Source organism: Pedobacter sp. GR22-10 (assembly GCF_026239715.1).
Taxonomy (GTDB): Bacteria; Bacteroidota; Bacteroidia; order Sphingobacteriales; family Sphingobacteriaceae; genus Pedobacter.
The window spans coordinates 576,716-807,401 of the sequence record NZ_JAPIVR010000002.1; the positions used below are offsets into that span (position 1 = coordinate 576,716).

Annotated in this window: 210 protein-coding genes, 8 tRNA genes and 2 pseudogenes (2 of these 220 cut by a window edge); 102 read left to right on the forward strand and 118 right to left on the reverse strand. The window is 39.0% G+C overall.

What is annotated here, in order from left to right; genetic code table 11:
- The 19 genes from rseP to OQX64_RS09960 all read right to left on the reverse strand — a co-directional run.
- A protein-coding gene (rseP, locus tag OQX64_RS09870; RefSeq protein ID WP_088302081.1) for an RIP metalloprotease RseP crosses the window boundary here: on the reverse strand, window positions 1–1,240 show its 5' portion. It extends 149 nt beyond the left edge of the window; 1,240 of the gene's 1,389 nt are visible here — the first part of the coding sequence; its start codon is at window positions 1,238–1,240; its stop codon lies off the left edge, out of view.
- Between the two features lie 29 nt (window positions 1,241–1,269).
- Window positions 1,270–2,430: a 1-deoxy-D-xylulose-5-phosphate reductoisomerase gene (locus OQX64_RS09875; RefSeq protein WP_265819045.1), complete on the reverse strand. Its 1,161-nt coding sequence runs from the start codon at window positions 2,428–2,430 to the stop codon at window positions 1,270–1,272.
- 250 nt (window positions 2,431–2,680) lie between these two features.
- On the reverse strand, window positions 2,681–2,929 hold the full coding sequence (locus OQX64_RS09880; RefSeq protein WP_265818648.1) for a four helix bundle protein: 249 nt from the start codon (window positions 2,927–2,929) through the stop codon (window positions 2,681–2,683).
- 124 nt (window positions 2,930–3,053) lie between these two features.
- Entirely contained in the window at window positions 3,054–4,553 is a 1,500-nt protein-coding gene (locus OQX64_RS09885; protein ID WP_265818649.1) for a GH3 auxin-responsive promoter family protein, read from the reverse strand.
- Window positions 4,554–4,600: 47 nt separating this feature from the next.
- On the reverse strand, window positions 4,601–5,428 hold the full coding sequence (locus OQX64_RS09890) for a hypothetical protein (protein ID WP_088302078.1): 828 nt from the start codon (window positions 5,426–5,428) through the stop codon (window positions 4,601–4,603).
- 127 nt (window positions 5,429–5,555) lie between these two features.
- Entirely contained in the window at window positions 5,556–6,524 is a 969-nt protein-coding gene (locus OQX64_RS09895) for a glycosyltransferase (RefSeq protein ID WP_265818650.1), read from the reverse strand.
- Window positions 6,525–6,596: 72 nt separating this feature from the next.
- Window positions 6,597–7,547, reverse strand: a complete 951-nt coding sequence (locus OQX64_RS09900; RefSeq protein WP_088302076.1) for a glycosyltransferase family 2 protein — start codon at window positions 7,545–7,547, stop codon at window positions 6,597–6,599.
- A gap of 171 nt (window positions 7,548–7,718) precedes the next feature.
- On the reverse strand, window positions 7,719–8,288 hold the full coding sequence (locus OQX64_RS09905; RefSeq protein WP_265818651.1) for a DUF4199 domain-containing protein: 570 nt from the start codon (window positions 8,286–8,288) through the stop codon (window positions 7,719–7,721).
- A gap of 16 nt (window positions 8,289–8,304) precedes the next feature.
- Entirely contained in the window at window positions 8,305–8,973 is a 669-nt protein-coding gene (locus tag OQX64_RS09910; protein WP_265818652.1) for a hypothetical protein, read from the reverse strand.
- 162 nt (window positions 8,974–9,135) lie between these two features.
- Window positions 9,136–10,392, reverse strand: a complete 1,257-nt coding sequence (locus OQX64_RS09915; RefSeq protein WP_265818653.1) for a dihydroorotase — start codon at window positions 10,390–10,392, stop codon at window positions 9,136–9,138.
- Complete coding sequence (locus OQX64_RS09920) at window positions 10,389–12,428, reverse strand: vWA domain-containing protein (RefSeq protein ID WP_265818654.1); 2,040 nt, start codon at window positions 12,426–12,428, stop codon at window positions 10,389–10,391. The genes OQX64_RS09915 and OQX64_RS09920 overlap by 4 nt, the downstream gene beginning before the upstream one ends.
- Before the next feature lie 134 nt (window positions 12,429–12,562).
- Entirely contained in the window at window positions 12,563–13,321 is a 759-nt protein-coding gene (locus tag OQX64_RS09925; RefSeq protein WP_265818655.1) for a TlpA family protein disulfide reductase, read from the reverse strand.
- Window positions 13,322–13,384: 63 nt separating this feature from the next.
- Entirely contained in the window at window positions 13,385–13,789 is a 405-nt protein-coding gene (locus tag OQX64_RS09930) for a hypothetical protein (RefSeq protein WP_265818656.1), read from the reverse strand.
- Between the two features lie 67 nt (window positions 13,790–13,856).
- The gene (locus OQX64_RS09935; RefSeq protein ID WP_265818657.1) at window positions 13,857–15,314 is read right to left on the reverse strand and encodes a nicotinate phosphoribosyltransferase; all 1,458 of its coding nucleotides are present in this window, start codon (window positions 15,312–15,314) and stop codon (window positions 13,857–13,859) included.
- A 33-nt stretch (window positions 15,315–15,347) separates the two neighbouring features.
- Entirely contained in the window at window positions 15,348–16,100 is a 753-nt protein-coding gene (locus OQX64_RS09940) for a metallophosphoesterase family protein (RefSeq protein ID WP_265818658.1), read from the reverse strand.
- Between the two features lie 19 nt (window positions 16,101–16,119).
- Complete coding sequence (locus OQX64_RS09945) at window positions 16,120–17,634, reverse strand: ADP-ribosylglycohydrolase family protein (RefSeq protein ID WP_265818659.1); 1,515 nt, start codon at window positions 17,632–17,634, stop codon at window positions 16,120–16,122.
- Between the two features lie 17 nt (window positions 17,635–17,651).
- Window positions 17,652–18,494, reverse strand: coding sequence for a ribose-phosphate diphosphokinase (gene prs / locus OQX64_RS09950; protein WP_265818660.1), 843 nt, complete (start codon window positions 18,492–18,494; stop codon window positions 17,652–17,654).
- 67 nt (window positions 18,495–18,561) lie between these two features.
- Complete coding sequence (locus OQX64_RS09955; RefSeq protein WP_265818661.1) at window positions 18,562–19,254, reverse strand: NUDIX hydrolase; 693 nt, start codon at window positions 19,252–19,254, stop codon at window positions 18,562–18,564.
- A gap of 144 nt (window positions 19,255–19,398) precedes the next feature.
- Window positions 19,399–20,964, reverse strand: a complete 1,566-nt coding sequence (locus OQX64_RS09960; protein ID WP_265818662.1) for a L,D-transpeptidase family protein — start codon at window positions 20,962–20,964, stop codon at window positions 19,399–19,401.
- A gap of 269 nt (window positions 20,965–21,233) precedes the next feature.
- Here OQX64_RS09960 and hisG point away from each other — a divergent pair, with 269 nt between their 5' ends.
- The 10 genes and pseudogenes from hisG (at window position 21,234) to OQX64_RS10010 (ending at window position 30,259) form a co-directional block, all read left to right on the forward strand.
- On the forward strand, window positions 21,234–22,085 hold the full coding sequence (hisG, locus tag OQX64_RS09965; protein ID WP_265818663.1) for an ATP phosphoribosyltransferase: 852 nt from the start codon (window positions 21,234–21,236) through the stop codon (window positions 22,083–22,085).
- A gap of 59 nt (window positions 22,086–22,144) precedes the next feature.
- A complete protein-coding gene (gene hisD / locus OQX64_RS09970) occupies window positions 22,145–23,467 on the forward strand; it encodes a histidinol dehydrogenase (RefSeq protein ID WP_265818664.1) in 1,323 nt (440 codons plus the stop codon).
- A 56-nt stretch (window positions 23,468–23,523) separates the two neighbouring features.
- Window positions 23,524–24,564 carry a histidinol-phosphate transaminase gene (gene hisC, locus OQX64_RS09975; RefSeq protein ID WP_265818665.1) on the forward strand — a complete coding sequence of 347 codons (1,041 nt, stop codon included), beginning with the start codon at window positions 23,524–23,526 and terminating at the stop codon, window positions 24,562–24,564.
- The gene (gene hisB / locus OQX64_RS09980; protein WP_088302063.1) at window positions 24,564–25,697 is read left to right on the forward strand and encodes a bifunctional histidinol-phosphatase/imidazoleglycerol-phosphate dehydratase HisB; all 1,134 of its coding nucleotides are present in this window, start codon (window positions 24,564–24,566) and stop codon (window positions 25,695–25,697) included. The genes hisC and hisB overlap by 1 nt, the downstream gene beginning before the upstream one ends.
- 91 nt (window positions 25,698–25,788) lie before the next feature.
- Complete coding sequence (hisH, locus tag OQX64_RS09985) at window positions 25,789–26,397, forward strand: imidazole glycerol phosphate synthase subunit HisH (RefSeq protein WP_088302062.1); 609 nt, start codon at window positions 25,789–25,791, stop codon at window positions 26,395–26,397.
- A 65-nt stretch (window positions 26,398–26,462) separates the two neighbouring features.
- A complete protein-coding gene (gene hisA / locus OQX64_RS09990; protein ID WP_088302061.1) occupies window positions 26,463–27,212 on the forward strand; it encodes a 1-(5-phosphoribosyl)-5-[(5-phosphoribosylamino)methylideneamino]imidazole-4-carboxamide isomerase in 750 nt (249 codons plus the stop codon).
- A 247-nt stretch (window positions 27,213–27,459) separates the two neighbouring features.
- Window positions 27,460–27,744: pseudogene (locus tag OQX64_RS09995) on the forward strand (endonuclease domain-containing protein); the annotation flags it as partial.
- Between the two features lie 57 nt (window positions 27,745–27,801).
- A complete protein-coding gene (hisF, locus tag OQX64_RS10000; RefSeq protein WP_265819046.1) occupies window positions 27,802–28,602 on the forward strand; it encodes an imidazole glycerol phosphate synthase subunit HisF in 801 nt (266 codons plus the stop codon).
- 41 nt (window positions 28,603–28,643) lie between these two features.
- Window positions 28,644–29,246: a bifunctional phosphoribosyl-AMP cyclohydrolase/phosphoribosyl-ATP diphosphatase HisIE gene (gene hisIE / locus OQX64_RS10005; RefSeq protein ID WP_265818666.1), complete on the forward strand. Its 603-nt coding sequence runs from the start codon at window positions 28,644–28,646 to the stop codon at window positions 29,244–29,246.
- A 113-nt stretch (window positions 29,247–29,359) separates the two neighbouring features.
- Window positions 29,360–30,259, forward strand: coding sequence for a WD40 repeat domain-containing protein (locus tag OQX64_RS10010; RefSeq protein WP_265818667.1), 900 nt, complete (start codon window positions 29,360–29,362; stop codon window positions 30,257–30,259).
- Window positions 30,260–30,485: 226 nt separating this feature from the next.
- Here OQX64_RS10010 and OQX64_RS10015 read toward each other — a convergent pair whose 3' ends face one another.
- Entirely contained in the window at window positions 30,486–31,319 is an 834-nt protein-coding gene (locus tag OQX64_RS10015; protein ID WP_265818668.1) for a C40 family peptidase, read from the reverse strand.
- A gap of 60 nt (window positions 31,320–31,379) precedes the next feature.
- Here OQX64_RS10015 and OQX64_RS10020 point away from each other — a divergent pair, with 60 nt between their 5' ends.
- From OQX64_RS10020 to OQX64_RS10030, 3 genes are all read left to right on the forward strand, one after another.
- Complete coding sequence (locus tag OQX64_RS10020) at window positions 31,380–31,838, forward strand: universal stress protein (protein ID WP_088302055.1); 459 nt, start codon at window positions 31,380–31,382, stop codon at window positions 31,836–31,838.
- Between the two features lie 10 nt (window positions 31,839–31,848).
- Complete coding sequence (locus OQX64_RS10025) at window positions 31,849–33,102, forward strand: serine hydrolase domain-containing protein (protein WP_265818669.1); 1,254 nt, start codon at window positions 31,849–31,851, stop codon at window positions 33,100–33,102.
- A gap of 138 nt (window positions 33,103–33,240) precedes the next feature.
- Window positions 33,241–33,783: an adenylate kinase gene (locus OQX64_RS10030; RefSeq protein ID WP_265818670.1), complete on the forward strand. Its 543-nt coding sequence runs from the start codon at window positions 33,241–33,243 to the stop codon at window positions 33,781–33,783.
- Between the two features lie 51 nt (window positions 33,784–33,834).
- Here the strand turns inward: OQX64_RS10030 and OQX64_RS10035 are convergent, their stop codons facing one another.
- Window positions 33,835–34,185, reverse strand: coding sequence for a 4Fe-4S dicluster domain-containing protein (locus tag OQX64_RS10035; protein ID WP_088302052.1), 351 nt, complete (start codon window positions 34,183–34,185; stop codon window positions 33,835–33,837).
- 78 nt (window positions 34,186–34,263) lie between these two features.
- Between OQX64_RS10035 and OQX64_RS10040 the strand changes: the two genes are divergently transcribed.
- From OQX64_RS10040 to dnaJ, 5 genes are all read left to right on the forward strand, one after another.
- The gene (locus OQX64_RS10040; protein ID WP_265818671.1) at window positions 34,264–35,280 is read left to right on the forward strand and encodes an acyl-CoA reductase; all 1,017 of its coding nucleotides are present in this window, start codon (window positions 34,264–34,266) and stop codon (window positions 35,278–35,280) included.
- 84 nt (window positions 35,281–35,364) lie between these two features.
- Complete coding sequence (locus OQX64_RS10045) at window positions 35,365–35,568, forward strand: fructose-6-phosphate aldolase (RefSeq protein ID WP_088302050.1); 204 nt, start codon at window positions 35,365–35,367, stop codon at window positions 35,566–35,568.
- Between the two features lies 1 nt (window position 35,569).
- On the forward strand, window positions 35,570–36,262 hold the full coding sequence (locus OQX64_RS10050; protein WP_088302049.1) for a cell division ATP-binding protein FtsE: 693 nt from the start codon (window positions 35,570–35,572) through the stop codon (window positions 36,260–36,262).
- Window positions 36,263–36,463: 201 nt separating this feature from the next.
- Complete coding sequence (locus OQX64_RS10055; protein ID WP_265818672.1) at window positions 36,464–37,045, forward strand: nucleotide exchange factor GrpE; 582 nt, start codon at window positions 36,464–36,466, stop codon at window positions 37,043–37,045.
- 93 nt (window positions 37,046–37,138) lie between these two features.
- Window positions 37,139–38,305 (forward strand): molecular chaperone DnaJ, encoded by a 1,167-nt coding sequence (gene dnaJ / locus OQX64_RS10060; protein WP_265818673.1) that lies wholly within the window; start codon window positions 37,139–37,141, stop codon window positions 38,303–38,305.
- 143 nt (window positions 38,306–38,448) lie between these two features.
- On the opposite strand, the gene OQX64_RS10065 is transcribed toward dnaJ, so the two are convergent.
- A complete protein-coding gene (locus OQX64_RS10065; protein ID WP_265818674.1) occupies window positions 38,449–39,402 on the reverse strand; it encodes a DUF3829 domain-containing protein in 954 nt (317 codons plus the stop codon).
- Window positions 39,403–39,611: 209 nt separating this feature from the next.
- Here OQX64_RS10065 and OQX64_RS10070 point away from each other — a divergent pair, with 209 nt between their 5' ends.
- The gene (locus OQX64_RS10070) at window positions 39,612–40,187 is read left to right on the forward strand and encodes a 2'-5' RNA ligase family protein (RefSeq protein WP_265818675.1); all 576 of its coding nucleotides are present in this window, start codon (window positions 39,612–39,614) and stop codon (window positions 40,185–40,187) included.
- Here the strand turns inward: OQX64_RS10070 and OQX64_RS10075 are convergent, their stop codons facing one another.
- A complete protein-coding gene (locus tag OQX64_RS10075) occupies window positions 40,188–42,602 on the reverse strand; it encodes a BamA/TamA family outer membrane protein (protein ID WP_265818676.1) in 2,415 nt (804 codons plus the stop codon).
- On the opposite strand from OQX64_RS10075, the gene OQX64_RS10080 reads away from it, so the two are divergent.
- The 4 genes from OQX64_RS10080 (at window position 42,593) to OQX64_RS10095 (ending at window position 44,510) form a co-directional block, all read left to right on the forward strand.
- On the forward strand, window positions 42,593–43,339 hold the full coding sequence (locus OQX64_RS10080) for a TrmH family RNA methyltransferase (protein WP_265818677.1): 747 nt from the start codon (window positions 42,593–42,595) through the stop codon (window positions 43,337–43,339). The genes OQX64_RS10075 and OQX64_RS10080 overlap by 10 nt on opposite strands.
- Window positions 43,340–43,408: 69 nt before the next feature.
- Window positions 43,409–43,482: transfer RNA gene (locus tag OQX64_RS10085), tRNA-Cys, on the forward strand.
- A 34-nt stretch (window positions 43,483–43,516) separates the two neighbouring features.
- Window positions 43,517–43,687: a hypothetical protein gene (locus OQX64_RS10090; protein ID WP_010602219.1), complete on the forward strand. Its 171-nt coding sequence runs from the start codon at window positions 43,517–43,519 to the stop codon at window positions 43,685–43,687.
- Between the two features lie 106 nt (window positions 43,688–43,793).
- Complete coding sequence (locus OQX64_RS10095; RefSeq protein ID WP_265818678.1) at window positions 43,794–44,510, forward strand: YoaK family protein; 717 nt, start codon at window positions 43,794–43,796, stop codon at window positions 44,508–44,510.
- 132 nt (window positions 44,511–44,642) lie between these two features.
- Here OQX64_RS10095 and OQX64_RS10100 read toward each other — a convergent pair whose 3' ends face one another.
- The 4 genes from OQX64_RS10100 to nudK form a co-directional block, all read right to left on the reverse strand.
- The gene (locus tag OQX64_RS10100) at window positions 44,643–45,674 is read right to left on the reverse strand and encodes a quinone-dependent dihydroorotate dehydrogenase (RefSeq protein ID WP_088302041.1); all 1,032 of its coding nucleotides are present in this window, start codon (window positions 45,672–45,674) and stop codon (window positions 44,643–44,645) included.
- 112 nt (window positions 45,675–45,786) lie between these two features.
- Complete coding sequence (locus tag OQX64_RS10105) at window positions 45,787–46,464, reverse strand: NAD(P)-dependent oxidoreductase (protein ID WP_322974955.1); 678 nt, start codon at window positions 46,462–46,464, stop codon at window positions 45,787–45,789.
- 38 nt (window positions 46,465–46,502) lie between these two features.
- Window positions 46,503–46,910, reverse strand: a complete 408-nt coding sequence (locus OQX64_RS10110; protein ID WP_265818679.1) for an Rrf2 family transcriptional regulator — start codon at window positions 46,908–46,910, stop codon at window positions 46,503–46,505.
- A gap of 105 nt (window positions 46,911–47,015) precedes the next feature.
- Window positions 47,016–47,600, reverse strand: a complete 585-nt coding sequence (nudK, locus tag OQX64_RS10115) for a GDP-mannose pyrophosphatase NudK (RefSeq protein ID WP_265818680.1) — start codon at window positions 47,598–47,600, stop codon at window positions 47,016–47,018.
- 286 nt (window positions 47,601–47,886) lie between these two features.
- Here nudK and OQX64_RS10120 point away from each other — a divergent pair, with 286 nt between their 5' ends.
- The 6 genes from OQX64_RS10120 to OQX64_RS10145 all read left to right on the forward strand — a co-directional run bounded on the left by OQX64_RS10120 (window position 47,887) and on the right by OQX64_RS10145 (window position 55,705).
- Window positions 47,887–49,794: an ABC-F family ATP-binding cassette domain-containing protein gene (locus tag OQX64_RS10120; RefSeq protein ID WP_265819047.1), complete on the forward strand. Its 1,908-nt coding sequence runs from the start codon at window positions 47,887–47,889 to the stop codon at window positions 49,792–49,794.
- Between the two features lie 218 nt (window positions 49,795–50,012).
- The gene (locus tag OQX64_RS10125) at window positions 50,013–51,290 is read left to right on the forward strand and encodes a DUF5103 domain-containing protein (protein WP_265818681.1); all 1,278 of its coding nucleotides are present in this window, start codon (window positions 50,013–50,015) and stop codon (window positions 51,288–51,290) included.
- Window positions 51,291–51,435: 145 nt separating this feature from the next.
- Window positions 51,436–52,398 carry a formylglycine-generating enzyme family protein gene (locus OQX64_RS10130; protein WP_265818682.1) on the forward strand — a complete coding sequence of 321 codons (963 nt, stop codon included), beginning with the start codon at window positions 51,436–51,438 and terminating at the stop codon, window positions 52,396–52,398.
- A 31-nt stretch (window positions 52,399–52,429) separates the two neighbouring features.
- A complete protein-coding gene (locus OQX64_RS10135) occupies window positions 52,430–53,749 on the forward strand; it encodes a Gfo/Idh/MocA family oxidoreductase (protein ID WP_265818683.1) in 1,320 nt (439 codons plus the stop codon).
- A 66-nt stretch (window positions 53,750–53,815) separates the two neighbouring features.
- Window positions 53,816–54,748 carry an FAD:protein FMN transferase gene (locus OQX64_RS10140; protein ID WP_265818684.1) on the forward strand — a complete coding sequence of 311 codons (933 nt, stop codon included), beginning with the start codon at window positions 53,816–53,818 and terminating at the stop codon, window positions 54,746–54,748.
- A 30-nt stretch (window positions 54,749–54,778) separates the two neighbouring features.
- The gene (locus OQX64_RS10145) at window positions 54,779–55,705 is read left to right on the forward strand and encodes a hydroxypyruvate isomerase family protein (RefSeq protein WP_088302032.1); all 927 of its coding nucleotides are present in this window, start codon (window positions 54,779–54,781) and stop codon (window positions 55,703–55,705) included.
- Window positions 55,706–56,266: 561 nt separating this feature from the next.
- Here OQX64_RS10145 and amyA read toward each other — a convergent pair.
- Entirely contained in the window at window positions 56,267–57,757 is a 1,491-nt protein-coding gene (amyA, locus tag OQX64_RS10150; protein ID WP_265818685.1) for an alpha-amylase, read from the reverse strand.
- Between the two features lie 242 nt (window positions 57,758–57,999).
- Here amyA and OQX64_RS10155 point away from each other — a divergent pair, with 242 nt between their 5' ends.
- Entirely contained in the window at window positions 58,000–58,521 is a 522-nt protein-coding gene (locus OQX64_RS10155; RefSeq protein ID WP_029283387.1) for an acyl-CoA thioesterase, read from the forward strand.
- A 69-nt stretch (window positions 58,522–58,590) separates the two neighbouring features.
- Window positions 58,591–59,781 (forward strand): cation:proton antiporter, encoded by a 1,191-nt coding sequence (locus tag OQX64_RS10160; RefSeq protein WP_265818686.1) that lies wholly within the window; start codon window positions 58,591–58,593, stop codon window positions 59,779–59,781.
- Here the strand turns inward: OQX64_RS10160 and OQX64_RS10165 are convergent.
- Window positions 59,778–60,182, reverse strand: a complete 405-nt coding sequence (locus OQX64_RS10165) for an EVE domain-containing protein (RefSeq protein ID WP_265818687.1) — start codon at window positions 60,180–60,182, stop codon at window positions 59,778–59,780. The two genes, OQX64_RS10160 and OQX64_RS10165, sit on opposite strands and share 4 nt — an antisense overlap.
- A gap of 85 nt (window positions 60,183–60,267) precedes the next feature.
- Between OQX64_RS10165 and OQX64_RS10170 the strand changes: the two genes are divergently transcribed.
- From OQX64_RS10170 to OQX64_RS10215, 10 genes are all read left to right on the forward strand, one after another.
- On the forward strand, window positions 60,268–61,467 hold the full coding sequence (locus tag OQX64_RS10170; RefSeq protein ID WP_265818688.1) for a tyrosine-type recombinase/integrase: 1,200 nt from the start codon (window positions 60,268–60,270) through the stop codon (window positions 61,465–61,467).
- Window positions 61,468–61,516: 49 nt separating this feature from the next.
- Window positions 61,517–62,470, forward strand: coding sequence for a hypothetical protein (locus OQX64_RS10175; protein ID WP_265818689.1), 954 nt, complete (start codon window positions 61,517–61,519; stop codon window positions 62,468–62,470).
- Between the two features lie 141 nt (window positions 62,471–62,611).
- Complete coding sequence (locus OQX64_RS10180; protein WP_265818690.1) at window positions 62,612–63,010, forward strand: hypothetical protein; 399 nt, start codon at window positions 62,612–62,614, stop codon at window positions 63,008–63,010.
- A gap of 111 nt (window positions 63,011–63,121) precedes the next feature.
- A complete protein-coding gene (locus OQX64_RS10185; RefSeq protein ID WP_265818691.1) occupies window positions 63,122–63,286 on the forward strand; it encodes a hypothetical protein in 165 nt (54 codons plus the stop codon).
- The gene (locus OQX64_RS10190) at window positions 63,283–65,112 is read left to right on the forward strand and encodes a hypothetical protein (protein ID WP_265818692.1); all 1,830 of its coding nucleotides are present in this window, start codon (window positions 63,283–63,285) and stop codon (window positions 65,110–65,112) included. The genes OQX64_RS10185 and OQX64_RS10190 overlap by 4 nt, the downstream gene beginning before the upstream one ends.
- Window positions 65,113–66,073: 961 nt before the next feature.
- Window positions 66,074–66,577 (forward strand): hypothetical protein, encoded by a 504-nt coding sequence (locus OQX64_RS10195; RefSeq protein ID WP_265818693.1) that lies wholly within the window; start codon window positions 66,074–66,076, stop codon window positions 66,575–66,577.
- Between the two features lie 111 nt (window positions 66,578–66,688).
- Window positions 66,689–67,201, forward strand: a complete 513-nt coding sequence (locus OQX64_RS10200; RefSeq protein ID WP_265818694.1) for a hypothetical protein — start codon at window positions 66,689–66,691, stop codon at window positions 67,199–67,201.
- A gap of 433 nt (window positions 67,202–67,634) precedes the next feature.
- Window positions 67,635–68,237, forward strand: coding sequence for a hypothetical protein (locus tag OQX64_RS10205; RefSeq protein ID WP_265818695.1), 603 nt, complete (start codon window positions 67,635–67,637; stop codon window positions 68,235–68,237).
- A 3-nt stretch (window positions 68,238–68,240) separates the two neighbouring features.
- Window positions 68,241–68,825 carry a hypothetical protein gene (locus OQX64_RS10210; RefSeq protein ID WP_265818696.1) on the forward strand — a complete coding sequence of 195 codons (585 nt, stop codon included), beginning with the start codon at window positions 68,241–68,243 and terminating at the stop codon, window positions 68,823–68,825.
- A gap of 158 nt (window positions 68,826–68,983) precedes the next feature.
- Entirely contained in the window at window positions 68,984–69,493 is a 510-nt protein-coding gene (locus OQX64_RS10215; protein ID WP_265818697.1) for a hypothetical protein, read from the forward strand.
- A 119-nt stretch (window positions 69,494–69,612) separates the two neighbouring features.
- Here the strand turns inward: OQX64_RS10215 and OQX64_RS10220 are convergent, their stop codons facing one another.
- Window positions 69,613–69,741, reverse strand: coding sequence for a hypothetical protein (locus OQX64_RS10220; RefSeq protein WP_265818698.1), 129 nt, complete (start codon window positions 69,739–69,741; stop codon window positions 69,613–69,615).
- A gap of 481 nt (window positions 69,742–70,222) precedes the next feature.
- Here OQX64_RS10220 and OQX64_RS10225 point away from each other — a divergent pair, with 481 nt between their 5' ends.
- The 5 genes from OQX64_RS10225 (at window position 70,223) to OQX64_RS10245 (ending at window position 77,767) form a co-directional block, all read left to right on the forward strand.
- On the forward strand, window positions 70,223–71,461 hold the full coding sequence (locus OQX64_RS10225; protein ID WP_265818699.1) for an ATP-binding protein: 1,239 nt from the start codon (window positions 70,223–70,225) through the stop codon (window positions 71,459–71,461).
- Between the two features lie 122 nt (window positions 71,462–71,583).
- The gene (locus OQX64_RS10230) at window positions 71,584–74,214 is read left to right on the forward strand and encodes an AAA family ATPase (protein ID WP_265818700.1); all 2,631 of its coding nucleotides are present in this window, start codon (window positions 71,584–71,586) and stop codon (window positions 74,212–74,214) included.
- Between the two features lie 42 nt (window positions 74,215–74,256).
- Window positions 74,257–75,378 carry a DUF6236 family protein gene (locus OQX64_RS10235; protein WP_265818701.1) on the forward strand — a complete coding sequence of 374 codons (1,122 nt, stop codon included), beginning with the start codon at window positions 74,257–74,259 and terminating at the stop codon, window positions 75,376–75,378.
- 139 nt (window positions 75,379–75,517) lie between these two features.
- On the forward strand, window positions 75,518–76,648 hold the full coding sequence (locus OQX64_RS10240; protein ID WP_265818702.1) for a restriction endonuclease: 1,131 nt from the start codon (window positions 75,518–75,520) through the stop codon (window positions 76,646–76,648).
- Between the two features lie 657 nt (window positions 76,649–77,305).
- On the forward strand, window positions 77,306–77,767 hold the full coding sequence (locus OQX64_RS10245) for a JAB domain-containing protein (RefSeq protein WP_265818703.1): 462 nt from the start codon (window positions 77,306–77,308) through the stop codon (window positions 77,765–77,767).
- A gap of 216 nt (window positions 77,768–77,983) precedes the next feature.
- On the opposite strand, the pseudogene OQX64_RS22440 reads toward OQX64_RS10245, so the two are convergent.
- Window positions 77,984–78,073 (reverse strand): annotated as a pseudogene (locus OQX64_RS22440) (EVE domain-containing protein); the annotation flags it as partial.
- A gap of 752 nt (window positions 78,074–78,825) precedes the next feature.
- Here OQX64_RS22440 and OQX64_RS10255 point away from each other — a divergent pair.
- The 5 genes from OQX64_RS10255 to OQX64_RS10275 all read left to right on the forward strand — a co-directional run bounded on the left by OQX64_RS10255 (window position 78,826) and on the right by OQX64_RS10275 (window position 83,302).
- The gene (locus OQX64_RS10255) at window positions 78,826–80,118 is read left to right on the forward strand and encodes an AAA family ATPase (protein ID WP_265818704.1); all 1,293 of its coding nucleotides are present in this window, start codon (window positions 78,826–78,828) and stop codon (window positions 80,116–80,118) included.
- Complete coding sequence (locus OQX64_RS10260) at window positions 80,115–80,990, forward strand: DUF4435 domain-containing protein (protein ID WP_265818705.1); 876 nt, start codon at window positions 80,115–80,117, stop codon at window positions 80,988–80,990. Before OQX64_RS10255 ends, OQX64_RS10260 begins: the two co-directional genes overlap by 4 nt.
- A gap of 674 nt (window positions 80,991–81,664) precedes the next feature.
- Window positions 81,665–82,213, forward strand: coding sequence for a transposase (locus tag OQX64_RS10265; RefSeq protein WP_088302025.1), 549 nt, complete (start codon window positions 81,665–81,667; stop codon window positions 82,211–82,213).
- A 40-nt stretch (window positions 82,214–82,253) separates the two neighbouring features.
- A complete protein-coding gene (locus OQX64_RS10270; protein ID WP_265818706.1) occupies window positions 82,254–82,640 on the forward strand; it encodes a hypothetical protein in 387 nt (128 codons plus the stop codon).
- A 149-nt stretch (window positions 82,641–82,789) separates the two neighbouring features.
- The gene (locus OQX64_RS10275) at window positions 82,790–83,302 is read left to right on the forward strand and encodes a hypothetical protein (RefSeq protein WP_265818707.1); all 513 of its coding nucleotides are present in this window, start codon (window positions 82,790–82,792) and stop codon (window positions 83,300–83,302) included.
- Between the two features lie 321 nt (window positions 83,303–83,623).
- On the opposite strand, the gene OQX64_RS10280 is transcribed toward OQX64_RS10275, so the two are convergent.
- The 5 genes from OQX64_RS10280 to OQX64_RS10300 form a co-directional block, all read right to left on the reverse strand.
- Window positions 83,624–85,210: a hypothetical protein gene (locus OQX64_RS10280; RefSeq protein WP_265818708.1), complete on the reverse strand. Its 1,587-nt coding sequence runs from the start codon at window positions 85,208–85,210 to the stop codon at window positions 83,624–83,626.
- Between the two features lie 2 nt (window positions 85,211–85,212).
- Entirely contained in the window at window positions 85,213–85,869 is a 657-nt protein-coding gene (locus OQX64_RS10285; RefSeq protein ID WP_088302880.1) for a suppressor of fused domain protein, read from the reverse strand.
- A 124-nt stretch (window positions 85,870–85,993) separates the two neighbouring features.
- Entirely contained in the window at window positions 85,994–86,956 is a 963-nt protein-coding gene (locus OQX64_RS10290; protein WP_265818709.1) for a DUF6985 domain-containing protein, read from the reverse strand.
- A 45-nt stretch (window positions 86,957–87,001) separates the two neighbouring features.
- Window positions 87,002–87,547: a hypothetical protein gene (locus OQX64_RS10295; RefSeq protein WP_265818710.1), complete on the reverse strand. Its 546-nt coding sequence runs from the start codon at window positions 87,545–87,547 to the stop codon at window positions 87,002–87,004.
- A gap of 12 nt (window positions 87,548–87,559) precedes the next feature.
- Window positions 87,560–87,910 carry a DUF4870 domain-containing protein gene (locus tag OQX64_RS10300; protein WP_265818711.1) on the reverse strand — a complete coding sequence of 117 codons (351 nt, stop codon included), beginning with the start codon at window positions 87,908–87,910 and terminating at the stop codon, window positions 87,560–87,562.
- A 233-nt stretch (window positions 87,911–88,143) separates the two neighbouring features.
- Here OQX64_RS10300 and OQX64_RS10305 point away from each other — a divergent pair, with 233 nt between their 5' ends.
- Window positions 88,144–89,976: a LuxR C-terminal-related transcriptional regulator gene (locus OQX64_RS10305; protein WP_265818712.1), complete on the forward strand. Its 1,833-nt coding sequence runs from the start codon at window positions 88,144–88,146 to the stop codon at window positions 89,974–89,976.
- A gap of 232 nt (window positions 89,977–90,208) precedes the next feature.
- Here OQX64_RS10305 and OQX64_RS10310 read toward each other — a convergent pair whose 3' ends face one another.
- The 5 genes from OQX64_RS10310 to OQX64_RS10330 are packed head-to-tail and all read right to left on the reverse strand — an operon-like array spanning window position 90,209 to window position 97,313.
- Window positions 90,209–91,771 carry a malate:quinone oxidoreductase gene (locus tag OQX64_RS10310; RefSeq protein WP_088302953.1) on the reverse strand — a complete coding sequence of 521 codons (1,563 nt, stop codon included), beginning with the start codon at window positions 91,769–91,771 and terminating at the stop codon, window positions 90,209–90,211.
- A 33-nt stretch (window positions 91,772–91,804) separates the two neighbouring features.
- Entirely contained in the window at window positions 91,805–92,992 is a 1,188-nt protein-coding gene (locus tag OQX64_RS10315) for a cation:dicarboxylate symporter family transporter (protein ID WP_265818713.1), read from the reverse strand.
- A 34-nt stretch (window positions 92,993–93,026) separates the two neighbouring features.
- The gene (gene pckA, locus OQX64_RS10320) at window positions 93,027–94,619 is read right to left on the reverse strand and encodes a phosphoenolpyruvate carboxykinase (ATP) (RefSeq protein ID WP_265818714.1); all 1,593 of its coding nucleotides are present in this window, start codon (window positions 94,617–94,619) and stop codon (window positions 93,027–93,029) included.
- A gap of 10 nt (window positions 94,620–94,629) precedes the next feature.
- The gene (locus OQX64_RS10325; protein WP_322974866.1) at window positions 94,630–95,925 is read right to left on the reverse strand and encodes a cation:dicarboxylate symporter family transporter; all 1,296 of its coding nucleotides are present in this window, start codon (window positions 95,923–95,925) and stop codon (window positions 94,630–94,632) included.
- 14 nt (window positions 95,926–95,939) lie between these two features.
- Window positions 95,940–97,313 carry a hypothetical protein gene (locus OQX64_RS10330; RefSeq protein ID WP_265818715.1) on the reverse strand — a complete coding sequence of 458 codons (1,374 nt, stop codon included), beginning with the start codon at window positions 97,311–97,313 and terminating at the stop codon, window positions 95,940–95,942.
- A gap of 152 nt (window positions 97,314–97,465) precedes the next feature.
- Here OQX64_RS10330 and OQX64_RS10335 point away from each other — a divergent pair, with 152 nt between their 5' ends.
- The 3 genes from OQX64_RS10335 to OQX64_RS10345 all read left to right on the forward strand — a co-directional run bounded on the left by OQX64_RS10335 (window position 97,466) and on the right by OQX64_RS10345 (window position 100,634).
- Entirely contained in the window at window positions 97,466–98,560 is a 1,095-nt protein-coding gene (locus OQX64_RS10335; protein WP_265818716.1) for a sensor histidine kinase, read from the forward strand.
- Entirely contained in the window at window positions 98,557–99,234 is a 678-nt protein-coding gene (locus OQX64_RS10340) for a LytR/AlgR family response regulator transcription factor (protein WP_265818717.1), read from the forward strand. Before OQX64_RS10335 ends, OQX64_RS10340 begins: the two co-directional genes overlap by 4 nt.
- Window positions 99,235–99,521: 287 nt before the next feature.
- The gene (locus OQX64_RS10345; RefSeq protein WP_265818718.1) at window positions 99,522–100,634 is read left to right on the forward strand and encodes a pectate lyase family protein; all 1,113 of its coding nucleotides are present in this window, start codon (window positions 99,522–99,524) and stop codon (window positions 100,632–100,634) included.
- A 107-nt stretch (window positions 100,635–100,741) separates the two neighbouring features.
- On the opposite strand, the gene holA is transcribed toward OQX64_RS10345, so the two are convergent.
- Window positions 100,742–101,764: a DNA polymerase III subunit delta gene (holA, locus tag OQX64_RS10350; RefSeq protein ID WP_265818719.1), complete on the reverse strand. Its 1,023-nt coding sequence runs from the start codon at window positions 101,762–101,764 to the stop codon at window positions 100,742–100,744.
- Window positions 101,765–101,954: 190 nt separating this feature from the next.
- Between holA and OQX64_RS10355 the strand changes: the two genes are divergently transcribed.
- Window positions 101,955–102,413 (forward strand): type I restriction enzyme HsdR N-terminal domain-containing protein, encoded by a 459-nt coding sequence (locus OQX64_RS10355; protein ID WP_265818720.1) that lies wholly within the window; start codon window positions 101,955–101,957, stop codon window positions 102,411–102,413.
- A 202-nt stretch (window positions 102,414–102,615) separates the two neighbouring features.
- On the opposite strand, the gene OQX64_RS10360 is transcribed toward OQX64_RS10355, so the two are convergent.
- The 5 genes from OQX64_RS10360 to OQX64_RS10380 form a co-directional block, all read right to left on the reverse strand.
- A complete protein-coding gene (locus OQX64_RS10360; protein WP_265818721.1) occupies window positions 102,616–103,815 on the reverse strand; it encodes a Gfo/Idh/MocA family protein in 1,200 nt (399 codons plus the stop codon).
- Window positions 103,815–105,179, reverse strand: a complete 1,365-nt coding sequence (locus tag OQX64_RS10365) for a 3-keto-disaccharide hydrolase (protein ID WP_265818722.1) — start codon at window positions 105,177–105,179, stop codon at window positions 103,815–103,817. The genes OQX64_RS10360 and OQX64_RS10365 overlap by 1 nt, the downstream gene beginning before the upstream one ends.
- A 100-nt stretch (window positions 105,180–105,279) precedes the next feature.
- The gene (locus tag OQX64_RS10370; RefSeq protein ID WP_265818723.1) at window positions 105,280–106,635 is read right to left on the reverse strand and encodes a Gfo/Idh/MocA family protein; all 1,356 of its coding nucleotides are present in this window, start codon (window positions 106,633–106,635) and stop codon (window positions 105,280–105,282) included.
- Window positions 106,636–106,666: 31 nt separating this feature from the next.
- The gene (locus tag OQX64_RS10375; protein WP_265818724.1) at window positions 106,667–107,530 is read right to left on the reverse strand and encodes a sugar phosphate isomerase/epimerase family protein; all 864 of its coding nucleotides are present in this window, start codon (window positions 107,528–107,530) and stop codon (window positions 106,667–106,669) included.
- Between the two features lie 274 nt (window positions 107,531–107,804).
- On the reverse strand, window positions 107,805–110,495 hold the full coding sequence (locus tag OQX64_RS10380; RefSeq protein WP_265818725.1) for a valine--tRNA ligase: 2,691 nt from the start codon (window positions 110,493–110,495) through the stop codon (window positions 107,805–107,807).
- A gap of 234 nt (window positions 110,496–110,729) precedes the next feature.
- Between OQX64_RS10380 and OQX64_RS10385 the strand changes: the two genes are divergently transcribed.
- On the forward strand, window positions 110,730–110,939 hold the full coding sequence (locus OQX64_RS10385; protein ID WP_088302898.1) for a DUF6434 domain-containing protein: 210 nt from the start codon (window positions 110,730–110,732) through the stop codon (window positions 110,937–110,939).
- A 69-nt stretch (window positions 110,940–111,008) separates the two neighbouring features.
- On the opposite strand, the gene OQX64_RS10390 is transcribed toward OQX64_RS10385, so the two are convergent.
- The 3 genes from OQX64_RS10390 to OQX64_RS10400 all read right to left on the reverse strand — a co-directional run bounded on the left by OQX64_RS10390 (window position 111,009) and on the right by OQX64_RS10400 (window position 114,363).
- Window positions 111,009–111,641 carry a Uma2 family endonuclease gene (locus OQX64_RS10390; protein ID WP_265818726.1) on the reverse strand — a complete coding sequence of 211 codons (633 nt, stop codon included), beginning with the start codon at window positions 111,639–111,641 and terminating at the stop codon, window positions 111,009–111,011.
- A 78-nt stretch (window positions 111,642–111,719) separates the two neighbouring features.
- Complete coding sequence (locus OQX64_RS10395) at window positions 111,720–112,352, reverse strand: Uma2 family endonuclease (protein ID WP_265818727.1); 633 nt, start codon at window positions 112,350–112,352, stop codon at window positions 111,720–111,722.
- 28 nt (window positions 112,353–112,380) lie between these two features.
- A complete protein-coding gene (locus OQX64_RS10400; RefSeq protein WP_265818728.1) occupies window positions 112,381–114,363 on the reverse strand; it encodes a heavy metal translocating P-type ATPase in 1,983 nt (660 codons plus the stop codon).
- 379 nt (window positions 114,364–114,742) lie between these two features.
- On the opposite strand from OQX64_RS10400, the gene OQX64_RS10405 reads away from it, so the two are divergent.
- Together OQX64_RS10405 and OQX64_RS10410 are read left to right on the forward strand one after the other, a co-directional pair.
- Entirely contained in the window at window positions 114,743–116,779 is a 2,037-nt protein-coding gene (locus tag OQX64_RS10405; RefSeq protein WP_265818729.1) for a M13 family metallopeptidase, read from the forward strand.
- 210 nt (window positions 116,780–116,989) lie between these two features.
- Window positions 116,990–117,781: a DUF2625 family protein gene (locus OQX64_RS10410; protein ID WP_265818730.1), complete on the forward strand. Its 792-nt coding sequence runs from the start codon at window positions 116,990–116,992 to the stop codon at window positions 117,779–117,781.
- Window positions 117,782–117,899: 118 nt separating this feature from the next.
- Here OQX64_RS10410 and OQX64_RS10415 read toward each other — a convergent pair whose 3' ends face one another.
- A complete protein-coding gene (locus OQX64_RS10415) occupies window positions 117,900–118,238 on the reverse strand; it encodes an MmcQ/YjbR family DNA-binding protein (protein WP_265818731.1) in 339 nt (112 codons plus the stop codon).
- A 169-nt stretch (window positions 118,239–118,407) separates the two neighbouring features.
- On the opposite strand from OQX64_RS10415, the gene mnmD reads away from it, so the two are divergent.
- The 7 genes from mnmD (at window position 118,408) to OQX64_RS10450 (ending at window position 123,806) form a co-directional block, all read left to right on the forward strand.
- On the forward strand, window positions 118,408–119,070 hold the full coding sequence (gene mnmD, locus OQX64_RS10420; protein ID WP_265818732.1) for a tRNA (5-methylaminomethyl-2-thiouridine)(34)-methyltransferase MnmD: 663 nt from the start codon (window positions 118,408–118,410) through the stop codon (window positions 119,068–119,070).
- Between the two features lie 65 nt (window positions 119,071–119,135).
- The gene (locus tag OQX64_RS10425; protein ID WP_265818733.1) at window positions 119,136–120,083 is read left to right on the forward strand and encodes an aldo/keto reductase; all 948 of its coding nucleotides are present in this window, start codon (window positions 119,136–119,138) and stop codon (window positions 120,081–120,083) included.
- A gap of 81 nt (window positions 120,084–120,164) precedes the next feature.
- Window positions 120,165–121,274: an AI-2E family transporter gene (locus OQX64_RS10430; protein WP_265818734.1), complete on the forward strand. Its 1,110-nt coding sequence runs from the start codon at window positions 120,165–120,167 to the stop codon at window positions 121,272–121,274.
- A 16-nt stretch (window positions 121,275–121,290) separates the two neighbouring features.
- A complete protein-coding gene (locus tag OQX64_RS10435; RefSeq protein WP_265818735.1) occupies window positions 121,291–121,740 on the forward strand; it encodes a hypothetical protein in 450 nt (149 codons plus the stop codon).
- 8 nt (window positions 121,741–121,748) lie between these two features.
- Window positions 121,749–122,555, forward strand: a complete 807-nt coding sequence (mazG, locus tag OQX64_RS10440; RefSeq protein WP_265818736.1) for a nucleoside triphosphate pyrophosphohydrolase — start codon at window positions 121,749–121,751, stop codon at window positions 122,553–122,555.
- A gap of 2 nt (window positions 122,556–122,557) precedes the next feature.
- Window positions 122,558–122,965 carry a hypothetical protein gene (locus OQX64_RS10445; RefSeq protein ID WP_088302908.1) on the forward strand — a complete coding sequence of 136 codons (408 nt, stop codon included), beginning with the start codon at window positions 122,558–122,560 and terminating at the stop codon, window positions 122,963–122,965.
- Window positions 122,966–122,993: 28 nt separating this feature from the next.
- Window positions 122,994–123,806 (forward strand): alpha/beta hydrolase, encoded by an 813-nt coding sequence (locus OQX64_RS10450; RefSeq protein ID WP_265818737.1) that lies wholly within the window; start codon window positions 122,994–122,996, stop codon window positions 123,804–123,806.
- A 13-nt stretch (window positions 123,807–123,819) separates the two neighbouring features.
- Here OQX64_RS10450 and OQX64_RS10455 read toward each other — a convergent pair whose 3' ends face one another.
- A complete protein-coding gene (locus OQX64_RS10455) occupies window positions 123,820–124,200 on the reverse strand; it encodes a YchJ family protein (protein ID WP_265818738.1) in 381 nt (126 codons plus the stop codon).
- 74 nt (window positions 124,201–124,274) lie between these two features.
- Here OQX64_RS10455 and truA point away from each other — a divergent pair, with 74 nt between their 5' ends.
- The gene (gene truA, locus OQX64_RS10460; RefSeq protein ID WP_265818739.1) at window positions 124,275–125,075 is read left to right on the forward strand and encodes a tRNA pseudouridine(38-40) synthase TruA; all 801 of its coding nucleotides are present in this window, start codon (window positions 124,275–124,277) and stop codon (window positions 125,073–125,075) included.
- A 116-nt stretch (window positions 125,076–125,191) separates the two neighbouring features.
- On the opposite strand, the gene gyrB is transcribed toward truA, so the two are convergent.
- The 3 genes from gyrB to OQX64_RS10475 form a co-directional block, all read right to left on the reverse strand.
- Window positions 125,192–127,150, reverse strand: a complete 1,959-nt coding sequence (gyrB, locus tag OQX64_RS10465; RefSeq protein WP_088302911.1) for a DNA topoisomerase (ATP-hydrolyzing) subunit B — start codon at window positions 127,148–127,150, stop codon at window positions 125,192–125,194.
- A 142-nt stretch (window positions 127,151–127,292) separates the two neighbouring features.
- Window positions 127,293–127,676 carry a VOC family protein gene (locus tag OQX64_RS10470; RefSeq protein WP_265818740.1) on the reverse strand — a complete coding sequence of 128 codons (384 nt, stop codon included), beginning with the start codon at window positions 127,674–127,676 and terminating at the stop codon, window positions 127,293–127,295.
- A 56-nt stretch (window positions 127,677–127,732) separates the two neighbouring features.
- Window positions 127,733–128,119, reverse strand: a complete 387-nt coding sequence (locus tag OQX64_RS10475) for a hypothetical protein (protein WP_265818741.1) — start codon at window positions 128,117–128,119, stop codon at window positions 127,733–127,735.
- A 405-nt stretch (window positions 128,120–128,524) separates the two neighbouring features.
- On the opposite strand from OQX64_RS10475, the gene OQX64_RS10480 reads away from it, so the two are divergent.
- The 3 genes from OQX64_RS10480 (at window position 128,525) to OQX64_RS10490 (ending at window position 130,497) form a co-directional block, all read left to right on the forward strand.
- Window positions 128,525–129,124 (forward strand): OmpH family outer membrane protein, encoded by a 600-nt coding sequence (locus tag OQX64_RS10480; RefSeq protein WP_088302915.1) that lies wholly within the window; start codon window positions 128,525–128,527, stop codon window positions 129,122–129,124.
- A 66-nt stretch (window positions 129,125–129,190) separates the two neighbouring features.
- Window positions 129,191–129,670: a nucleoside deaminase gene (locus OQX64_RS10485; RefSeq protein ID WP_265818742.1), complete on the forward strand. Its 480-nt coding sequence runs from the start codon at window positions 129,191–129,193 to the stop codon at window positions 129,668–129,670.
- A 53-nt stretch (window positions 129,671–129,723) separates the two neighbouring features.
- Window positions 129,724–130,497 (forward strand): EcsC family protein, encoded by a 774-nt coding sequence (locus OQX64_RS10490; RefSeq protein ID WP_265818743.1) that lies wholly within the window; start codon window positions 129,724–129,726, stop codon window positions 130,495–130,497.
- 49 nt (window positions 130,498–130,546) lie between these two features.
- Here OQX64_RS10490 and OQX64_RS10495 read toward each other — a convergent pair whose 3' ends face one another.
- Window positions 130,547–130,948, reverse strand: a complete 402-nt coding sequence (locus OQX64_RS10495; protein WP_265818744.1) for an RNA-binding S4 domain-containing protein — start codon at window positions 130,946–130,948, stop codon at window positions 130,547–130,549.
- Between the two features lie 206 nt (window positions 130,949–131,154).
- On the opposite strand from OQX64_RS10495, the gene OQX64_RS10500 reads away from it, so the two are divergent.
- Together OQX64_RS10500 and OQX64_RS10505 are read left to right on the forward strand one after the other, a co-directional pair.
- On the forward strand, window positions 131,155–131,973 hold the full coding sequence (locus OQX64_RS10500; protein ID WP_029283273.1) for a 2,3,4,5-tetrahydropyridine-2,6-dicarboxylate N-succinyltransferase: 819 nt from the start codon (window positions 131,155–131,157) through the stop codon (window positions 131,971–131,973).
- Window positions 131,974–132,051: 78 nt separating this feature from the next.
- Window positions 132,052–133,179, forward strand: a complete 1,128-nt coding sequence (locus tag OQX64_RS10505; protein WP_265818745.1) for a glycosyltransferase family 4 protein — start codon at window positions 132,052–132,054, stop codon at window positions 133,177–133,179.
- Here OQX64_RS10505 and OQX64_RS10510 read toward each other — a convergent pair.
- Window positions 133,172–133,738, reverse strand: coding sequence for a DUF4136 domain-containing protein (locus OQX64_RS10510; RefSeq protein WP_088302920.1), 567 nt, complete (start codon window positions 133,736–133,738; stop codon window positions 133,172–133,174). The genes OQX64_RS10505 and OQX64_RS10510 overlap by 8 nt on opposite strands.
- A gap of 192 nt (window positions 133,739–133,930) precedes the next feature.
- On the opposite strand from OQX64_RS10510, the gene OQX64_RS10515 reads away from it, so the two are divergent.
- The 4 genes from OQX64_RS10515 (at window position 133,931) to miaA (ending at window position 137,718) form a co-directional block, all read left to right on the forward strand.
- A complete protein-coding gene (locus tag OQX64_RS10515; RefSeq protein ID WP_265818746.1) occupies window positions 133,931–134,497 on the forward strand; it encodes an L-threonylcarbamoyladenylate synthase in 567 nt (188 codons plus the stop codon).
- Between the two features lie 85 nt (window positions 134,498–134,582).
- Window positions 134,583–135,989, forward strand: a complete 1,407-nt coding sequence (locus OQX64_RS10520; protein WP_088302922.1) for a CCA tRNA nucleotidyltransferase — start codon at window positions 134,583–134,585, stop codon at window positions 135,987–135,989.
- Between the two features lie 99 nt (window positions 135,990–136,088).
- Complete coding sequence (locus OQX64_RS10525; RefSeq protein WP_088302923.1) at window positions 136,089–136,733, forward strand: IS1096 element passenger TnpR family protein; 645 nt, start codon at window positions 136,089–136,091, stop codon at window positions 136,731–136,733.
- 76 nt (window positions 136,734–136,809) lie between these two features.
- Window positions 136,810–137,718 carry a tRNA (adenosine(37)-N6)-dimethylallyltransferase MiaA gene (gene miaA / locus OQX64_RS10530; protein WP_265818747.1) on the forward strand — a complete coding sequence of 303 codons (909 nt, stop codon included), beginning with the start codon at window positions 136,810–136,812 and terminating at the stop codon, window positions 137,716–137,718.
- A 50-nt stretch (window positions 137,719–137,768) separates the two neighbouring features.
- Here the strand turns inward: miaA and OQX64_RS10535 are convergent, their stop codons facing one another.
- From OQX64_RS10535 to rpsU, 23 genes are all read right to left on the reverse strand, one after another.
- Window positions 137,769–139,055, reverse strand: coding sequence for an SGNH/GDSL hydrolase family protein (locus tag OQX64_RS10535; protein ID WP_265818748.1), 1,287 nt, complete (start codon window positions 139,053–139,055; stop codon window positions 137,769–137,771).
- A gap of 11 nt (window positions 139,056–139,066) precedes the next feature.
- Window positions 139,067–140,290, reverse strand: coding sequence for an OmpP1/FadL family transporter (locus OQX64_RS10540; protein WP_265818749.1), 1,224 nt, complete (start codon window positions 140,288–140,290; stop codon window positions 139,067–139,069).
- A 72-nt stretch (window positions 140,291–140,362) separates the two neighbouring features.
- Entirely contained in the window at window positions 140,363–140,674 is a 312-nt protein-coding gene (locus OQX64_RS10545) for a DUF3467 domain-containing protein (RefSeq protein ID WP_029283255.1), read from the reverse strand.
- Window positions 140,675–140,750: 76 nt separating this feature from the next.
- Entirely contained in the window at window positions 140,751–141,026 is a 276-nt protein-coding gene (locus tag OQX64_RS10550) for a hypothetical protein (RefSeq protein ID WP_265818750.1), read from the reverse strand.
- A 90-nt stretch (window positions 141,027–141,116) separates the two neighbouring features.
- Window positions 141,117–145,403 (reverse strand): DNA-directed RNA polymerase subunit beta', encoded by a 4,287-nt coding sequence (gene rpoC / locus OQX64_RS10555; RefSeq protein ID WP_088302958.1) that lies wholly within the window; start codon window positions 145,401–145,403, stop codon window positions 141,117–141,119.
- Between the two features lie 91 nt (window positions 145,404–145,494).
- On the reverse strand, window positions 145,495–149,298 hold the full coding sequence (rpoB, locus tag OQX64_RS10560) for a DNA-directed RNA polymerase subunit beta (RefSeq protein ID WP_088302928.1): 3,804 nt from the start codon (window positions 149,296–149,298) through the stop codon (window positions 145,495–145,497).
- A 157-nt stretch (window positions 149,299–149,455) separates the two neighbouring features.
- Window positions 149,456–149,833 carry a 50S ribosomal protein L7/L12 gene (rplL, locus tag OQX64_RS10565; RefSeq protein WP_029279312.1) on the reverse strand — a complete coding sequence of 126 codons (378 nt, stop codon included), beginning with the start codon at window positions 149,831–149,833 and terminating at the stop codon, window positions 149,456–149,458.
- Window positions 149,834–149,897: 64 nt separating this feature from the next.
- Window positions 149,898–150,419 (reverse strand): 50S ribosomal protein L10, encoded by a 522-nt coding sequence (gene rplJ / locus OQX64_RS10570; RefSeq protein ID WP_088302929.1) that lies wholly within the window; start codon window positions 150,417–150,419, stop codon window positions 149,898–149,900.
- 2 nt (window positions 150,420–150,421) lie between these two features.
- A complete protein-coding gene (rplA, locus tag OQX64_RS10575; RefSeq protein ID WP_029283242.1) occupies window positions 150,422–151,120 on the reverse strand; it encodes a 50S ribosomal protein L1 in 699 nt (232 codons plus the stop codon).
- Between the two features lie 20 nt (window positions 151,121–151,140).
- The gene (gene rplK, locus OQX64_RS10580) at window positions 151,141–151,584 is read right to left on the reverse strand and encodes a 50S ribosomal protein L11 (RefSeq protein WP_010601094.1); all 444 of its coding nucleotides are present in this window, start codon (window positions 151,582–151,584) and stop codon (window positions 151,141–151,143) included.
- A gap of 151 nt (window positions 151,585–151,735) precedes the next feature.
- Complete coding sequence (locus OQX64_RS10585; protein WP_088302930.1) at window positions 151,736–152,200, reverse strand: hypothetical protein; 465 nt, start codon at window positions 152,198–152,200, stop codon at window positions 151,736–151,738.
- Entirely contained in the window at window positions 152,197–153,327 is a 1,131-nt protein-coding gene (locus OQX64_RS10590) for a hypothetical protein (RefSeq protein WP_265818751.1), read from the reverse strand. The genes OQX64_RS10585 and OQX64_RS10590 overlap by 4 nt, the downstream gene beginning before the upstream one ends.
- Window positions 153,328–153,446: 119 nt before the next feature.
- On the reverse strand, window positions 153,447–153,986 hold the full coding sequence (nusG, locus tag OQX64_RS10595; protein ID WP_029283241.1) for a transcription termination/antitermination protein NusG: 540 nt from the start codon (window positions 153,984–153,986) through the stop codon (window positions 153,447–153,449).
- Between the two features lie 9 nt (window positions 153,987–153,995).
- Window positions 153,996–154,193 (reverse strand): preprotein translocase subunit SecE, encoded by a 198-nt coding sequence (gene secE / locus OQX64_RS10600; protein ID WP_010601092.1) that lies wholly within the window; start codon window positions 154,191–154,193, stop codon window positions 153,996–153,998.
- A 109-nt stretch (window positions 154,194–154,302) separates the two neighbouring features.
- Window positions 154,303–154,373: transfer RNA gene (locus OQX64_RS10605), tRNA-Trp, on the reverse strand.
- A gap of 56 nt (window positions 154,374–154,429) precedes the next feature.
- Window positions 154,430–155,617 (reverse strand): elongation factor Tu, encoded by a 1,188-nt coding sequence (tuf, locus tag OQX64_RS10610; RefSeq protein WP_029283239.1) that lies wholly within the window; start codon window positions 155,615–155,617, stop codon window positions 154,430–154,432.
- Between the two features lie 119 nt (window positions 155,618–155,736).
- A tRNA-Thr gene (locus OQX64_RS10615) sits at window positions 155,737–155,808 on the reverse strand.
- 77 nt (window positions 155,809–155,885) lie between these two features.
- Window positions 155,886–155,958 (reverse strand) — tRNA-Gly (locus OQX64_RS10620).
- Between the two features lie 89 nt (window positions 155,959–156,047).
- Window positions 156,048–156,130 (reverse strand) — tRNA-Tyr (locus OQX64_RS10625).
- Window positions 156,131–156,167: 37 nt separating this feature from the next.
- A tRNA-Thr gene (locus tag OQX64_RS10630) sits at window positions 156,168–156,240 on the reverse strand.
- 230 nt (window positions 156,241–156,470) lie between these two features.
- Window positions 156,471–156,818 (reverse strand): ribosome hibernation-promoting factor, HPF/YfiA family, encoded by a 348-nt coding sequence (gene hpf, locus OQX64_RS10635; protein ID WP_088302933.1) that lies wholly within the window; start codon window positions 156,816–156,818, stop codon window positions 156,471–156,473.
- A gap of 14 nt (window positions 156,819–156,832) precedes the next feature.
- The gene (locus tag OQX64_RS10640; protein WP_265818752.1) at window positions 156,833–157,717 is read right to left on the reverse strand and encodes a tyrosine-type recombinase/integrase; all 885 of its coding nucleotides are present in this window, start codon (window positions 157,715–157,717) and stop codon (window positions 156,833–156,835) included.
- 157 nt (window positions 157,718–157,874) lie between these two features.
- Entirely contained in the window at window positions 157,875–158,069 is a 195-nt protein-coding gene (gene rpsU, locus OQX64_RS10645; RefSeq protein WP_010601088.1) for a 30S ribosomal protein S21, read from the reverse strand.
- A 169-nt stretch (window positions 158,070–158,238) separates the two neighbouring features.
- On the opposite strand from rpsU, the gene OQX64_RS10650 reads away from it, so the two are divergent.
- Complete coding sequence (locus tag OQX64_RS10650) at window positions 158,239–158,625, forward strand: hypothetical protein (RefSeq protein WP_265818753.1); 387 nt, start codon at window positions 158,239–158,241, stop codon at window positions 158,623–158,625.
- Between the two features lie 187 nt (window positions 158,626–158,812).
- On the opposite strand, the gene OQX64_RS10655 is transcribed toward OQX64_RS10650, so the two are convergent.
- Together OQX64_RS10655 and OQX64_RS10660 are read right to left on the reverse strand one after the other, a co-directional pair.
- Window positions 158,813–159,967: an acyl-CoA dehydrogenase family protein gene (locus OQX64_RS10655; RefSeq protein ID WP_088302936.1), complete on the reverse strand. Its 1,155-nt coding sequence runs from the start codon at window positions 159,965–159,967 to the stop codon at window positions 158,813–158,815.
- 267 nt (window positions 159,968–160,234) lie between these two features.
- Window positions 160,235–161,134, reverse strand: coding sequence for a ComEA family DNA-binding protein (locus OQX64_RS10660; protein WP_265818754.1), 900 nt, complete (start codon window positions 161,132–161,134; stop codon window positions 160,235–160,237).
- Between the two features lie 96 nt (window positions 161,135–161,230).
- Here OQX64_RS10660 and OQX64_RS10665 point away from each other — a divergent pair, with 96 nt between their 5' ends.
- The 5 genes from OQX64_RS10665 (at window position 161,231) to OQX64_RS10685 (ending at window position 166,325) form a co-directional block, all read left to right on the forward strand.
- Window positions 161,231–162,982 carry a lysophospholipid acyltransferase family protein gene (locus tag OQX64_RS10665; RefSeq protein ID WP_088302938.1) on the forward strand — a complete coding sequence of 584 codons (1,752 nt, stop codon included), beginning with the start codon at window positions 161,231–161,233 and terminating at the stop codon, window positions 162,980–162,982.
- 330 nt (window positions 162,983–163,312) lie between these two features.
- The gene (locus OQX64_RS10670) at window positions 163,313–164,125 is read left to right on the forward strand and encodes a 1-acyl-sn-glycerol-3-phosphate acyltransferase (protein ID WP_265818755.1); all 813 of its coding nucleotides are present in this window, start codon (window positions 163,313–163,315) and stop codon (window positions 164,123–164,125) included.
- Window positions 164,126–164,300: 175 nt separating this feature from the next.
- Entirely contained in the window at window positions 164,301–165,458 is a 1,158-nt protein-coding gene (locus OQX64_RS10675; protein WP_265818756.1) for a hypothetical protein, read from the forward strand.
- Between the two features lie 115 nt (window positions 165,459–165,573).
- A complete protein-coding gene (locus tag OQX64_RS10680) occupies window positions 165,574–165,849 on the forward strand; it encodes a hypothetical protein (RefSeq protein WP_140418714.1) in 276 nt (91 codons plus the stop codon).
- 164 nt (window positions 165,850–166,013) lie between these two features.
- A complete protein-coding gene (locus tag OQX64_RS10685; protein WP_265818757.1) occupies window positions 166,014–166,325 on the forward strand; it encodes a hypothetical protein in 312 nt (103 codons plus the stop codon).
- Window positions 166,326–166,377: 52 nt separating this feature from the next.
- On the opposite strand, the gene OQX64_RS10690 is transcribed toward OQX64_RS10685, so the two are convergent.
- The 16 genes from OQX64_RS10690 to rpsT form a co-directional block, all read right to left on the reverse strand.
- Complete coding sequence (locus OQX64_RS10690) at window positions 166,378–169,635, reverse strand: TonB-dependent receptor (protein WP_265818758.1); 3,258 nt, start codon at window positions 169,633–169,635, stop codon at window positions 166,378–166,380.
- A gap of 302 nt (window positions 169,636–169,937) precedes the next feature.
- The gene (locus OQX64_RS10695; RefSeq protein WP_088302944.1) at window positions 169,938–171,467 is read right to left on the reverse strand and encodes a cell shape-determining protein MreB; all 1,530 of its coding nucleotides are present in this window, start codon (window positions 171,465–171,467) and stop codon (window positions 169,938–169,940) included.
- A gap of 30 nt (window positions 171,468–171,497) precedes the next feature.
- Entirely contained in the window at window positions 171,498–174,305 is a 2,808-nt protein-coding gene (locus OQX64_RS10700; protein WP_265818759.1) for a TonB-dependent receptor, read from the reverse strand.
- A 112-nt stretch (window positions 174,306–174,417) separates the two neighbouring features.
- Entirely contained in the window at window positions 174,418–174,933 is a 516-nt protein-coding gene (locus tag OQX64_RS10705) for a DUF962 domain-containing protein (RefSeq protein WP_265818760.1), read from the reverse strand.
- A gap of 150 nt (window positions 174,934–175,083) precedes the next feature.
- Window positions 175,084–176,655: a ribonuclease Y gene (gene rny, locus OQX64_RS10710; protein WP_088302947.1), complete on the reverse strand. Its 1,572-nt coding sequence runs from the start codon at window positions 176,653–176,655 to the stop codon at window positions 175,084–175,086.
- A gap of 296 nt (window positions 176,656–176,951) precedes the next feature.
- Window positions 176,952–177,242, reverse strand: coding sequence for a cell division protein ZapA (locus tag OQX64_RS10715; RefSeq protein ID WP_265818761.1), 291 nt, complete (start codon window positions 177,240–177,242; stop codon window positions 176,952–176,954).
- Window positions 177,243–177,275: 33 nt separating this feature from the next.
- The gene (locus OQX64_RS10720) at window positions 177,276–177,566 is read right to left on the reverse strand and encodes a hypothetical protein (protein ID WP_088302949.1); all 291 of its coding nucleotides are present in this window, start codon (window positions 177,564–177,566) and stop codon (window positions 177,276–177,278) included.
- 31 nt (window positions 177,567–177,597) lie between these two features.
- A complete protein-coding gene (pheT, locus tag OQX64_RS10725; protein ID WP_265818762.1) occupies window positions 177,598–179,997 on the reverse strand; it encodes a phenylalanine--tRNA ligase subunit beta in 2,400 nt (799 codons plus the stop codon).
- A 2,379-nt stretch (window positions 179,998–182,376) separates the two neighbouring features.
- On the reverse strand, window positions 182,377–182,676 hold the full coding sequence (locus OQX64_RS10730; RefSeq protein WP_265818763.1) for a GIY-YIG nuclease family protein: 300 nt from the start codon (window positions 182,674–182,676) through the stop codon (window positions 182,377–182,379).
- Window positions 182,677–182,973: 297 nt separating this feature from the next.
- Window positions 182,974–183,168, reverse strand: coding sequence for a hypothetical protein (locus OQX64_RS10735; protein WP_088299971.1), 195 nt, complete (start codon window positions 183,166–183,168; stop codon window positions 182,974–182,976).
- Window position 183,169: 1 nt separating this feature from the next.
- On the reverse strand, window positions 183,170–183,358 hold the full coding sequence (locus tag OQX64_RS10740; protein ID WP_265818764.1) for a hypothetical protein: 189 nt from the start codon (window positions 183,356–183,358) through the stop codon (window positions 183,170–183,172).
- A gap of 1 nt (window position 183,359) precedes the next feature.
- The gene (locus OQX64_RS10745) at window positions 183,360–184,754 is read right to left on the reverse strand and encodes a radical SAM protein (RefSeq protein WP_265818765.1); all 1,395 of its coding nucleotides are present in this window, start codon (window positions 184,752–184,754) and stop codon (window positions 183,360–183,362) included.
- A gap of 6 nt (window positions 184,755–184,760) precedes the next feature.
- Window positions 184,761–185,519, reverse strand: a complete 759-nt coding sequence (locus OQX64_RS10750) for a prolipoprotein diacylglyceryl transferase (RefSeq protein WP_265818766.1) — start codon at window positions 185,517–185,519, stop codon at window positions 184,761–184,763.
- 5 nt (window positions 185,520–185,524) lie between these two features.
- The gene (locus OQX64_RS10755; protein ID WP_265818767.1) at window positions 185,525–186,361 is read right to left on the reverse strand and encodes an endonuclease/exonuclease/phosphatase family protein; all 837 of its coding nucleotides are present in this window, start codon (window positions 186,359–186,361) and stop codon (window positions 185,525–185,527) included.
- 237 nt (window positions 186,362–186,598) lie between these two features.
- A complete protein-coding gene (gene radC / locus OQX64_RS10760; protein ID WP_088299976.1) occupies window positions 186,599–187,297 on the reverse strand; it encodes a RadC family protein in 699 nt (232 codons plus the stop codon).
- A gap of 71 nt (window positions 187,298–187,368) precedes the next feature.
- Window positions 187,369–187,623: a 30S ribosomal protein S20 gene (rpsT, locus tag OQX64_RS10765; protein WP_010603296.1), complete on the reverse strand. Its 255-nt coding sequence runs from the start codon at window positions 187,621–187,623 to the stop codon at window positions 187,369–187,371.
- 241 nt (window positions 187,624–187,864) lie between these two features.
- Between rpsT and purN the strand changes: the two genes are divergently transcribed.
- A complete protein-coding gene (purN, locus tag OQX64_RS10770) occupies window positions 187,865–188,443 on the forward strand; it encodes a phosphoribosylglycinamide formyltransferase (protein ID WP_088299977.1) in 579 nt (192 codons plus the stop codon).
- A 404-nt stretch (window positions 188,444–188,847) separates the two neighbouring features.
- Here the strand turns inward: purN and OQX64_RS10775 are convergent, their stop codons facing one another.
- Entirely contained in the window at window positions 188,848–189,675 is an 828-nt protein-coding gene (locus tag OQX64_RS10775) for a helix-turn-helix domain-containing protein (RefSeq protein ID WP_265818768.1), read from the reverse strand.
- Complete coding sequence (locus OQX64_RS10780; RefSeq protein ID WP_265818769.1) at window positions 189,676–190,647, reverse strand: aldo/keto reductase; 972 nt, start codon at window positions 190,645–190,647, stop codon at window positions 189,676–189,678.
- A gap of 546 nt (window positions 190,648–191,193) precedes the next feature.
- Between OQX64_RS10780 and OQX64_RS10785 the strand changes: the two genes are divergently transcribed.
- From OQX64_RS10785 to OQX64_RS10800, 4 genes are all read left to right on the forward strand, one after another.
- On the forward strand, window positions 191,194–191,361 hold the full coding sequence (locus tag OQX64_RS10785) for a hypothetical protein (RefSeq protein WP_265818770.1): 168 nt from the start codon (window positions 191,194–191,196) through the stop codon (window positions 191,359–191,361).
- A gap of 51 nt (window positions 191,362–191,412) precedes the next feature.
- Window positions 191,413–192,426 (forward strand): carboxypeptidase-like regulatory domain-containing protein, encoded by a 1,014-nt coding sequence (locus OQX64_RS10790; protein ID WP_265818771.1) that lies wholly within the window; start codon window positions 191,413–191,415, stop codon window positions 192,424–192,426.
- Between the two features lie 198 nt (window positions 192,427–192,624).
- The gene (locus tag OQX64_RS10795) at window positions 192,625–193,125 is read left to right on the forward strand and encodes a DoxX family protein (RefSeq protein ID WP_265818772.1); all 501 of its coding nucleotides are present in this window, start codon (window positions 192,625–192,627) and stop codon (window positions 193,123–193,125) included.
- A gap of 335 nt (window positions 193,126–193,460) precedes the next feature.
- Complete coding sequence (locus OQX64_RS10800; protein WP_265818773.1) at window positions 193,461–193,736, forward strand: hypothetical protein; 276 nt, start codon at window positions 193,461–193,463, stop codon at window positions 193,734–193,736.
- Window positions 193,737–194,181: 445 nt separating this feature from the next.
- On the opposite strand, the gene OQX64_RS10805 is transcribed toward OQX64_RS10800, so the two are convergent.
- The 3 genes from OQX64_RS10805 to OQX64_RS10815 form a co-directional block, all read right to left on the reverse strand.
- Window positions 194,182–195,141, reverse strand: coding sequence for an HNH endonuclease (locus OQX64_RS10805; RefSeq protein WP_265818774.1), 960 nt, complete (start codon window positions 195,139–195,141; stop codon window positions 194,182–194,184).
- Between the two features lie 164 nt (window positions 195,142–195,305).
- Window positions 195,306–195,773, reverse strand: a complete 468-nt coding sequence (locus tag OQX64_RS10810; RefSeq protein WP_265818775.1) for a hypothetical protein — start codon at window positions 195,771–195,773, stop codon at window positions 195,306–195,308.
- A gap of 61 nt (window positions 195,774–195,834) precedes the next feature.
- Window positions 195,835–196,671 (reverse strand): hypothetical protein, encoded by an 837-nt coding sequence (locus OQX64_RS10815; RefSeq protein WP_265818776.1) that lies wholly within the window; start codon window positions 196,669–196,671, stop codon window positions 195,835–195,837.
- A gap of 493 nt (window positions 196,672–197,164) precedes the next feature.
- On the opposite strand from OQX64_RS10815, the gene purH reads away from it, so the two are divergent.
- The 6 genes from purH to rodA all read left to right on the forward strand — a co-directional run bounded on the left by purH (window position 197,165) and on the right by rodA (window position 204,592).
- Window positions 197,165–198,691 (forward strand): bifunctional phosphoribosylaminoimidazolecarboxamide formyltransferase/IMP cyclohydrolase, encoded by a 1,527-nt coding sequence (gene purH, locus OQX64_RS10820; protein WP_265818777.1) that lies wholly within the window; start codon window positions 197,165–197,167, stop codon window positions 198,689–198,691.
- A gap of 186 nt (window positions 198,692–198,877) precedes the next feature.
- Window positions 198,878–199,900 carry a rod shape-determining protein gene (locus tag OQX64_RS10825; protein ID WP_010601761.1) on the forward strand — a complete coding sequence of 341 codons (1,023 nt, stop codon included), beginning with the start codon at window positions 198,878–198,880 and terminating at the stop codon, window positions 199,898–199,900.
- Window positions 199,901–199,973: 73 nt separating this feature from the next.
- Window positions 199,974–200,813: a rod shape-determining protein MreC gene (mreC, locus tag OQX64_RS10830; protein ID WP_088299984.1), complete on the forward strand. Its 840-nt coding sequence runs from the start codon at window positions 199,974–199,976 to the stop codon at window positions 200,811–200,813.
- A complete protein-coding gene (locus tag OQX64_RS10835; RefSeq protein WP_088299985.1) occupies window positions 200,806–201,321 on the forward strand; it encodes a rod shape-determining protein MreD in 516 nt (171 codons plus the stop codon). The genes mreC and OQX64_RS10835 overlap by 8 nt, the downstream gene beginning before the upstream one ends.
- On the forward strand, window positions 201,322–203,328 hold the full coding sequence (gene mrdA, locus OQX64_RS10840) for a penicillin-binding protein 2 (RefSeq protein WP_088299986.1): 2,007 nt from the start codon (window positions 201,322–201,324) through the stop codon (window positions 203,326–203,328).
- A 1-nt stretch (window position 203,329) separates the two neighbouring features.
- Window positions 203,330–204,592: a rod shape-determining protein RodA gene (gene rodA / locus OQX64_RS10845; protein WP_088299987.1), complete on the forward strand. Its 1,263-nt coding sequence runs from the start codon at window positions 203,330–203,332 to the stop codon at window positions 204,590–204,592.
- Between the two features lie 194 nt (window positions 204,593–204,786).
- On the opposite strand, the gene OQX64_RS10850 is transcribed toward rodA, so the two are convergent.
- Window positions 204,787–205,986: a hypothetical protein gene (locus OQX64_RS10850; RefSeq protein WP_088299988.1), complete on the reverse strand. Its 1,200-nt coding sequence runs from the start codon at window positions 205,984–205,986 to the stop codon at window positions 204,787–204,789.
- Window positions 205,987–206,109: 123 nt separating this feature from the next.
- Between OQX64_RS10850 and OQX64_RS10855 the strand changes: the two genes are divergently transcribed.
- The 4 genes from OQX64_RS10855 (at window position 206,110) to OQX64_RS10870 (ending at window position 209,228) form a co-directional block, all read left to right on the forward strand.
- Window positions 206,110–206,691, forward strand: coding sequence for a thymidine kinase (locus OQX64_RS10855; protein ID WP_088299989.1), 582 nt, complete (start codon window positions 206,110–206,112; stop codon window positions 206,689–206,691).
- A 46-nt stretch (window positions 206,692–206,737) separates the two neighbouring features.
- Window positions 206,738–207,343: a Crp/Fnr family transcriptional regulator gene (locus OQX64_RS10860; protein WP_265818778.1), complete on the forward strand. Its 606-nt coding sequence runs from the start codon at window positions 206,738–206,740 to the stop codon at window positions 207,341–207,343.
- Between the two features lie 88 nt (window positions 207,344–207,431).
- Window positions 207,432–208,367 carry an NAD-dependent epimerase/dehydratase family protein gene (locus tag OQX64_RS10865; protein WP_265818779.1) on the forward strand — a complete coding sequence of 312 codons (936 nt, stop codon included), beginning with the start codon at window positions 207,432–207,434 and terminating at the stop codon, window positions 208,365–208,367.
- A gap of 39 nt (window positions 208,368–208,406) precedes the next feature.
- On the forward strand, window positions 208,407–209,228 hold the full coding sequence (locus tag OQX64_RS10870) for an SDR family oxidoreductase (protein WP_265818780.1): 822 nt from the start codon (window positions 208,407–208,409) through the stop codon (window positions 209,226–209,228).
- Window positions 209,229–209,388: 160 nt separating this feature from the next.
- On the opposite strand, the gene OQX64_RS10875 is transcribed toward OQX64_RS10870, so the two are convergent.
- From OQX64_RS10875 to OQX64_RS10915, 9 genes are all read right to left on the reverse strand, one after another.
- Complete coding sequence (locus OQX64_RS10875; protein ID WP_265818781.1) at window positions 209,389–212,769, reverse strand: DEAD/DEAH box helicase; 3,381 nt, start codon at window positions 212,767–212,769, stop codon at window positions 209,389–209,391.
- A gap of 67 nt (window positions 212,770–212,836) precedes the next feature.
- A complete protein-coding gene (locus OQX64_RS10880; RefSeq protein WP_088300371.1) occupies window positions 212,837–213,868 on the reverse strand; it encodes a GntR family transcriptional regulator in 1,032 nt (343 codons plus the stop codon).
- Between the two features lie 60 nt (window positions 213,869–213,928).
- Entirely contained in the window at window positions 213,929–215,308 is a 1,380-nt protein-coding gene (locus OQX64_RS10885; protein WP_265818782.1) for an FGGY-family carbohydrate kinase, read from the reverse strand.
- Window positions 215,309–215,326: 18 nt separating this feature from the next.
- Window positions 215,327–216,607, reverse strand: coding sequence for a sugar isomerase (locus tag OQX64_RS10890; RefSeq protein WP_265818783.1), 1,281 nt, complete (start codon window positions 216,605–216,607; stop codon window positions 215,327–215,329).
- A gap of 227 nt (window positions 216,608–216,834) precedes the next feature.
- Window positions 216,835–218,955 carry a bifunctional aldolase/short-chain dehydrogenase gene (locus tag OQX64_RS10895; RefSeq protein WP_265818784.1) on the reverse strand — a complete coding sequence of 707 codons (2,121 nt, stop codon included), beginning with the start codon at window positions 218,953–218,955 and terminating at the stop codon, window positions 216,835–216,837.
- Between the two features lie 24 nt (window positions 218,956–218,979).
- Window positions 218,980–220,074, reverse strand: coding sequence for an L-rhamnose/proton symporter RhaT (gene rhaT, locus OQX64_RS10900; protein ID WP_265818785.1), 1,095 nt, complete (start codon window positions 220,072–220,074; stop codon window positions 218,980–218,982).
- Window positions 220,075–220,731: 657 nt separating this feature from the next.
- Complete coding sequence (locus OQX64_RS10905; RefSeq protein ID WP_088299998.1) at window positions 220,732–221,199, reverse strand: nucleoside triphosphate pyrophosphohydrolase family protein; 468 nt, start codon at window positions 221,197–221,199, stop codon at window positions 220,732–220,734.
- Between the two features lie 93 nt (window positions 221,200–221,292).
- Window positions 221,293–222,009: a LytR/AlgR family response regulator transcription factor gene (locus OQX64_RS10910; RefSeq protein WP_265818786.1), complete on the reverse strand. Its 717-nt coding sequence runs from the start codon at window positions 222,007–222,009 to the stop codon at window positions 221,293–221,295.
- A gap of 43 nt (window positions 222,010–222,052) precedes the next feature.
- A complete protein-coding gene (locus OQX64_RS10915) occupies window positions 222,053–223,060 on the reverse strand; it encodes a sensor histidine kinase (RefSeq protein ID WP_265818787.1) in 1,008 nt (335 codons plus the stop codon).
- Window positions 223,061–223,260: 200 nt separating this feature from the next.
- Here OQX64_RS10915 and OQX64_RS10920 point away from each other — a divergent pair, with 200 nt between their 5' ends.
- A complete protein-coding gene (locus OQX64_RS10920; protein ID WP_265818788.1) occupies window positions 223,261–224,115 on the forward strand; it encodes a DUF5694 domain-containing protein in 855 nt (284 codons plus the stop codon).
- A 44-nt stretch (window positions 224,116–224,159) separates the two neighbouring features.
- Here the strand turns inward: OQX64_RS10920 and OQX64_RS10925 are convergent, their stop codons facing one another.
- Window positions 224,160–224,642 carry a GNAT family N-acetyltransferase gene (locus tag OQX64_RS10925; protein WP_265818789.1) on the reverse strand — a complete coding sequence of 161 codons (483 nt, stop codon included), beginning with the start codon at window positions 224,640–224,642 and terminating at the stop codon, window positions 224,160–224,162.
- A 99-nt stretch (window positions 224,643–224,741) separates the two neighbouring features.
- Here OQX64_RS10925 and OQX64_RS10930 point away from each other — a divergent pair, with 99 nt between their 5' ends.
- Window positions 224,742–225,122 (forward strand): hypothetical protein, encoded by a 381-nt coding sequence (locus tag OQX64_RS10930; RefSeq protein ID WP_265818790.1) that lies wholly within the window; start codon window positions 224,742–224,744, stop codon window positions 225,120–225,122.
- 72 nt (window positions 225,123–225,194) lie between these two features.
- Complete coding sequence (locus OQX64_RS10935) at window positions 225,195–225,797, forward strand: hypothetical protein (RefSeq protein WP_265818791.1); 603 nt, start codon at window positions 225,195–225,197, stop codon at window positions 225,795–225,797.
- Between the two features lie 37 nt (window positions 225,798–225,834).
- Here OQX64_RS10935 and OQX64_RS10940 read toward each other — a convergent pair whose 3' ends face one another.
- The 4 genes from OQX64_RS10940 to OQX64_RS10955 form a co-directional block, all read right to left on the reverse strand.
- Window positions 225,835–227,418, reverse strand: coding sequence for a S41 family peptidase (locus OQX64_RS10940; protein WP_265818792.1), 1,584 nt, complete (start codon window positions 227,416–227,418; stop codon window positions 225,835–225,837).
- A 308-nt stretch (window positions 227,419–227,726) separates the two neighbouring features.
- Window positions 227,727–227,799, reverse strand: a tRNA-Phe gene (locus tag OQX64_RS10945).
- A 72-nt stretch (window positions 227,800–227,871) separates the two neighbouring features.
- Window positions 227,872–228,438: a GNAT family N-acetyltransferase gene (locus OQX64_RS10950; RefSeq protein WP_265818793.1), complete on the reverse strand. Its 567-nt coding sequence runs from the start codon at window positions 228,436–228,438 to the stop codon at window positions 227,872–227,874.
- A gap of 97 nt (window positions 228,439–228,535) precedes the next feature.
- Window positions 228,536–228,608: transfer RNA gene (locus tag OQX64_RS10955), tRNA-Phe, on the reverse strand.
- Between the two features lie 229 nt (window positions 228,609–228,837).
- Between OQX64_RS10955 and OQX64_RS10960 the strand changes: the two genes are divergently transcribed.
- On the forward strand, window positions 228,838–230,133 hold the full coding sequence (locus OQX64_RS10960) for a (Fe-S)-binding protein (RefSeq protein WP_265818794.1): 1,296 nt from the start codon (window positions 228,838–228,840) through the stop codon (window positions 230,131–230,133).
- A 118-nt stretch (window positions 230,134–230,251) separates the two neighbouring features.
- Window positions 230,252–230,686, forward strand: partial view of a (Fe-S)-binding protein gene (locus OQX64_RS10965; RefSeq protein ID WP_265818795.1) — the 5' portion only. 354 nt of this gene lie beyond the right edge of the window; the window shows 435 of its 789 coding nt (coding positions 1–435); it begins with the start codon at window positions 230,252–230,254; its stop codon lies off the right edge, out of view.

Below are 230,686 nucleotides of genomic sequence, written 5' to 3' on the forward strand. Positions count from 1 at the left end.
GGCCACCATCTAAACCGGGAATAGGCAATAAATTCATAAAGGCCAGTGCCATAGAAATCAGGCCTGTTAACGTCCAGAATTTTACCCAATCAAAAGTGCTGCCGTAAACCTTTGCAATCCCTATCGGACTGCTGATGTTCCTGGCACTGAGTTTACCGGTAATCATTTTACCAATACCTTTTGCATTATCAACAAAAGTGCTCCAGGCCATTCCTGCTCCAACCGGAAGGGATTCTGCAAAACCGAAATCAACGTGTGCTGTTTCAGGCATTTTGAAATTTGGTGCAATACCAATGGTTCCTTCCGCTCCAACTTTTAAATTGAAATCAATCGGTTTGCCATTACGCAAGGCCTGAATGGAAATATTCTTATTTTTATTGGATGATACCTCTTCCTTAAACTGATCAAAGAAAGTAATGGGCTTTCCGTTTACGGCCAGGATGCTGTCGCCGGGTTTAATACCTGCCGCATATGCCGGATAAACCGGCTTCACATATTTGCGACCAAAAATCCGGTCCAGAAAAGATTGCTGATCAGCTTTTTCGTCAGGCGCAAGTACAGTGGCTACACTTGCCATGCGGTACCGCGGACTAATAAAATTCTCCTTATCGTTTTTAGACAGCTTATTTAAAATCGTATCCGGAACCGAAACATATAAAGTTTGATTGCCTCTTAAAATGGTTAGTTGTGCGCCATCAAACAATACTTTACTTGAAATGGCATCTTCAAATTTGATCAGTTTATTGCCATTAATCGCTAAAATGCGGTCGCCGTTTTTTAAACCAATTTCTTTACCCAGCGTGCCAACCGAAATACCATCGTTTAATTTTCCATTTACGGTATAGTTTTGACCAACGTTAAAGGTGAGCATCCAGAAGATAAAAATTCCCACGATCACGTTCACGATAATCCCTCCCAGCATCACGATTAAACGTTGCCAGGCAGGCTTAGAACGAAATTCCCAGGGTTGAGCTGGCTGAGCCATTTGCTCGGTGTCCATACTTTCATCAATCATACCAGCGATTTTAACATAGCCACCCAGCGGTAACCACCCCACACCGTATTCTACATCTCCCTTTTTGAAACTGAAAAGTTTAAATCCCCAGGCATCAAAAAACAGATAAAACTTTTCTACCTTAATACCAAATGCCCTAGCTGCCAGAAAATGCCCTAATTCGTGTAATATTACCAATAGAGACAATCCGAGCAGCAGCTGCCCCGCCATAATCAATCCGTTCATATGCTATACTAATATTTTTATTTTAGATGTTAAATTTTAATTTTTGTTACTAATTCCCCGGCTAAGATACGGCTATGTTTGTCAGTTTCTAAATAATCGGTCAATTGTGGTTTTTCTATGAAGCGGATTTCTGCCATACACTGTTCAATTACTTCACTCATTTCAAGGAAACCAATTTTATCTTTTAAAAATGCCTCCACCACAATTTCATTGGCCCCATTTAAGATACAGGGCATGTTTCCACCTTTTCTTAAGGCTTTAAAAGCCAAATCCAGGTTTCTGAATGTTTCCCGGTCTGCCTGCTGAAAGCTAAAGTTTGGATAGTCCAGAAAATTAAAACGTTTAAAATTGTTTTTTAGCCTGTCGGGATAATTAATAGCATATTGTATAGGAAGTTTCATGTCTGGCACGCCCATTTGCGCCTTCATAGAACCATCTGTAAATTGGACAATAGAATGAATAACAGATTGCGGATGAACGATCACATCAATCTGGTCCACATCAAGATCAAACAGCCATTTTGCTTCGATCACTTCAAGGCCCTTATTCATTAACGTGGCAGAATCAATAGTGATTTTTGCACCCATTACCCAATTGGGATGTTTTAAGGCCTGCTCCTTTTTAATGGCAGATAAGAAATCTTTTCCCTTTCCCAGAAAAGGACCGCCGGATGCAGTTAGGTAAATCTTTTCGATTTCGTTTTGCTCCTCGCCTACCAGACACTGAAAAATGGCTGAATGCTCCGAATCGACCGGTAGAATTTTCACCTGATATTCAGTTGCTAATGCGGTGATGTATTCACCAGCAACCACTAAAGTTTCCTTATTCGCCAAAGCGATATTTTTACCAGCTTTAATGGCGGCTATGGTGGGTTTTAAACCTACTGACCCCATTAAAGCGGTAAGTACAATATCACTTTTCGGATAAGCCGCTACTTCTGAAAGTGCCGCTTCACCTGCCAGCACCTCAATGGGTAAAGCGGATAAAGCTTCTTTCACAGGTAAATACTGACTTTCATCGCAAATCACGACAAGTTCCGGCCTGAATTCCATGGCCTGCTGAATCAGCAATTCCGAGTTTTTTAGGGCAGATAATACAGCAACTTTAAAGATGCCGGGATTATCCCGGACAACCTCGAGGGCTTGCGTACCAATGCTTCCTGTAGAGCCTAATATGGTTATGTATTTTATAGATTGTTTTATGGTAATATTGTTCAATTGTTATTTTCCTCTCTTGTTAAAAGAATGCTTCTGTTGTTATATGAAACGAGTATTTAGCTTTCTTTTATATTAAAAACCTTACTACAACGGATTAAATTTTCAGCCTTTCGTTAGTAAATTTTATAAGTTGATGAATCTCTTTAGGCAAAGTTTCCAAAGTTGCAAAAATCTTTATGTATGTTTCCTCATTAATTAATTTTCTAACCTTTGCTTTTTCATTTCAGTCTAAACATTCTTTAACCGAACCAAAACTATAGTAATAAAATTTAATCTTATCTTTTTTATGATATCGACCAAAACCTTCCGCTAGATTTGCAGATATGGAATCAACGGCATCTACAAATTGTTGCCCAATAGTATATTTTGCAAAGCTATCCCAATTAGCAACTAAATTCCATACCAAATTGCTTAAATGAAAAGCTTTCGTATAGGCTGTTATTTGATTTAATTGTAAATAATTCTTTTCCATCGCTTAGCCATTATGTAAATAACAATTTAGCAATTATTCTCATTACCAGCCAAATCCAGCAACAATTCAGCAATTGGCAATTTTCATTAGCGCAATGCTATATGGCAACTTAGCCATTTAACAATTAAACAATATATTTCTCCAACCCATCCGCCAATTTCCGGTCATTACTTAATCTTGGCACTTTATTTTGTCCGCCGAGTTTGCCTTCACTTTTCATATAATTAACAAAGGCATCCTTTTGTAACGTACGTATAATTAGGGGCTGAAGGATGTTACCCTCAATTAAATCAAAATAGTAAATATTTTTCTTTTGCAAAGCCTGATCCACTTTTTTACTAAAAGCATGCATATTTTGTGGTGCAGTTGAAAACTCTACAAACCATTCATGATAAGGTAAGGCACCGCCTTCAGGGTTTACCTGTGGTGCTACTGTAAATTCTGTAATTTCTACTTTTTCGTCATTGGCCACACTTAATAAGGCCTGCTCCACTTCCTCGCCAATCACATGCTCACCAAATGCAGATATAAAATGCTTAATCCGCCCGGTGACCACTATTTTATAAGGATTTTTAGAAACAAATTTTACCGTATCGCCGATACTATAGCCCCATAAACCTGCATTAGTGTTCAAAACCAAAGCATAATTCACATCCAGTTCTATTTCTCCCAGCGATAGCCTGGTTGGGTGCTCATTATAATATTCATCTGCCGGAATAAATTCATAAAAAATTCCCGCATCAGCCAAAAGTAACAGGCCTTTGTCGTTTTGAGCATCCTGATAGGCAATAAAGCCTTCTGATGCCGGATAAGTTTCTATCGCATCTATTTTACGACCAATACTTTGCTCAATTTTTGCCCGATAAGGTTCAAAATTTACCCCTCCATAAATAAACAGACTAAAGTTTTTGAAAATCTCGCTTATCTTTTTCCCATTTGTTTTTTCGGTGAGCTTATCGAAATACATTTGCACCCAGGGTGGAATCCCGGAAATCAGTGTCATGTCTTCGTGAAGGGTTTCCTCTACAATTGCATCCACCTTCTCTTCCCAATCTTCAATAATATTAGTATCATACGAAGGCAATCGATTCTTTTGCAAATAGGCAGGAACATGATGGGCTACAATTCCGGATAAACGCCCTACATTAATTCCATTTTTTACATTCAATACAGGGCTTCCTTGCAAAAAAATCATTTTTCCGTTCACAAAATCGGTCTTTCCTGTTTCATGAATATAGGTAAGGATGGCATTCCGGGCAGCCTTAATGTGCTCTGGCATCGATTCTTTAGAAAGCGGAATGTATTTCACACCAGATGTGGTACCGGATGTTTTAGCGAAATAAAGTGGTTTGCCTTTCCAAAGCACATCTGCCTCACCGTTTACCACACGATCTACATAAGGTTTGAGCCCTTCATAATCCTGTACGGGTACACGTTGTTTAAAATCACTATAGTCTTTAATTTCAGCAAAATGATGGTCCTTGCCAAAAGCTGTTCCCCTGGCTTCAAAGACGAGCTCTTTAAGAATTTTATCCTGGGCAACAACGGCATTCTTCTTCCACTTGTTGATCTGCCATACTGCAAATGCCGCAAATGGTTTACTTAATGCTGCTTTTAATCCCATAATTAATGATTGATTTTTGGATGATTAAACAATTGAATGCTTTTCCGTTAAACGATGTTATGTAAGATATCAGGATGCTCATCTCCTTCATACTCTCCTGCAATTTTGCGATAGGCTACCGTTAAGGCAACACTGGATAAAGGAACAATAATAAATGAACTTAAAATATTAACGACAAAAGCAACGAATGGCCAGTGTAACAGATTAAATAATAAATAAATCAGGTAGCCCCCACCTAAAACCAACAGCAGTAATAAAATCTTTGTAAAATTACCTTTGGTAATGGCCAGACTAAGTTTGATGGACTCAAATGGCGGGGCATTTTTATCAATAATAAAAAAGGGGAAAAAGGAAATTCTCAGCCAGGTGATAAACAAAGCCAGGATGGCAATACCTACAGCAATTTGTGTGATGATAACACCGGTGGTTTGGAAGCTTTCTACCCAGCCAATCTTCACCAGATAACGTAATACCGGATCAAGCACATATAAAACCGGGAAAAGGATCAGTCCGATAAATAAAATACAGCCAATAAAATAAAGCGTAGCAATTAAAAACCTGATAATCTGTTGCCTGGTTGGGAGTGTACCAACAATCGTAACATCTTCATCTTCATTATCAATAAGGTGAAAAATATACTTAAAAAGCGAAAGATTGATGGTAAAGTATAACATGATGAAAATAACCACCATAAAAAAACTAAGCACCTTACTCACATCCTTAATAAAAAAAGCCATCAGGCTGGATGCGCTCGCCGTAATAAACATCAGAAAACATAGCGTGGCAATAGAAAAATAATGCTTTGTCATAATGCTCCAGGCCTTACGGATGACATCATTTACTGCAAATGTACTTTCTTTTAGATAGTTGATCATGTTAATTTCTGATTCTTATTTTTTGTTGCAAGGTGTTCGAATTCGGTATCATTCATTCATTTCCCACTAAACGTCTCCTTCCCTCTATTCCCTATTTCCTCTTCTCTACTTCCTATTCCTCTGACTTTTATTTCCCTGAAAAGATCACTCTTTTAAATAAATCCTGTATAAATCCTAAACCATAGGCCGTTAACTGGATGAATGAAGATATCATGCTCAAAAATGCAACTTTTATAGATTTATTTACAGACCAGGAGTGAAAAAATATCAACATAAAATACAATAACACCATGAAATCCAAAATATACGCTAAAGGCGAATAGATTACATTCATGAGCAATGTTATAATCATACCGATTGTAGCCACTGCCGGAAAAAAATGGATCAGCTTTAACTCCCTTGGAAAGTGTTTATAAATATTAATTCTTGCTCTGCCAAAAAAGTGCAATTGTTTATAAAACTGACTGAAGCTGGTCCGCCGCTTGTGGTATACTTTAGCCTCCGGAATTAAGCCAATTTTAAAACCATTTTCATGAATGCGGATACTGTATTCAATATCTTCGCCTAATCTGGTTAAAATAAATCCGCCAACCTTTTCCCATGCCTCACGGGAAACACCCATATTGAAACTCCTTGGATGAAACTGCCCTACATGCTTTTTATTTCCCCTGATTCCTCCTGTAGTAAATGGAGAAGTCATGGCGTAACTGATGGCCTTTTGTACCGGCGTAAAACTTTCATGTGCTGCATCCGGACCGCCGTAGGCATCCAGCTGGTGTTCGTAAAGATAATTTTTTACGATTTCCAGGTAATCCGGCGGAACCAGGATATCTGAATCAAAGATAATGAAATAATCTCCTTCAGCCCTTTCAAAAGCATAATTGCGGGCAAAACCTTGTCCACCGTTTTCTTTAAAATAATATTTAATATCAAGCTGGTGGGCATAACTGTTTACAATTGCTTTTGCATCGTGAACAGAACCATCTTCAATAACCAGTACCTCAAACTGTAAATACGTCTGTTTGGTTAAAGTATACAAAAGTTCATCAATTTCTTGCGGACGATTGTAGAGCGGAATAATGATAGAGAAAAACATTTTGCAGAGGTTGAAGGTTGAGGGTATAAAGGTTGAACGTGTAGGCGGATAAACCTTCCGCCTTCAATCCTTCTACCTTAATTCCTTTTCAATCAGGTACTGGTTTCTTTCTGGTGCGTTTCGTGATAAAAGTTCGGCGATAAAACCAGCCAGAAACATTTGAGAACCCACTACTATAGCCACTAACGACAAGTAAAATAGCGGTTGTTGGGTTACATCACGATAGGCCAAACCATTCCAGATGAGGTATTGTTTTTCGATTAAGGTGTAAAGTGACATTACTATCCCGACTAAGAAACTCAATACACCCAGAGAGCCAAAAAAGTGCATCGGCCGTTTGCCAAATTTGCCAACAAAGAAAATAGACAGCAAATCTAAAAAGCCGTTAATAAACCGGCTGAAACCAAATTTTGTCGTGCCATACTTACGGGCCCTGTGTTCTACCACTTGTTCAGCAATTTTGCTGAATCCTGCCCACTTAGCAATGACAGGAATATAACGGTGCATTTCACCATAAACCTCGATGGTTTTGATAACATCGCTGCGATAGGCTTTTAAACCGCAATTAAAGTCATTTAACTCAATGCCACTCATTTTCCGGGTGGCGGCATTAAATAATTTAGTAGGCACGGTTTTGGTAATGGGATCGTAACGTTTCTTTTTCCAACCGGAAATCAGATCTAACTTTTCTTCTTTTATGCGACGGTATAATTCGGGAATTTCATCCGGGCTGTCTTGTAAATCGGCGTCCATGGTAATCACCACATCACCTTGTGTAGCTTCAAAACCAACATTAAGTGCTGCTGATTTACCGTAATTCCGCCTGAACTTTATTCCTTTAATGGCTGGATTTTGTCCCCTTAATGTTTCAATAACTTCCCATGATTTATCGGTACTGCCATCATCAATTAAAACAATTTCATAACTGAAATTATTTTCCACCATCACTTTATCAATCCATGCCGTTAATTCTGGCAGGGACTCATCTTCATTGAATAAGGGTACTACAACTGATATATCCATTTATTGGGTCTTTTCGTCATTGCGAGGAGGTACAACGAAGCAATCTGCTAAAATAAGATTGCCACACGCGTTGCTCATCCCTACGCTTCGTTCGCAATGATGCATTATTGAAAAACGTGCAAATCTCATCAAATTAAATGATAAAACCTGCACGTTCAAAATTTTATAAAATTAACCTTCTGTTGGGAAGGTATTAAAAGTAACTGGTGGTTTTTTCTTCAAAATCGCAGCTAAAATTAATGAGATTACGCCATATGATGCGATTGAAACGCCGAAACTGGTAAAAGTATTTTTGAAACTAGGCTCTAGTTTTTCCTGCATGTTACCTGCTTTCGCCATTGCTTCATCAATTTCATCATTACCTAAACCAAATTTTTCCATCATTGCCCTTTGCGCATCTTCAATGGCAGCAGCAGCTTTCGCCGGAAGATCAGGATCGATAAGCTTCATTAATACAAAATTATATATGGTTGCGGTAATGGCTAATATTAAAGAAATGACTAAAAAGGCTTTAAATGCTTCTCCAAAAGTCCAGAAGCCACCAATTTCTTTACGGATATTAATTCCGGAAACAACCAATAAGGTAATAAATAAAATAAAAATACCAATTGATACCATGACATTGGTATATACCAAAACCGGGTTAATGAAATGCATGGTTAGTGATAATGCTATAGAAACAGCAGCCAGCATGAAACCATACTTAAGGGATAATTGGGAAATTTGAGCACTTTTGTCCATTGTAATGAAGTTTAATTTAGTTATTAATTGTTGTAATTAATATATAAGTAGCAGAATCGAACGATTTGTTACTGCTAAATTGAATTATTTCTTTAGTGGTGGTTGCGCTTCCTTCTACATCAAGGAAAAATACCATAAAGGGAACAAACAATTCCTGCATTTCTTCGCTGATACTTAAGGTTGGTGCTGTTTTGCAGATTTCCTCCACGCTCCCTTCAGCCAATTGCTGGTTACTGATCATTTCTTCGTAAATTTCAAATTCATCCTGAAACTCATCATCTTCCACTAATAAAAACTCTTTCAGGAAATCACCTAATTCAGGGTCAATATCTTCATCCTTACATTCTTTAATGTAAAGTAAAAGATTCAATAATTCTGTTCCCCTGTCAATGGTTTCTTCCTCAATTTTTGCCCATTCATCGCTTTCCAGATAATCATCTTCGAGTTTCTGTACATCACTGCTGAAGAAATTCACCATTAATAAATCGAAAAATACTTCCCTTAATTCTTCAAATTTTGGGTGAGTATCGAAAACGGCATCAAATGCAGTTACTTTATCCAAAAATTTAGCATCAAGTTCAAACGCAGCGAGTAACTCCGTTTCAAAACCTTCAACATTGATTGCTGCAACTTCAGCATATTTATTTAGTGAAGCGACCAGCGCTTTTTTTACCCTGTTATCCATCTTTTTTAAATTTAAAGGAGTAAAGATAAAAGAGCAAAGATGAAAGCCCATGAGCCTAAACAAATCTTATCCCTATCAACTTTAATCCCTAATTTTTTTATTAGTTTCTAATCCTTGTTATTGCTGCTTAATCTTTGTTCTTTGCTCCTTGTTCTGACCTCCTTAATACTTAAGGAACTGCTTATTATTATACACTAAAGTCACTTTTCCTCTAAGCTCGGTACCTAATAAAGGACTATTTGCCGATTTAGAAAAATTATTCGATGAATTGTACAACCATTTTTCATTCATGTTAAAAATCGTAAAGTTTGCCTTCTCTCCTTCTGCAATCACCGGAACGGCTAAATTTAATAATTTACGTGGATTAATAGCTAATTTCTCTGCAATTAGCCCTACGTCTAAACCAGCCTTTAATAATAAGGGAAGCACGGTTTGCAAAGCAATAATGCCATAATGAGCAATTTCGAATTCGACATTTTTAAACTCAATCTCTTCCGGACGGTGTTGTGAGGTAATGGCATCAATGGTTCCATCTTTCAAACCTGCAATAAGTGCTTTCACATCAGCTTTACCACGCAAAGGTGGCTTCACTTTGTAATTGCTGTCAAAGTCGGCTAAAAGTTCTTCGGTAAACACCAGATGGTGTGCCGTCACATCACAGGAAACCTGAACCCCCTCTTTTTTAGCTTTTCTAATCAAAGCTACGGCACCAGCGGTAGAAATATTACTCATGTGAATTTTCGTTTCATTATAGGTAGCGAGAAAAATATCGCGGGCAATGTGCATTTCTTCGGCTAATGCAGGTAACCCCTTCATGCCCAACAGCACTGAGTTCTTACTTTCGTTAATCTGTGATTTCCCGGCAATGGATTTGTTTTCCGGATAAACCATTAATAAGGCATCAAACCCTTTCGCATATTGAAGCGCACGACTCATAAAGCCATCATCCTGTAAGGCTTTATCGCCGTCGGAGAAAGCCACGGCTCCCGCCTGCTGCATATCAAACAGTTCAGCAAGTTCCTTTGCCTCCCTGTTCTGACTGATGGCCCCAACAGGTAACACATCAACCAGGTTGTTTTTGGCTTTATTAATAATATATTCTACCTGCGATTTAGATTGCACCACCGGGTTTGCCTGTGGCAATAAAGCAAGGCCAGTAAATCCACCTGCTGTAGCAGCGGCGGTAAGGGTTTGAATGTCTTCTTTAGTTTCGAAACCGGGATCTCCGGCTACACAATTCAGGTCAAAAAGACCTGGCGTGAGGAATGCACCCGACGCATCAAAAATAGTTTCGTCCGGATGGGCTGTTAATTTACCTATGTTTTTAATTTGACCATCAACTACCCTGACATCACATTCTTGTTTGTTGAATTGACTTTGCGGGTCGGCAATGATTACATTCTTAACCAGGAGATTCATATTGTTCTTTTTGTGTTGTTAAAAAATCGGATAAGGAGTATTTCTGCTGCAATAAAAATCAGTGACAAAATTAAACAAAGTTTCCATAAAGTTTGCCCGATTTTATTGGCTCCGGCAGTGAGCTTTATGGCATCCTGATCGGTATCAAATATTTTTAAACGACTATCTGCCGTCAGGTTCTTCAGTTCCGTTTTACTCAGGTAGTGCAGATCAGATTCTTTCCTATCGCTGTTGAAAGCATATACAGCAAGAATGGAATCGGCCAGGCTAAGGTTGTAAAAACCAGCATCCCGAACCTGATCAGCCGTATAAATTAATGTTTTACCATCTACCTGCCGGATTTCAGGAATGGTTTCAAAGTCATTTGCCTTTAGCTTGAGGGTTTGATTTTTCCCCATAACGATCTTCTTTCCTGACAGCACATGATCAATCCCAAGATAATGATAAAGCGCACCTTCTGCACCACCACTTAAGGCGACACGATACATTAATGGTACAAAAACCGGATGACGGGCTAAATTACCGTCTGCAACATTTAAACCTGCCGCCGAAAGGTATACAGATCCATTCCCCATCCCATATTTGGCAAAGAACAGCTTCTTGCCGGGTAAGGATAAAATATTTTCCTTATTGACGGCATTCCTTTCTGCAAAGGAAAAATATCGGTTTGACACTGGTAAATCAAGATTTTTTGGTATCTCTTCAAAAACAGTTTTGAAAATGGGATGCTGAAGATCAATCTGATCTACCCTGGTTTCAGTTTTCTCCAGTTTTTGAATGGCCGGTAAGGATAGGGCTGTTAGAAAAGTATTGTACGTTTGAATATCTGCATCAAGATCCGGAAAGATAACTACCAGACCTCCGGCATTTAAATAAGTTTTTAACTGCTGGGCTAAGCCTGTAGATGGATTTTGCAACCCATTCAGTACAATTAAGCTATAATTGGTAAAGCCATTATAATTGACGTTCCGCTCATCATTTTCTGTAAGCTTATAATAATCATCGGCACCAAAAAGTGCCTTAATATAGTTTCCGGCACGGGCACCGTTAATGCTTAACACCGGCAAGCTTTTATCCACTTTAAAACTAAAAGACAGTGCATCATCAAAAGTGACCGGGAAATCTTTAATACTTACTACCCCCTTTTGCCAGCCGGCACTTAACCCCGAAAAGTTCAGGGTATCTCGCATGGTTTGTTCTGCCGGAATAGTGACTGCGCCCAAACCTTTTTGCTGATTGTTAATGCTTAATTTGAGCGGGATATTTTTAGCTGTTTCCGGCGAATAGTTTTTTAATTGAACCACCAATCTTTCATTTGCACCAGGCTGATGATTGGGCGACAACATCCACACGCTATCCACAGCAACATTAGGCAATGTGCTGGCATTTAACTTAACAAATGCATATTGGATATCAGGATTTGTGTTGAGTCTTTTAGTTGCTGTAATGCTTTTCTGAAAATCGGATAGCACAAAAATATACGGATTGGCCGCACCGCTAAATACATTTTCCTGCCTGTTTAAAATTTGTTGAAGATTTCGGGTAGTGGCCGAAATTTTCACTTCATCAAGAGCCTTAAGAAATTCTTCCTGATTTAACAACCGCTGATGCTTACCCTCAAAATCATTGGTTAGTAACTGAAAACGATCATTTATACCAAAGCCTTTTACGATTTCTTTTGCCCTTCGCCTCGCTTCATCAAACAGGTTACCATCTTTATTAATGGCTTCCATGCTGTAAGAATTATCAATATAAATGCTGACAATATTATTGTGCATCCCCCCTTTTTGCTGATTTACCGGGATAAAAGGCTGTGCAAAGGCCAATACCAAAAAGATTATAGCTAAAATCCGGGATAAAAGGATTAATACATTTTTTAGCTTTTCTTTAGATGAACGTTGCTGCTCTACCGTTTTCAGGAATTGGACATTGGAGAAATAAACTTTTTTAAATTTCCTGAAATTGAATAAATGAATGATAACCGGAATGGCAACCGATAATAGTGCGAAAAGAAAGCCCGGATACAGGAAATTCATTAAAAACCAAAGATAGAAAAATTATGTTAAGTGGCGAATTTCAATTGTAATAAACTCATTGAACTGCCAGCTGTTCCAGTACTTCTGAAATTGCGGTTTCGGTGTTGACTGTCTTAACCAGAATGCCATTTTTATTAATCAAAAAAGTGAGTTGGATAAGCAGTAACCTTTAATTTCTCTGTCATGTATTTACCCTGGCCAGGAACAGTTGCATATTCGAACTTTGTTTTGGTTAAAAATTCATGAAGTGGCTTTTTATCATCAATTGCCAGACTCACAAATAATATATCTTTTCGATTGTTATATTTTTCGACCATCTTATTTAATTCTGGCATTTCTTTTACACAAGTGCTACAACCGATAAACCAGCACTTAAATAAGACAATCTTTCCTTTGGTATTTGCTGATGAGTATTCAACACCATTTATGTCCTTAAAATTAAATGCCGGAATGGGTTTTCCTTCCATTTTAAAATAACGAAGTTCAGTTTTAGCATTAGCAGCAATAACGGCGCAACCATCTTTTGCGATATGAGCAGGAATTTTAACCAGCTTATAACTGCCACCTGAATTTTCAGTATAGATCAGAAGTGGTAAGAACTTCCCTGAAGTAAGTTTTCTTAAAAACGCTTCCTTTTTTATGGTTTTACCATCTTCATCAATAGCCGAAAAATCCCGATATAGCTTGACATACCGGTCATGGTAGTTCCAATAATGTGCAAAGTCAGAAGTTATTGAAGCTAAAGGATATTCGGGCTCTCCGTCTTCAGGCGTATTTTGTTTTACAGATAAAACTTGAGCGGATTCAGTTTTAGGTTTGTCGGATTTTGAATTTTGCGAGTACGACGCAAGGAAAAATGCAAATGAAATAAAAATGGTGATTAGGTTTCTCATAATTATAGCTGGTTGATCAAGAACAAGCTACAAATAATATTATAAACGAAGAAACCAGTTAGCCTAATATGAAAACCCCGGAAATTCAATATTAACAATTTTCCATCGGCCGTTTTGCAATGCGAAATATAACTTAAACGGACCGCTGATAATTTTGGATTCTTTTTTCAGTACCGCCCTGAAGCCGGTAACCCCTTCTACAAAACCCATTCCTTTGCCACCATCAAGTAATTCGTAATGGGTATCAATGATGTCATATCTTCCGCCAACATATTCATCAGATTGACCAAAAATACCTTTAAGCCGGGCTATGATCACCTGTTTATCCATCACTTTATTACCCGGAAGAATAAAAAAATCACTCAGCTCTTCCGTAATCGTTTTGGATTGTTTAAACCATGCGTTCGTAAATCTGATCGCACTGTTTACGATATCGGCTCCATGATTGAAAGTTGATTTTTCTTGCATTTTTTAAGGTATCTTTCATATAATAACCGACCAACATTTTTGCCGGTCGGTTAAAAACTTGGCGAAGTTAACTATTCTTTAGCCTTTCTCTAATTTCAGCGAGAGAATAATCGATCAATAAATGACCATCTCTAAAAACTTCCTTTAATTCGCCCTGTGCTTCTTCTTCCCAGGTACATTGATCTTTTAACTCATATTCGCCTGTTGCATTTTTAAAAATCTGGAGTAAACCTTTTGCTGATTTTTTAGTACCATCATCGGTAATCGGATCTTTAAAAATTTCACGTCCAATGCCTGCTACTTCTCCATAGGTGGCTTTCATGGCAAAACCAAAAGTATCGCGGGTATTGTATTGGTAAGTGAACGAACCGATGCCGAAAACGACATTGGTAGAAGCAAAACCTTTTGCTTTTAACCGTTCACAAATTTGGGTGGCACGCTCGGTTGTAATGCTATCACCATAAATAGCACCAATTTGCGGAACCAATTCCTTGTAGCCTTTATCATTGGTTTTTCCACCGAAAACACCCCAAAGTAATTCAATTACGCCTTTTTTCTCATTTTCATCATTACCATTCGGATTCCCGCAGATGATATCTACCGGATCTCCAGAATCTGGCCGAATCACTACCTTACCTTCTCTTGCCACAATATCTTCTTTTAGGGCTGGTAAATAAACAGTGAGCACTTTCCATAAATCCCAGGTATCTGATACAATGGATACAATGCCCTTTGGATAAACTTCTAAAATCAACCTTTTAAAAGTCTCCAATTCGCCGGTATTGGTGCCCATACACATTACAGAGTGTTCGGTAGCTGCCACAGAACCGCCGATTAACTCCTCATCTGAATTTGCACGGTAATATTCTTCCAGAAAATCGATAGCCGGAATGGTATCCGTTCCGGTAAAACTTAGTAAGTGACCAGCGGCCGAGGTCACTGCTGCTTCAATTCCGCCCATTCCACGCATGGAGAAATCGTGTCCCTGCCAATCCACAAATTCTGGCACTGATGAAGTTTCAGCAGCATATTGATCCATAATTGCCCGGTATTGTTTGGCAATGGTAGCAGAATTACAAGGCAACCACACCACAGCCGATAGCAGTGTTTCAAAATAGTTGGTTAGCCAGAAGAACTCAGGCAAAGTGTTGTACATGGTAAACATGGGCACGCGAAGTGGCACTTCAGCACCTTCTGGTAGCGATTTAAAAACCATTGGAATATAACCCAGATCGTGCAAATCTGCAATATGCTGCGTACCTACTAAATTTTCGCCAAGATAATTATTGATCCTTCGGGCATACTTTTTCAAAATTTCTTCTTTAGGTTTTGCGAAGAAATTCTGATTAAAATCTTCGATAATATATTTTTTGATAAAATACTGTAAGCCAAAAAGAACAACGTGGCTTACCTGCTCCAGCCTGCTTTTTCTTGGTGTCCAGTTTGAATAAACCAGTGTAGTGTTATCAGGGTATTGCCTGCGGTGATCTACTTTGTATCCGTCTGTTAATAATAATGGGTTCATGATATTTGATATTTATGGTTTCTGTTAAATTGGTTAATTTTTATTTCGTCCTGTTTCATTCGGATAAAGACTTGGCAATACATCACTTTGCCAGACCTTTTTCGTTTGAAGATCGAGGCAGCTGAGTTTACCTGTAAAAGCGGCGCCGGTATCAATATTCCAGACATTGCAGCCTTGCATCGGTACATTTACTCCGTAGTATAGGGTTGGCGTATGGCCGATATAGATTTCATGATAAAGCAGTAATCTTTTCGGATAGCGTGGCGAGTCATGATCAATTTTGCTGTCTACCGTCAATGCCATTTCCCAAAGTGTTCTGTCCCAGGAATAATTGGAAGAATAACGTTCTTTTTCCGGACCATGCATGGAGGAAAATCCGGCATGAATGAAAAGATTATTTTGTTCATCAACATGGTAATCTTTCATTTTTCTCAAAAAAAACTTAAGATGCGCTTGCTTTACTGAATCTGGCAGCTGTTGATAGCTTTCCATGGTTGATTTTCCGCCATGTGCAAACCAAACTTCATCAATAATCCCCTCCGAAAGCCAATCGATACACCAGGCATCGTGATTGCCTTTGATAAAAATGCAGGAATGTGTTTGCGCTAACTGGATGAGATAGTCAATTACCTGAGCGGATTCACTCCATCCATCTACATAATCCCCTAAAAAAATTAACCGGTCATTTGTTGATACTTCAGCACGTTCAAATAACTGGGTTAGGGCTTTCAGGCCGCCATGAATATCTCCTATTACCAATGTTCTGTTCATATTTGCTTTTTCCATATCCTCAACACTTAGCTACTTAATCAAACTTTTTTATTTGTTTTGGAAGGATTGATGACTCGATATTTATTTGGTCTCGAACCTCCATCAATGCGAAACCCAGAAGGTTTAATCCCTTCCACTGCGCAACATGTTGCGCATCAGGATTTTCTTCCGCCAGGCCAATTCCCCAAATGAAATCCACCGGACTTGCTTCTGCCAAGATCTTCTTCCCCGTATTGATCAAATAATCACCTAACACTTTGTGCTGGCTAAATTTATGAAAATTGCCTTCTCTTACGATTTCATATCTGTTTTCAGACCAGATGGCATCGTCATAATTACTTACTTGCCTGCCCAGGTTTTTAACTTCTTCCGGCGAGTTCGCCGCTAAAATTTTGGTTAATGTAATTTGATCATTAAATAATTCTGCTTTCTTGCTCATCATCCAATGTTCAGCGGTTTTATATTCAACTTGATCCACTAGAAAAGGAGCATCCCACCATTGGGTTAAACAGGATTTGGTGAGCATTCCATCATTCGACACATGATGTTCCCAAAAGAAAAAGAATTCATCAGTCTCCTTAATGGCAGAAACGGTATACTTCTGACTTTTCATCAGCTTCATTTCCAGTTCCTTGCAAAGGTTCTGAATACCTGATCGCTTTACCAAAACATTTATCCACTCCTCCGGAATACCGTCAAAACCATAGATTAAACCTGCCAGTCCGCCGGCAATTGCAGCCGTGGTATCGCTATCTTCACCCAAGTTAACTGCTTTCAGAACTGCGTCTTCGTAAGATTGTGTGGTAAGAATACACCATAAACTGGCTTCCAAACTGTGCAAAACATAACCAGATGAAAAAATTTCAGCCATAGCAACTGTTGAAATATCACCATCTAAAACCCGTTTAAAAAGATCAATTTCTTTGGGTTCAAAAGCATTTTTTTCAACAAACCGCTTAACTGTCGCCTGCATATTCTGGTAAGCCACTTTTTTATCGCAGCCTTTTAATAATTCCAAACCATAAACCACATAAATTAAGCAGGCAAAAACAGAGCGGAAATGTGCATGAGTAATAGCAGACACTTCTTTAACCCGTTCATAGATCGTTTGAAGATCAGCTTCATGGCGGGAATAAAATACCATGGGTAAAATCCGCATTAAAGCACCATTTCCATTATCTGCTTCGCGATTACCGCCACACAAAACCGGATCGGTGCCTTTGGCAATTTCATTGATGGCCTTACTGGTTGCAATGCCAATATCAAATACTTCACCATGTGCTGTCCAGATCTCCGCACGATACCACTGAAGGAATTTCCGTGCCATATCCTGCAAGTTGTAACCAGAGCAAAGGCTCTCTGCCAGGCAAAAGGTTAGCGAACTGTCATCACTCCAGGTTCCAGCAGGTTGGTTATGGGTTCCAAAGCCTTCCATTCCGTTTACCGGATGTTCTGCTAAATAAGTTCTTGATTTAAACTCTGCGGGTACACCGAGTGCATCGCCAACCGCTAAACCAAATAGTGCGCCGTGAATAACCTTGCTTTTCATGTGATAGGATTTAATGTTTACTGATTTTGGCCAAGATCTTGCAACTTGATTTGTGTTACGCCAGCATGTTCCACGCTTTTGATTGAATCCGTTGTAAAAATTTGTTCAAAGTATTTGCTCAGGTCATCAAAGCCTTTGCTAAAAATACCATGACTTATGGCCAGGTAAAGCTTGCCTGCATTTTTTGCCTGAAGTGCTTCGGCTAAACCGTTAAATGTTCCACCACCATCGCAGATATCATCTACAATCAGACAATCGGCACCACTAAGATCTTCAGCATATACTTTAAAGCCGGAAAGTTTCCCTGTTTTCACATCCCTACTTTTAGAGCACTCTACTACCTCAGCACCACCTAAAAACTCAGAAACTTTATAAATTTTCTTCAGTGCGCCACCATCAGGTGAGATAAGTTTCACCTCTGATCCGATTTTAGCAATCACTTGCCTAATAAATTCATGATTGGAAATGGTGACACAATTATTAAGCAATGCTGGTGTAACTTCGCTATGCGGATCGAAGACGGTAACGCTGGCCAATGCCAATGCATTGATGATGTCTGCATATACTTTTACGGATAATGGCTCACCAGGAATCATCACCCGATCCTGTCTCGCTGCCGGGAAGTATGGAATATAAAGGTGAATTTCCTTCACGCCCATTCTCTTCAGGGCATCAACTGTAATACAGATCAGACCTAAATCATGGAAAGAATTAATTCTTTGCGTAATGGTTACCGGCGCATCTTTATCGAAATCGTCAGCAATTTTAATGTGTGGTTCGCCACCTGCAAACAGGAAAGATTTGTAGCTTATGGCGTTGTTTTCGCCTAGCGGAGTAAAATCCGGATCTAAATTTATCATATATTTGCGTATTATTTACACAAATATAGAAATGATTTTTAAATCCAAAAAATAATTTGTGTTTATTTTACGCAAACCTAATGTCAAACTGGAAATTATCCTTTGAAAGTTGATTATATTTTGGCTTATCAAATGTAAAAAGCTTGCCTGGACGGCCACTAGCTCCTATTTTCACTACCTTTCCTGTTTCTTTAACAATTTCAAAACTGAGAATTTTTTTTCTGAAATTTCTTCTGTCGATATCTCTTTCCAGGATGGAACAATATAAATTTTCAAGGTCTGAGAATAAAAATTCCTGATCCAGGAGGTCGAACCCGATAGGCTGATAAGTTAATTTACTTTTTAAGCGCTGATGCGCCAGCCTAACCATTTCATCATGGTCGTATCCCAATTGCGGTAGCTGGTTTAAGGGAAACCATTTCGCATCTTTTGCATCTGTATCTGCTTTTAAAACAAAGTTCTGAGGATTTACCAAAGCAAAATAAGCGACAGAAACCACCCTGAACCGATCATCGCGATTGATGTCATCTCCAAAGGTACCCAACTGTTCAAGGTAATTTACATTTATCCCTGCTTCTTCTTTAAGCTCTCGCTCCACAGCTGCCAGTAAAGGCTCCTCATCTTTAACAAAACCGCCGGGCAATACCCATTTATCTGCCAGTTCACCAAAACGCTGCTGCACCGTCAGGACATAAAGTGTCCCCTTCTCATAGCCAAAAACAATGGCATCAACAGCGATTTTAATATTTTGATCGATCATTCCTTATTTGTGTAAAAACAACACAAAGTTAAGAAATTTCATAATTCAGAGAACTGCCCTGGTCATTAATATAAATCAGCCAAACTAAGTATACTCATAAAACAGATTAATAAAATTAAAATAACTGCAAATACGTCGATTAGCTTATAACCTAAACTTTTTCATCGCTCTCCAAAGTTTCATATCCATCTGATAAACATCCGGACGATATTCAATTTTATTATTTTGCGGCCAGGCAGTGATATAAGTAATCAAAATTGGAACTTGTTTTTTTGGCCCGAACCATGCTGGTTTTAATTGAAATGCCTTTGAAGTATCAGCTTTTGCGGCCATCCTCTTTTTATACCATTTGATGTGACTACTGTCTACGGGCGGCAAATCTACTTCTGCCCTTAATTTATCATAAGTGTAAGTATCACCTACTAATTTTTCAGCAAATTCTAACGGTTTTTCTACCCGCACACAACCGTGGCTAATGGCCCGGTTACTAAGGTTAAAACCATTTTTATTATTCGTATCATGAAGGTAAATACTGGAACTATTATCAAAGATAAATTTAAACTTTCCCAGGGCATTTCCACCACCTGATCCCTGCTTAAATTTAAAGGGTAATTTATCCCTTGAATACCGGCTCCAGTTGATCGTATCAGGCTCACCAATCAGCTTATCTTTATAGTAAACTTTGATGTTACTATTCGACAAATAATAAGGGTCTTTTCTAGCCATCCAATAAATCTCGCTCTGCGCAATACTTACCGGAATATTCCATACCGGATTAGCTTGAATAGAGTTAATTTTACTGAACAATAATGGAGTCTCATGATTCTTCGGTTTATCATCTAAATTGCCCGATTTAGCGAAGGCTTTCTGCTTATCTTCATACCCATTTTCGCGCTTGCCGCCCACACAAACTTTCATACTAATAACTGTATCTGTTTTATCAAACCAGGTAAGCCTGAAATCAGGAATATTAACCTGTACATAGTTGGATCCGGTTTCAGGCATTTTCCAGCGAAAACGCTCCATATTCACCAGCAATATCCGCTTTTCAGCCTCATCACTTGTATTTAGATAAGCTTTTTGAAGCCCCTTATATTGTATAGATGAAGGTTGCACAGCCCTTAAGGTATCGAGCATGTTCTTAGAAGAAAGCAGCCTGATCATGCCTGCGCTATCTGGTCGTTTCACTTTAATATAATACCTGGAAAAGATACTCCTTGGATTCACTACACCATACTTCAGGAAATTGTTATAGTTTAAATATGCATTTGCAGAAAGTAACTCCAAACGGGCAATCACAGGGTAACTTTCGTCCACTTTCTTAAACTTGTTGTCAGAAAGCTGCTTCAGCAGCGCCTTAATCTGGCTAACTTTAAAAAGTTCAGGATTAAAACCATGTACTTTGCTGTTGTCTAAATAAGCGGTCAGCGAATCCAGTTCCCCGTTAGTGTAGAATTTTGTAACCAATTCCGGCGACCCATGGTTTTCCAGGTAAAAAGCTCTAACAGTCTTTGGATTGATGAAACCCTGATCAAGACTATCCATCGTTTTAACAAAAACGCTATCATATGCTATGGTATCAAAATCTTTGTAAATCTTGTTTTTAAAGTGTTCAGATAACACTTTTCCAATTTCAGGTGGCGATTTAAACCAGTTACAGGCCGAAACAGATATGATAAAGGGAATGATTAGAAAGCGAAAGTTTTTCAACACGTAATAAGTTAGTTCAACAGATTTAATTATCTAAAGGCTAAATGGCAAATTAAGTGCCATTATTTTTTGATTTACAGATGCAAACGTTATATTTGCCAGCGCTAGTCAGCTAAAGCATTGATATTGGCAGAAATATATTTATGAACTTAACTTTGAACCATCACTTACATTTGCACCATCGCCGTTAGGCGATATGATATGTTTGTTTTGTACTTCAAAACTTTTTTTCCGTAAAATTATTTCTTGTTCACTCTATATTCAATACTTTGAAAACACTTAAAATTGCTATCCAGAAATCGGGTAGACTAAACGAAAAATCCGTAGAAATATTAAAAAATTGTGGCCTTTCATTCGAAAACTACAAAAGCTCCCTGATATCTACTGTTACCAACTTCCCTTTAGAAATACTTTTTCTTCGTGATGATGATATTCCGGAATACGTACAGGATGGCATTGCCGATCTGGGCATTGTTGGGGAAAATGTTATCGTAGAAACCAAAGCTGAAGTAAGTTATTTACAAAAATTAGGCTTTGGAAAATGTACTTTAAAAATTGCAGTTCAAGCCACCAGTAACATTCAAAATCTGGAAGAATTAAATGACAAAGCAATCGCTACTTCTTACCCGGTGATTCTCGAAAAATTCTTACAGGAAAAAGGAATAAAATCTGATATAAGAACCATTTCCGGTTCGGTAGAAATTGGTCCGGGTTTAGGATTAAGCGATGCCATTTTTGATATCGTTTCTACAGGCGGAACATTGAAAAGCAACGGACTAAAACCCTTCGCCGATGTGATGCAATCGGAAGCCGTTTTAATCGGAAATAAATCAATTGCCGACAACCCTGAAGTAGCAGAATTGCTTCAGAGAATCCGCTCGGTATTAAGTGCAAAATCAAACAAATATGTTGTACTTAATGTATCAAAAGATAACCTTCAAAAAGTGGTCGATTTATTACCAGGTGTTAAAAGTCCAACGGTCGTTCCGCTCTTTGAACCGGATTGGGTTGCTGTTCATTCTGTAATTGCCGAAGAAGATTTCTGGGAGAAAATTAACAGTCTGAAAGCTGCAGGCGCAGAAGGAATTTTAGTGATGCCAATTGAGAAAATCATCACTTAAAACAGGTCAAAATTACACCAAAAAACATTAACTAATAGTTAATTTAAAAACATAATCAATTGAAAATCTATAATTATACAGATTTATCTAAATCAAAAATTGAGGAATTGTGTTCCAGACAAATTGAGGACGATAAATTGATTGAAGAGCGCGTTGCAAACATCATTGAAACGGTAAAAAAAGATGGTGATCAAGCACTGATTAATTTTGCAGAAACCTTTGACCGGGTTGTGCTTAAAAAACTTTTTTTAGGCGCTGAAGAATTGGAATTGATTGCTTCTACTATTCCGGATGAAGCTAAAAAAGCAATTAATATTGCCTATCAAAATATTAAGGTGTTTCATGAGTCACAATTGAAAACTGAAGATAAGGTAGCAACCATGCCTGGCGTGGTTTGCTGGCGTGAAGCCAGGGCCATTGAAAAGGTTGGCCTTTATATTCCAGGCGGAACTGCTGTTTTACCCAGTACTTTTTTAATGCTTGCCACACCAGCAATTATTGCGGGGTGTAAGGAGATTATTGTTTGCTCACCACCCCAAAGCGATGGCAAAACCAATTGCTATCTGGCCTACTGTGCGGTACTTTTGGGTATTGACAAAATATACCTTGTTGGAGGCGCTCAGGCAGTAGCTGCAATGGCATTTGGAACCGAAAGCATTCCACAGGTATATAAGATTTTTGGACCAGGTAACCGCTATGTAACTACTGCTAAAACCATGGTTCAAAATAGGGTAGCTATTGATATGCCAGCCGGCCCTTCTGAGGTTTTAGTACTTGCTGACGAGACTGCCAATCCGTCATTTGTTGCCGCAGACCTACTTGCACAAGCTGAACATGGTATTGATAGTCAGGCAATTTTAGTTTCTACCTCAAATGAAATCATAACTGATACATTACAAGAAATTGAAAATCAGCTAGCTGCATTACCTAGAAAAGCAATTGCAATGAAAGCAATAGCCAACTCTTATGCTATACTTACCGCTGATTTACAGACAGCTATGGATTTTTCCAATCAATATGCCCCGGAACATTTAATTCTGGCTACTGATCAATTCGAAAGCCTTATTCCATCTATTATCAATGCCGGATCAGTATTCTTAGGAAACCTTACACCAGAAAGCGCAGGTGATTATGCTTCCGGAACCAACCATACTCTACCTACCAGCGGCTTTGCAAAGGCTTATTCTGGTGTTTCACTGGATGCCTTCGTTAAAAAAATAACCTTTCAGCATTTATCAAACCAAGGCTTAAACAGCATTGGCACTACTGTTGAAACACTGGCAGCTGCAGAAGGCCTGGATGCGCATAAAAATGCCGTAAGTATTAGATTGAATTTTGAGTCCGGAGTCGGAAGTAAAAAGTCTGAAGCCAACAAAGCATAATAAAAAATCTGTGTAATCACATCATCAGTGTAATCAAACCGAAGTAAACCACTAACATGGACATTAACGAATTAGTAAGAGAAAATATAAAAAACCTTAAGCCATACGCTACAGCCAGAGATGAGTTTAAAGGACAGGCATCCGTATTTTTAGATGCCAACGAGAACAGTTACGGTTCTCCCCTACCCGCCAATTACAACCGCTACCCAGATCCTTTGCAGCTGGATCTAAAGGACGCCATCAGTAAAATTAAAGGTGTACCGATAGAAAACACCTTTTTAGGAAATGGTAGTGATGAGGCCATTGATTTATTGTTTCGTGCCTTTTGTAACCCGGGAAAAGACAATGTGATTATACTTCCACCAACCTATGGGATGTATGAAGTTTCTGCAAATATAAATGATGTGGAAATCCGTAAAGTAAGCCTGCTTCCGAACTTTCAGTTGGACATGGAAAAAATTGCAGAAACGATTGATCAAAACACAAAATTAATCTTCATTTGTTCGCCCAATAATCCAACAGGAAATTCAATCAATCGCGAAGATATTGAAACCATTTTAACCAACTTTAAGGGCTTGGTTGTAGTGGATGAAGCATACATTAATTACGCCCGTCAAAAGACCTTTATTCAGGAATTAACGGAGTACGCAAACCTGGTCATTTTACAAACTTTTTCAAAGGCATGGGGACTCGCAGCTTTGCGTTTGGGCATGGCATTTTCTTCCCGAAAAGTGATCGATGTTTTGAACAAAATCAAACCACCTTACAACATCAATCAGGCTACTCAAGATTTAGCTTTTGAAGCACTAAAAAACATCAGTCAGGTGAACGATTGGATCAAAATTTCTGTTGCCGAAAGAGAGCGACTTTCTGCTGATCTGAATGCACTAAAAATTGTCACAAAAGTTTACCCATCCGATGCTAATTTTATCTTGGCAGAAGTTACTGAAGCAAAGAAAATTTACGACACTTTAGTTGACCAGGGAATCATCGTTCGCGACCGATCAAAAGTAACCTTATGCGAAGGGTGTTTAAGGATTACGGTGGGCACAAAAGAGGAGAATGATAAATTGTTAAATGTGCTAAAAAATCTATAATGAAAAAGGTATTATTTATTGACCGGGATGGGACGTTAAACATTGAACCGGATGATGAGCAGGTAGATAGTTTTGCAAAGTTAAAATTTTATCCGCGCTCGCTTTATTACTTGTCGAAAATAGCCAGTGAAATGGATTATGAACTGGTGATGGTAACGAACCAGGATGGACTGGGAACACCATCAAATCCGGAAGAGAATTTCTGGCCGATCCATCATTTCATGTTGGACACTTTCGCCGGCGAAGGTGTAAACTTTAGTGAGATTGTGATCGACAGAACATTTGCCAAAGACAATGCACCTACCCGGAAGCCAGGTACCGCTTTGTTAACAAAATATTTTAGTGAAGATTACGACTTAAAAAATTCTTATGTTATCGGAGATCGTTTAAATGATGTGGTGCTGGCGAAGAATCTTGGCGCAAAAGCAATTTTTCTTCGTCAAAATGATGCGTTAGGATCTACCGAGGCCCTGGACAAACATGAAACTTTGCTTGATATTATCGTACTGGAAACCAAAAAATGGGAAGATATCTATAACCTGTTGAAGGCAGGAAGCAGAAAAATTAACCACATACGTAAAACAAATGAAACGGATATCGTAATTAATTTGGATTTAGATGGGACTGGAAAAGCCAAAATTGAAACTGGTCTGAACTTTTTCGACCACATGCTGGATCAGATTGCCAGACATGGAAGTGTGGATATGGAAGTGATTGCCAAAGGCGACCTGCACATTGACGAACATCATACCATTGAAGATACCGGAATAGCACTTGGTGAAGCTTTCGCCAAAGGTTTGGGCAATAAGCTTGGCATTGAACGCTACGGCTTCTGCCTGCCAATGGATGATTGCCTGGCGCAGGTAGCCATTGATTTTGGTGGCCGTAACTGGATTGTCTGGGATGCAGCGTTTAAAAGGGAAAAAGTGGGCGATATGCCTACAGAAATGTTTTATCACTTCTTTAAGTCGTTCAGCGATGCGGCAAAATGTAATTTAAATATTAAAGCTGAAGGAGATAACGAACATCATAAAATTGAAGCTATCTTTAAAGCCTTTGCTAAGGCGATTAAAATGGCCATTAAACGTGATGCCGAAAAAATGGTGTTACCAAGTACAAAGGGGCTTTTGTAAACGAACAAGGAGAAATGAACAAGGAGAAATGAACAAGGAGAAATGACTGATTGTCTTTATTCTTTGTTCTTTATTCTTTAATCCTAAGAATATGATTGGAATAGTAAACTACGGTGCCGGGAATATTTTCTCTCTTACTGCTGCATTAGACCGCTTAAATGTGAACTACGGCATGGTAAATACAGAAACCGACCTTGAAAAATATAGCCACATTATTATCCCTGGCGTTGGTCACGCTGGTGCGGCGATGGAAAAATTAAAGCATACCGGATTAATCAAAGCGATAAAAGCATTGGCTAAACCTGTTTTAGGGATTTGCGTAGGCATGCAGCTGATTACCGAACATTCTGAAGAAGGTGACGTTGCCTTGTTGGACATTGTCCCGGTAAAAACCAGAAAGTTTGATAAGTCGCTGAATATCAAAATTCCACATATGGGTTGGAATGCTGTGCAGCATAAAAACAATTCCCTGTTTGAGGGGATTGAAGATAATGCACAATTTTACTTCGTTCATTCGTACTTTATTGAATATAACCCTATTTTTGACATCGCCTCCGCAAATTATGGATTAAAATTTTCGGCAGCAGTACAAAAAAATAACTTTTATGGCGTTCAGTTTCATCCCGAAAAGTCGGGTAAAGCTGGCGAACAGATATTAAAAAATTTTTCAAACTTGAGTGGAGGAGACTTTTATATTTAGATTTGAGTTTGTAAAACCTGAATATTAGTTTTTTACTTTCAACCTTTAACTTTTAACTTAAGAAAATGTACATAATTCCTGCTATTGATATTCTGGATGGAAAAGTTGTTCGCCTTCGTGAAGGTGATTACAATCAGAAAACTGAGTATGATGTTTCTATTGCCGACATGATAGAAAAATACCGTTCAAACGGAACAGATTTCATTCATATTATTGATTTAAATGGTGCTAAGGGTGATTTTAGCAATCAGAAATCACTATTTGAAATCATTAAGAAAACCGAAATGAAGGTACAGTATGGTGGTGGTATCCGTACCATTGAGCAGGTTACCAATTTGCTCGACGCCGGAATTCACCGGGTAATTGTAGGTACACAGGCTATTACCAATCCCGATTTTTTACAGCAGTTAAGTGAAGCTTTCGCCAAGAAAGATGATTATGCCAACCGCATTGTAATCGCTATCGATGTGCTGGACGAAGTGATTAAGTATTCGGGCTGGATGGAAAGTTCGCCAATCAAGCTAATGGATTATGTAGATAAATGCCTGGCATTGGGTTTCTTCCGTTTTCTTTGTACGGATATCAGCAAAGACGGGAAATTAGGTGGTGCCGCTGTTGAATTGTATAAAAAACTGCTGGAACATTCTCCAATGATCAAATTAATTGCTTCAGGTGGTGTAAGTGCTATGGAAGATATTTATGAATTGGCTAAATATCCGATTAGAAGTGTGGTGGTTGGAAAAGCCATTTATGAGGATCGGATTACTATTGAAGAGATTAAAGAATGGAATTTGAAAGCATTGAGTAGTATATAACCCCCCAGCCCCCTAAAGGGGGAGCTAATAGCATGGTGGAAAGGCAAGTAGATAGTACTATAACATTTGGTGCGATAGAACTTAAGGAAATTAAGAGTTACAAACGAGTTGGAATGTAAGGTTAAAATGTCTGTTCGCATAATAGTTGTATTTAATAAAATATGATTAACGAAAAGACAAAGCCTAATGTAAAAAATTGGGGTTTAATTGATGATGATCTTGATTTTTGCAAGTCAATGAACCAAAAATGTTTTATGGTGCTTCGAGCATCATTTTTGAAAACGCCAAGAAGTTAAGAAATAAGGTTACAGATGCTGAAAAAATATTATGGGAACATCTCAAAGAAAAGAAACTAGGTGTAAAATTTAGACGTCAGCATCCAATTTCTTCCTTTATTGCTGATTTCTATTGTCATGAGTAAAAATTAATCATTGAATTAGATGGCAGCATCCACAATATAAAAGAAATTTTTGAGAATGATTTAGAAAGACAGGCAGCAATTGAAGCTTTTGGAATAAAGGTTATCAGATTTAAAAACCAAGAAATTTATAAAAACATAGACATTGTTTTGAGCAAAATAAATAAAGCCATGCAGGCTGAGCAATTTACAGTTCCCCCTTTAGGGGACGGAGGGGGGTTAAGTAAAAGAATAATTCCTTGTTTAGATGTTAAAGATGGCCGCACAGTAAAAGGTGTCAACTTTGTTGATTTGCGCGATGCAGGCGACCCTGTAGAATTAGCGGCTCAATATGCACAACAAGGTGCTGATGAGTTGGTTTTCTTAGACATTACCGCCACTCACGAACGTAGGAAAACGATGATTGAAATGGTAAAATCTGTTGCACGCCAGCTCAATATTCCTTTCACCATTGGCGGCGGTATTACTGAAATTGCAGATGCAGAGGCTTTACTAAATGCTGGTGCTGATAAGATCAGCATCAATTCTGCAGCAGTAAGAAATCCAAAACTTATTGAAGAGCTGGCGAAAGCTTTTGGCGTTCAGTTTGTGGTTTTGGCAGTAGACACCAAATACGTGGAGGGCAGAAATATGGTTCACCTCAATGGAGGAAGATTAATCACAGAACTGGAAACTGAAAACTGGATTAAGCAGGCGGAAGATTTGGGTGCAGGAGAAATTTTGCTTACATCCATGGATCATGATGGCACAAAAGCTGGATTTGATTGTGGATTACTTGGTAAAATTAACCAAATGATTAACATCCCGATCATTGCCTCAGGTGGCGCAGGCAGTATGGAACACTTTACAGAGGTTTTCCAAAAGGCCAACGTAGATGCAGCGTTAGCAGCATCCGTATTTCACTACGGCGAAATTTTAATACCTGATTTAAAGAAAGAGATGCGAGGACATGGAATCCCCGTAAGATTATAAATTATTAAATACACTCGTCATTGCGAGGCAACATCATAAAAATGAACATTGATATACAATCTCTTGATTGGGATAAAACAGCTGGCTTACTTCCTGTCATTATTCAGAATTATAAAACGCTTGAAGTTTTAATGCTAGGCTATATGAATGCTGAAGCTTTGGAAAAAACACAAACCGAAGGCAAAGTCACTTTCTTCTCGCGCGCTAAAAACCGCCTTTGGACTAAAGGTGAAACCAGTAATAATTTTCTTTATGTAAAGGAACTTTACGTTGATTGCGATAACGATACCATCCTTATTAAGGCCGATGCCGTTGGCCCCACTTGCCACACTGGCAGCCGCAGCTGTTTTAAAACAGATTTTAATCAGAATTTTATTTTTGAACTTGAAAACATCATAACTGACCGATACGAAAATCCTGTTGAGGGCTCTTACATTAATAAGATGCGCAGCAAAGGTTTAAACAAAATTGCACAGAAAGTTGGCGAAGAAGGGGTAGAAACCGTTATTGCCGCATTGGCAGAAAGCGAAGAAGAATTGATTGGCGAAGCATCTGATTTAGTTTTTCACCTGTTATTTTTATTGAAAGAAAAAGGTTTGTCTATTCAGGATATTGCAAAGAATTTAGAAAAGAGACATCAATAGTTACATGTTGCGGGTTATAAGGTAAAAGTAACTAGCTTAAGAAATAAGCATACTAAATTTAGTAACCTATCTACATTTTGACCTAAAACTTTTAACCTGTAACCTATAACATAGTGCTTAAACAAATAAAAAACCTTTCCGGCCATCAAAATCCTGTTTATGCGCTGGCAAATTCAGATCAGAATGAAACATTCTTTAGCGCAGGTAATGATAAAGGTGTTGTAGAATGGTCGTTATCGGAAATGGCGTTTGTAAAGGTGAAAATGCCTGTCCAAAGCTCTGTTTATTACCTCCATTATTACAACAACCAGCTTTTTGTTGGCGAACGAAGTGGCGCCTTCAGTGTTTACGATTTGAAAGAAGAAAAAGTGATCATCAGAATTAATGGCCACACCAAGCCCATCTTCAATATTCAAACGGTTAAAAGTAAAAACGAACTGCTCACTACAGGGGAAGATGGATCAGTAGCCGTTTGGTCGCTTAATGATTTTAAAGAAGTTTACCGTTTTCAGGCCGCATATGATACTGTCAGGGCAATTGCCATCTCGCCTGATGAAACTGAAATTGCTTTTGGTTGCAAAGACCATTTAATTAAAATCTACAATCTTGCTGATTATAGTTTAAAACAGAATCTGGAAGGTCATGCTTTACCTGTAACATCCTTGGCTTATCATCCAGACAAAAAATATTTAATTTCTGGCAGCAGAGATGCACAATTGAAAATTTGGACCTTACCTGGCTATGAATTGATTAACACCATTCCGGCGCATATGTTTACCGTATATGATATTGCTTTTCATCCTACCCTACCCTATTTCGCGACCAGTAGTCAGGATAAAAGCATTAAGCTTTGGGATGCTAAAAACTTTAAACTATACAAAATTTTAAGTCAAGAAAAAGCCGGGGTTGGTCATACGCATTCCATCAATAAAATCATCTGGAGCAATGATGGAAAGTTTTTGATTTCAACTGGTGATGACAGGCAGGTAATGGTTTGGGAGATGGAGGATTAAGATTATCCAATGTATCTTTCTGAATTTTGTTTTATCCATTTTTTTGCCCTGGGTTTAAAGTTTGATTAAAAATAAGTCATGGCCGAAATCCTTTCTAAAGGGGATTTAGAATGCCAATAATTAAATCATCAGCGGCCTGATCATGCTCATACATGTTAAATTTATGCATAACCATTGCCATTTTTCTAACCTTAGGCTCCATAATTTAAATTTCAGACGCAGAAAGCTATTCCACAAATCGTTTAATAATCCTTAATTTGTGGCTGTATATACCTAATTCCCGATTAAAAATTCCCTGGTCATCTATCGGATCAATTTTTACTTTGGCAGAGGAATGGATGATTTCATTCGGGCTCAACATAATCCCAACGTGTGTAATTTTTCCTTCTGCATTATCAAAAAAAGCCACATCGCCGGCCCTGCATTCTGCTAAAAAACCAACCAGTTCACCTTGCTCTGCCTGCTGGGCAGCATCTCTGTTTAATTTGATATTCAACATTTTAAAAACCGTTTGTACAAAGCCAGAGCAATCCATGCCAAATAAATGCCGCCCGCCCCATAAGTATGGAATGTTTTGGAAAAACTTCGCAGTTGATTCAACATCTTTCTTAAAATCTACATTGTGGGCATTATGTGCTTCAAATTTCAACTGGTATTTTTCCTTTCCGGCAAAGCAAAAGCCATCTTTCAGATAAGGCAGATTACTCGCAGGGCTTAGGTGATACAAACTTCCGTCCATGGCCGTTAATACATTATCAAAACTTAATGGAGCCAGCCATTGGCATTCGTTCATTTCGACAAACTGATTCTGAGTAATGGACGCTAACTGCCTGAAATCCAGCCAGCCCTGATAACCGTCATAACCATTTTGAATCAGCCACCAGCGCTCATCTTTTTGAAGAATTTCTACGTGATCACCAAACAAAAGCTGCGAAACAATTTCTGCTCGATCTGAAGGTTCAGCTCTTAAAGGTGCTACGGCAACCCTGCAAATTCCATATTGATTTTCCATCTGATTCTGATCGGTAAAAGATATCTGTAAAACTAATAAATTAATCAATTGTCTAACATTTCGCCTCTAAATTTGTTATTTTTATGATGATTATTTAATCTTTCCGATATGAATTTTAAAAAAATATTAATTGCTGTGGACAACAGCACCTGTTCAGAAAAAGCGGCTAAAACTGGTTATGATATGGCTGAAAAATTTCAGGCTGAAGTGGCGTTGGTTAATATTATAGAACCCGTTCCTGCAAATGTAAATCCCGACTTAACGCTGGCGCCGGTATTTTTGGAAACTTACGACAACAGTGAAGAGAATAGCCACATCCTACTTAAGGAGATTGAAAATAAATATGGCAATGGTATCCAAACAACCTATCTAAGTGTGATAGATACTGCTGCCCATGGCATTATTCAACAATCGGATGAATGGGGATCAGACCTGATTGTTATTGGAACTTATGGCAGAACAGGTTTATATCACTTTTTAATGGGAAGTGTGGCAGAGCATGTGGCTAGAAAATCTGCCTGTCCGGTGTTGATTATTCCGAATAAATGGGATTTAACTGCTGAATAATTTAGAATCAATGAAAAAGCTCCTTTATCTTCCGCTCCTTTTTGTATTATTCACCTGCCAGTTTACACAGGCACAAACCAATAACACATCCTTTTCCGTTTCTGAAAAAAAAATCCATCAGATCGACCAGCTCTTTAAACAATACCTGGATAGCGGCTGGATAAAAGGCATTACTGCGAACATCTCCGTGGATGGAAAAACAGTTTACAGCAAAGCTTTTGGCAATCAGATAGGCAGGCCATTTAAAACCGATGATATTTTAAGAATTGCTTCACAAACAAAAGCAATTACCAGCGTTGCGGTAATGATGCTGCTGGAAGAAGGCAAATTTTCACTGGATGATCCCATTTCCAAATATCTTCCAACTTTTAAAAATCCGCAGATTTTAGATAAATTCAATCCAAAGGATACCACTTACACCACCAAACCTGCAAAAGGAGAAATCACCATCCGCGAATTGCTTACCCACACCTCCGGACTTGGCTATGCACAAATCGGCTCACCAGAAATGCAGGCCATTTACGCTAAGGCAGATATATCAGCAGGATTTGTAAATCATAAAAAACTGTTGGAAACCGATATTGATAAATTAGGTAAACTTCCCCTTTCTTTTGAGCCAGGCCAAAAATGGCAATATAGTTTGGGCATGGATGTTTTGGGTAGGTTGGTTGAAGTAACGTCAGGATTAAACCTTGATCAATTTTTCAGAGAAAGAATTTTCATTCCGCTAGGCATGAACGACACCTATTTCGCTTTACCTAAAAATAAACAGCCAAGATTATCATCCGTTTATACCGAAGATCCAAAAACTAAAGCCGTTATACCCTGGAAGGATGGTGCGGTTAACGGATCAACGATCAATTACCCCATTAATGAAAATGGCTATTTTGCAGGTGGCGCGGGCTTAGTATCTACCGCTAAAGATTATGGAATCTTTTTACAAATGCTTTTAAATGGTGGTGAATACAAAGGCAAAAGAATGCTATCAAAAAACAGCGTAGCCTTAATGACCCAAAATCAAATGGGTAAGATTCCGTTTGGAGCCAATTATTTTGGCTTAGGTTTTGAAGTTGTCTCAGATAAAGGAAGTAAAAAATTAGGTCAAACAGCAGGTTCTTATGGCTGGGGAGGATTTTTTGGTTCAACCTACTGGGTAGATCCTCAAAAGAAAATGACGGCACAGATTTATGTTCAGCAATCACCATTATCTCACGGGCAACTGCCTAACCAATTTAAAGCAATAATTTATCAGGATGCTAAATAAATGGTATAATCCTTAAACCAAAAGTGATGGTATGGAATCTTTAGCAATGCCTTATTCCTTTGCGTGAAAATTAGTTTTACCAATTTGAAATGTCCCGAATAAATGCGATGTTTGAGATGATTTCTTCAATCAAACAAAATGAAAATTCATTTATTCGGGGCTTCTGCTTCGGGTGTTACCACGCTTGGCCATGCACTCGCAAAGAAATTACACATTCCCTACTTTGATAGTGACCAGTATTTCTGGCTTCCATCTGAAATACCATTCGCCTTAAAACGCAATCCTGAGGAAAGAAACCAATTGATCAGAACAGCTTTAACAACACATGAACACTGGATTTTTGGTGGATCAAGTGTAAGCTGGGGTGATGATGTATTTCCTGAATTTGATTTGATTGTATTCCTCTGGATTCCGCCTGAAATAAGATTAAAAAGACTCAAAGAAAGAGAGCTGGAGCGGTATGGAACGGCCATTTACGATGATCCAGATCGAAACATAAGATACCGGGAATTTATAGAATGGGCAACTCAATATGATATTGACCCGAATGAATCAGGCTTTACCGGCCGTTCTTTAAAGGTACACGAAGACTGGATAAAATCCTTAAACAGGGAAGTACTGGAAATCAGGGGTGATTTTAGTGTAGAAGAAAGATTGGAGCGAATTATGAAATATCTTTAAAATAAAAAGGCGCTAAAAATTAGCGCCTTCAATTGTGATATCTTTCAGAGCTTATCCTTCCTGATGTAACCAGGCTTTTTTCGCTAATAATTCATCTTCTGTTTCGCGGATATCTTCATCATCCACGCAACAATCTACCGGACAAACCGCTGCGCATTGAGGTTCATCATGAAATCCTTTACATTCTGTACATTTATCCGATACGATGTAATAAACTTCATCAGAAACTGCTTCCTGAGCAGAATCAGCCTCGATCTGCTGATTACCAAAATCAATGATTCCTTCCAAATTTGTACCGTCTGAAAATCGCCATGCAGTACCGGCATCGTAAATTGCGTTATTAGGGCATTCCGGTTCACAAGCCCCACAATTTATACACTCATCTGTTATTTTAATTGCCATGTCTTCGTCTAATTCTTTTGCTTAGGTTACCTTTGCGCTGCAAATATAAGATATAATCAATTAATAATAATTCTAAATATGTCAGCATTAACTCAGGAAAAAGCAATTATTGCATTCAAAACACTAGGCAAAAAACTTGCACATCCTACTGACTTTTTAGGAGATGCCATTTATCAGGTTAAAAACAGCAATGCCTGGTTTACTGGAGAGAATATAGAAAAAGCAATTCTATCATTTTCTGAAATGTTAAATGATGCGGATGTAAATCAATGGTTTAAAACTGTTCAGTTTACCTCATCATCAAAAAAAATAGGTTTAATCCTCGCCGGGAATATTCCTATGGTTGGTTTTCATGATGTGTTATGTGTACTGGCTACGGGAAATATAGCCTTAATCAAATTATCTTCATCAGATGACAAACTGATCAAAATGGTGATTACAGCGCTGATCAGGATTGAACCTGCATTTGATGACAAAATTGAGTATGTGGAAAGGCTGAAGGATTTTGATGCTGTAATTGCGACCGGTAGTAATAATTCATCCCGATACTTCGATTACTATTTCAGTAAAGTGCCCAACATCATCAGAAAAAACAGAAATAGTGTAGCTGTGCTTGATGGAACTGAAAGCCCTGAAGACATTGATAATCTGGGTGCCGATATTTTTGATTATTTTGGTTTGGGTTGCAGAAACGTTTCTAAACTTTACTATCCCAAAGGTTATGATATTGCGCGTTTTTATGAAGGCATTGAGCGTTATCAAAACATCATCAATCACTTCAAATATCAGAATAACTACGATTACAATAAGTCGATTTACCTGGTGAATATGGCCAAACATTTTGATAACGGCTTTTTATTACTAAAAGAAGATGAGCAGCTAACCTCTCCGCTGGCGGTTTTATTTTACCAGGAATATAAAAGTCTTACCGAGGTTGAAGCTGAATTGAGTGTGCAATCTGACAACATTCAATGCATCATTTCAAAGGCAGATTTAAAATGCCCTAAATTTAACTTCGGAGAAAGCCAGCACCCTAAGCTCTGGGATTATGCTGATAATGTTAACACGGTTGAATTTTTAAATCGCCTGGCTTAAATATTTTAAACAGGTTTGCTTTGAACCGGGCAGCTTCTTCTTTTGCCTTTCAGCTTTCAGCTTAATTAGCTATTTTTGGACACCATGTATATCGTTAAAGTAAAAGGCATCGCCAAAATCCCGGATTACGTACAGTTAAGGGATGATAAGTTTACACTTTTGGCTTATTTCAGGGTAGACCGGCCAGATAAATCGCTGGAAAAACTCGGTTTGGCTGAGAAACAAGATTACATTATGGAAATGATCAAAGATTTGCCTTTCGGGCAGATTGCTAAATTAGAAATATAAAATGGCAGGAAACGCAGTAATTCACTTGAGCAATGTTGATGTTTTTCAACAGAAACACTTAGTACTTTCTAACGTAAATTTACATATCGAAAAAGATGAATTCATTTTTTTAATCGGCCAGACCGGTTCAGGCAAAAGTAGCTTACTGAAAATATTATATGGCGATTTACACATTGGTAATGGCGAAGGAAATATTGCAGGTTTTGATCTGAAAAATTTAAAGGAAAGCCAGGTGCCGTTTTTACGCCGCAAACTGGGTGTAGTTTTTCAGGATTTTCAACTGCTTACAGATAGGACAATTGAAAAAAACCTCGAGTTTGTTCTAAAAGCCACCGGATGGAATGATGCTAAACTAATTAGTGAGCGGATTAAAGATGTGCTGGATAAAGTGGGCTTACGTTCAAAAATCAGGAAAATGCCACACGAAATTTCAGGTGGTGAGCAACAGCGGATTGTAATTGCCAGGGCGCTGTTAAATGATCCTGAAATTATCCTCGCTGATGAGCCAACAGGAAATCTAGATCCTGAAACATCAGCAGAAATTGTAACCCTTTTAAAACAAATCAGTCAGGCCGGAACAGCTGTTTTAATGGCAACACACGATTATCACATCATTCGTACCTTTCCTTCCCGCATTATTAAATGCGAAAATGGCGTAGTATTGGAAGGTGCGCAGGGGATTTTAGATTTGTAGAATTAGATTTTAGATAGGAATCTTGTCAAAATCGTAAATCAGTAACCCTAATTCATTCTGCCAAAATCGTAAATCAAAAGTCTGCAAACTTATGTCTGCTGTCAATCTGTTCAGATTATTCCAAATAAATCTGCCAGCTTGGCTGATTTACGTTAATGGCAAAATAGTTGACACTAACACAAAAAATTCAGCCTGTATATTATGTTTAATAAGAAGAAAAATAACGATAAAGACGAAAATATAGTAAATCCTGAAAATACATCAGAAAACCCTGTAGAAAATGCAGAACCAACTGATGCAACGGTAAATGATACCGAACAAGCTCCTGAATTATCGGCAGAAGAAAAATTACAAGCTGAAGTTCAACAGCTTAATGATAAATATTTAAGATTATATGCCGAATTTGATAACTATAAACGCCGTACCCAAAAAGAGCGTGTAGAGTTATTGCAAACGGCAGGAAAAGATGTAATCGTATCGCTATTACCCGTTCTGGATGATTTCGACCGCGCCTTAAAAGCGATGGAAACTGCAGCTGACGTAGCCCCCGTTAAAGAGGGTATCCTATTGGTTAGCACCAAATTAAAAAACACACTTGCACAAAAAGGCCTAAAAGATGTATCAAGCATCAATGAGCCTTTTAATACCGATTTCCATGAGGCCATTACAAATATTCCTGCTCCTAACGAGGATTTAAAAGGAAAAGTAATTGATGAAGTGGAAAAAGGCTATACCTTAAATGATAATGTGATCCGCTTTGCTAAAGTGGTGGTAGGAGCATAAATTAATTATTGAATACCAGAATGATCGAGTGATTGAATGGTTTATACATTCTCTAATTCAATCCTTCAATAATTCAATCATTTTAAAAAGAAGATGAGTAAAAGAGATTATTACGATGTATTAGGCGTTAGCAAAAGTGCCGCAGCTGATGAGATAAAGAAAGCCTATCGGAAAATGGCCATTAAATATCACCCGGATAAAAACCCTGGTGATAAAGCCGCAGAAGATAAATTTAAGGAGGCAGCAGAAGCTTACGAAGTTTTAAGCAGTCCTGAAAAAAAACAACGTTATGATCAGTTTGGTCATGCCGGAGTAGGCAGCAGTGCATCAGGCGGCTATGGCGGTGGTAATATGAACATGGATGATATCTTCAGTAATTTTGGAGATATTTTTGGCGGACATAATCCGTTTGAAAGCTTTTTTGGCGGTGGAGGAGGCGGTGGTCAGCAACGTGGTGGCCGCAGAGTAGCCAAAGGTTCTAATCTTCGCATTAAAGTTAAATTAACGCTGGAAGAAATTGCGCATGGCGCAGAAAAGAAGATAAAGGTAAACAAACTGGTTGTTTGTAAAACCTGCGATGGCACTGGTGCTAAAGACCAATCTTCTGTAAGTACTTGTGGTACCTGTGGTGGTAGCGGACAGGTGAGACGTGTAACAAATACCATTCTAGGTCAGATGCAAACAGCATCTACCTGCCCTACTTGTAATGGTAGCGGACAGCAGATAACCGCTAAATGTAATGTTTGCCACGGCGACGGTGTAGTGCGCGGAGAAGAAACCATTACCATAAACATTCCTGCCGGTGTAAGCGAAGGCATGCAGTTAAGCATGAGTGGAAAAGGAAATGCGGCTCCAAATGGTGGTATCCCTGGGGATTTAATTATTTTAATTGAAGAAACCCCACATGAAACCCTAAAGCGTGAGGGAAATAACATTGTTTATGACCTTCATTTAAGTTTTGTTGATGCGGCATTAGGTTTAAGCATAGAAGTGCCAACGATTGACGGAAAGGCTAAAATAAAAATCGAGCCGGGCACGCAAAGTGGCAAGTTATTGCGCCTTAAAGGTAAAGGCTTACCTGAAGTGAATTCATACCACAGAGGCGATGAAATCATTCACATTAATATCTGGACACCAAAAGCACTAAGCAGCGAAGAGCGCAATGTTTTAGAAAAACTACGTGAATCACCCAACTTTAAGCCTCAGCCAGGTAAAAATGATAAAAGCTTCTTCGAAAGAATGAAAGAATATTTTGAGTAATTCCTTTTCTAAAAGCATATAACAAAAACCCCGATGGCAAAGCTACCGGGTTTTTTGTTGTGTTAAAATTCTAGCACTGAAATTAAAAAAAATCTTCATTGCAACGCAGCTTTTCAGCTGGCAATACAATTTTATTCTACCAACTAACCTACAAAGTAGTTATAAGTAATACGCATATATTCATGCTTCCGCACTAAATCTTCCATATCGCTTTCAGTTAATTTTCCTGAAGCAGAAGCATCTCTGATTGTTTTTTTTGCCTCGATCAGGTAATCTTTGAAACTTTCATTAAAGCGCTTAAAAGATCCGTCTTTACTTGGGAATTTTGTAGCATCAGGGGCATCCATTTCGGTATGTTTTTTATTTTGTGCATCCAGCGCCTCATAAGCTGATTTTATTTTAGACTCATCCGCCTTAAAATTCTTAGAGCCAATTAGCAGCTTGTTAAACTCTCCTACAGCCTTTCTATCATCTTTCATCGCAAAAATATATTCTTTTAAAGGATGTGTTTTTAAAATAGTCCTTTCTGCATCATCTCCAATAGCTTCAAGTTTGGCCAAAACATTCTCGTCATATTGATAGTAAGCTTTACTCATCGAATAAATAGAATCAATCAGCTTTTTACCTTTAACACTTTTGTCGTCCTTCCAATCTTCAGCCTTTAGATAATCATCTAAAGATTTATAAGTATCCTTTATTTTTGTAAATGTTTCATTCAAACCAGCCACATTTTCTTTAAAGTATTTCTGGTCGTCACTGCTTAAAGCAGATGGTGGTGTTTCTGGTTTAAGTTTTGAATGGCTAAAAGCAGATGAAGAATAAGGTGAAACAATACCGATAAAGGCAAACCGATCATTGGGATTGTTTAGCCCTTTTGCTATCTTCTGCAAATTCTCATCAAGTCTTTTTAAGTATTCATTGTTTTTATCGGTCAAACCAACCAAAACATTATTATACTCTACAATCTGATTGGCATCATCATTGTCGGCATCCGCATATTCCGTTTTTGTTCCATCTTCCTTCTTTTTATCTCCACTTTTGCAGGCTGCAAATGAAATGGCAACTGCCACCACTAATAGTTTAATTGTTAATTTCATTTTTTTAGTTATTAATTTATCTGATATGAATTGAAAGCTTGCCCTCAGGCGAAAGCTTAAACAATTACAACCTTAAGTTGTTTGACCGGAAGATAGATGATTTCTGAATATGAAATTAAACTCCGGCAGGCATTAAAAACTTTAAACAATTAACCACTGTTCTATCAACAAAAAATGAATCGTTTGATTTAAATACTGATCCTTAATATATGGAAAATTTATACTTAGTTTGTCTGGTTCCGCCTCCTTCAATTGTGGAAGATATCGATGAAATCAGAACTTATATTTCTTCAGCATTTAAGGTTTATGAATCCCTAAAGCGCCCTGCACACATTACGCTTTATAACCCGGTAAAAATTACGTCTTCGCAGATGGAAGACCGTTTTTTCAATGCGCTGTCTTCTACGATCTTTCAGGATGCTTTTATTCAGGTGCTCTATAATTTCAGTTCATTTCCACCACACACCTTCTATCTGGATGTGGCACAAAATGAAGGCATTATGTTTCTTCAGGCGCAGATTAAAGCTGCTTTAAAACCTTTAAAGTTATTGATGGAAAAGGATAACTTTAAATTTACGCCACATTTAACATTGGCCTTCAAAGATGTAAAGCCTGCTGTTTTTGAAGAGATCGTTAAAACATTTAAAGACCGGAAGTTTAAAAGAGAATTTTTAGTAACCGGATTTTCCGTTTATAAGCATATAAATAAAAGATGGCAGCCATACAGAGAATTTCTGTTTAAAAACCCCAGAGATAATCCAAATAACTTTGATCTTTTCAGTTAATTAAAACGGCATTCCGATTCCAAAATTATATTGAACAAAACGATAAGTATCTGGCGAGTGGGTAGCATTATAACTATCCTTAAATTCTTTTGTTCCTGAAAATAACTTACCAATTACCCATTGATCGTTACCTGAAAACTGAGGATCTTTTAGCTTTATGCCAACATCAAAACGAAAAACAAAATACTGCACATCGTACCTGAAACCAATACCTGTTCCAATGGCTACCTGTTGAGCTAATTTGCTTAATTTAAACAAGGTCTTTTCCCTATCTGCCTCCTCTACATTAAATATAAAGCTTGAATTATTCAGGTTCCAAACGTTACCTGCATCAACAAAAGCGGCCCCTTTTAGTTTGGCTCCCAAAAAATTCCTCACCAGGGTACAGCGATACTCAAAATTGGTTTCAATTTTCATCTCTCCCAATTGATCCAGACCAAAGAAAGCTTTACGTGCTTCCGGAGTGGAAATGACTTCACGGTTGTAATTACCAGGCCCTAAAGTTCTGGCCTGCCATGCCCTGATCCCGCTTGATCCACCGGCAAAAAACAGCTTTTCAAACGGAATTCCATAGTTGATGGCATTGCCGTAAGCATACCCCACCCCTGCATTTAACCTAGCAATAAATTGTTTTTCTCCGCCCAGGTGCTTGTACCATCTCAAATCAACTTCAGGTCTTACATATTGATTAAAGGGTAAACCAAAAATTTTGGCTGTATTACTCCTGTTGGGGTCACGTTCTGCACCTGTAATACTAGTTATGGCCTGTAATAAATTACCTGCTATATCAACTCCACCTCTGAAATAAACAAACGTTCGGTACTGATTTAATTTATCATTATTTAAGGTATATACGTACTTCATGCCCAAAGTAAAATCTTTTCTGTTCAGCAATGCAGCATAATACTTATTATTATTAAGTGTTACAGAATCTACACCTGATTCAATATTTCCAAACCGGTATTCAAAATTCAATGGCGTAAAAGAGTGAAGCTTTGATTTGGTTTCGAACCAGTCATAAGTTACGGAATTAATAAATATATTTCTGACAGAAATGTCCTTTTGCAGGGCATAGATATAACTTGACGAAAAAGTCGTATGTGGCATTCCGTTCCCGCCCAGTTCAGGATTATAGAAAGGAATGATTAACCTGGGTACAGAAATACTAGCACTTACTGAAAAATCGCGCTGATAAATATCTTTAAAAGGCTTCGAACCATTTCCTATACGTGATTGCAAGCCACCTTTAACCTGTAGTTCGAAACGTTCAGCCCCCCTAAACAGGTTATTATTAGTGTAGGTATTACTGAGGTTAAAGCCCACTGTACCGCCATTAAAGGGCACCTCCCCTTCTACCCGATTACTCATTACCTTTTGTGGTGTGAGTAATATAATCGGAATAATTTTATTGGATGTGCTGTCGCGGTTATAATAATCGATTTTTACATTTTTAAAAATGTTCAATTCATAAAGACGATCATAAGTTAAGTTTTCATTCCGGATATCAAACATATCACCCTTTTTCAGAAAATCATATCTTACAATTGGATTTCTTCTGTATCTTTTAGAAAAATCAGTAAAAATAATACCCCCAACAGTATCTTTACTCAGTTTACTTCTTACGGAATCGGGAAAGCCATTCGGACTGGGTGCAATAATCATATGTGTATAATCGATGTTATACTGTTTATGAGGTCCTTTAGGCGGATCGGTAATGTTTAATCTTAAATCAACTTTTTCAGGTTTTTCTGTTTCGATCACATCAAAATTTACATATGGACGAAGGAAATAAAAATAGCCGTTTTCTTTCATTACCCGATAAATCTGCTCACGCTCATAGGTAAGTGAATCAACATCATATTGCATGCCTTCGTGCAAACGTGAAAAAGAAGGCTTGGTGCTATGGTAAACACTTTTTACACTCGGAGTAAATATCGAGTCTGATATTTTATCAATATAGGAGGGTTTCCCCTGGCTGGCCTTAAATCTGATTTCAGCCTTTTTATTTTTCACCGCTACATCTGCGGTAACCTTTGCTGAAAAATAACCTTTACCTGCTAAAAACTTTTCAATCTGATTTCTGGAAATTTCAACCAGCGTGCTATCTAAAATGGCTGGCGGTGTACCAAATGGTTTTATATTATTGGTTTTATAACGTCCGTCCTTCGTGTTAAAAAGATTATACAGCGGTACATTGATGCTAAAGGCAGAAAGCGGCCTGATATCCTTCTGTACATAATTGTATGCCTGCTCTTCAAATCTTTTATCTACACTATCAATGGTTACCTTTTTAACAATTGACTGATCATCGGCAATGTATTTTGTGGAGGAACAGGCCTGTATTAAGACAATAAATAATAGTAATATTGCAGGACTTTTCAGTTTAGAATATATAGAGGATTGATATGCTTTCAAAATCACAGATTAGTTTTATTAAATCATTACATCAAAAAAAGTATCGTAAAGAAAATGGGCTGTTCCTGGTTGAGGGCATAAAATCGATCAAAGAATTTATATCATCAGATTACCGGATTGACACCATTTACTACATTGGTGAGCAATATCAACATTTACCCAAATTACCTGCAAATATAAACTTATTTGAAGTAAACAACGCTGAATTAAGCAAGATTAGTACTTTACAAACCCCGCAAGGTTTTTTAGCGTTAGTTAAAATACCCGAAACTAAAACAGCCACTCAAAAAGACCTTAAAAATAAATTCACACTGATACTGGATGGCATTCAGGACCCTGGAAATATGGGCACCATTATCCGAACGGCAGATTGGTTTGGTTTTGAAAATATCATTTGCTCGATGGATACAGTTGAGGCTTATAATCCTAAAACGGTACAAGCCACCATGGGCTCCCTGGCTCGCGTTAACTTATTTTATGAAGACCTGCCCGTTTTACTGGCGAATAATGATATTCCGGTTTTTGGTGCCCTGCTGGAGGGAAATTCCATTTACAAAACGAATTGGGGCCAGGAAGGATTGGTGGTACTCGGCAACGAAGGGAAAGGAATTTCAGCTGATGTGATCAAAAAAATCAACTATCCTGTAACCATCCCCCGGATTGGGGCGGCAGAATCATTGAATGTTGCCGTAAGCGCGGCTATTTTTTGCACTGAAATCGTGAGGGTTAAAAATTAAATAGATATTTATTGCGATATTATTTGCGGACTTAGTAATAATTGCTATTTTTGCAACCTTGAATTTAAAGGTCGAGTGGCCGAGTGGCTAGGCAGAGGTCTGCAAAACCTTCTACAGCGGTTCGAATCCGCTCTCGACCTCCATTTGTACAAATAAAATAATTAAAAGGTTATTACCATGGCAGTTACCAGATTAAAAAGAAAAGACAGAAGAAATAAAAATACAGCTCACCAAGAGGTAGCATTTTTAAAAAGAGCAACTAACATCGAGTTAGGAAGCCGTTCTGCTCAACCTAAAAACGATCAATTGGCTAAAAACAATGCTGTTTTAGCTGGTTTAGCAAAATAGTTTTTAGAAAGAAATTCTTCTTAAAGATTTAAAGCATCCTTCTGATCAAAGGATGCTTTTTTATTGGTTAAAATTTGATGTAAATTTATAGCATCAATAAAATTAAATGTTTACGCATCACGGAAAATCAAGAACATTAAGTCATAACCTAAAAATTGCTTCTCTCTTGTCTTTCGTTGCCGGTGTGGTAAATGTTGCCGGTTTTTTAGCCGTCCAAAAATTAACTACAAATGTTACTGGTCATTTTGCATTTTTTGTAGATGAGGTTTTTAAACTTCATTTTGGCGCGAGCATGGCGTATTTTCTTTATATCTTCTTTTTCTTTTTAGGTTCATTTACATCCAGTTTTTTGATAGAAATCATATCCAGAAAGAACATGCGCTATGTTTTTGTCATACCTACCATCATAGAATGTATTATCTTATTTCTTGTTGCCTTATTCGGCAAAACGTTAATTACAGAAAACCCGAATTTAATCGCCTGCAGTTTATTGTTTGCCATGGGGTTACAAAATTCATTAGTCACAAGAATTTCTGGCGCACTTATTCGCACTACCCACTTAACTGGCTTATTTACAGATCTCGGCATTGAACTTTCACAATTATTTTTTCGCAAAACTGAAGAGCAAAGAAGAAAATTAATCACAAACACGCAATTACGATTAAGAATAATCTGCTTCTTTTTTATTGGTGGTGTTATTGGTGGCCTCACTTACCCTTCTCTTGGCCTGCACAATTTATTCATACCAACCATAATTTTAATATTAGGCTTATTTTACGATACGCTAAAGTTTAAAATCATTCATTGGAAAAGAAATCATTAACAGGAGAAACTGTTTTTAAGATGAACAAACAACCTTAGAGATTTTACATTTAAATTGATCTGCTGACTTAAAATTCTAGATGCGTCAGTAAACGATGTTTACTGAAGGCAACCTAAGGATAAACAGAAAACTTTATTTTATCAGCGACTTGCAGATGGATTTGATTAATCCCGGTCCTTCATAAATAAAGCCAGTATACAGTTGAATCAGACAAGCGCCAGCATCCAGTTTTTCTTTTGCATCTTCAGGAGAGTGAATGCCACCCACGCCAATAATCGGGAAAGCTTTATTTGATTTTTCGGAGAGGTATCTGATCACTTCTGTAGACCGCTCTTTTACCGGTTTACCACTTAAACCACCCGTTTCCCCTGCCAAAACTTTTTCTGTAGCTAAATTCGCTCTGCTGATGGTGGTGTTGGTGGCGATAATACCGGCAATATTGGTTTCTGCAACAATCTCAATAATATCATCCAATTGGGCGTCCGTCAAATCAGGTGCTATCTTTAATAAAATCGGACGTGAAATATCATTTTTGCGGTTACGTTGCTGGAGGGTATTCAGAATATTTTTTAGTGGCTCCTTTTCCTGCAATTCGCGAAGACCTGGTGTATTGGGAGAACTCACATTCACGACAAAATAGTCTACTACATCAAAAAGCCGATCAAAGCATTTAATATAGTCACTTACCGCATCTTCATTTGGTGTAGCCTTGTTTTTACCAATGTTTCCGCCAACCACAATGTCAGGATGCCTGTCTTTAAGCAAGCGCAAACGCTCAGCCATCACATCCACACCTTTATTGTTAAACCCCATACGGTTGATCAGTGCTTCATCATTGGGTAAGCGGAACATCCTGGGTTTATCATTGCCCGGCTGTGGCATTGGGGTAACGGTACCTACTTCCACGAAACCAAATCCAAGGTTACTCAATGCTTCTACATATTCACCATTCTTATCAAAACCAGCGGCCAATCCAACCGGATTTCTGAATTTAATGCCGAAAACCTCTTTTTCCAGACCTTTGATGTTAATATCAAAACTACTCCGGATGATGGTTTTGCCTAAGGGAAACTTATCATTAAACCATTTGAGCCGCTTAACCACAAAGTAATGCACATTCTCAGGGTCAAATTTGAAGAAGATTGGTTTAATCAGGCGATACATGCCACGAAGATAAATAAAATATGGAAAAAAGGGATGATGTAATACGGAAATCGGACAATCGCTTACCTTAATCCCGACACCACATCACCACTTTTCAGGCATCCTGTATTTTTTAGTATGCTGCTGTAAACTGTTCTTGATGATGTGCATTTTTTTCCAGCTCATCGGCAATTACAATGGATAAATCCTCAACAGATAATATCGAACGACCTTCTTCATTAAAAACCGGGGAAGTTTTGCCTAAACGGTACTTACCCGTGCGGCCAATGGTAATCCCAGGATGCATTTCAATGGCCGGACTAAAAAATACCCAGTCCAGATCTGTTTCTTTTTTTAATGTGTTAAAGTAATCCCTAACCGCAGTGGCACCAGGTTTAATATCTGCAGGAAAATCAGGTCCATCTACCAACTGGTGACCATCGATTTGTAAAGTACCGGCACCCCCAATAAAAATATAACGTTTAACACCTGAAGCTTTAACACCTGCCTGAATAGCCTCAGCTCCTGCAACCGTATCGTGATAAAGGTTTGGATTGGTCCAGCCCGGATTAAATGCACTTACCACTGCATCTGCACCCTTTAAAGCCGCAGCTAATGCATCAGTATTTAATACATCAGCGGCAACTTTTGTTACTTTTTCATCTGTACTTTCAATTTTATCGGTGTCACGGGCAATGGCGATTACCTCGTTTCCGCGACTTACCAGTTCATTCAAAAGGGCTTTACCTACAAAACCCGATGCGCCAATCAATGCTACTTTCATGTTTTTAAAATTTAATTGTGATTTAATATTGTAATAATTTTTATTACAGTTAAGGTTAAAAAATTTTAATTGAAATTCAAGGCAAAATCTGCCAGTGTTTGTTTAGACAGGTTTTCAATCAGAGCCTGTTCAGCCTGCGTATACAAATCTGTTAAATGCTGATTGATCTGTCTTCCAATCGGACATTTCGGATTAGGATCCTTTTTATGCTGCCCCAAAATGTGATCTGATTTTACAGCAGTATACACTTCCCCTAGATTAATATCTGTCGCATTCTTCGCTAAAAAAGAACCGCCGCCTTTCCCCTCTTTGCTATCGACAAAGCCATGCTTGCGCAGGTTCATAATTTCTTTGCGCACCAGCACCGGATTAATGTTAATGCTTCCGGCCAGGTATTCCGAACTCATCACCTGCCCTTTCGCATCATGGAGCAAAGTGAGGATATGCAGGGAAACTGGAAACCGGCTGTTCATCTGTAATATTTTTTGTTACAGTACAAAGATAAGCAGTTTCCCTGCTTTTCAAAATTTATTTATTCTTTTGCTAAAAAGAATCATAGCCTTTGTTATCTGGCATCCTTAATCCAATAAATGATGAAGCTGTGCATATTGTAAAAGCATTATGGTTTTTCCATCTTTAATTTCGCCTGTTGCAATCATGCTAACCGCATCATCAAAAGACATTTCCAACACCTCAATATTCTCCTGTTCTTCATGGTGTCCGCCGCCATCACCCACTTTCATTTCTTTTGAATATTCAGCCACAAAAAAATACAGGATTTCCGTCACAGAACCCGGCGACATGTAGGCTTCGAACACTTTTTTTACATCTGTAATTTTGTAACCTGTTTCTTCTTCTGTTTCGCGTTTAATGGCAGTTTCAGCATTGTCCTGGTCCAGCAAGCCGGCACAGGTTTCAATCAGCATGCCGTTTTCATTCCCGTTTACATAGGTGGGAAGGCGAAACTGACGGGTCAAAACAACGGTTTTTGCCTGTTTATTATAAAGTAAAATGGTTGCACCGTTGCCCCTGTCGTAGGTTTCGCGACTCTGGGTCTCCACTGATCCATCCTTTTTATGGTATTCGAAAGTAACTTTATTTAAGGTATACCAGTTATCTGACAACAGTTCAGTGTCAATGATCTTAATGTTTTCGTTGTTCATATCAATTGCTTTGCGCCCAAATATATTACTAATCTTGAGTTCACTTCACTCAAATGGTACATAATTTAACTGATCATTCATTTCCATCAGCGATCGCGTCACTATTTAAAAAGAAGGGCAATGACTACAAGTTAGGGTACAATCGTAAACCAGGTGCAGTTAATTGCAGGCAAGACACAGCCTGATCTTATTCCATTTACTTATAAAATGGACTGAAATTCTTTTCATTTCCAATTTCATTTTGAAACTAAAAAAAGCCTTTAAAATTCGTACTTTTGCAGCCGAAATGATTTCAATAAATAATTTAACATTCCTGATTGGCTCCAGAGCCTTGTATGATGAGGCCAACTGGCACATTAAACCAGGAGACAGGGCTGGCTTAATTGGTGCAAACGGAACGGGAAAATCCACACTTCTAAAAATAATTGTGGGCGAATACGCACCGAGTTCGGGTACAGTTTCCATGTCTAAAGACCTGAAAATCGGTTACCTCAACCAGGATTTACTCTCTTACGATTCACACCATAGCATTTTGCACGTAGCCATGGAAGCTTTTGAGCGCCAGAACAAGCTGCATGATGAAATTGAAGAGCTGCTTAAAAAAATAGAGACAGATTACAGTGAGGAAGTTTTATATAAGCTGAGTGATAAACAGCAGGAATTTGAGGCACTTGATGGTTACAACATCGAATACAGGGCCAATGAAATTCTGGCTGGTCTGGGTTTCAGTACAGCCGATCAGTTACGTCCGCTAAATACCTTTTCAGGAGGTTGGCGCATGCGGGTAATGCTGGCCAAAATTCTTTTGCAAAACCCTGATATCCTCCTGCTGGATGAGCCGACCAACCACATGGATTTACCATCCATTAAATGGCTGGAAAACTATTTAATGGGTTTTGAAGGTGCCATCGTCATTGTATCACACGATAGGTACTTCTTAGATAAAATCGTAAACCGCACCGTTGAATCACGCAAAGGAAAATTAACGGTTTATGCCGGTAATTACAGCTTTTATGTAGAAGAAAAAGCATTACGCGGAGAGATCCAGAAAGGCGAATTTAAAAACCAGCAGGCGAAGATTAAACAGGAAGAGCGTTTAATTGAGCGTTTTAAGGCCAAAGCCTCAAAGGCGAAAATGGCTCAATCACGCATGAAAGCCCTGGATAAAATGGAGCGTGTGGATGATGTAGATGATGATAACCCAACGGTAAATTTCAGCTTTAAATTTACCAAACCATCCGGCCGCCATGTGGTCCGCATTGAACATGCTACCAAACATTATCCAAATGTTCATATTTTGGAAGATGCAGAGGCTGTGATTGAAAAAGGCGATAAAATTGCCTTAATTGGTGCCAACGGAAAGGGTAAATCCACTTTACTGAGGATGATTGCCGGTACGGAGAAATTTGAAGGTTTTTGCGAAACCGGGCATAATGTAACTACCACTTTCTTTGCACAGCACCAGCTGGAATCCTTACACCTTGAAAATTCCATCCTGGAAGAATTACAGGCATTTGCGCCAAAACACAGTGATACCGAATTGCGCAGTATTTTAGGTTGTTTCCTGTTTACCGGTGATGATGTATTCAAAAAAATTAAAGTACTGTCCGGAGGAGAGAAATCACGTGTGGCCTTGGCGAAATCCCTAACCACAGATTCGAACTTCCTGATTCTGGATGAGCCGACCAACCACCTGGACATTCAGTCGGTGAACATCCTGATTCAGGCATTGGAACAGTTTGAAGGTACTTTCATTGCGGTATCTCACGACAGGTATTTCCTGGATAATGTGGCCAATAAAATCTGGTTTATTGAAGGCGAAAAAATTAAGCAATATCCGGGCACGTATGAGGAATATGAAGAATGGAACAGCAAACGTGAAATTCCGGTTTCAAAACCGATACCGGTAAAGATGCCTGAAAAGCAAAAGGAAGAACCTAAACCTGCTACACCAAATACCGCCAGTCAGTTAAAAAAACTGAATGACGAATTGAAGAAAACAGAAACTTCCATTGCTGAACTGGAAACATCCGTAAAAAATATTGAGGCAGAACTGGCTGATGAAAATGTTTATGGCAAATCGGATAAACTGGCGGAAGCAAATAAGCGTTATTTAGCTACCAAAAAAGATCTGGATCAGCATCAGGCTAAATGGGAAACCTTAGCTGCTGAAATTATGGAGCTGGAAGGTTAAATAATTTTTAATATTGATAAAAGCCACAGGACTATTTCTGTGGCTTTTTTTTATCAAGTTCAGTAAGTCAATTCTACCAGCCAAATCATCCTTGCGAAGAGGCTTCTTCAGCCGACGAAGCCATCTCTTTTGCAGGCCCATCAAAGGGAAATCGCTTCAGCGGATGAAAGATCTGCTTCTCAAAGACGACTTTACGATGAATCTCACTACATTTACTTATGCAAAAACTGATCGTCATCCTTTTATTTTTTATCTCTTCCCTGACCTTTGCGCAAAACAAGCAAACTTTCAGCAACGAGAACAAAATATACCTGCCCAATATCAAAACGGTAATTTGCTATAACCTTTTAAAAGAACAAAGCATCCCGGTAATTACGTTGAATTCGGCAGAAAAAATCATGCTGACTTTTGATGACCTGCTGGGTGGAACCAAAAATTATTGGTACACGATTGAGCATTGTACTTCCGACTGGCAATCTTCCAGAATCTCCACCACAGATTATCTGGATGGTTTCAATGATGACCGCGTCATTGATTACCGCTATTCCTCAAACACCGTCAGAAAATATACCCATTACGAAATCAGCCTGCCGAATACACAAATCCAACCGAAAATCAGCGGCAATTATATGCTTAAAGTTTACCTGGACAACGATAAAAGTAAGCCTGTTATTTCACAGCGTTTTTATATTCTGGATAGCCAGGTAGCCGTTGCGGGCGAGATCACCAATCCCGTGCAGGTGGCAGACCGGAACGCACGGCAGAAAATTAATTTCAGCATCAATTATACCATGCAGATTGCAAATCCTTACCAGGACATCAAAGCAGTGGTGATGCAAAATTTTGATCCGAATACGGCAGTGGTTAATACCCGTCCGGCTTTTATCCGTCCGAATCAGCTGGTTTACAACGATATCAACACCAATGATTTTCCGGGAAATAACGAATTCAGAAAATTTGATACCAGAAGCCTGCGGTACAAAGCAGAAAATGTAAAAGATATTTACCGCGACAACCAGACGGTGAATGTAATGCTTTTCAAAGATGCACCCCGAAACACTGGTGCTTTCGGCAATCAGTTTGATGAAAACGGCAACTTCTTTATCCGCAACACCGATGGCAGGGATGATAAAACAGAATCAGAATACATCGATGTACTTTTTACCCTGAATGCTGCCGCACCAGGTGCCAATGGCGAGGCTTACGTGATTGGCCGTTTTAACAATTATGCACTGAACAAAGAAAATCAGCTGATTTATGATGCTGAACGAAAGCAGTTTTATGCAACCATCTTAATGAAACAGGGCTTATATGATTATGAATACACCTGGCTGAATAAAGATACCAAAACAGTAGAAACCCAGCCATTTGAAGGATCATTCTTTCAAACAGAAAACAGTTACCAGATTTTTGTTTATTATCGCCGCCCGGGTGCACGCTGGGATACCCTGGTGGGCTACACCAGTTTAAGCAATAAGATTCCGGAAAGCAGATAAAACCTTTTAGCATAAATAATAATTGTCATTTACACCTTTATTGTTACATAAATTTTCTTCATTTTAAAATGGGATAATTACTTTAGTCATCAGATTATTAAGTAATTTAAAAACACCTGTTAAAAGGTGTGTCTAACCAATCTATATGTTGAAGAGAATTTTTGCACTGGCATTAATCATCACTGTACACGGGCAAAACTTTGCCCAGGATTCAAAGTCATACACCCAATCCATCAACGGAACCAAATTAAGCTTTGATATGCAGGCCATCCCGGCCGGCACTTTTAAAATGGGCAGTAAAAACGGCAAGCCAGATGAACAACCCCTTCATGAGGTTAAGCTGGATGCTTTCTGGATGGGTAAACATGAAGTAACCTGGGATATTTTTGAACCCTTCCTTTACCGGGATTACGAGAAACAAGCCAGTATCGGTGCCATTCCTGCAGAAGTAGACGCCGTTACCCGCCCTACTAAACCCTATTTAGACATGACTTTTGGCATGGGCAAGGAACATCAGCCTGCTGTAGCCATGACCCAGTACAACGCCATTCAATTCTGCAAATGGCTTTATGTACGTACCGGTGTGTTTTACCGCCTGCCCACCGAGGCAGAGTGGGAATATGCCTGCCGGGCCGGTACCACCACTGATTATTCTTTTGGTAACGACCAGGCCAACCTGAAAGATTATGCCTGGTATAAAGCCAACAGCGACAATAAAACGCATCCCGTGGGACAAAAAAAAGCCAATGCCTGGGGGCTGTTTGATATGCACGGCAACGTTAGCGAATGGACATACGACCAGTATATTGCTGATTTTTATGCCAGAGATCAAGCAAAAGTGGCGGTTAATCCCGTGGCCATCCCCAATCAGCTTTACCCGAATGCTGTTCGCGGTGGTTCGTATGATGAAACACCGGAAAACCTCACCTCTGCTGTACGGCTGGCTTCAGACCCCTCCTGGAAACAACTTGACCCACAAATCCCTAAAAGCAACTGGTGGTTTCCTGAAGCACCCTTTGTTGGCATCCGTTTAGTTCGCCCGGCCAAAACACCGTCAAAAGCTGAAATTGATGCCTATTACAATAAACAACCGATTAAAGATTTATAATACCAATTGACCAAACCAATATAAACCAAGCATGAAAAAAGAACCAAACGTACACGAAAGACGCGATTTTTTAAAAGCCTCTGCCCTGCTGGCCGGTGGCGCCATTTTAAGCAGCATCCCCCTTGCAGGTGCTTATGCAGCGGGTAGTGATACCATCAAAATTGCACTGATCGGTTGTGGCGACCGCGGAACAGGTGCCGCATTCCAGGCGTTAAGCACCAAATTCAATTTAAAATTAGTGGCCATGGCCGATGCTTTTCAGGATCGGCTGGATAGCAGTTACCAATCGTTAAGCAGCAAGTTTGCCGCCAAAATGGATGTCCCGAAAGAACGCCAGTTTGTGGGTTTTGATGCTTATCAGAAAGCCATTCCCCTGGCAGATGTCGTTTTGCTGGTCACGCCTCCGGGTTTCAGGCCCATTCACTTTGAAGAAGCGGTAAAACAAGGTAAACATGTATTCATGGAAAAACCGGTTGCCGTAGATGCACCAGGCATCAGAAAAGTATTGGCCGCAGCTGAAGAAGCCAAAAAGAAAAAGCTTAACGTGGTGGTGGGTTTACAGAGAAGATACCAGAGTAATTACCGTGAAGCCATGAAACGCATTCAGGATGGTGCCATCGGAGACATCGTTTCCGGCCAGGTATACTGGAACAGTGGCGGGGTTTGGGTTCGTCCGCGTACGGCGAACCAGACAGAGATGGAGTATCAGATGCGCAACTGGTATTATTTTAACTGGTTATGTGGCGATCACATTGTAGAACAACATGTACATAACATTGATATCGCCAACTGGATCACCGGGCAGCATCCCATTTCAGTAGAAGGTACAGGAAGCAGGGCCTGGCGCACCGGAAAAGACTATGGTGAAATTTATGATAACCATGCCAATGAATTTACCTATGCCAATGGCGCAAAGATTTACAGCCAGTGCAGGCATTTTGAAGGCACCCGAAACCGGGTTGATGAAAGCTTCCAGGGGACAAAAGGAAAAGTTTACCTATCGGCGGGTAACCAGGCCATTATCTGGGATGCCAGCGGAAAGGAAATTTATAACCACAATACCAAAGGGAACGCCAACCCCTATCAAACCGAACATGATGAACTTTTTGATGCCATATCAAAAGGAGAATATAAATTTACCAATGCCGACTATGGTGCCACAACCACCTTTTCAGGCATTATGGGGCGTTATGCTACCTATTCGGGCCAAACCATTAAATGGGATGAAGCCCTGGCGGCAAACAACAGCTTAATGCCCGAGCGTTTCGCCTGGGATGCCAACCCGAAATTAATGCCTGATGAGAATGGCCTCTATCCTATTCCTATGCCGGGTAAAACCAAAGTTTTGTAAGGTCCTATGTATAAAATCCTGTTCCTGTGTTTACCTATACTTTTTGCTTTATTTTCTGTAGATGAAATGAAAGCATACAAAATCAGCGGACTGGCACAGGGAACAGATTATACCATCTTATATTATGCAAAGGATAGTGTGGCAACCAAAAGTGGTATTGATAGTTTATTAAAAGTGATTGATCAGTCGATGTCTTTATACCAGAAAGGTTCGCTGATCAATCAGTTTAATGCTGCAGAGAAACAAATCCGAACAGATCGTTTTTTAAATGCGGTGTTGCAAAGAAGTTTTGAAATCAATGCCGATACGAAAGGGATATTTGACATTACTGTTGCGCCACTGGTGCAGGCCTGGGGTTTCGGACCCAAGCACGTCAGCACGGTTCCTGATGCCGCAGTGATCAAATCCATCCTCCAATGTGTGGGCATGCAAAATCTTAAACTGGAAAAGGGTATCCTCACAAAAACAAAGCCCTGCATCCAGATTGACTTAAACGGCATTGCCCAGGGTTACAGTGTTGATTTAATTGCCGCTTACCTGGATCAGAAAGGAATTAAAAGTTATGTCGCTGAACTGGGCGGAGAAATCAGGGTTGCAGGTCCGAAGCCTGACGGCTCACCTATGAGAATAGGGATTGAAGGTCCCGATCAGAACGATGCACCATCCATCAGGCATATTGCGGTTTTAAATCAGGGCGCCATTACCACTTCGGGCAACTATAGGAAATTTCACCAAAGCGGGAAGAAAAAGATTTCGCACCTGATCAATGCAAGAACCGGCTATCCTTTGGAAAATGAAATGATCAGTGTAACGGTTTATGCGGCAGATGCCATAACCGCTGATGGCTATGACAATGCCTTAATGGGCATGCACCTTCAGGACGCCCTGAAATTTGTGGAAGAACGCCCAAATCTGGAAGCTTACTTTGTGTACCACCAGCCAGATGGTGCGATTGCCGATACCTTAAGTACAGGATTTAAAAAAATATTAAAACATTAAAACCGGCTTTTACATTTTAACCACCCCTAAATGAAAAGAAGTGAATTTATAAAAAGCAGCCTGCTTACAGCGGGCGCCCTTACTGCCGGCGCAGGCATTACCAATACCTTTGCCGCCGGGAAATCCGATCCATCCGCAGCAGATAAAGTGTTCAATATGGATTATGCCCCGCACCAGGGCATGTTTGAAAACCATGCCGGCAAAAGTTTTCTGGATCAGATCCAGTTTATGTATGATAAAGGCTTCCGTTCCATTGAAGATAACGGTTACCTGAACCGACCGGTGGAAGAACAGGAAAAAATCGGAAAACTGCTGACTAAACTCGGTATGCGAATGGGAGTTTTTGTGGTAGATGGCGGCGACAACTGGAAAACATCGCTCACCACCGGGAAAAAAGAGTTTAAAGATAAATTTATCGCCACCTGCAAAAAATCGGTTGAAGCAGCCAAACGCTGCAATGCCAAATGGCTTACGGTGGTTCCGGGATTTTACGAGCGCAATTTACCCTACGGCAATCAGTTCGCCAATGTGATTGATGCCATGCGTGCCGGAGCAGAAATTTTTGAACCGCATGGCTTAGTCATGGTGCTTGAAACCTTAAGTGATACGCCTGAATTATTCCTGCAGAAAACCAATGAAACCTATGCCGTTTGCAAGGCCGTGCAAAGTCCGTCGTGTAAAATTCTGTACGACATTTACCATATGCAGCGCACCGAGGGCGATTTAATTAAAACCATCGATCGTTGCTGGGATGAGATTGCCTATATCCAGATTGGCGATAATCCGGGCAGGAAAGAACCAACCACCGGAGAGATTAATTATAAAAACCTGTTTAAGCACCTGCATGCCAAAGGCTATAAAGGGGTAATGGGCATGGAGCATGGCAATTCAAAAGGTGGGAAGGAAGGCGAATTAGCCGTTATAGCCGCATACCGGGCGGAAGATAATTTCCTGTAGGGTTCAGCATGGTCAACTCAAAGCGTCGTTGCCATGACGAATTTAACGTAAATTGTCATGGCGAACCGAAGTATGGGCTGAGTGATGGCGTGAAACCATCTTTATAGTGAGCCGCATCAAACAGATGGCTTTGCCCGCTGAAAAAGTCGTCTCGCCATGACGATTCTAACGTAGGTCGTCATGGCAAACCGAAGTATGGGCTGAGCGATGGTGTGAAGCAATCTTTATAGTGAGCCGTATCAAACAGATGGCTTCGCCCGCTGAAAAAGCCGCCTCGCCATGACGAATCCCCACAAAAAACCGTCATTGCGAACCGAAGTACGGGCTGAGCGATGGCGTGAAGCAATCATTATAGTGAGCCGTACCAGACAGATGGCTTTGCCCGCTGAAAAAGTCGTCTCTCCTGGCGATTATCCTAACGTAGGTCGTCATTGCGAACCGAAGTATGGGCTGAGCGATGGCGTGAAGCAATCTTTATAGTGAGCCGTACCAGACAGATGGCTTTGCCGATGGATCGGGGCAGGCTGTTTTACCTCCACACCACGACGAATCTGGAGCAACTTACCCCATTTTCAATACCCATACCGACACACTTCCGGCATTGCAATGAAATTCGGCACAGCCTTTTTCATCAATAACCACTTCCTGCGACCGGTGACCTAAGGCATCGACAAAGGTTTTACCAGCGAAACGCGTTCCTATCTCCATGGTTTTGTATCCTTCCTCACTGTTGCTCAACACCACTGCAAGGCCACTATTTTCGTGATCATCATCTCCACCCCGGGTCCAGCCCACACAGTTTCCATGGTCGAAATAATCATGTTGTTCACCATAGGCAAGCGCAGCCCTGATTTTACTCATCACCTCCACTTCAGGCAAAATGGCCAGTTCGATATGTACCTCATCCCCTTCCTTGTCCTCATCATCATAAATTCCGCCATATATATCCGGAAAGAATAAACATGGAATACCCTGTAAACGCAACAGGATAATGGCATAGGCCATAGGCCTGAACCAAAAATCAATATAACTTTCCAGGGCCTGCAGCGGTTGAGAATCGTGGTTATCCACAAAAGTAACTGCCGATTCAGGTGCCACCTGCACCAGGGTATTGTCAAAAATAGTCCGCATGTCAAAGGTATTCCCCTCTTTGCTCGCCATGAAAAAGTTATGGTGCAGTAAAGAATCAAAAATCTGCGTCCGTCCTTCCATCAGTTTGATATACTCCAGCTGCGATTCATAATTATCGACGTTCCAGTCTTCTGCCACAATAAAAAACTGCTTATTAAAGGTTGTATCCAGGTGTGCGATCCATTCTTTAATAAAATCAGGGTTGATGTGTTTCACGGCATCCAGTCTGAAACCATCAATGTTGGTGGTGTTAACCACCCATTCCCCCCAATATTTCAATTCTTCAACCACTGCCCGGTTACGGAAATCAATATCACTGAACATCAGGTAATCATAATTTCCAAGCTCTGTAGAAGGCACCTCTTCAAAGCCCTCACCCACAAAATTCTGGATGGAATAAATGGCGGTTTCTTTACGGTCTTCTGCCCAGTCTACCCCACTGAAACATTGATGATCCCAAATAAAAGCAGAATACCTGCCCTTCCTACTGGGAAAGGTAAACTTCGTCCAGGCTTCAATTTCAAAAACATCACTGGTAAATTCGTTCCGGTTTTCAGGGTTTACCGTTCTTACCTTTACTTTCTCCACCTCATCTGCCCCTGCCTTGTGGTTAAAAACAATGTCGGCAATGGCAGTGATGCCCTGCTGCTGCAAAGCCCGGATGGCCGCCAGGTATTCTTCCTTTGATCCGTATTTGGTATTGATGCTTCCCTTTTGATCAAACTCCCCTAAATCGAACAGGTCATAAATGTCATAACCAACAGAATAACCACCGGTACTGGCCTTATAGGCCGGAGGCAACCAAACACCCGTTACGCCGATTCCTTTCAGGTAAGCAGCTTCCTTCGCCACTTTGATCCATAAGTTTTCTGATTCATTGTAATACCAATGGAAATATTGAATGAGCGTTTGATTCTGCATGTGCGGCTGTTATTTTCAGGGTAAATATACGTTTGTTTGGCGATAGTCAGAGAGAGCGTGATGCTGGGTTAGTGCCGGGTATTTTGGGTTAGAAGTTTAGCAGTTAAGCGGGTGGCAAGCTGGTAGCTTAACAAAAAAAAACACACTCATCAGCAACATGTTCCCCTAGCCCATACTAAACCACTAACCAATGCTCGCCCAACCAAACAACTAACCGTCTTTTTGATTACTTTTGCTGGATTATGAGTCTGAAAAATAAATTTGCCAGAGAGAGTTTTACCATCATGAATGAACTGGTATTACCCAATGATACCAATACGCTCAATAACCTGATGGGCGGTCGGTTACTGCATTGGATGGATATTGCGGCAGCCATTTCTGCGCAGAAACACTGCAACCGGATTGTGGTAACCGCCTCTGTAGATAATGTATCTTTCAAACACCCAATTAAACTGGGTGATGTCATTACCATTGAGGCGAAAGTTACCCGGGCTTTTAATACTTCTGTAGAAGTGCGTTTAGATGTATGGGCAGAAAATATCCCAAGCGGTGCACGCCAGAAAAGCAATGAGGCTTATTATACTTTTGTAGCGCTTGATCAGAGTGCCCGGACCATTCCTGTACCCGAGCTGATTCCGGAAACGCCCGAAGAGCTGGAACTTTTTAACGGTGCCTTGCGCCGCAGGCAATTGCGACTGGTTTTGGGTGGGAAAATGAACCCTGATGATGCCAGCGAACTGAAAGCCCTCTTCTTTAAAGCCTAAAATTTACATCAAACTTCTTTCTGCTTCATCTGTTTGTCTTATTTTAGCAGCTTATCATTCGCAAAAAATATGACAACCTATACCATACTGATTATTTTAAGCGGATTGGTCATCTTCTCCTATCTGTTTGACTTAGTGGCCAGTAAAACCAAAGTACCGTCGGTTTTACTGTTGCTTTTACTGGGTATTGGCCTTCGCTTCCTGGTTGATTACCTGAACATCCATACCTTTAATTTCCTCTCCATTTTACCTACACTCGGCACCGTAGGCTTAATCCTCATTGTTTTTGAGGGTTCACTGGAGCTGAAATATGACCGCGAAAAAAATAAAATCATCAAAAGTGCTTTCTTCTCTGCCTTAACCATTTTGCTGGGCACCGTTACCATCATTACGCTGATTATTTACCAGATTACCCATAAAGATTTATATACCTGTATTGCCAATGCCATTCCGTTCAGCGTAATCAGTTCGGCCATTGCCATCCCCTCTGCGGCCGCCCTGGGGAAACAGGACCGGGAATTTGTAATTTATGAATCTTCCTTTTCTGATATTCTCGGCATTATCTTGTTTAATTTCGCCATCACCAACCATTCCATTACCACATCAGCCTTTATTGGCCTGGGCCTGAGCACCTTTTTAATTATTCTCTTATCGGCAATTGCCTGCGTGGTGCTGCTTTATATTATGGGCAAACTGATGCACCATATTAAATTTTTCCTGATCATTTCCATTCTGATCCTCGTTTACGCCATCGGGCAATCGTACCATTTATCGTCATTGGTGTTAATTCTGAGTACCGGATTGTTTCTGAACAATGCTGATACCATTCAGAATGCCTGGTTCAGGGGGGTGTTTTTGTATAAAAACCTTACAGCCGATTTATCCCAACTTTATCAGCTCTCAGCAGAAAGTGCCTTTATTTTACGCACGTTTTTCTTCGTGATTTTTGGCTTCACCATGAACATCAGTGAGCTGAATGATAAACCCGTACTGGCCAACGGACTTTTTATCCTGATCACCATTTATGCCGTCCGTTTTTTCTTCCTAAAGGTTTTCAAAAAGGGTGCACTAACCCCCATCGCCTATATTGCGCCCCGCGGACTGATCAGTATTTTGCTTTATTTTAACCTGCCCGCTTCGCTGAAGATTCCGGAGGTGGGTACGTCCTTTTTATTCCTGGTGGTTTTGGGTACCAGCATTGTCATGACGCTTGGCATTACCTTAAGTAAAACCAGAACGGAAGAGATCCCGGCAGCTTAACTGCCCATTTCTAAAATTTTATCAAATTCAGTAGCTTTTAACGGCATGACCGATAAACGCCCCTGGCGCACCAGTGAGATATCAGAAAGGCTGGGCTCTGCTTTAATCTGCTCCAGTGTTACCGGGTTTTTTAATGATTCTACGGGTACCAAATCGACCACCACCCAGTTTTTATCATCCGTGGTAGGATCCTGGTAAGATTCTTTCACCACCTTTGCTACGCCCACTACATTTTTGCCTTCATTGCTGTGGTAATACAGCACCAAATCGCCTTCTTTCATGTCCCTAAGATTGTTTCTGGCCTGGTAATTCCGAACGCCATCCCAAAAGGTACGGCCATCTTCATTAAATTTTTCCCAGCTGTATTTAAAAGGCTCTGATTTTACTAACCAATGGTTCATCTTATTCTTTATTTAAAGGGCTTTAAAGGCATATTATTGGTTCAATTTTCGAATTGGCGACAAAAGTGGCGACAAAAGCAACTTTATGAAACAGTCAAAGCAATCCCAACTTATCCACATTTGGGAAGATTATGAATTCTATTTAAGCATCCCGAAAACCTTTACAGGTTCTAATAAGCCCTATGTTTATTTCTACTATTTAGACCCCAAAACTAATAAATCTGCACGGATTAGGAAATACATTGGAAAGAATGACGGGAATATAAAATTGATTAGGGATGAAGCTAAGAAACTCATATTAGAATTGGTCACATTACTCAACGACAATTGGAACCCTTTGACCAATTTACAAAACGAAGAGGTTATAAACTCAACTTCATCGATTGAAGAATGCATTTCATATTGGATAAATAAACGTGAAGATGCCCTTAAAAATCAATCGATAGCTAAGAAAACGCTAAAGAATAACAAAATTTTGATGATGCATTTTAGGTCGTTTCTCGACAATAATAATCTTACCCACATTAAAGCAAAAAACATAACTAACGTACATGTAAAGGAATTTGTCGATACTAAAGCATTTGAAAGAAACTGGGGTAAAGTAAGCTACAATACTTACCTTATTGACCTTGGTACATTCTTCAATTATTTAAAAGACCTGAAGATCATCAAAGAAAACCCATGTGATAAGGTAAGTAAGAAAGTCACTCGTTATGATTCTACACGTTTTAAAGTTTTCGAGAAAGAAGAATTACTACTGGTTTCATCACTATTATCAAACGACAAGCGTCATTTCGGCTTATATGTAGCGACTAAGCTACTTTTCAAATATAACATCAGACCGTTGGAATTAACAAGGCTTCAAATTGCTGATTTAAACTTGAAAGACGAAGTACTAATAATACCGCCATCAAAAACAAAAAATGGTAATGAAGCCCGATTTAAACTGGATAGAGACACTTTAAACCTTTTAAATCAGTTAATAGGTGGTTTTCCAAAAGAATGGTTTGTTTTCGGTGGAAGAAATAAACCAGCATATTTACAGGTCTGTTCCGACTATTTTGGGCAAAACTGGAGGTTCTTTAAAAGCAAACACAATCTCCCGTGTCATTTAAAGCTTTACGCATTGAAACACACTTCAAACTATTATGACATAGAATCTGGCGCATCCTACGAAGAAATACGCCAACGAAACAGACACGCAAACTTACAGGTTACAACACTTTATATAAAAGAGCGCTTATTTAAGAATGAAATAAAGCCATCTAAAAGCGATCTATTTTAAGATTACATGAATAACTTTACAGCAGAGTAGAAAATGCTCTGCTGATAAGATGGATAATAGCTTTAAAACGAAAGAAAGGTTTTGGTCATACAGGGAGCAAGTCGATTTGAACAAATTATTCAATACTGGTCCAATAGTCAAAACATTGATGGCTAATTGTAGTATTGATCAAGAACAAATAAATCTAGCATGGGAACAACACCATAATGGGATTACTCTTAAAAAAACCTTAATTACATTGAATCCTCCTATAATAGGCAATAATAAACTTTATGAGTTACTTAGAAAGAATTATAATGTCCTTTTAAATAATCAAAAATATGCCAAGTTATGTGTTTTAGATATTGAGGAAGAGTTATTTGTCCTTATGATAATGGCTTATGAATATTACTGGATTCGAGACGGTCTGGTATTAAGATCTTATGTAGAGCGGGACTCACTTATAAGTGACTATTCCACATTTAATAGCCATATTAACGATACGCATGAAATAGCAGACGCAATTAGTATCATACTAGCAATTGATGAGGCATTATATTTAGATAGGCATATCAATATCAATGGCAAATTTAAAATCAATAACGAAGCTGTACTGATAGATTTAAAAACGAGTTTGGATAAATGGCTTTCGGAAATCGAACCTTTTAAACTACAATCAAGTATAAATTTAATACAACTTTACGAAGCCTATAAAATCTCTGACAATGGAGCTGATGTTTTGGAAGAAATAAAGTTTCTAAAAGGAATAGAAAATAAGGATCTCGAATATATGTTAAATGACTCGATTGCTAACATAAGTCTTATAGTTCGCGAGTTTCTTATCAACAATGGCATTCTTCCGAAAACTAAGCTTACCCCTAAAATTTTTCTGCAATTGATGACAGATTTGTTTGAGGTTTTCAATATCAAAACTATCCCAATGGAGAATAGCACCGACAAAACTGAAGTCATAAGGTTAGCAATTCGTTATTATCTAAAGAAATTGAACAAGTCCGGGAAATAATTGTATCCTCAAATATTTAACTTTTTTTGCTGAGATGTTAGTTCCTAATTTTGAATTAACAATTAGAAGCAAGTGCGCATAGCTTTTAGTTGGAATCAAGACTTTAAGTCTAAATTTTAACTTAAAAATAAAAATAAGCATATGAGCTTCAAAAACTTTGTTGAGAATGAATATGAACCGAAAAACGGTTCAGTTAGTCTTTTTGTAGAGGAAAATCCTCATGGGTATCTAAAAAAAATAGAAACTGTAAAAATTTTAGATGAGTTAGGTTCAGACCAGACAAATCGCTGGATTCTTATCCATCTGTCAAACTTTTTTAAATTTGCGAAGCTGAACGGTTCGTTTAACAGGTCTCCCCAACACACGATCGAAGATGGTAAAGGGTTTACTTGGTTAACATTGAAAATAGGCAGGGTGATAAAACCCTGTAAAGTTATTCATTTTGGCGAAATGAAACGCCTGATTGATGACTATGCCTCTGGTAAGTTGAAAATCAACCAAACTTTGGAAGAGTTGTACGAACAAGCAAGCAATTCTTAATAGAATTAAAGGGTAGATAAAACTGTCTACCCTTAATCAAAACGACATTTATTAACCATTAATGATGGCAGTTAAAACTTAGCCTTAGGCTATTATATTGTCCAAAATTTTATGAGCAAAAAATTAAAAAAAACAAGATTGAAGATTAACCTTTTAAGCCAGGTAAGTGAAAACAGGATCTTAGCCAAGCAAAAAGTAGGCGTTGGAAAAACGGCAATGCTTATTGACTCTGTTCGAATGAGTAAAATAATAGAACCTAAAAATTATAGGTTATGAGAAAACAACAGTTGAAAATTAAAAAAGATCATTATATAGATACTGTCCTCGCAAAAGTAGTCAGCAACAAAATCTATTCGAAGCCTACGGGATGTGGTTTTACTACACTTGAATTAAATTCTAAACGAAACAGTATCATTATAGAACCTAATAAGCCTGTGATACAGAACAAACGAGATAAAACAAACGGGAATGATAGACGAAACCTGAAAGTGAGGGCTGTTATAGAAGGGGTTTCTACAGACGATATAATGGAATACCTTAACTCTGACGTTAAATACAAAAAACTTATAACCACCCCCGAAAGCTTCTACAAGGTGATTTCTGCTTTTAGCGATTTAAAAAAATTGGATGAAATGTATCTTGACTATTTTATGCTGATCGACGAGTGCGAGCGAATAGTCCAAGATGTAGGTTATAGAACTGATATTATAATACCTATGGAGCATTTTTTTAAGTTCAAAGGGAAAGCTATGGTATCAGCGACACCAATAATACCTTCTGACCCTAGATTTATTAAACATAAATTTGATATGTTAGAAATCAAAGAAGTAGGTTTTAGAAAACAGGAAATCGATTTTATATCTACGAATAACACAATTCTTAGTTTTGCTGAATTGGTTAGAAAGAATCCTGATGAAAAGTTTTTTGTTTTCCTTAATTCTACGCATTCTATCTATACCATTATAGAATATATCAACATCCATAAAGAAAGCGAGGTATTCTGTTCTGAAGATAGCAAGGGTAAATTAGAAGAAAATGGTTTTATGCAGGTAAAATGTTTAATCGATGTTAAAGAGAAATTTAAAAAGAAGTTCAATTTCTTTACATCTAGGTTCAACTCTGCTGTTGATATTGAAGGGGTTGAAAATCCATTTATTGTGATATTAACAGATTGTTTTATGGCAGAGCATACAATGGTTGATCCTGCGAGTGAGGTTGAACAGATAATCGGGAGGTTTAGAAGACCTAAAAATGGAACGATAGAACGTAGAGTTACACATATAACCAATTTCAACCCTAAGCTTATAGCCTATTCAAGGGAGGAAGTAATAACTGATATCAAAAAATTTGAAGAGCTGTATAGCTATACAAAGTCGTTCATGAATAGCTTAACAACCTATAATGCCAGACAGGTAGTGCAAGAAATGTTGGACAAATCTGTATTTTCTAAATATCTGGCTAATGGAGAAGTTAACCATTACATGATAGATAATGAAGTATTTGAAAACAAAGTAAGAGGTCATTATAAATCTGATCTAGCCTTACTAGAAGCCTACAAGGCTACTAAAAGGTTTAAAGAAACATTAATAACAAAAAACTATCTGTTGAGCGATGAAACTGAATCTAACATAAGGGAAGCAAAGAAAAAACTAAGACCTGCAATGGAACTGATATTGCCAATCCTTAAAGAACTGTATAATAGGAATGAAAAGGGTTTTGAATATGAAATGGCAATTGGGCTCTTAAAATCAAAGCATCGCTTAGTATATAAAGAGTTTGAGGTAATTGGTTTTGAAGGAGCTAACGAACTGAATTTTAATTATAGTTTGGTACTTCAGCGAATAGCACAGCTAAAGAAGAAAGCAGAAAATTTTCCAATAATTACCGAACTTGATAAGTATTTTAAAGTAGGAGAATCTTATTCTTCAACATATATTAAGAATAAGTTAAGGGCTATCTTTAAAAAGATGGGCAGATCAGACCTAAGCGCAAGCATACAAACGTTTAGACTATACTTTAAACTAAAAGAAAATCGATTAAAAAATGAGCGTATTAAAATTACTACTTACTTAATTGAGCGGTCATACCACAAGGTTAGCTAGGACATGTTTTTTACTACTTTATACCCCCCTCTTAATATTCTTGGATTTATGTATTCAAAAGGTTTAGATATAACATCAAACCATTTAAGGCTGACGTAGCAATCTAAAAATAACGAAAATACTTATATGTTGGGTTATACTGAAGAAGAACAGATAAATAAATATTTTTATATAAGCACCATTTAACGATGGTGCTTTTTTATGCATTCACTTTGCACTCCTTACCTTATATAATGGCACACTTAGAATCAAGGGTATAGCATAACAAGCTATAAAAACTAAGCTAGTGGGATTGAGTAGTGATTCATGTTTGGTTAGGAATGGAATTGTTAACGCACAACCGAAAAGGCCAATAATAATAAGCAAGACATTTGTCATGATCTGCTTAAGATTGATGATGTTCAACCAATAGGCAATGATATAAAACACGACTAATGTTGGTAAAGAAAACAACACCGCCATGAGTATCGTTAACAAAAGAAATGCTGGCATCATACTCCAATCAACATTACTGATGGGCGAGTTCGCAATTACAAACAAGACAAAAATGACAGAGCCGCCAATGGCTGTGGTGAGCCATACTTTGAGAGCGAAAATTAGTGTACTACGCATTAGCTTAAAAGTAACGATCGAGCAGCTATTTTCAAAATGTAAAAATTAAACCCTACCCTATTAATGCCCCCTCACCAAAGGAAATGAAAGTGTATTGCTCTGTGGAGTAGCCGTAGATAGCCGTTTTTCCTTGTTGGTTTATAAGGTAAGGAGTTCGACTTATTACCTATAAGAACAGTGCCTCAAAATCATAAAATTCTGTAAGGTGCTCGCTGGCTACTGGTTCCGACTTTAACGCCCCTCTCGGCTTCGATGGGAAGTCAAAGAGATTTGAGCCGAGCTATATGGCAATAAAAACCTCGATTTCAAATACTGACGAACCACAATTTTAAACCTGACACACAAAAATATGAAGCTATTTGAAGCAGCCGATTCAAAAAACGAGCAGCAAAATGAACCACAACTGCCAGCATTAAAGAATCACAAACTGGCACGACGAGCATTCCCACGAGAGAAATCCATTAACGAGGGAGTAGAATATATGTACCATGATCTACTTAAACGCTTTAAACAGATGTACTCAACTTTACCAAATGCTAGTGATAGAACAGTAGTAGAAATCAATGGCAAGATTGATCCTTATGATCCAGAGGGCTTGTACACGTTTATTTGCAACAACTTTTACTACCACGTTCGATGTAGCTACCTCGAAAAATACGAGGTGTTTTACCAATTCCATAACTGCCCATTTGAGGGTGAGATACGTACATGGTTTAAAAGGGTACACAGCCCGAATCATGCATTTGAAGTGGAGAGACATAAAGATTTTCCAAAATTCTACCAAGGTGTACTTGCTTACCAACCAAAAGAAAGGATTCACATCCTTGAATACGTTTCTGATAAACTGCCTTAACAAGCGCAGTACCTTTTAAAACAGACACCTCAAACTAAGCCATTTTAACAATCTATAGGCACTCTATACAGGGTGCCTTTTCTTTTTACTTACTTTTTAATTCTTAAAACAATGAAAACACAAACCAAGGCGAAAGCACAATCAAAGACACAGTACGTTGCCATTACAACTGATGTGCAGCAAGTAAATCAACAGGTAGAAAAAGCCTACACCCTTATGGTTAATGCAGCTACAGAGCTTCTAAAGCGATTTGATGTTGCGAAATTTAGAACATTTGCCCTAATGGATCATTCCAAGAACGAACAAAACACTAACTTAGTTAAAGAATTTCTCTGTTACCACTGGAACATAACGTTGTCGATGTCGCCTAAAGATGGCAGATTTTACATCTTCATAGATTTAGGTGGCGAAGCTATCGAAAAGTTCGGCAGCATTCTTACCAATAACTTATTACGAGAGTGCTATCAATTAACACAGTCCACCGATAATACTGGTGGCATCGAATATGCGCTAAGGGTAAACTATTCACCATCTGATTCATTACACAACTTTTATTATCGCAGAATTGTTGAGGGTGAAACTGGTTACGTCAGCATTGGTTCGGTTAAAAAGGAAGTGGTGTAAAAATAAGTCAATGATATGTGCCTAATTTAAATCTCCTTGTTATCTTTACGCAATAATAGATACATACAACACAGAAAGACTTTACATAATATAAAGATTTAGCGTTAGCTATCCGTTCTTGCTTAAGGAACCTGAGAATTTTATAAGCACAAGAGCAGATCAGCCTAATGCCTACGCAATAGCGTGGGCTTAGCTTGTTTGTTGCTTGGGCTTCTCAGGGCCTCTTAAGGCAGACATAGTTAGGTTCCACGCTATTCTGTTTTTTAACAAGTCGAATTGGAACATCGACGTTAAATAAATCTAATGTTCACATTCTCTAATTATGCTCAACAGAGCAAGCAAGCTAGACGACCTAATTCATCAAAAATTGGCGTATCCAAACTAACTCTTACAGTTAAATTCTATCCTATTAATCAATTATAATCTCAAAGAAATGAAAAGAACAGTTTTATTCATTGTTGCATTAGTGCATTGTATAGTGCTATATGGTCAAGAGTCCAAACTAAGCAAATTAGATAGCAATAATGGTTTCAACAACCTAAAATTCAGAAGTTCGATTGGCGATATAAAAAAAATTGCCAACCTTAAAAAAATAAGCGAAGCAAAGGTTAAAGATGGAGTAATGGAATACTACAGTATCAAAAATGCAGATCGCAATTACACTTTTGGAAACTATAAACTGAAAAGTATATCACTTGGATTCGTTACAAATCATGTAAGAAAAACAGAACAATTGGCATATATTGAAGTTAATTTAGCAGATTCAAAGTATTTATCAGATTCTGGAAAACTTAATGAGATGCTTAACGCTGAGTATGGGTTTCCTACTAAGACCGAATCCGAAGAGAAAAACTTCGAATTAAGCCAGAACCACATTGCTTATGTTTTAGACTGGCAAGCTGATAAGGTATTGCTCAGGCTATTAAAATGGAATTTACCATTAACTGAAAAAGGTGAAATTGTTGGTAACACCTACAGATATTATGATCTGGAGATTTTTAACAACATCTCTAAAACAGGAAATAACGGATTCTAAATTATGGAGCAAATAATTTGGCTGATAATTGCATCAGCAGTACCAATTGACTATGAATCAGAAACGTTCTACTATGATTCTAAAGAAAAAGAGTTTTTCATCTTAGGGATGTTTGACTACTTACTTATTGGCGATCATGGTGGGTTCGAATTTCAATACAGCGAAGAAGAATGTATAAGGTTGGTAGAAAAGATACAAAGAATTGACAACCAAGATCCAACCCTGATTGAGATACCAGTATTAACAATTGCCGACAGGATTAGCTTTCAACAGCGTTTTGTAAATGAACATACAAGTGGTGAGGTGCAAAATCATTTACTTGAAATCGTAAGCAAACAAAGCTATGAACATCAATTGATCCTGGATTCAGCTATTCCGCCAGAATCATTTGACAATTTACTTGGTATGTGGGAAGAAGCCAAGTTTAGACTAGCGCAAACAAGAGCACTGCAATTTGAGCAAACATACGGAGTTGATCTAAAAGAGGTGTCGATTTGGAGGATTGATAAATCAAGAGGTGTAAAGAAAACAGCTCCTGTAAAAGTAAATACCATTTCTAAGGCTAAACCCTGGTGGAAGATGTGGTAATAACGTATTGTGATAAACAAATGGTGCCGACATAAGAATGGAAGCTCAATGAGTGCGCTGATAGAAGCAAGCGTAGTGGCTTGTAGAAATCACTCGCCATTTGCATTATCACAATTAAGAGCTACAGCAATGTGGCTCTTTTTTATTATACTTGGATTATGGGACAAGCAATTGCAACAATTGTTACGAAGGAACAAATTAACATTCCAGAATCGATTATTCATTTTAATGAGAAAGACCTGACTGTAATAATTTTAGATTTATACCCCAATGATGTCTCATGGTTTGTCAAGCTTGCTTCTACTTTTGTAACGTTTCCTGACTTTGTTAATGACCTTAAACAAAAGGATTTCATGTTTGATTTTGAAGACGAGCAATACAGAGATAATGAACTCGAGGCTTTAATAGATCTTATAGAAAGCCTTGAAATGAAGTCTTGGGCAATAGAGTGGTATAGTGAATGGGCTGATCTTATTGAGGAAAATCATTTTATGGCAGTAATTAATAACCTAATAATTCAAGAGTCATGCATTCATAGGGATAATGACGAAGACTACGTACCTATTAATAAATACAAGTGGAAAATGGCATTAAATACCAATTACCATACTAATAGATCGAGATATTTGTCTTATGATATAGCTAAGCAAGAGTATAATCAACGATAAGCTCATCTATTCGCCCGCATTCATTCCTAAACCCAGCCTTTCACTCCTTTGCTGCTTAACCGAGGAAAGGCTCGGTCTAGTCATTGATTCGGTGGAAGACTGCATTTGTGGTGCTTGCTTTATAAGGTACTGCGTTCACTTTTCAGCTTGTGGTTCGTAGCATGGGACAGTGCTAGTAGGTAGGTAGAAAGGTATTCCGCACTGTCTAAGCTCACGAAAAACAACACGCCATCTCTGCGCTTTGTCATGGTTTTTCTTTTGAGCAAGCGGAGTGCTTCATGAGCCTTCTCTCTATCTTTATCTAGGATTTTGCTTCGCTTTATCCTGGATAAATCTAGTCAGGCTCCACTTCTCAGCTCACCATGCGTAATCGAAAATGCTGCGCTAACGCTTGTGTTAAAACATAGATCGAACCTCGCTGCTTTGCAGCTACCAGTTCTCACACATTTTCTCAGTTCGCAGGTCGGTGAGCATACTTAAATTTGAGTATTTAAGGGCTCCGATATTGGCGATTAAGATTAAATTAATAATTTAGAAACAAATAAATATTAGGCTCTTCATCCGGTCTTCATTCCATAATAGATTGTTTGAGTTTAAGCTTTTTATAAACGTTCGATAAATACAAATTATATGCGTTTCAAACCTGCTATAAATGATTAATGCAGTTTTTTTATTTTTGAGTAGAATACAATTACGAGCTAAAAACCATTACACATACCGATTATTAACATGAAAGTAAATCCATTTAATCCAAACTCACCAACTGGACCAGGAATGTTTACCGGGCGGATAAGAGAAATTGAGACTATTGAACAAATTTTATTTCAAACAAAAGCAAACAAGGGACATGGTTTTTTATTAGTTGGTCAGCGTGGAATTGGGAAGACCTCTCTCCTTAATCTGGTAAAATATCAAGCAGAAGGTAGTATCGATGCTCAAGGACACAAATTAAACTTTCTCGTTATTGAGATAGATATAACTAAAGAAACAACTCTTTACACAATTATAAAAAAGATAGAACTATCGTTGAAGAGGAAACTTGCTAAATCAGAACCGACACGAAAACTCTTTTCTGATATTTGGAATTTTATTGGAAAAGTAGAAGTAGGAGGTGTGAAAGTCAATACCTCAAGGGAATTTGACAAAGAACTCTTTTTTGAAGAGTTCTCTTACTCATTAGCGGATACACTAAAAAGAATAACGGCAAAGACAGGAGATAAATTTGAAACCACCCATGACGGCATTCTACTAATTGTCGACGAAGCTGATAATGCAACAAAAGAACTAGATTTGGGAACATTTCTCAAATTATTAATGGAGAGACTGCAAAAAGAAGGTACTCAACAATTTATGGTTGGTATATCAGGATTACCTAAGACAAAAGATATATTAATTGAAAGCCATCCTTCATCAATTAGGATTTTCGAAGAGCTATATCTAGACAGATTGTCAGATGACGATATTAAGTATGTTATTAAAAGAGTTCTTGATCATTCATTAGCACTGAATGGTAAACGGACTGAAATTGAGAAAGAGGCAGAAAATAACCTAGTTAGATTGTCAGAGGGCTTTCCGCATTTTATACATCAGTATGGTTATTGCGCATTCGAATTGTCTGACGGAGATACAATTATAGAAAAAAATGTACAAGATGGTGCATTTGGAAATAATGGTGCAATTGAAAAAATTGGTGACAAATATTATCGAGATGATTTTTACAACAAAATCAAAGTGGATAGCTATAGACAAGTCCTAATTATTATGGCAGAAAAGCTTGATGATTGGGTTACTAAAAAACACATTAAGAGTAAATTCAAAGGACAAGCGGTAACTTTGGACAATGCAATAAATGCACTAAGGACGCGAGGAATAATTTTATCTAAAGAAGGTTCTCAAGGAACTTACAGATTACAAGACAAAGGATTTGCGTGGTGGATTGTTATGAATCAAAAGAAAGAAGAAAAATAAGATTGCCTAATCTTATATTACGTTATCGCAAATGTTAAGCTAATGTTTTTCAAAAATCCAGTAGCGCAAACCCCAGTATTCCTATAAGGCGATGGCAATATTTCAACGAACTAGATAAATATATGGAGGAAAATTCAATTTTAGAACAACAATGTGAAACGCTTGAAACAGAAGTAAAGAAATTCGCTGACGGACTTCCCTATTGGGCAAAATTCCTTGCAGAAAAAATTTTGTCAGGTAACGCCATTTCAGATAATGATATAGACACTTCGTATTCTCATTTGCTTGAACAGTTAAAACTAAAAGACGAGAGTGAACAACCCGAAATTTCAATTGACTACAATACCGAAAATTCGGGAAATTATAAAACAGATTTACTTCTTTCCAGACTTGAAAATGTCGAAGGCGTAAATGCCTTAACCGAAAACCAAACTATTGAATTTTGTCCAAATCTGACTATTATTTACGGAGCAAATGGTTCAGGAAAATCAGGTTATGTAAGACTTTTAAAAAAGGTATTTTACTCAAAAGCCCCAGAAGAAATCTTGCAAAATGTTCATATTGAAAATGGGAACAAACCTGTTAATGCAAAATTTACCTTTAAATCAAACAATGCTGAAAATTCGTTAGAATTTGCGGATAAAGACAATGCAGAGTTTGAACAATTCGCTGTATTTGATGGAAATAGTGTTTTAAAACACCTTGAAAACAAAAACGAATTTGAATTTAGACCAGCAGGTTTGAGTTTTTTTGCTGATTATACAAATGCTATTATTGGTGTAGAGCAAAAATTAAATGCTGAAATTCAAACGAAACAATTGGGAAATACGGCAAACGATTTATCCGCTTTGTTTGACGGCAATTCGGAAATTAAAACACTTGTTCAAAATCTGAATGCAGAAACAAAAATTGAAGACCTAAAAAAACATACTCCTTTTTCTGATGATGATAAAGGTCAAAAAGAGGCGATACAAAAACAATACGATGAACTTCTTTTAGCTTCAAAAGGAAAGGAAAAAGAAATAAAAAACCTTGAAAGTATTAAAAGTTTGTTGGCCCAAAATAAACAAGCAATTGAAAAACTTAATCAGTTTTTCACAGATGAAGTAATTGAAAAAGTAAAAACAGCTATTTCGGATTATGTTTCAAAAGAAGCGACAGCAAAAACTGAAGGAATTGAGAATTTTAAAACCCATAAAATTGAAAACGTTGGAACAGCGGAGTGGAAAAATTTTATTGTATCTGCCGAAACATTTGCTAAAACACAAAAAGCGGAAAATATATTTTATCCCGAAAATGGTGATAACTGTTTGTTATGCCAACAGCCACTTTCCGATGATGCACAAAAACTAATTTCAAATTATTGGGCTTTTATAAAAAGTATTGCCGAACAAAATGCAAAACAAGCAGAGGAAAAATTGGCTAAAGCAAAAGGAAATTACGAGAATTTAAACTTTGATTTGTTTCCACAAGACAACACGCTTACTGTTTGGCTAACTGAAAAATATCCAAATGAGTTAGAAGCATTAAAACTGAAACTTACGGAGCAAAAAACACTTGCTCAAAACATCATTTCTGATATTCAAAACAAAACAGCAACTGAAAGAACAGAATTACAAATTAGTGTTGGACAACACACAACAATAGAAACAGCTATTGATGCTTCTGTAAAACTGCTAAATGAAGATGAGCAAAGTAAGGAATTGGAAAAATTACTGAACTCAAAAACACTTTTAGAACACAAAGAAAAATTTAATATGCATTTTTCAAAGTTTGAAAATTTTGTCAATAATCAGGTTTGGATTAAAAAAGCCAACAAAGCCGATTATTCAAAACGCAAAGCCACTGATACGGAGAAAGCATTATCAAACAAGTATTTCAATCAAAAATACATTGATGCTTTTAACGAAGAATGTCAAAAACTGAACGGAAATTTTGGAATTGCTATCAATCACACAGGTTCGGCAGGAAAATCGTTCAGACAACTCAAACTAAAAGGAAAAAACCCAAATGCTGTTTTGAGTGAGGGCGAACAAAAAGTAATTGCCATTGCTGATTTTCTTGCAGAAATGCACTTATCGGAATTAAACAAAGGAATTATTTTTGACGACCCTGTTACTTCATTGGATGAAAAACGAAAAAGTGAAATTGCCGAACGACTTACAAGAGAAGCATTGAAAAAACAAGTAATCATTTTTACACACGATTTGGTTTTTGTTTCTTCTTTAATTGGACATTGCAAAGAGAGTAATACTGCAAATGATTGTCATTGGATTGAAAATGTTGGAGGAAATAAACCGGGGACGATATGGCTAAGAAATACACCATCATTTGAAAAAGATTACAAAACATCAGGTAAAGCACAAGGATATTACGATGATGCAAAAAAATCCGCACCTGAACAAAGGGAAGATAAAATCAAAAACGGTTTTGCTGCTTTAAGAACAAGCTATGAAACACAAGTAGTTTTTGGGCTTTTCAAAGGTGTTGTTCAACGCTTTGAGGAAAGAGTAAGTCTAGACAGTCTGAAAAGTGTATTTTTCACAACGGAAATAAGAGACGAGATATTAGATAGCTTTTATCAGTGTTGTCGCTATATGGAAGGACATTCTCATAGTGATAAATATGCTTACAAGAAACCTGAATTGGAAAATCTAAATGAGGAAATACAACGCTTTAACGCAATCAAAAAGAAAATAGCAGATTTAAAAGATAATAAGCCCAGCCCATCACAAGGTTTTGCCAAAACGTAAGCGGTAACCTTAATGACACCGACCCGACAATAAAATTAAACTATGAATAGAACAATACTTTACTACCCGACAATTGATATTCCAAGTAATAGTTGGCTGCGGCACGCCATACTTTATTGGGACGAAGTGAGTTCTATTGTTCCCAAAAGTTATGATAATAGAATGCTTAGTGAGTTATCACCCGATATCCATTATCTGATTGCAGAAGGACAGTTTCGTCCTATAAAGCCAGAAGATTTAATTTATAAGGATGACAATTGGGACGCCTTGCATCAATTTAGGAATGAGTTTACGGAGACTGTCGCATCACCAGCATTTCAACAATTTATTCAGCGACAACAAAAGTCACAATATAGAATTCATATCGACAAAATCGGACGAGATGATGTAGCAAGAATTCATAATAACAAAATAACAGACGGCATCTTTCATTTTTTGGAAGAACAAGGGTTGGCTAAGAGAGATAATAGACAATATGAATGGGTAACTTTTGAAAAACACACTGCATTACTTTATATGTCATTGCTTGCAAAATATCTTGCAGACGTTGATAGTGAACAGACAACCATTGGTACAGATTTATCAACCTATGAAAAATTTAATTTTAAGCGAGTAAAAGAAAAGGAGGGTTTCCCAGTTGTTTCTTTTAACTTAGATAATGTCTTACCATCCCCAAAAGCAAATGTTCCGCTTGAAAAGATTTTAGACTTTAAAAGAAAAAGAGAACAAAATCTGCTGCATTTCAAAAAATATTTATCAGACTTTCAAGTGAAGGTTTCCAAGACGAAATCTCAGGCTGAATTAAAAGAAGTAGCAATAACATTTCAGGAAGGACTGGTTACAGGCGTTGAGGACTTAAAAGCTGTGTTGAGCGACTCAAAAATTGAAAGCGGATTTAAATCATTCAAAGCACTGATAAATCTAAAATCGCCTACAATGTTCGCGACTGCGGGTGCTTTACTAAATGACAAGTTTGACTTAGTTAATTTGCCAGTAAGCCTTGCAAGTATTGGATTAGCGACAATAGGAGCAATTGAATTGACAGGTAACTATATTGAACTTAAAAATAAAGAAAGAGCAAAATTGAGAGAATCACCTTTTTCATACATTTATCAAGCGCAGCGTTATGGGCTTCTAAATAGGACACAACCATTAGGACAATAAAGGCCGCCGCTTACATGGGTTTTGTTTTATGGTGTGCTGTCCCGTACAAAGGCTCAAGTTCAGTTTTCCAATTTGGCTTTTGTAAGGGTTGGGCTGACATTCCCTAGTTTTTCCTTACAACACCAATACCCTAACAGTTATGGGCAAGCTTGAAATCGCCCAAGAAATTATGAATAACAAAATAATAAGTTCCTTTTTAGAAAAATTAATTGATTGGAAAGAATTCGAATTTTTTGTTGCCGATATATATTCTGAATCTAGTGAGGTGATTGTTCAACATGATATAACTTTGCTAGGAAAATCAAATGCCAAAAGACAAATTGATGTTTATATAACTCAAAAAACTAAATTACATACATATACAACAATTGTAGAATGTAAAAGATGGAAAAAACCAGTAACACGACAAGTCATTGATATTTTATTTGCTTCTTTGGAAGACTTAAATGCTAGTAAAGGTGTTATTTTTACTACACATGGTTACGAAGAGGGAGCTATTAAATATGCTAAAAATAAGAATATAGACATTTTTATTGTTAGAGATATTCGAGAGGATGAATATGGTAACCTTGGTAAAACATTTTCATTGTATTTACAGATGCTTCATGCTAGAATAGAAAATTTTGATTTACAAAATTTGAAGTGGTTTTCCCCATTAGGCTTGCCTTTAAGTAAACAACCTCCTAAATTTGATATTCACTTTGCGAAAGAACAAATTTATCCTGAACATCAACAATTAGTTGATTTGAAATTAAATAATGGGCCAAATCTCGTTAAACTTTTGATTGACATACGAGCAGATTTATTAAAAAGAAGATTAGATTCATTTCATTACCTATTACAACCAGAAAGTGACATATTAGAAATAGGATATAAAACACGAATTAAACTCGATTTCACAAATTATAAATATAAGTTTATTAGGCACGATAATGGCTTTATACAATTTGATTCTATCTATTTTGATTTTGTTAATTGCATAGATCAATCCAAAATGACTTTTGATAAAACAGAATCGTTAGATTTTGCATTAATAGTTGAAAATTATATTTCAAAACAGAGAAATTTTGTTTCCAAACCGAAAACTGAATCGAAAATAAAACTATCTGAACCAATTAAAATTGACAACACAGGAATAAATGAATCAGAATTTCTTCAACCAAATAGCATAATTAGGCTCACAACAGAGCACTATGTTAGTTTTGAGTTTAAGAAAGAAACAAAAATCACAGAAACAAAAGATATTGTTGTAAATCTTATTAATCAATAAAGCCTGCATATGTCAAGAAGTTTCGCAAAATTACAGGGTTAATAGATAATTGACTTTCTTCACATATATTTAAACCCATTTGTGAATAAATTGAGCAGGATCATTTCATTATTAAATATTGACGCTTTGTTGTTGATGTTTTAAAAGGTAAAAAGGCTATAAAAAACAACTGCTTGCCTTATAAAGAGACAGGGTTAAATTTGCCACTTCAACTCATTCAGGAAATCTTAACCCTTCAACTTTTGTGTGCATTTTTTTACTCTCTATAAACGCCCGTCTGATATCCTTGGATTTTAAACATCTGTAGGTTGTAAGTGCATTTTAAAATGGAAATTTCGATAATCTATTTAATGATTTAAAGAAAATGCATCAAATGTGAATTGTATCTATTTATTGTCTTGTGGTTTATGTGTTAATATCCAAAAAATAAGCCTCCCCCTTAAAAGAAAGAAATCGATTGAAAGTTGGATATCGTGTGGTGGTGATATAATATCTATCTAACTATAGCACCAATTTAAGCTTCTCCCCTCAACACATTCCAAGAAATTCCGGCATAAACGCTCACGTAGCCACCACACAGGCTATTTATATCCGTTGCTTCTTGATTTAGTTGAGTTGAAAGCTTGGTACATGTGCCATATTTAAATAGATACAACTATGGTACAAGAAACACAGAATTACAAAGTAGCTGAAGTACAGGTAAGCTACAAGCCAGATTACAACATTAGTGAACGTCCTAAGATAACCTCATCTCAACAAACATATTGCCTTTTAAAACAACAATGGGACATGGGTAAGATTGCGTTTCTAGAAGAATTTAAAGTTATACTCCTTAACCGAAGTAACCATGTGTTGGGGATTGTTGAAATATCAATGGGTGGTGTTAGTGGTACTTATGTTGATCCGAAGGTAGTGTTTGCTGTCGCTTTAAAAGGTAATGCATCTGGAATAATACTCACGCATAATCATCCTAGTGGATCAATCAGACCGAGTGAAGCAGATATTAAGTTAACGAAACGATTGGTAGAATGTGGTAAACTACTTGATATTAATGTTTGGGATCACATCGTTTTGAGTGAAAATAGCTACTACAGCTTTGCTGATGATGGGGTGATTTAATTAACTTAGCGACAAATAACATATTATTAACTCCGCTATACTTGTCAATAATATAACTTTAAGTTCTTTAACGAAGAAAATACTGAATTAAATTGGAGTTCAAATTGGCGACAAAACAGCCGACAAAATGAGTGAAAATTGGCGATTTTAGGACAAAATCAGGGGAATTACAGCAAGAAACTGGCTTGAACCAAATTCAAAAATGGTTCAAAAACAGCGAACGCCATCCCAAAAGGTACGGCCATCTTCATTAAATTTTTCCCAACTGTATTTAAAAGGCTCTGATTTTACTAACCAATGGTTCATGCTAATTTGTATTTATTTCGATTATTTCCCCTCAAAACTAAGAAAAGGGAATGGAATAGGTGGCAATTTGGAAAAATTACAGAGTGATTGGAATACTTTATTCTTCAATTTATTTATTATTTTTAGTAAACTCTAGGCTAGGCAGCGCATTAATTCATCAACTTTACAATTAAGTAAAGTTAAAATATAAATTTGTTATTGGAATAATTGTTCTCTAATAATAGTACAAACTCACGCAAAACAAAATACCTTAACTGCATTATATTTTTTCTTTTTTGCAACTTGTCGCCTTTTGAACACTTGTTCTATACTTATCTAAAATTTTTCTGCAATTTGTCTTAGATGATCTAATCATATACTACTTTTCACCTCATCTGCTCAATAAGCAAGATAGTTTCAACAAATATATCGTCTGTATTAGCATCCAAACATAGTAATTCTTGCTATATAATTTTCCTTTGAGATTTTAATTAATTTATAGCCAACATATATATAAAAAGCAACAAACTATTTTTTATAACTAAGATAGATTACTATATTTATACAATTAACAATCTCAACATGTCAATAATATCTTCGCATAAGCCATATTATTTAATAAATTGGCAAATACTAAATGTTGTATTTATTTTAGGAATTCCATTCAACCTATCTATTAAAATTCTTAAACTCTTTTCTAACAACTAATCTTAATTAAATCTATATCCAAAATAAATAAGTAGCCATACTTGGTTTGGAGTAAAATAATAAATATGCGTAAAATCAAAAAAGTCAAAATTGATGGGTTTTGGGAAAACCGATCTGTGGTACTGGACTTTGACAGTGAAATAAATTTTCTTATTGGAGTAAATGGGTCTGGAAAAACTACAATTATTAACTTAATAGCTGCTAGTTTAAAAGCTGATTTCTCAACACTTGATAAAGCTCAGTTTAGTAAAATTCGGGTTGATTTTTTTAGTTTCAACGATAAGCGAAGTTCTGAAGCTTATATTGAAGTGGAAAAGAAAGAAAGAAATGATTCAATGTATCCTAACATTAATTTCAAGATCAAATTGCCTGATCATGCGAAGGCAAAGATTTTTAATTTGAATGAATTAGAAGAAGAAGTGCTTTATCGTTATCCAACAGAATACTTACGACACAAGTTTTATAACATGCATAGTAATTCCGTTGGAAGAGATATTAATTTGGCTTTAGGCGAGCTTGTAAATGTGACTTGGCTATCTATTCATAGGGCAAACAAATTTAATAAAAATTCTGATGACTCTAGCTTTGAGTCTCTTATTGATCAAAAAATTAAGGAATTATCTACTGATTTGATAAAGTATTTTGGAGTACTTGATAAACAATATTCCGTTGAAACAGAAAAATTTCAAAAAAACATATTTTTATCTTTGATTGAAGATGAAAAGGAAGATAAGCTATTGAAGACAGATGACTTAGATCCTGAAAAAGAACAAGAATCTTTGAGGCAAATTTTCTTATTATTCAAGCTCCAAGAATCAGAATTTTCTGACAAACTTGAAAATCATTTTACAGGCTTTAATGATGCTAAAAATGAATTCAATCTAAAAAAGTCAATTTCTGTAAAAAAACTTGCCTATATTTTAGGAACAAGAAGAATTCATTCTATTGTACAGGAGTGGGGAAGTTTAAATGGTAAAAAGAATTTAATCAATAAGCCTAAGATTACGTTTTTAACAGAAGTAAATAGTCTTTTTCAAAATAAACAAGTTTTTATAAATGAAAAAAACGAATTATTGATAAAAACTAAGAGTGGAAAAATATTCTCTTTATTGCAGCTATCTTCGGGTGAAAAACAATTACTTATAATCTTGGGTGAAAGTCTTTTGCAAGAGAATCAAAATCACATATACATTGCAGATGAGCCAGAACTTTCACTGCATGTTGAGTGGCAAGAGAGATTAGTAAGTAGTCTAAAAAATATAAATCAAAATTCCCAAATAATTTTTGCAACTCATTCACCAGATATTGTTGGAAAATTTTATGACTACATATTAAATGTGGAGGAAGCAATTCGATGAGCTTTACTAGAACGATCAGTGGGTTGAACAATCAGCATAGGTTTTATAATGTCGATTTTATTGTCTTCTTAGAAGGCGGGAATGAGTCATATAATAAAGAACAAGTATATCAAGGCAGGTTTTCAACAGAAACGGAAGATATAATTTTCTGGCAACGAATTTTTGAAGTTTTTAGGCCCAATAGAAAATTGAAATTCAAATCAATTGGTTCAAAACAAACTTTAAAAGCTATATCGGAGGATATCCTACAAGGAAATCTGACAAAGATTATTTTAACAATGGATAATGAATTTGACGAAGTTTTAAACCAAAGGATTGATCATCCTCAAATCTATTATACATATGGGTATAGCTGGGAAAATGACATATGGAATAGTGAGATAATAGTTGAGGTTATAAGAGAAATTACAGCTATTAACATTACGTCCGATGAGATAGAATACAATTTTAGCCAATTTTTAAAAAATATCGATTTAGCAGTGAAAGCAGATGGCCATCTCTTTTCAATAAACTCATCTTTCTTCCCAAAAAAAGGTCATCTCTTTTGCGTTAACTGTATGCCAACTGATTTACCTACAATTTTAGAGGAATCAATTGAGAAGAGGTTTGTTGATTTGCAGCTAAATAAAATGGAAATAACAAATTTCGGAACAGCAAATTCTATAACACCGCTGAAATATTGTTATGGTCACTTACTCGCTGATTATTGCTGTCAAGTAGTGATTCATTATATAAAGAAAAGACACAAATTGACATCGATATCAAGAGATATAATTTACAGAATGGGAATAAATAAGTTTTTTATTAATCACTTTACTAATTCCATTTCATTTCAACATTATGAATATCAATTTAGTCAAAAAATTGCCTGATGAAAAATTCATCTTGAACAGTCAATTAAGCAATTAAATCTTCACACCCTCGCTAGCGCACGCGTGCCGCGTGTGAAATAAAATAAACAATTAAAAATGTACACGCGACACGCGTGCGCCAGCAAAGAAATAGGATGAGAAGATAAGAGATAACGTAAATTAGATAGATATACTTACTTATGTGTAATTATGGTTTCCCGTATTGTTAGAAGATTTTATTAAATACCCTCGCTGGCGCACGCGTGCTGCGTGTGAAAGCCCCTTGTTATGTTCTATTAAACTCTTGTGGGCAAATATTACTCTTTTGATGCTTAATATAACAAAGCACACGCGGCACGCGTGCGCCAGCACCAAGATACTACTCCATATTTTTAATCCAATCTAATTAAAATGCATTAATTTCTGGCGGTGAGACACCGCCCTATAGTATGAAAAACATAAATTACTTATTGATGGAATTATTTTATTGCCCCTCGCTGGCGCACGCATGCCGCGTGTAAAGATTTAATTGCTATATTTTTTTTCAACCATTTATATTATCTTTAACACACAATCAACTCTATAAATAGAACGATCATCTACTGTCATTCCCTTAGCTGATCAGTTTAACTCATCCTTTTTATAAAAAAGAAAATGCCTTTTTACCAGCACAGGTATGAACTAAACTTAATTGAATGAGCCGTAAATATAAATTCTATAATAAGGAGGGACTATATTTTGTAAGTTTTGCAACAGTTTATTGGATAGATGTATTTGTACGCCATATATATTGTGATATTTTTGTAGACAGTTTATCTTATTGCAGGAAAAACCTTGGTTTAGAACTCTATTGCTGGTGCATCATGCCCAGCCATGTACATTTGATATTTAGTGCAAAAAACAATAATCCAGCTATTTTATTGGGAAGAATAAAAGAGCATACTTCTAAGGAAATTGTTAGAACAATTATCGAAAACAGTCAGGAAAGCAGAAAAGATTGGCTACTGTGGATGTTTAAACGGGCTGCGTCAAAAAGCAGCAATGTGAAAGGCTATCAATTTTGGCAACACCATAATAAACCAATTGAATTATGGAGTACGCCCGTTATTGAGCAAAAGGCAGATTATTTACATGAAAATCCTGTTGTAGCTGGTTACGTTAACGAGGCATGGCATTGGAAATATAGTAGTGCAATCGATTATAGTGGAGGCAAAGGACTGATAGATTTGGAGGAATTGGGGTAGGCACACGCGGCACGCGTGCGCCAGCAATGAGCAGACTGCAATGCCTGAACTATCAACTGCAACGTCTGAACTATCAACCGCAACGGCTGAACTGTCGACTGCAACGTCTGAACTATCGACCGCAACGTCTGAACTATCGACCGCAACGTCTGAACTGTCGATTGCAACGTTTGAACTATCGACTGCAACGTCTGAACTACCGACTGCAACGTCTGAACTAGCGACTGCAACGTCTGAACTATCAACTGCAACGTCTGAACTATCGACCGCAACGGCTAAACTATCGACTGCAACGGCTAAACTATCGACTGCAACGGCTGAACTGTCGACTGCAAGTATAAAACCGCCTCCATTTATGCCTTTTGAGCAAAAAGATTTCGTGAATGATTTTATTGTATTTATCTTAGCGATGCAGAACAGTAATTAACAATATCTTTTAACTTAATTGGAGAAACATAAAATAAATTAAAAATTTCACAATATTCCTGAGTGAGCGGCTTAGACCCGCATCTTTCAATATCTCTGAAAAGAGTTAATTGTTGTTCTGCAGCACTCAGGAACTTTTTATCAAATGTTATGCAGAACAACAATTGTAAAAACCCAAACACACAGCTCCCAGATCAGGTAGCAGCTGTAAGCGAGTTCCGGAAACTGATTGGCACTTATTTCGAGATGAATAATTTATCAAATGTGAATCAGCTTCTTACCGAAATGCTTAGTTCGTCTATCGGACCCGATCCACGCTCTGGTAAACATACGCCCATCAGCATTGCCAACGCCCTTTATGAGGTAAACAATATCATCCATCTGATCACCAAAACAAAACCTTTGGCCAATGAAGAAGCTTTTCAGCATTACACCAAAAGCCTGGGTTATCACCTGCAGGCCGTTGGCCAATTTGAGGTGGAGCAACATATTGATCTCTTATATCATGGATTAAATGCTTACATCTTTCAGGAAGATGATTTTGAAGGCGCAACCCTAAACTTTTCTGCCGAAATTACCGCATCCTATAAAATGATTTATGATTGGCTGTCAGACTGTAATGACTGGTATACTGCTTTTAAACAAAGAATTCAAATCAATTAATTTGAGTAGCCTCGCTAGCCCTAGCTAGCGCACGCGTGCCGCGTGTGAAAATAAAATTGCTCAAAAAACATACGCGGCACCCTTACGTCAGAAAATAGCTATAAAGATTGCTTCACCTCGCTAGCGCACGCGTGTCGCGTGTGAAAATATAAATTGCTTAAAATGCACACGCGCCCCCCTTACGTCAGCAAATAGCTATAAAGATTGCTTCACGCCATCGCTCATCCCTCGCTAGCGCACGCGTGCCGCGTGTGAAAATATAAATTGCTCCAAATGCACACGCGACACGCATGCGCCAGCAAATGACGATACCGCCGGAGATTACCTTTTTTCTCTAAGTGATTTCACCAGGTAAAGCTGCCAGACGGGCGGAAATATAATCACTTTATTTTCCTGCCAAACGCGCACTAAAGGATCAATCACCACTTCTTGCTGAAGTGCCGACACCTCACTTGTTGTGGCCATCTCCATGATCTGATCCATTATTTTTGCGGCCTGTCGTTTATCTTTTTTTTCTGCAGCCCATTTGGCAAAAGCAATTAAAGACGTAATTTTGCTATCAAACAATACATATTTGGGAATAATGCCCGTGCCATCTTCCCCCTCATCAAACAGGTATAAAATTCTTTGCGGGTCCTGCGCTAAAAATTTTTCAGGAAACTCTGCCATTACGAAATCAAAATAGCTGTTCTGTTTTAGTCCTGCAATCAGGTTTTCCAGATGGCTTTTCAGTACTTTTTCCGATTGTTTCAGATCGAATTTCCAGCTTCCCCAGCTGCTTAAATGTCTGTTTTTTTCGGTAAAATCGTCGTTAAGCCAGCCAGACAACTCATGATAAAAATGCCAGTTCTCCGGCAAAAGTGAAGGTTGCTTTTCCTGCCATTTTAAAATCAGGCTGTGCTGCAGCGCAAGTTGGCAGAACAAGGTATTTTCTTCCCTGTCCAGCTGAAGCTGAATAAAGCAGCGGTGTCCCGGGCCACCAAACTGATCATCTTTCAGATCCTGGTACCAGCGCCAGGTTTTTTCAGGGGCGATCTCCACGTATGTCCAGTTCAAAGGAGCCAGATATCCATCAATGGTGGGTAGTATCATGGCTGTTTTCGCTGGTCCTGCTTCCATTGCACCCTGGTCTTTACGGTATGCAGCTTCTAGCTGAAGGGTATCTTTTGAAAAATCAAGCAGGTAACGGATCTTGTAGCTTTCCTCCAGGCTTTCAGTGCCCGTCAGATTAGTTTTCACCCCGGGGAACGATAAATAATCTCCACTGGCCGGGCTCACTTTCTGCCGGTCCAGCTGGTTGCGTACCGCGATAGCCCGAAGTTCGGATAAATGGGTATCGTTCAAGATACCTTCAAAAGAATCGGGGATGCCTTCGCTTGCGCCGAAATCGCCCGCTAAAACAGCATTGGCAAATAAATTATACCACTCCTTTAACACATCCGTTTGCTGTTGCTTTTCAGCTTCCAGCATAACGATTTTCACGAGTTGAGGAATCGAAAACTGTTGCGGAGGCTGTTGATCTGCTTTGGGCAGGATATCAAGTTCACATAAACGTTTCCAGAATATCTCGCCGGCATCAACATACAAGTACATGGCCCCATTTTCGCTTTGTGCATAGGCTAACGCATTTTGATCCTCATCACATACCCAATCGCCATCCTCATCCGCCGGCAGCTGTGCTTCGGTTATGCCCAGCTGGGGATATTCTGCCACCGGGATCCGATAAACGAACCGGTTTTTTAACAGGATATCCATTACCCTGAAGTGGGTATAGCTGGTATCGAAAAATGCTTCGAATTGGTACAGGTTAAATAAAATATCCCTTTTGGCCATTAAATCATGATCGGAAGACTGGTCTGCCAGATGAGTGGTTTCTTCCACCAGATCTTCAATTTCGTGCATGGACATGGCTACTTCCGGTTTAGGTCAGTAATCAATAATGGATTGTCCTTTTTTAAATGGTCAATCAGTTCTTTTACGGCATCTGTAGTTGGATTTTGTTTGAGTTTTTCTACTTCTGTATTGGTAATGCCCACCATTTGCAGAAAGCTCACTTCCCCATGTGGGGTCTGGATTTTGCCCAGTTCAGGATCAAGCGCAAAAACAAAGCCGGTGATTTCAGTTTCTGTATCCAGGCGGATGGGTCCGTTGGCCGGCACAAAATGGTTTTCTTCAAACCACTTCCCACTTGTAAATACGTAACGTGCCAGGTTATTCATCACCTGTATGGCCCAGATGGGATCATGCTGATCATCCTGAAAAGGCAGCAACCGGAAGGTCAACTCAAAACCCCATTTGCTAAATTCGCCACCGGCCTTTTCTTCATCGTAATACAGCTCACTCAGCCCATAACTTACAATATGGCGGTGAAACTCCTGGTGGTTGCTGTCGTAAATACTGGCACCATCTATCGGATCGCTGCCACCTGCCGCATAATGCAGCCCGCACAAAGGTGGATAATGGCGGGGTTCTGTATCGCCGTAAATCTGATCCAGTTGATCATCAATGGCCAGCCAGCCGGGGCTATCTTCTGTTGTAAATTGTTGTTGATATGTTGCTTTATCCATGGCATTTGCTTTTATCTTCCGCAAAAGGGAAGCATGTTTGAATGAATTGCTTATGAAACGGATCGGTAGCCACATGGGTACCCGTCCGCTCCTGTTGTTAGTCGGTAATCATGCCGTGGCCCTGCTAGCCTATGATATGTCCATCGTCGTCACTTACCCTTACCAGCTTACCTTTTTGATTAAATACCAGTTGCAGGCCATGTTCCTGTTCCCACTCACACCTGAAAATTAAACGGAGGTATACGCCCTGATCTTCATAAGGCTCACGGGTCACATAAATTTCCAATGGCGTTACATAATTCCATATGTCGCGGGGGTCTTTAATATCCCACAGCGCCTGGTCAGCTTCATCATAACCTACGGCATCTAAGAAATCCATACAGTTTTGATAAACATAGGTGCTCATGGCTTCCCGGTCCTGTGGTGTTTTGGCTAAAAAATTACGGATGGTTTCGTCGGCTGCTTCCATCAGCTTTTCATCTTCATTTGGATTGTAATCGGTAATGGTAAAGGTCATTTCCTCCTGATCCAGAAAGGCTATTTTCTGCGGCGCTGATACCCACCAGTCATCAAAGTCGGCATTTTTCAATACGCCAATCACGGTAGATTTCACTTCCGTCTGGGTAATGGGTACTTTTTTCTTTTGCAGTGGAATTTCATTGCTGAGGCCCGCAAAAGCGGCTTCTTTTTCTGCATCCGTTTTAGGGGCATAACTTTCCAGCCTGGCGAACAATTCCTTCACGTTGGTTACCCGGGTCATTTCCCTGCTGGAAATGGTAATGGCTATATCCTGGATATGCTGATCATACCTCACCGATAACATGTTATAGTGCAAATGGGTAGGCAGCTCAAAAAAGAAGTATGAGCTATAGGTATAGTAAGCCAGGCACATCCTGTAAGCTTCAGAAGGGTTTACAGGATCATCCGGCGAACAGTTTAATGTGGGGTGGTATTGGCGGATGATGAACAGCGTTTGCCCGTCAGGGCTGAGTGCCGATAAGGGATAGTTTTTCAAAAACGCCCTCAGATTTTTATCATTACCGTATAAAAGATATTCTCCTGGATTTTCTATTTCCCAACCTGTCATGTCCATGTGTTTTAAGTGAATAATTTATTAATCAGGTTTTAAAATTTACCTTTTAGCATTTGCTGCGCCAGGAAATACCGGAACGCCATCTACCGATAAGGTTTTGACATATACACTGAGGTGAGGCCACCAGATGGCTTCATTGGTGCTGTAAAAACTTTCAGATGCCGAGGCCACCTCCCAGTCGGTAAAGGTGATGATGCGCGGCTTATCTGAGGCTTTCGCGGCTACAATGCTGATTTCTCCCTTTACACCCTTTACGGTTCCGGCCACCCATTTCAGCAGAAATTCATCTGCATTTTGTGCCAGTTCCAAAATCAGGGTACAATTGCCATCGTTTGCAAACTTTCCTTCTTTTTGCAGGGCGAAGGGTTTGCTGACGGAATAGCTGCTTCCCAGAAGCTTGTAATGATGGGTGGTGTTGGAAGCCTGATCTGTAATTTTCAAATCTATTTTCACACCTGGTGTCTGGCCATCTTCAGGGCTTTGTGCCTGTGCGCCAGATCCCAGAAACAGCAATAAAAATACTATGGCCTGGCCATAGTATTTGAGCGCCGTACAAACATGTACTGTTCTGAATATCCGGTTCATCGCTGTTTTCTTTTAAATGTTTCCTGGTTTCTCTGAAGCAAAATTGAATCTTCCTTCAAATATTTTTCCAATAATCGGAACAGGTTTCTCCACCTCATTGTTTGCGGCAATAACGCCAAGTAATAACAACAGGAATGGAATCAATAAAACAATATAAAAGATAAAACCTAGTGAAGGAATAATCGCCAGAATGATGCTGCTGGCAATACTGAGCACAAAGGAAGTAATAATGATGCCCAGCGATTGGCCCAGATGATAATTCACCAGTCTGCTTTTTTCAGGAGATTTTTTAAACTCCAGATAAGAAATGATCCACCCGATGAGGGTAATGTAGGCTACTATGGCCATGGTCTTGTTTTTCATGATATGGTGTTTTTAAGTAAATGAATAGGACAAAATTAGGCAGGAGTGCTTCCTGTACCAAGAAAACAGTGTCTACTCCCCGACTACGGCCAAAAAAATTAGCGTCTACAATTCGTCTACAACTTTCTTTAAACCACTTGAGTTCAAGCGTTTGCCGGAATATGATTTTTTCCGGAATTATTTCTTTTTTCTATTTTTGAGGCATGCAGATTCCCGTAAAATCATTATGCTTAATGATATCCTTTTTCTTTATTGTCATTACCCATGCATCAGGACAGAAAATATATCTGGATTCGCTAAACCATTTACTGAACCAGGAAGATCTCGCCCCGGCCAGGCGTGTAAATATTTTATGTAAGCTGGCGAAAGCCAATTTTGAACAGCAGCTGCCCCTTTCTTTTAAGCAGGCCAATGAAGCCCTGAAGATTAGCCGGACTTTGCCTGACGGGCAAGGGAAAGCCATGGCCTTCGCTACACTGGTGCATTTATATGTGTGGAAAAAGGAGCTAAAAAATGCCTATGCCAGTCGTGATAGTGCCATGTATTATGCCCGCAAAACAAAAGATCGGGTAACACTGGGTTTTGTATGGTTCAGAAACGGCTGGTTAGACCTCGTTAATGATCAGAATGACCAGGCCGCCAGTAAACTACTGAAAGCCATTGATTATTTTAAAGGACAAGATGCTGCAGAATATGAAAGCACGGCTTACCACTACCTGGCCAGCATATATAGCTATGGTAACAACCCGGCCAGACAACAAAAATATGCCGGTTTATGCTACCAGGCCGCACTGGCGAGCCAACAGGTAGACCAATTGAACAGTGCTTATTTTACCATCGGACAGACTTATTTTGACCGGTTTAAACAGCAGCCTGCTCAACGCAACCTGCTCGATTCTGCCTTAACCATTTATAAAAAATCATTGCTGCTTGCCCAAAAGCAGGAAGGACGCCTGGTTTTAAGAAGCAACACAGCAGCCATTGCCCTGAATACGGCCAACATTTATTTTCAATATTTTCCAGACCGGTATCGCGACAGCGCAGAGCAATATGTGAACCTGGCCATTGAAATTGCCACCAAAACCAATTTGCAGGAGGTATTACTTAATTGCTATGGCTTAAAAAGCGAATATGCCATGCGCGACGGGCATTATGACGAGGCTGAAAAGATTTTATTGAGCGGACTAAATGCCACGGCAAATGAAGTAGTGAGCATGCCTCTAACTAAAGCCCGGATCTTCCAGGGCCTCTCAGGCATTGCCGAAAAAAAGGGAGATGCCAAACTTGCGCTAAATTACCTGAAACAGTATTTCGAGTTTTATAAAAAGGCCTTTAATGAAGAGAAGATCAACAGCATTACCCGGGTAGAGGCACAATATCAAACGGCAAAAAATGAACAGGAAATTGCTTATCTGCATCAGGAGGCCTTATTTGCTAAAAAACGGACCACCTTTTATGTGCTGCTGGGCATTATGGGGATAGCCGTTCTGCTGTTTCTGCTGCGCGCATACAATTTTAAGTTAAAGGCATCCATCAGAAAGCAGGAGTTGATAGATAAGGAGAAAACGGCTGCCGAATTAAGGGCACAGCTCAAAGAGGCAGAGGCCATGCAATTGCAAACCGAACAGGTTTTGCTTAAAGAGCGCCAGGATAGGTTACAAAAGGAAGTGCTGGCAGGAACCTTGCAGATTGAAGAGAAGAATGAATTGCTGGAACAGCTCTCCGGAAAGGTTGATGCAGCGAATCACCTTTCTTTTGATGCGCAAATGAAACGGATTCTGAACCAGCAAAAGAAAATGGATAAGGATTTCGAAGCCCAGAAAACAGATTTTTTTGAAACCAATCCTGCTTTTTTTGAACGCCTGCAACAACAGGCCAACCAAAGCCTCACCAGGCTTGATTTAAAATATTGCGCCTACATGCTGATGGGGTTATCAAATAAGGAGGTATCTGCACGTTTGGGCATTGAACCTAAAAGTGTACGCATGAGCCGCTACCGGATTAAACAAAAGCTCGGGCTTGGAAAAGATGATGACCTGAATGTATTTCTACAGAACCAAAGTTAAAAAGTACAGATACATGACGCAGATGTTACTGTCCCGCTTCTGCAGAAACTGCTGTCATCATCGGGAAAATGTAGCAATAAGCAACGCTCTTGTAAGCTGTTAAGCTTAAAGGTACTGAACCTAATTCAGCATGACAAATCAATTGGAGAATCTCCTCAAAAGTTACTAACGCTATTTAAAAATAAAATAATAAGAGTTAGCAACTTTAAAAATTTATCTGCAAAGAAAATCACTAATCTATCGTAAAATACCGCAGCCCAAGCGTAGTGCTGTTTGCCTTTCTCACTTTATTTGCCAGGTCTTTATCTTCTGAAAGTTTCTTTTCATAGGATGGAATCATCTCTTTCATTCTTGATTGCCACTCTGGCGTAGCCATTTGCTGGGGGAAGCATTTTTTCAACAGCGTAATCATGATGTCAACAGAGGTTGATGCACCTGGAGAAGCACCTAATAAGGCCGCCAAACTACCATCTTCTGCACTGACCACTTCTGTTCCAAATTGTAGTAAACCGCCTTTCTTTTCATCCTTTTTAATAATCTGAACCCGTTGTCCGGCAGTTTCAAGTTTCCAATCGGAAGCCTTTGCTGCTGGAAAATATTCCTTCAGGGCGTTTAAACGCTCCTCATCGGATTGTGTAACCTGACCAATTAAATATTTAGTCAGCGGGATGTTATCTGCTCCGGCCGACATCATTGGCCAGATGTTTTTTAAGGTAATGGAGCGGGTTAAATCTAAATAAGATCCTTGTTTTAAAAATTTGGAAGAAAAGCCTGCATAAGGGCCAAAAAGTAATGCTTTTTTACCATTAATAATTCGTGTATCCAGATGTGGCACCGACATAGGTGGTGCCCCTACTCCTGCTTTGCCATAAACCTTTGAAATGTGTTTCGCTATAACCTCCTGATTGTTGCAAACCATCCATTCACCACTTACCGGAAAGCCACCAAAGCCCTTCCCTTCCGGAATTTTAGATTTCTGCAGCAGCCTTAAAGCACCACCACCGGCACCGATAAATACAAATTTTGCCTTGATATTGCGCTCCTTCTCTGTTTTATTATCCAATACGGTAACCAGCCAGGTACCATCGTCCAGGCGTTTAAGATTTTTCACCTCATGATTCAGCGCTACCTTTACCCCGTTTTCCTTTTTCAATGAGGCCACCAGTCCCCTTGTTAAGCTTCCGAAATTAACATCGGTACCAATAGCCATATAGGTTGCAGCAACCTTTTGTTTTCTGTTTCTTCCCGTCATAACCAAGGGCATCCACTTGGCAAGGGTATCAAAATTTTCAGAATATTGCATGCCTTTAAACAGCAGTTGCCTGCTCAACACATCATATCTTTTCTTCAGGTATGCTACATTTTTATTTCCCCAGACAAAACTCATGTGCGGCACATTATTGATGAAAGATTTGGGTTCAGGGAGCTTACCCTTAGTGACCATATACGCCCAGAACTGTTTTGAAATTTCAAATTGTTCATTGATGGAAATAGCTTTGTTAAATTCTATGGTTCCATCCGGACGTTGTGGTGTATAGTTCAGTTCACAAAAGGCAGAATGGCCTGTTCCGGCATTATTCCAGGCATCTGAGCTTTCTGCAGCCACCAGGTCCAACCGCTCGTAAATATTGATTTTCAATTTAGGATTCAATGTTTTCATCATTGCGCCAAGTGTTGCACTCATTACACCGGCACCAACCAATACCACATCGGTTTCTTCATCAGCACTTTTATTTTTGCAGCCTACACTAAAACCTGTTAACAGGATCAGCAGGTATGTGATTAATTTTTTCATCTTTTTATTCATTTTTATTTTTAAACGCGTACGTTAAGATTCACTTTTTGAAATAATTAGCGCGGCAATGGCATGTCCAACTGTGTTGGTAATGGCCCTTGCTTCACTCATAAACCGATCAATGCTCAATAAAATAGCTAAACCTTCTACCGGAATTTGATGTATGCTGCCTACCGTAGTTACCAGGGCTAAAAATCCTGTTCCGGGAATACCCGATGCACCTTTGGAGGTGAGTAAAATAATGACCACAATACCCGCGAGCTCCGTTAAGGAAAAACTTACATTGTAAAGCTGTGCGAGAAAGATGACCGACATCCCCAGGTAAATACAGGTTCCATTCAGATTGAGCGAATTTCCGGTAACGGTAACCAACCTCACCACCGGCGTTTTCAAGCCTATTTTCTCCAGTTTTTCGAGAAGCAACGGAATAACGGAACTGGAAGATGATGTTCCCAGGGCATATAGCAATTCATTTTTGATCAACCCTAAAAAGGTATAAAGATTTACCTTCAAACCTGCCAGTAAAGATCCTAAAATCAGTGCGATGAACAAGAACATCGTAATGTAGGTTCCGGCCAGCAGCTTACCGATAGGCACCAGGGTATCCAGTCCAAAACGCCCTACGGTATAGGCAATACCACTAAAGGTAATGACAGGCGCCAATAGAAAAAGGTATCGTAATACCCGAAGTACCGTGGATTTGAGGTGTTCAAAAATGTTGACCACCGCGTCACGATTCGCTAAACGGTTGATTAGAATACCAATGGCAACGGCCAAAACAAATAACAGCAGCATACCATTTTGCATCACAAATTTAAGCCAGCCTTCATAATAAGTGGTCATTACCTTTGCAGGTTCAATAGATTCCACTAAACTACGGTCTATCTTTCCCGGGTGAATAATCAATGCACTGCACATTCCAAAAATAATGGCCAGTGTACTCACCACTGCAAAATAAAGAATCGCTTTTGCAGTAATCCTTCCGGCCAGCTTAAGGTTTTCCAAACTTCCGAACACGCTTACAATGCTTAGAAATATAACAGGCGGTACAAAAGGCTCAATCACCAGCACAAATAAACTTCCCACCCACTGCAACCTGACCGCAAAATGCGGAAAGCAGACACCAGCCAGGGCACCCAATATAATGGCTACAAATATTTGTAAGCTAAGGGTTTTGTTTAGCTTATCAATAACCAGGTCTGTTTTGTCTATTAGCCTCAAATGATTTCGATTGATCTTCAATATAGCAATATTTCTATACAAATGATGGGGCCGCATCTTTCATTACCTTACTGGCCAATTCGGCATAGCCAGAGAAATGATGTTCAAACAATAGCGCCAGATCCATTGCTTTCCGGTCATATTCATGCACATCTTCCCAAAGGTTTCTGGGGTTAAGGATATCTGCCGGAACTGCCGGACAATCCTGAGGTACAGCAAATTTGAAGACTGGATGATTTTCGTATGGAACATGTTGCAGATCTCCCTTCATGGCGGCGGTAATAAGTGCCCTGGTATATTTCAGACTGATTCTGTTTCCGGTTCCGTAAGCGCCTCCAATCCATCCGGTATTGACCAGCCACACCTTAATATCAGGATTAGCATCCAGTTTGCGACCTAACAATTCAGCATATTTAAGCGGATGAAGGGGAAGAAAAACTCTCCCAAAACAAGCTGAAAAAGTAGATTGCGGTGTGGAAACGCCCATTTCCGTACCGGCTACCTTTGAGGTGTATCCTGATATAAAATGATACATGGCCTGCCCCTTATCCAGCCGGCTGATGGGAGGTAAAATACCAAAGGCATCGCAGGTCAGGAAGAAAATGTTCCTGGGTGTTCCGCCTGACGATCCCTTTTTGGCATTGTGAATAAAATCAATGGGATAGGCCACTCTGGTATTTTCGGTTTTAGTGATATCAGAAAAATCAATCACCCCGTTGGATGGGTTTATCACCAGGTTTTCTAAAAGTGCGCCGGGTTTAATGGCTACAAAAATTTCAGGTTCTTTTTCGGGGTTAAGATCTATTGCCTTGGCATAACAGCCCCCTTCAAAATTAAAAATTCCTTCGTCAGACCAACCATGTTCATCATCGCCGATTAATGCACGACCGGCATCTGCACTTAATGTTGTTTTGCCTGTTCCTGATAAACCAAAAAACAATGATACATCGCCATCCATCCCTTCATTTGCAGAACAATGCATGCTGAGTACGCCTTTTTCTTCCGGCAAAATATAATTCAACACGCTGAAAATCCCTTTTTTCATCTCTCCCGTATAAGCCGTTCCACCAATCAGAATAATTTTACGGGTGAAGTTCACTACCGTAAAGTTTTTAGAACGTGTACCATCTTGTTCAGGATCGGCTTCAAAACCGGGGGCTTGTAAAATCAGCCAGTCCGTTTCACCAGCTGTCTTCTGCTGTATTTCTGGCCTTAAGAACAAGTTATGGCAAAACAGATTTGCCCAGGGCGTTTCATTCACCACCCTAATGCTTAGGGCATATCTCGGGTCGGCGCAGGCATAAGCATCTCTCACCCAAACTTCTCTTTCAGCCAGGTAGGCCCGCATTTTGCTATACAAGCCATAAAAGTGAGCCTGAGCAATAGGCCTGTTCACGTCGCCCCAATCGATGGTTTCTCTTGTCGTATCGTCAATTACCGTAAATTTATCCTTAGGAGAACGGCCTGTAAAAGTGCCTGTATCCACACAAAGTGCACCACGGTTACTCAAACAACCTTGCCCGCGTTCCAGCGTTTGGCTGATCAGTTCTTCTGCACTTAACTGGTAATGCACCTGCTTGCCATACATGCTGAACCTTAATTCATTGAATGTTTCTGAAGTATTCATTTGATTGGATTTAGTATACAAATTCTTGTTTTGCCAGTTTATCCTCCGGTTGAATCGCGGCTTCTGCTACAACAGGATGAAACTCATTTTCGCTCTTTGAAATCACGATCGTAGCTACACCGTTACCGATAATATTGGTTAAAGCACGTGCTTCACTCATAAACTTATCTACACCAAGCAAAAAGGCAAGCCCCTCAATCGGAATTTTATGAATAGCGGCCAGTGTAGAGGCCAGCACAATAAAGCCACTTCCTGTAACGCCCGCCGCGCCTTTGGAAGTCACCATTAAGATGCCGATGATGCTCAGCATTTCCCACACTGAAAGTTGAACGCCATATAACTGGGCCAGAAAGATAACGGACATAGAAAGATAGATGGACGTTCCGTCCAGGTTAAATGAATAACCGGTTGGAATAACCAAACCCACAACAGATTTACTACAGCCCATTTTTTCCAGCTTGAGCATGATGGATGGCAATGCAGATTCTGAAGATGAGGTTCCAAGCACCAGTAAAAGCTCTTCCTTAATGTATTTGATAAAATTCCAGATGCTCATCTTATAGTATTTCATAATACTGCCAAGAATCAGGAAAATAAAAAGGCCCATCGTCAGATATACCGTACCCATTAACTTAGCCAAAGGAACTAATGTATGCAAGCCAAATTTTCCGATGGTGTAAGCCATTCCGCCAAATGCGCCAAGTGGTGCCAGGTACATCACGTACTTCAAGCCTTTAAAAACAATTTTAGAAGCATAACTTAAACCCCTTACTGCTTTTTCACGGTATCTGGAATAGTTTAAAATGATGCCAGCTATAATGGCAACCACTAAAACCTGAATGGTAAGGTTACTCATGAAAAAATTGATCCAGTCAAAGCCCCCGGCCGGTGCTGAAGTATACCTGGAAGCATTCTGGATTTGCAGATGAGATTTATCAATATTTCCAGGCTTAATTAAGACGGCCATCAGGATACCGATCGCCAGGGAAATGGTTGATACCACTTCAAAATAAATCAGTGATTTAAGCCCGATCCTACCTACCTTTTTTAAATCGCCCATACCACTGATGCCCAGCACAATGGTTAAAAAGATAATGGGTGCAATAAAAAGCTTGATGATGTCGATAAAAGTTTTACCTATAATTTCCATCCTGACGGCTGTTGCGGGGGCATAACTACCCAGTATGGCACCGGCAATAATGGCGATGAGCACCCAAAAGGTAAGGTTGGAGAAAATTCGCATCCAAATGCTTCCGGCAAGTCTGGTTTGCTGAGCTGCGGGTTGAGGATTTTTGTTCACTAACATATTACGCTGTTTTATTAATCTATATTGATATGGTACATCAGAACGAACATCATTTTCCGCTCAGAAACCTTGAGTTCACTTCCCTGAAGGGTATAAATTGGCCGGCTTTGGGCATTGAATACAAATTTTGAGGCGTGATCCCGGAGTAAAAGATTCAAACCGAGGTCATAGGTAAACATGGGATCGGCTAACCGCTCAAACCGGGAATACTGAATACCGATAGCAGGCATTAACCTGGCTTTCTTTTTCTGCTGATTGAAATAAGGAAGGGAAAAACCAGTCTGAAAAATAAAACTGTTTCCCGTTCCTACTACCGGATAGGCGTTGCCGGCACCGTTAAAGGAAGCTGTACTGGCATCAAGCCCGTTGGCGATAGTATTGATCCCTAAATTACGAACGTAACCAGGACCATAATCATGGTGAAAAACGGCAGCATAAACATTGAACGAAGTACCTTTTTCTACGTTTACCGGCGTATCATAAAATACATCTGCACTATACAGCTTCATATCATTCAGTACCGTATTCGCTCCGGCCAGGTGCCACATTAAATCTTTTTGAACTTCTGCCCCGATTCCTACGGCAAGCACCTTTTTCTTCCCCAGATAACTCCCCACAGCAGTTGCACCTGCATTACTTTCCGACTCAAAAAATTGCCATTTCACATAAGCAGATAGATTGGGTTTAACGCTTAAATTATTAAAACCGGAAATATGCTGGATAGGTTTTGTCGGGGCTGATATATAAGGCTTTGCCAGAATGATGCGGTAATCCAGTTTACCTAACTGACCTTTTGCAAAAATATTCAGGTTTCGCAAGGTTAAATCCGTTCGGTTTACATTGCCCAAATCCAGAAACGGAACATCGTAAAGCAGGGTCGATGTAGGGCCTGAAGCAAAACGGGTAAGCCCTTTCCAATTGGAACGGCCGGCACCAATGCTCAGTTTATTGCTAAATTTATATTCCCCGAAAGCATCGAGCAGATCAAAAGCACTTTCGCTATCATCCAGATAAGTGAGGTTGGTGGTACCACCCTGAAAAATTAAAGTTAGATGATCAATCAGGTTAACCGTCATTTTCATCCTTAACCTTCTTAAAGACAAGTCTGCAGTACTTTTGCGGAGACTCTCATTTACTTTACTTCCCGGATTTAGCGCCGTGTACCTCGCCCATAATTGTGCATAGCCGGAAAATTTTACAAAATGGGTCTTATCATCATTCAAATAAGCCACAAGTGGTTTATTTGGCTTTTTTTCTTGAGCAGATGCAGGATGGAAAAAAGCATTGCATAGGCCAAGAATAACCATAAAGGGCAAAATATGGATTAGCACAATTTTTTTATTGAAGAAAATAGATTGATCAGCCATCATTGATTGTTGCCTATTCATTGAAATAGTAAATCCTATGTTTATATTTGGTTAATTCAGCCATGAAAAAGACATAACTGAAAATTAAAGATGGGTATAAGTAGTGCTGAAAAACATTTATATCAATAAACGACGTAAATTATAAACGAACTACAGAAACAAAACCAAATACCATGATCCTTTTGATCAATCTTGTTTTCCTGATGCTGATTCTTCGTCTTTCGTTTGATAAAAAAGTGATGGATTTCTTATTAAATGGCAAATGGCCCGGCGTCATTACCGTGCAGCATTTGCTCTTCTGGATGGCATTTATTGGGATCAGCAGTTACATTTACGTAAGTTTCTTTAATCTTGCCGAGGCGGCATTAGCCATGTTGTTCATGCTGTCCATTAACATTCCGGTATACCTCCTGTGCTTTAAAAAACTCGTTCCTGAATTTTATCAAAAGGCCAGATATGGTGAATATGTTCGTTATACTGCGGCATTATTTGTCATCTCCAGCCTGATGAGAATATTGGTTGAACCTGAGCTTTTCAGGGCATTTAAGTCTGCTGACAGTAAATACCTGTTTATGGTCTATCTCATGCAGGCCGTCATTATTCTGGTTCCATCTGTACAGGGTATTTCCAAATACAAACTCATTGCTGAGCGCGAATTATCGGCATTAAGCCTGCGAAAGAAAGAGGCCGATATGGAACTGGTGAAATCTAAAATCAACCCGCATTTCCTTTTCAATACCCTCAATAATATCTATTCTCATAGTTACGCTACAGATGGAAGTTCAGCCGATTTGATTAAACAACTTAGCCTTCTGATGCAGTATACTACCTACGAAATGGAAAAGAAAACCATTCCTATTGAACGCGAACTGCAAATGATTGCCGCCTTAAGTAAACTTTATCAACTGAAAAGTAACCGGAAATTAAATCTGGTCATGAATTTTGAATCCAGCGAACTCACTGCTATTGTTGAAATACCCCCTACCATTTACCTGACCCTTTTTGAAAATGCAGTTAAATATTCAGCTATGGGCAGAGATGAAAATGCACAGATTACGGCTTCATTATTGTTTAAAGAAGCTGAAGTTGAGTTTAATCTCTTCAACACCATATCCGAAAAGAAGATAACAGATAATGCCTCAAGCTATCGTGGCGCAGGACTTAAGGTATTGAAAATGATGTTAGACCGTGAGTATGGAGAAAAATATGAAATGAAGACAGACCAAAATGACACCTCTTATTCATCTAAACTGATCATACGCATATGAAACCAATAAAGGCAATTTATGTTGATGATGAGGCTCCGGCGCTGGATTTGATTCGCAAGTATTGTGAAACCATTGATGAAATTGATCTTTTAGCCTGTTTCCAGGATCCCGCGGAAGCGGTTATTTATGAGCAGATGGATGAAGTGGAATTGCTGATTCTGGATATTGAAATGCCCGGAATATCAGGTACGGAAATGGTAGAAATGGTGCCCAGTGGCAAACTGTGCATTTTTATTACTGCTGATCCCACCCATGCTGCTCAGGCTTACGAACTGGATGTAATTGATTATCTGGTAAAACCCGTATTTCCGGAACGTTTTGTAAAAGCTGTGCAAAAGGCTGCAGACTACCTGAAATTTACCGGAATAGAGCAGGAAAATGATTTCCTGGTGTTTAAATCTGATTATATGGTGAATAAATTGCCTTTAAAAGATATTTTATGGATTGAGGGATTTGGAGAATACCTGAAAATCATCACCAGATTTAAACAATACATGGTTTTACAGCGCCTGTCAGATTTTATCGATAAAAATGAAAAACTGGGATTCGTCAGAATTCATAAATCGTATATCGTACACGTTAAACAGGTGAAGTCGCATAATTCTCAATTTGTTTTTTTGGCAGATGACAAACAGTTGCCAATCGGGCGAAAATTTAAAGATTGCCTGAAATAAGCTATCATAAGGAAAACCTTCCGCCTAGGTTCACTTGAATCTTTAATAAATTTTCTATACTTCTTAAAAGATACCTCCGATAAGGAGGTTTAGAAATAGCTACCTGATTTTATCATGGTGTCCGCAATCGATCCCGTGAACGATTGCACAAATATACTCAACACAAAAAGACAATTATATACTCATTAGATGTAATTTAACAAATACATACCGATTGACATATTCCGATACACTGAGAAAGCACGCCTGATTTCAATACAATTTATCTAACCAAATTTAAATTCAACATGAGAAACAAGTATTTATTAACCTGCCTGATGGCTGTGGCCATGGCATTTTCTTTGCCCGCGTGCAAAAAAAGTAATCAATCTGAAAGCAGCGAGATCACGAACAAAAACGTTACTTCACCAATGGCTGTTACCGAAGCGGTTTGCCCATCAAAAGGCTGGGCGTCACAAAACGGTGGAACAACCGGTGGCGGCGAAGTAACGGCCACTGTAGTAACCACCTATGCGGCATTGAAGTCAGCCATTCAGAATACCAGCGTCAAGGTGATCCAGGTTAACGGAACCATCACCATTCCATCCGGCGGACGGATTTCCTTTCAGGACCAGAATGGAAAAACAATTTTCGGTTCATCGGGTGCTAAATTAGTTTCGGCTGACCAGACAAAGGATAATTCAGGGATTATGTATGTTAAAAGATGCAATAACATCATCATCAGAAATATCATTTTTGAGGGCCCTGGTGCTTATGATGTTGACGGACAAGACAATGTAACCGTTGATGCCTGCAATAACATCTGGGTTGATCACTGCGAGTTCAGGGATGGCGTGGATGGCAATTTTGACATCAAAAATATTTCAGATTATATCACGGTATCTTATTGCAAATTTTCTTATCTCAAACCACCAAAATCAGGCGGTTCGGGCGGATCAGATGATCACCGCTTCTCAAATCTGATCGGATCAAGTGATGGTGCCACTGCAGACAGAGGCCGCTTTCGGATCACATTTGTACGTTGCTGGTGGGCACAGGGCGCTGTAGCCAGGATGCCTCGTGTAAGATTTGGCAAAGTGCATATTGTAAATAATTTATTTAACAGTACGGTAAGTAAAAGCTGTATTCAGGCGGGATTTGAAGCCAATATTTTAGTGGAAGCAAACGCTTTTGAGAACGTGAAAAACCCAATTGATCTGATGGACAATGCCTCAACAGCGGTTCAGGCAAAAAACAACCTTTTTACAGCTGTCACCGGAAATACTTCAGGTAATGGTGTAAATGCATTTACGCCACCTTACAGCCTGACTATACTAAATGCCTCCAGCGTAAAATCTAACGTAACGGCATCAAACGGCGCAGGGGCAACACTTACAGGCAATGTGTGTTCATCGCTGTAAAAAAATAATTAGGGCGAGGCTGCTATTGGAAGCCATTCGGTGAATGTAAAGTCATCCGATGAATACCGGGTTTACCGCTATTTATTGGATGATTTTTTAGCTTCATGCTAATGAATAATCTTAAAAACCAGTTCTTTTAATAATTCTCCGTCACTTACGTTTCCCGAACTGTCTAAACCCTTACTTTTTAAATCGTAAGCCCGCAAAAGACCAATCACCTGAAAAACTTTTCCGGTATTATAATTTCTGGCAGCCACTTCATAATCCTTTACAAAAAATGGCGGAACTCCCAGTGCTGATGCAGCCTCAGCTTTATTGGGGATGTAATGGTACTTGAGCAGTTTCGTAAAATAACCACCCAGGTTGGCCAACACCATCACCGTTGGATTGGCTTTTGGATTACTGGCGAAATAGCTGATGATCTTATTGCATTTCAGCACATCACGTATGGCAAGTGCTTTTTGCAATTCGAAAACGTTGTATTCTTTGCTGATGCCTATATTTTTCTGAACCAGATCAGTATTGATGGTCACCTCTTTAGCAACATTCAGCATCAGCTTTTCAATCTCATTGGCAATCTTGGAGAGATCTGTACCCAAATATTCTGCCATTAAAACTGACGCCTGCTGGTCTATCTTGTAGCCTTTATCTTTAATAAATTCCTCAATCCAGGGTACCAGTTTATAGTCACGAACAAGATCTGACTGAAAAATTAAACCCGATTTATGTATAGCCTTGTAAATCTTTTTCCGCTTATCAAAATTAGCATATTTAAATGCCAGTACGAGGATAGTACTGGGCAGTGGTTTTTCAAAATAGTTGAGTACAAATTCTGCCTCCTTGCTGTTTGCATCTTCTTTACCCCATTTTAAGTCCTGTGCTTCCTTTACAATCACCACCTGAAAGTCTGACATCATCGGGTAACGCTTTGCCGCACCTAAAACAGTAGCCATATCGGTATCTTTCCCATACAAAACCGTCTGGTTAAATCCTTTTTCAGCATCATTTAAAAGCTTGTCTTCAATATAATCCGTAATCTGATCAATATAATAGGATTCCTCACCATGCAATAAATACACAGGTTTAAATTTTCGGGCTTTTAAATCCTTGATAATTTCGGCAGCAGTCATGAGCCGTAAAATTACAACTTAGGATTTAGGAAACAGATAAATGTTTATAAATTAAAGATATGAGATTTGAGACATTATACCATAGCCCAAAATTAACTAACTTTGAAGCTGCAATAATTGAATTGTTTTATTGTTGCATTGTTAAGAAACATACAACTGTTAACTGCAGACCAAAAATTGCCAACCGAAAATGTTCACGCCTACCCCGCTTAACCTCCCGTCTTATCCTTTTAAAATCACCAGGAAAGATGATGTGGTGTATATTTTTGATGAGCTGAGAAAGAAACACCTGGTATTAACCCCGGAAGAATGGGTTCGCCAGCATTTTATACAACAGCTGATCGCGGAGAAAAAATTTCCGAAGACACTAATCCAGATTGAAGGTGGTTTGGTGTTAAATCAATTGCAAAAACGGAGTGATATTTTAGTGTATAACACGGCCGGTGAAAAACTGATGCTGATTGAATGCAAAGCCCCGAAAGTAAAAATTACGCAAGCAGTTTTTGAACAAGCATCGCGTTATAATTCTATTCATCAGGCAAAATGGATAGTTCTGACAAATGGTTTACAGCATGTTCATGCTAAAATGGATCTGAAGAAGGGCAGCTTTGCCTTCACGCCAGAGATGCCGGATTACCAGGATTTGTAAGATAATTTAAAGCTTTCCTTTAGCATGATTGTCATGGCGGGGCGGAATGACAGCCTGCCCCGACTATTAGGGAAGCAACCTCCTTTTTGTAGATGCTTCGAAGGAGATTGCTTCAGCAGATGAAGAATCAGCTTCTCCATGACGGATTTTTTATTGAGATTACGCTAATCAAATTCAGGAAGACGATTTAACAAAAAAAACATTAAACAGCATATTCCTTTTTCCAAATTTGTTTGTTTCCGGAATAAATAGCCTCATTACACATGGCAACACAAATAGATGCCTGCGTACCAGTTTTTACATTAGATGCCGGCAGTTTACCGGTAATAACCGACTCATAAAATTCTTCCAAAGCATAATTGGTACCATCTATCGTTGGCTGATCTAAAATCGGGATTCCGCCATCAGTATTCACCACAATTTTTGATGCGCCGGTAACCCCGTCTACAATGCCCAATTCTTTTTTTGTTTCCGGTTCCGGATAAAAAATACCCGTATTGGTGAGTAAAGAAACCGAACCCTTGGTACCTTTGATTTTAAAAAGATAACCATCATGTGCATTCCCGCAGGTTGCCCCGAAATTTCCGATCATGCCGGCTTGCTGATAACGAAGCGTTGCCTGGATATTATCATAAGTTTCCCGCCCGTCTTTAAAAACATCAATTCCACCGGTTCCGGTAATTTCATCAGGCTGGGTTTCGAAAGCCCAGTTGATAAAATCAATCTGGTGTGAAAGCAGTTCAGCCGCCAGCCCGCCTGAGTATTCCTTATACATACGCCAGTTAATCTGTCTCTCCAGTTTAGGATCATTTACTTTTCTCCGCCAGTTCCCGTTTCTGTCCCAACGGCAATCGACCTGTGATACCTTACCCAGATAACCGCTCCGGATCATATCCTTTACCCTGAAATACAAGGGCGAATACCGGTATTGATAACCTACCTGATAAACCTGTTTAGGATATTTTAACACCAGGTTCCGCAATTCCAATGCCTGGGCAATGTTGTAGGTCATGGTTTTTTCAACATATACATGCTTTCCGGCCAGTACCGCATCTTTGGCAATTTTGAAATGCTCACTCAATGGCGTGGCAATAAAAACGGCTTCAATCTTTTGATTATCCAGAATCTGTCTGTAATCCTTAACAGCCTTTGCAGAGGAAGGCACATATTTTTTTGTTTCTTCCAAACGAAAATCAAGTACATCACAATAAGCTGCAATGTTAAATTTTAAAGGCATCGATTTAATAACAGACAGTACACCTTTGCCCCGGTCGCCACAACCAATCATGGCCACATTAATAATTTTATCGCGGTTCAGTGTCAGGCCGGCCAATACTTTTTCCGATCCCAGCACACCTGATCCCAGCAATACCGACTTTTTTAAGAATGACCTGCGATGCATTACAACGTTTTGATTTTAATGGTCCTGAAATCCACTTTATTTCCATGATCCTGAAGCAGGATATGCCCTTTAGGTGCCTCCCCGAAATTTTCCCAGTCCTTATATTTACTGATGGCAACCAATTTCCTAAATTCTTCCGAGCCACGCACATATTCTAAAACCTTTACGCCATTTAAATAATGTTCTACCTTTTTATCCGGATAAACCACTAACCTGGCATTGTTCCAGCTGCCAATCGGACGTAAATACCGGGCTTCTTTTTTAGCAGTAATCAAATCATATAAAGATGCTAAAGTTCTGTTTCCATCTCTTCCTAATTTTGCGTCAGGATGGAGTTCATCATCCAAAACCTGATATTCCAGACCAATAGCAGAGCCTTTACTTTTTTCATTTAAAGTCACAAAATACTTCAGGCCACTATTTGCACCAGGTGTAAGCCTGAATTCAAAAGACAGATCAAATGCCGCATATTCTGCTTTGGTGACGATATCACCACCATTGGTAGACTCTGCCCCACCTGATGGCTCCACACTGATAATGCCGTTTTCGATTTTCCATCCCTTTTCAGGAAAAGTAGTTTGATGTGCACCCACCCAGCCATTACTGCTTTTTCCGTCAAAAAGTAACTGATACCCTTCTGATCTTTCATAGGCCGATAAACTGTTGGGATTTAAATTAACGGTATAAATTCCTTTTGGAAAAGCTTTCGGTTTTAAGTTCTCCGTTTGAATGTTAATATTTTTGAAATAAACCTTTTTTCCATCATTTTCCAGGTTATTGCCAATACTGTGCACCTGGAGACCAATAAAACCCGACTGATCCAATGTATCAATTACATAAGCAACCGGTTTGCCGTTAACCCAGGTTTTCGTTTCATTACCCATGCATTCGATCCGGTAATGGTTAAATTCATTCTTTTTATACAGCGATCTGGCTGCCGGGTTCAGCTCCAGTGGATAAAGCCAGAGTCTTCTGGCCTCATCATAAATACCGCCGGTCCATGCACGTGCTGTAGGGTCTATTTCCACCTGCCTGCCATAAACCAATCCTTTGCCCCTGTTTCCTTCTGGTTTGATGTGGCTTCTGGTCTGGATGCCCGAATTGGTATTATCGCCTTCCAGCTTGACATCAAGTTCCAGAATAAAGTCACCAAATTCCTTTTCGGTGATCAGGAAAGAATTGGGGGTATCTTTGGTCATGGTGCCTACAATCATCCCGTTCTCTGCCTTATAAGGCGCTGCACCGGCAACGGCCTTCCAGCCGGTTAAAGTTTTTCCATCAAACAAGGGTTTCGTTTTTTGCGCAGCGGCTGATAGACTGATAAAGGAAAGGGCTAAAATGCTGTATTTTTTAAGTGTTAACATGGTTGATTCAGGGGTTTTATCTTAGTGTCATTGCGAAGAATAATAATGAAGTGATCTTTCTTGCTGAAGAGATGACTTTGTTATTCGCCACGATTATATTTTAATATTTAAATACTTTTCCGTTTGCCATTACCTCTTGTCTGCCTTCATCAAAAACTGATTTTGCCCCGGTTCTAACCGCCGCGTTGGTCATGATGTTGGCAATGGAGTGTGAATAACCGGCTTCTACAGGCGCATTTGGTGTTTTACGGCTTCGTACGCACTCCATCCAATTCCGCATATGTCCTGATGTTAAGCTATCGCCACCCATATTGGCACCGGTTGCGGCTTTAATTTCAGTTTTAGACAAGTCGAATTCAGGTAAAAGATTGGCTTTCATTCCCATTGCTGCGGCTTCCTGTTTCCTTAGCCCACCCTTTGGTGATACTTTATTGGTCATGAGGTTTAACTCGCCTCCATTTGAATAGTAGACTTCACCCACATCGCCCACGCTATTTTGCATTCGTGAAGTAAACGTAACCTGAAAACCATCCTCTGAATCGGGTTGGCCATAATCAAACACCGCCACCATTGAATCCCAGTTTCTGCGGCCGTCTTTCCAGGTGTAAATGCCACCATTTGCCACTACGCTGCGTGGATGTTTTAAATTGGTAAACCAGTGCACGGTATCAATCTGGTGCGACATCCATTGCCCCGGCATTCCGGATGAATAAGGCCAGAATAACCGATACTCCAGGTATTTTCTTGGGTCAAAAGCTTCAGTAGGACGATTCAATAAAAAGCGTTTCCAGTCGGTATCTTCCTGTTTAAGCCTCGATACCAGATCAGGCCTTCTCCACCTACCGGGCTGATTCACATTCCACACCAAATCCACCGCAGTGATAGGCCCGAATTTTCCATCCTGGATATACTTGGCTGCATTGGCATAATTTTCTCCGCTCCTGCGCTGAGAGCCCATCTGAACGATCCTGTCTGTTGCCTTTACCGCTTTAAGTGCAGCTTTCGCGTCATCCATGGTTTCAGCAAAGGGCTTTTCAACATAGGCATCGCAATTGGCTTTCACTGCCTCTATGGTATGCAAGGCATGTTGAAAATCGGCTGTACTGATGATCACCGCATCCAAATCCTTCATCGCATAAAGCTCATCATTATTGCGGCAAGCCTTAATATCATGCCCGAATTTTTCTTTTAAATGCGCAATTCCTAAATCCCTGCGGTAATTCCAGAGATCGGAAAGCCCGACCATATCGAAGTTTAATTCTTGGTGATGATTTAGGAAACAAGGCAGTAAAGTATCTTTAAAACGGTCAGAGAAACCAACCACCCCCACACGAACACGGTCATTGGAACCAATAATTCGTCCGTAACTTTTAGCGCTCATCCCCATCGTGCCGGCATAGGTAGCCGCAGCAAAAATGGCCGATTGCCTGATAAATTTTCTTCTGGAGTTTTCCATACAATGTTAAATATTTAGCAAGTGTGTGTGATTAATGGGTATAAACGTCTTCAATTTGTTTGGTTAAATACTGAAAGCAAAATGCCATTTGCGCTGCAGAATAATTACTCCCTGCTTCAACGAATATGGGGCCTTTGTAATTTGCGGTTTTTAAGGCCCGCAAATAAGGCCTGAAATCATCGCCCTTGATGCCGGGTAAGGTACGCTCGGCCACTTCTGCTATTTCACAATGAACCAGTAAGTCTTTGGCGTCAACAATGCTTTGCGGTGATTCACCTTCCCGCTTCATATGGAAAATATCTGCATTGAGTCTAAAATTTGGATGATTAACCCGTCTGACTACTTCCGCAGCAGATTTTACGCTGGTCAGAAAATTTGTTTCTTTGCTTTGCAAGTTTTCAAGCGCGATTTTAATGTTATATTTTTTAGCGGTTGCTGCAATTTTTTTTCCTAATAAAACAAATTCTTTCTTTGCTTTATCAATATCATAATCATCGGGCAGCCTGCGTGCGGCACCACTCCCTAAAACAATTACGCTCACTTTTGCCTGCTGTGCCCTGAAAAATAAACTATCTACATAGCCCAATACCGCCTGCTCCTGAACATCCGGACCAGCTATTTTCATTTTTCCTGGAAACATGACATTACACATATAGAGCTTACATTTGGCTTTTTTGATGAGTTCGAGATTTTGCTTAAATTTTTCTTCTGATAAGGACGGAGAGATCATTCTGCCCACCGATTCACCAAACAATTTAAATCCGGAGGCCGATGTTACACTATCCTTTTCTATGGGGGCCACAAGACCTAGTGGAAGGAATGTTTGGTTAGCCGATTGAAAACTGAATATAACAGGCGCAAGAAAAAACAACAGGATTAAGTTTTTCAATCTCATTTTTGTTAAATTGATCATTCTGCTAACAAAATAATATAAAATTGCAGGTACTGATTTAAATTTGGTTAGAAAGCTAAAGCCTTTTAATGACCCCAATTTAAGACTTTTATAGCAGAGATTGGGAAAGCTTTTGGTAACATTTTAGAAACGGGCATTAAAGTAAGCATCTGCTCTGCTCAAGCTGCTGATTTTACTTGGGCATTTTAGTAAAACAAAAAGCCCTTCAGAAAATCATTTCTAAAGGGCATATCTAAACCTGAGCGGTTTATTTTATCTATCCCAGCATGGCCAGGCTTTCTTCAATGATTTTAATTTTTGCTTCCGCATCAGCTTTTTTATTACGTTCATTCGCAATAATTTCTGGTTTTGCATTTTGTACGAAGCGTTCGTTGCTTAACTTCGCATCAACTGATTTTAGGAAACCCTGCAGATAAATCAAATCAGCATTTAGCCGGATGCGTTCTGCCGCTACATCAATATTTTCCGAAAGCGGAATAAAAAACTCATCCTTCCCCGCCATAAATGCTGTCGCGCCGGCAATTTTATCATTTACAATTTCAGCTTCAGCAACATTGGCAAGTTTGAAAACAATATTTAGCCATTTCTCATAGTCGATATCCGAATTCACTTTTAAACACAATGGCAATGCTTCTTTCGGAGAGATTTGTTTCTGGTTGCGTACATTTCTGATTTCGGCAACCACCGTTTTAATCACTTCCGCATCTTTCAGCAATTTCTCATCAATATGGCCACCTTTTGGATATTCAGCCACGATGCAGCAATCCAGTTCACCGCGTTTAGCAAATAAATCATCATGCCACAGTTCTTCGGTAATGAAAGGCATATTTGGGTGCAGTAATTTGATAATCTGTTCAAAGAAGGCAACAGTAGCCTGATAACTCTCCGCGTCTATGGGTTGCTGATAAGCCGGCTTAACCATTTCTAAATACCAGGCACAGAAATCATCCCAAACCAGTTTATAGGTGATCATTAAAGCTTCCGATAAACGGTATTGCTTAAAGTTGGCTTCTATCTCTACCAAAGCTTCGTTGAAACGATTTTCGAACCAGGAAATCGCCTGTGTATTGGGATTTTCTAAATTTTCATCCACTTCCCAGCCCTTTACCAGGCGGAAGGCATTCCATATTTTAGAGGCAAAATTGCGCCCCTGTTCGCAGTAGCTTTCATCAAACATTAAATCGTTACCTGCCGGTGATGACATTAACATCCCTACACGAACGGCATCGGCACCATACTTTTCAATCAGCCCAATCGGATCAGGAGAGTTACCTAATGATTTAGACATTTTACGACCTAACTTATCGCGAACGATCCCCGTTAAGTATACATTGGTAAAGGGTTTTTTACCCATAAACTCATGTCCGGCCATGATCATCCGGGCCACCCAAAAGAACAAAATTTCCGGGGCGGTAACCAGGTCATTGGTAGGATAATAGTAATTGATATCTTTATTTTCAGGATTTTTAAACCCGTCAAATACAGAAATCGGCCATAACCAGGAGGAAAACCAGGTATCCATGACATCTTCATCCTGTTTAATAAACGGCTCCAGCTGATGTTTAAAACCAGCCTTATCTGCTTCCACACCCCCATCATCTAAATGCTTTTTCTTCCAGAACTCTTCTAAAGCTTCGTCTTTGGTTTTGGCAACCACCCAGTTTCCTTTGTCATCATACCAGGCCGGAATTTGTTGTCCCCACCAAAGCTGACGGGAAATATTCCAGTCGCGAACATTTTCCATCCAGTGGCGGTACGTGTTTTCAAATTTATTCGGAATCAGGTTAACTTCGCCATTTAAAACATCATCCAATGCCGGCTGCGCCATTTCTTTCATCTTTACAAACCACTGCATGGAAAGTTTAGGCTCAATGGCGGCATCAGTACGCTCAGAAAAGCCTACCTGCGATTTATAATCTTCAACCTTATCCAGATGCCCCGCCTCTTCCAGCATTTTGGCAATCTTTTTACGGGCTACAAACCGGTCTTCACCTACCAGGATCACGGCCAGTTCATTTAAGGTACCATCATCATTTAAAATATCGGTAACCGGCAAATGGTGTTTTACACCCAGTTCGTAATCGTTTAAATCATGTGCCGGAGTAACTTTTAAGCAACCGGTACCAAATTCAATATCTACATAATCATCTTCAATTACTGGAATTTCATGATTAACCAGTGGAACAAAAACTTTTTTCCCTTTTAAATGTGTAAAACGCTCATCGTTAGGATTAATACAAATGGCCGCATCAGCCATAATCGTCTCCGGACGCGTAGTGGCAACAACCAGATAGTCGGGAGTCGACAGTCCTGAGTCTGAAGTCTTGTCATCAACAATGGTATAGCGAATGTAATACAGCTTTTGATTAACCTCCTTACGGATCACTTCCTCATCAGATACGGCAGTTTTACCAGCAGGATCCCAGTTAACCATACGGATGCCACGATAAATCCAGCCTTTTTTGTACAGATGGATAAACGAATCAATTACAGCCTCAGAAAGATCTTCTTCCATGGTAAAGCGTGTACGGTCCCAGTCGCAGCTTGCACCAAGTTTTTTCAGTTGCTCCAGGATAATGCCTCCGTATTTTTCTTTCCATTCCCAGGCATATTTTAAAAATTCCTCGCGTGAAAGGTCTTTTTTATCAATACCCTGTTCCCTTAACATGGCTACAACTTTCGCCTCGGTAGCAATAGATGCATGATCTGTTCCAGGAACCCAGCAGGCATTTTTGCCCTGCATACGTGCTTTACGAATCAGCACATCCTGAATCGTATTGTTCAGCATATGCCCCATGTGCAATACTCCAGTCACATTTGGTGGCGGAATGACAATGGTATAAGGCTCGCGTTCATCAGGCTCTGAATGAAAAAATTTTTTCGATAACCAGTAGCTATACCATTTATCTTCTGTTTCTGCAGGATTATACTTAGTGGAAATGCTCATGAAAAATTAATATAAAAGCCCAAAAATAGCTAATTAAGCGCAAAGCTAAAAGATTAAAGCGGAAAGATAAATGCAGAAACTGAGTTACAGCGCATGATCTTCATTAAAAAATATTTCTTTATAAGTGAAATCGTGTAAAACAAGAACTGAAAACTTCATATTTAAATTCATTTTCCACTTGTTCGAATCATTATAACCTGCTTAAAATCTCAATAAAAATTAGAAATTTTGTAAATGAGTAAATTCAACTGGCATTCCGAAACCTTAACTGATCAAACGATAATTACGAAAGATTTTAAAAATACACAAAACGTAAGGCGTTATTTCCAGTCACATTTTGGAGAAAACTGGAAAAACAATCGAATCTTTATGAATTGGTTCAAAGAGAACGAAGGAAAGACATTAAAAGAAGCAGTTGATGAGTTTAGAAAACGAAATAATTAATTCTTATCAGAGAAAAGGAAAATTAAGTGATTGCAATACAACATTACGATTAAATCTTTAGACTTCGGATTAATCCAAATCACTAAAAACATCATCCAATTCCAGTTCAAAGCCTGGCAAAACCGATGAAGATACTTTTTCGCTCAGAGAATATATTTTTGAGGGTTGAAATTTGCCAAACTCATTTAAAGTATAGATCAAAATACTTTGATCACTTTGACTCACCACCCAGTATTCTTTTACACCAAACTCCTGGTAAACCTGATATTTGTGTAATAACTCTACCTTGGTATTTCCGGGCGAAAGGATTTCTACAATTAAATCAGGTGCACCGATACAACCTCGGTCATCCAGTTTACTTTTATCGCAGACCACACAAATATCTGGCTGCAATACGGTAAGCACATCTTTATCTTCTTTACTTTCCTTTGGAAATCGGACGTCGAAAGGTGCAGCATAAACTTTACACGATTTACTTTTTAAAAAATTAGCAATCGGATTGAAAATATTTCCGGAAATTTCCTGATGAACCCTTGAAGGCGCAGGACTCATCTTAAAGATCTTACCTCTAATGAGCTCTACCCGATCATGAAAAAGCCAGTTTAAATAATTCGCGTAGCTGTATGTTAATGATGCATCAATATCATTGAGTTCATGAACAGGCTCTTCATGTAAATCTGGATATGGAACTGGCTTATTCATAACCAAATATATTAAAATTTGTAGTATACAAGAAATAATGAAAGTGCATTTCAGTTTTCTCCTGCTGTTTTTAAAGTTTTAATCCAGGTCTTGGAACACATCATCCAATTCGAGTTCAAAGCCTGGTAAAACTGTTGAAGTGACTCTTTCGCTTAAAGTAAATAGCTTAGAAGGTTGAAATTTACCTAAATCATTTAGGGTATAGATCAAAATACTTTGATCGCTTTGGCTCACCACCCAATATTCTTTTACACCAAACTCCTGGTAAACCTGATATTTATGCAATAACTCTACCTTGGTATTTCCGGGAGAAAGGATTTCTACAACCAAATCAGGTGCACCGATACAACCCCGATCATCTAATTTACTTCTATCACAAACCACACAAATATCAGGCTGCAATACAGTGTATACATCTTGATCTGCTTTACTTTTCTTTGGAAATCGGACGTCGAAAGGTGCAGCATAAACTTTGCATGATTGGCCATCCAAAAAATTTATGAAGGATTTTAACAAATTGATCGAAATTTCCTGATGCAATCTGGACGGTGCAGGGCTCATCTTAAAGATTTTACCTTTAATGAGCTCTACCCGATCATGAAAAAGCCAGTTTAAATAATTCGCGTAGCTGTACGTTAATGATGCATCAATATCATTGAGTTCATGGACAGGCTCATCACGTAAATCCGGATATGGAACTGGCTTATTCATAACCAAATATACTAATTTTTATAGTAAATTAAAACTTCATTTTCTGAATCCTGACGGCATTTAAAATGGCCAGCAAAGCTACTCCAACATCCGCAAAAACAGCTTCCCACATGGTTGCAATACCGCCTGCACCTAAAATTAACACCAATGCCTTAACTGCAAATGCCAATATAATATTCTGAACAACTACATTTTTGGTTGCCTTACCAATTTTTATAGCAGTTACAATTTTTGAAGGCTGATCAGTCTGAATCACTACATCAGCCGTTTCAATAGCCGCATCACTACCCATTGCCCCCATAGCAATACCAATATCACTAATGGCCAAAACAGGTGTATCATTGATTCCATCGCCTACAAACGCCACTGTTCTGGTTTTATCTTTTTTAATTTCTTCCAGTCTGGCTACCTTATCTTCAGGAAGCAGATCACCATAAAAAGATTTTATACCTAAAAGGCCTGCTACATTTTTTACAATTGAAATTTTATCACCACTCAGCATCACCACCTGGTTTACGCCATTGGCGTAAAGTTGTTTGATCGCTTCGGCGGCATCTTCCTTAATTTCATCTGCAATCACAACATAGCCGGCATATTTTCCATCTATGGCCATCAGTACAATACTTTCTTCAATGGCTTTTATTTCCAAATCAAAAGCGATGTGATACTTCTCTAACAACCTAACATTCCCGGCCAAAACTTCACTTCCGTTTACCCGTCCTTTTAATCCCATTCCGGCAATTTCCTCAATGCTTTCTGCAGGGCGAATTTCTTTTGCACCGGCATAAGCTACTATTGCTTTAGCAATGGGATGCGTAGATTTTGCTTCCAGCGCCACTAAATAACTCAAAAAGTCTTCCTCAGCAAGGCTTGATTTTATTTTCTGAACCTGAAAAATCCCCTTAGTGAGGGTTCCGGTTTTATCCATCACCACCGTGTTTAATTTTGTAATCAGGTCCAGAAAATTAGAGCCTTTAAACAAAATCCCATGAGATGAGGCGGCACCAATACCACCGAAATAACCAAGCGGAATAGAAATAACCAATGCACAGGGACAGGAAATAACCAGAAAAACCAATGCACGATATAGCCAGGTCTGAAAATGATATTCGTTCCCTAAAATTAAAATAGGAATAAGCACCAAAGCAAGGGCTAAAAAGAAAACAATTGGGGTATAAACTTTCGCAAATTTTCTGATGAATAATTCGGTTTTTGCTTTGCGGGCGGTGGCATTCTGCACCATCTCTAAAATCCGTGAAAGTGCACTGTCAGCAAAAATTTTGGTAACGGTGATCTCAATTACCATGTCCAGATTCAGCATGCCGGCCAAAACGCTTTCCCCTTTATAAATGGTTTTTGGTTTGCTCTCCCCGGTTAATGCCGCCGTATTAAAGCTGCTTTTTTCGGTCAGCATTTTTCCATCCAAAGGAATCTTCTCCCCTGCTTTAATCTGAATGGTTTCGCCAACCAATACCTTCTCAGGATCAATGCTTTCATATTTTCCATTCCGAAACACATGTGCAATATCGGCACGAACATCCAGCAGGGCAGAAATATTTCTTTTTGCACGATTTACCGCAGCCATTTGAAACAACTCACCTATGGTGTAGAAAAGCATAACGGTAACACCCTCGGGATATTCACCAATGGCAAAGGCACCGATGGTGGCGATAGACATGAGTGAAAACTCTGTAAAAAAATCCCCGGCTTTAAATGTTTCCCAAACCTCCCGTAAAACAGGAATACCTACGGGCAAATAAGCCACGATGTACCAGTAAGGACGAATGATCTGAAAAGCCTCTACTTTAAAAAGATTATCGAAAGCAATGCCGCTAAGCAACATCACCAGCGTAACAATAGCTGGCAGATAAGTCTTAAATGCAGAGGCATCGCCACCATGGTTATGGTCATGATCATCACCATCTTCAGGCAAGTGATCATGATCGTGGCGGGGTTTAGACTTGGCTTTACTACTACAGCAACTATCTTCATGATCGTGGATATGACTCATTATTATTTTATCTTGATGTTAATGCCTGCAACAAAGATATAGGTAACGACAAACGATAATGTCTCGTAAACCTCCATTTCATATCTTTCAACAACCGGCAACCAAATTTAGAGAAAATTAAATGCTTTATGCTGAATCATTCTAGATAGTGTTTTTTTTGACAAGCACACAATAAATAATGTTAAAAAATGTTAATACTGTATTAAAGATTGAAAATCATGAAATCTATTAAAATCACATTTTCAGCATCCGAAATTATCCGACGTCTGGGTCTGGCAAAAATTTATTATTGGTTCAACAAGTAATATTCTTGGTATATTGTTTCAGGATTAATTAGTATTTCATAAATTTCGCAGTAATAACTAACTGATTAAAGCGAATGAAATACCAAAATCTGAAAACATATTTTGCCGCCCTGGGTATAGTTGCTGCCGGCCTTTCTGCCAATGCACAAACCACCAGAAAATTTATTGATCCGGCAAATATGGATTTATCTGTAAAACCAGGCGATGATTTTTATACCTATGCGAGTGGCAACTGGATTAAAAACAACCCTGTTCCGGCCAAAGAAACGAGATGGGGTTCTTTTAATGAACTTCGCGATTTCAATATCAATGCCGTAAAAACTTTAGTAGAAGATGCAGCCGCTGATAAATCTGCACCTGCGGGTTCAGTTAAACGCCGCGTGGGCGATTTTTTTGCCGCTGCTATGGATACTGTAGCCATTGAAAAGCTGGGCTATACGCCTATCAAGGCAGATCTGGAGAAAATCAACCAGATCAAAGATATTCAGGGCGTTCTTGACCAAGTGGCTTACATGCGGGTAAGTGGCATTGCTAGTCCGATGTTTGGTGTAGGCGTAGGCCAGGATCGCAAAAACGTGAGCAAATATATGGTAAACATCGGTCAGGGAGGTACCACTTTGCCAGATCGTGATTATTATCTGAAAGATGACACCAGAAGTGTTAAAATCCGTGAGGCTTACAACACTTATATGACTACCCTGTTTAGCTTAACCGGAAGTGATGCAGAAGCGGCAAAACAAAAGGCTGCTACCGTTTTCAAAATTGAAAAACAACTGGCAGAAGCACAAATGAGCCGGATGGAAATGCGTGATCCATATGCTACTTATAATAAACTTACCGTAAGCGACCTTAATAAAAAAACACCTGATATTAACTGGGCTGCCTTTTTACCAAAATTTCAAATTAAAGCACAGGATACCGTTTTAGTCTCGTCACCTAAATTTTTAACCAGTTTAGATGGAATGCTTAAGTCAGTTCCATTGGCAGACTGGAAAACTTATTTACAGTGGAATGTATTGAAAAATTCTGCAGGCAGCTTAAGTTCTCCATTTGTAAAAGCCAGTTTCGCATTTACACAGGCACAAACTGGCCAGAAAGTACAGACCCCACGCTGGCAGCGCATGTCATCTCTAACAGATGGCACCATTGGTGAGCTTTTAGGTCAGCTTTATGTAGCGAAATATTTTAAACCGGAGGCAAAAGCCCGCATGGATGCCATGATTGTGAACCTGCGCAAGGCCTTCGAAATCAGAATTAACGGACTGGAATGGATGAGCGTAGAAACCAAGCAAAAAGCTTTGGAAAAACTTGCGGCATTTAAACCAAAAGTAGGTTATACCACCAAGTGGGAAACTTATACCGGCTTAGATATTAAAAGAGATACTTATTTCCAGAATTTACGCAATGCAAGCATCTGGAGTTATAATGAAAATATCAACAGATTAGGGAAGCCAGTTGACCGTAACCGTTTCGGGATGACACCTCCTACAGTTAATGCTTCCTATAGCCCTACCATGAATGATATTACTTTCCCGGCAGGAATTTTACAGTTTCCATTTTTCGATCCTAATGCTGACGATGCTGTAAATTATGGTGGAATTGGTGCCGTAATCGGACACGAGATGAGCCACGGTTTTGATGATAGCGGAAGCCAGTATGATGCTCAGGGTAACCTGAAAAACTGGTGGACTGCTGAAGACAAGGCTAAATTTGATGCAAAAACCAAAGCATTGGGCGAGCAGTTTGATGCTTATACGGTTTTAGACACTGTTCATGTAATCGGTAAATTAACCATGGGTGAAAACATTGGCGATTTAGGCGGCTTAAACGCTGCTTATACAGCCTTCAAAATGACAAAACAAGGTCAGGGCAATGAGAAAATTGATGGGTTTACGCCAGATCAGCGTTTCTTCCTTTCATGGGCACAGGTTTGGAGAGGTAACATCTTACCTGAAACTGCAGCACAGCTGATCAAAACAGATCCGCATTCACCTGGTCCTTACCGTACCATTGGTGCACCAGTTAACATGGATGCCTGGTACACGGCGTTTGATGTTAAACCTGGTGATAAATTATATAAAAAACCAGAAGACAGAATCAGAATGTGGTAAATTCAGGTGAAGAGCTGAAAGGTAAAAAACCTAAGGCTATCCCTCATTTGAACTAAAACTATCCACACTATTCATTCAATATATTATTGCGAACGCTCCTACAATCATGGGAGCGTTTCGCTTTATTATTCATGGAGATTTAATTTAGGTAAAACTAAAATCCATGAGAATCATTATATCTTTGATAAATAAATGCATCCATCTTCAACCATGAAAGGTAAAATCAAATTAGTTTCATTAATCGCTTTAAGCCTGTTCTCATTTAATCTTTCCGCGCAGAATAAATTGATCGGTTTAGACAAACTCATTAATAAAACTGATCCTGCCTGGCCATTGGTTCAAAAGTGGATTGATTCTGCTAAAAATAAAGTGGAAGTTTTGCCTGTTGATTCATCCAAAGCGAAAGAAGTATTGTATAATGCACAGATGACGACATATGCTACGCTCGGATCAGTCATTTACAACACTGGCGGTATTATGGTAGATAATGGCTGGATCAGAATCCTGGGTTCAGGCAGCGAAAGGTTAACACGCAACATTGCCGAATGGAATAAAGGGAAAACCATTAAAGAATACGGAGACAACGTTCCCTATCTGTTAATTGCAGATGATGCCGTAGGTGGTTTCTTCGCTATTAATTATGGTGGCTTAGGCCCTGATGTTAAAAACGTATATTACCTGGAACCCAATACGCTAACCTGGCAGCCACTTGGTGCCGGCTACGGTGAATTTCTGATTTTTTGCTTCGATAGTGACCTTTCTAAATTTTATAAAGGTTTACGCTGGAGCTCCTGGGATCAGTTTATTGGCAACTTAGCCGATACCAAAACTTACAGTTTCAGGCCTTATCTGTGGGAGCAAGGCACAGATATTGAAAAGTGCACCAGAAAACTCGTAGGAATTGAAGAAATGTACAATTTCAATATTATGAAATCTAAAGAGTTGAATGCAGATAAAGGAATAAAGAAAGACGAAACGAAGAAAGACGCAGCGAAGCAATAAACTTGATCCCTATTGCGATGAAATAAAATTAAAAACCATTGAACATGCCATCAACTTTATCCTTTTCAAGAAGGCATGCACACTGGTTACATCAGGGCACTTAAAAAGCGGGTTTAAGTTAACTATATTTTGCCTGCGTTTTCTTGGGCAGCTTAGCCAAAACCATCGCACGTGAATCGGCAACCCTCGCTTTTAGTTCCTGATCATTAAGAACCTCCAGATTTTCAACCATAATCCACTGTCTTTTTGCCAGATGATAAGCTTGAGCAATTCCATCTCTTGCCGTTAATTCATCGAAATGTTCAGGGTTGCATTTAATCGAAAACCGGCCTCCCTCGTCAATGGCAATGATGATGTAGATTTTCTCTTCGATCATAAAACACAAATGATCCCATTTCATTCCCTCAGTTGTACCAGGCAAACTTAAGCAGTATTCTCTAAAAGATTCAATGTTCATGGGGTGGTTAGGTGGTTAGGTGGTTAGGTGGTTAGGTGGTTAGGTGGTTAGGTGGTTAGGTGAAACTAGAATAGAAGTACTATGTTTGCATGATCATAAATTTTTGATTTACGAAAATAATAAATTTTGAACTATTATCTTAAACTCGTTAATTCACATCATCCAAACCATGAATATTATCACCCCAACTGCCGACGGTTCAAACACCCTCTACAATGAAACCATCGGCGAACATTACCATAGCAAACATGGCGCTTTGCAAGAAAGTAAACATGTTTTTATTGATGCCGGATTAAAATTTGCTTCAGCAGGAAAATCAGCTATTTCCATTCTGGAAGTTGGTTTTGGAACAGGTTTAAACTTTATCCTGAGTTATGATTATTGCACGCAGCATAATATTGATTTAGGTTACACGAGTATTGAAGCTTTTCCACTTACCAGTGACGTCATTAATCAGACGGGTTATTCGGCATTTGTTCCATCAGAAATCTGGGATAGCTTTATTAAAAATTATGATGAGGCATTAGAAACACCAAAAATTCTATCTGAATACTGTATGCTTGAAATTCCACATACAACACTGGATAACTTTACCACAGAAAAAAGATTTGACCTGATTTATTATGATGCCTTCTCCGTACAGCACCAGCCTGAAATGTGGACAAATGAAATCATTGCCCATGCCTGTAATTTCTTAAAGCCTGGCGGTGTTTTCGTTACCTATGCCATCACAGGAAACCTGAAACGTGCGGTTAAAGCAGCTGGTTTCAATATCGAAAAACTTCCTGGTGCACCCGGTAAACGTGAAATGCTTCGGGCAATAAAAATCTGACAAAAAGGAGACGGCATGCCAAAACCACCTTTCTATTCGTTTGTTAATTTATAAAAACAAATATCATGGAAAAAAGAATATTAGGTAAAACAGATTTAAATATTGCGCCCATTGTATTTGGAGGAAACGTTTTTGGCTGGACCATCAACGAACAGCAATCATTTGAGATACTGGATCATTTTGTAGATAACGGCTTCAACTTTATAGACACGGCTGATGTATATTCACGCTGGGTACCTGAAAATAAAGGAGGAGAATCAGAGACAATTATAGGCAACTGGCTGAAAAAACGCAATCAACGCCATGATGTAGTTATTGCCACAAAAGTAGGTTCAGACATGGGGCAAGGCAAGTCTTTAAAAAAAGATTATATTATCAATGAAGTTGAACATTCGCTTTCCCGACTGCAAACGGATTATATTGATTTATACTTTTCACATTTTGATGATGAAAGCACACCTGTTGAAGAAACGCTGAGTGCTTACGAAACCTTAATCAGGGATGGAAAAGTACGTTGGATTGGCGCATCTAACTTTTCTGCAGAAAGGTTGAAAGAATCCCTGCTTTTCTCTGCGCAACATCATCTTCCACGTTACGAAGTTTACCAGCCCGGATATAATTTATTTGACCGGGCAGAATTTGAACGCGATCATGAAAAGATCTGCCTGGAAAACGACTTAGGTGTTATCACTTACTATTCTTTGGCTAGTGGTTTCCTCACCGGAAAGTACCGCAATGAAGAAGACTTAAAGAAAAGCCAGCGTGGTGGCGGCGTCAGGAAATTCTTAAATGAAAGAGGCTTTAAAATTCTGGATGCATTGGATCAGGTAGCAGATAAATACCACACAGAGCAGGCATCCGTGGCTTTGGCCTGGCTTATCCATCATCCTTCCATCACTGCACCTATTGCCAGTGTAACGGATCTGAATCAGTTAAAATCTTTTACCTCAGCAGCCAATCTGAAGTTGATGCCTGAGGATATTTCCCTGCTGAACAAGGCAAGTGTTTATTAATAAATAATCCTTTATATTTAAATGCCCGATTAATCAAAACAATTAATCGGGCATTTTGTATTAAACTGAATTTAAAACACGATGAAAGAAAAACTTACCTTTCTGCCTAAGCTGGCCCTGGTACTCTTTTGCCTGATCAGCCTAACTTATATTGCGATTTTGGGACAATCGCTTCTCGCACCTCTACTTTTTTCTTTCCTGATGGCTATCCTCCTGCTTCCGGTTGGTCATTTTTTAGAACATAAGTTCAGGCTTAAAAGAGGTTTGGCTACTGTATTGGCCGTAATTCTGATGATTGCCGTTATTAGCGGGATTATTTATTTCTTTGGAAATCAATTAAGTGATTTGTGGGCAGACTGGCCTTTACTTAAACAAAAGGCTAATGTTTCTTTTCATGAATTGCAGCATTGGATTTCCACCACTTTTCACGTGAATACAGAAAAGCAACTGGCTTATCTGAATGACAGTACAGAAAAAGCACTGGCCACCAGCGCAACGATTGTAGCCACTACACTGGCTACTTTATCTTCTACCCTGCTCTTTTTAGGCTTTACCTTATTATTTACCTTTTTCATTTTAAATTACCGCAGGGTATTGTTTACTTTTTTGACCTCGGTTTTTAAAGAAGAACACAAGGAAAAAGTAACTGAAATTGTAAGTCAGATTCAATACATCATCAAAAAATACATCATTGGTTTGTTTTTGCAAATGCTTATTGTAACCGTTTTGATGATTGCCATTTTAAGTTTATTGGGCGTTAAATATGCAGTTCTATTGGGCTTAGTGGCAGGCATATTCAATGTTGTTCCCTATTTGGGCATCTTTTTTGCCTTGCTGGTCAGCTGTTTAATCACCTTCGCCACGGCAGGTGCAGGTAAAGTTTTACTGGTTTTAATTGCATTTATCGGCGTCCATGCCATCGATGGTAACATCCTGATGCCATTGGTTGTAGGCTCCAAAGTAAAAATCAATGCCCTTTTTGCTTTTCTTGGTATTATTGTGGGTGAGATGATCTGGGGTATCTCCGGCATGTTTTTATGTATTCCATACCTGGCCATGTTAAAGATTATATTTGACCGCGTAGACAACCTGAAACCATGGGGCATTTTAATGGGCGAAGAACATAAACCTCAAAAGAAAAAGCGTGTTTACCAAATCACTAAAAAGATCAAGCTAGAGGAAAAAGATTAATTGTAAAACTTACTGAATGAAACCCTTATTTGTTTTAATAGTGGTATACGTGGCCATATTAGCATTTAATGGCCATGCCACCTTCGATAAAGGAAATATTTTTGCAGGAAATATCGCTATGTCGGTCATGCTGCTCTTTACGGCTATCGGGCATTTTAAATTTAAAACGGCTATGGCCGCCATGATTCCGCTATTTATCCCGAAAAAAGTAGAAATCGTGATATTTACAGGCGTGCTGGAAATTTTATTTGCCATTGGTTTAAGTGTAGAAAGTACCCGCTATTACACAGGCATCGTACTAGTTATATTTTTGTTCACCATTCTGCCAGCCAATATTTATGCAGCTAAAAACCGGATTAATTATGAAAATTTATTTAAGCCTGGCCCAGGGATTAAATATTTATGGTTTAGAATTCCATTTCAATTTTTCTTAATCGCCTGGGTTTGGTACTTTAGCATCAGATAAAAACCAATATGCCAAATCATCCCATTCCTGCAGCGGCTAATACACCGGCCGATGCCTTCGACAGATTACTTACCGTACTGGATACACTGCGTACACAATGCCCCTGGGATAAGAAACAGACCATGGAAACCTTACGTCATTTAACAATAGAAGAAACCTATGAATTAAGTGATGCCATTTTAGAAGGTGACCTGGATGAAATTAAAAAAGAGCTGGGTGATGTGATGATGCACCTGGTTTTTTATTCACGTATTGCATCAGAAACCGGTGCCTTTAACATTACTGACGTTTTAAATGGGGTTTGTGATAAATTGGTGAATCGCCATCCACATATTTATGGTGATGTTGAGGTACAGAATGAAGAAGATGTAAAACGCAATTGGGAACAAATTAAGCTGAAAGAGGGAAATAAATCTGTCCTCGCTGGGGTTCCGGCTTCACTCCCTGCTTTGGTAAAAGCTTCACGTATTCAGGAAAAAGCACGCGGAGTAGGTTTTGACTGGGAAGATAAAAACCAGGTATGGGAAAAAGTTGAAGAAGAACTTCAGGAATTTAAGGCAGAATTTAATGTAACCGATCACACGGCAATAGATATTGAAAAAGCTGAATCAGAATTTGGTGATGTACTTTTTTCCCTCATTAATTATGCCCGGTTTATAAACATCAATCCGGAAAATGCCCTGGAGAAAACCAATAAAAAATTCATTAAACGCTTTCAGTATCTGGAAAATAAAGCCAAAGAAAATGGTAAAGCTTTGGCCGAAATGACACTTGCTGAGATGGACATTTATTGGAATGAAGCAAAGAAATTATAGATATGAATCCTGAATTTAATGATCATCCAACACCTGGAAACCTGGTGAATATTATCACTTTCAATGTTACAGATACGAAAAGCCTAGATGGTGGCATTGTTCCATGGGTGAATATATTGCGTGCAAATGAGGAGATTCTGAACCTGGCAGATGCGGATGAAATTGTAATTCCTGAACATGATATTGCAATTTCTATAGATTATCCGCTTCAACATCCTGAGACTTTTCATTTATACTCATCCATCGGTTTTTCCAGAAAATTATTGTTAATCGAAATCCGAGAGAAGTTTCTGGAACTTTCAGATCAGGAAAATGAATCTTTCAAGGGCCATAATGTAGATCTGGTGGCTTTAGACGTTTACAAAACAGCTACCGGAAAAATTGAAATTACTTTAGATATAGACGCTTAAATATTCAGCATTACGCTTATCAATAAAGATGAAATTTTTCTACTACACCTTTCTGATCATCATTTTACCGATCAGCCATGTAAAAGCTTCGTTGCTCCGAGACTCCGTTCCCATCCATGATACTTTCACCATAACAACAGAGAAGATGGGAGAAACCAGAACCATTAATGTTTGGGTTCCTGAAAGCTATACTAAAAAAAAGGATTCCCTCCCGGTAATGTACATGGCAGACGGTGGTATAAAGGAAGATTTTCTGCATATAGCGGAAACATTTGCCAAACTGATCAAAGCCAAAAGTATACCCCCAACTATTCTTGTTGGGATTGAAAACACACAGAGAAGAAGAGACCTGACCGGTTTTACAGAGGTTGCAGAAGATAAAACGATTGCACCTGTCGTAGGTGGTGCTGAAAAATTCAGGGCCTTTATTCAGGATGAGCTTTTTCCTGAAATCGCTAAACGATATCGCATATCCCGCAAAAGAGGAATAATGGGCGAATCGCTTGCCGGCTTATTTGTGATGGAAACATTAATGCTTAAACCTGAAATGTTTGATAACTATATTGCCTTTGATCCTTCATTCTGGTGGAATAACCAATACCTGATCAGGATGGCAGACAGTCGTTTAAGCAAATTAACACGGCCTGAAAAAAGGTTATGGTTTGCAGGCTCAGGCACGAAAGGCATTGCTGAAAATACGCGAAAGTTGGCGGCTTTGTTAAAGGCTAAAAATTACAGGCACCTGAAATGGCATTATGCTGATGAACCCGATGAACAGCATGATAGCATTTTTAAAGCAACCAAATCGCAGGCTATTCAATGGACATTAGGAGAAAAATAACTGAAAGATCTATTTAATAGAAAATTCCATCAACATAATACCATTTCCCATCTTCTAATTTGAAGCTTGATTTTTCATGAAGCACGGCTGTTTGAAACCTTTTATTGAGATAGAAAGCTTTAAATTCTACAGTAGTAGAATCAGCTGCAATAATTTCCAGTTTCACCCATTTGGTATTTTTTGCACTTTTCAGATAGGAATCTCTTGAATTCCCTTTACGTTTACTGAAGTGTGTCGTTTCAAAAAGATAATCTGCATCAGCCAATACAAAAGCAGCATATCTCGAACGCATTAAAGCCGCTACGGTGGGTACCGTAGCAGCCCTGAGATGATAAGGCTGACAACAGTTTTTGTAATCCAGGCCACTACTGCAAGGGCATTTTATAACATTCATAACTTAATGTGAATTGCAAAATTAGGATTTTAATATCTGCTCTGATAAAATTTGATTAAAATTGCAATGTAAAAATGAGATATTTCTTCCATATTGCCTACCAGGGACAACACTATAATGGATGGCAAAAACAGCCGGGTGCCATTAGTGTACAAGAGGTAATTGAAAAGGCACTGCTGAAAATTTTCAAAACCCCTATCGCCATAATTGGTTGTGGAAGAACGGATGCCCATGTACATGCCAGTCAGTTTTTCTTTCATGCAGATATTCAACAGGAATTTGAATTTGATCTGGCCTATCGGCTGAACAAAGCCTTACCACAAAACATTGCCATTTTTGATATTTTTAAAATGGAAGGTTTGCCGCATGCCCGTTTTGATGCCGTTCAGCGTAGATATGATTATTTTATCCACACGTACAAAGATCCTTTCCTGGCTAATCAGAGTTCTCTCTATTTAGAATCAAACCTAGACGTGCTCAGCATGAAAAAGGCGGTTAGTTTATTACCAATTTATAAGGATTACCGGGCTTTTTGTACCCAGCCGAATAAATACGAACATACCATTTGCAACGTGATGGAGGCAGATTTATTCATGAACGCAAAGGGCGATCGTATTCGGTTTCATATTGCAAGCAACCGTTTCCTGAGCAAAATGATTAGAATCTTGATGGGTAAATTACTCCGAATTGGCAAAGGTGAATTGAGTCTGGATGAATTCGAAAGTCTTTTAATCAACCTGGAAACACCTAAAACATTAAATCCGGCACATCCCACCGGCTTATACCTCTCGAAGGTTACTTATCCCTATTTAAATTTAGAGCCGAGAACAACGTTTCTTACCGCTATGCAGGGAACAGATTGGAAATCAATTTAGTTCTTGCATTTATCGTTGCCAATTTATTTTAATAGCGCCTGATAAATAAAAAACCCTCTCCAAGTTTTAACTTGAAGAGGGTTTTATCAGTTTTATGTCTAAGCTTTCAGCTCTTGTTAAGCGTCAATCTTTGCATATTTTGCATTGCGCTCAATAAATTCTCTGCGTGGGGCCACTTCATCGCCCATCAACATAGAGAAAGTATGATCACACTCTGCAGCACTTTCAATGGTGGCCTGCAACAAAGTACGCGTAGCCGGATTCAAAGTGGTATCCCAAAGTTGTTCGGCATTCATTTCACCCAAACCTTTATAGCGTTGAATGTGCACACTATCTTCTTTACCTGCACCTTTTAAACGCTGTACAGCCGCATCACGTTGTATGTCATTCCAGCAATATTCAAATTCTTTACCTTTTTTAACCTGATAAAGCGGTGGTGATGCAATATAAACATAACCGGCTTCAATTAAGGCCCTCATATAACGGTAGAAGAATGTTAAAATCAGGGTGGTGATGTGTGATCCGTCGATATCCGCATCCGTCATGATCACGATTTTATGGTAACGCAGTTTCGTTAAGTTCAAAGCCTTATCATCTTCTGGCGTACCAATGCTCACACCAATGGCCGTGAACATATTCTTAATCTCATCGTTTTCGTAGATTTTGTGCTCCATAGCCTTCTCTACGTTCAAAATTTTACCCTTTAGCGGTAAAATGGCCTGAATGTTTCTATCTCTGCCTTGTTTAGCGGTACCACCCGCAGAGTCACCCTCTACCAGGTAAATTTCACATTTTACAGGATCACTGTCAGAGCAATCGGCAAGTTTACCTGGCAAGCCAGAACCACCCATTACGCTCTTACGCTGAACCATCTCGCGGGCTTTACGTGCCGCAGCACGAGCCGTTGCCGCTAAAATCACCTTGTTAACAATCATTTTAGCTTCCTTCGGATTTTCTTCCAGATAAGCACCCAATGCCTCACCAACAGCAATATCTACAGCACCCATCACCTCACTGTTACCCAGTTTGGTTTTAGTTTGCCCTTCAAACTGCGGCTCCTGCACTTTTACAGAAACGACAGCTGTTAACCCTTCTCTAAAGTCATCGCCGGTAATTTCCATTTTCAGGTTCTTTAACAAACCTGATTTATCTGCATAACTTTTTAAAGTACGGGTTAAACCCCTCCGGAAACCAGCAATATGTGTTCCACCCTCATGTGTATTAATGTTGTTTACATAAGAGTGCACATTTTCTGAATAACTGTCGTTGTACTGGAAAGCCAGTTCAACCGGAACCCCGTTTTTAATGCCATCGATATAAATCGGTTCCGGTAAGAATGAAGCTCTTGTTCCATCTAAAAAGGAAACAAATTCTTTTAAACCTCCTTCAGATTGAAAAACTTCTGATAAGAATGTGCCGTCTTCCAAAGCTTCACGCTCATCCGTTAAGGTTAATTTTATTCCTTTATTTAAAAATGCCAGCTCGCGTAAACGACTGGCTAAAGTATCGTATTTGTATTCAGTTGTCTGGGTAAAAATAGTTGGATCCGGACTAAAAGTTACAATCGTACCCCGTTTATCAGTTGTTCCAACTTCTTTAACGTCATACTGCGGAACACCAATTTTATATTCCTGCATCCAGATTTTACCTTCACGGTGTACTTCGGCTTTTAAGTCGGTAGATAATGCATTCACACAACTTACCCCCACACCGTGTAAACCACCGGAAACTTTGTAGGTATCTTTATCAAATTTACCACCCGCATGCAAAACCGTCATTACGATTTCCAACGCCGATTTATTTTCTTTTGTATTAATTCCTGTAGGAATACCACGACCGTTATCTTCAACCCGGATGGCATTTCCTTCTAAAATTCTAACGTCGATTGTATCTGCATGACCGGCTAAAGCCTCATCAATAGAGTTATCCACAACCTCGTAAACCAAGTGGTGTAAACCCTTCACACCCGTATCACCTATATACATCGAAGGGCGCTTCCGCACCGCTTCCAAACCTTCTAAAACCTGTATATTATCTGCCGAATAATTTGACTTTAAATCCTGTTCTTCGCTCATATTTTATTTAAAAACTATAAGTATCAAAAATACGGAATATTTGGCATTTAAACTAATATGTGGATAAATGTACCCACAGTTAAAAAAGGTTATATGAACCCATATATCCCCTACAGATGATGAAGATGAGCATCGTGGCAGATTATTTCTGCTGTTTCAACTGGAAAACATTTCCTTCCGGATCTACCCCGTCACATAACCAATAATCATAAGCATCAAAAGTTTTAACCTCCCTCATCTCCACACCCTGATCCATCAAATGAGTTCGGAGTGCATGAATATCCTGATCAATGTTAAAAACAATTTTTGTATTGCTGTCAAACTTAAATGCGCCTTTACTTTTATCCAGGTAATCTGCTCCGATTTGATGAAGACCTATTTTACCATCTCCAGCAGAAAGCAGTGCCCAGGTAGATTCGAATGCTTCTACCACTTCAAAACCAAAAATAGCAGAATAAAAGGTCTTTAAATTTTCTACATCCTGTACATAGAATATGATGGTATCCAGGTTAAATGTTGTTTTCATACGGTATACTCAGCTTTGTAATATGGAAAGATTTATAAAATTGCGTGTTAACCAAATTAGCGTTGCGCCCTTGTTGCTTTGTCAAAGGTGAAAACCAAATTTTTCTGATCAATTTTATTTAACGGAATTTCGATGGTTTTGACGCCTTTAACTGTGGTGAAATAAACTTCTGACTTTACTTCCGACCCCTTATCAAGTCCATCTTCAAATAGGGCAATTCCAAACAGGTTTGGATCTGTCTTGGATGTAGCAGTAATACTAACCGTACCTAAATCATACTGACCGTTATTTTTTAAAGTGACTACCCCATTCTTATAAGTATAAGTTAATCCTTTTACGGTAGCCAAATAGGTTTTGTTTTTACTGGTTACAGCCTTATAGGTTTGTGCCTGCACAGAGATGCCCATTCCCAGGGCAATCAAAAAGGTGAAGAATGTTTTCATTGTTTTTTATTTAAAGTAAAGCTAAGAATATATCCATAAATCCAAATGTGCAACATCATAAATATTTTCTTTAACCTACTTATCACTAGCCGTTAACAGATTTTTAAGCACTAACCTATGCTTTAATTCCGCCTCAAATTTCAGCTCTCATTAAAAAATAATTTTAGCCGCCATACGCCCGGTAATTTTAGCTTCAACCAAGCACCTAAATGCGGTAAAAGCGAACTCGCACTCCTGCCTTTTAAAGTTGATAAGCAACATAAAGCAATTAGCGGAAACAGGAAAAACATACCTGCTTTCCAAATCATCTTTAGCCATTAATTTAATTCGGCTGGTCCTATACATAACTCTTAATTGCATTTAAAAACTAATTTCTATAAGTTTGTTAAAATTTATTAAACAATAATGGAAAGAAAAACCTTTAAAACCTTTGGTTTATTTGCTACAGCTGCTTTAATCACAGCATTTTCTGCATGCCAAAACAAAGACACTAAAACCACTGAAACTAAAAAGACAGATAGCACTACTGCAGCAGTTTCTGTTAACGAAAAAATAGTATTTGTTAACCAGGATTCTTTATTAACCAAGTACGAATATTATAAAGACCTTAAAAATAAATTTGAGAAAAAAACCAAAGATGCGCAGTCAGACCTGCAATCAAAACAACAAGCATACCAACGTGAAGTAACGCAATACCAACAGTCTGCAGGTACACTTTCAGCTGATCAGCGCAAAACTACTGAGGAGCGTTTAGGCAGAAAAGGTCAGGAGTTACAGGCTTATCAGCAAAATGCTGGCGGTGCTTTACAAAATGAGCAGGCTGTAGAAACTGAAAAACTTTATGATAAAGTAGCAGGTTACTTAAAAACCTACTCGAAAGAAAAAGGTTATAAAATGGTGTTAACTTACTCCAAAGGTAACAGTGCAATTCTTTTTGCAGATGAATCTCTTGATATTACTTCTGATGTAATTAAAGGATTGAATGCCGAATACACTAAAAAATAATTACTAATATATCTAATAAAAAATGCTCCGGGTAATCGGGGCATTTTTTTTGTGTCATCATTTAATATGGAGAATCAAAAACACGAAGAATTTATGAAGATGGCCATTGCGTTATCTGTTCAAAATGTAACAGAAAATATTGGCGGACCGTTTGGTGCAGTTATTGTAAAAGACGGAAAATTTATTGCAGGCTCAGCCAATAAAGTGACGTCAACCAATGATCCGACTGCACATGCCGAGGTTTCTGCCATTCGTTTGGCTTGCGCTCAACTCAATACTTTTGATTTGGATGGCTGTGTCATTTATACCAGTTGCGAACCTTGCCCCATGTGTCTAGGTGCCATTTACTGGGCAAAAATTGACACTATTTATTATGCCAATACCAAAACTGACGCAGAAAATATCGGTTTTAGCGACAAATTTATCTACGAAGAACTGGATAAGCCAATGAAAAAAAGATCATTACCATTGGTTCAAATGATGCGCAACGAAGCTTTACAGGCATTTAAACTTTGGGAAACTTCCCCTTTGAGCATCAAATATTAACCTGATACAGAAACAATTCGCGCCAGTTAATGTCTGAATATTAAATATAGCCCATGACTTACGAACAAAAGATAACCAGTGAACTGGATTTTTGGAAATTTAAAACTTTACAGAAATCTTCATTTTTGAATAAAGTTACGGATACCGTTCAGAAGAGGATCAACAGTTATATTCCGGATAAAATTCATAATGCCATTACCACGGCTATAAAACAGATGGTGAAGGCGGTGCTTTTTGGATCAACTTTTACGACCGCAAAGCCTGTTACCGATTTAACACTGATGCACCGTGAGGCCTTAATTAATCAGAAAATAGACACCTACAAAAAAACCGGTGCTGCCGAAGGTGGCATTACCGGTGCAGGTGGCTTTTTAATGAGTCTGGCTGATTTCCCTTTGCTATTGGGCATTAAAATGAAAATGCTTTTTGATATTGCTGCCTTGTATGGCTACGATGTGAAAGATTACCGTGAACGACTGTACATTCTGCACGTCTTTCAACTGGCTTTTTCCAGTAAGGAAGAAAGTAAGAACATATTTTTGAAAATGCAGGACTGGGACGATAAAGCGCATCAATTACCCGCAAATATCGATGAATTTGACTGGCTTACCTTCCAACAGCAATATCGTGACTATATTGATCTGGCGAAACTGGCGCAGATGTTACCCTTTATTGGTGCCGCAGTTGGAGCAGTTGCAAATTATAAACTGATCGAGAAACTGGGCAAAACTGCCATGATGAGTTATCGCATGCGTTATTTTAATCTTCAGTCTATAACTTTAAGTCATGAGCCAACCAGCAATTTCAAAATCACAAAAGGGAATTGATTTTCCTAGTCTCATGCCTATGAACTTCGGACTCCAGACTGATGGCTAACTAATCTTCTTCTTCAAACATTCCGCTGATCAGACCATCGGTCTCACGCCTATCCTTTTTTGTCGGACGGCCCGCACCACGATCACGCTTTAAGCTAGGCGCATGAAAAGCAGATTTAAAAGCATGGGTTTCTTCAACCGGAGTTAAATCTTTGTACTTGGTTAAAGCTGTCGGAGAATCTGTTCTGTTATAAGAAAAGTCTACCACCTCAATTACTTTTTTTTCTATTCCTTTTGATACCTGATAAACATCGCCGATTTTAACAATCGCTGATGGCTTGATATTTTGCCCTTTCAGTTTTACGCGCCCCGCCTTACAGGCATCTGTAGCCAGACTTCGGGTTTTGAACAACCTGATCGCCCATAAATATTTATCAATTCTAAGTTTCTCTGTCTCTCCCATAAAATTCAAAAATACGGTAAAATTGTTAAATTGCTTTATTGTTAAATCCTTAACGCTAACAACCTCTAAAATCTTTTTCCCTGGGCAGCAATTCCAACAATCTGACAATTTAACAATATTTCACCTTAACAAGGAACAAACAATTTAAACAATTAGCCCTTTAATAAGCAAAAATTGATTTATTTTGCGTAAAATTTAAAAACATCATGTATTCAGATTTAAAGAAATTAATTGAAGCCGCCTGGGAAGATAGAACCCTTTTAAAATATAGCAATTATTGCGAAGCGATCGAAACCATTATTCAGGGTTTGGATAAAGGTGAAATTCGTGTCGCTGAACCAGTTCTAAATTCATGGGGCATTAATGAGTGGGTAAAGAAAGCTGTAATTCTATACTTCCCGATTCGTGAGATGAAGGAAATTAAGAGCGGTCCTTTTGTATACCACGATAAAATGGATTTAAAAACCGATTATAAAGCAACCGGTGTACGTGTGGTGCCAATGGCCAGTGCCCGTTACGGTTCGTATTTAGCAAAAGGTGTGATTATGATGCCATCTTACATTAATATTGGCGCTTATGTAGACGAGGGTACAATGGTTGATACCTGGGCTACGGTAGGCTCATGTGCACAAATTGGCAAACGTGTTCACTTAAGTGGTGGTGTAGGTATTGGCGGTGTTTTAGAACCTGTTCAGGCTGCGCCAGTGATTATCGAAGATGATGCATTTTTAGGTTCAAGAGCTATTGTTGTTGAAGGTGTTAAGGTAGAGCGCGAGGCAGTATTGGGTGCTAACGTAGTATTAACCGCATCTACTAAAATTATAGATGTAACTGGTCCAACGCCGGTTGAATATAAAGGTGTGGTACCAGCACGTTCTGTCGTGATTCCAGGTAGTTATACGAAGAAATTCCCTTCAGGCGAATACCAGGTTCCTTGTGCTTTAATCATTGGTAAACGTAAAGAAAGTACAGATAAGAAAACCTCACTTAACGATGCGTTGAGAGAAAATAATGTAGCAGTATAAAATGGTTTAAGGTATGGGGTTTAGGGTGTAAGGCAACACCCAAAGCCTTAAGCCTTCTACCTTAAACCTTTCACCCTTATGAAAATCGGTTTCGATGGTAAACGTGCCGCAACTAATTTAACCGGACTGGGTAATTACAGCCGTTCTTTAATTGAATCTCTTGCCCGCCAGTATCCTGAGCATCAATATTTGGTTTATTCCCCTAAAGTAAAAAGTGCCGGTCAAATTGATACCTTCTTCGAAAAAGAAAACATTAGTCTAAAACTACCTCAAGATGGTGGTTTTCTGTGGAGAAGTCTGAATATTGTTAAAGACCTTGCCCGCGATCAGGTACAATTGTTTCATGGTTTAAGTCACGAAATACCTTTCGCCATTCAGCATACCCGGATTAAATCCGTTGTTACCATTCATGATTTAATTTTCCTCCGTTTCCCGCAATACTATCAGTTTATCGACCGTAAACTCTACAAATGGAAAAGTAAATCTGCTTGCAAAAGGGCAGATCAGATCATCGCCATCAGTGAGAAAACAAAGGCCGACATCATTGAATTTTACAGCATCAACCCAGATAAAATTGAGGTAATTTATCAGAGCTGCGATGATATATTCAAATACCCATTTGATGATTCAACACTGAAAAGAATTAGTTTAAAGTATAAACTTCCTGAAAAATTCGTTTTAAATGTAGGAACAATTGAGGAACGTAAAAACCTTAACCTAATCGTTCAGGCATTAAAAAATGTGGATGAAGATTATAAGCTGGTTGTAATTGGAAAAAAGACAGGCTATTTCAAAACCGTTAAAAAGGAAATTGAAAAACTCGGCCTGAACAAAAGAGTCATTTTTCTCCAGAACATTCCTTTTGCAGATTTACCGGGTATTTACCAACTGGCAGATTTATTTGTTTATCCGTCCTTTTATGAAGGTTTCGGCATTCCGATTATCGAAGCCTTATATTCAGGTGTGCCGGTTATTGCCGCTACAGGTTCCTGTTTGGAAGAAGCCGGTGGCCCTGACAGCATTTACGTCGATCCAACAAATGTGAATGACTTAAGCACTGCAATTAACCATGTATTGGGTAATCCTGCACTACAAAAAGAGATGAAAGAAAAAGGGCTGGAATTTGTTCAAAAATTCAACAGCCCTAATGTTACGCAGCAATTAATGGATTGCTATATCAATTTGTTAAGCCCTTCCACTACTTAGCCGCCAATGCATTTGGTGGATATTGCGCTAAAATTTCTTTAACCCCTGTATACAGGCGTTCTTCTCTTTTCTTTAAGTTATCTAAATTAAACCCGCTTCCTCTTCCATGCCAGAATAACTCTTTTTTAGCCGGATCTAAGAAATCGATGATAATGGTACCTTCAATGTATTGGTTAACATAGTTGCCACCACCCCAGAAAGGAGAACCCCAACCACCACGCCAGCCCCAGCCGCCGCCCCAACCCCAGCCACCGTAATAGGCAGGACCATAAACGTCGGTTTTTTCTCTGGCAACAACCACTAAATTCACCAGCATATCAGGGCGGTCAGATTTTGTAAACCCTTTGGCATTCATCTCGGTTTCTACAGCAGCCATCAGGCGCCTTTTATCCAGATTATTTAATTTCACTCTTGCGATTCCCTTATCATAAAAGTTATACGTTTTATAACGATTGAAGTCAGCATTCTTATCATAATCAGATGCAGTACGGAGACTCGAGCATCCGGCTAATGCGATTACGACAGTAAACAGCATTAATACATTTTTAATTGTTTTCATTTGTGTTGTTTCATTTAAATAACCGATATTAAAAATAATAAAATTTAATGTTAATTTCTTTAAAACAGGTATAATTTTACAATTAGATTGTTTGGATAGAACGTGTGATAAAACAGAAAGTTTTAAGGCAAATGTTAAATAATTAACGATTGATCAATATTTAACATTTCAACTAAAAAATTACCTTTGTATATGCTAAGAGAGGAAATTAATAAAGCGTTGGAAGTGCTGAAAAATGGTGGGGTAATCCTTTATCCTACAGATACCATCTGGGGTTTAGGCTGCGATGCAACTAATCAGGAAGCTGTAGATAAATTACTTAAAATTAAAAACCGCCCGGCAGAAAAAAGCCTGATTGTATTGCTCGATGTGGACAGTAAAATTCAAAGTTATGTGAAGGAAATTCCGGATGTGGCGTATGATTTGATGGAATACGCTGAAAATCCGCTTACCATTATTTTCTCTGACGCAAAGAATTTAGCTGCCAATGTCATCAATGACGATGGCAGTGTGGGTATCCGTATAGTGAAACACGATTTCTGTACACCATTGCTCCAGCGTTTCCGTAAGCCCATTGTTTCCACCTCTGCCAATTTAAGCGGAAAACCCTCACCAAAATATTTCGACGACATTGATCCTGAAATTTTAGCAGCAGTAGATTACGTCGTCGATTTCGAACAGGAAAACAGAAGTCACAAGAAGCCATCTACCATCATGAAACTTTCAGCTGGCGGGCAATTTGAATTTATTCGTAAGTAATTTTATTACTTTTGTTTTTTTTATCCTGGTTTTAAAGATTTGTTTCATAACAAACAAATGCTTTTAACAGCTACTATAAATATCCATGCAACAACACTTACAAAATCCAATATTTAAAACCCTTTCAGCTATAGCCGATCAATACCATATTGAAGCTTATGTCATTGGAGGTTTTGTTCGTGATCTTTTTCTGAACCGCCCATCCAAAGATATTGATGTTGTAGTGGTAGGCAGCGGAATAACCTATGCAGAGGCAGTAGCTAAAAAATTGAACACCAAAGTAGCTGTTTTTAAAAATTTCGGTACAGCCAATATTAAGTTCCAGGATTTAGAAGTTGAATTTGTGGGTGCGCGGAAAGAATCTTACAGGTCAGAATCACGGAAACCAATAGTGGAAGATGGAACGCTGGAAGATGACCAGCTGCGTCGTGACTTCACCATTAACGCATTGGCCATTAACCTCAATGCTGCTCATTTTGGCCAATTACTGGATCCCTTTGACGGCTTAACAGATTTAAGAAGTAAATTCATCCGCACACCGCTTGATCCTGAAATTACTTTTTCTGATGATCCCTTGAGGATGATGAGGGCAATTCGTTTCGCTTCACAGCTTGATTTCAAAATAGATCCGGCGGCATTAAATGCCATCAAAACACAAAAAGAACGGATTGCCATCGTATCCAAAGAACGGATCACCGATGAGCTGAATAAAATTATTTTATCCGCCAAACCATCCATCGGGTTTAAACATCTTTTTGATACCGGCCTGCTACAAATCATTTTTCCGCAGATGGCACAGCTGTACGGCGTCGAAATCATCAAAGGCAAAGGTCATAAGGATAATTTTTACCATACCTTAGAAGTATTGGATAATATCTGTATGTATACCGATGATTTATGGTTACGCTGGGCCGCTATTCTTCACGACATTGCCAAACCGGCAACCAAACGTTTTGAGGAAGGCCATGGCTGGACCTTTCACGGGCACGAAGATAAAGGTGCCAGAATGGTTCCGAAAATCTTTGCGCAACTAAAACTTCCGCTGAATGAAAAAATGAAATTCGTTCAGAAACTCGTTCAGTTACACCTAAGGCCAATTGTGCTGGCACAGGAAACGGTTACAGATTCTGCGGTAAGAAGACTCTTGTTTGATGCCGGCGAAGAAATAGAAAGCTTAATGCTGCTCTGTAATGCCGATGTTACAACCAAAAATGAATACAAAAAAACCAAATACAGGAACAACTTTGAGTTAGTTAAACAAAAGCTTAAAGATGTAGAAGAGCGCGATAAAATCCGGAATTGGCAGCCTCCTATCACCGGAAACGATATTATGGTTACTTTTGGACTTGATGCCGGCAAAGAAGTGGGCTTGATTAAAAATGCCATTCGCGAAGCTATTCTGGAAGGAGAGATTAAAAATGACTACCAGGAAGCATTTGATTTTATGCTGAATCAGGCAAAACAAATGGGATTAAATCCTGTTCTTAAATAATTTAATTGACCAAATACCATCTTTGAGGTGCTGCTGAGAAGAGATGATATTTGTCGTTAATATAATTAATTTTATTTTTACGGTTTCCAAAATACAATAATGGCTATTTATAAGTTTAGAATTACTTTCGAAGATTTTGATGATGTGGTGAGAGAGATCGACATTAAATCAAACCAAACATTTGAAGACCTGCACAAGGCTATCCATAAATCTACAGGATACAATGCTGAAAAACCTTCTTCATTTTATGTCAGTACAGATAACTGGTTAAAAGGTGACGAAATTGCCTACTTACCCAATGAGAGAAAAAAGGATCGTGTGGTGTTGATGGAAAACTCTAAACTAAGTGGCTTTATAGAAGATCCGCATCAGAAATTCTATTACATTTATAATTTTGAACGCCCCTTTGATTTTCATGTGGAACTGGTTAAAATCGTTCTGGATGCTGATCCAAATATAGAATATCCATTTTTAGCCAAGAGTTCAGGCGAGGCACCGAAAATATTTGAAAAAAATGCAGTGAGTGTTGATGATGCCGAAAATTCGGCTACAGCTGTAGGTGAGTTCGATTTTTTAAATGAATTAAACTTTGTTCCTGAAGATACAGATGAACTCGAAGCGATGGGTGAAATGGGTATCAATGAGAAAGAACGAGACGATGATGAAGAATCTGAAGATGATGAATTTGGAGATGAATTTTCAGATAATGATCATTTTGAAGACGATACCAAAGATGATTATTAATTAATACCAACTTATATGCAATTATAAAAGCTGTCAAACATTAAAATTGGCAGCTTTTATTTTATACAAGCTCCTCATGTCTAATTTAAAAACATTAATTTCCATTGTAGGGCCAACTGCTATTGGCAAAACTGCACTGGCTATTGAACTGGCTAATCATTTTCAAACAGAAATTATTTCTGCAGATTCGCGACAGTTTTATAAAGAAATGGAAATAGGTACCGCTAAGCCTACTCAAACTGAACTGGCAGCTGCAAAACATCACTTCATAAATTCCCATTCTGTTAATCAATTATTTAGTACAGGAGATTTTGAAATCGAGGGTTTAAAAGTGCTGGATGAAATTTTTAAAACGCATGATTTAGCCATTATGGTGGGTGGATCGGGATTATATGTAAATGCGTTAATTAATGGTCTGGATGAAATGCCGGAAATAGATCTGGCTGTCAGAGATCAACTTAACAATCTTTTCAAAACAGAGGGGATTTCCCCTATCCGGGAGCAACTCGCAAAACATGATCCTGAATATTACGCCAAAGTAGATCAGCAAAACCCCCAAAGAATGATCCGCGGACTGGAAGTCTTTTTATCAACAGGACAAAAACTTTCATCCATGTTATCTGCCACAAAGAAAGAACGGCCTTTTAACATCATCAAAATAGGTTTAAATATAGAGCGGGCAACCTTATACAATCGAATTAATAGCAGAGTGGATAAGATGATGCATGATGGACTGGTAGAAGAAGTGAAATCATTAACTGAATTTAGATCTTATAATGCACTAAACACAGTGGGTTATAGTGAAATATTTGATTATTTAGATCAAAAGCTGTCAATTGAAGAAGCGGTTTCAAATATTAAACAAAATACACGCAGGTTTGCCAAACGACAGCTTACCTGGTTCAGGCGGGATGAGGAAATCAGGTGGTTTGAGCCAAACCAACAGCAAGTGGTCATTAAATATATTGAAAGTGTGATGAAATAAAAAAGGGATTTGCTAAATGGCAAACCCCTTTAAAATATATGGATGTAACCTTATTTTGAATCAGGAAATTTCACACCTCTGTATTTAGTAATATCAATGTTTGGAATGGTTGAACCATATTTTGCATTAATGGCATCAACAAATACATTGGCAATGACAGCATTTCCACGTGGTGTTAAATGGATACCGTCTAAAGAAAAAGCACCTCCGGTAATAAATGCAGCATTGATATTAATCCCTTGAACATTAATCCCTGCTTTCACCGTATTGAAATAAGTATAGGTATCGGCAATGGCTAAGCCTTTGTTATTGGCCAGTGATTTAATAGTACTGTTATAGCTATTGACATAATCTTTAACCTTTGCCACTTCATCTTTGTCTAACACCCAATTATTAGCTATAGGATTTAATGGATGTAAGCCATAGGGTATACTTCCGGTACCTAACAATCCGGCAGTTTGAAAAGGCAATCTGATTAAATCTTCACTGCTTGCAACCCTCACCGCACCAGTACCTGTTCGAATATATATTGCTGTAGCGGCAGGATTAATGGCTTTGGCAGCAGCTAATAAAGCCGCAGGCGTTACCGTATTAAAATAAGGTACAGCCGTAACATCCGGAATGGTTGCCACTACACCTTTTTGTCCGCCAGCAGTTAAAATATTAAGCATATTGGTATACAAGAAAGAGAAAGTTGCTTTTTCAGTAAGCACAGTTGTCGCGTCTGTAGTAACACCACCATTCAGCGCATAACCCAACACATCATTATTACCCAACCATAAAGAGAAAAAAGTATGATTTCTGCCCTGAATATAAGCTGCATAATTTACTTTACCCACCTGGGCATCCGTAAGCAAACGCTCAAAAAACATATTTGCCGCACTAAAGGTAAATGTCGGATCAAAAGCTAAATCCAAACGCATTCCTGGAATACCTAAATTTTGAATTTCTCCTGAGTATTTAGCCAGTTTGCCAGCCCCTACATAAGCTGTACCAGTAGTAACCTGGCTAATGGTCGGACTACCATTGGTTAGTGCCGTTAAACTTGCATAACCAGAGCCATTAGGTTGACTATCACTAAAAAATGGAGAAGTAAAGCTTCCACCCCCAACGGTAGCCATTTGGGCTGCCAATAAATTTGGGTAAGCTACTTTCTGGCCTTCTAAATACAAACCACCATCAGCATAGCCAGAGGTTAAAGAATTACCTATGGCAATATACTTGCTAAAATTAGCTGTACCTGCTGTTGTTGCAGCTGGTGTTTCAATTTCAGGCTTACAAGATGCTGCGAACAATATGGTAGCAGCAACAAGACTATTGAATATAATTTTTTTCATGTTGATATCTCCTACCATTTATAAGTTAATGAAAGACCTGGTGCATAAACCAATGTTTTGAACGTACCATCTAATCCGGTTTCTTTATTCTTTTGCTGACGTGATTTAACGTCTTCAAAAAAGAATGATGCATTCAGTTCAAAATGTCTTGTTGGTGCATAACCCAAACCCGCACTTAAGATATAACGGTCAGCATCCGGTGCTTCCGGTGTAACATAACCATCCTGAACGGGAGAAAATGCATATCCCACTCCTGCACGTAATGCCAGTTTTTCTGAAGCCTGGTGATTAATACCCAATTTAAATGATGATCCGTCACGGTAATTTCTTTCTGAAGGTCTATCTGTTAACTGAGGTGTATTGATTGCATAATCAAACGTTAAATCCTGATAAATATGCCATTGTACCCAACTAGCATCGAAGGCCAGAACAGTATTTTTTGATAAAGGCACACCTATACCTAAAGACGTAGTAGAAGGTAATGGCAATTCAGCATTAAAAGTATTCCCTGCGGGAAATGCGCCCCTTAATGATTCAGGCACATCAAATGTTGCAGATCCTCCTTCTAACTTTGTAATTACCTTTGATTTATGAACGACAGCGAAGGTAATGTTACTTTGCGTTTTAATATATAAACCTGCATTCCATCCATAACCACTACCCGTGCCTTCTAATGTTGCATGACCAGATCTTCCGTCAGGATAATTTACGGGTAATGCCCTTTGCAGATTTACCTCTCCATGGTTATAAACAAACCCTGCTCCAATACCAATATTTTCTGTAATTTTTACACTTAATGTCGGCTGGAAATATATGGCCTTTAAATTCAAAGAGGTTAATGCATATCTTCCGGACCAATCGTTACCCCAATCGACCAAACCACCAAAAGGTGTATAAACGCCCAATCCTAATTTCCATTTATTGGACTTGGGACCCCATACAGCGTAAGCTTCGAAGGGAGGGGCAATTTTATTTTTAACGTTTTCCGTGATATTTGATCCTGTTTGTTTAAATGCCGATTTAAATAACAAAGGATTTACGCCGGCAGAAATAGAGTTCTTTTCCAGAAAAGAAACAGCCCCGGGATTATAAAAGACTGAAGCTTCATCTAAAGCCAATGCAGATCCTGCACCAGCCATACCAATCTGCTTTTGCCCTTGTAAGTTAACCTGGAAACCCTGTCCAAACACCCACAGCGGGACAGAAAGTACTACGCTCAATAAAATTTTTTTCATTTTTATATATGGTTATACACAAATATATATTATGCTGGCATAGCAAGCAAATATTTAGAATAAGAAATTATATTAAGCCTGCGCAGTTGGTCCGCCAAAGCCCATTGGAAATGGCGGCTCTTCCTGTGTTTTAATCCGGCCATTTATGGCTTCAAATTTTTGAATGTTATCATCAAGTGCACTTAATAATCTTTTAGCATGTTCAGGTGTTAAAATAATACGTGATTTCACCTTCGCTTTGGGAATACCCGGCATTACCCGGATAAAATCCAGTACAAATTCGGTATTAGAATGTGTGATGATAGCCAGATTAGAGAAAATACCTTCTGCAATTTCTTCTGATAGCTCTATATTTAGTTGGTTTTCGTTTTGTTGTTCTTCCATAATAGATCAAAAATAAAAAATTCCGCTACTTGATAGCGGAATTAAATGTAATATTAAAAATAAGTTCTTTTATAATTTATTTCATCATAAAATTAATGAAACCTATTACAGCACCAACAATAGCTAAAAATTGAATAAGTCCAACCAAGTAAATAAATTTTGAAAGCTCAGATTTTACCTGTAAAATATATTCTTTTGTATTTGCGATATCTTCCTTAGTAGCTAAGGTTTCTCTCTTATTATCAAATTCAGATCTAACTTCTTCCTTCACAAAAGAAACCAACTGTTCAGCTTCCTGTTCTCCAAGCTTAGCTTTTAAAAGCTGAAAGAGTTGAATTTCTGTTACGCTCATTATTTTATTTTGATATAAAAACAAAAAATCTATTCCAAACAAAAAAGTCCCCCACTTTTGGTGGAGGACTTGATTTAAAGTATTTAAATTTTAAGCTTCTACTTCTTCTTGTTTCGAAGCCAATAATTTATCGTATTCTTCCTGAGAACCCACGATGATTCTTTCGTAACCACGTACACCAGTACCTGAAGGGATTAAGTGACCAACGATCACATTTTCTTTCAAGCCTAACATATTATCGCGTTTACCTGCAATCGCCGCCTCATTTAGTACTTTCGTAGTTTCCTGGAACGAAGCCGCAGAAATGAACGATTTAGTACCCAATGAAGCTCTTGTAATACCCTGTAAGATAGAACTTGCTGTCGCTGGTCTTGCATCTCTAACCGTGATTTGTTTTAAATCCTTACGTTTCAATTGAGAATTTTCATCTCTTAATCTACGTAATGAAACAATCTGACCTGGTTTGAAATCGTTAGAATCACCTGCATCTTCCACAACTTTCTTGTCATACATCGCATCGTTTTCGTCAGCAAAATCCCAACGGTCAACGGCATTGTTTTCTAAGAAAATCGTATCACCCGGATCTTCAATGTGAACTTTTTGCATCATCTGGTGAACAATTACCTCGAAGTGCTTATCATTAATTTTTACCCCTTGTAAACGGTAAACCTCTTGAATACCATTTACTAAGTATTCCTGAACCGCTGCCGGACCTTTAATAGATAAGATATCCGCTGGAGAAATTGAACCATCAGATAAAGGCATACCCGCTTTCACAAAGTCATTATCCTGTACAAGGATGTGTTTAGACAATGGAACCAGGTATTTTTTAACTTCACCATCTTTAGATTCGATGGTAATCTCACGGTTACCACGTTTCACGCCACCTAAAGTTACCACACCATCAATCTCAGTTACTACAGCTGGGTTTGAAGGATTACGTGCTTCAAATAACTCTGTTACACGAGGCAAACCACCCGTAATATCCCTGGTTTTACCAGTAGCACGAGGAATCTTCGCGATAATCTGACCAGTTTGGATGCTTTCACCTTCATCAACTGAAACGTGAGCACCTACCGGAATGTTATAACCTTTAATAAATTCACCTTTCTTATCCACAATCTGAACAGAAGGGTTTTTAGTTTTATCACGGGTATCAATAATCACTTTTTCACGGTGACCAGTTTGCTCATCTGATTCTTCACGGAAGGTAACACCTTCAATAATGGCATCAAATTGTGCTTTACCGGCAAATTCTGAAAGAATAACCGCGTTGTACGGATCCCAAGAACAGATTTTGTCGCCTTTTGATAACTTATCTCCTTCTTTAACGAATAAGAATGCACCATAAGGAATGTTATTGGTTACAATGATACGTCCGGTTCCTGGTTCAACAATTTTGAACTCACCTGAACGACCCAATACCACCTGAACTGTACCATCTTCTGTTTGTGTATCAACAGTACGGATATTTTCGAATTCGATCACACCATCAAACTTAGCTACGATGTTTGATTCTGCCGCAATGTTAGATGCAGTACCACCCACGTGGAAAGTACGAAGTGTTAACTGTGTACCCGGCTCACCGATTGATTGTGCTGCAATTACACCAACTGCCTCACCTCTTTGAACGCGTTTACCAGATGCCAGGTTACGACCATAACATAATGCACAAACACCACGTTTTGCCTCGCAAGTTAATACTGAACGAATCTCAATACCTTCTAAAGGCGATTCTTCGATCAATTTAGCAACTTCCTCGTTTATATCTTCGCCCGCACCTACCAATAATGTATTATCCAGAGGATTATACACATCATGTAATGAAGTACGGCCTAAAATCCTGTCGTATAATGGCTCAACGATATCTTCCTGATCTTTTAAAGCAGTAGTATACATACCCCTTAAAGTACCACAATCGTTATCATTCACAATCATATCCTGTGCAACGTCATGTAAACGACGGGTTAAGTAACCCGCATCTGCCGTTTTTAATGCCGTATCTGCCAAACCTTTACGTGCACCGTGAGTAGAGATAAAATACTCTAATACCGATAAGCCTTCTTTAAAGTTTGATAAGATAGGGTTTTCAATGATATCACCACCTGATCCTGATTTCTGAGGCTTCGCCATCAAACCACGCATGCCGCAAAGCTGACGAATCTGCTCTTTCGAACCACGTGCACCTGAATCAAGCATCATGTAAACTGAGTTAAAACCTTGGTTATCGGATGATAACTGCGTCATAACAAAAGTAGTTAACCTGTTGTTGATACGGGTCCAGATATCGATAATCTGGTTGTAACGTTCGTTATTGGTAATGAAACCCATATTATAGTTGTTTCTTACCTCTTCAACTTCAGCAGCTGCCTGTTCTAACAAAGTATGTTTCTCAACCGGAATGTTTACGTCTTGTAAGTTGAACGATAAACCTCCCTGGAAAGCCATTTTGAAACCTAATTCTTTGATGTCATCAAGGAATTGAGAAGCACGGGCCATACCAGTCATTTTAACTACTTCACCGATAATATCTCTTAACGATTTTTTAGTTAATAACTCATTGATATAACCTACTTCTTCAGGAACCAATTGGTTAAATAATACCCTACCAACAGTAGTTTCAGTTAATTTATTAACGATGGAACCATCGTTTTGCTTCACATTTACTCTTACTTTAATGAAAGCATGCAGATCCAATTCTTTCTCATTATAAGCGATAATCACTTCTTCCGGAGAATAGAAATTTGAATCCTGACCTTTTACAACCCTGGTTTCATCTGTTCTGCGGCCTTTAGTAATATAATAAAGACCCAAAACCATATCCTGAGATGGTACTGTAATTGGCGTACCGTTTGCAGGATTCAAGATGTTATGTGCGGCCAACATTAATACCTGGGCTTCCAAAATTGCTGCATTACCTAACGGTAAGTGGACAGCCATCTGGTCACCATCAAAATCGGCGTTGAATGCGGTACACACTAACGGGTGTAACTGGATGGCTTTTCCTTCAATTAATTTTGGCTGGAAAGCCTGGATACCTAGCCTGTGTAGTGTAGGTGCACGGTTTAATAATACCGGGTGACCTTTTAATACATTTTCTAAAATATCCCAAACCAACGGATCTTTTCGATCAACGATTTTCTTGGCAGATTTAACTGTTTTTACCACACCACGCTCAATCATCTTGCGAATAATGAACGGTTTGTAAAGCTCGGCAGCCATATCTTTAGGGATACCGCACTCATGTAATTTTAGGCTAGGCCCTACAACAATTACAGAACGGGCTGAATAATCCACACGCTTACCTAATAAGTTCTGACGGAAACGACCTTGTTTACCTTTCAGGATATCTGAAAGTGATTTCAAAGCACGGTTACCTTCAGTTTTAACCGCATTAACTTTACGTGAGTTATCAAATAACGAATCTACAGCTTCCTGCAACATCCGTTTTTCGTTACGTAAAATTACCTCTGGTGCTTTAATCTCGATCAAACGTTTTAAACGGTTGTTACGGATAATTACACGACGGTATAAATCATTTAAATCTGAAGTAGCGAAACGACCACCTTCTAATGGAACTAATGGACGCAATTCTGGTGGAATAACCGGAACGATTTTAACAATCATCCACTCAGGGCGATTTTCGATACGGGTATTGGCACCACGGAAAGCTTCAACAACCTGCAGACGTTTTAAAGCCTCATTTTTACGTTGTTGAGAAGTTTCATTAGCAGCCTGGTGACGTAAATCGTAAGATAAGGTATCTAAGTTAATACGCTTCAATAAGTCTTCTAATGCTTCAGCACCCATTTTGGCGATGAATTTATTAGGATCTTTATCGTCTAAGTATTGGTTTTCTTTAGGTAATTTATCTAAGATATCTAAATATTCTTCCTCTGTTAAGAAGTCCATATAGTTGATCCCTTCTTCAGCCATTAAGCCTGACTGGATCACTACGTAACGCTCGTAATAGATAATTAAATCTAATTTTTTAGTAGGTAAACCTAATAAATAACCGATTTTGTTTGGTAACGAACGGAAATACCAGATGTGCGCAACAGGCACCACCAATGCGATGTGTCCCATACGCTCACGACGTACTTTCTTCTCTGTTACTTCAACACCACAACGATCACAAACAATACCTTTATAACGGATACGTTTGTATTTACCGCAATGACATTCGTAATCTTTTACCGGACCAAAAATACGCTCACAAAACAAACCATCACGTTCAGGTTTGTAAGTACGGTAGTTAATGGTTTCCGGTTTCAACACCTCACCGCTCGAGCGTTCCAGAATAATTTCCGGAGACGATAAGCTAATCGTGATTGATGTGAAATTGCTTTTTAATTTATTATCCTTTTTGTAAGACATATCTCTTTCTTTAATGATCGAAGGATTGAGTGATTGAATGATTGAATAACAGTTGCCCATCATTCAATCATTCACTCATTCTTTCATTCAATTAGTCTAACGTAATATCTAAACCTAAACCGCGTAACTCATGTACCAATACGTTAAACGATTCCGGTACACCTGGAGTTGGCAGGTTTTCACCTTTAACAATGGCTTCGTAAGTTTTGGCCCTTCCGATCACATCATCCGATTTAACGGTTAAGATCTCCTGAAGAATATTAGCAGCACCGAATGCCTCTAATGCCCAAACCTCCATCTCACCAAAACGCTGACCACCAAACTGAGCTTTACCACCCAATGGCTGTTGTGTAATTAATGAATATGGTCCGATTGAACGGGCGTGCATCTTATCATCAACCATGTGACCAAGTTTCAGCATATAAATAATACCTACTGTGGTCGTCTGATCGAAGCGCTCACCTGTTAAACCATTGTATAAGTAGGTTTTTCCGGAAGCCGGAACACCTGCTTTAGCGATCCACTCTTCTACTTCATCATGGGTTGCACCATCAAAAATCGGCGTAGCAAATTTCACACCCAATTCCTGACCAGCCCATGCCAGAATAGTTTCATAAATCTGACCCAAGTTCATACGTGAAGGTACACCCAGTGGGTTCAACACAATATCAACCGGTGTACCATCGGCCAAGAAAGGCATATCCTCATCACGTACAATACGTGCAACAATACCTTTGTTACCGTGGCGACCTGCCATCTTATCACCTACTTTTAATTTACGTTTCTTAGCCACATAAACTTTTGCCATCTGTACGATTCCTGAAGGAAGCTCATCACCTACACTGATCGCAAATTTATCGCGTTTGTAAGCGCCAAGTTCTTCATTCACACGGATACCGTAGTTGTGAAGCAACATTTTAATCATCTCGTTTTTGTCATCATCAGTAGTCCATTTGTTAGGGCTAATGTGTGCAAATTCAAGATCAGCTAAAATTTTCTGTGTAAATTTCGCGCCTTTAGCCACCAATAATTCTTTGTAAATGTTGAATACACCCTGTGAGGTTTTTCCATTTACAATGGTGAATAACTTGTCAACTAATTCTGCTTTTAACTTCTCAGTGATCTGATTATAATCTTTGTCTAATTTTTCAATCGCTGATTTCTCTTCCGCTTTTGTTGTTTTCTTAGCACGGCTGAATAATTTGGTATCAATTACTACACCCTGGATGGAAGGAGGCGTTTTTAAAGATGCATCTTTCACATCACCTGCTTTATCACCAAAGATTGCACGTAGTAATTTCTCTTCCGGTGAAGGATCAGATTCACCTTTCGGCGTAATCTTACCAATTAAAATGTCACCTTCTTTTACATCAGCACCAACACGGATGATACCATTTTCATCAAGGTCTTTTGTAGCCTCTTCAGAAACGTTCGGGATATCTGGTGTTAATTCCTCTTCTCCACGTTTAGTATCACGTACTTCTAATTCAAATTCTTCAATATGCAATGAAGTGAAAACGTCATCACGAACAATACGCTCATTGATTACAATCGCATCCTCAAAGTTGAAACCTTGCCAAGGCATGAAAGCCACTTTCAGGTTTCTACCTAATGCCAATTCACCATTTTCAGTGGCATATCCTTCGCAAAGCACTTGACCTTTAGTTACTTTCTGACCTTTCTTAACGATTGGTTTTAAGTTGATACAAGTATTCTGATTGGTTTTTTTGAACTTAATTAAACGGTAAGTTTTGCTATCACCTTCAAATGAAACCAAACGGTCATCTTCGTTACGCTCATATTTAATGGTGATTTCGTTAGCATCTACATATTCTACCACACCGTCGCCTTCTGCATTGATCAGCGTTCTAGAGTCACGGGCAACGCGACCTTCCAAACCTGTACCAACAATCGGTGCTTCAGGACGTAACAATGGTACGGCCTGACGTTGCATGTTCGATCCCATCAAAGCCCTGTTCGCATCATCATGTTCTAAGAACGGAATCAACGATGCAGCAATTGAAGTAATCTGGTTAGGCGCAACATCCATCAAGTCTAATTTCTCAGGCTCAATAATCGGGAAGTCACCCTCATAACGTGCTTTAACGCGTGGTGTAATGAAGTTACCTTTATCATCATATTCTGCATTCGCCTGAGCAATGGTTTTACCATCTTCATCTTCTGCAGATAAATAAATCACGTCTGAATCTACAACTACTTTACCATCTTCAACACGTTTGTATGGTGTTTCAATGAAACCTAGGTTATTGATTTTTGCATGCACACAAAGTGATGAAATCAAACCAATGTTTGGTCCCTCCGGTGTTTCAATTGTACATAAACGACCGTAGTGCGTGTAGTGAACGTCACGTACCTCGAAACCAGCTCTTTCACGTGATAAACCACCTGGGCCTAAAGCTGATAAACGACGTTTGTGTGTAATCTCTGCCAATGGATTCGTTTGATCCATGAACTGAGATAACTGATTGGTACCAAAGAAAGAGTTGATTACTGATGATAACGTACGGGCGTTAATCAAATCAGTTGGTGTAAACACCTCGTTATCGCGAATGTTCATCCGCTCACGGATGGTTCTGGCCATACGGGCTAAACCAACACCGAACTGTGCGTACAACTGCTCACCTACCGTACGTACACGACGGTTAGATAAGTGGTCAATATCATCCACTTCTTCTTTAGAGTTGATCAGTTTGATCAGGTATTTAACAATTGCGATAATATCCGCTTTTGTTAATACTTTTACATCATCAGGAGTATTCATTTTCAATTTACGGTTGATGCGGTAACGACCCACATCTCCTAAATCGTAACGTTTATCCGAGAAGAATAAACGGTCAATGATACCACGTGCAGTTTCCTCATCAGGTGGTTCTGCGTTACGCAAAGCACGATAGATGTTTTCTACAGCCTCTTTTTCTGAGTTTGATGTATCCTTTTGTAATGTATTATAAATAATGGTATAATCGGCCTGGCTGGCACCATCTTCCTTAGAAAGGATAATGGTTTTTACACCCGCTTCAATTACCATATCAATGTGTTCGTCTTCAAGAACGGTTTCTCTTTCGAGAATCACTTCATTACGGTCGATAGAAACTACCTCACCTGTATCTTCATCTACAAAATCTTCGACCCATTTCTTTAAAACTCTAGCAGCCAGTTTACGACCAATATATTTCTTTAAACCTGATTTACTAACTTTTACTTCGTCAGCAAGATCAAAAAGTTCTAAGATGTCTTTATCAGAATCGTAACCGATGGCACGTAATAAAGTGGTAACCGGGAATTTTTTCTTACGATCGATATAAGCATACATCACGTTATTTACGTCTGTAGCAAACTCGATCCATGAACCTTTAAAAGGAATTACACGCGCAGAATACAATTTGGTTCCGTTAGTGTGACGGCTTTGGCCGAAAAACACACCAGGAGAACGGTGTAATTGCGAAACGATTACACGTTCAGCACCGTTAATCACAAATGTACCTTTTGGTGTCATATACGGGATGGTACCTAAATATACATCCTGGATAATGGTTTCAAAGTCTTCATGTTCAACATCGTTACAAGAAAGCTTTAGCTTTGCTTTTAATGGAACATTGTAGGTTAATCCACGCTCAATACACTCGTGTATATCGTAACGTGGCGGATCAACAAAATAATCAAGAAATTCTAATACGAAGATATTTCTTGAATCTGTTATTGGAAAGTTCTCAGCAAACACTTTAAACAAACCTTCGCTAGAGCGATCGTCTGATGTGGTATCTATCTGGAAAAATTCTCTGAATGATTGCAATTGCACATCCAGAAAATCCGGATAGTCTATAATGTGCTTACTAGTTGCAAAATTTACTCTTTGTTCGACTGTCTTTGCCAATGGACTAAAAGATTTTAGTTTAAGAATAAACTATTTGCTTGGTTCGGGTTTGAAACATTCTCATTAACCAAACAAAATGAGGTGTTTATAAACAGGTAAAGACACCGACATTTTCAGTCGGTGTCTAATACATTTTTAGCTAAGCTAAATTAAGTGATTACTTAATTTCAACTACTGCTCCAGCTTCTTCTAATTGTTTTTTAAGCGCTTCTGCTTCGTCTTTAGTAACACCAGCTTTTAATTCTTTTGGTGCGCCATCAACTAAGTCTTTTGCTTCTTTCAAACCAAGGCCAGTTAAGTCTTTTACAAGTTTAACAACTGCTAATTTAGCGCCACCAGCTTCTTTTAAGATAACATCAAAAGATGTTTTTTCTGCAGCAGCAGCAGGTGCATCACCACCAGCAGCAGGACCAGCAACTACAGCAGCAGCTGCAGGCTCGATACCATACTCGTCTTTTAAGATTTGAGCTAATTCGTTAACTTCTTTAACGGTTAAGTTTACTAATTGCTCAGCAAACGATTTTAAATCTGCCATTTTATTAAGATTTTAAATTTTTACGTAAAATAATTTTGTTTTATTTGCGAACTTAAGGTGTTCGTTAACCTTCTCTTTCCTGAAGAGTTTTAACAATTCCTGCAATTTTGCCTCCACTTGATTTAAGCGCAGATACAACATTTTTCGCTGGTGATTGCAATAATCCAATGATATCGCCAATAAGCTCTTCTCTCGATTTTAAGCTTACTAAGTTATTCAACTGGTCATCGCCAACGTATACTGATGAATCTATAAATGCTGCTTTAAGCAATGGTTTATCAGATGTTCTCCTCAAAGCTTTAATCAACTTAGCCGGAGCGTTTGCTGTTTTTGAGAATAATAATGATGATGAACCTTTAAGGGCTTCGTATATCTCAGAAGCATCGCCATCTAAACCTTCAATCGCTTTGCGGATTAAAGAGTTCTTGGCAACTTTCATGATGATATCATCTTCAAAACATTTGCGGCGGATGTTATTAATCTGCTCAACAGAAAGGCTAGAGGTATCAGCAATATAGAAATTGCCATACTCTTGCATTTGTCCTTGTAGTTCTAAAACTACTTCGTTTTTTTCTTCTCTGTTCATGATTAAATCCCCGCTACTGATTTAGTTTCAATTGCAATTCCAGGACTCATTGTAGAAGACACGTGAATGCTTTTAAAATAAGTTCCTTTTGCAGCAGATGGTTTTAATTTAGAGATCACCTGAATAATTTCAAGCGCATTCTCATAAATTTTGTCTGCTGGGAATGATACTTTTCCTATCGAGGCGTGTATGATACCCGTTTTGTCTACTTTAAAATCAATCTTACCTGCTTTAACTTCAGTTACAGCTTTACCAACATCGTTAGTTACTGTACCTGATTTTGGATTAGGCATTAAGTTCCTTGGACCTAAAACACGGCCCAATTTACCTACCTTAGCCATACAAGCTGGTGTCGTGATAATAATGTCTACATCGGTCCAACCACCTTCAATTTTAGCTACATACTCGTCTAAACCTACGAAGTCTGCGCCAGCTGCTTTTGCTTCTTCTTCCTTATCAGGAGTTACCAAAGCTAAAACACGTACAGTTTTACCTGTTCCGTGTGGTAAAGTAGCAATCCCACGTACCATTTGATTGGCTTTACGCGGATCTACACCTAAAGATACATCAATATCTACTGATGCATCGAACTTAGTGGTAGTGATTTCTTTTACCAAAGCAGCAGCAGCCTGTAAAGTATAAGCTTTACCAGCTTCTATCTTAGCATGTGCCTTTTTTTGATTTTTAGTTAATTTCGCCACTGTTGTAAACTGTTTTTTAATTAATTGTTCCAGGGTGCGTCACCAGAAACGGTGATTCCCATACTGCGTGCTGTTCCAGCAACCATACTCATTGCAGATTCGATTGTAAATGCATTTAAATCAGGCATTTTATCTTCAGCAATAACTTTAATCTGGTCCCAGGTCACCGACCCAACTTTCTTACGGTTAGGCTCAGCAGAACCACTCTGTAATTTAGTAGCATCTTTTAACTGGATAGCTACCGGAGGGGTTTTGATGATGAAATCGAATGACTTATCAGCATAAACAGTAATTACAACTGGCAATACTTTACCTGCTTTATCTTGGGTACGAGCGTTGTACTGTTTGCAAAACTCCATAATGTTCACCCCTTTAGCACCTAATGCAGGCCCTACTGGTGGCGATGGATTTGCCGCTCCGCCTTTGATCTGTAATTTGATCATTGCACTGACTTCTTTTGCCATTTTGTGTTTTTTGTTTATTTAAAACTCAATGTTAAATATTGGAAGCATGTAACATTTAATTCCTTCGAGCTCCTATAAAGCTTAAAGGACTGCAAAGATATGGATAATCTTGCAGTCCTACAATAGATTAAGTAAAATAATATTTTAATTCTTAGATAGTTCTTTCATTTATTCCAATAACCTCAAAACCACTGTCTTCCTTCTTTTTTATTCTCAATTGAAAATCGTGTCCTGTTGATCTGAAAATAATCTCCATGTATATTAACCCATTCTTAAGTTCTAATTGTATCACCTCTGTAAATGGAATAGGGTTATAAATACTTTTTCTACTTAAAATATCCATGATTTTAGTACCCTCAGGCAGCATGACACACTCTTTTCCATTGACTACTATTTTAACATCTTTATTAAATCCTTTAGGTTGAATAAGTTGTAAAGGCTGACTATAATATTCTTTTGGTAAGACATTCTGTTTTAAAATGTGATTTAGTGCTACATTTAGTATTAAAACTGAATCTCTATTATTTATGCTTTTCGTTTCATACCTCTTACATGAACAGTAAAGAATTATGGTTATTAGACAAAAACAAATATCTAATATGATTATTTTTCTCATTTTTTATAAAGTCTAAATCTATAATTATAAGGAGCCGCTCCATCGTTTTCAATTATTAAACCAAAAGCAGACTGTTCAAAGCCATAACCATATTCATAATTGCGATCTAATCCATTCGCAGCACGCGACTGATGCACAAATTCATGCAAAGCAGTAACTGCAAGTAAAAAACCTGTCGCTTCCTGTGTTTCAAGTAAATTAGCAGTTTCTAAACCTCTTACCCAACTTGCATCAATATTTATCACATCAGGATTTTCTGCTCTATCAAAATAACCATATTTCCCTGTCAATTCTTTAACAGTAATTGTTGGGCCTTGACCAAATTTTACTTTTTCTAATATTTGTTCCCGATTATAGCCTGACCACTTTATTAAAGCATCCATAACTTTTTTATCATTAGCTACAAAACTTTCTAGTCTCTTTATTAAATCAGTAAATTTAGGATATTTATCCTGTGTTGATTTATCTATAATAAAATTACCTACACTACTTGTATTACCTGTACCTCCTCCTGGCCCAGGAGGTACTACGGGAAATGGATTCCAAGTGGGATCAGGATTTCCAGGGGCAGTTATAATTACATCATTTAAAGGAATTCCATTATGACAGTTATTACAGTAAGAAATTCCTTCCCAACCGCCTAAACTAATCTTATTATCACGAATACCTCCGTTCAATGACATTAGTCTACCATTTTTACCCGAAACATTAAATGTAGAGATTCCAAACTTGCCTGTCGAGTAAATCTGGACTAAACTATCTGGCCTAGTTTTTATTATTCCAACAATATTATCATAATTGAGTATAGCCGTAGCAATACGAACAAAAGCACTTATATTATTATCTGAATCAACACTGTAATAATAATATGAATTTACTCCAATACTTTCATTATTAAATGAAAATATATAAATTTTGCTGTAAGCATTTTCTACTAACCGGTAATTGTTCCAGTCTACAATTGCTAAATAATCTTTTCTGTGATGCAAATTTTTAAATTCCTTTAAAAATTTTGCTTTTGAATTTCTGATAATTTCTTGTTTATAATTTTCATCTTTTTTACATCCATAAAAAGCAAAACAAATTATAATTAAAACTATTCTAAAGCTTAAATAATGTCTATGCATATTTTTCTTTTAAAATTATCATTTTTATTTAATCTAAATAAAAATAAATAACTCTAATTACATAAAAAAACCTCCGAAAATAAATCCGGAGGTTTAATTTTTTTATATCGTAAATCTTATTATTCTTTTTCTACCTGCATATAGTTAAGTTCCAGTGGCGTTTTACGACCAAAAATCTTAACCATCACTTTTAATTTTTTCTTCTCTTCGTTCACTTCTTCAATCACACCAGAGAAACCGTTAAATGGTCCATCCATAACTTTAATACCTTCACCAACATAATAAGGAACATTCATGGTTTCACCCTGTTCGCTCATTTCATCAACCACCCCTAAAATACGGTTTACTTCTGCCTGGCGCATTGGGATTGGGTTACCAGCTTTATCACCTAAGAAACCAATCACACTATTAATCCCTTTAATGATGTGCTCTAACTCCCCATCTAATGTTGCTTCGATTAAAACATAACCAGGATAAAAGTTACGTTCTTTAGCAATCTTTTTACCATCCTTCATCTGGTAATATTTCTCCATAGGGATTAACACCTGTGGAACCAAATGAGAGAAACCTAAACGGCTGATCTCAGCATCAATGTATTGTTTTACCTTCTTTTCTTTACCGCTAACCGCCCTTACAACGTACCACTTTAGATCGCTCATTAGTAAATATTAATTAGAAAGTGATTTATAAAAAGTATCTAACACAAAGGTAGATCCCTTATCCATTGCAAAAATAACCAATGCAATGATTAGAGAAGCTACTAAAACAAGAATCGCAGAGCTTTGCAACTCGCCCCAGGTAGGCCATGTAACCTTACTGGTCATTTCATCGTATGATTCTTTTATAAACTCAACTACTTTAGCCATATCAAATTATTGAATGAGAGAATGAGTAAATGAGTGAATGATATTGTCTTGAAAGCTGTCCTTCAAATTCAATCATTCACTCATTCTAGAACTCAATCATTATGTTAAGCACGGGAACAAGGATTCGAACCCTGATCAAAGGTTTTGGAGACCTCTATTCTACCGTTGAACTATTCCCGTGTGTATAAAAAAGAGCTAGCCTTAACTAGCTCTTTTTATATTATTGTTAGCTTAAATTAAGCTAAGATTTCAGTTACCTGACCAGCACCTACTGTTCTACCACCTTCACGGATAGCGAAACGTAGACCTTTTTCCATTGCAATCGCGTTAATTAATTTAACTGTGATTGTAACGTTATCACCTGGCATTACCATTTCAGTTCCTTCAGCTAGTGAAATCTCACCAGTTACGTCTGTGGTACGGAAATAGAATTGAGGACGATATTTGTTGAAGAATGGCGTGTGACGACCACCTTCTGCTTTTGATAATACATAGATCTCAGCTTTGAAATCAGTGTGAGGAGTTACTGAACCTGGTTTACAGATTACCATACCACGACGGATATCAGTTTTCTCAATACCACGTAATAATAAACCTACGTTATCACCAGCTTCACCGTAATCTAAAATTTTACGGAACATCTCTACACCAGTTACGGTAGATTTTAAGTTCTCAGCACCCATACCTAAGATCTCAACCGGATCTCCGGAGTTGATTACACCACGCTCAATACGACCAGTAGCAACAGTACCACGACCAGTAATTGAGAATACATCTTCAACAGGCATTAAGAAAGGAAGATCAGTTAAACGTGGAGGAATTGGAATGTAGCTATCAACTGCAGCCATTAATTCCATAATTTTTTCCACCCATTTAGCATCACCGTTTAATCCACCTAATGCAGAACCTTGGATTACAGGAATATCATCTCCAGGGAAATCGTAGAATGATAATAATTCACGAACTTCCATTTCAACTAATTCTAATAATTCAGGATCATCAACCATATCCACTTTATTCATGAATACAACTAATGAAGGAACACCTACCTGACGAGCCAATAAGATGTGCTCGCGGGTTTGTGGCATTGGACCATCAGTAGCAGCAACAACGATAATTGCACCGTCCATTTGAGCAGCACCTGTAACCATGTTTTTCACGTAATCCGCGTGACCTGGACAGTCAACGTGTGCATAGTGACGGTTAGCTGTTGAATACTCAACGTGAGCTGTATTGATTGTAATACCTCTTTCTTTTTCCTCTGGAGCAGAGTCAATTGAATCGAATGAACGTGCCTCAGATAAACCTGCATCAGCCAAAACTTTTGTAATAGCTGCTGTTAAAGTTGTTTTACCGTGATCGACGTGACCGATTGTACCGATGTTTAAGTGCGGTTTACTGCGGTCAAATTTTTCTTTTGCCATTTTATTTATAACTAATTAGTAGGTTAACTTTTTATTATTTTTATTTATTGTTTTTCCAACACAAAAAACCTTGCCTCTTCTGTATCTTTAACAGATTTAACAAAGCTTTATTATACCTGAGCCAACTATGGGAATTGAACCCATGACCTCTTCCTTACCAAGGAAGTGCTCTACCGCTGAGCTAAGTCGGCTAATTTAGTTCCCAGTTTTCAGCCGTCAGTTACAGTAACTGCAAACCGCCAATTGCCAACTACTCAACTTATTTAAGAGCGGAAGACGAGGTTCGAACTCGCGACCTATAGCTTGGAAGGCTATCGCTCTACCAACTGAGCTACTTCCGCTTTTTCCAAATGCTTGTATGAGTGAATGTCTCCATGAAGAACGGCAAGCATTCTATCAATCTTTCAGTCAAAATTCAAACCTTTCGGTGTGGGGAGAGAAGGATTCGAACCTTCGAAATCTTGCGATAACAGAGTTACAGTCTGTCCCATTTGGCCGCTCTGGAATCTCCCCAACTTTATCTTAAAATGTAACACTTTAAAATAAAAAGAGCCTCCTATCGGAATCGAACCAATGACCTACTGATTACAAGTCAGTTGCTCTACCAGCTGAGCTAAGGAGGCTTTTAAATTTGTGCAATGATACGAAAAATCTTCATTTTTCATACTATTAACGTGTTTTTTTAAAAGTTTATCTTTTTAAAGAACTAACCCTTTTGTGATTGGCTTAACACCGTTTCCGAAAGGGAATGCAAATATACACACTTATATTTCAGTTCAAAATAAATTTGAAAAAAAATAGCGAACTTTTTAGTCCGCTATTTCTGTATTTTATGTTTTAAAGCAATACTTACTTAGTAATCAGATGCTTCGCTTTCACTTAAAATTGCTTTATGCTCACTTAATTTTGCTCGCGTTTTATCTTTGTGTTTCGTAATCTGCTTCCTCAACGACTCAATTGCCAAATCGGTAGCCTCTTCAAATGATTTACATTGTTCCTTAGCAAAGAGGGTCCCCCCCGGCACAATCAATTTAATCTCACTGATTTTATTGGCCTCGTCCTCTACATTCTCTAGCTTTAAATACACTTCTCCGCTAATAATCTGGTCAAAAAACTGATCCAGCTTGTTTGCTTTCTTCTGAATAAACGCTAACAACTTACTATCTGCACTGAAGTGGATTGATTGAACTCCGATTTTCATTTTTCCTCCTTTTTTTATGCCTTTGGATGGGCTTGTTTATAAATTGTTTTTAATCTTTCGATTGAATTGTGTGTGTAAACCTGGGTTGCAGCTAAACTGGCATGCCCCAAAAGTTCTTTAATGGCATTTAAATCTGCTCCTGCATTTAACAGAGAAGTGGCGTAACTGTGCCGCAGAACGTGTGGACTTCTTTTCTCATGGGTGGATATGTAGTTTAGGTATGAGGTTACAATGCGGTATATTAATTTTGAATAAGCCGCAGCTCCTGTATTGGTAACGATTAAGTTTGACAAATTGTTATCAAAATCCTGTAACTTTTTTTGTGCTATATAGGTATTTAACTGATTAATAAGCGGTTTATTTACAGGGATAATTCTTTCTTTATTCCGTTTACCCAACACTTTAATTGTACCTGTATAAACATCCACATCTGTTTCTTTCAGTGATAGGAGTTCAGACAAACGAATTCCCGTGCCAAAAAGTAGCTCTATCACAAGGTGATCCCTTAAAGAAGGAAAGCTTTCATCAAAATAATGTTCAGAGTCCAGCAGCTGATCCATTTTCTGCGCATCAACAAAAACAGGAAGCCGCTTTGGGATTTTCGGCGCTTTTAGCAGCAGCGTGGGATTTTGCTCCAGCTTCCCCTCCCTTACCAGAAACTTATAAAAACTTTTCAGGGCCGATATTTTTCTGTTAATGGTGGTTTCTGATCTCTTCTCTTCCATTAACTCCACCATGAAACTCCGGAGATGACTATATTTTATTTCAGGAACCGTTAACTGGTATGTGATGCTGACATAAGATTCAAACTGTTTGAGATCAGCCAGGTAGGAAGAAACGGTATGCTTGGAATAACGTTTCTCGTGGGTTAAATATGTAATAAAACTATCTATAAACATTCCACATCATTTAGGCCTATAAATATGAAGTTACAAATTGTTTTGATATAAAGAAATGATTAATGAATTGTTTAGATAAGATGATGAATAAGGACATAAAACAAAAAAAGCCTTTTGATGCAACATCAAAAGGCTCTTACAAAAATATCTTGAACAACTATGAAGTTGTGTCTTGATTCATATTCTGAATGTAAACAGCATGTTTAATTTCAGTACGACGAGCTACAGATTTCTTCTCGTATGCCTGACGGCTACGTAGTTCTCTTAACACACCAGTTTTTTCAAACTTTTTCTTGAAACGTTTAAGGGCTTTATCTAATGATTCGCCGTCTTTAATGTTGATAATGATCATAACGCTGAAATACCTCCTCTCGTGGTCTTTTAATTTCCCCTACCTATCGGGGTTGCAAATGTAAGTAATTATTTGATAATGAGGAAAATTTTTAATCACATTTTATTTCTTTTTAGCCAGTGATTTATTCCCTTGTTTCACTACATTTATTTATACATACATGATATATATGACAACAGGTAAAAAAGTGATCGTTATTGTTGGAGTTCTGCTGGTAATTGTAATTGCAGCCATTTGCTACTATCGCTATTTTTTCGTTTTTGGAGAAGGCGTGAAGGCAGGTGAGCTAAACTATGTAGTTAAAAAAGGTTACCTCTTTAAAACGTATGAAGGAAAACTCATCCAGAGCGGCATCCGGTCCAAACAGATGGGCACCCTTCAAAACAATGAATTTGAGTTCTCCATATCAAACGATGAAATCGCGAACCAGATGATGGCCAATAGCGGCAAGTTTTATGAACTGCACTATAAAGAATATAAAAACACATTGCCTTGGCGAGGTTTCAGTGTATATGTCGTTGATCGAATCATCTCATCCAAAGAGATGCCGCAATAGTCTTTAGTCTTTAGTCTTTAGTTCAAAACATGATGAAGGCAACCTGGTTTTAGAAAAACAAAAAATCCGGAGGTAATTAAACCGTCCGGATTAGGTATTATATATTTGGTCTTTTTAATAAGGTTAAGGCGCAAGGCTTAGGGATAAGGTTCACTATATGGCCCTAAACCTTCTACCTTCAAACCCTCTACCTCGATAATATCTCCCTGGCGATTACAATCTTCTGAATTTCTGACGTGCCCTCGCCTATCGTACATAATTTACTGTCGCGATAAAATTTCTCTACCGGAAAATCTTTTGTATAGCCGTAACCACCAAAAATCTGTACCGCCTCTGTTGCCACTCTTACCGAAACTTCTGAGGCAAAATATTTCGCCATCGCCGATTCCTTTGTCATGGGTAAATGCCTGTTCTTTAAATCTGCTGCCTGCCGGATCAATAACTCGGCTGCTTCAATCTCTGTAGCCATATCAGCAAGTTTAAAACTAATCGCCTGAAAGCTGGAGATCGGCTGACCAAATTGTTGACGTTGCTTGGAGTAATCTACGGCCGCATCAAAAGCACCTTTTGCAATTCCTAAAGCCAAGGCGGCAATCGAAATTCTTCCGCCATCTAAAACTTTCATGGCTTGTTTAAAACCTTCTCCCACATGACCTAAAAGATTGGCTTTAGGCACCCTGCAGTTATCGAAAATCATTTCTGTGGTTTCTGATGCCCGCATGCCCAGTTTATTTTCTTTTTTCCCGGCAGAAAAACCCGGTGTACCACGCTCCACTACAATGGCGGAAATTCCTTTTGAACTTCCCTGCTCACCCGTTCTCACCATCACCACCGCAATATCTCCGCTTTTTCCATGGGTAATCCAGTTTTTCGCACCATTTATAATGTAATCGTCACCATCTTCTACGGCAGTAGTCATCATTCGTAAGGCATCAGAACCCGTGTTGGCCTCGGTTAGCCCCCAGGCACCAATCCATTCAGCGGTAGCCAATTTTGGCAGCCACTTTTGTTTCTGTTCTTCATTTGCAAAAGCCATAATATGACCGGTACAAAGTGAATTATGTGCCGCCAATGATAAACCGATAGAACCACAAACCCTGGCCACCTCTACAATCACATCTACATATTCCTGGTAGCCCAAACCTGAACCACCGTATTCTTCCGGAACCAAAACGCCCATTAACCCTAAATCGCCAAGCTGTTTAAAAAGCGCTACGGGAAAGTGTTGCGCTTCATCCCATTCCATAATATTTGGGCGAATATTCTTCTCTGCAAAATCGCGAACCATCGCCTTCACACTTTGCTGCGTTTCTGTCTCTGAAAAATTAAAGCTTACACTCATTGAGTTTATATTTAAGTTAGTTTACAGCAATGATAAACAAATATCTGATGGTTAAATACCATTAAATATTTGTGCTGTTACATAATGAAATGGTATTTAGTACAATTTGTTTATTGATGAATTTTAAAGCTTGAAATTAAGCGGAAAAGTTTTTTTAATTATTTTACAACCCGGGCTAAATAAGCTGATAAATCCAGGGTTCAGGTAAATAAAATCTGAAACCTGCTTTTTGGTTTTACAGGATTTTAATCCCCAAAATTCAAAAAATTAAAAGGATAGATAAGGTGTGATCTGATCAATTACCTTTTGATTCAGAATCGCAATCTTTTTTAAATCGGAGATATCAGTATAGTCGCCATGTTGCTTTCGGTATTGAATGATGGCATTAATCTGCCTATAGGAAAGGTATGGATTTGTTTTTAAGTCATTAAATTGTGCTGTATTGATATTGACCACTTTTAAAGCAATACGGCTTAATGAAACCTGATCTTTAATTTCATTGTATTTAATAGAATCCAGGCCGTATATTTCCAGAAGCTGTTCCTTTTTATGGAAACCGCCCAATCGTTCCCGATACTTTAAAATCCGCGTGGCAAATACGCCACCGATACCTTTAATCTCATCCAGTTGGGCCGAATCAGCCGTATTGATATCAATAGTTTGTAATGGCTTTTTCACGTATGCCTTTCTTTCGTCAACCATATTCTTTTGCAAATCAGCGACAGCATTTTTTTTTATCTGAACGAAGGGAAGGAGTTTGGCATATCGCTCCGGCGAAATGACATACATTTTCTGTAAATCTTCCGGTTTGTAAAACTTCCCGCCCTTTTGGGTATAATTAACAATAGATTTCGCCTGTTTCAGCGACAAACCTAAGCTTTGCCAACCATCCGTACTTAGTGTATTCGGATCAAAATTAAAGAGGTTTTCCTTTCGTTTTTTCCATTCAACGCCATTCGCATATTTACCGGCATCAATTTTTTTGTCTTCGGTTAGTTTAATTTTCTGAAGCTGTGCAAGCAGGCCGGGATGATCTTTTTCAACCGGTTTAAAATAATCATATATATAAGGTATGCTTTTAATAAGGCATAAAATTAACAGCAAAAAAAGCAATCCGTTAAATTCGCTTTTACTAAAACCGAAATACTTATTCAGCCAAATTCTCATGATGATTGATGTTATGACATTTTTATTTGAATATAAATCTTATTTTTGGGATCGCAAAACAATTTGGATTTTGCCTGTCAACTACCTATATTTTATATGAAGATCATAACTACATCTGAGTTTGCCAAAGCAACTAAGATCGATAAGCTCGGTGTGCCGGGTTTAGCAGGCTTAATGATGGAACTCATGAAACTGAATGACATTAACGATGTTTTTGCTCAAAATCAACATTTTAAAGGACTAGAATTTGTAGATAAAATATTGGAAACTATTGGTGTGGCCATTGAGTTTGATGAAGATGACTTAAACTGCATTCCAAAAACAGGACCATTTATTGCCATTGCCAATCACCCTTATGGCGGTGTGGAAGGGCTTGCACTCGTTAAATTGTTATGTACCGTTCGGCCTGATGCAAAGGTTATGGTTAATTTTATTTTAAAAAAGATCCCTAATCTCGATGAATTTTTCGTTGCAGTTAATCCTTTCGAAAATGTACAGCATTCATCAAGTATCAGCGGACTAAAAACCACTTTTGATTTACTGAGAAGCGGCACACCAATCGGCATTTTTCCTGCCGGCGAAGTATCAACTTTTAAACTGGATGCCCAGCAGGTTACCGATAGAATGTGGCATCCTGTGGTTGGAAAACTGATTGCGAAAGCAAAGGTTCCGGTTGTTCCCATCTATTTTCATGGCAATAACGGTGTCCTATTTAATATCCTGAGTTTCATTCATCCTACTTTAAGAACAGCGAAGCTCCCATCAGAATTTTTAAATAAACAAGGTTTAACCATTAAGGTAAGAATCGGAAAACCAATTGCGCCGGCTGAAGTATCACATATGAACAGCAGCAATAAGTTGATGGATTTTTTAAGGGCCCGTACTTATGCACTGGGCATCGGGTTAGATACAGAAAAGAAACTTTTTAATCCGCTCAACCTTTTTAAAATTAGAAAGAAACCTGCTGAAGTGATCGAAGAAACTTCCAGGGTTTTAATTAAAGCCGAAGTGGAAACACTTGAGGATTTTAAAGTATGGACTGAAAAAAATTATGAAGTTTATATTGTGCCTACACTTAAAATCCCCAATATTTTAAGGGAAATCGGGCGTTTAAGGGAAATTACTTTCCGCGAAGTTGGAGAAGGGACAAACAAAAAAATAGATCTCGATAACTATGATATCTATTACAATCACTTATTTATCTGGGACCGCGATTTAGAAAATATTGTTGGTGCCTATCGTATTGGCAAAGGCGATGAGATTTTAGAAAGCATGGGTCGCCGGGGTTTTTACCTTTCTGAGCTTTTTAAAATAAAAGATCAGTTTTATCCCATGCTGAAACAGGGTATTGAACTGGGCAGATCCTGGATCAGAAAAGAATACCAGGGCAAACCCCTGCCCCTCTTTTTGTTATGGAAGGGGATTTTAAAATACCTGCTGGATAATCCGCAATACCGTTATATGTTTGGTCCGGTAAGTATCAGCAACAACTTTTCTAAATTTAGTAAAGCTTTGATTGTGGATTACATTACTAAAAATCATTTCGATTATGAAATGGCCAAATATGTAAAACCCAGGAATAAATTTAAAGCAGATCTTTTACCTATTTCTACAGACACTTTGGTGGATAGCAGCGAATCTTTTAAAGACCTGGATAGTATAATTGGCGACATTGAAAATTCACACATTAAAATTCCGGTTTTGTTAAGGCAATACATGAATTTAAATGCAAAAATTATCTCCTTTAATATTGATCCTAAATTTTCAGATTGTTTAGATGGCTTCCTGGTGGTTGATACACATAACATCCCACCCGAGATGATTGAAAAGCTTGGAAAGAATTTATAAAATAAAAAACCCAGACATCCATCTGGGTTTTTTATTATCAACTAACCTAAACTTTATAAATACTAACCAAATATTTATATCACAAAAGTATAGCTGGCTTGTTAAATTGGTATTAATGAAATGTTATTTATTAAATATGCTGTATTAATTTCTTATCAAAGAATTAACCTGATCACCCCACTTATTCTCCTATCTTTAATCACGCTACATGAGCTAGATTAAACCAGTTATTAATCAGTATAACGGGTTTCTTTTCCTCTATATGGCTCAAATTAAAAATCATTTTTATAGATCTGGTTTTCAAATTGAATAAACTTTGTACTGTAATTCATGAACGTAATTTCAAAAGAAAATTTCGCTAAGGCAACTGGCATTTGCAATGTTCCTATTCCGGGTCTTGCTTCCTTTTTAATGTGGTTCTTGAAAATTAATAATTTCAATGGAATGATCAGGGATGCAAATTCTTTAGAAGGAGAAAAATTTGCTAAACATGTGCTAAATGTTTTAGGGGTAAGCATTCAAATGAGTGACGAAGATTTAGCGCATATCCCAAAGGATGGTGCTTTTATTGCTATTGCAAACCATCCATATGGTGCGATAGAATCTTTAGCCTTATTAAGTACCCTTGCCAATCATCGCCCTGACACCATGTTTATGGGTAATTTTTTGCTAAAGAAAATTCCTAATCTGGAAAAATGTATCATCGCTGTTAATCCATTTGAAAAAGTGCAGGATTCATCAAGTATCAGCGGATTAAAAATAACGTTGAAAGTGCTGAAAGATGGAAGTCCGGTGGCTATTTTTCCAGCAGGTGAAGTTTCTTCGTATAAATTCAGAAAAAATCAAATTACAGACAAGGAATGGCATCCGGTAGTAGGCAAAATTATTTCGAAGGCAAATGTTCCTGTTTTACCGATCTATTTTCATGGTAATAATGGAATTTTCTTTAGCTTGTTGAAATTAATCCATCCATCATTACAAACGGCTAAACTCATCTCTGAATTATTTAATAAAAACGGGCATCAATTAAAAATCAGCATCGGTAAACCAATTAAACTCATTGATATTGATTATAAAAATTGCAATCATTCATTATTAAATTACCTTAGAAACAGCCTTTATTCCTTAAAAGGGAATAAATAAATGCTTGAACTATTCCTATATTAATTTCTTATTAAGTTCGCCTAACAGTTTAACATAAAGAAATTATTGCTTTTAGGTTAATTATGTGTAAATTCAATATAACCAAATATGGAGCGGTTTGAAAAGCGGGATATCAACATATTTTATAAGGACCTTTTTGTTCATTTGCCTTGCGATGAATCTCGTTACGGTAAAGGGACAAAACTATTCTTTCGATTTTTATGAGGGCACCTTTAATTTCAATGCCGATTCTTCTTTATCTATACCTGTTTCTGAAATGGCTTCAGCAGGCGAAGTAAAGCAGTTTTACGCCAGGATAGCCACAGCCCATTATGATGATTTAATTTCTAATCTTAAATCTTACCAGGAGAAACATCACCTGAATGACTGGATTTATTACCAGCTCATCCGTAAAGTGGCTGAGCAAATCAGTCCTAAATCAGAGAACTATTTTCGTTATACATTATATAAATGGTTTATTTTAAATAAATGTGGTTATGACGCCCGGTTGGCTACAGGAAATAATCAGGTAATATTTTATATCAGGAATGAGGAAGACATCAGTGACATTCCTTTTTTTATGATCGACCGTAAAAAATATATGTGTTTAAACTATCATGATTATGGGAAATTATTTAAACAGGCTGATGCCTATAAACCAATAGATATTGCAATCCCTGAAGCAAAAAATCAGTTTTCATATAAAGTAACCCGGATGCCTGATTTCAAGCCGGAAGGTTATGAGGATAAGAACATCGAATTTAATTACAGGCAAAAAAATTATCACTTTAAATTAAAAGTAAACAAAGAAGTACAAAACATTTTCAAGAATTACCCCGTCGTAGATTTTGAAAGTTACTTTAACATCCCGTTAAGCAGAGAAACCTATAGCTCTTTAATTCCTACTTTAAAGGAAAACCTAAAGAAAATGGATCAAAAAAACGGCATCGATTACCTGATGCGTTTTACCCGTTATGCATTTTTATATGAAGATGACGGAGAAAATTTAGGCAAGGAGAAACGCAATGCCCCCGAACAAACCCTGCTAAGTCAATACAGTGATTGTGATGACCGGGCTGCCCTTTTCTTTTACCTGGTTAAAGAGATCTATAACTTACCCATGGTGGCCGTACTTTATCCTGAACATTTAACCATTGCTGTAAACCTGGATAAGCCTGTGGGCAATACCCTTACCTATAATGGCCGGCAGTATTCATTTTGTGAACCTACACCACAAATTCGGGATTTAAAAATCGGACAGATTTCCTCCAGTCTGAAGCATAGCAAATATGAAATTGTATATGCTTATGAACCAAAAAGAACTGCTAATTAAGCAGACCAACATAAAATTAACTTTAATTTTATGTTAACTCAAAGTTATCTTATTGCTAAGAAGACTGAACTGTTCGCCTTTTAATCTACTTTAGCCCTTACTTAAATTAATTGCAATGTCGGCTATTATATATAACATACTAAAAGAGTTTTTTGTCCTCATCCATGAACATCCGGTTAAGGCAAGAATTATGTCACCAGTGAATGATGAAAATAGCTTTACTTTTCAGATCAGTTTGCATTTTAAAAACAATAGTAGTGCAGATGCAAATATTCCAAATTCTACATTTACCTCGTATGCCACTGCCGAAAGGCATTTATTAGGATATTTAGACGCCTTTCAAAATACGATGGATTTAGGTGGCAGTATAGCTGAAGGGACCAGGTTTTAATTATTTTTTCGCATTTTCTTGTATTAATGCTGAGCCGATAAATGGTTTTCAGTAATCTTTAGTAAATATTTTACATGTTAACTTCAGTTAGTTTTGTTAACATAATCATAATGTTAATTTAACTTAGCGATATTTTATCTTTGCATAAATCCTAATTAAGTTAAATGAAAAAGCACAAATCTAAGTCGAAGAATATTTCGGCAAACAAGAAAGTACGTAAAGAAATAGAAAATAAACTAACAACAGCATTTAACGAGGTTCTGGCGCAGTTTGGAAAGGCAAAGAAAACGGAGCAGGTAATAGAGAAATTCGCCAAACGTCTTTCAAAAAAAATCAACCTGAAACCTGCAGATGATTCGATCGAACCATTTATAAAAGAAGAAGTAGCTGTTGTAGTGAAAGAAAAAGCGGTTAAGCCCGCCATAGCAAAAAAAATAAAAACGCCGGTAGTGGAAGCGCCGGAATTAAAAGCATAAAAAATGCCCTGCTGGTTTTAATCAGCAGGGCATTTTTGTTTATAATCAGCTATTAGAAGCTATATCTCAATCCCAGTTGCATCTGATAACGTGATGCAAAAAAGTCTCTCGAATAAGAAGTAACGTTCCCCTTATTAAATGTGTAACTAGGATAAGTAGTTGCATTACCTGCAGAAATTACTTTTCCAGCAGCATCTTTCTCAAGAGATAATCCAACATTCGCCATTGAATTGAATGTATTCGGAGAGAAATACTGGATACCCCAATTCTTATTTACCAGATTGGTTAAGTTCACAATATCATAAGTTAAGGTTAAAACATGAGGATGTTTTCCTTGTGCGACCTGAATATCCTGAGAGAATCTGAAATCAGCCTGAACGTTCCATGGTGTACGTGCACCGTTACGCTCTGTGAACTGGCCCCTGCGGGTACTCAGATATTTATCTCCGTCTATGTATGCATCAAATGCTGCAGCCTGTGCCTGATTGGCTGAAGAAAAGAATTTCGAAGTTTCACCAACAGCCGGGATATAAACTAAACCAACTGTTTGTCCAGTATTATTTACCGTAGCATTTACAAATCCTAAAGAGTAAGGAGCACCGGACTGTGCACTAAAGAAAATGGAGAAGTTACTTACATACTTATTGTTTTTAGCCCAGTCTAACCTGTAATTTAAGGTTGAAATAATCCGGTTACGCACATCAAAGTTAGAATAAGCCAAACCTGGGTTATTCGGACTTAAGGCCTGATTTAACTGCCAGTTAGATTCCATGGAGTTACGGATACCGTTGGCAATATCTTTAGACTGACCATAAGTGTAGGCAACCATTACATCTAAACCAAAAGGTAAAGATTTACTTACCTGACCAGTTAAGGAATATTTATATCCTTTATCGGTATTTGACAATAGATAAGCGTTTGTATATTTTGAATTAATTTTTGCTCCGGAATAAATGGGCTGCTGGTGCTGTGTATCATAAGCCATATAAGTTGGATTATCTACATAGTTAATTTGCTGGAAAGCAACATCCTGAATAACCTTGCTGTAAATACCCTCTACAGTAAACTTCCAGTTATCCTGGGTTTTGAAATCAAAGGCTAAGTTAGTTCTCCAGGCCTTAGGCATTTTGAAATTATTATCCACTAAATCAACCTGAGTTGCACCATTGGCATCATTGATATTTACACCTTGCTTGGCTGCATATCCGGCTTCGCCGTTTCCGTTTAAAGCATCTTTAATCGGATCACTACCTGCAACCTGGGTTACAGATTTATTTCCGCTTGCAGGTTTAAGATCATAAGCACCATAATTTACACCATTATTATAATAAGCGTAACCTAACCAGGCAAAAGGTACACGACTGGTAAATAAACCACTACCACCGCGTACAATCAAGCTTTGATCACCAAATGCATCGAAATTAAAACCTAATCTTGGTGAAATCTGAATTTTGTTTAGAAACTTGTTATTAATGGCTGAGGGTTGCGTATAAGTATAGGTTGTACCATAATTTGGATCAACTGGTGAGTTGGTCGTTTTATTACTCAAAGTTGGCATGGTTGGTAAATCAGCCATATCGAAACGCAAACCTAAGGTAAGTTTAAATTTATCACTTAAACGCATTTCATCCTGTCCGTAAGCGCTATAAAGATTAACATTGAATTTAGCAGTCGGATTGGCAATAATATTATCGCGTGAGTTATCAGCATAATCAAAGCTGGTACGAACCCTTTTCGGTCTGTTATTCAGAAAGTCGTCAACCGTATCATAAGCTACCCTACCATTCCATGCATTCACAAAACCGTAGTTTATTTTGTAAAATTCATTGTGGGTACCTACCGTAAAATTATGGATGCCTTTACTGAATGAATAGTTATCCGTTAACTCAAAAGTATTTTGTTTCATATTAAAAATACTTGCTTCTCTATCTGTACCCAGGAAAATAGTACCACCACTAGAGCCAATCTCAATTTGTGGAATAGCAGGATCAGAAAGAGGTGTACGGAAATCGTGTACAGTTGAATAACCTAAAATCAGGTTATTGGTAGCAGAATTGTTAAACCTTGTTTTTAAATCAGCAACGGTTGAACTCTGATTATTGTTCTGTTTAAAATCAATTCCTCCAAACCTGAAGTTAGACTGATCTCTTTCTAAATTGGTTGCCTTTGAAACGATGGTATTGTTTCTGATGGTCAACTGTGTACTCTCACTGATATTCCAATCTAAACGGTTAAAGAATTTGTTAGACTGCGAATAGATGTTATAATCGCCAAACGAACCAGCATCTATGCCATAAGCATTTTTCATGCGATCTGAGATTTGCTGCGCCTCAGTCAAGGTAAGCAATTTCATATCCGATGATCCTGCACCTAAAATTACCGGATCCTGACGGCGGGTAATTTCCTCATTGGTGAAGAAGAACAACTTATCTTTTATAATCGGAAAACCAACACGGAAGCCGGTTTGATAATCGTGAAAAGCAGAAGGCTCTTTGCTGTTATCCCCTATTTTATTTCTGCCGATTAATGAAGCATTACGGCCATAACCATAAACAGATCCGGTGACATCATTTGTACCACCACGGGTTACGGCATTGATACTTCCCCCTAAAAAGTTACCTACTTTCACATCATAAGGAGATAAAAGTACAGTTACATCCTGAATCGCATCTAACGATACCGGATTGGTACGGGTACTGCTTCCCGGCATGCCCGAACTACCACTTTGTCCGCCCAGAGATGGGCTAAAACCAATGGCATCATTGTTAATCGCACCATCAATAGTGACGTTATTGTACCTGAAATTGGTTCCGCCAAAGGTATTGTCTTTACTGCCTTGTGGGGTTACCCGGGTAACATCCTGTAAACTCCGGTTCATGGTTGGCATTGTTTTAATCTGACCTTCACCAATGCTGGTACCGGCACCGGATTTTGTCGGGCCTTTTTGTCCTTTTACACTCACATCAGCCAGCTGACTGCCCTGTTCCTGAATATCAATATCCAGTTTCTGATCAGCACCCAGCGCTAAATAGATATTGTCTTTCACTACCGGACTGTAACCTACATAAGTTACGGTGATTTTATAGGGACCACCGGGATTTAAGTTTCCGATGCGGTATAGCCCTGTTTCATTTGATGAAGCTTTAGAGACTGTTCCGGTAGGGACATGAACAACCACAATGGTAGCCCCCGGAATAATCCCTTTCTCATCTTTAATTTTTCCATTTAAACTGGCTGTTGTGACCTGTGCATGAGCAGCGGTAACAAACAACACTAAAATACTAAATAAAAATAGTAAACGCGATTTCATTTTCTGTTGTTTTTGTTTGGTACAAAGCAACAACAGTGATGTTAACCTAATGTTAATTAAAAATTAATTATTGCGTCTTATTTAACATTAAATAAATAATTCAGAAATATATGAGACACAGTTTCTTAACACCCGATTGGGCGACCTGAAAGCGGGTTATATGAAGGGCTAAAGCTACTTTTGAAAGATGAAGATTTCATGAAGATTGAATACTATCCATCACACAAGCATGAAACATAAAAGAATAGTAAACAAAAAAAGCCAGATATCGCTATCTGGCTTTTTAATGAAAATATTAAATTTTAATATACATTAGTTTGTGGTGTGAAATTGGCCCAGCCTGCCGTCCAATCTGAAGTGCCAAATGCACCACGGTGACTCACCACATCGAAACCAGTTAAACCTGTAAAACTCGCACCAGCTAAAAGTATCGATCCAGTATTCAATGTGAATTTTGGCGTAGCACCTAAATCAAAAATACTTCCGTCAATACCTAGATCTTCCCATTTGGCATAAGTCTCGTTTCCAAATGAAGCCGTTTTGAACCAGGCATCAATGGTTTGAGTACCAACATTAGCAGTTGATTTTGTTTCCACTCCGATTGGATTTGGGAATGTTGTCGTACCACCAGTACCGTAACCATTAGCTCCCCAACCATCTACACCCGCAAGAACATTATTTTTGAGCACCAATTCACCATTAGCTGCATTCGCAAGAGTGGTAGATCCATCTATGAACAATCCATTTGGATAGGCTGTAAATACAGAATTATAGATCTTAATTTTATTGTTTCTTCTCAAATGCATTGCATTTTGAAATTGTGTTGAAATGGTTTTAGTTCTATCTTTCTTTGGACCGATAATCGTCACGTTAGAAAACTGAGCCGACGTGAAAGGAGCAACACTTGATCCGGTACCGTCATTATCAACCTCAAAACCATTGGATCCAGACTGGTCAGCAGAGTTGGCATCGCGAATACCAACCGCGAACTGTACCGTACCGCGGAAACCAAAATCAACATCGAAATCATCATCAAGACCACGATAGGCGATTAAGTGTTTTGCATTTACCGTTCCGCCAAACCATTCAAAAGCGTCATCTAAACCATATGAGCATTGTACATAATCAATCACGGTTCCGGAACCAACAGAACCCATTGTTAAAGAGTTCACCTCCTGGTTTGGATTAATTGGTGTGCCGGCATAATCAATTCTAACATATTTTAGAATTCCGGAATTATCAGTATCAACTGTTCCACCATGCCATCCTTCATAAGCACCTTCCAATTCTGCTTCGCCTCCAGATTGATTGTTGGTTGCCTTTCCACACAATACAACACCACCCCAGTCTCCCGGCTCACGCAAACCAGCAGCTCGTTCCGATGTAAAAATAATCGGTTGAGATGCTGTTCCTTCTGCAATTAGTTTATTGCCTCTTTGTACCACCAAAGTACCTTTCGTTTCCCGATCACCGATGATTGTTGTACCAGCTTCAATTGTTAAGGTAATGCCCTCAACCGCTGCTAAACCAGCTTTATTTTTAGGATCTCTTCCAACTCTCACAAAGCCATTAAGCCTGTAAATGTTATCTTTGGTCCATTTTGTGTTCGTTGTAATACTGCCGGCTGCTACTTCCACAACCGGCTTGGTAAACCCGGTAGCTGGATTAGGAGTGGTTCCACCTCCATTACCTGAGTTGTATCCAGCTTCATTATATTCTATCACAGTTGTTTTTTTGCATGAACTAAAAATTAATGTTCCTGCCAAAACAAATGCCATTGCTTTAAGTCCGTTAGTACCAAATTTTGGTTTGTAGCGCTTTTTCATATTCATTTCTTGTTTTTTATGTCTTTTTATTATTGATTAAAATAATTTGTATGAAAGTGTTAATCCGAACTGACGGCCACTTTTAAATTGCGCCGTAACCTGGTCAACTGACTGATCAAAATTTCCATCTTGATTTCCGTCCTGCATCAGGGTAAAATTCTGATTCAGCAAATCATTGAAGTTTGCTTTTAAGGAGAGCTTGTTGGTAAAATTTTTAGTAACGACCAAATCCACAACATTTCTAGGCATCTCATAAATATCCCTGATCAGATCAGTACCTACAAAAGCGATGCGCTTGCCTGCCACATTGTAAAGGAGGTTAACCTGGAACTTAGATTTGATATTATTATAGAATATAGCCGCATTAAGGATATATGGCGACTGGCCCTGCATTGGACGATTATTGGATTGCCCTATTGCACTTGCACCATCAAACATTACTTTACTATTGATGTAAGATGCATTTAATAAGACGGTCAAATCATTCAAGAACTGGCTTTCACTTAAACCTGCCAATGATTTACGCATTTCCAATTCTACGCCAACGTTTCTGACCTTTTGGGCGTTATTAAAATTGAAAGACTGCGCATTAGACCCTGGTATCGCCGTCATCTCAATCGCATCTTTAAACTTTTTATAAAAACCTGAAATACTAATCAATTCGCCTGACGATGGGTAGAATTCATATTTTAAATCAAAATTATCAATCTTTGCTGTTTTTAAATTAGGGTTACCAGCCACATTGAAATTCTGATCAAAATCATAAAATGAGAAAGGTGCAATCTCTCTGAATTCAGGTCTGTTCAGGGTTTTACCATAAGCCAATCTGAATAAAGATTTTTCATTCACATTGAACTGTACGTTAGCAGAAGGGAGTATTCTCGTGATATCGTTGTTTACATTAACAGGTCCATCAGTATCAAAACTATTTAATTTTTGAACGTTATTTTCAACTCTCGCACCTGCAACTATGGTTAGCTTATCTTTATAAGGTAGCACAAAATTTGCAAACCCTGCGAGTAATTTATTTGAAGCATCATAGTTATCATATGGATTTGATTTTTCATCCAATCTAATTCCTGTGGTTGTATTGATATTTTTCCAATCGAAAAGTTCTTCTATAGTACCTTTCAGCAAGGATTGATCAAAATTTAGTGAGTTTGCCCGTACGTAACCAATGTTTCTCGAAGTAAAGGTTCTTTGTTTATCCTCATAATAACCACCAACTTTTAATGAAGGTTTAAACCCTTCTGATTTTGGGGCAAGTGCTTGTTCAATATTAAATGCACCTGTTTTAATGTCTTCATTCATTTTAGAAAAGAATCTTCCCAAAAATTCTGGCTGAGCACCACCTGTTGGCACGAAAATGTTAAAAGTACCATCCCCATTAGCCAATGTTCTGTAACGTGAATAATCGGGCTGATCTCTGAAAGATTTACTATAACCAAAAACCCAATCAAACTTAGTATGCTCGTTATTGAATTTATGCACGCCGGATAACTGACCAGAATAAATCCCCCGGTATAGCACATTAGAAGCGAAATTGGCATAATCCTGTTGCTTTTCAGAACCAAAGCGGCTTACATACTGAGAAGTACTTAACTGGTTATAAAGATTTTTAAATTCAAATGTATTGTTATTATCTAACTTGAAAGCCCAATTGTGTACAATGCCTAAACGTACATTATAGGTATACTGATCATCATTATATCTGTAATTTTCCTCAGCAATTTGCGAAACAGGATCATAAACTTCATAATTCCCTCTAAAAACCGCGTTATTTGTCTTGCTGTTACTGTAAGTGATTGCTGTAATATTTCCTAATAATTTATTGTTGATGTTAAAGCGTTTACTACCATAAATATTTAACTTCTGATCCAGATTTGCCGTATTTACATCTGGTAACCAGTTATTTCTAAGTGCATGACCTGCTGCGTTTAACTTGCTCGCACTGACACTATTCAAATTGGAAGGGAAATTTACAGGCAGATCATTATCACCTGTATTAAAACCAGTAAAGTATAAACTTCCGGTATTGGTTCTTTTGAAATCTTTAAATGTTGCATTCTGGCGATAACTCGTTCCATAATCAATAGTTAACCGGTCGTCATCGGGAATACTCTTGAGAAAAACCTTTACCACACCTCCTGCGAAATCCGCAGGAATATCTGCAGAAGGACTTTTATAAACCAATACCCGATCAATTTGATTGCTTGGAATTAAATCAAAAGAGAAAGATCTGACATCAGTTTCCAAACTTGGAGCAGTGACATTATTGAGTTGAACATTATTGTATCGCTCAGCTAGCCCCCTGATATTAATAAAACGATTGTCAACAATGGTAATGCCCGGAACACGTTTCACTACTTGTGCGGCATCCGTATCACCAGATCTTTGAATGGTTTGAGACGAAACGCCATTTGCTATTGACTGAGATTTTTTTAATTCTGCGAGCAATGAAACCTCAGTACCAGTTTTTCTGGAGCCGGTTACTACAACATCGTTAAGTGTGGATTGATCATCCTCCATGACAACATCTACAACTGTTGTTTTTCCTGGAGTAACCTTTACATTTGGAATAATTTGTTTCTTAAAAGAAATAAACGAAAAGCTTATCCTGTAAGTACCAGGCTTTACGGTATTGAGAATATAATTCCCGTCTGCATCACTCGTTGTACCGATCGATGTGCCTTCTATTAATACTGATAACCCAACTAAGGTTTGCCCCGTAGTTTTATCCGTTATTTTACCAGAAATTTTTCCTGTCTGCGCATACGAGAGCATGCTGATCGTCAAAGCGAACACAGTAAGTGCCGCTCTTTTAAAAGAGTTTAGTAAGTCCAATTTGCCTTTATTTGATAAGGGCAAAGCTATTACCACAGTGTTAACCGCAAGTTAGGTGTTAATTAACATTCCTTTACTTTAAGGTTAACTAAAAGTTAACTGATTTTTTATGTCAGTAACGGATACCAGTTTTCTTGCAGATGAAGTGCAATAACCAGATCGGACCTATTAACAAAAACTTAACATCATCTAAAAAAGAAGGCTTCTTGCCTTCAATTTTATGCCCGATAAATTGCCCGATCCAGGCTGCAATAAAAATAATGGCATAAATGGCATATGCCGTTCCACTGCCTAAACCCACGGCCTGTTCAATCTTAACAATGACATAACTCATTAAACCCACCACCCAGATCATCATAAAAAATAATACGGGTGAAAGTGTAAAGTAATAATATAAACTAAAAGCCAGCAGAAATGAAGCCCAATTGAAAAATCCATTATAACTCCCCAGAAAACCAATATGCGGAAAAGGAATCTGCCATACCAGACCAAGCAAACTAAACACAATTAAAGGAACACAAATCCAGTGCACCATCTTATTGGTATGGTTTTGATGACTTTCTGCATATTGATCAAAAAGGACATCAACAGGGCGCTTGGGCTCTACAGGTATGGTTGGCTTGCTCATGATGTAAAAATAAAAAAAGCGATGGATATTCCATCGCTTAATATAATCTGTATCATCCTTAATCTATGTAATCAACCACTTTAGTGTAAATTACCTTAGTTTAATCTATTTAATCAAACACTTTAGTGTAAATCTGCACAATCATTGTAGTTATTTTGCAAAGGCAACAGAACGGGTTTCACGAATTACGGTAACCTTAATCTGACCCGGATAAGTCATCTCCGTTTGGATACGGGTAGAGATATCAGCAGCCAGTAATTCAGCCTGAGCATCTGTAATTCTTTCACTTTCTACAATTACCCGCAGCTCTCTACCAGCCTGGATTGCAAATGTTTTTTCTACTCCCGGATAAGATAAAGCCAGTTCTTCCAAATCCTTTAAACGTTTAATATAGCTTTCCACCACTTCCCTACGGGCACCCGGACGGGCACCAGAAATGGCATCACAAGCCTGAATAATCGGCGAAATCATTGAAGTCATTTCGATTTCATCGTGGTGGGCACCAATGGCATTGCAAATTTCAGGATGTTCCTTATATTTTTCTGCCAGTTGCATCCCTAAAATGGCGTGAGGCAATTCCGGATTGTCATCAGGCACCTTACCAATATCATGTAACAGTCCGGCACGTTTAGCCATCTTTGCATTTAAGCCTAATTCTGCTGCCATGGTCGCACAGAAATTAGCCACCTCGCGCGAGTGATGTAACAAGTTCTGTCCATAAGAAGAGCGGTAACGCATCCGTCCAACCATACGAATCAGTTCAGGATGTAAACCATGAATGCCTAAATCAATGACGGTACGCTCACCAATTTCTACAATTTCATCTTCAATTTGCTTTTTGGTCTTCGCCACAATTTCTTCAATACGGGCCGGGTGAATCCGTCCATCTGTCACCAGACGGTGTAAAGCCAAACGGGCAATTTCCCTTCTTACCGGATCAAAACCAGATAAAATAATCGCTTCCGGTGTATCATCCACAATAATTTCGATACCGGTAGCGGCCTCTAAAGCACGGATATTTCTACCCTCTCTACCAATTACACGGCCTTTAATCTCATCACTTTCGATATGGAAAATCGAAACTGAATTTTCAATTGCTGCTTCAGTTGCCGTACGTTGAATGGTTTGAATAACCACCTTTTTAGCTTCTTTACTCGCCGTCAATTTTGCTTCATCCACAATATCTTTAACCTGCATCATGGCCTGCGTGCGGGCCTCTTGTTTCAGATTTTCTACCAATTGTTCTTTCGCTTCTTCAGCAGAAAGTCCGGCAATGGTTTCCAGTTGTTTCAGGTGCTGATTTTTTAATACTTCAACTTCTTCCTGCTTTTTAACAGCTAAATCGGTTTGCTTTTCAAGATTTGCCTTTTGCTTATCCAGCTCCTGCTCTTTTTTGTTGAAGTTTTCCATGCGCTGATTAACAGATTGTTCTTTCTGTTTCATCGTGTTTTCGCGTTGGTTAATGGTATTGTTTTTAGCATTTACTTCCTGCTCATGCTCTGCTTTTAATTGCAAAAATTTCTCTTTTGCTTCCAAAAGTTTATTCTTCTTTAAGATTTCCGCATTATTCTCTGCGTCTTTCAAAATCTTTTTAACCTTGTTTTGAGCGGCAACTTCCTGCCCTTTAAGCAAGTTGCGTAGTAGGAACCTCCCTACCGCTATACCGATACCTAAGCCTGCTATTAAGGCAAATATGTATCCTAGAATTTCCGTTATCTCCATTTTGTTTTTTAAGTAAAAAAAAACCGCAACTAATTTTTAAAGCCTCATTATTTTAAACCTCAACTAAGCATAATTGGGATTTAAGCCATTTTCAGGTGCTTAAAGCAGATGAAATACGCCCTCTTAACCCCATAGATATTGAAGTGTTAAGTTTTATAAATTTTGAAACTCAAAAACTAGCCGCGGCTATGTCTTTATGCTAATGATAGAGACTCGTCATCCTGAATCTATTTCAGAATCTTGTTAAAAAGGCACTGAAACAAGTTCAGTGCGACGAATCGCCAAAGAACGATCCTTTATTTTTTGAAAAAACCATTAAGTAAAACATCCAACTCTTCAACTTTATCGGCAACTGCAGTATCCTGGTTTTGCACCTGGTTTTCCGTTCTTAATACAGCCGTTGCATAATGCAATACAGCCATAGAAAGAAGATCCTGCTTATCCCTAACCGCATAATTATCCTGATAATCTTTTATGCGCTCATTGATCATTTTAGCTGCCCGTCTCACAATTTCTTCCTCTTCTGTATTCACCTTTAAAGGGTAAATACGGTCGGAAATGGTTATTTTAATCGAGATTTCTCCCATTTGTTAGCTTAGTTTCTGATTTCTCCGCATCATTTATTTTTTTAACAATGCGATACTTTTATCAATCTCCCGCACAAAATCGTTAATTTTCTGTTTAATATCAAGTGATTTCTCACTCGCCCCTTCTATACTTTTAGCCAGTTTCGTAACTCTTAATTTTTCTTCAAGATCTACGGTCTTTGCTTTCGAAGTATCAACGGCTACTTTTAACGATTGATTTTCAAGCTTTAATAAATCATTTTCTTCCTGTAAGGCATCACATAACTCGATTAAACGAGCCGTTTTTTGTAATACCTTATCTAATTGATCAGCAACAGAAGTCATGAATTTATTTCTAAAAATACGAATTTATATTTTATTTCCTAATTTCTGCCCCTGCTTGCTGCGTTAAATTTGCAATGAGCTTCTGCATCGTACTTTCTATTTGCTTATCAGTTAAAGTTTGCTCCTCATCCTGCAAAATGAAATTCAAGGCATAAGATTTTTTACCTTCAGGCAATTTGTCTCCCACATACACATCAAAAACCCCTACTTCTTTAATCAGCTTTTTATCGGTTTTAAAGGCAATTCCTTTTAAAGTATCAAAGGTTACTGCCTGATCAATCAATAAAGACAAATCGCGGCGCACCTGCGGGTATTTTGACAGCTCCTTATTCACTATTTTATTTTTCTTGACGATATCTAAAATAGCAGCCCAGTCAAAATCGGCATAAAAAACTTCTGCATGAACATCGGCCAGCTTACGGTCGGCTTTTGTGGCAGCACCAAAACTTACAATGGCTTTATCTCCACGGAAATATTTAATACCATAGGCAAAGTGCACATCATTTAAAGTATCTGTCTGATAACCCGAGATGCCTAAACGGGATATGATGCCATCAACCGCTGCCTTCAGGTTGTAAAAGGTAGCCGGTTTGGCATGATGATTCCACTGCTCACTTTGTTTTGCACCAGAAATCAGCAACAATAACCGTTGCCGCTCTACATAGCGTTCATTGATCAAATGATAGGTTTTACCAAATTCGTAAAACTTCACATCAGCATTTTTACGGTTCTGGTTATACGCAACGCTTTCGAGGGCTGGCATTAATAACTCCTGGCGCATCACATTCAAATCACTGCTTAAAGGATTTAAAATAAATACGGCCTCATCTGGTTGTTTTGAATAGGCTGATTTAGTTAACGAGTTACACATGATTTCCGCATATCCGTTAGCCGTTAATACATCTGCAATTACATTTTGCGTATTTTCTTTCTCCGGCTTCACACTATATGACAATGATGCATTTACCTTCGATGGAATTTCGATATTGTTATAGCCGTAAATGCGCAATACTTCTTCGGTAATATCACACTCCCGGGTTACATCCACCTTAAACGACGGAACCCTTAAAGCCAGTGTATCATCAGAAGTGCTGGTGGCCGTAATACCCAAAGCGGTAATAATATGTTTAATCTCCGCAGCAGGAATCTGTGCACCAATTAATTGATTGATATTGGTGTAGCTTACTTCAAATTCAAACGGACGAATGAGTTCAGGATAAATATCAGAAACTAATGAAGAAATTTCTCCCCCGGCCAGTTCTTTAATTAAAATAGCGGCATATTTCAAGGCCGTAACCGTAATTTCCGGATCGGTTCCACGCTCAAAACGGAAAGAGGCATCAGTTTTTAAACCATGACGTTTTGCTGTTTTACGGACTGAAACCGAATTGAAATAGGCACTCTCGAGGAATATGTTCTTCGTATCGGCATCAACGCCCGAAGTTTTTCCGCCAAATACACCGGCAATACACATCGGTGCTTCAGTGTTGCAAATCATTAAATCGTCTGCATTCAATTTACGCTCTGCATCATCAAGGGTTACAAAAGGTGTTCCTTCGGCAACTTTCTTTACGATCACCCTGCCGCCAGCAATTTTATCTGCATCAAAAGCATGTAAAGGCTGACCTAATCCGTGTAAAACGTAATTGGTAATATCCACTACATTATTAACCGGGCGGAGGCCAATTACTTTTAATTTATCTTTTAGCCAATCCGGAGACGCTGCAACGGTAACACCAGAGATGGTTACACTGCTGTAGCGCGGACAGACGTCCATATCTTCCACTTCAACCGGAATCACTAAATTTTCGTTATCGGTTTTAAAGGCAGAAAGGTCGGGCATTTCATAGTCGCTTCTGAAATAAGCAGCCAAATCTCTGGCTACACCTAGATGAGAAGCCGCATCGGCACGGTTTGGTGTTAAACCAATTTCGAAAACAAAATCATCGTCCATTTTGAAATGGTCTTTGGCGCGGATTCCGATTTCAGTATCTTCAGCCAGAACCATAATTCCATCATGAGACTTTCCTAAACCAATTTCATCCTCAGCACAGATCATGCCCTGCGAAACTTCTCCCCTGATTTTAGATTCTTTAATTTTAAAAGGCTCACCTTCCAGTGGATAAACAGTAGTGCCAACCGGGGCAACCACTACTTTCTGACCGGCACCTACATTTGGCGCGCCGCAAACAATCTGAAGACTTTCTTTTCCGCCAATATTTACGGTAGTGATGCGCAAGCGATCGGCATTAGGATGGGGCATGCAGGTTAAAACTTCGCCAATCACCAGGCCCTCTAATCCACCCACTACAGGCTGCACTTTATCTACACTTTCCACTTCCAGGCCAATATCGGTTAAGATCAGGGAAAGCTCCTGAGGCGTTTTGTTTAGCTGAACGAATTGTTTTAACCAGTTATAGGATATTTTCATTTGTAAGTATCAAGTAGTGAGTATCATGTATCGAGATAATTGTCGATACTTCGATTTCATAAAACGCAAAGATATTATTAAAAGCTTAAAGCAGAAAACTAAACCGGAAATCTTCGGGCAATAATGCTAAGCTGGTCAGCTATGTCTTTGAACCATGCAAACTGCAACTTTAAAAGATTCCTCCACTGCGGTCGGAATGACGACGATGCTGATGACGAAGTGAACACCATTGTGCCACCGTCCTCCCGACTGGAGTGTAACGGAATGGAGAGATCTTTGAACCATACCATTCTTCAACCTGAAAAGATTCCTCCACTGCGGTCGGAATGACGACGATGCTGATGACGAAGTGAACACCATTGTGCCAGCGTCCTCCCGACTGGAGCGTAGCGAAATGGAGAGATCTTTGAATCATACCATTCTTCAACCTGAAAAGATTCCCCCACTGCGGTCGGAATGACGACGATGCTGATAGCGGAACTACAATCATTGCGCCACCGTCTTCCCAACTGGAGTGCAACGAAATGGAGAGATCTTTGAACCATACCATTCTTCAAGCTGAAAAGATTCCTCCACCGCGGTCGGAATGACGACGATGCTGATGATGGAGCTACAACCATCGCGCCACCGTCCTCCCGACTGGAGCTTAGCGAAATGGAGAGATCTTTGAACCATACCATTCTTCAACCTGAAAAGATTCCTCCACTGCGGTCGGAATGACGACGATGCTGATAGCGGAACTACAACCATCGCGCCACCGTCCTCCCGACTGGAGTGTAACGGAATGGAGAGATCTTTGAACCATACCATTCTTCAACCTGAAAAGATTTCTCCACTGTGGTTGGAATGACGACGATGCTGATGACGAAGTGAACACCATTGTGCCTGCGTCCTCTCGACTGGAGCGTAGCGAAATGGAGAAATCTTTGAACCATACCATTCTTCAACCTGAAAAGATTCCTCCACTGCGGTTGGAATGACGACGATGCTGATGACGAAGTGAACACCATTGTGCCATCGTCCTCCCGACTGGAGTGCAACGGAATGGAGAGATCTTTGAACCATACCATTCTTCAACCTGAAAAGATTTCTCCACTGCGGTCGGAATGACGACTAGGCTGATAGCGGAACTACAACTATCGCAACACCGTCCTCTCGACTGGAGCGTAGCGAAATGGAGAGATCTTTGAATCATACCATTCTTCAACCTGAAAAGATTCTTCTACTGCGGTCGGAATGACGACTAGGCTGATAGCGGAACTACAACTATCGCAACACCGTCCTCTCGACTGGAGTGCAACGGAATGGAGAGATCTTTGAATCATACCATTCTTCAACCTGAAAAGATTCTTCTACTGCGGTCGGAATGACGAATATGCTGATTACGAAGTGAACACCATTGTGCCACCGTCCTCTCGACTGGAGTGCAACGGAATGGAGAGATCTTTGAACCATACCATTCTTCAACCTGAAAAGATTCCTCCACTGCGGTCGGAATGACGACGATGCTGATAGCGGAACTACAATCATCGCCCCAACGTCCTCTCAACTGGAGTGCAACGAAATGGAGAGATCTTTGAACCATACCATTCTTCAACCTGAAAAGATTCCTCCACTGCGGTCGGAATGACGACGATGCTGATGATGGAATAATAACCATCGCGCCAGCGTCCTCTCGACTGGAGCGTAGCGAAATGGAGAGATCTTTGAACCGTACAATTCTTCAACCTGAAAAGTTTCTCCACTGTGGTCGGAATGACGACGATGCTGATGACGAAGTGAACACCATTGTGCCACCGTCCTCCCGACTGGAGTGCAACGGAATGGAGAGATCTTTGAATCATACCATTCTTCAACCTGAAAAGATTCCTCCACTGCGGTCGGAATGACGACGATGCTAATAGCGAAGTAAACACCATTGTGCCAGCGTCTTCTCGACTGGAGCGTAGCGAAATGGAGAGATCTTTGAATCATACCATTCTTCAACCTGAAAAGATTCCTCCACTGCGGTCGGAATGACGACGATGCTGATGACGAAGTGAACACCATTGTGCCTGCGTCCTCTCGACTGGAGCGTAGCGAAATGGAGAAATCTTTGAACCATACCATTCTTCAACCTGAAAAGATTCCTCCACTGCGGTCGGAATGACGACGATGCTGATGACGAAGTGAACACCATTGTGCCACCGTCCTCCCGACTGGAGTGCAGCGGAATGGAGAGATCTTTGAACCATACCATTCTTCAACCTGAAAAGATTCCTCCATTGCCGTTGGAATGACGACGATGCTGATGACGAAGTGAGCACCATTGTGCCACCGTCCTCCCGACTGGAGTGCAACGGAATGGAGAGATCTTTGAACCGTATTATTAATTGATCATTACCAGCAAAGTATCTCTGGAGATAAATCTTTCCATTCAGCATTTTTAGCATGAATTAATGTTTCTTTTTTCGATCGGTTCCCCTTTTTTAACTGCTTTTCTCTGGAAATAGCCTCTTCTATTGAAGGGTAAATCTCATAATAAATACAAACTGAAAGATGGTATTTAGCAGTAAACGAATTTGGATTAAATTTATCGCGATGCTGAACAATTCTAACAGCTAAATCAGATGTGACACCGATGTATAATGTTGTTCTTTGATAATTGGTCATAATATAAATACAACCTCCTCTTTCCATTAGCTTTTTATTTCAAGATACGAAAAACTATAATTAAGGCCACAGTGAAACGGAAGTGATATTTAAGATTAGGTTTAATGTTCAAAGATTCCGCTACGATGGTCGGACTGACAACTATGCCGATAAAGGAATGACAACCATCGTGTCAGCGTCTTCTCGACTGGTGCGTAGCAAAGTGGAGATATCTTTGAATCATGCAAATCGGAACTTTAAAAGATTCCTCCACTATGGTCGAATGACGAATAAAGTTAATGTTGGCATAATGATAACAGTATAACTTTATGTACAAATACCCCCCTAATTCCTGATATTCAAATTCGATAAAATTACCGCGCAGGCACCCGCGCCGATTACCAGCATAATCACCGAAACCAAAATCAACATTAAACCAGGTTTTAGCGGTTCATTCTTGACCGACTTAACGATCACCAGAATAACACCAACAACAAACAGCACGGCAACAGCAAACCAATAGATTAGAATAAGTCCCATTTTAAGAATTTGCTAACATAACCGCACAGGCACCTCCGCCAATCACCACCAAGATAACTGAAGCAATCAGCATTTGAACACCAAGTTTCACAGGCTGACTATTTGATGATTTTACGATTATGGTGATGATCCCTGCAATGAATAAACCTACAATGGCCAGCCCGTAAAGAAAAAATAAGATGACAATCATACTAATTCATATTTAATTTTTCCCTGATGGCATCAATTTTATGGTCACGATAAAAAATATTCATCGTCTCAAAAGGCACCATCTTATATTGATCACTCACAATATGAACACAGGACTTCTTCACCGCCCGAACATCAAAATCAAGGGGATCCATAAAGTTCATAATAATAATGCGAAACAGGTTATCATAGCTCAGATTATCCGATTTCACCCTCGGCAAACAGCACATCAGTTCACCAAAAGTATCTTCAGCACAATCAACAGAAACGCCGGTGCTAAATAAATTAAGCATATGTTCTTTCAATTTCTCGTCATGCTCAAAAACAATGGTATTTTTAGAATTATTCAGCAAATCTTCCGGATTGATCAAATGTGTCATCGGAATAACCTCATCCCCGATCTTTAAGGCGTAAGCCATGCAAAGTGCATCGGGATTACAGGGTACCGGGATTAAGTCCTGCGGTGTAAAGGTTGGGTATTGTTCGTAAATTTTGCGTCTCACCTCAGTTAAGGTAATCCGCCCCTGCTGGTCATTGTAATCATCATTTCTGCCGGCTACCTGTGTAGGCTGAAAGGTTACCCCGCGAACACAACGTTGCTTCAAGGCATAATCGAGGATATCACCAATTTCATGATCATTTAAACCGTTTTGCAGCGTCACTACCAATGTAGTTGATACATTAAACTGATTTAAATGGTCAATGGCTTTCTTTCTCACTTCAGTCAAATCCTCACCCCTCATTTTGGTTAATACCTCCGGACTAAAACTATCGAACTGCAGATAAATCTCAAAATCAGGCATGTACGAAGCCAGTTTCTCTACAAAGTTGATGTCTTTGGCCATCCTGATGCCATTCGTATTTACCATCAAATGCTTAATGGGCTTGGTTTTAGCCAGATCAAGTATTTTGAAAAATTCAGGATGAACGGTAGGCTCACCACCAGACAGCTGAACCACATCAGGTTCTCCTTCATTGGCAACCACCACATCCATCATACGCTCAATTTCAGTTAAGGTCCGGTGTCTACCATAATGAGGTGATGACATGGCATAACAGGTGGGGCAGGCCAGATTACAGCGATCAGTCACTTCAATCACGGTCAGACAAGAATGCTGTTCATGATCGGTACAAAGCCCGCAATCATACGGGCAACCGTAATGCACTTTGGTATTAAACTTCAGTGGCATTTCTGATTGCTTATTGTAATTGCGGATTTGTTTATAATACTCCACATCATCAGCAATCATTACTTTGCTATCGCCATGCGTTCTGCAGTTTTTTAACATAAACACTTTTGCAGCCTGAAAAACAATTTTTGCATCGCAAAGCAGGAGGCATTCCGGACAAAGGCTTTTTGTATAATCGTAGTATATGTAATCTCTTGTGTTGGCCATATCCTTTTAAATGAAAATAGTTCTTGTTAACCTGATCATGAAGGTATAATAATACGCAAAAATTAGCATTGCCGACCAATGAATGCTGCTTAAATTTAAAAATAAGGATTGATATGGTTTAATAAATTCGATCAGAAAACGGAACAAAAAGTACAGTACCATAAATAACTTGAAGCGGTCACCATTGATCAGTGTTTTGTTTTTAATCGCCATAAAAAAGCAAAACAGCAACACCAGATAAACCATTTCATATAACATAATCGGATGTCTCAAGATACCATCGCCCAAATCCATTCCAGAAAACAAAGTAGTTGGGATCCCATAGGTGGGCTCATCAATTCCCATTGAAAAACAACCGATGCGTCCGATAAACAAAGCTATGATGATGGGAATCACATAAATATCGCCCGACGCAATGTTAACACCGATGATCTTTTTAATGATTTCTACGCCGAACAAGCCTCCCAACAAGCCACCTACAATGGTTTTACTTTGATAAAGCACAGCAAAACTCAAATGATGCAATACCTCAGGTGTTTCCAGTACGGCAACCACACGCGAGCCAATGAGTGCACCAAGCATGGCCCCCAGCATAATCCACAAACGGTGTTCATCAGAAATGGGATCGGGAATGCCTTTCTTCAAGTAATAATAAACCCGCACACCCATAATAAAAGCAAGCGTTTCAAAAATATAATGGTAATGATATAAGTTACCAAAAAGTTCAAACTGAAATGGAAACGGACTATCCGATTTCGTGATCATCGTTATTAAAACCAAAGCCTGGCGAAAACCGGCAGGTGATCAGAAAAATACCTTTTATCTTTACTATCGGTGAGTACCGCAAATTTTTGCACCTTAAAACCTCTATTGACAAAAATATAATCGATCCTGTTTGGAAGATCGCTGTTAAAATCGAAATCATTAAAGGTCCCATTTGGTCCGTAAGGAGTTTCCTGGCTGATTTCTTTCGCATCTGTCAGGAAAGATTTGATGGTGCTAATGGCCTCGGTTTCGGGCGTCACATTTAAGTCGCCTGTAAAAACCACCGGCAATGCCGGTGCAATCTGCTGTATTTTTTGTTTAATTAATTTCGCAGATTCGATTCTGGCTTTAACACCTTTATGATCATAATGTGTATTAAACACCAAAAATTCCTTCTTATTCAGCTGATCATATAACCTTACCCAGCTACACACCCTGTTGAGCGCAGCATCCCAGCCCTTCGACGGAACATCAGGTGTTTCGGAAAGCCAGAAAGTTCCGCCATCTTTTTTAGTAAAGCGGTCTTTATCAAAATAAATGGCCGCGAATTCACCTTTCCGCTTCCCGTCTTCACGACCTACCCCTACTACATCAAAATTGGAATTTTTTAATAAGGCATCAAATTGTTCAGGCAACGCCTCCTGTACACAAAGCAAATCGGCATCATGAAATTTCACCAGGGCTTTTACATTTTGCGCCCGGTTTGGCCATGCATTTACCCCGTCATCCGGATTGTTATACCGGATATTGTAAGTGATGATATTGATAGGGCTTCCCTTCGACTGGGCAAAGGCTAAGGTAGAGAGCAGCAATAAGGAAAAAATAAGCTTAACAGTTTTCATGGAATAATAATTTTCAATTTGTCAATATTACTCATTTCATGTTAAATGAATTTTAAGTATTAAAGTTGTTATACAACACAATCCCAATAGAAGCAGATTCAAGCAAAAACCCGCAAACTACGTACACTGCTCTCATTTACTCGCTTTATAAGCGATTACAGATTGAATTGCATTACCCGTAAATGTTATCAAACTTAAGAATGTTACGCTACAAACCTGCATCCTGCGCATCCGGCTTTAAATCATGTCTTCGTCTTTATAACTGAAATAATGGTTCCGGGCAAAAATTAAATGATCCACCACGTACAATCCCAACATGAGTCCGGAGGCGACTAAATCCCTGGTCAGTTTATTATCACTTTCACTGGGTTTCAGGTTTCCTGAAGGATGGTTATGTGCCAGCACGATATTGGCGGCATTGTGTTCAAGCGCAATTTTAAAAATAATCTTCGGATCAGCCACTGTTCCGGCCTGCCCGCCTTTACTGATGAGGTGCCGGCCAATAATGTGATTGGAGCGGTTGAGCAGTAAGATCCAGAACTCTTCATGATTGAGGTCTGCAAAAGTGTTGTAAAGATAATTGTGAACATCACTGGAAGCGGTAACCTGCAATACCTGTTCGTCCTGTGTTTCCTTTCTGCGCAGCCCGAGTTCTAAAGCGGCAATGATGGTGATGGCTTTTGCCTGACCAATGCCCTTAAACTTGGAAAGCTCCTGAATGGATGCTTTTCCGATGTTAGATAAGTTGTGCCCGTAGAAAGATAAAATCCTTTTACTTAAATCCACAGCCGTTTCATTCCTGTTGCCAGAGCCGATAAGGATGGCAATCAATTCGGCATCTGTTAAATGCCTGCGGCCATGCTGCAGTAATTTTTCCCTCGGGCGGTCTTCTTCCGCCCAACGTTTAATACCCAATTTCTGATCGTAATTTTCCATTTTTTCGACAAAAAAAAAGCATCCCAACGTTTGGTTGGGATGCCTGGTACTAATATCGTAAAAAAAATGGATTATGCTAAACCGTTAACGAATTTCGTTAATTTTGATTTATTATTAGCCGCTTTATTTTTGTGGATGATGTTCTTTTTAGCTAAACGATCTAACATAGAGATTACTTTAGGCAATAAATCTGAAGCAGATTTTTTATCTTCTGCAGCACGTAATCTTTTAATAAAAGTACGTGTGGTTTTTGCCTGATATCTGTTACGTAAACGTTTTGTTGCGTTTGCTCTAATTCTCTTTAATGAAGATTTATGATTTGCCATTTCTATTTAGCCTTTTATTTTTCTTAATCGTTTCCTTTAATTCGGGTTGCAAATATAGAGTTTATCTTTTTATAATACAAAAGAATTTTAAATTTTTATTCACTCACATCTGCTATCGCTTCCGAACTGCGAAAATACGATAAATTTATTCATTAACAACACGTTAACGGCAAAGAATAAAATTTAACTTCCATACAGAAAACATACGTAAAAATACTATTTTTGGGGAAATACATTCTGAGTGAAAAAACGAATAGCCATCTTTGCATCCGGTTCTGGCTCCAATGCCCAAAAACTAATGGAGCATTTTAAACGCAGTAACGACATTGAAATTTCGCTGGTGCTGACCAACAATGCCGATGCTTATGTGCTGCAAAGAGCGGATAATTTTGAAATCCCCAGTCACATTTTCGATAAAAATGAATTCTATAAAACGGATGAGGTGATTGACCTGCTTAAAAACCTCGATATCGATTTTATAGTACTGGCCGGTTTTCTCTGGCTTATTCCTCAAAATTTAATTGCGGCCTATCCCGGCCGGATCGTAAACATCCACCCAGCCATTTTACCCAAATTCGGTGGCAAAGGCATGTACGGCGACCATGTGCACCATGCCGTAATGGCTGCCGGAGAAAATGAAGGCGGCATCACCATCCATTATGTGGATGAGCATTATGATGAAGGGGAATACATTTACCAGGCGAAATATAAAATTGAAAAGGATGATCACCTCGAAATGATTAAATTTAAAGGCCAGCAGCTTGAACACCAGCATTACCCCAGGATTGTGGAAAGCCTGGTTAAGAAAATTAAGAAATAGGAATCCGCCTGCTCATCCATTTAAACACCCTGTTGCAGGGCCTGTCAGCCTGAAGTATGAATGTGGATTTGTCGCGTTTACTTACACCGGCATGATGACGAAACATTTGTTCCGGCTTTATTTTTTATTAAACGGCAGAAAATAGCATGTTACATGATAAAATTTGTTTCTGTTGCCATCAACATCATCCATGAAGTGGGTGCTCTGCCGGAAAAATCAAAACCAATCTAGCGTAAAAACCCGAAACCATTCCTGGCCGCATCGTAAAATGGGAAGAGCCATATCATGAAAGCGCTTCCTCAGCTTCCCATAGAGAAAACCTCCACAATCCCTGCTTGCAAAAACCATGCTGCGCATTGCAGGCGAGATTAATCATGATTTCCAGATCTCCACGACCTGAAATTTTATTTAGACAATCGGAGCGGATTAAGTGCTCTTGGAACCAGGCCAAATTTCTTTTTAAAAGAATGAGAGAAATGCGACAGACTTTCGAAACCTAAATCTAAATAAATGGTGGAAGGCTTTTGGTGCTTGTTTTCAATTAAAAACTTTGCAGCATCCAGCCGTTGCGAGAGCAACCATTGGCGAGGTGGGAGGTGGAAAGTTTTTTGAAAATCGCGTTTAAATCCTGCCAGACTGCGGCCGGTGAGTTGCGCAAATTTTTCAACCGGAACATTAAAATGAAAGTTATTGAGCATGAATTTTCTCAAATCAATTTTATGGGGTTCTGAATAGTCGAACAAAAAGCTTTCCAATGCCGGAAGTGCAAGAAGTAATAGTTTAACGCCCTCTTTTACTTTCAGGATGCCCATTTCATCTGTCATGGTTGCGCCTGAACTTCTGGCATACGGAACGATAGACTGAAAATAGCCCTGCAAAAATTCATTGGAGGGAATCAGCAGGTTGGGCAAGCCGATATACTTCATCCCGGATTCAAGCTTTTCCTCCAATGCAATTTTACGCATCAAATCTTCCTGGAGTGAAATCACAATGGTTTCATAGCTGCCCCCGGCACCAGGTGTTTTGGTCAGCATCCCCAGCTGATTTTTACCAATCAGCAGCATTTCCCCTGCGCCCATCGAAATCGTTTGAGCAGAGGTTTCCAGGGTAAATTGACCTGAAACCTGCAGCACCAGGGTATGGTGGTTCCAGAAGCATGCTTTCTGTTTCCTTTCGGTAGACAGATAGGAATAAAAGATGACACCAGGAAGAATTTCTGCCGGACTTTCCATTTATCGTGCTAGGTAGGTACCACCTTTAATGGCGCCTATGGCAAAAGTAGCATTTAATGCGCTCATTTCTGCTGCGGTAAACTCAATTTCTATCGCTGCGATATTCTCGGGCAGACGTGATCTCTTGCTCATGCTCACTAAAGGCATGATTTGATCTCCCTGCTGTTTTACCCAGGCAATGGCAAGCTGTGTGGGTGTACAACCCTTCTCTGATGCCAGCTGCTTTAAAAGCGCCACTTTTTCAAGATTATGGACTAAATTTTCATGTTGAAAACGGGAGAAATGGTTCCGGTAATCATTGTCGCTAAGTGGTGCGTTCATTTCCCCGGTCAGTAAACCCTCAGCAGTATTGGCGAAAGCGACAACGGCAATCCCCAACGCCCTGGCTGCAGGCAGCAATTGGTCTTCTATTTGTCTATCTGCCAGTGAATAGCCGATTTCTAATGCACTTATAGGGTAAACGGCATGGGCTTTTTGAAGCTGCTCAGCGCTAATTTCAGACACACCAATGTGACGGACTTTGCCTTCTTTCACTAAATCGGCCACCGTTCCGATGATCTCTTCCACAGGAACGCTATTGTCCATTCGGCTCGGCTGATAGAGATCAATCGTGTCAATGCCAAGACGGGTAAGGGAGTAATTGATAAAATTCTTAATGGAATTCGGTCTGAGGTCCAACCCGATCCATTGACCATTATGAAAGATGGCGCCAAACTTAACGCTGATAAAGGCATCATCGCGCCTTCCCCTGATGGCTTTTCCGATCAGCATTTCATTGTGTCCGGCACCGTAAAAATCGCCGGTGTTCAAAAAATTGATGCCAAAATCCAAAGCCTGGTTGATCGTTGCCATACTTTCTGATTCATCAGGCGTTGGCCCGCCCCAGATAGATGACATCCGCATGCAACCCAGCCCAAGACTGGATACTAAAGGGCCATCATGGCCTAACTGAATTTGTTTGATGTTTTTCATCCTACAAATATCCGTTTCCAAAGAACAGTTAAATTGCCTGCACAGCTCAATTAATTTGCTTATACGGCTCTTTTAATGGTTTTGATCATACATCATATGAGCTATGATAAATGAGCATATTCAAAAAAATCAATTAATACTAGCATTCAAAACAAATCAGGATGATAAGTCTGCCGGGACTAAAAATCTTTCCTCAAAAAATACATTTCTCATCGCTTATGGCATAATGAACTATTCAGTGATGCTAATGTATATGATAATAATATGGTCCACTTACAAACAGGCTATTTTAAGCTTTCCAGATACTCTAGTATCACTAGCCCAACGAGTATCACACTTTGACCTCAGTTTGAATGACTTTAAATGGACATATCTAATGGTACTGCTTTTTTATTATCTGCTGGTGCAATATTCTTTGAACTACCTCTTCATGCCAATTTTCAGAAGAGCAAAGGAATACCTAAAATAGAATTCGTCAGGTGTTAATGAGCTGCATCTGACGGAATCAAGAACCACAGCTCTATTATTTAAACTTAAATTATTTTTATGAAAACAAATCAAGACTTAGAAAGAATGGCTAACCATTTCAATGTTGAAGAATTAGAAGAAAGATTAGAATTCAAGCCTTGGATTGATGAGGTAAAAGTTGGCGTAGAAGTAGACTGTGGAAGCGGCACTATTAGTGTAGAATGCACAATTCCAACACATAACTAGTCCATCTTATTATACGGCTTTTGTTCAGACAAAAGCCGTAATTTTAAATTCATGAAAAATATAAACAAAGTATTCTCATTATTACTTCTAACAATGGTCTTCCTGGTAAGCAATAGCCTGGCACAGACATTGGTGTCAGGAAAAGTTGAAGACGCGGAGAGTGGACTTCCGCTTGCTTATGCGACTGTCAATGTAGATGGAAAAGAATCTACCGTTACCAACTCAGAAGGGATGTTCACGCTTAAAGCTAATAAAGGTTCGAAACTTATGGTGTCTTTTATGGGCTATCAGGCTATAGAAATATCTGATTTGCAAACGGATCAACCTTTGGTTGTTAAATTGAAAGCCATTCAGATCAATCTCGACGAGGTTAAAATTACCAGCAATCCCGCTAAATCCCTTATGGATTCTGCATTTAAAAAGGCATACTTAAATGCTGGTAAGCGCCACTATGCCAAAGCCTTTATAAAGCAGTTGTCCTCCTTAAACGATAATTATACAGGAATAAGTGAAAGCTTTTTTGATGCCCAATACAGCAATTTTGCAATTTTAGGATGGAATCCTACACAAACCAGATCTTCAAAGTCTGAAAAAAATATATCTCTCTCGAATTTTAATTTTATCAGTTTTGCATCAGTGGGATATCTCTCAACTTCTGTCTTCGCTACGCCATTAGCAAAAAATGCTTCAGAAATCTATAATTTCAAGGTACAAGGATATATCAAAGACGGTGAGGATGATATAGCTATTATTGAATGTAGCATTAAAGACAAAAAGAGCCAGCCTACCATCATGTATTTCGAAGGACGATATTTCATCAATACAGATAGCTATAACGTATCAAAGATAACAGGCTTTGTACGAAATTTTAAGCTTAATAGCGGTGGTCCGGTTAAACTGGAAATTGAAGATAGTCCAATGGAAGCCATTTACACTAAATCCGATAATGACAGCCAGTACATTCTGAAATATGCCAATTTAAATGTTAATGCAAAAATTAAATATGCAGGACTGCTGGGCGGAGGGAAATTAAGAATATACCTCTCAGGTATTTATTCTCGCTGAGCAAGCGGATCTCTCAAAAATAAATTACAATAGGCTGAATGCGGCGTCAAAAGATGTTGATATATTAAAGGAGGTAACCTATGATCCCAATTTCTGGAAGGATAATCCTGTGATAAAGAGAACCCCATTAGAAGATAAAATAATTGAAGATTTTGAAAAGAAGAAAATGATTGGCAACTATTTTAATAAGAATACGCCATGAAAATTTTGAGTCTCATATTACGTATTGCAATAGGCAGTCTATTTTTACTATCAGGCTTCAGTAAATTAGTCAACGTTCAGGAATTTTTTAATATAGCAGTACAGTATGGAATTGGTATAATGGCGTACCTTTCTGTGCTCATTCCTCCTGTGGAGATACTTTTGGGCCTGGCGCTGATTATTGGATATCGAACGGGAATCAGCGGGCTCATCACAAGCCTGGTAACCCTGGTCTTTACGATGTTCTTTATTTATGGAAGCTTTTTTGGTAAAGTAGATGATTGTGGATGTTTTGGATCGGTATTAAAACTGAATATGCCTACCTGGTCTATTTATTTCCGCAACTTAATCATTATCATTGGAGGATTTATAATCTATAACGTGAATGATAACGCCCATCGTACATGGCAGATTGCACTTATCGTACCCTTATCCGTACTGGTTTTTACCGCTTCGGGAATATCACTGGTTAGCCCTTTTTACAATCCTGAAAAATAGATTTTTTCGTTGGGAAACCTTTACCAGTAGAAATTTCAAAACCGTTAAAGCTTAATAGCAGCCATACATATGCCGATCTTTTACCTCCATCACTCGCTAGCAGCATGTTCGGAACTCACGAATATCTCCTGGCCTCGATCGCAAGCAAAATTAATGGTTTATGGTATGGATATAAAGCGAAAATGAATTTTAGAAAAGTCAAAAAAACTTAAAACCTATGATGCTCTTTGCATTAGGCTCCAAATAGCCGATTATGCTACCTCCACCACCATTACCCCCGAACAGATGAACATCATGATTGAAAATTACAAATTTGGCAGATTAAATTTAGGTTGATGAATATCCATACGAAACCCACTTTATTAGCCATTGCGGCTTTTATCGTAACCACGCTTATTTACGCAACATTTGAAGCAGAATCAGACGGTTTTACTTCAATCGGATTTCCTTTAACGTTTAACAAATACACCTATGGCAAAATAGATCCCGCTGATATTGCATTGGCCCATATCGGCTTTAATACCAGCAATTTTCTATTAGATATGCTCGTGTTAGTGATCATCATTTGGGGATTTGATTTCATTCGGGTAAAATATTTAAAAAAACAGTAGTGTTTGAAGTTGACACCTACAGTACACGTTCGCAGTTCACTAATTTCTCTCCGCTTGATGATGTCAACTCCTTTACAACCGTTCTTTTCCTATTAATTGCACCGATAGAAATAAGCTCTGTCTTATCTCCTTCGTACGCATATATAATTAAATCATCTTCAGTACATCATTCATTTTCTCAGTAAATTGGCATTCCATGTTCCAAGCCATCTTACGAGCCTCATTCAGTATTAGCAACGCTTATCGTGAATTTCCCTGCCAGTCATTTCAAAAATTTAATTATATGAACTTTCCATACTCTAAATTAATCATTTGTAAACAGTATTTCTGGGGTTCCCCTAAAAGTAGCCACATTCTATTGCCGCACGTTGGGCAGGTTGTCGGTTGATCAGATACTAAAATATTTCTAGTGTTTCCATCAATTGTTTTGCAAGGCATTTCTCGTTTAACGCTTAAATATATTCTCCCGATGCCACTCCACTGCTTCCGCCCCTGGAAAATGAATTCTTTTATTTGGCAATAAAATTTTTCTTCCTGCCAATCCTTTCAAGGTATATGCATGGGTTTCCTTTTCAATCACATGATCAGAAACAAGAATGGTGTAGTCAGCAGAAATACTGACAAGTCCACGGTCAAAAGCCCTGTGTAAATTAGGGCATAAAGCTATGCCATTGGTGACCTGATCATCATGTGTTTGGCTAAAAGGCAGAATGTGGCAGGCATCAACAAAGCTATGCCCGAAGGTACTGCTCAATTGCATGCCCGTAAAACTGCATTGGTTACCATAAATTTTCGGCACTAGTTTTTTGAACAATCCGTTTCTAACGAAAACATCCTCTTCTGTATTGATAGAGATGCGCTTATATTTAGCTTCGGGTTCATTTAATACAAAATCCTCCTGATCATGCAGGTAACCATCGCCATGTTTTTTGGCTGCAATAAAACCGGCCTTGCCTTCGGCAAAATAAGTATCAAGCAATACTGCAGTAGCCACTGACCTGTTGTTGGCATCACTTAATAATAGAAATAACTGTGGATCAAAATAGCCGAAGGCACAGGTTTCGCTTAATCGGGTTACCGATTTGATATGTGCGTTGATTTGCATGCCCAAATTGGGTTGCAACATCCAATATGGCTGCCCTTCTGTTTTTTCGCTTTGCAGATAATAAAAAGGCTGGGTAAAATCAGGTTGGTGCAAAGTGGATACAAGCAAAAGCCAGTTCTCTTTAAAAGTAGCCACTAAATCGGCATTGACTTCAAACTGGTTATTAATGACCAAACCTTTTTCAATGAGCTCGATCAGGCTCAGCAATAATATAGGCTTATGCGGAGCTGGGCCATATTGCGTTACACCTTGTTTAAGGCGGCTAAAAGCTTTGAGATATTTTTGAAGGGATGAATTCAATAGGGCAAAATATTTCCGAAGCTAATCAAATGATGGGGGTTTTGGAAATTTAATCCTGCATAAACTGATCTCTTTTATGCCATAGGCGATAAAATACTTCGGGCTATACAGCCAGCACAACCCGAAATAATAAATCAAATGATGTGACATTCACCAGATTCAAATCATTTAAAATCACCCGGCTTATGTTCATGAGGTTTTAGCTCAGGTTGCTTTTTATGGGTCTTCAGTAGATATGTCCATAATAAAGAATAAGTGGCAGCGGTTACAACCATGCAAACCAATATGGCGATGTCACGGAAAAGGTCTGCACAATCTGACAGAAAAGTATTCAGGTGATAACCAGGCTGATCGCTGCTCATAAACCACATGGCGAAGATCACCACCACATATTCAAACACGATGGTGCTTAAAAGGATGACCATTAATTGGTTAAAACCCGCTTTACGGTGAACGACAGGGGATAAAATAAGGGTCCAGATGATAAAAACACCAATAAATACCGGACTCAGGCCTATAAAAAACAGCCCTGCATATCCTGATTGATCTGGCAATGCCACAAAGGAAGCGATTAAAGCGGTGAATGTGGTCAATACCGAGATCAGTAGTAAAGATTTAAATTTGAGTTCCATTCCAATAAGTGATTGATTTAATGCCTCCAGGCTTGGGTCAACATGATCAGGCCTTTAAATTTTAAGAGGGAGATTGCTCAAGGCTGTCAGAAAGCCCTGACGGAGAGGCTAAGGTCCAGCTGATCCCCGCTTCCGCCTCCTGAATAGGAGCACTCACCTGGGCAACTGGCGGAATAAACGCTACTTCAACCCCATCCTTTAAGTGGCGGCAATAGGCCAGCTGGCAGGCAAAATAGCGGCGGTCGGCCTTCTGCACTTCCCGGTGCAGATAAGAGATGCCCATGGCCACCAGCACCAGGCGGTCGCCCTGATGCGCAAAAGGCACCTGCAGTTGAGCACCGGGAAAATCCGCTTGTTCAAAAGAAAGGCGAAGATCGTTAATGCTGATAATTTCATACTGACCGCTGTCCACATCAAAATTGAACAACATCACCTGCAATACGCAGGCATCCGCTTTCGGAATGCGTTTAACCAGCTGCAGGATATCGGTTTTGGGCAATTGCAACACCATCGTATCAGGGCCCGCTAAGCTAAACTGAGGCTTTTGCAGCAAAAGGTGGTCGAGCCATGTGGCTGCATTAAATTCAAAACCCTGCAACAGGCTGATATTGCCGTCTTGCAGTTTCTTTTGGCCGGCACAGGCAGCAGGTATGGTTTTAAACACGTCAACAAGTTTTTTATTGAGTCGGTTATGCAGGTCACCATAGCCGTAACGCTTCACCATCGGTGCAAAAGCCTTTCTGATGTAAGCACCATTTCTGCTGGCCGCCCCAAAATCTGCAGCACTTTTCCGGCTGTTTTCAGAAAGTGTGTATGCTGCCGCCTTTTGCCGCACCACATCTGTCTTACCTCTTCTATAAAAAACAAGTTCTCCGAGTTGCCCGGAAAATCGCATCATCCCGTTTAATGTGGCCATAATGTTGTATATTAGCGTAGTCTGAAGATTATACTTCTAAAATAGCAAATTTCTGCTTCCCATACCAATCAAACTTCCGGTAAAGTCCACTATAAGTCTGCCTTTAGTCTACCACTAGTCCACCTTTTGCCCGGGCTTGCATTACACTTGCCCTGAGCATGCTTCGTACCTGCTTCGAGTCTGCGTTTACGATCTTGTCTCCGGCAAGAGAAAAAAGCGAGGATCTGTAGACTAAGTGACGAATGGAGAGTGCCTGATATAGACTGGAAAAGCTAAAGCGGTACAAAACGACTGGTAAACTGGCAAGTAAACTCCTGTATACCTGGCCCGGGCAGTAAATAGGTTTTATCCGCCATTCAGACCAACAGGATACCTCAAGATTTTTTGTGCATCGGGTTATTCTATTTTTACCTTTCCAACATAACAAAAAAACCATCCGCTTTTACTACCTTTGCGGCTCAAAATTTACAGTAGAATGAGTCAGTCCATTAAAATTAAAAACGCTTTAATTTCAGTATATTATAAAGATGGTTTGGAGCCATTGGTAAAGTTATTGGCCGCTCAGGGCGTTCAGTTATTCTCTACCGGTGGAACAGAGCAATTTATTAAAGATTTAAATTTACCGGTTACCGCAGTGGAAGATTTAACAGGTTATCCCTCTATTTTAGGCGGGCGTGTGAAAACACTGCATCCAAAAGTTTTTGGCGGAATTTTAAATCGCAGGGGTTTATCCGGCGACCAGGAACAAATCGCTGAATATGAAATCCCTGAAATTGACTTGGTTGTTGTAGATTTATATCCTTTTGAAGAAACGGTAAAAGCCGGCGGAACAGCAGCAGAAATTATTGAAAAAATTGACATCGGTGGTATTTCACTCATCCGTGCTGCTGCGAAAAACTTTAATGATGTGGTGATCATTGCCTCTAAGCACGACTACCCTACTTTACAGGCGCAACTGGAAGCACAAAATGGCGAAACCACATTGGCACAACGTAAATCATTTGCTAAAACAGCTTTTCATACTTCATCACATTACGATACGGCCATTTTTAATTATTTTAATCAGGAAGAACCATTAGACGTTTTTAAACAAAGCGTAACAGAAGCTAAAACCTTGCGTTATGGCGAAAACCCGCACCAGGGAGCCGTATTTTATGGAGACCTGGATGCCATGTTTACCAAACTGAACGGAAAAGAACTTTCCTATAATAACCTGGTAGATGTGGATGCTGCTGTGGCACTGATCGATGAATTTGAAGACCCCACTTTTGCCATCTTAAAACACACCAATGCCTGTGGTATTGCTTCCCGCCCTACCGTAAAACAGGCCTGGATTGATGCTTTGGCATGTGATCCGGTTTCGGCTTTTGGCGGCGTTTTAATTACCAATGTAGCAGTAGATTTAGCAACCGCAGAGGAAATTAACAACCTGTTTTTTGAGGTCCTGATTGCACCTTCCTATCAGCCGGAAGCGGTAGAGTTATTCAGCAAAAAGAAAAACCGCGTGATTTTACAGCGCAACGATGTTGAATTAAGCAAAAAACAATTTAAAACCTTATTAAACGGTGTGATTGAGCAGGATAAAGATTTAATTATCGAAGGTCCGGAGCAAATGACTACCGTTACTAAAAAGGCCCCTACTGCGCAAGAGTTAAAAGACCTGTACTTCGCCAATAAAATTGTGAAACATACTAAATCAAACACCATTGTTTTGGTTAAGGATGATGTATTGATTGCCAGTGGTGTGGGCCAGACTTCACGTGTGGATGCCTTAAGACAAGCCATCGACAAGGCCGCTTCATTCGGTTTTAGTGTAGCAGGTTGCGCCATGGCATCAGACGCCTTTTTCCCTTTTCCTGATTGTGTGGAGATTGCTGCCGATGCCGGAATCACCGCTGTTTTGCAACCGGGCGGATCCATTAAAGACGCAGATTCTGTGGCAAAAGCAAATGAAAAAGGCATTGCAATGGTCACTACCGGTGTAAGACACTTTAAGCACTAGGTGGTTTGGTTGGCTGGTTGGTTGAGATTGAAGACTTAAAAAATTTAAAATCTACATGGGTTAAACAGGCAAGACTGAGTAACTAAATACCATCAAACTAAAAAACCAACGAACTAAACAATAAAAAAGCTATTTTTACATTAGGAATAGTATAGATTTAACAATTAAAGAAAATAAAACTCATACATGGGATTATTCAATTGGTTTACGCAGGAAGTGGCCATCGATTTAGGTACTGCGAATACCCTGATTATACATAATGATAAAGTTGTGGTAGATGAACCATCTATCGTAGCTTTTGATCGTACGACAAACAAGGTCATTGCCATCGGCCGTCAGGCGATGCAAATGGAGGGTAAAACCCACGATAATATCAAGACTGTTCGCCCATTAAAAGATGGTGTAATTGCTGATTTCAACGCTGCTGAAGCGATGATAAAAGGCATGATCCGCATGTTGAACGGTGGTAAAGGCTGGATGTTTCCCTCTTTAAGAATGGTTATTTGTATTCCTTCAGGGATCACTGAAGTGGAAAAACGTGCGGTACGTGACTCTGCTGAAATTGCAGGTGCAAAAGAGGTTTACCTCATCCACGAACCCATGGCTGCTGCCGTAGGTATCGGGATCGACGTGGAAGAACCTATGGGTAACATGATCATCGATATCGGTGGTGGTACTACTGAAATTGCGGTGATTGCCTTATCCGGTATCGTGTGCGACCAGTCCATCCGCGTGGCGGGTGATAACTTCGATTCAGATATTGTGAATTATATCCGTCGCCAGCATAACATCATGATTGGCGATCGTACTGCCGAGAAAATTAAAATTGAGGTGGGTGCAGCATTACCAGAGTTACAGGATGCTCCTGCTGATTTCGCTGTTCAGGGTCGTGATTTAATGACGGGTGTTCCAAAACAAATCACCGTATCCTATACCGAAATTGCCCACTGTTTAGATAAATCAATCTCCAAAATAGAAGAAGCAATTCTTAAGGCATTAGAGATTACCCCTCCGGAGCTTTCTGCAGATATTTACCAGACGGGTATTTATTTAACAGGCGGAGGTGCGTTATTAAGAGGTTTAGATAAACGTGTGGCAGCAAAAACAAAATTACCGGTACACGTTGCCGAAGATCCGCTTCGTGCCGTAGTTCGTGGAACAGGTATTGCGTTGAAAAACATTGGCGGATATAAATTCTTAATGCAATAATTACAGTTACGGGTTATAGGTTACGGTTTAAAGGCCCAGACTTATAACCTATAACTCATAACTTACAACCCGAATGCGTAACCTTTGGATTTTTGTCAGCAGATATAACGCATTTTTCCTGTTTATTATTTTTTTCCTGATCGGGATTTACCTTACCGTAAAGAATAATGCCTACCAAAGGAGTGTTACGCTCAACTCCTCGAATGAGGTGATCGGAACGGCTTATGAAAGGCTGAATGTTTTTAAAAGATATTTAAACCTCGGAATGGTGAATGACAGTTTAGCCGCTGAAAATGCTAAACTTAAAAGTGAATTACTCGCTTTACATACCATAGATACCGCTAAAGATGTTAAAGTAGTGGATACCTTAACTGATCAGCAATACACTTATCTGGCGGCCAAAGTGGTTAAAAATTCAGTGACATTGCGCAATAACATCATGACCATCAATAAGGGAAGTGTAGATGGAATTAAAAACGGGATGGCCGTAATTGCACCTCAGCGTGGGGTGGTGGGGCTGATCAGGGATGTTTCTGAACACCTGGCCACCATCCAGTCTTTGCTGCATAAGGATACCCGGATTAGTGTAAGTTTAAAGAAAAATCATGCCCTGGGCTCTTTGGTTTGGGGAGATGGTAATTTTGATATCAGAAAAGCTTTTATTAAAGAAGTGCCCAACCACATCAAAATGTATGTGGGTGATTCGGTGATCACATCAGGATATGGCTCCTTCCCTGCCGGCATTTTTGTAGGAAAAATCATCAAGCCCAATGTGGCCACCAATGATAATTTCCTGTCGGGAGAACTGAATCTGGTGACTGATTTTAGTACGTTACAATATGTTTACGTAATAAAAGATAAAAAAGCAGAAGAACAGAAAGCTTTAGAAAGTTTAGTTAAACCAAATGAATAGCAGAATTATAATCGTAAATATAATCAGGTGGTTTGTATTGCTTTTTGTGCAGATTTTTCTGCTGAAGAACATGGGCTTTTATGACCTGTCTACGCCATTTATTTACATTCTTTTTTTATTACTCCTGCCATTCGGCATGCCGAATATTTTGCTTTATCTGCTGGCTTTCGGAACAGGCTTAACATTAGATGCTTTTTACGACACCATGGGCGTACATGCTACCGCCTGTGTGGTACTGGCTTTTGTCAGGATTTCTTTTATTTCCATTAGTTTAAACCGCGACGCCATTGATGACCCTGAACCTTCGTTAAGCTATATGGGCTTCCAGTGGTTTTCGCTTTATGCTTTTCTTTGTGTGATTGCACATCATTTGGTACTGTTTTTTTTAGAAACATTCAGGTTAACAGAAATTGGTTACACCTTAATGAGATGCGGCATAAGTTGTATCTTTACACTGCTTATTATTTTATTGGTAGAGTTTATATTCTATAAAAGAACATCGCGCTAAATGGATCAGTTATTTAACCGAAAATATATCATTCAGGGATTATTTATTGTTATTGCCCTGATTTTGCTGGGGAAGTTATTCTATATCCAGGTGGTGAGTGATAAATATTTTCTTTCTGCAGAGAGTAACGTTTTACGCAAGCTTTATAAATACCCTGCCCGGGGTGCCATTCTGGACCGGAACATGAAAGTGATCGTTCAAAATGAGCCGGTATATGATTTGATGGTGACCCCAAGCGAGGTTAAACCCTTTGATACCCTCGCACTGGCACAGGCACTGGAAATTTCAGTGGCTGATGTACGTAAGAAATTAAAAAAGGCCAAAGCGCAATCTGCTTATCAGGCTACTTTTTTTGACCGTCAGATTTCTGTACAATCCTATGCCCGTCTTCAGGAAATTATGTACCGTTTTCCAGGTTTCAGAACGCAGGACAGAACCATCAGGCACTATCCGGACAGCATTGCCGGACAGCTTTTTGGTTATGTTAAAGAGGTAAGTCCGGATGATATTGAAAAATCGGAAGGCTATTATAAACCAGGTGATTTTATTGGCAAAAGTGGACTGGAGCGCTCCTATGAAGATTTTCTGCGTGGGGAAAAAGGTGTAATCAATATGCTTTACGATGCTAAAAACATTGCACAGGGAAGTTATTCGGCAGGTAAATATGATATAAATGCCGTTTCCGGTGATCGCTTAATCTCTTCTCTGGATATTAGAATTCAAAAGCTTGGCGAAGAACTCATGAAAAATAAGGTGGGTGCTATTGTAGCGATAGAGCCTTCAACAGGTGAAATCCTTGCTTTTGTAAGCAGCCCGGGTTATGATCCGAATCAGCTTGTTGGAAAAGACTGGGGTAAAAACTACATGGGTTTACTGGCCAATCCTTATCGTCCGCAAATCGTGCGCCCTATTGCCGGTCAATATTCTCCCGGCTCATCATTTAAACCGGTAGATGCTTTGGTGGCCCTGCAAGATGGTGCTATCGATCCGAATACCACCTTCACTTGCCCGGGTTATTACCAGGCCGGAAACCATAGGGTAAAATGCGAACACATTGATGGCACGATTAACATGCAGCGCGGAATTGCCAGAAGCTGTAATACCTATTTCTGTCACGTTTTTCAGAATATCATCACCAAAAACGGGATGAAAAATCAACGTCAGACTTACGCGCACTGGCATGATCAGATTTCGAAATGGGGTTTTGGCCAAAAACTGGGCATCGACATGCCTTTCGAAAAGAAAGGCATATTTTATACGGCAGATCATTACGATAAAATTTACGGCAAACGCTGGGGATATACCACGGTGATCTCTCAGGCCATTGGCCAGGGAGAAATTACCTCTACACCCTTACAGATGGCAAATGTTATGGCAGCAATCGCCAATCGCGGTTATTACCTCAAACCTCATTTAATTAAGGGGATTGGCGATAAAAAGGTAGTCAAAAAAGAATACCTTGAGAAAAACTATGTAGGTATAGATGAAAAATACTTTCAGCCGGTGATTGAAGGCATGAGAGATGCGGTAAATAGTTCATGGGGAACAGCAAAGGAATCCAGAATTCCAAATATCCTGATGTGTGGAAAGACGGGTACGGTACAAAATCCGCATGGTAAAAACCACTCTGTGTTTATAGGCTTCGCGCCAATGGATAACCCAAAAATTGCCATAGCTGTGATTGTAGAAAATGGTGGTTTCGGGGGCTCGTATGCAGCACCTATATCCAGTTTTATAGTAGAAAAATATTTAACGGATTCCATCAAACCAAAGGCAAATGGTTATACGGTTAAAGCCTTTGCTGAAACCAATCTATTGCCAGCCATCATTGATAAAACGAAAAAACCAAAACCGGTAAAGGCAGATAGCATTTCAATTAAAAAGCTTGATTCCATCAAAAGATTAAAAGACAGCCTTAAACTGAAATCTGCAGCAACAAAAACTGTTGCAACCAGGCCAAAAGGATTAACCACAGTGTTAAAGGATAAACCTGTCATCCAAAAATAATATGCAGCAACAACAGGGAAATCGTTTCTTTTTTAATGTAGACTGGATTACAGTTTTAATTTACATCGCCCTCTGTGCAGTTGGTTTTATTAATATTTTTGCTTCCGTTCCTCCTGAAAAGTCTTCTATATTTAGTTTTAATACCCTATACGGCAAGCAATTAATTTACGTGCTAACAGGGTTGGTGCTTGGCCTGTCGATATTACTTTTCGATGGGAGAATATTTAATGTGTTTTCCCCTTTTATTTATGGTGGTACTTTGCTGCTTTTACTGGCCGTTTTAGTCATTGGAAATAAAGTAGCCGGGAATCAGGCATGGATTGCCATAGGTTCCTTTAAGCTGCAACCGGCAGAGTTTGCCAAATTTGGCACGGCATTGCTTTTAGCCAGGTATGTAGGGAGCTTTAATCCAAAATTCAGGGATTTAAAATCCATCGCCATCGCCGCATTAATTGTTGGCGCACCTTTGGTATTGATTATGCTGCAGCCCGATACAGGTTCTGCACTGGTTTTTTTAGCCTTTATGTTTCCCCTATACCGCGAAGGTTTATCAGGCTACTTTTTATTGATCTTCCTGGGCATGATTGTTTTGTTTATTGCTGATTTCCTCGTACCGACATACATTCTGATCATCATCATTACCGCAGTTGCCGGCCTGTTTATCTACAATAACCGCAGGAAACAGAAAATAATATTCTCCACTGTTCTGGTTACTGTACTGGCCATCGGTTATTTATTTCTGATCAAGGTGGCTTATGAAAAGGTATTGGCTCCGCACCAGAGAAGCCGGATTGAGTTGATGTTAGGCCTTAAAACAGATAACCGGGGTGCTGGTTACAATGTGATTCAATCGCAAATCGCCATTGGTTCCGGACAGGTAACAGGACGTGGTTTCTTAGAAGGTACGCAAACCAAATATGGCTATGTACCGGAGCAAAGTACCGATTTTATTTTCTCTACCATTGGTGAAGAATGGGGTTTTCTGGGTTGTTCAGTGGTGATTGCCTTATATATTTTTCTGTTATTAAGGTTAATCAATCTCGCTGAAAGGCAAAGATCTACCTTTTCACGGGTTTATGGTTACAGTGTAGCCTGTATTCTTTTCTTCCACGTATTTATCAACATCGGCATGACGATTGGCATCATTCCCGTAATTGGCATTCCTTTGCCGCTGATTAGCTACGGCGGTTCCTCATTATGGAGTTTCACCATATTGTTATTTATCTTCCTGAAACTGGATTCAAACAGAATGGGCTTTTTTTAAGAGATAGAAAGAGCAAGGAACAAAGATAAAAAGAACAAAGAGCAAAGATATATATTGCTAAACAAAACTATTATAGTTCATAAAACCTCATCATGTATTGCATGTTGTGTGCTTACCGCAAGATCATGTTCCACACGATGCGCCAGGACTTATCACTGGTAAGCCGCAACTGGTACCACACAAAGATCTACACCTTATTTACTAAACCTCCTGTTCAACAATTCATAAAACTGATCTACTGTAGCTTGTTTACTTGCCCAATCATACTTCATGGCATAATTGCTTTGTAAAAAGTTATTGGCCGTTTCAAAATTGTTCATTTTGTTAACGATATCGATTGCCTCTGAATAAGCCAGGTTATACCCTTTAAACAGATCTTTAATAAAAAGCATTTTCTCATTCAGGTTAATGGCCTGTTTCAAATCGGCAATTGGTGCCTTTACCGGTTCGTCGCCCTGTGCATTGGTTTTAGCCAGCAAATCATTTAAACTTTGGGTAGGTTTAGCTGCAGCAATAGGCTGCTCTGCCGGCTTAACCGGAATGGCTTCAGGAGTAAAAATCGGTTTTTCATATACCGGTGGTGAAATGATGGGTTCATCCATTTCCACATCCCGCAATGAAGGTATTGGTGCTGATGGCGGAACGACCCTTTCTTCAGTTACAGGTGCTTCCGTTGAAACATCTGGTTTAATGGCTTCCGGATTCTCCGGTTCAGGGGCCTCATCTTTTGCAATTAAGAAAGGTTCCGGACCAATTTCATCTTCTTCATTTGGTACCGTTTCATCCTCCGGCGCCAAAGGTGCTTCTTCCTTTTCGTGTATTTTCTTTTTCTGTGCCAGAATCTCCTCTTCTGCCTCACTTAAAGGCCTGTCGAAAATTTCTGCTACCGATTTTGCTTCGTAATCAAACTGTTCATCAGCACTGTGGTTCCCTAAAACAAACTCAAAACTGTGGTCATCCTGGTCTGGTTTAAAAAAATCGCGCTCCAGTACTTTTTCAGCAGTATCATTTTTGATTTCTTCGTCATCCTGCAGTTCTTGTTCCGGTTTTACATCAATCCGCTCCTCCTGCTCTTCTGCGGTGATTACTTCTTCCAGTTCCTGAGGTTCAAAAGCCTGGTCATCCGCCAAATAACTTTGCGGCGTTTCAGGCAGAATAATCGTATTCTGTTCTTCCAGCAGCGGCTGATGAATAATGGCTGATGGCTTTTCATTCACCACATTCAATTTCTGAACAATCCGTACATGATCTGCAAGAAAATCTGCATTGGCTAAAAACAACTCCAGCTCCAGGTGATTCAGCTGTTGTGGATTTTGAGCAAGAAATTCATATTGCTCATTTAATTCTGTTAAAATACTGCCGACTTTCTTGAAGATATTCTGTTGGTTCATCATAAACTTAAAACGGATTTTGTGCTGATTTATGTTGGTAACTAAGTACCCAAAAATAACACATAATTCTCATATTTGTTCGGTTTAAAATTAATAGAGAACACATCAGGGCACAACAGATCGGACATGTTATTTAGCGAACAAAATTTTAGAAGAAGAGGTGAATTTTCAGGAAGTATTGAAGTGGTTTGTGGTTCCATGTTTTCCGGCAAAACGGAAGAACTGATCAGAAGATTGAAGCGTGCCCAGATTGCTAAATTAAATGTCGAGATTTTTAAACCAAGAACTGATACGCGCTACCATGAAACAGCAGTGGTTTCTCATGATTTAAATTCCATTAACTCGACCCCTGTCGACAGTGCTTCGGCCATTTTATTACTGGGCACCAATACCCAGGTGGTGGGCATTGACGAGGCACAATTTTTCGACAATGAACTTCCGGATGTTTGTAATAAACTTGCGTTGAGGGGAATACGGGTAATTGTGGCTGGCCTGGACATGGATTTCACCGGCAAACCTTTTGGTCCGATGCCGGCCTTAATGGCCATTGCAGAACATGTAACCAAGGTAAATGCCGTTTGCGTATGCTGTGGTAATCCGGCACTTTTCAGTTACAGAACAGTGGCCAATGATTCGACCGTTTTATTGGGCGAAAAAGAAAGTTATGAACCACGTTGCCGGGCTTGCTATCACCTGGATAATGGATAGAAATTTCCTATCTTGGAGTATAGAAATAAAGCCTTAAACTTCCATCATGGATAATACCATACACCTGAATCATTTACGCTGTGAATTAAAAAAATTTGTTTCCTTCAGTGATGCAGAATGGGAAATTTTTAAGCAATACCTCGAATTCAGGCACTACGACAAAAAAGAATTTTTTGCTGTTCCGGACAAGGTTTGTGATCATATGGGATTTATTTTACATGGTGCCATGCGGTATTTCCATGTGCGGGAAGGTGTAGAAATTACCGGATATTTCAGCTTTGAAAATGAGTTGGTAAGTGCTTACAAAAGTTTTTTAACCCGACTGCCCAACACCAATTATATCCAGGCAATAGAAAAAACCACCCTGATCCTGATTGCTAAAAAGAACTTTGAGCTTATGGAAAACAATCCGGCCATTGCCTTTAAAATTGAACAGTTTGGCCGCCGGATTGCAGAATATTACATCTGTTGTTACGAGGATAGAGTAGCCAGCTTTATCATTCAAAGTCCGGAGGAACGTTATCTGGATATGCAAAAGAATGCCGGTGAAATATTTCTGCGCATCCCTCAGCATTATGTGGCTAATTTTTTGGGCATTACCCCTGTATCGCTTTCCAGAATCAGAAAGAGAACACTAAAGGTGCATGCCTGAATTCAGCATTAAATCAAAACCTTATCTTTTGTTAACGTTTTAAGCCTGCATACCTGCCTATTTTTGATGGTCATTAAAACACAAAAATATGTACGTGATATTAGGAGCCGGCGGACCAAGTGCCCATGCGCTTACAGCAGAATTATTAGCCCATCAAAAAACCGTTCGACTGGTAAGCAGGAAACCCATTGCAGTTTCCAATCCAACCCTGAGCTGGGTTCAGGCAGATTTATTAAATGAAGCTCAGGTATGCGAAGCGGCTAAAGGTGCAACTGTGGTTTACCTTTGCGCAGGTATCATTTATGATGCTAAAATCTGGCAGCAACAATGGCCGTTGATCATGAATAATGTGATCAATGCAGTGAAAAGTGTTGGTGCACGACTGATTTTCCTGGATAACATTTACATGTATGGACTGGTAAATGGTCCGGTTACCGAGCAAACGCCCTATCATCCCTGCAGCGTTAAAGGTGAAATTCGTGCCAGCGTAGCCAACAGCTTAATGGATGAAGTGTCTACCGGAAATATCCAGGCCAGCATAGCAAGAGCGGCTGATTTTTATGGTGCCAGTTCCATGAATAGTTTTATTGATATGATGGTACTTGATAAATACTCAAAAAACCAAAGTGCACAATGGGTTGGCAATCCGAAGATGCTGCATAACTTTTCGTACATACCCGATGTGGGCAAAGGCTTGTATATGCTGGGGCAGGAACCAAAATCAGACAATCAAATCTGGCATCTCCCTACCGCCAAACCCATTACAGGTATTGAATTTATGCGTTTGGCTGCAGAAATCTATCAGGTTCAGCCAAAATATACGACCATCAACAAACTGATGCTCCGCTTATTCGGGCTTTTTAAAAAGGTGGTGGCCGGTACGGTAGAAATGTATTACCAATATGATCACGACTATCAGTTTGATTCCTCAAAATTTGAGCAATACTTTAATGTTAAACCAACCAACTATGTGGATGGGATTACAAACATTTCGGAAACGATGTATAAAAAGCAAAATATTTAGCCATTCGCCCGTCCGTTAAATGCAGATGAACTATCTTTGATGATGTTGAAAAATCAGAAATTTGCGCCAGAAAAAAACGTCTCCATTTTAGGCTGTGGCTGGTTTGGTCTTGCTTTTGCCAAAAAACTTATTGAGCAGGGTTATCAGGTTAAAGGTTCTACCACTACTCCTGAAAAACTCTCCATACTTGCTGAGGGAGGCATACAGCCCTTTCGTGTTCATTTCGGTGCAGATCAGATGGTTGCAGATCTGGAATTTTTTGACGCAGCTATTTTGTTTATCTGTATTCCACCGAAGCGAAATTCTCCTGAGTTAAATGATTATGCGCAGAAGATAGCATCGATCATTAACGCTGCAAAGGGGAAAGTAGAAAACATTATTTTGATTAGCTCTACCAGTGTTTACGGCGATGAAAATCAAATTGTAAACGAACTGAGTGAAACCAATCCGGATACCGACTCGGGTAAGGTGGTATTGGCTGCTGAAAAAGCATTGGCACTGGCAATGCCAGGGGGATTTACGATTATCCGTTTTGGAGGATTAATCGGACCTGAACGGAATCCCGGAAGATTTTTTGCCGGCAAAATGGATATTCCTAACGGTTTGGCACCGGTGAACCTGATTCACCAAACGGATGCTGTAGGGATTGCAATGGCCATCATAGAAAAACAGGCTTTTGGCAGAATCTATAATGCCTGCGCTCCTGATCATCCCAACAGAAAAGAATTTTATAGCGCTGCCGCTAAAAATACAGGTTTGGTAGTCCCTGGATTTATTTCGGAGAAACAAACCTGGAAGATCGTAGAAAGTGTAAACGTTCCAAAATACCTGGATTATGAATTTCAGGTTGAAATAGTGTAAGCATTCCGCTTTGCGCGCATGATACCTCTCGCCGTCATTGCGAAGCTGGTTCTTCATCAGCTGAAGCCATCTTTCTTGCCGTGTACGCTTGGCAAAGATAGATGGCTTCATGCCAGCACCAAGCCCTGCCCTTCAGTTGGCAATGACGATTTATAAATCATTACCCCAACAAACTCAACAATTCTTTTTTACTTAAACCTTTAAAAAATCCACCATCGGTTTGGATGAGGTTTTTCACCAGATCTTTTTTTGAAGCCTGCAGTTTCATGATCTTTTCTTCAATCGTATCCGGACAAATCAATCGAACGGCCATTACATTTTTATGCTGCCCAATGCGGTAGGCCCGGTCAATGGCCTGATTTTCTACTGCAGGATTCCACCATGGATCAACCAGGTAAACATAATCAGCTGAAGTTAAGTTCAATCCGGTTCCTCCGGCCTTCAAACTGATTAAAAAAACAGGAATATCCTCACTTTCCTGAAAAGACCTGACCACCTCTTCCCTGTTTCGGGTCTGGCCGGTGAGGTATTCATATCTGATATTTTTTCGCTCCAGTTCCTTTTTAATCAGCTCGAGCATACTCACGAATTGTGAAAACACCAAAATCTTATGATGCTGCGACTTGCCTTCAATCTGCTCCATTAATACCTCGATTTTTGATGAAGCCTGGAGATATGATTTCCCGTCAGCCAGCAGTGCGGCGGAATTACAAATCTGCCGCAGCATGGTGATGCTTTTTAGCACATGCATGGCACTTTTGGGCAGTTCATCTTCCGTTTTACCCAAAATATAATCCTGAATTTCCTTTTTGTTGGCTTCGTAAACCTCCCGTTGTGCTGTACCCATCTCACAATAAAGTACAATCTCCGTTTTATCCGGAAGTTCTTTAGCCACTTGCTCCTTGGTACGCCGCATCATAAAAGGCCTGATTTTCCTTTGAAGTTCCTCAGCCCTTTTCTTGTCCTTAAACTGATCTATTGGTGTAGAATACAAATCGGCAAATTGCTGTTTACTCCCAAATAAACCCGGGCAAGCAAAAGACAGTTGCCCGTAAAGATCGAAAGTATTGTTCTCTATCGGTGTACCGGTCATCACTACTTTATTCCTCGATTTTAACATCCTCACTGCTTTATACCGTTGTGATTCCGGATTTTTAATGTGTTGAGATTCATCCAGAAAAATATAATTAAAGCGATAATCCTTCAGGTAGCGAATGTCAGAAAGCAGGGTGCCATAAGAAGTAATGACCACCTCAAAACCATCGAAACGATCAGTCGTTTTAGTCCGCTCCGTACCGTAAATGGTTTTAACCTTAATGGATGGTGCAAATCTTTCAATTTCTGCTTTCCAGTTGAAAATCAATGATGCAGGAACCACGACGAGGTTAGTATTGTGACTCATTTTCCTACGTTGCGACAAAATAAAGGCCAGAATCTGGATGGTTTTACCAAGTCCCATGTCATCTGCCAAACAGGCCCCGAAATTAAAATCGTCCAGAAAGTTTAACCAGTTTAATCCGTCTTTCTGATAAGGACGTAAGGTAGCTTTCAAATCTTCAGGAACCTCAACTTCCTGTATGGCTTCTGTACCCTCAAACTTTTGCCGGTAGCGTTTTAACTCATTTTTTACCTCTCCGTCAAGAAGTGCATCTTCGTAAAGGTCATTTAGCGTAGCAAACTTGATTTTTGGGGTTAGGATGGCTTCGTCGGTTACCTCTCCGGCATTAAAATAATCAGTGAATTTCTGAATCCATTCATGTGGTAAAATGCCTTGCGTCCCATCGTCAAGGGTAATGAATTTACTTTTATTCCGGATGGATTTATGCAAATGCTTTAAAGCCACCTGTTGTTTACCGAACTTCACCTTCACCTTGGTTTCAAACCAATCGGTACAACTTAAAACTTCGATATTAATCTGCGCCTGGTGTGGATTGAGCTTGTTATTTTTAAGTTGATTGAAACCTAATAGCTGAATGCCCTTATTGCGCCACACTTCAAAGGCTTCTAAAAACCATCCTTCTTCTAAAAAACGTTTCCGGTGTAAATAGAACGAATCATTGGTTTCCTGATCGTAGAAATAGGGATGTTGCTTTAAAATGCTGGCAATAAACTGCAGTTCAGCTTCCTCATCACGGTGCAGGGTAAAAACATTACCGAGTTTATCCTGTGCCTGAATCTGCCGCTTGGAAAGTACCGGAATCTCCAGGTTTCCATAACGCATCACAGGTGTGATTAAAATAAAATCTTCAGATTCTGATAAATAAATTAACTTTTCATTTTCAAGATCAAAGCCCTTTTCTTCCAGTTGATCTGCCGTAGCAGGTTTCAGATAAGTATAATCAACCTGAATACTGCCCTCTAACGGAATTAAGATAAGCTTTTGAAACGCCGGATACTTGGTTTTGTGTAAAATTAAACGGTTACTTTGCTTCTGGAAAAAGCCTATCACCCGCAAAAAATCAGGTTTGGTGATTAAATAAAGCTGGTCTTTCAGTTTAACGAAATATTGATGAACCAGCAACAGCTGATCCAGCGCGTAGGATTTACCTTCAATAATTAACCGCCCGGTAATTTCATAAAAATCATTCAGCTGGTTTACCGATAATCTTAAATCAAGATCAAGAAAATGAACATTTACAGGAATAACGGCAGATGCCTGAATAGTGGTTTCCTTCGGATTTTGAAGATAGAAAGGAATCTTTTGCGGATTCTTCACAATGGCTTTTAACGCCTCAATTTCTTCCCCCGTTTGATCATTATTGTAATTGGCCTGAAAAGTAGCAATGCCACTGAAGAATTTCAGTTCATCACTATCATCCGTTTGAAATAACAAACTGTTCAGGTTGATCCGTTGCAGCGGATTTTTAATCTTCCCGGCTTTTGTTTGATCTGCCTTGTATAGTTCAATGGATAGGTTACTGTAATACCGATGCTGGCCAAATACCAAAATGGTTTTACTCAAATCAATTACAGGTTTTCCAACCTTTGGCTTTTGCCGGGGCAATAAAATATTGGCCATTTGTTTACTGGCCTCCTTATCAAAAGGCTGCAGCGCTTTCATTTTAGGATTAATTTGCAACTTTCCATCCTGATGGCTCAATACAAAAACAGCATCCAGATTTTGCTCCTTCTCCAATCCATAATCCAGCGCAATGGCATGCAGCTTTTGCCGGCGTAAACGCTCATCAAAAAAGATAGTGAGATCTTCCCGGTTTAGAATATTGTACAATACCTGCGCCTGGTGTACACATAATTTATTTTTTGGCGCAGCGCAGCGGCAGGATAATTTCACCGCATTTGCCGTTTGCTGTACCTGAACAATTGGAAATACCGCATCAGATTCCGGATGACTAAAGGCGGCTAAATCAATTTCAATCTGTTCGGGATGAAGACCAAAAAAGCCTTTGCCATGTGTGTGAACTTCCTGGCTGAGGTGTTTAAGAATGAAGATGCCGTTTAAATCTTTCAGGTTGAAATCAGGCAATACATAATCGTATGGATTGTTGAATACTGATGATGTTCCTGCCTTTTCTTCGCTCATTTAAACAAATTTGTAAAGTGTAAAAATAGCATAAACCTTGCAGGTTTAAAATGATCAGCACTAATGATTAAAGCGAATTTCTCAGGTTAAGATAAAATGGAACGGCAAGCTTTTCTGTTTTTCCGTTCAGCACGAACTCAGCAGCCTGGGTACCCAAACGGCTAAAATCTGTCGATATGGTGGTAATTCCATCCAAAATAAGCTTTTTTAGGGGTGTTTCATTATAAGAAATTACGCCTACGTCTTTTCCTATTTTGAGATTTAAAACAATCAGCCGCTCAATTAAAGTCACTAAATCATCCTCCATTAAATTGATATAAACCTCGCCGGGTTGAATTTCCTCTTCTTTAATATTATGGATCACCTTGTGCGTGAATGCATACTGCTGACAAAATCGATAAAAACCACTTAAAATTTCATGCGGGAAATAGCTGTTTTTAGGGAAGATGATTTTCAATGTAGTATAATGGGAGAGCCGGTTGAGGGCTTGCTCCAATGCCGCGTAAATATCTTGTGCAAAATTTTCATAGGCCGCAGCATACTCTCCGGTTACGCCAGGCAAAAGCTTATCTAAAATAATTAGTTTCTCTTTTGGTATCGTATTAATGATTTCATGGGCATTTTCCCCTCCTTCTAAAAAATGTGGAATAATGACAAAGTGCGTATAATCATCTTTTTTACTGATGATCATTTTCTTGAAGAAAACATAATCATTGTTGTAGATGTAAAAATCAATGGCCGCATGTTCTCCAATGGCTTTGGTAAAGGAATCGTAAATAATTTTTTTGTGGGTACTGAGTTTATTAAACAGCAAACAAACCTTTAGTTTTCGGGTAAAATCGGTATTAATGATGAAATATCCTTTTCCTGGAACAGAATCTACCACACCGAGTTTACGGAGATTACGATAGCCCTTTTCTGCAGTATCTCTTGACATTTCCAGACTAAAACTAAGCTCATTGATTGAAGGAAGCAAACTCCCCTTTTGCAGCTTACCCATATCAATTCCATTCAAAATCGCATTGGTTAACTGCTTATATTTTGGAGTGGAGGAGTATTCATCAATTTGAATATAACTAAGGATATCTTCTGGCTTCAAATGCTTTTTTGCTAGGGTTTCCAATATATAAAAAAATCTGCTATGAAATTCGGTTTTGCTTTATAAGGTTCGCTGAATGGCGGAATAATACTTTAAGTTAATCATATCCGTTGGTGCGGGATTTTCATTCCATACATCATTAATGGCGAGTGCAGTTCCAATGGCAGTGGCCTGAGCTACAGAAGAGGCATAAACTTCAATATCGGGCACGGCACTGGCCAGCAGGTGCATATAGATGGCATTTTTTCCAAAGCCCCCATCGACGAAAACTCGCCTTACGCCATCATTCAGAATGAGTTTAAGCGAGTAAACCTGCTGCTTAATTAAATCGATTACTAACTGATGATACGCTTCTTCTGCCGTTTGGAAGATGTTTAAATCCCGTTCAGGAAAAGCAGAGGTTAATGAAAATTCGGTTTGTACCTGCTGATTTTCGGGCACTTTATTAACCAGCTTTAAAACCAAAGCAGGATTAAACTTTAAATGTTTAAAAAGATAGGCTGCGCGATCAAAATGTAAGGCGATTCGTTTAAGCTGCACTTCATGTTCATGACCTGCAAAAATTCGGGAAGCCTTTACGGCCTTACCTTTAAAATGCATGTAGCACAGGCAATCTTTCTTTAATTCATCTGCCTGAAGTGGCTCCTGATTAAAAGGATTAAGGCTGATACACCAGGTTCCGGTAGAAATAAGTACAAAAGGCGAGTTAAAATTGGCCAGATAAGGAATTAAAGCTGCAGAGCTATCATGCAGGCCCACACCTACACTTACTTCCTTACCCTGAAAGCTGCTTTTTATAGCAGTATCTGCAGCTGTAAATTCACCAAATTTTTGATCTATCTCTTCTGCTTTAACCCAATAGTGGTATTCATTCTTATTAAAATCCCAAAGCTGGGTATGGCAACCAATACTGGTAATATCTGCCACGGCTTTTCCGGTAAGTAAATAACTGAGGTATTGCGGTAAATGTAAAGCATACCTGATGCGATTAAACAATTCAGGCCTTTCACATTTCAGGCGGTAGAGCTGCATACCAGAATTTAAGCTACCCAGAACAGGTGATGCCGTTTCGAGGGAAATTTTTTCTTCCCCTCCATATTGAGCATAAAATGCTGCTTTAAGCCCTTCGGGATAGGCCTTTAAATAATTGTAAAGTGGTGTTAAGGGCGCTCCTTTTTCATCAAGATAAACGAAACTGGCACCATAAGTAGAAAAGTTGATGGCCTTAATATCGAACTCCTTTAACTGCGTCACCTGGTTTAACGAATCATATACAGAAGAGGTTAAGCTTTCGAGATTCTCGCAGATTTCGCCATCCTCATCCATAGTTTCTACAAAACGTGCCGACCTTTCATAAACAATGCTATAATTTTCATCAATTAAAAACAGTTTCTTATTCGTTTTTCCAACATCAAATATGGCGATAACAGGTTTAGGCATTTTTTATTTCCCTTTCGATTATAAACCTGTAGCTACCGTATTTCCACGGTGGCTAACCAATTGACTTCTAATATCTAAATCCCGGTATAAAGCAATTGGTGATAATGCTGCACCAGCCCTTAACCTTGCCTCGGCTACCAGAGGCCTTAGATCACTCCGAAAGGTATTTTGCAAAATCTCCTGTGCTTTAACCACATCGTTGTTATCCTGAGCAGCTTTTAATGCTTTTCTATCTACCAGCAAGGCTTGCGCATAAGCAATCATAATGGCTTCTACCGATTGCAGTAAATCTTCTAAAGGGTCTTTTACATTGTGCGATGCATCAATCATCCAGCCTAAATCCTTGGCATGGTTCATGCCTTTTGCGTCCATGCCTTCCACCAGTTCATTAAAAATTAAGAACAATTGATAAGGCTTTATACTTCCGGCAGTTAAGTCGTCATCGCCATATTTGGAATCATTAAAATGGAAACCGCCCAGTTTACCTTCCATCAATAATAAAGCAACAATCTGCTCGATATTGGCATTGGGCAAATGGTGACCTAAATCGACCAGCGTATAGGCTTTCTTACCCAATTTACCGGCATATAATAAAGATTGCCCCCAGTCGCCAACTGTTGTAGAATAGAAATTAGGCTCGAAAGCTTTATATTCTACAAACATTTTCCAGTTTTCCGGCAATGCCGCATAAATTTCCTGCAAACTTTCTAAGGTATTTTCAAAGGCCTGGCGAAAATTCAACTGACCCGGGAAACACGATCCATCGGCCAACCAAACCGTTAAAGCATCAGACCCTAAGGCAATACCATGTTTAATTACCTCGATATTGTGTTCGATGGCCTGCTTCCGAATGGCTTTATTTACATGCTGAAGGGAGCCAAATTTATAACTATGCGGAGCACCTGCCTGATCCTGAAAAGTATTGGAGTTTATGGCATCGAACTTTAGTCCATAGCTGGAAGCCAGGCTTTTTAAGCTTTCTGCGTGTTGAGGGATATCCCAGGGAATATGTAAGGATATGGCACCACTGGCGCCATTCAGGCCGTGTAATAAACCCACATCTTCAATTTTCTCTTCAATGGTTCTGGGTTCACCACCCGTAATGGCAAAACGGCCGAAACGTGTTCCACCTGTGCCTAAGGCCCAACTTGGAATGGCAATCTGAAAATCTACCAACTTCCGGATGATACTTTCCAAATTAACATGCGACCAGTCTGCTTTTAAAAAGTCAATCTTGCGCTGATGTGAGCTAAAAAGGGAATCGTTATGTTTTTCGATCTGGTTCTGTTCGATATTCATGGTTATACTTGGTTATTTAGGCTGATGATTATGGCGATTAATCGCCTTTCATACCATCCTCGTTTATAAAGGGGCATGATTTTAACTATAATCTTCGCACATTAAGGTCATTTTCAGCCTGTGGACATCACAGACCAGGAAAACAACCTGCTAAACTACATTTATTTATATTTCAAAATTTCATGACCGATATAGAACCGATCATAAAATTAAATGCTTCACTATATTTATCTGACAAAAGCCATGGCCACACCACCATCTACATTTAACACGTTACCTGTAGACTTTTGTAATAATCCGCCAACAAAGGCGAAACATGCATTTGCAATATCATCAGGTAAAATGATTTGATTTAATAAAGTGCGTTTGGCATAATAGGCAGGTAGCTCGGCAACGGTTACACCATAGGCTTTCGCTCTGCCTTCGGCCCATCCGCCAGCCCAAATGTTACTGTCGCTAATTACGGCATCAGGGTTAACCACGTTTACACGAATGTTATCTGCACCCAATTCCGCAGCATTTAACCGGCTTAAATGGAGCTGAGCGGCTTTCGCACTGCCATAACCAGCATTATTTGGTCCGCTTACCAAAGCATTCTTACTTACAATATTAATGATATCTCCACCAACATCTTGCTTTTGCATCGCTTTTGTTGCAGCCTGGGTGATGAAAAATTGTCCTTTTACCAGCACATCATATAACAAATCCCAGTCTTTTTCGGTATGATCACCAATGGTTTTAGAAATGGATAAACCTGCATTATTCACCACAATATCGATTCCACCGAAAGCTAGAGCGGCGGCATCAAAAGCATGGTCAATATCTTCCTGACTGGTTACATTTAATGTTGCCGTGCTGTACGAATCTTTACCATACAGTTTTGCAAACTCAGCGCCTGCTTCTTCCAAACGTTCTGCATTCATGTCGTTTAAAATCACCACGCCACCTTCGGCTACAAACTTTTTGGCAATTGCCTTACCAATCCCGCCGGCGCTTCCCGTAATCAAGGCAATTTTGCCCGTAAGTGGTTTTGGCTTAGGCATGCGTTGCAGTTTGGCTTCTTCCAACAACCAGTATTCGATATTAAATGCTTCCTGGTGCGGTAAAGAAGTATATTCAGAAATGGCTTCAGCGCCTTTCATCACATTAATGGCATTGATGTAAAACTCTGCTGCAACCCTTGCCGTTTGCTTGTCTTTTGAGAAGGTGAACATCCCCACCCCCGGATATAAAATTACTACAGGATTTGTATCGCGGATAGCCGGGCTGTTTGGATGTTTACAGGTTTCATAATAATCTGTATACATTGCCCTGTAAGCCTCAAAGGCAGGTAACAGTTTTTCTTTTATGGCTTTTACATCAGATAGATCAGCATCGATTGCCAAATCTAAAACCAACGGACTAATCTTGGTTCTTAAGAAGTGATCCGGGCAGCTGGTACCCATCGGGGCCAAACGCGAAAGATCATTGGAGTTGGTAAATTCTAAAACACGTGCGTCATCAGTAAAATGACCGATCATGTGTTGTTTAGAAGAACATAAACCACGAAGTACCGGCGCTAACGCAGCTGCTTGTTTTTTACGGTTTACATCTGTAGCACTTTCTATTTTTTGTCCGCCGAAAACCAGTCCTTTTTTACCGTAGTTTTGCGCCAGGTAATCGGAACAGATTTCAATCACACCTAAAGTATTCAGATAACTTTCGTAAGCGGTATCACCCCAGGTAAATAAGCCGTGAGCGCCCAGCATGATACCTCGAATACCCGGATTCTCATCCAAGCACTGTTTTAGCTGTAAACCTAATTCGAAACCCGGTTTCTTCCATTCTACCCAGCCAATGGTTCCGCCGAACAGCTCTTCCGTAATCTTTTTGCCATCAGCAGCCGCAGCAATGGCAATAGCCGCATCCGGATGCAGGTGATCAATATGGGCAAAGGGCAGAAAACCATGTAATGGCGTATCAATTGATGGGGCTTTAGAATTCAAATCAAAAATGCAGTGGTTAAAAAGTTCCACCATTTCATCTTCGTAAGCTACACCGCGGTAAATATTTTTTAAACTGCGCAGGCGATCTACATAAAGTGCCGCTAAACCACTCTTCTTTAATGTGCCTAAATCACCACCAGATCCCTTTACCCACATCACTTCAGTTTCATTACCCGTAAGCGGATCCTTTTCCATTAACTTGCATGAGGTATTACCGCCACCATAATTGGTCAGGCGCAAATCAGCACCTAACAAATTAGAGCGATAAATGAGCAGTGCAACTTCATCTCCAGCCAGTTTTGTGGCCTCTTCTTCATCCCATAAGTAGCTGACGTACTTATAATTTGTTTCTTTAACAGACATGTATATTAATGATTACTTTTCTATTTATGATTTAATTGAATTGCCATAACCTACAATCAGTACTGATATGATAATGGTTAATATGCCCGCTATAATGGTGGTTAATGTTTTTCTTGATACACCTTTCCACTCTTTCAAAATCAAACCCCACACGTTGGCAATCAGGATGATAAAGGCCATATGCAAAATCCATGAACTGGCGCCATTACCCATTTTGCTTTCTCCCATTCCGTAAAAAAAGAACTGTAGAAACCAGGTGGTTCCGGCAAGTGCAGAAAAAATGTAGTTCTTTAATAAGGGGGTTGATTTTTTCGTGTAATCGCCAAAGGTTTTATTGCGGGCATTCAAAATCATACACCAAATAAAATTAGTGGTTAATCCGCCCCAAAGTACTACCACATAAGTGACATTGTTTTGGAATAGAAAGTTACCCGTTTCAGATGGGTGGGCAACTTTCCAGATCTGGTTGGCCGCATCGGCCATGGGTTTTCCGGCCTCTAAGCCAAAATTAAAACATGCACTTAACACTCCTGAAACGATCCCTACAAATAAGCCCAGGCCAAATTTGAATTCCGTTTTAACTTCCAGTCCATGTGGATCGGTAATATCTGAATTGATTTCTCTTTCTTTCATTACCCCTGCCTTACCACAGATGATGATGCCAATGACACAAACAAAAAGCCCAAGCATGACCATTCGGCCCCAATCGGTTTGCATAAACATGGTGAAGGTATCTTTTCCTTCCTGTGGAAAAATGTCGAAATAAATTGAAGGTAAAACGGACCCGATCACCATTGATAATCCCAGAATAATGCTACTGCCCAGTGATACCCCCAGATAACGAACACCCAGTCCATAGGTTAAGCCACCAATCCCCCAAAGTACACCGAAAAAATAAGTGAGGATTAAAATATGACCATTGGTAGTAGCAATAATATCACTGAAATTCGGGATGGTTAAATAAGCGGCCAATGGTGGTACAATAAGCCAGGAAAAAATTCCACCAACAATCCAGTAGCTTTCCCAGGCCCAACCTTTAACTTTTTTAAATGGGATATAAAAACTTCCTGATGCGAAACCACCGAAAAAATGAAAAATTACGCCTAAAATTGCCTGCATGCGCTATATTGGATATTTGGTTGGTCCAAAATAGAAATTAAGGCATATTTAACTGTCATGCACTGTTATGCCGATAAATTTCATTTACTACCGAAGTGATTTAATTTTTGTAAAGTTCTCCCGCTGATTACAGGGATTACCGCAGATGCTTATTAAAACATAGTCAAAATGAAAGTACACCCCTTAATGCTCTGCCAGGAAAAGCCAAGATGCTTAGCTCCCTTAAATCTGCGAGATCCCCGGAATCTGCGGGAAATACTAAAGATTATATGAGTTAAAAGACAAATTGAAGTGATTTAACTTTGTAAAGTTCTCCCGCAGATTACAGTGATTACCGCAGATGGTTATTAGCAGATAGTCAAAATGAAAGTACACCCCTTAATACTCTGCCAAGTAAAAGCCAAGATGCTTAGCTCCCTTAAATCTGCGAGATCCCCGGAATCTGCGGGAAATAAAATATTCACAAGGAAGGGCTAAATAATAGATAAATCGTCCTGGCGAGGAGAAATGATGAAGCAATCTAATCCGCTCAACAGACTGCTTCGTCGGCTGAAAAAGACTTCTCGCAAAGACGATCACTCGGGTTAGAAGACGATAAAATCATGAAGTGAATAAAAAAAAGCCGGCAAATCTGCAGCTATCAAATCACTTTATTAATTAAAGCAGGTGGGATTTTAAATCAGCCGGAGAATAATTTACTGACTTTAATGTCTTATCATCTGCCTTTCTGAAAACCAGAAACAATCCATCCACTTCCTTATAATATGCTGCTGTCTGATCTTTATCAAAATAATGTTTGATGGTTAATTCTGCTTCTTCTACTGTTTTGCAGGCCTTACTCATGTTAGAGCGGTGCACCTCATCAAAAAGTGTTTTAAATTTGCGCCCCAAACCAAATTCGTGTATTGCACCAGCCAACACATATTGTAAATCACACAGCGCATCAGCTACTTCAATCAGATCATCATTTTCCACTGCTTCCTGCAATTCCTTTAATTCTTCAGCCAGAAGTGCAATTCTTAAGTTTGCCCTTTGTTTTGATGGAATAACAGGCGAATCTAAAATGGGATGTTTAAATGTGTGATGAAATTCTGCAACCTGATTAAGTGAATTTGTTTCCTGCATGGTGGTTTGGTTTAACTTACGCCAGCAAAAGTAAAAAAACACCTGTACTTATCTAAACATAATTTAAACATTGACACGAAAGGGGCAATATCCTCAATGGCGTTCCCTGATTATTCTGAAAAAATCTTCCTTGTAAGTATCACCTACTGGCAACAACTGATCATTGATATAAACGGTATTTCCGTCAACCATTTTAATTTTATCCAGTGAAATGATGTACGATTTATGTATACGGTAAAAAGGTGGCTTCGGTAAATCATTTTCCAGTTCTCTTAAGGCCTGGTAAGTTACAATCCTTTGAGCAGAGGTGTAAACAGATACATAATTTTTCAATCCCTCAATGTAGAGAATATCAGTATAGTTAACCTTAATGAATTTATTTTTTGTATCACCTTTTATAAAAATGAAATCAGGGATGGCTGTTGATAGGGGCATAACAATTTCCTGCTGCGCCGGATGAATCATCTGCTGTGCTTTAACAGCGGCCTGGTAAAATCGTTCATATGGAATCGGTTTTAACAAATAATCAACCACATCCAGATCAAAGCCTTCCAGCGCATATTCAGGATAGGCTGTGGTTAAAATCACCTTACATTTGCCCCCTAATATTTTCAGAAATTGAATGCCGGTAAGCTCGGGCATCTGAATATCCAGAAAAACCAGGTCTACCATTCCTGCCTGCACCTGGTTTAAAGCTTCAAAGGGATTAGTAGTTGTACCCACCAATTCCAGAAATGGCGTTTTATTGATAAAGGCAGCAATGATGTCTGATGCGTAGGCTTCATCATCAACAGCTAAACAACGGATCATAATTGGAAGTTAAAAGTGATAAAGATATAAAGATTCTCCGGTACTACATATGGATCACCAAGGTGGCTTTATAGGTATTACCATTATTCGAAACCAGGAGTTCATGCTGGTCAGGATAAATTAAATCCAGTCGCCGGTGAATATTAACCAAACCTACACCACTGGAATGATCTTTTTGCGCATGGCTGATTTTATTGCTGACTTCAAAACTCAGGCGCTTTCCGTTTACTTTAAGTTTTATCCTCACCGGATGTTTTTCATCATTCACCACACCATGCTTAAAGGCATTCTCTACAAAGGGGATTAGTACCAAGGCTGCAATTTTTTGAGTGGTAATGCCTTCGGTATTAAAATCCACATAAAAGTTGGGTTCGAAGCGCATCTTAAAAAGGGCAATATAACTCTCCAGATAGGCTACCTCCTTTGAAAGCGACACTTTACCATCTGGACTTTCATTCAGGGTATATCGCATTAAATCAGATAGTTTCAAAACAGCATTTGCCAGCTGATCAGAAACCGGAATGGCCAGTGCATAAATATAATTCAGGGTATTATACAAGAAATGTGGATTGATCTGCGATTTTAGAAAAGCCAGTTCAGACCTTACTACCTCGTCCTTTAACTTCCTGTTGGCCAGCTCATTTTTAAAATTTTGCTGCACACCATATACTGCTGCAGGTATAATAATATATGAAATTCCATAGTAAATATTGTCAAGTATGTAACTAAAGGTGGTTGTCTGATCATTATAATTATGAAAACCAAATACCTTCAGGTAAATCACTTCTTCAATCAGATAACGCAGGCTAATAAAAAATATCAGTGTAAATAGGATGCCTAACACCAGCTGGGGAATTTTACCCCGTTTTAAATAATGGGGATAAAGCCAGGAATAACAAATATAAAACTCTGCTATCCGGATAAAAGATAAGGAAATACCAAATGCAATGAGGGGAAAACTCACCGATTCGACAAAATATCCCAGATATTGATAAGTCAGGATTAATACCCAACAAAACACATGGATAGCGATCACTTTAAATTGCTTCATGCCATAAAGCTAGATAAAGCTTTTCAATAGATCAATCTTGTTATTCCAACTCTCAAAAATTTTATCCCAACACCCGTTTTCGGCAGACAAACACCTGTTAAACGGCTTTACTGGTTTGGGATAATAATCCGGTGGTTTGGGATCATTTAATTTAGAACCCACCGCATCATCTGCAATTTTGGAACATCAAACAAATAACAATGATGATGAAAACTACGACAACAATTCTGTTTACCATTTTATGTGTATCCCTCTTTCAATTTACAGCCAGTGCCCAAAAGCAGGAAGTATTGCTTATTGGAACATTTCATTTCGCCAATCCAAATCTGGACGCGATTAAAACCGAAAGATTTGATGTCTTAGCCGCTAAGCCCCAGCAGGAACTGGAAAACATCGCCGAAAAAATTAAAGCCTTTAATCCTGACCAGATTTTTGTGGAATGGCCTGAAAACAAACAAGCCGGATTGGATTCCCTTTACCAGATGTACAAAGCAGGCACCTACAACCAGTATGTCAATACAAAATACCAGCACACCAAACAATTTGCATCCTTCAAGGAAGATGAAACCTTTCAGCTGGCCTTTCGTGCAGGAAAAAAAGCAAACCTAAAAACCATATACGGCATTGATTACAACATAGATATGCCTTTTGATACGGTAATGAATGCCATTCAAAGCGCAAAACAAACGCAATTAAAAAATGAAATTGATAGTGTCATCCAAACCAATGGTGCCACAACCAATCATAAAAGAAAAACCATGGGCCTTACCGATCTCATCCTGGATTTAAATACGGAAGCCTCCAGAAATCAAAATGCCGGTTTCTATTTGCAAAGCATCAACCGTGCAGGAAGCAGAGAAAATTTTGCAGGTGCCTATTCGGTATCAGAATGGTATCGCCGTAACCTTTACATGTATGCTTTGGTTCAAAAGATCACACAGCCTGCTGATAAAAGGATTGTCATTCTTCTGGGCGCGGGCCACATCTCCTTAATTAAACAGTTTATTGCACTGGAAAACAGGTTCAAAATTGTAGAATTAAAAGACATTCTTTGATGCACGATTCTGCTGTATGAACTCCCCTTTGGATGCTTTGTTCATTACAAAATAAGCAGCATCCAAACGTTGCAGGCAAAATGGCCAGACTGACCTAAAGGTGCTGAAAGTTTTTTAAAGCCTGCTTTTTCATACATCGCAACAGCGGTAGATAATTCAGGGAATGACTCCAGGTAAATTTGATGATAACCAAATTGCTGTGCAGAGGAAATACTTTTCTGCATCAGCATTTTGCCTATGCCCCTCCCTCTGGCAGCCGCTGAGGTATAAAGCTTTACAAGCTCTGCGCAACCTTCCGGCAAGCCTGATGTGGGATAGATTCCGCAACCACCGATAATTTTGCCTTCCTCCTCAGCAATCCAATAAGCAGATTGCTCCGCTTTAAATACTTCGGATAGATGATCAGTAGTGGGATCTGTGTAAACGGTTCCAGGTTTATCGACTTTAAACTCTCTTAACACAGCCCTGATTAATTCAGCAAGTTCTTGATTATCCCCTTCGTTTATTTCTCTGTAAGTGATGGCCATGCCGCATTTTTCTTCAAAGTTAAAAATTGCACCCGTAGCATTGAAGAAAATTCAAACAAAATCAGGGTTGAATCCCTTTATTAAAGAAAAGATAATACCATGGAAAACGATAAAATAACGAACGAAAACAAAAACGCGCATCCAAAACCAACTGATGAGGTTCAGAAAGAAATCGAAACCGTTGTTCCATCTGCGCATCAGGCGGAAGTTACACCTGGCAAATCTGAAACTCCCGTTGATATTAAAGAAGACCAACCGACAGACGAACCAACCAAGGGAGAAGGAAATAAAGTAACAGAAGGCGAAGAAGGTGCCGAAAAAGCAGCTACAGCTACGGATCAATCTGCAACAGACGAAGCGTCATCTCCGGAAGAAAACACGCCTGAAGAAGAGGAAACAAATGATGCAGCAAACGCTGGTGAAGATGACAATAAGGATTCAGACCATGAACATAATGGAATTGAAACCGTAACACCATAGCACACCATGCTAATTTTTGTTAAAGCTTGATTACTGCTGAAATAGTTTTACTAATTTGCCGTTATGATTAACATGAAAAACACAATATGGCTTTGCCTTTTTACCCTCATCGTATGCAGCTGCGGTATAAACAGGCAGGCACAGCAAATTAAAGCACTGGAAGATTGCACCTATAAGATTACCGGAGTGAAACAGGTATCAATTGCTGGTGCAGATATCAAACAATTAATGGAACAACAAACCTTTAGTTTAACCAGCTTACCTGGTGTGGCACTTGGCTTACTCAGAAAAGATATTCCATTAAGGGCGAATCTGAACTTGGAAATCACCAATCCCTCCAGTAACCTGGCTGCCATCAATCAGTTTGAATATAAAATTCTGGTGAACAATACCGATTTAGCACAGGGTATTGTCAATCAGAATGTGAGCATCGCACAAGGGCAAACCGTTACTGTTCCGGTGCAATTGGTCAGCAATATTTACGGACTGGTATCCAACGGAAACGTTTTTAATGATATTATTAAAGCAGCACAAAGAGGATCTTCATCAAAAGACGAAAAACTTGGTTTGCTGACGATTAAGATCAAGCCTACCTTTATGTTAGGGAATACTCCGGTAAAATATCCCGGATATATCACCATCAATAGAGATATCAGCAGCAAAATTTTGTTGTAAATAAAAAACCCTTGCCAAATCAGCGAGGGTTTTTTATTTAAAATTTCTTTCCAGGTTTAAGCAGCATGCCCTGAAAACTGTGTTGATCAAGACTTTTGGATACCTGCTTTAGTTCTGCAGCAGATAATTTTTCAGGCATTACCGTCGATGAAGCTTTTAAACTAGCAGTCTTCGCGGAGGTCGTTACAAAACTTCCGGTTCTGGCATATAAAAGCGCATAGCTTAACAAGGTTTCCGATTCATCACCCCAGGATTTCGTTAAATCTTCATAAGCTTCTTTATCAACGGTTAATCCACTGTAATATCCGCCTACACCAGCCTGATTTTTAGTTTCAAATTCCGGGACATACATGTCTAGTTTATCAATCCTGATCGGGAAGAATCCAACAGGTTTGCCATAAGTTGTTTCGCCGATAAGCTTCACATCCATCACAGGCTTTAAACTATTGATGGTCAGCTCACTGGCCGATGCTGTAGATCCGCTCACAATAAAATATATTCTTGACAATGTTAAAGATCCTGATTTGGCAAAACGCTCTATATTATCAGTTGAAGCAGAAGTGTAATCCAGATCGGCATATGTGGCATACTTTCCATTTACACCAGTGGTAAATGGCTGAAGCTTATCATCCCCATCTAATAATGGCTGATGCGCAAGAACAGAGGCCTTTCTTTGTGATGTTGTGATGTTTTGTAAATAATTGTTATAATAAGTAGTGTACATGATATTGCCATTCTGAGCAATTGGAGCAGCAAGATTAATCATCTCCGTTGCAGTAGAAACATAACCACCTCCATTGTACCTTAAATCTACCACCAGCTCCGTTACGCCTTGAGATGCGAAATTGGCAAAAACGGTTTTTAATGCAGATGAAACGTTATTGGTAAAGCTGTTAAAAACTACATAACCCACCTTTTTGCTGCCAACATTATAGGTATTAGTGTAAAATATAGGATTAACGGTATAGTTGGAGGAAGTAATTGTCACTGATTTGGTTACGTTATCAAGTCCCACAAAGGTAAGTGCAACAGATGCATTGCTGCCAAAAATAGCATCATTTAAAAAGTTTATAGTAGCGCTGCTATAGCTTAAATTGGTTCTTCCGTTGATGCTCGTGATTCTGCATCCTCTGGCTAAACCCTGCTGGGCAGCAGGGGAATTTGGATAAACATATTTTACCCTTAAATCTGATGTGGTTTGATAGTTTACGGAGAAGCCATAATCATTTGATGTTCCATTCACATCAGCCTTGAGGGCTGAAACCTTAGCTGTTGTAGCCACATAATCGAAAAAGGAATATTTTGGATTGCCGGAACCATTGACATATTCATAAGGTTTCCCGGTAGATGGATCTGAAGAATACTGGGTTAGCGCATAAAGTTCAGCTTCATTAGAACTGAAACTACGTGGCTTAAAGGCATCATAAGTGGGCAACGAAGTATTCCAGTAATAAAGTTCCTTCGTATAAAGAAAAATTGAATCTTTAGTCAGTTCATCCCTGCTCGCCGCAACAGGTGTAACAGGTTGTTCGGGTGTTGCGTTCTCTTTTTTACAGGCCATAAATAAGCTTACCCCCATCAATATCATAGCGGTGAGGTAACTGTATTTGTAATATTTCATATTTTCGTTTATAGTGGAATTGGTAGATATACGAGGCTTGCTATTGAAAAGATGCTGAGCAATAACATTAAATTCTTTTCATGAACTAAATTTATTCTTAATTATTGTAAATAATTAACCTGCTATGAATAATTAACAACAATTAACTGATTAAATTACTTTTAACTGAGAATATCGCTTGAAATAAAGATGGCCTCATCACTAATATGAAGATTGTCAACACCTTAACTTTTAGCGATTATACAAGGATGAGTTTGAGCTATCGTACAAAAAAATAAAGCCCTTCATTGCTGAAGGGCTTTTGGAAGTGGTGCCACCTGGATTCGAACCAGGGACACAAGGATTTTCAGTCCTTTGCTCTACCGACTGAGCTATGGCACCATCCGTTTGGGATTGCAAAGGTAGTATTATTTTTTAAAGTTGCAATTCTTCTTTAATTTTTTGTTAATTTTTTCAGCGTACTTCATCATGACGAATATGCTTTAAAAAAATATATTCCAAACCATCTCTATCATCCATAACCTCACCAATCTTTTTAAAACCTAAGCCTGAAATCAGTTTAAGTGAATCTTTGTTATCTGGTGAAACCGATGCGATAAAATTGACAACGCCAAATGTTGTCTTTGCCCAATCCATCATGGCAATAACAGCTTCTGTTGCATATCCATTCTTTCTGTAATCCTTAAATATCTGATAACCAAACTCCACCGCATGACTTGCATAATCTTTTAAATATTCTGGATTGGGCTGACTATGGAATCGTACCAAACCCACCATTTGATTCGCTTCGGGAAGAATAATAGCCCTGGCTGCCCAAGGCAAATAAGATTCATCCGCTTCAAATTGTTTTAAGGCATACTGCAAGCTACTGGGGTAATCCAACAGCTCTACAGGAATTTGTGTTTTTAATAAATGTGCTGCATCTGCCAGATTTTTGTTCAGACAATTGGAAATAACTGCCTTATCCATTAAACGAAGAATCAGTCTTGAAGTCACAACATCATTTGTGGGTTTTTGCATAAAAGCAAAATTGGGAATTACGGAATGAAAAATACATTGCTACCCAGAAAAAATTTAAAAATAAAAAAGCCCTTCATTGCTGAAAGGCTTTTGGAAGTGGTGCCACCTGGATTCGAACCAGGGACACAAGGATTTTCAGTCCTTTGCTCTACCGACTGAGCTATGGCACCTTCCGTTTGGGATTGCAAATGTAGCGTTCTTTTTTCAAAAGCAAAACTTTTTTTCAATTATTTCAGCCTTGAACTGATTATCAATCAATTAAATTTTATTGAGCTTATTAAGCCAGGCTGAATAAACATTAGAATGAATACAAACAAATCATTTTAATATTTTTTTTATGCATGCATAGCAATTTATTTAGATTATTATCATAATTTAGCATAAACAATCTAATATTGCATGGTGGCTCAGATCATTTTTCTAGTAATAACACTGGCAGCAATTGTGCTGTTTACCATAAACCTGCGTAAAATTATTCGCAACATCCGGCTTGGAAAATCTGCCGACCGGAATGACCAGCCTCAAAAGCGGTTAATGACTATGCTCAGGGTGGCATTTGGGCAATCTAAAATGGTTGTAAGGCCGATCCCTGCTTTTCTTCACTTTTTTGTGTATATCGGTTTTGTCATTATCAATATTGAAGTAGTAGAGATTATGATCGATGGAATTTTCGGCACACACCGGATTTTTCATGGTCTTGGTGGACTTTATGATTTTCTGATTGCTTCTTTTGAAATATTGGCCTTTACGGTATGGGTTGCCTGTGTGATTTTCCTCATTCGCAGGAATGTGATGAAATTAAAGCGCTTCAGCGGTGTAGAAATGACCTCCTGGCCAAAATCGGATGCCAACTATATTTTAATTACGGAGATATTACTGATGTCTGCCTTTTTATTGATGAACGCTGCTGACCTTAAATTGCAGGTTTTAGGCGCAGCACACTACACCACGGCAGGTGCATTTCCAATCAGTCAGTACCTGATTAACCTTTTACCTGCTTCAGAAGGGGCTTTGATAGCCATAGAACGTGGCTGTTGGTGGTTTCACATCATTGGTATCCTCGCATTTTTAAATTATTTACCTTATTCAAAACACTTCCATATCCTTTTTGCTTTTCCTAATACGTATTTTTCCAATCTGGAACCTAAAGGAGAATTTACCAATATGGCATCGGTAACCAATGAAGTTAAAGCCATGCTTGATCCTTCTTTTGTTCCGGCGGAAGCCGATCCGGGCAAATTCGGAGCGAAAGATGCAACCGATCTTTCATGGGTGAATTTAATGAATGCCTATACCTGTACGGAATGTGGACGATGTACAGATTCTTGTCCGGCGAACATTACCGGGAAATTATTGTCTCCAAGAAAGATTATGATGGATACCCGCGACCGGATTACGGAAATCGGGAAAAACATCGATAAAAATGGCCCGGATCATCAGGATGGCAAATCACTTTTAGATGATTACATCACCAGAGAAGAAATTTGGGCCTGTACCAGCTGTAATGCTTGTGTTCAAGCCTGCCCGGTAAATATTGATCCGCTTCAGATCATTATGGAACTTCGCAGATTTGCGGTTATGGAAGAATCGCAGGCACCCGGAAGTATTAATACAATGCTTGGCAATATCGAGAATAACCAGGCACCCTGGAAATATTCGCCGGCTGACCGCTTCAATTGGGCAGAAGAGGGATAGTTGGGCGTTTGGATTTGGAGTCTTAAAGGCTTAATACCTGTTATCCGATACCTATCATCTAAAGCAATTAAATAACCTCAAGTCTTGATACTTGATACTAAATACTTGATACAAGAAAATGGAATTTAAAGTACCTACAATGGCCGAGCTAATGGCCGCAGGTGAAGAACCGGAAATATTATTTTGGGTGGGATGTGCCGGAAGTTACGATGAACGGGCACAAAAAATTACCCGCGACATTTGCAAAATCCTGCATCATGTAGGCATAAAATATGCGGTTTTAGGTACCGAAGAAAGCTGTACGGGAGATCCTGCCAAACGTGCAGGCAATGAATTTCTTTTCCAGATGCAAGCCATGACCAATATTGAAGTCTTAAATGCTTATCACATTAAGAAAATTGTTACGGGTTGTCCGCATTGTTTTAATACGATAAAAAATGAATATCCGGGCCTGGGCGGAAGCTATGAGGTGATCCACCACACACAACTCATCCAGGATCTGATCAACGAAGGAAAACTAAAGGCGGAAGGCGGCGAGAGTTTTAAAGGTAAA

Excerpts from the sequence above, each read along its gene's own strand:
- OQX64_RS09880 (WP_265818648.1), bottom strand. The coding sequence starts at position 2,929 with ATGGAAAAGAATTATTTACAATTAAATCAAATAACAGCCTATACGAAA.
- OQX64_RS09885 (WP_265818649.1), bottom strand. The coding sequence starts at position 4,553 with ATGGGATTAAAAGCAGCATTAAGTAAACCATTTGCGGCATTTGCAGTA.
- OQX64_RS09890 (WP_088302078.1), bottom strand. The coding sequence starts at position 5,428 with ATGATCAACTATCTAAAAGAAAGTACATTTGCAGTAAATGATGTCATC.
- OQX64_RS09895 (WP_265818650.1), bottom strand. The coding sequence starts at position 6,524 with ATGTTTTTCTCTATCATTATTCCGCTCTACAATCGTCCGCAAGAAATT.
- OQX64_RS09900 (WP_088302076.1), bottom strand. The coding sequence starts at position 7,547 with ATGGATATATCAGTTGTAGTACCCTTATTCAATGAAGATGAGTCCCTG.
- OQX64_RS09905 (WP_265818651.1), bottom strand. The coding sequence starts at position 8,288 with ATGGACAAAAGTGCTCAAATTTCCCAATTATCCCTTAAGTATGGTTTC.
- OQX64_RS09910 (WP_265818652.1), bottom strand. The coding sequence starts at position 8,973 with ATGGATAACAGGGTAAAAAAAGCGCTGGTCGCTTCACTAAATAAATAT.
- OQX64_RS09915 (WP_265818653.1), bottom strand. The coding sequence starts at position 10,392 with ATGAATCTCCTGGTTAAGAATGTAATCATTGCCGACCCGCAAAGTCAA.
- OQX64_RS09920 (WP_265818654.1), bottom strand. The coding sequence starts at position 12,428 with ATGAATTTCCTGTATCCGGGCTTTCTTTTCGCACTATTATCGGTTGCC.
- OQX64_RS09925 (WP_265818655.1), bottom strand. The coding sequence starts at position 13,321 with ATGAGAAACCTAATCACCATTTTTATTTCATTTGCATTTTTCCTTGCG.
- OQX64_RS09930 (WP_265818656.1), bottom strand. The coding sequence starts at position 13,789 with ATGCAAGAAAAATCAACTTTCAATCATGGAGCCGATATCGTAAACAGT.
- OQX64_RS09935 (WP_265818657.1), bottom strand. The coding sequence starts at position 15,314 with ATGAACCCATTATTATTAACAGACGGATACAAAGTAGATCACCGCAGG.
- OQX64_RS09940 (WP_265818658.1), bottom strand. The coding sequence starts at position 16,100 with ATGGAAAAAGCAAATATGAACAGAACATTGGTAATAGGAGATATTCAT.
- OQX64_RS09945 (WP_265818659.1), bottom strand. The coding sequence starts at position 17,634 with ATGAAAAGCAAGGTTATTCACGGCGCACTATTTGGTTTAGCGGTTGGC.
- prs (WP_265818660.1), bottom strand. The coding sequence starts at position 18,494 with ATGATAAATTTAGATCCGGATTTTACTCCGCTAGGCGAAAACAACGCC.
- OQX64_RS09955 (WP_265818661.1), bottom strand. The coding sequence starts at position 19,254 with ATGATCGATCAAAATATTAAAATCGCTGTTGATGCCATTGTTTTTGGC.
- hisC (WP_265818665.1), top strand. The coding sequence starts at position 23,524 with ATGGACATTAACGAATTAGTAAGAGAAAATATAAAAAACCTTAAGCCA.
- hisB (WP_088302063.1), top strand. The coding sequence starts at position 24,564 with ATGAAAAAGGTATTATTTATTGACCGGGATGGGACGTTAAACATTGAA.
- hisH (WP_088302062.1), top strand. The coding sequence starts at position 25,789 with ATGATTGGAATAGTAAACTACGGTGCCGGGAATATTTTCTCTCTTACT.
- hisA (WP_088302061.1), top strand. The coding sequence starts at position 26,463 with ATGTACATAATTCCTGCTATTGATATTCTGGATGGAAAAGTTGTTCGC.
- hisF (WP_265819046.1), top strand. The coding sequence starts at position 27,802 with ATGCAGGCTGAGCAATTTACAGTTCCCCCTTTAGGGGACGGAGGGGGG.
- hisIE (WP_265818666.1), top strand. The coding sequence starts at position 28,644 with ATGAACATTGATATACAATCTCTTGATTGGGATAAAACAGCTGGCTTA.
- OQX64_RS10020 (WP_088302055.1), top strand. The coding sequence starts at position 31,380 with ATGAATTTTAAAAAAATATTAATTGCTGTGGACAACAGCACCTGTTCA.
- OQX64_RS10025 (WP_265818669.1), top strand. The coding sequence starts at position 31,849 with ATGAAAAAGCTCCTTTATCTTCCGCTCCTTTTTGTATTATTCACCTGC.
- OQX64_RS10030 (WP_265818670.1), top strand. The coding sequence starts at position 33,241 with ATGAAAATTCATTTATTCGGGGCTTCTGCTTCGGGTGTTACCACGCTT.
- OQX64_RS10035 (WP_088302052.1), bottom strand. The coding sequence starts at position 34,185 with ATGGCAATTAAAATAACAGATGAGTGTATAAATTGTGGGGCTTGTGAA.
- OQX64_RS10040 (WP_265818671.1), top strand. The coding sequence starts at position 34,264 with ATGTCAGCATTAACTCAGGAAAAAGCAATTATTGCATTCAAAACACTA.
- OQX64_RS10045 (WP_088302050.1), top strand. The coding sequence starts at position 35,365 with ATGTATATCGTTAAAGTAAAAGGCATCGCCAAAATCCCGGATTACGTA.
- OQX64_RS10050 (WP_088302049.1), top strand. The coding sequence starts at position 35,570 with ATGGCAGGAAACGCAGTAATTCACTTGAGCAATGTTGATGTTTTTCAA.
- OQX64_RS10055 (WP_265818672.1), top strand. The coding sequence starts at position 36,464 with ATGTTTAATAAGAAGAAAAATAACGATAAAGACGAAAATATAGTAAAT.
- dnaJ (WP_265818673.1), top strand. The coding sequence starts at position 37,139 with ATGAGTAAAAGAGATTATTACGATGTATTAGGCGTTAGCAAAAGTGCC.
- OQX64_RS10065 (WP_265818674.1), bottom strand. The coding sequence starts at position 39,402 with ATGAAATTAACAATTAAACTATTAGTGGTGGCAGTTGCCATTTCATTT.
- OQX64_RS10070 (WP_265818675.1), top strand. The coding sequence starts at position 39,612 with ATGGAAAATTTATACTTAGTTTGTCTGGTTCCGCCTCCTTCAATTGTG.
- OQX64_RS10080 (WP_265818677.1), top strand. The coding sequence starts at position 42,593 with ATGCTTTCAAAATCACAGATTAGTTTTATTAAATCATTACATCAAAAA.
- OQX64_RS10090 (WP_010602219.1), top strand. The coding sequence starts at position 43,517 with ATGGCAGTTACCAGATTAAAAAGAAAAGACAGAAGAAATAAAAATACA.
- OQX64_RS10095 (WP_265818678.1), top strand. The coding sequence starts at position 43,794 with ATGTTTACGCATCACGGAAAATCAAGAACATTAAGTCATAACCTAAAA.
- OQX64_RS10100 (WP_088302041.1), bottom strand. The coding sequence starts at position 45,674 with ATGTATCGCCTGATTAAACCAATCTTCTTCAAATTTGACCCTGAGAAT.
- OQX64_RS10110 (WP_265818679.1), bottom strand. The coding sequence starts at position 46,910 with ATGAACAGCCGGTTTCCAGTTTCCCTGCATATCCTCACTTTGCTCCAT.
- nudK (WP_265818680.1), bottom strand. The coding sequence starts at position 47,600 with ATGAACAACGAAAACATTAAGATCATTGACACTGAACTGTTGTCAGAT.
- OQX64_RS10120 (WP_265819047.1), top strand. The coding sequence starts at position 47,887 with ATGATTTCAATAAATAATTTAACATTCCTGATTGGCTCCAGAGCCTTG.
- OQX64_RS10125 (WP_265818681.1), top strand. The coding sequence starts at position 50,013 with ATGCAAAAACTGATCGTCATCCTTTTATTTTTTATCTCTTCCCTGACC.
- OQX64_RS10130 (WP_265818682.1), top strand. The coding sequence starts at position 51,436 with ATGTTGAAGAGAATTTTTGCACTGGCATTAATCATCACTGTACACGGG.
- OQX64_RS10135 (WP_265818683.1), top strand. The coding sequence starts at position 52,430 with ATGAAAAAAGAACCAAACGTACACGAAAGACGCGATTTTTTAAAAGCC.
- OQX64_RS10140 (WP_265818684.1), top strand. The coding sequence starts at position 53,816 with ATGAAAGCATACAAAATCAGCGGACTGGCACAGGGAACAGATTATACC.
- OQX64_RS10145 (WP_088302032.1), top strand. The coding sequence starts at position 54,779 with ATGAAAAGAAGTGAATTTATAAAAAGCAGCCTGCTTACAGCGGGCGCC.
- amyA (WP_265818685.1), bottom strand. The coding sequence starts at position 57,757 with ATGCAGAATCAAACGCTCATTCAATATTTCCATTGGTATTACAATGAA.
- OQX64_RS10155 (WP_029283387.1), top strand. The coding sequence starts at position 58,000 with ATGAGTCTGAAAAATAAATTTGCCAGAGAGAGTTTTACCATCATGAAT.
- OQX64_RS10160 (WP_265818686.1), top strand. The coding sequence starts at position 58,591 with ATGACAACCTATACCATACTGATTATTTTAAGCGGATTGGTCATCTTC.
- OQX64_RS10165 (WP_265818687.1), bottom strand. The coding sequence starts at position 60,182 with ATGAACCATTGGTTAGTAAAATCAGAGCCTTTTAAATACAGCTGGGAA.
- OQX64_RS10170 (WP_265818688.1), top strand. The coding sequence starts at position 60,268 with ATGAAACAGTCAAAGCAATCCCAACTTATCCACATTTGGGAAGATTAT.
- OQX64_RS10175 (WP_265818689.1), top strand. The coding sequence starts at position 61,517 with ATGGATAATAGCTTTAAAACGAAAGAAAGGTTTTGGTCATACAGGGAG.
- OQX64_RS10180 (WP_265818690.1), top strand. The coding sequence starts at position 62,612 with ATGAGCTTCAAAAACTTTGTTGAGAATGAATATGAACCGAAAAACGGT.
- OQX64_RS10185 (WP_265818691.1), top strand. The coding sequence starts at position 63,122 with ATGAGCAAAAAATTAAAAAAAACAAGATTGAAGATTAACCTTTTAAGC.
- OQX64_RS10190 (WP_265818692.1), top strand. The coding sequence starts at position 63,283 with ATGAGAAAACAACAGTTGAAAATTAAAAAAGATCATTATATAGATACT.
- OQX64_RS10195 (WP_265818693.1), top strand. The coding sequence starts at position 66,074 with ATGAAGCTATTTGAAGCAGCCGATTCAAAAAACGAGCAGCAAAATGAA.
- OQX64_RS10200 (WP_265818694.1), top strand. The coding sequence starts at position 66,689 with ATGAAAACACAAACCAAGGCGAAAGCACAATCAAAGACACAGTACGTT.
- OQX64_RS10205 (WP_265818695.1), top strand. The coding sequence starts at position 67,635 with ATGAAAAGAACAGTTTTATTCATTGTTGCATTAGTGCATTGTATAGTG.
- OQX64_RS10210 (WP_265818696.1), top strand. The coding sequence starts at position 68,241 with ATGGAGCAAATAATTTGGCTGATAATTGCATCAGCAGTACCAATTGAC.
- OQX64_RS10215 (WP_265818697.1), top strand. The coding sequence starts at position 68,984 with ATGGGACAAGCAATTGCAACAATTGTTACGAAGGAACAAATTAACATT.
- OQX64_RS10220 (WP_265818698.1), bottom strand. The coding sequence starts at position 69,741 with ATGACAAAGCGCAGAGATGGCGTGTTGTTTTTCGTGAGCTTAGACAGT.
- OQX64_RS10225 (WP_265818699.1), top strand. The coding sequence starts at position 70,223 with ATGAAAGTAAATCCATTTAATCCAAACTCACCAACTGGACCAGGAATG.
- OQX64_RS10230 (WP_265818700.1), top strand. The coding sequence starts at position 71,584 with ATGGAGGAAAATTCAATTTTAGAACAACAATGTGAAACGCTTGAAACA.
- OQX64_RS10235 (WP_265818701.1), top strand. The coding sequence starts at position 74,257 with ATGAATAGAACAATACTTTACTACCCGACAATTGATATTCCAAGTAAT.
- OQX64_RS10240 (WP_265818702.1), top strand. The coding sequence starts at position 75,518 with ATGGGCAAGCTTGAAATCGCCCAAGAAATTATGAATAACAAAATAATA.
- OQX64_RS10245 (WP_265818703.1), top strand. The coding sequence starts at position 77,306 with ATGGTACAAGAAACACAGAATTACAAAGTAGCTGAAGTACAGGTAAGC.
- OQX64_RS10255 (WP_265818704.1), top strand. The coding sequence starts at position 78,826 with ATGCGTAAAATCAAAAAAGTCAAAATTGATGGGTTTTGGGAAAACCGA.
- OQX64_RS10260 (WP_265818705.1), top strand. The coding sequence starts at position 80,115 with ATGAGCTTTACTAGAACGATCAGTGGGTTGAACAATCAGCATAGGTTT.
- OQX64_RS10265 (WP_088302025.1), top strand. The coding sequence starts at position 81,665 with ATGAGCCGTAAATATAAATTCTATAATAAGGAGGGACTATATTTTGTA.
- OQX64_RS10270 (WP_265818706.1), top strand. The coding sequence starts at position 82,254 with ATGCCTGAACTATCAACTGCAACGTCTGAACTATCAACCGCAACGGCT.
- OQX64_RS10275 (WP_265818707.1), top strand. The coding sequence starts at position 82,790 with ATGCAGAACAACAATTGTAAAAACCCAAACACACAGCTCCCAGATCAG.
- OQX64_RS10280 (WP_265818708.1), bottom strand. The coding sequence starts at position 85,210 with ATGTCCATGCACGAAATTGAAGATCTGGTGGAAGAAACCACTCATCTG.
- OQX64_RS10285 (WP_088302880.1), bottom strand. The coding sequence starts at position 85,869 with ATGGATAAAGCAACATATCAACAACAATTTACAACAGAAGATAGCCCC.
- OQX64_RS10290 (WP_265818709.1), bottom strand. The coding sequence starts at position 86,956 with ATGACAGGTTGGGAAATAGAAAATCCAGGAGAATATCTTTTATACGGT.
- OQX64_RS10295 (WP_265818710.1), bottom strand. The coding sequence starts at position 87,547 with ATGAACCGGATATTCAGAACAGTACATGTTTGTACGGCGCTCAAATAC.
- OQX64_RS10300 (WP_265818711.1), bottom strand. The coding sequence starts at position 87,910 with ATGAAAAACAAGACCATGGCCATAGTAGCCTACATTACCCTCATCGGG.
- OQX64_RS10305 (WP_265818712.1), top strand. The coding sequence starts at position 88,144 with ATGATATCCTTTTTCTTTATTGTCATTACCCATGCATCAGGACAGAAA.
- OQX64_RS10310 (WP_088302953.1), bottom strand. The coding sequence starts at position 91,771 with ATGAAAAAATTAATCACATACCTGCTGATCCTGTTAACAGGTTTTAGT.
- pckA (WP_265818714.1), bottom strand. The coding sequence starts at position 94,619 with ATGAATACTTCAGAAACATTCAATGAATTAAGGTTCAGCATGTATGGC.
- OQX64_RS10325 (WP_322974866.1), bottom strand. The coding sequence starts at position 95,925 with ATGTTAGTGAACAAAAATCCTCAACCCGCAGCTCAGCAAACCAGACTT.
- OQX64_RS10330 (WP_265818715.1), bottom strand. The coding sequence starts at position 97,313 with ATGAATAGGCAACAATCAATGATGGCTGATCAATCTATTTTCTTCAAT.
- OQX64_RS10335 (WP_265818716.1), top strand. The coding sequence starts at position 97,466 with ATGATCCTTTTGATCAATCTTGTTTTCCTGATGCTGATTCTTCGTCTT.
- OQX64_RS10340 (WP_265818717.1), top strand. The coding sequence starts at position 98,557 with ATGAAACCAATAAAGGCAATTTATGTTGATGATGAGGCTCCGGCGCTG.
- OQX64_RS10345 (WP_265818718.1), top strand. The coding sequence starts at position 99,522 with ATGAGAAACAAGTATTTATTAACCTGCCTGATGGCTGTGGCCATGGCA.
- holA (WP_265818719.1), bottom strand. The coding sequence starts at position 101,764 with ATGACTGCTGCCGAAATTATCAAGGATTTAAAAGCCCGAAAATTTAAA.
- OQX64_RS10355 (WP_265818720.1), top strand. The coding sequence starts at position 101,955 with ATGTTCACGCCTACCCCGCTTAACCTCCCGTCTTATCCTTTTAAAATC.
- OQX64_RS10360 (WP_265818721.1), bottom strand. The coding sequence starts at position 103,815 with ATGCATCGCAGGTCATTCTTAAAAAAGTCGGTATTGCTGGGATCAGGT.
- OQX64_RS10365 (WP_265818722.1), bottom strand. The coding sequence starts at position 105,179 with ATGTTAACACTTAAAAAATACAGCATTTTAGCCCTTTCCTTTATCAGT.
- OQX64_RS10370 (WP_265818723.1), bottom strand. The coding sequence starts at position 106,635 with ATGGAAAACTCCAGAAGAAAATTTATCAGGCAATCGGCCATTTTTGCT.
- OQX64_RS10375 (WP_265818724.1), bottom strand. The coding sequence starts at position 107,530 with ATGAGATTGAAAAACTTAATCCTGTTGTTTTTTCTTGCGCCTGTTATA.
- OQX64_RS10380 (WP_265818725.1), bottom strand. The coding sequence starts at position 110,495 with ATGAGCATTTCCACTAAGTATAATCCTGCAGAAACAGAAGATAAATGG.
- OQX64_RS10385 (WP_088302898.1), top strand. The coding sequence starts at position 110,730 with ATGAGTAAATTCAACTGGCATTCCGAAACCTTAACTGATCAAACGATA.
- OQX64_RS10390 (WP_265818726.1), bottom strand. The coding sequence starts at position 111,641 with ATGAATAAGCCAGTTCCATATCCAGATTTACATGAAGAGCCTGTTCAT.
- OQX64_RS10395 (WP_265818727.1), bottom strand. The coding sequence starts at position 112,352 with ATGAATAAGCCAGTTCCATATCCGGATTTACGTGATGAGCCTGTCCAT.
- OQX64_RS10400 (WP_265818728.1), bottom strand. The coding sequence starts at position 114,363 with ATGAGTCATATCCACGATCATGAAGATAGTTGCTGTAGTAGTAAAGCC.
- OQX64_RS10405 (WP_265818729.1), top strand. The coding sequence starts at position 114,743 with ATGAAATACCAAAATCTGAAAACATATTTTGCCGCCCTGGGTATAGTT.
- OQX64_RS10410 (WP_265818730.1), top strand. The coding sequence starts at position 116,990 with ATGAAAGGTAAAATCAAATTAGTTTCATTAATCGCTTTAAGCCTGTTC.
- OQX64_RS10415 (WP_265818731.1), bottom strand. The coding sequence starts at position 118,238 with ATGAACATTGAATCTTTTAGAGAATACTGCTTAAGTTTGCCTGGTACA.
- mnmD (WP_265818732.1), top strand. The coding sequence starts at position 118,408 with ATGAATATTATCACCCCAACTGCCGACGGTTCAAACACCCTCTACAAT.
- OQX64_RS10425 (WP_265818733.1), top strand. The coding sequence starts at position 119,136 with ATGGAAAAAAGAATATTAGGTAAAACAGATTTAAATATTGCGCCCATT.
- OQX64_RS10430 (WP_265818734.1), top strand. The coding sequence starts at position 120,165 with ATGAAAGAAAAACTTACCTTTCTGCCTAAGCTGGCCCTGGTACTCTTT.
- OQX64_RS10435 (WP_265818735.1), top strand. The coding sequence starts at position 121,291 with ATGAAACCCTTATTTGTTTTAATAGTGGTATACGTGGCCATATTAGCA.
- mazG (WP_265818736.1), top strand. The coding sequence starts at position 121,749 with ATGCCAAATCATCCCATTCCTGCAGCGGCTAATACACCGGCCGATGCC.
- OQX64_RS10445 (WP_088302908.1), top strand. The coding sequence starts at position 122,558 with ATGAATCCTGAATTTAATGATCATCCAACACCTGGAAACCTGGTGAAT.
- OQX64_RS10450 (WP_265818737.1), top strand. The coding sequence starts at position 122,994 with ATGAAATTTTTCTACTACACCTTTCTGATCATCATTTTACCGATCAGC.
- OQX64_RS10455 (WP_265818738.1), bottom strand. The coding sequence starts at position 124,200 with ATGAATGTTATAAAATGCCCTTGCAGTAGTGGCCTGGATTACAAAAAC.
- truA (WP_265818739.1), top strand. The coding sequence starts at position 124,275 with ATGAGATATTTCTTCCATATTGCCTACCAGGGACAACACTATAATGGA.
- gyrB (WP_088302911.1), bottom strand. The coding sequence starts at position 127,150 with ATGAGCGAAGAACAGGATTTAAAGTCAAATTATTCGGCAGATAATATA.
- OQX64_RS10470 (WP_265818740.1), bottom strand. The coding sequence starts at position 127,676 with ATGAAAACAACATTTAACCTGGATACCATCATATTCTATGTACAGGAT.
- OQX64_RS10475 (WP_265818741.1), bottom strand. The coding sequence starts at position 128,119 with ATGAAAACATTCTTCACCTTTTTGATTGCCCTGGGAATGGGCATCTCT.
- OQX64_RS10480 (WP_088302915.1), top strand. The coding sequence starts at position 128,525 with ATGGAAAGAAAAACCTTTAAAACCTTTGGTTTATTTGCTACAGCTGCT.
- OQX64_RS10485 (WP_265818742.1), top strand. The coding sequence starts at position 129,191 with ATGGAGAATCAAAAACACGAAGAATTTATGAAGATGGCCATTGCGTTA.
- OQX64_RS10490 (WP_265818743.1), top strand. The coding sequence starts at position 129,724 with ATGACTTACGAACAAAAGATAACCAGTGAACTGGATTTTTGGAAATTT.
- OQX64_RS10495 (WP_265818744.1), bottom strand. The coding sequence starts at position 130,948 with ATGGGAGAGACAGAGAAACTTAGAATTGATAAATATTTATGGGCGATC.
- OQX64_RS10500 (WP_029283273.1), top strand. The coding sequence starts at position 131,155 with ATGTATTCAGATTTAAAGAAATTAATTGAAGCCGCCTGGGAAGATAGA.
- OQX64_RS10505 (WP_265818745.1), top strand. The coding sequence starts at position 132,052 with ATGAAAATCGGTTTCGATGGTAAACGTGCCGCAACTAATTTAACCGGA.
- OQX64_RS10510 (WP_088302920.1), bottom strand. The coding sequence starts at position 133,738 with ATGAAAACAATTAAAAATGTATTAATGCTGTTTACTGTCGTAATCGCA.
- OQX64_RS10515 (WP_265818746.1), top strand. The coding sequence starts at position 133,931 with ATGCTAAGAGAGGAAATTAATAAAGCGTTGGAAGTGCTGAAAAATGGT.
- OQX64_RS10520 (WP_088302922.1), top strand. The coding sequence starts at position 134,583 with ATGCAACAACACTTACAAAATCCAATATTTAAAACCCTTTCAGCTATA.
- OQX64_RS10525 (WP_088302923.1), top strand. The coding sequence starts at position 136,089 with ATGGCTATTTATAAGTTTAGAATTACTTTCGAAGATTTTGATGATGTG.
- miaA (WP_265818747.1), top strand. The coding sequence starts at position 136,810 with ATGTCTAATTTAAAAACATTAATTTCCATTGTAGGGCCAACTGCTATT.
- OQX64_RS10535 (WP_265818748.1), bottom strand. The coding sequence starts at position 139,055 with ATGAAAAAAATTATATTCAATAGTCTTGTTGCTGCTACCATATTGTTC.
- OQX64_RS10540 (WP_265818749.1), bottom strand. The coding sequence starts at position 140,290 with ATGAAAAAAATTTTATTGAGCGTAGTACTTTCTGTCCCGCTGTGGGTG.
- OQX64_RS10545 (WP_029283255.1), bottom strand. The coding sequence starts at position 140,674 with ATGGAAGAACAACAAAACGAAAACCAACTAAATATAGAGCTATCAGAA.
- OQX64_RS10550 (WP_265818750.1), bottom strand. The coding sequence starts at position 141,026 with ATGAGCGTAACAGAAATTCAACTCTTTCAGCTTTTAAAAGCTAAGCTT.
- rpoC (WP_088302958.1), bottom strand. The coding sequence starts at position 145,403 with ATGTCTTACAAAAAGGATAATAAATTAAAAAGCAATTTCACATCAATC.
- rplL (WP_029279312.1), bottom strand. The coding sequence starts at position 149,833 with ATGGCAGATTTAAAATCGTTTGCTGAGCAATTAGTAAACTTAACCGTT.
- rplJ (WP_088302929.1), bottom strand. The coding sequence starts at position 150,419 with ATGAACAGAGAAGAAAAAAACGAAGTAGTTTTAGAACTACAAGGACAA.
- rplK (WP_010601094.1), bottom strand. The coding sequence starts at position 151,584 with ATGGCAAAAGAAGTCAGTGCAATGATCAAATTACAGATCAAAGGCGGA.
- OQX64_RS10585 (WP_088302930.1), bottom strand. The coding sequence starts at position 152,200 with ATGAGAAAAATAATCATATTAGATATTTGTTTTTGTCTAATAACCATA.
- OQX64_RS10590 (WP_265818751.1), bottom strand. The coding sequence starts at position 153,327 with ATGCATAGACATTATTTAAGCTTTAGAATAGTTTTAATTATAATTTGT.
- nusG (WP_029283241.1), bottom strand. The coding sequence starts at position 153,986 with ATGAGCGATCTAAAGTGGTACGTTGTAAGGGCGGTTAGCGGTAAAGAA.
- secE (WP_010601092.1), bottom strand. The coding sequence starts at position 154,193 with ATGGCTAAAGTAGTTGAGTTTATAAAAGAATCATACGATGAAATGACC.
- tuf (WP_029283239.1), bottom strand. The coding sequence starts at position 155,617 with ATGGCAAAAGAAAAATTTGACCGCAGTAAACCGCACTTAAACATCGGT.
- hpf (WP_088302933.1), bottom strand. The coding sequence starts at position 156,818 with ATGAAAATCGGAGTTCAATCAATCCACTTCAGTGCAGATAGTAAGTTG.
- OQX64_RS10640 (WP_265818752.1), bottom strand. The coding sequence starts at position 157,717 with ATGTTTATAGATAGTTTTATTACATATTTAACCCACGAGAAACGTTAT.
- rpsU (WP_010601088.1), bottom strand. The coding sequence starts at position 158,069 with ATGATCATTATCAACATTAAAGACGGCGAATCATTAGATAAAGCCCTT.
- OQX64_RS10650 (WP_265818753.1), top strand. The coding sequence starts at position 158,239 with ATGACAACAGGTAAAAAAGTGATCGTTATTGTTGGAGTTCTGCTGGTA.
- OQX64_RS10655 (WP_088302936.1), bottom strand. The coding sequence starts at position 159,967 with ATGAGTGTAAGCTTTAATTTTTCAGAGACAGAAACGCAGCAAAGTGTG.
- OQX64_RS10660 (WP_265818754.1), bottom strand. The coding sequence starts at position 161,134 with ATGAGAATTTGGCTGAATAAGTATTTCGGTTTTAGTAAAAGCGAATTT.
- OQX64_RS10665 (WP_088302938.1), top strand. The coding sequence starts at position 161,231 with ATGAAGATCATAACTACATCTGAGTTTGCCAAAGCAACTAAGATCGAT.
- OQX64_RS10670 (WP_265818755.1), top strand. The coding sequence starts at position 163,313 with ATGAACGTAATTTCAAAAGAAAATTTCGCTAAGGCAACTGGCATTTGC.
- OQX64_RS10675 (WP_265818756.1), top strand. The coding sequence starts at position 164,301 with ATGAATCTCGTTACGGTAAAGGGACAAAACTATTCTTTCGATTTTTAT.
- OQX64_RS10680 (WP_140418714.1), top strand. The coding sequence starts at position 165,574 with ATGTCGGCTATTATATATAACATACTAAAAGAGTTTTTTGTCCTCATC.
- OQX64_RS10685 (WP_265818757.1), top strand. The coding sequence starts at position 166,014 with ATGAAAAAGCACAAATCTAAGTCGAAGAATATTTCGGCAAACAAGAAA.
- OQX64_RS10690 (WP_265818758.1), bottom strand. The coding sequence starts at position 169,635 with ATGAAATCGCGTTTACTATTTTTATTTAGTATTTTAGTGTTGTTTGTT.
- OQX64_RS10695 (WP_088302944.1), bottom strand. The coding sequence starts at position 171,467 with ATGAATATGAAAAAGCGCTACAAACCAAAATTTGGTACTAACGGACTT.
- OQX64_RS10705 (WP_265818760.1), bottom strand. The coding sequence starts at position 174,933 with ATGAGCAAGCCAACCATACCTGTAGAGCCCAAGCGCCCTGTTGATGTC.
- rny (WP_088302947.1), bottom strand. The coding sequence starts at position 176,655 with ATGGAGATAACGGAAATTCTAGGATACATATTTGCCTTAATAGCAGGC.
- OQX64_RS10715 (WP_265818761.1), bottom strand. The coding sequence starts at position 177,242 with ATGGGAGAAATCTCGATTAAAATAACCATTTCCGACCGTATTTACCCT.
- OQX64_RS10720 (WP_088302949.1), bottom strand. The coding sequence starts at position 177,566 with ATGACTTCTGTTGCTGATCAATTAGATAAGGTATTACAAAAAACGGCT.
- pheT (WP_265818762.1), bottom strand. The coding sequence starts at position 179,997 with ATGAAAATATCCTATAACTGGTTAAAACAATTCGTTCAGCTAAACAAA.
- OQX64_RS10730 (WP_265818763.1), bottom strand. The coding sequence starts at position 182,676 with ATGGAAAGAGGAGGTTGTATTTATATTATGACCAATTATCAAAGAACA.
- OQX64_RS10735 (WP_088299971.1), bottom strand. The coding sequence starts at position 183,168 with ATGGGACTTATTCTAATCTATTGGTTTGCTGTTGCCGTGCTGTTTGTT.
- OQX64_RS10740 (WP_265818764.1), bottom strand. The coding sequence starts at position 183,358 with ATGATTGTCATCTTATTTTTTCTTTACGGGCTGGCCATTGTAGGTTTA.
- OQX64_RS10745 (WP_265818765.1), bottom strand. The coding sequence starts at position 184,754 with ATGGCCAACACAAGAGATTACATATACTACGATTATACAAAAAGCCTT.
- OQX64_RS10750 (WP_265818766.1), bottom strand. The coding sequence starts at position 185,519 with ATGATCACGAAATCGGATAGTCCGTTTCCATTTCAGTTTGAACTTTTT.
- OQX64_RS10755 (WP_265818767.1), bottom strand. The coding sequence starts at position 186,361 with ATGAAAACTGTTAAGCTTATTTTTTCCTTATTGCTGCTCTCTACCTTA.
- radC (WP_088299976.1), bottom strand. The coding sequence starts at position 187,297 with ATGGAAAATTACGATCAGAAATTGGGTATTAAACGTTGGGCGGAAGAA.
- rpsT (WP_010603296.1), bottom strand. The coding sequence starts at position 187,623 with ATGGCAAATCATAAATCTTCATTAAAGAGAATTAGAGCAAACGCAACA.
- OQX64_RS10775 (WP_265818768.1), bottom strand. The coding sequence starts at position 189,675 with ATGGAAAGTCCGGCAGAAATTCTTCCTGGTGTCATCTTTTATTCCTAT.
- OQX64_RS10780 (WP_265818769.1), bottom strand. The coding sequence starts at position 190,647 with ATGAAAAACATCAAACAAATTCAGTTAGGCCATGATGGCCCTTTAGTA.
- OQX64_RS10785 (WP_265818770.1), top strand. The coding sequence starts at position 191,194 with ATGAAAACAAATCAAGACTTAGAAAGAATGGCTAACCATTTCAATGTT.
- OQX64_RS10790 (WP_265818771.1), top strand. The coding sequence starts at position 191,413 with ATGAAAAATATAAACAAAGTATTCTCATTATTACTTCTAACAATGGTC.
- OQX64_RS10795 (WP_265818772.1), top strand. The coding sequence starts at position 192,625 with ATGAAAATTTTGAGTCTCATATTACGTATTGCAATAGGCAGTCTATTT.
- OQX64_RS10800 (WP_265818773.1), top strand. The coding sequence starts at position 193,461 with ATGAATATCCATACGAAACCCACTTTATTAGCCATTGCGGCTTTTATC.
- OQX64_RS10810 (WP_265818775.1), bottom strand. The coding sequence starts at position 195,773 with ATGGAACTCAAATTTAAATCTTTACTACTGATCTCGGTATTGACCACA.
- OQX64_RS10815 (WP_265818776.1), bottom strand. The coding sequence starts at position 196,671 with ATGATGCGATTTTCCGGGCAACTCGGAGAACTTGTTTTTTATAGAAGA.
- purH (WP_265818777.1), top strand. The coding sequence starts at position 197,165 with ATGAGTCAGTCCATTAAAATTAAAAACGCTTTAATTTCAGTATATTAT.
- OQX64_RS10825 (WP_010601761.1), top strand. The coding sequence starts at position 198,878 with ATGGGATTATTCAATTGGTTTACGCAGGAAGTGGCCATCGATTTAGGT.
- mreC (WP_088299984.1), top strand. The coding sequence starts at position 199,974 with ATGCGTAACCTTTGGATTTTTGTCAGCAGATATAACGCATTTTTCCTG.
- OQX64_RS10835 (WP_088299985.1), top strand. The coding sequence starts at position 200,806 with ATGAATAGCAGAATTATAATCGTAAATATAATCAGGTGGTTTGTATTG.
- mrdA (WP_088299986.1), top strand. The coding sequence starts at position 201,322 with ATGGATCAGTTATTTAACCGAAAATATATCATTCAGGGATTATTTATT.
- rodA (WP_088299987.1), top strand. The coding sequence starts at position 203,330 with ATGCAGCAACAACAGGGAAATCGTTTCTTTTTTAATGTAGACTGGATT.
- OQX64_RS10850 (WP_088299988.1), bottom strand. The coding sequence starts at position 205,986 with ATGATGAACCAACAGAATATCTTCAAGAAAGTCGGCAGTATTTTAACA.
- OQX64_RS10855 (WP_088299989.1), top strand. The coding sequence starts at position 206,110 with ATGTTATTTAGCGAACAAAATTTTAGAAGAAGAGGTGAATTTTCAGGA.
- OQX64_RS10860 (WP_265818778.1), top strand. The coding sequence starts at position 206,738 with ATGGATAATACCATACACCTGAATCATTTACGCTGTGAATTAAAAAAA.
- OQX64_RS10865 (WP_265818779.1), top strand. The coding sequence starts at position 207,432 with ATGTACGTGATATTAGGAGCCGGCGGACCAAGTGCCCATGCGCTTACA.
- OQX64_RS10870 (WP_265818780.1), top strand. The coding sequence starts at position 208,407 with ATGATGTTGAAAAATCAGAAATTTGCGCCAGAAAAAAACGTCTCCATT.
- OQX64_RS10875 (WP_265818781.1), bottom strand. The coding sequence starts at position 212,769 with ATGAGCGAAGAAAAGGCAGGAACATCATCAGTATTCAACAATCCATAC.
- OQX64_RS10885 (WP_265818782.1), bottom strand. The coding sequence starts at position 215,308 with ATGCCTAAACCTGTTATCGCCATATTTGATGTTGGAAAAACGAATAAG.
- OQX64_RS10890 (WP_265818783.1), bottom strand. The coding sequence starts at position 216,607 with ATGAATATCGAACAGAACCAGATCGAAAAACATAACGATTCCCTTTTT.
- OQX64_RS10895 (WP_265818784.1), bottom strand. The coding sequence starts at position 218,955 with ATGTCTGTTAAAGAAACAAATTATAAGTACGTCAGCTACTTATGGGAT.
- rhaT (WP_265818785.1), bottom strand. The coding sequence starts at position 220,074 with ATGCAGGCAATTTTAGGCGTAATTTTTCATTTTTTCGGTGGTTTCGCA.
- OQX64_RS10905 (WP_088299998.1), bottom strand. The coding sequence starts at position 221,199 with ATGCAGGAAACAAATTCACTTAATCAGGTTGCAGAATTTCATCACACA.
- OQX64_RS10910 (WP_265818786.1), bottom strand. The coding sequence starts at position 222,009 with ATGATCCGTTGTTTAGCTGTTGATGATGAAGCCTACGCATCAGACATC.
- OQX64_RS10915 (WP_265818787.1), bottom strand. The coding sequence starts at position 223,060 with ATGAAGCAATTTAAAGTGATCGCTATCCATGTGTTTTGTTGGGTATTA.
- OQX64_RS10920 (WP_265818788.1), top strand. The coding sequence starts at position 223,261 with ATGATGATGAAAACTACGACAACAATTCTGTTTACCATTTTATGTGTA.
- OQX64_RS10925 (WP_265818789.1), bottom strand. The coding sequence starts at position 224,642 with ATGGCCATCACTTACAGAGAAATAAACGAAGGGGATAATCAAGAACTT.
- OQX64_RS10930 (WP_265818790.1), top strand. The coding sequence starts at position 224,742 with ATGGAAAACGATAAAATAACGAACGAAAACAAAAACGCGCATCCAAAA.
- OQX64_RS10935 (WP_265818791.1), top strand. The coding sequence starts at position 225,195 with ATGAAAAACACAATATGGCTTTGCCTTTTTACCCTCATCGTATGCAGC.
- OQX64_RS10940 (WP_265818792.1), bottom strand. The coding sequence starts at position 227,418 with ATGAAATATTACAAATACAGTTACCTCACCGCTATGATATTGATGGGG.
- OQX64_RS10950 (WP_265818793.1), bottom strand. The coding sequence starts at position 228,438 with ATGCAAAAACCCACAAATGATGTTGTGACTTCAAGACTGATTCTTCGT.
- OQX64_RS10960 (WP_265818794.1), top strand. The coding sequence starts at position 228,838 with ATGGTGGCTCAGATCATTTTTCTAGTAATAACACTGGCAGCAATTGTG.